The 213,959-nt window shown below is 42.0% G+C and carries 214 protein-coding genes, 1 riboswitch and 1 other annotated feature; of the genes, 201 read left to right on the top strand and 13 right to left on the bottom strand.

Translation table 11 applies throughout. The features are described 5' to 3' along the window. Positions 1-157: 157 nt before the first annotated feature. Entirely contained in the window at positions 158-793 is a 636-nt protein-coding gene (locus tag BA1_RS01065; protein WP_008354772.1) for a DUF1054 domain-containing protein, read from the bottom strand. Positions 794-1,081: 288 nt separating this feature from the next. Here BA1_RS01065 and BA1_RS01060 point away from each other — a divergent pair, with 288 nt between their 5' ends. After that, entirely contained in the window at positions 1,082-1,270 is a 189-nt protein-coding gene (locus tag BA1_RS01060) for a hypothetical protein (protein ID WP_008354770.1), read from the top strand. A 133-nt stretch (positions 1,271-1,403) separates the two neighbouring features. Further along, a complete protein-coding gene (locus tag BA1_RS01055) occupies positions 1,404-2,210 on the top strand; it encodes an inositol monophosphatase family protein (RefSeq protein WP_008354768.1) in 807 nt (268 codons plus the stop codon). A gap of 576 nt (positions 2,211-2,786) precedes the next feature. On the opposite strand, the gene BA1_RS01050 is transcribed toward BA1_RS01055, so the two are convergent. Together BA1_RS01050 and BA1_RS01045 are read right to left on the bottom strand one after the other, a co-directional pair. Then, complete coding sequence (locus tag BA1_RS01050; RefSeq protein WP_008354767.1) at positions 2,787-3,422, bottom strand: hypothetical protein; 636 nt, start codon at positions 3,420-3,422, stop codon at positions 2,787-2,789. Between the two features lie 274 nt (positions 3,423-3,696). Beyond that, positions 3,697-3,876 (bottom strand): DUF5325 family protein, encoded by a 180-nt coding sequence (locus BA1_RS01045; protein ID WP_008354764.1) that lies wholly within the window; start codon positions 3,874-3,876, stop codon positions 3,697-3,699. A 113-nt stretch (positions 3,877-3,989) separates the two neighbouring features. Here BA1_RS01045 and typA point away from each other — a divergent pair, with 113 nt between their 5' ends. Together typA and BA1_RS01035 are read left to right on the top strand one after the other, a co-directional pair. Further along, positions 3,990-5,828: a translational GTPase TypA gene (gene typA, locus BA1_RS01040; protein ID WP_008354762.1), complete on the top strand. Its 1,839-nt coding sequence runs from the start codon at positions 3,990-3,992 to the stop codon at positions 5,826-5,828. Positions 5,829-5,925: 97 nt separating this feature from the next. Beyond that, positions 5,926-6,207, top strand: a complete 282-nt coding sequence (locus BA1_RS01035) for a YlaH-like family protein (RefSeq protein WP_051009092.1) — start codon at positions 5,926-5,928, stop codon at positions 6,205-6,207. Positions 6,208-6,237: 30 nt separating this feature from the next. Here the strand turns inward: BA1_RS01035 and BA1_RS01030 are convergent, their stop codons facing one another. Both BA1_RS01030 and BA1_RS01025 read right to left on the bottom strand, forming a co-directional pair. Continuing rightward, positions 6,238-6,468 (bottom strand): YlaI family protein, encoded by a 231-nt coding sequence (locus BA1_RS01030; RefSeq protein ID WP_008354758.1) that lies wholly within the window; start codon positions 6,466-6,468, stop codon positions 6,238-6,240. 103 nt (positions 6,469-6,571) lie between these two features. After that, positions 6,572-7,189, bottom strand: coding sequence for a YhcN/YlaJ family sporulation lipoprotein (locus tag BA1_RS01025; RefSeq protein ID WP_008354755.1), 618 nt, complete (start codon positions 7,187-7,189; stop codon positions 6,572-6,574). Between the two features lie 140 nt (positions 7,190-7,329). Between BA1_RS01025 and BA1_RS01020 the strand changes: the two genes are divergently transcribed. Next, on the top strand, positions 7,330-8,652 hold the full coding sequence (locus tag BA1_RS01020) for a PhoH family protein (protein ID WP_034738124.1): 1,323 nt from the start codon (positions 7,330-7,332) through the stop codon (positions 8,650-8,652). Positions 8,653-8,667: 15 nt separating this feature from the next. Here BA1_RS01020 and BA1_RS01015 read toward each other — a convergent pair whose 3' ends face one another. Then, entirely contained in the window at positions 8,668-9,150 is a 483-nt protein-coding gene (locus BA1_RS01015; protein ID WP_008354751.1) for a hypothetical protein, read from the bottom strand. Between the two features lie 120 nt (positions 9,151-9,270). On the opposite strand from BA1_RS01015, the gene glsA reads away from it, so the two are divergent. From glsA to BA1_RS00990, 5 genes are all read left to right on the top strand, one after another. After that, a complete protein-coding gene (glsA, locus tag BA1_RS01010) occupies positions 9,271-10,200 on the top strand; it encodes a glutaminase A (protein WP_008354749.1) in 930 nt (309 codons plus the stop codon). A gap of 122 nt (positions 10,201-10,322) precedes the next feature. After that, the gene (locus tag BA1_RS01005; RefSeq protein WP_008354747.1) at positions 10,323-10,604 is read left to right on the top strand and encodes an Fpa/YlaN family protein; all 282 of its coding nucleotides are present in this window, start codon (positions 10,323-10,325) and stop codon (positions 10,602-10,604) included. A gap of 206 nt (positions 10,605-10,810) precedes the next feature. Further along, the gene (ftsW, locus tag BA1_RS01000; protein ID WP_008354745.1) at positions 10,811-12,022 is read left to right on the top strand and encodes a putative lipid II flippase FtsW; all 1,212 of its coding nucleotides are present in this window, start codon (positions 10,811-10,813) and stop codon (positions 12,020-12,022) included. Between the two features lie 78 nt (positions 12,023-12,100). Continuing rightward, entirely contained in the window at positions 12,101-15,547 is a 3,447-nt protein-coding gene (pyc, locus tag BA1_RS00995) for a pyruvate carboxylase (RefSeq protein ID WP_008354743.1), read from the top strand. Positions 15,548-15,646: 99 nt separating this feature from the next. Beyond that, positions 15,647-17,080, top strand: coding sequence for a cryptochrome/photolyase family protein (locus BA1_RS00990; protein ID WP_008354741.1), 1,434 nt, complete (start codon positions 15,647-15,649; stop codon positions 17,078-17,080). A gap of 37 nt (positions 17,081-17,117) precedes the next feature. Here the strand turns inward: BA1_RS00990 and BA1_RS00985 are convergent, their stop codons facing one another. Beyond that, positions 17,118-18,041 (bottom strand): COX15/CtaA family protein, encoded by a 924-nt coding sequence (locus tag BA1_RS00985; protein ID WP_008354740.1) that lies wholly within the window; start codon positions 18,039-18,041, stop codon positions 17,118-17,120. 550 nt (positions 18,042-18,591) lie between these two features. Between BA1_RS00985 and cyoE the strand changes: the two genes are divergently transcribed. The 6 genes from cyoE to ctaG all read left to right on the top strand — a co-directional run bounded on the left by cyoE (position 18,592) and on the right by ctaG (position 24,779). Further along, entirely contained in the window at positions 18,592-19,509 is a 918-nt protein-coding gene (gene cyoE / locus BA1_RS00980) for a heme o synthase (protein WP_008354737.1), read from the top strand. 279 nt (positions 19,510-19,788) lie between these two features. After that, positions 19,789-20,856 carry a cytochrome c oxidase subunit II gene (coxB, locus tag BA1_RS00975; protein WP_008354735.1) on the top strand — a complete coding sequence of 356 codons (1,068 nt, stop codon included), beginning with the start codon at positions 19,789-19,791 and terminating at the stop codon, positions 20,854-20,856. Positions 20,857-21,046: 190 nt separating this feature from the next. Beyond that, positions 21,047-22,918 carry a cytochrome c oxidase subunit I gene (ctaD, locus tag BA1_RS00970; protein WP_034738121.1) on the top strand — a complete coding sequence of 624 codons (1,872 nt, stop codon included), beginning with the start codon at positions 21,047-21,049 and terminating at the stop codon, positions 22,916-22,918. Beyond that, entirely contained in the window at positions 22,918-23,538 is a 621-nt protein-coding gene (gene ctaE / locus BA1_RS00965; protein ID WP_008354731.1) for a cytochrome c oxidase subunit III, read from the top strand. Before ctaD ends, ctaE begins: the two co-directional genes overlap by 1 nt. A gap of 2 nt (positions 23,539-23,540) precedes the next feature. Next, positions 23,541-23,870, top strand: coding sequence for a cytochrome c oxidase subunit IVB (gene ctaF / locus BA1_RS00960; RefSeq protein ID WP_003211520.1), 330 nt, complete (start codon positions 23,541-23,543; stop codon positions 23,868-23,870). Between the two features lie 30 nt (positions 23,871-23,900). Then, positions 23,901-24,779, top strand: coding sequence for a cytochrome c oxidase assembly factor CtaG (ctaG, locus tag BA1_RS00955; RefSeq protein ID WP_008354729.1), 879 nt, complete (start codon positions 23,901-23,903; stop codon positions 24,777-24,779). An 84-nt stretch (positions 24,780-24,863) separates the two neighbouring features. Here the strand turns inward: ctaG and BA1_RS00950 are convergent, their stop codons facing one another. Next, positions 24,864-25,229, bottom strand: a complete 366-nt coding sequence (locus BA1_RS00950) for a YugN family protein (RefSeq protein WP_008354728.1) — start codon at positions 25,227-25,229, stop codon at positions 24,864-24,866. 161 nt (positions 25,230-25,390) lie between these two features. On the opposite strand from BA1_RS00950, the gene BA1_RS00945 reads away from it, so the two are divergent. The 9 genes from BA1_RS00945 to coaD all read left to right on the top strand — a co-directional run bounded on the left by BA1_RS00945 (position 25,391) and on the right by coaD (position 30,457). Then, positions 25,391-25,813 carry a CBS domain-containing protein gene (locus BA1_RS00945; RefSeq protein WP_034738137.1) on the top strand — a complete coding sequence of 141 codons (423 nt, stop codon included), beginning with the start codon at positions 25,391-25,393 and terminating at the stop codon, positions 25,811-25,813. A gap of 121 nt (positions 25,814-25,934) precedes the next feature. After that, positions 25,935-26,978 (top strand): CAP domain-containing protein, encoded by a 1,044-nt coding sequence (locus BA1_RS00940; protein WP_008354724.1) that lies wholly within the window; start codon positions 25,935-25,937, stop codon positions 26,976-26,978. A 110-nt stretch (positions 26,979-27,088) separates the two neighbouring features. Then, positions 27,089-27,508: a YlbD family protein gene (locus BA1_RS00935; protein ID WP_008354722.1), complete on the top strand. Its 420-nt coding sequence runs from the start codon at positions 27,089-27,091 to the stop codon at positions 27,506-27,508. Positions 27,509-27,527: 19 nt separating this feature from the next. Beyond that, the gene (locus BA1_RS00930) at positions 27,528-27,776 is read left to right on the top strand and encodes a YlbE-like family protein (RefSeq protein ID WP_008354720.1); all 249 of its coding nucleotides are present in this window, start codon (positions 27,528-27,530) and stop codon (positions 27,774-27,776) included. Positions 27,777-27,848: 72 nt separating this feature from the next. Then, a complete protein-coding gene (locus tag BA1_RS00925; RefSeq protein WP_008354719.1) occupies positions 27,849-28,256 on the top strand; it encodes a hypothetical protein in 408 nt (135 codons plus the stop codon). A 57-nt stretch (positions 28,257-28,313) separates the two neighbouring features. Continuing rightward, positions 28,314-28,763: a regulatory iron-sulfur-containing complex subunit RicF gene (ricF, locus tag BA1_RS00920; RefSeq protein ID WP_008354717.1), complete on the top strand. Its 450-nt coding sequence runs from the start codon at positions 28,314-28,316 to the stop codon at positions 28,761-28,763. 65 nt (positions 28,764-28,828) lie between these two features. Continuing rightward, positions 28,829-29,101 carry a YlbG family protein gene (locus tag BA1_RS00915; protein ID WP_003212137.1) on the top strand — a complete coding sequence of 91 codons (273 nt, stop codon included), beginning with the start codon at positions 28,829-28,831 and terminating at the stop codon, positions 29,099-29,101. Positions 29,102-29,382: 281 nt separating this feature from the next. Continuing rightward, the gene (rsmD, locus tag BA1_RS00910; protein WP_412096186.1) at positions 29,383-29,970 is read left to right on the top strand and encodes a 16S rRNA (guanine(966)-N(2))-methyltransferase RsmD; all 588 of its coding nucleotides are present in this window, start codon (positions 29,383-29,385) and stop codon (positions 29,968-29,970) included. Positions 29,971-29,974: 4 nt separating this feature from the next. Next, on the top strand, positions 29,975-30,457 hold the full coding sequence (coaD, locus tag BA1_RS00905; RefSeq protein ID WP_008354711.1) for a pantetheine-phosphate adenylyltransferase: 483 nt from the start codon (positions 29,975-29,977) through the stop codon (positions 30,455-30,457). A 13-nt stretch (positions 30,458-30,470) separates the two neighbouring features. Here the strand turns inward: coaD and ylbJ are convergent, their stop codons facing one another. After that, a complete protein-coding gene (gene ylbJ, locus BA1_RS00900; RefSeq protein ID WP_008354710.1) occupies positions 30,471-31,679 on the bottom strand; it encodes a sporulation integral membrane protein YlbJ in 1,209 nt (402 codons plus the stop codon). A gap of 158 nt (positions 31,680-31,837) precedes the next feature. On the opposite strand from ylbJ, the gene BA1_RS00895 reads away from it, so the two are divergent. Continuing rightward, on the top strand, positions 31,838-32,617 hold the full coding sequence (locus tag BA1_RS00895; protein WP_008354707.1) for a patatin-like phospholipase family protein: 780 nt from the start codon (positions 31,838-31,840) through the stop codon (positions 32,615-32,617). 4 nt (positions 32,618-32,621) lie between these two features. Beyond that, positions 32,622-33,650: a SepM family pheromone-processing serine protease gene (locus BA1_RS00890; protein WP_008354706.1), complete on the top strand. Its 1,029-nt coding sequence runs from the start codon at positions 32,622-32,624 to the stop codon at positions 33,648-33,650. Positions 33,651-33,732: 82 nt separating this feature from the next. Here BA1_RS00890 and BA1_RS00885 read toward each other — a convergent pair whose 3' ends face one another. After that, a complete protein-coding gene (locus BA1_RS00885) occupies positions 33,733-34,980 on the bottom strand; it encodes a nucleotidyltransferase (RefSeq protein ID WP_008354704.1) in 1,248 nt (415 codons plus the stop codon). A gap of 205 nt (positions 34,981-35,185) precedes the next feature. Here BA1_RS00885 and BA1_RS00880 point away from each other — a divergent pair, with 205 nt between their 5' ends. The 3 genes from BA1_RS00880 (at position 35,186) to gerR (ending at position 36,578) form a co-directional block, all read left to right on the top strand. Then, a complete protein-coding gene (locus tag BA1_RS00880; RefSeq protein ID WP_008354703.1) occupies positions 35,186-35,704 on the top strand; it encodes a YceD family protein in 519 nt (172 codons plus the stop codon). 21 nt (positions 35,705-35,725) lie between these two features. After that, positions 35,726-35,899, top strand: a complete 174-nt coding sequence (rpmF, locus tag BA1_RS00875; protein ID WP_008354700.1) for a 50S ribosomal protein L32 — start codon at positions 35,726-35,728, stop codon at positions 35,897-35,899. Between the two features lie 139 nt (positions 35,900-36,038). Then, positions 36,039-36,578 carry a sporulation-specific transcriptional regulator GerR gene (gerR, locus tag BA1_RS00870; protein ID WP_008354698.1) on the top strand — a complete coding sequence of 180 codons (540 nt, stop codon included), beginning with the start codon at positions 36,039-36,041 and terminating at the stop codon, positions 36,576-36,578. A gap of 47 nt (positions 36,579-36,625) precedes the next feature. On the opposite strand, the gene BA1_RS00865 is transcribed toward gerR, so the two are convergent. Continuing rightward, on the bottom strand, positions 36,626-37,105 hold the full coding sequence (locus BA1_RS00865) for an N-acetyltransferase (protein WP_008354696.1): 480 nt from the start codon (positions 37,103-37,105) through the stop codon (positions 36,626-36,628). A 208-nt stretch (positions 37,106-37,313) separates the two neighbouring features. Between BA1_RS00865 and BA1_RS00860 the strand changes: the two genes are divergently transcribed. From BA1_RS00860 to BA1_RS00575, 59 genes are all read left to right on the top strand, one after another. Then, positions 37,314-38,213: a 2-dehydropantoate 2-reductase gene (locus BA1_RS00860; RefSeq protein WP_008354694.1), complete on the top strand. Its 900-nt coding sequence runs from the start codon at positions 37,314-37,316 to the stop codon at positions 38,211-38,213. Positions 38,214-38,278: 65 nt separating this feature from the next. After that, complete coding sequence (gene bshC, locus BA1_RS00855) at positions 38,279-39,898, top strand: bacillithiol biosynthesis cysteine-adding enzyme BshC (protein ID WP_008354693.1); 1,620 nt, start codon at positions 38,279-38,281, stop codon at positions 39,896-39,898. Between the two features lie 127 nt (positions 39,899-40,025). Next, positions 40,026-40,457 carry a division/cell wall cluster transcriptional repressor MraZ gene (gene mraZ, locus BA1_RS00850; RefSeq protein WP_008354691.1) on the top strand — a complete coding sequence of 144 codons (432 nt, stop codon included), beginning with the start codon at positions 40,026-40,028 and terminating at the stop codon, positions 40,455-40,457. Positions 40,458-40,523: 66 nt separating this feature from the next. Next, entirely contained in the window at positions 40,524-41,456 is a 933-nt protein-coding gene (gene rsmH / locus BA1_RS00845) for a 16S rRNA (cytosine(1402)-N(4))-methyltransferase RsmH (protein WP_008354689.1), read from the top strand. A gap of 36 nt (positions 41,457-41,492) precedes the next feature. Next, positions 41,493-41,840, top strand: coding sequence for a cell division protein FtsL (gene ftsL / locus BA1_RS00840; RefSeq protein WP_008354688.1), 348 nt, complete (start codon positions 41,493-41,495; stop codon positions 41,838-41,840). 7 nt (positions 41,841-41,847) lie between these two features. Then, on the top strand, positions 41,848-43,998 hold the full coding sequence (locus BA1_RS00835; protein WP_008354686.1) for a penicillin-binding protein: 2,151 nt from the start codon (positions 41,848-41,850) through the stop codon (positions 43,996-43,998). Positions 43,999-44,122: 124 nt separating this feature from the next. After that, the gene (locus BA1_RS00830; RefSeq protein ID WP_008354685.1) at positions 44,123-46,042 is read left to right on the top strand and encodes a stage V sporulation protein D; all 1,920 of its coding nucleotides are present in this window, start codon (positions 44,123-44,125) and stop codon (positions 46,040-46,042) included. 211 nt (positions 46,043-46,253) lie between these two features. Beyond that, on the top strand, positions 46,254-47,729 hold the full coding sequence (locus tag BA1_RS00825) for a UDP-N-acetylmuramoyl-L-alanyl-D-glutamate--2,6-diaminopimelate ligase (RefSeq protein WP_008354683.1): 1,476 nt from the start codon (positions 46,254-46,256) through the stop codon (positions 47,727-47,729). Between the two features lie 135 nt (positions 47,730-47,864). Further along, positions 47,865-48,839: a phospho-N-acetylmuramoyl-pentapeptide-transferase gene (gene mraY, locus BA1_RS00820; RefSeq protein ID WP_008354681.1), complete on the top strand. Its 975-nt coding sequence runs from the start codon at positions 47,865-47,867 to the stop codon at positions 48,837-48,839. A 9-nt stretch (positions 48,840-48,848) separates the two neighbouring features. After that, entirely contained in the window at positions 48,849-50,195 is a 1,347-nt protein-coding gene (murD, locus tag BA1_RS00815) for a UDP-N-acetylmuramoyl-L-alanine--D-glutamate ligase (RefSeq protein WP_051009091.1), read from the top strand. Positions 50,196-50,255: 60 nt separating this feature from the next. Beyond that, a complete protein-coding gene (spoVE, locus tag BA1_RS00810; RefSeq protein WP_008354677.1) occupies positions 50,256-51,356 on the top strand; it encodes a stage V sporulation protein E in 1,101 nt (366 codons plus the stop codon). A gap of 198 nt (positions 51,357-51,554) precedes the next feature. Then, entirely contained in the window at positions 51,555-52,649 is a 1,095-nt protein-coding gene (murG, locus tag BA1_RS00805) for an undecaprenyldiphospho-muramoylpentapeptide beta-N-acetylglucosaminyltransferase (protein WP_008354675.1), read from the top strand. A gap of 31 nt (positions 52,650-52,680) precedes the next feature. After that, a complete protein-coding gene (gene murB / locus BA1_RS00800) occupies positions 52,681-53,592 on the top strand; it encodes a UDP-N-acetylmuramate dehydrogenase (protein WP_008354672.1) in 912 nt (303 codons plus the stop codon). 131 nt (positions 53,593-53,723) lie between these two features. Beyond that, the gene (locus tag BA1_RS00795) at positions 53,724-54,503 is read left to right on the top strand and encodes a cell division protein FtsQ/DivIB (RefSeq protein WP_008354671.1); all 780 of its coding nucleotides are present in this window, start codon (positions 53,724-53,726) and stop codon (positions 54,501-54,503) included. Beyond that, positions 54,500-55,189: a DUF881 domain-containing protein gene (locus tag BA1_RS00790; protein ID WP_008354670.1), complete on the top strand. Its 690-nt coding sequence runs from the start codon at positions 54,500-54,502 to the stop codon at positions 55,187-55,189. The genes BA1_RS00795 and BA1_RS00790 overlap by 4 nt, the downstream gene beginning before the upstream one ends. A gap of 20 nt (positions 55,190-55,209) precedes the next feature. After that, a complete protein-coding gene (locus tag BA1_RS00785; protein WP_008354667.1) occupies positions 55,210-55,935 on the top strand; it encodes a DUF881 domain-containing protein in 726 nt (241 codons plus the stop codon). Beyond that, on the top strand, positions 55,935-56,303 hold the full coding sequence (locus BA1_RS00780; protein ID WP_003210988.1) for a small basic family protein: 369 nt from the start codon (positions 55,935-55,937) through the stop codon (positions 56,301-56,303). Before BA1_RS00785 ends, BA1_RS00780 begins: the two co-directional genes overlap by 1 nt. A gap of 159 nt (positions 56,304-56,462) precedes the next feature. Beyond that, positions 56,463-57,785, top strand: coding sequence for a cell division protein FtsA (ftsA, locus tag BA1_RS00775; RefSeq protein WP_008354665.1), 1,323 nt, complete (start codon positions 56,463-56,465; stop codon positions 57,783-57,785). 33 nt (positions 57,786-57,818) lie between these two features. Continuing rightward, positions 57,819-58,964, top strand: coding sequence for a cell division protein FtsZ (gene ftsZ / locus BA1_RS00770; protein WP_008354664.1), 1,146 nt, complete (start codon positions 57,819-57,821; stop codon positions 58,962-58,964). 300 nt (positions 58,965-59,264) lie between these two features. Further along, complete coding sequence (locus BA1_RS00765; RefSeq protein ID WP_008354662.1) at positions 59,265-63,581, top strand: S8 family peptidase; 4,317 nt, start codon at positions 59,265-59,267, stop codon at positions 63,579-63,581. Between the two features lie 250 nt (positions 63,582-63,831). Then, entirely contained in the window at positions 63,832-64,761 is a 930-nt protein-coding gene (spoIIGA, locus tag BA1_RS00760; protein WP_008354660.1) for a sigma-E processing peptidase SpoIIGA, read from the top strand. Between the two features lie 58 nt (positions 64,762-64,819). Further along, positions 64,820-65,539 carry an RNA polymerase sporulation sigma factor SigE gene (gene sigE, locus BA1_RS00755; protein WP_008354658.1) on the top strand — a complete coding sequence of 240 codons (720 nt, stop codon included), beginning with the start codon at positions 64,820-64,822 and terminating at the stop codon, positions 65,537-65,539. A gap of 143 nt (positions 65,540-65,682) precedes the next feature. Then, complete coding sequence (sigG, locus tag BA1_RS00750; RefSeq protein WP_008354657.1) at positions 65,683-66,462, top strand: RNA polymerase sporulation sigma factor SigG; 780 nt, start codon at positions 65,683-65,685, stop codon at positions 66,460-66,462. A gap of 151 nt (positions 66,463-66,613) precedes the next feature. Continuing rightward, positions 66,614-67,552 (top strand): sugar-binding transcriptional regulator, encoded by a 939-nt coding sequence (locus tag BA1_RS00745; RefSeq protein ID WP_008354654.1) that lies wholly within the window; start codon positions 66,614-66,616, stop codon positions 67,550-67,552. A gap of 243 nt (positions 67,553-67,795) precedes the next feature. After that, complete coding sequence (locus BA1_RS00740; protein ID WP_008354651.1) at positions 67,796-69,040, top strand: NAD(P)H-dependent oxidoreductase; 1,245 nt, start codon at positions 67,796-67,798, stop codon at positions 69,038-69,040. Between the two features lie 12 nt (positions 69,041-69,052). After that, the gene (locus BA1_RS00735) at positions 69,053-69,484 is read left to right on the top strand and encodes a transcriptional regulator GutM (RefSeq protein ID WP_008354650.1); all 432 of its coding nucleotides are present in this window, start codon (positions 69,053-69,055) and stop codon (positions 69,482-69,484) included. Between the two features lie 18 nt (positions 69,485-69,502). Further along, a complete protein-coding gene (srlA, locus tag BA1_RS00730) occupies positions 69,503-70,033 on the top strand; it encodes a PTS glucitol/sorbitol transporter subunit IIC (protein WP_003210918.1) in 531 nt (176 codons plus the stop codon). Positions 70,034-70,046: 13 nt separating this feature from the next. After that, entirely contained in the window at positions 70,047-71,057 is a 1,011-nt protein-coding gene (gene srlE / locus BA1_RS00725) for a PTS glucitol/sorbitol transporter subunit IIB (protein WP_008354647.1), read from the top strand. 26 nt (positions 71,058-71,083) lie between these two features. Next, entirely contained in the window at positions 71,084-71,440 is a 357-nt protein-coding gene (locus BA1_RS00720) for a PTS glucitol/sorbitol transporter subunit IIA (protein WP_008354645.1), read from the top strand. Positions 71,441-71,571: 131 nt separating this feature from the next. Then, complete coding sequence (locus BA1_RS00715; protein ID WP_008354643.1) at positions 71,572-72,348, top strand: ABC transporter ATP-binding protein; 777 nt, start codon at positions 71,572-71,574, stop codon at positions 72,346-72,348. Positions 72,349-72,427: 79 nt separating this feature from the next. Beyond that, the gene (locus BA1_RS00710) at positions 72,428-72,664 is read left to right on the top strand and encodes a YlmC/YmxH family sporulation protein (RefSeq protein WP_008354642.1); all 237 of its coding nucleotides are present in this window, start codon (positions 72,428-72,430) and stop codon (positions 72,662-72,664) included. A gap of 212 nt (positions 72,665-72,876) precedes the next feature. After that, positions 72,877-73,740, top strand: a complete 864-nt coding sequence (gene pgeF, locus BA1_RS00705) for a peptidoglycan editing factor PgeF (RefSeq protein ID WP_034738110.1) — start codon at positions 72,877-72,879, stop codon at positions 73,738-73,740. 6 nt (positions 73,741-73,746) lie between these two features. Next, a complete protein-coding gene (locus tag BA1_RS00700; RefSeq protein WP_008354640.1) occupies positions 73,747-74,436 on the top strand; it encodes a YggS family pyridoxal phosphate-dependent enzyme in 690 nt (229 codons plus the stop codon). A gap of 1 nt (position 74,437) precedes the next feature. Next, entirely contained in the window at positions 74,438-74,896 is a 459-nt protein-coding gene (gene sepF / locus BA1_RS00695) for a cell division protein SepF (protein ID WP_008354638.1), read from the top strand. A 6-nt stretch (positions 74,897-74,902) separates the two neighbouring features. Further along, positions 74,903-75,184 (top strand): YggT family protein, encoded by a 282-nt coding sequence (locus BA1_RS00690; protein WP_008354636.1) that lies wholly within the window; start codon positions 74,903-74,905, stop codon positions 75,182-75,184. Positions 75,185-75,237: 53 nt separating this feature from the next. Further along, positions 75,238-76,014 carry a YlmH family RNA-binding protein gene (locus BA1_RS00685; RefSeq protein WP_008354634.1) on the top strand — a complete coding sequence of 259 codons (777 nt, stop codon included), beginning with the start codon at positions 75,238-75,240 and terminating at the stop codon, positions 76,012-76,014. Positions 76,015-76,040: 26 nt separating this feature from the next. Then, the gene (locus BA1_RS00680; RefSeq protein ID WP_008354632.1) at positions 76,041-76,535 is read left to right on the top strand and encodes a DivIVA domain-containing protein; all 495 of its coding nucleotides are present in this window, start codon (positions 76,041-76,043) and stop codon (positions 76,533-76,535) included. A gap of 59 nt (positions 76,536-76,594) precedes the next feature. After that, positions 76,595-76,832, top strand: a binding site (T-box leader). Between the two features lie 59 nt (positions 76,833-76,891). After that, positions 76,892-79,657: an isoleucine--tRNA ligase gene (gene ileS, locus BA1_RS00675; RefSeq protein ID WP_008354630.1), complete on the top strand. Its 2,766-nt coding sequence runs from the start codon at positions 76,892-76,894 to the stop codon at positions 79,655-79,657. A gap of 160 nt (positions 79,658-79,817) precedes the next feature. Further along, entirely contained in the window at positions 79,818-80,192 is a 375-nt protein-coding gene (locus tag BA1_RS00670; RefSeq protein ID WP_008354628.1) for a TraR/DksA family transcriptional regulator, read from the top strand. 94 nt (positions 80,193-80,286) lie between these two features. Then, complete coding sequence (lspA, locus tag BA1_RS00665) at positions 80,287-80,754, top strand: signal peptidase II (RefSeq protein ID WP_008354626.1); 468 nt, start codon at positions 80,287-80,289, stop codon at positions 80,752-80,754. Continuing rightward, positions 80,751-81,665: an RluA family pseudouridine synthase gene (locus BA1_RS00660; RefSeq protein ID WP_008354624.1), complete on the top strand. Its 915-nt coding sequence runs from the start codon at positions 80,751-80,753 to the stop codon at positions 81,663-81,665. The genes lspA and BA1_RS00660 overlap by 4 nt, the downstream gene beginning before the upstream one ends. A 170-nt stretch (positions 81,666-81,835) precedes the next feature. Continuing rightward, complete coding sequence (gene pyrR, locus BA1_RS00655) at positions 81,836-82,378, top strand: bifunctional pyr operon transcriptional regulator/uracil phosphoribosyltransferase PyrR (RefSeq protein WP_008354622.1); 543 nt, start codon at positions 81,836-81,838, stop codon at positions 82,376-82,378. Between the two features lie 155 nt (positions 82,379-82,533). Then, a complete protein-coding gene (locus tag BA1_RS00650) occupies positions 82,534-83,862 on the top strand; it encodes a uracil-xanthine permease family protein (RefSeq protein WP_008354620.1) in 1,329 nt (442 codons plus the stop codon). A 130-nt stretch (positions 83,863-83,992) separates the two neighbouring features. After that, a complete protein-coding gene (locus BA1_RS00645; protein ID WP_008354618.1) occupies positions 83,993-84,916 on the top strand; it encodes an aspartate carbamoyltransferase catalytic subunit in 924 nt (307 codons plus the stop codon). Beyond that, on the top strand, positions 84,900-86,186 hold the full coding sequence (locus tag BA1_RS00640) for a dihydroorotase (protein WP_008354616.1): 1,287 nt from the start codon (positions 84,900-84,902) through the stop codon (positions 86,184-86,186). The genes BA1_RS00645 and BA1_RS00640 overlap by 17 nt, the downstream gene beginning before the upstream one ends. Next, a complete protein-coding gene (locus BA1_RS00635) occupies positions 86,183-87,277 on the top strand; it encodes a carbamoyl phosphate synthase small subunit (protein ID WP_008354614.1) in 1,095 nt (364 codons plus the stop codon). The genes BA1_RS00640 and BA1_RS00635 overlap by 4 nt, the downstream gene beginning before the upstream one ends. Then, positions 87,262-90,477, top strand: coding sequence for a carbamoyl-phosphate synthase (glutamine-hydrolyzing) large subunit (gene carB, locus BA1_RS00630; RefSeq protein ID WP_008354612.1), 3,216 nt, complete (start codon positions 87,262-87,264; stop codon positions 90,475-90,477). Before BA1_RS00635 ends, carB begins: the two co-directional genes overlap by 16 nt. After that, complete coding sequence (locus tag BA1_RS00625) at positions 90,474-91,250, top strand: dihydroorotate dehydrogenase electron transfer subunit (protein WP_008354609.1); 777 nt, start codon at positions 90,474-90,476, stop codon at positions 91,248-91,250. The genes carB and BA1_RS00625 overlap by 4 nt, the downstream gene beginning before the upstream one ends. Continuing rightward, positions 91,244-92,176 carry a dihydroorotate dehydrogenase gene (locus BA1_RS00620; protein ID WP_008354606.1) on the top strand — a complete coding sequence of 311 codons (933 nt, stop codon included), beginning with the start codon at positions 91,244-91,246 and terminating at the stop codon, positions 92,174-92,176. Before BA1_RS00625 ends, BA1_RS00620 begins: the two co-directional genes overlap by 7 nt. Then, positions 92,148-92,852, top strand: a complete 705-nt coding sequence (gene pyrF / locus BA1_RS00615) for an orotidine-5'-phosphate decarboxylase (RefSeq protein ID WP_008354605.1) — start codon at positions 92,148-92,150, stop codon at positions 92,850-92,852. Before BA1_RS00620 ends, pyrF begins: the two co-directional genes overlap by 29 nt. A 7-nt stretch (positions 92,853-92,859) precedes the next feature. Beyond that, positions 92,860-93,498 (top strand): orotate phosphoribosyltransferase, encoded by a 639-nt coding sequence (gene pyrE / locus BA1_RS00610; RefSeq protein WP_008354603.1) that lies wholly within the window; start codon positions 92,860-92,862, stop codon positions 93,496-93,498. A gap of 137 nt (positions 93,499-93,635) precedes the next feature. Further along, positions 93,636-93,738: riboswitch (SAM riboswitch) on the top strand. A gap of 74 nt (positions 93,739-93,812) precedes the next feature. Continuing rightward, positions 93,813-93,959, top strand: a complete 147-nt coding sequence (locus tag BA1_RS18420; RefSeq protein WP_008354601.1) for a YezD family protein — start codon at positions 93,813-93,815, stop codon at positions 93,957-93,959. Positions 93,960-94,004: 45 nt separating this feature from the next. Next, the gene (locus tag BA1_RS00605; protein ID WP_008354599.1) at positions 94,005-94,706 is read left to right on the top strand and encodes a phosphoadenylyl-sulfate reductase; all 702 of its coding nucleotides are present in this window, start codon (positions 94,005-94,007) and stop codon (positions 94,704-94,706) included. 13 nt (positions 94,707-94,719) lie between these two features. After that, positions 94,720-95,784 carry an inorganic phosphate transporter gene (locus BA1_RS00600; RefSeq protein ID WP_008354597.1) on the top strand — a complete coding sequence of 355 codons (1,065 nt, stop codon included), beginning with the start codon at positions 94,720-94,722 and terminating at the stop codon, positions 95,782-95,784. Positions 95,785-95,841: 57 nt separating this feature from the next. Further along, positions 95,842-96,978: a sulfate adenylyltransferase gene (gene sat / locus BA1_RS00595; protein ID WP_008354594.1), complete on the top strand. Its 1,137-nt coding sequence runs from the start codon at positions 95,842-95,844 to the stop codon at positions 96,976-96,978. A gap of 13 nt (positions 96,979-96,991) precedes the next feature. Beyond that, positions 96,992-97,585: an adenylyl-sulfate kinase gene (cysC, locus tag BA1_RS00590; RefSeq protein ID WP_008354592.1), complete on the top strand. Its 594-nt coding sequence runs from the start codon at positions 96,992-96,994 to the stop codon at positions 97,583-97,585. Positions 97,586-97,614: 29 nt separating this feature from the next. Further along, positions 97,615-98,370 carry a uroporphyrinogen-III C-methyltransferase gene (gene cobA, locus BA1_RS00585; protein WP_008354590.1) on the top strand — a complete coding sequence of 252 codons (756 nt, stop codon included), beginning with the start codon at positions 97,615-97,617 and terminating at the stop codon, positions 98,368-98,370. Between the two features lie 75 nt (positions 98,371-98,445). Beyond that, on the top strand, positions 98,446-99,231 hold the full coding sequence (locus BA1_RS00580) for a sirohydrochlorin chelatase (RefSeq protein ID WP_008354588.1): 786 nt from the start codon (positions 98,446-98,448) through the stop codon (positions 99,229-99,231). Then, positions 99,212-99,715: a precorrin-2 dehydrogenase/sirohydrochlorin ferrochelatase family protein gene (locus tag BA1_RS00575; RefSeq protein ID WP_008354586.1), complete on the top strand. Its 504-nt coding sequence runs from the start codon at positions 99,212-99,214 to the stop codon at positions 99,713-99,715. Before BA1_RS00580 ends, BA1_RS00575 begins: the two co-directional genes overlap by 20 nt. Positions 99,716-99,745: 30 nt before the next feature. Here BA1_RS00575 and BA1_RS00570 read toward each other — a convergent pair whose 3' ends face one another. Beyond that, entirely contained in the window at positions 99,746-101,455 is a 1,710-nt protein-coding gene (locus BA1_RS00570) for an Rqc2 family fibronectin-binding protein (RefSeq protein WP_008354584.1), read from the bottom strand. Between the two features lie 165 nt (positions 101,456-101,620). Between BA1_RS00570 and BA1_RS00565 the strand changes: the two genes are divergently transcribed. From BA1_RS00565 to spoVM, 17 genes are all read left to right on the top strand, one after another. Continuing rightward, positions 101,621-104,296, top strand: coding sequence for a calcium-translocating P-type ATPase, SERCA-type (locus BA1_RS00565; RefSeq protein WP_008354582.1), 2,676 nt, complete (start codon positions 101,621-101,623; stop codon positions 104,294-104,296). Positions 104,297-104,379: 83 nt separating this feature from the next. Further along, the gene (locus BA1_RS00560) at positions 104,380-105,255 is read left to right on the top strand and encodes a YicC/YloC family endoribonuclease (protein ID WP_008354579.1); all 876 of its coding nucleotides are present in this window, start codon (positions 104,380-104,382) and stop codon (positions 105,253-105,255) included. A gap of 76 nt (positions 105,256-105,331) precedes the next feature. Continuing rightward, the gene (gene remA, locus BA1_RS00555; protein ID WP_008344898.1) at positions 105,332-105,601 is read left to right on the top strand and encodes an extracellular matrix/biofilm regulator RemA; all 270 of its coding nucleotides are present in this window, start codon (positions 105,332-105,334) and stop codon (positions 105,599-105,601) included. A 9-nt stretch (positions 105,602-105,610) separates the two neighbouring features. Continuing rightward, entirely contained in the window at positions 105,611-106,225 is a 615-nt protein-coding gene (gene gmk, locus BA1_RS00550) for a guanylate kinase (RefSeq protein ID WP_008354577.1), read from the top strand. A 3-nt stretch (positions 106,226-106,228) separates the two neighbouring features. Then, complete coding sequence (gene rpoZ / locus BA1_RS00545) at positions 106,229-106,432, top strand: DNA-directed RNA polymerase subunit omega (RefSeq protein ID WP_008354574.1); 204 nt, start codon at positions 106,229-106,231, stop codon at positions 106,430-106,432. A gap of 117 nt (positions 106,433-106,549) precedes the next feature. After that, positions 106,550-107,767, top strand: a complete 1,218-nt coding sequence (gene coaBC, locus BA1_RS00540; protein WP_008354571.1) for a bifunctional phosphopantothenoylcysteine decarboxylase/phosphopantothenate--cysteine ligase CoaBC — start codon at positions 106,550-106,552, stop codon at positions 107,765-107,767. Continuing rightward, positions 107,764-110,172 carry a primosomal protein N' gene (priA, locus tag BA1_RS00535; protein ID WP_008354568.1) on the top strand — a complete coding sequence of 803 codons (2,409 nt, stop codon included), beginning with the start codon at positions 107,764-107,766 and terminating at the stop codon, positions 110,170-110,172. The genes coaBC and priA overlap by 4 nt, the downstream gene beginning before the upstream one ends. 15 nt (positions 110,173-110,187) lie before the next feature. Next, positions 110,188-110,670, top strand: a complete 483-nt coding sequence (def, locus tag BA1_RS00530; protein ID WP_008354566.1) for a peptide deformylase — start codon at positions 110,188-110,190, stop codon at positions 110,668-110,670. Positions 110,671-110,675: 5 nt separating this feature from the next. Then, the gene (gene fmt, locus BA1_RS00525; protein WP_008354564.1) at positions 110,676-111,629 is read left to right on the top strand and encodes a methionyl-tRNA formyltransferase; all 954 of its coding nucleotides are present in this window, start codon (positions 110,676-110,678) and stop codon (positions 111,627-111,629) included. Continuing rightward, positions 111,616-112,959: a 16S rRNA (cytosine(967)-C(5))-methyltransferase RsmB gene (gene rsmB, locus BA1_RS00520; protein WP_008354562.1), complete on the top strand. Its 1,344-nt coding sequence runs from the start codon at positions 111,616-111,618 to the stop codon at positions 112,957-112,959. Before fmt ends, rsmB begins: the two co-directional genes overlap by 14 nt. A gap of 3 nt (positions 112,960-112,962) precedes the next feature. Continuing rightward, a complete protein-coding gene (gene rlmN, locus BA1_RS00515) occupies positions 112,963-114,051 on the top strand; it encodes a dual-specificity RNA methyltransferase RlmN (protein WP_008354560.1) in 1,089 nt (362 codons plus the stop codon). 3 nt (positions 114,052-114,054) lie between these two features. Continuing rightward, the gene (locus tag BA1_RS00510) at positions 114,055-114,825 is read left to right on the top strand and encodes a Stp1/IreP family PP2C-type Ser/Thr phosphatase (protein ID WP_008354559.1); all 771 of its coding nucleotides are present in this window, start codon (positions 114,055-114,057) and stop codon (positions 114,823-114,825) included. Then, positions 114,819-116,774: a Stk1 family PASTA domain-containing Ser/Thr kinase gene (gene pknB / locus BA1_RS00505; protein WP_008354557.1), complete on the top strand. Its 1,956-nt coding sequence runs from the start codon at positions 114,819-114,821 to the stop codon at positions 116,772-116,774. Before BA1_RS00510 ends, pknB begins: the two co-directional genes overlap by 7 nt. A 12-nt stretch (positions 116,775-116,786) precedes the next feature. Next, positions 116,787-117,683: a ribosome small subunit-dependent GTPase A gene (gene rsgA, locus BA1_RS00500; protein ID WP_008354556.1), complete on the top strand. Its 897-nt coding sequence runs from the start codon at positions 116,787-116,789 to the stop codon at positions 117,681-117,683. Between the two features lie 3 nt (positions 117,684-117,686). Next, complete coding sequence (gene rpe / locus BA1_RS00495) at positions 117,687-118,337, top strand: ribulose-phosphate 3-epimerase (RefSeq protein ID WP_008354554.1); 651 nt, start codon at positions 117,687-117,689, stop codon at positions 118,335-118,337. Between the two features lie 60 nt (positions 118,338-118,397). Beyond that, entirely contained in the window at positions 118,398-119,042 is a 645-nt protein-coding gene (locus tag BA1_RS00490) for a thiamine diphosphokinase (RefSeq protein ID WP_008354552.1), read from the top strand. Positions 119,043-119,113: 71 nt separating this feature from the next. Continuing rightward, positions 119,114-119,194, top strand: coding sequence for a stage V sporulation protein SpoVM (gene spoVM / locus BA1_RS00485; protein WP_008354550.1), 81 nt, complete (start codon positions 119,114-119,116; stop codon positions 119,192-119,194). A gap of 69 nt (positions 119,195-119,263) precedes the next feature. On the opposite strand, the gene rpmB is transcribed toward spoVM, so the two are convergent. Then, a complete protein-coding gene (gene rpmB, locus BA1_RS00480) occupies positions 119,264-119,452 on the bottom strand; it encodes a 50S ribosomal protein L28 (protein ID WP_003212514.1) in 189 nt (62 codons plus the stop codon). Between the two features lie 271 nt (positions 119,453-119,723). Here rpmB and BA1_RS00475 point away from each other — a divergent pair, with 271 nt between their 5' ends. The 95 genes from BA1_RS00475 (at position 119,724) to BA1_RS00005 (ending at position 213,872) form a co-directional block, all read left to right on the top strand. Continuing rightward, complete coding sequence (locus BA1_RS00475; protein ID WP_008344871.1) at positions 119,724-120,086, top strand: Asp23/Gls24 family envelope stress response protein; 363 nt, start codon at positions 119,724-119,726, stop codon at positions 120,084-120,086. A 15-nt stretch (positions 120,087-120,101) separates the two neighbouring features. Then, positions 120,102-121,775 (top strand): DAK2 domain-containing protein, encoded by a 1,674-nt coding sequence (locus BA1_RS00470; RefSeq protein WP_008354548.1) that lies wholly within the window; start codon positions 120,102-120,104, stop codon positions 121,773-121,775. 149 nt (positions 121,776-121,924) lie between these two features. Then, the gene (sdaAB, locus tag BA1_RS00465) at positions 121,925-122,587 is read left to right on the top strand and encodes an L-serine ammonia-lyase, iron-sulfur-dependent subunit beta (protein ID WP_008354546.1); all 663 of its coding nucleotides are present in this window, start codon (positions 121,925-121,927) and stop codon (positions 122,585-122,587) included. A 20-nt stretch (positions 122,588-122,607) separates the two neighbouring features. Then, entirely contained in the window at positions 122,608-123,510 is a 903-nt protein-coding gene (gene sdaAA, locus BA1_RS00460; RefSeq protein WP_008354543.1) for an L-serine ammonia-lyase, iron-sulfur-dependent, subunit alpha, read from the top strand. Beyond that, entirely contained in the window at positions 123,488-125,536 is a 2,049-nt protein-coding gene (gene recG, locus BA1_RS00455) for an ATP-dependent DNA helicase RecG (protein ID WP_008354541.1), read from the top strand. Before sdaAA ends, recG begins: the two co-directional genes overlap by 23 nt. A gap of 112 nt (positions 125,537-125,648) precedes the next feature. Next, complete coding sequence (gene fapR, locus BA1_RS00450) at positions 125,649-126,215, top strand: transcription factor FapR (protein ID WP_008354539.1); 567 nt, start codon at positions 125,649-125,651, stop codon at positions 126,213-126,215. A 15-nt stretch (positions 126,216-126,230) separates the two neighbouring features. Further along, positions 126,231-127,229 carry a phosphate acyltransferase PlsX gene (gene plsX / locus BA1_RS00445; protein WP_008354536.1) on the top strand — a complete coding sequence of 333 codons (999 nt, stop codon included), beginning with the start codon at positions 126,231-126,233 and terminating at the stop codon, positions 127,227-127,229. Between the two features lie 14 nt (positions 127,230-127,243). Next, complete coding sequence (fabD, locus tag BA1_RS00440; RefSeq protein ID WP_008354534.1) at positions 127,244-128,188, top strand: ACP S-malonyltransferase; 945 nt, start codon at positions 127,244-127,246, stop codon at positions 128,186-128,188. Next, a complete protein-coding gene (gene fabG, locus BA1_RS00435; RefSeq protein WP_008354531.1) occupies positions 128,188-128,931 on the top strand; it encodes a 3-oxoacyl-[acyl-carrier-protein] reductase in 744 nt (247 codons plus the stop codon). Before fabD ends, fabG begins: the two co-directional genes overlap by 1 nt. Before the next feature lie 81 nt (positions 128,932-129,012). After that, positions 129,013-129,246, top strand: coding sequence for an acyl carrier protein (gene acpP / locus BA1_RS00430; RefSeq protein WP_003212028.1), 234 nt, complete (start codon positions 129,013-129,015; stop codon positions 129,244-129,246). 186 nt (positions 129,247-129,432) lie between these two features. Further along, positions 129,433-130,176, top strand: coding sequence for a ribonuclease III (gene rnc, locus BA1_RS00425; RefSeq protein ID WP_008354529.1), 744 nt, complete (start codon positions 129,433-129,435; stop codon positions 130,174-130,176). A 105-nt stretch (positions 130,177-130,281) separates the two neighbouring features. Next, positions 130,282-133,842 (top strand): chromosome segregation protein SMC, encoded by a 3,561-nt coding sequence (gene smc, locus BA1_RS00420; RefSeq protein WP_008354527.1) that lies wholly within the window; start codon positions 130,282-130,284, stop codon positions 133,840-133,842. 21 nt (positions 133,843-133,863) lie between these two features. Then, on the top strand, positions 133,864-134,850 hold the full coding sequence (gene ftsY / locus BA1_RS00415) for a signal recognition particle-docking protein FtsY (protein WP_008354525.1): 987 nt from the start codon (positions 133,864-133,866) through the stop codon (positions 134,848-134,850). Positions 134,851-134,992: 142 nt separating this feature from the next. Further along, positions 134,993-135,325 carry a putative DNA-binding protein gene (locus BA1_RS00410; protein WP_008354523.1) on the top strand — a complete coding sequence of 111 codons (333 nt, stop codon included), beginning with the start codon at positions 134,993-134,995 and terminating at the stop codon, positions 135,323-135,325. 13 nt (positions 135,326-135,338) lie between these two features. Then, the gene (gene ffh / locus BA1_RS00405; protein ID WP_008354521.1) at positions 135,339-136,679 is read left to right on the top strand and encodes a signal recognition particle protein; all 1,341 of its coding nucleotides are present in this window, start codon (positions 135,339-135,341) and stop codon (positions 136,677-136,679) included. A 105-nt stretch (positions 136,680-136,784) separates the two neighbouring features. Further along, on the top strand, positions 136,785-137,057 hold the full coding sequence (gene rpsP, locus BA1_RS00400) for a 30S ribosomal protein S16 (protein ID WP_008354520.1): 273 nt from the start codon (positions 136,785-136,787) through the stop codon (positions 137,055-137,057). Beyond that, positions 137,057-137,302: a KH domain-containing protein gene (locus BA1_RS00395; protein WP_034738089.1), complete on the top strand. Its 246-nt coding sequence runs from the start codon at positions 137,057-137,059 to the stop codon at positions 137,300-137,302. The genes rpsP and BA1_RS00395 overlap by 1 nt, the downstream gene beginning before the upstream one ends. A gap of 103 nt (positions 137,303-137,405) precedes the next feature. Next, positions 137,406-137,792 carry a YlqD family protein gene (locus tag BA1_RS00390; RefSeq protein ID WP_008354515.1) on the top strand — a complete coding sequence of 129 codons (387 nt, stop codon included), beginning with the start codon at positions 137,406-137,408 and terminating at the stop codon, positions 137,790-137,792. Between the two features lie 8 nt (positions 137,793-137,800). Beyond that, positions 137,801-138,325: a ribosome maturation factor RimM gene (gene rimM, locus BA1_RS00385; RefSeq protein ID WP_008354513.1), complete on the top strand. Its 525-nt coding sequence runs from the start codon at positions 137,801-137,803 to the stop codon at positions 138,323-138,325. Continuing rightward, the gene (trmD, locus tag BA1_RS00380; protein ID WP_008354511.1) at positions 138,322-139,056 is read left to right on the top strand and encodes a tRNA (guanosine(37)-N1)-methyltransferase TrmD; all 735 of its coding nucleotides are present in this window, start codon (positions 138,322-138,324) and stop codon (positions 139,054-139,056) included. Before rimM ends, trmD begins: the two co-directional genes overlap by 4 nt. 137 nt (positions 139,057-139,193) lie before the next feature. Next, positions 139,194-139,541, top strand: a complete 348-nt coding sequence (gene rplS / locus BA1_RS00375) for a 50S ribosomal protein L19 (RefSeq protein WP_008354510.1) — start codon at positions 139,194-139,196, stop codon at positions 139,539-139,541. A gap of 90 nt (positions 139,542-139,631) precedes the next feature. After that, complete coding sequence (gene ylqF, locus BA1_RS00370) at positions 139,632-140,480, top strand: ribosome biogenesis GTPase YlqF (RefSeq protein ID WP_008354509.1); 849 nt, start codon at positions 139,632-139,634, stop codon at positions 140,478-140,480. A 76-nt stretch (positions 140,481-140,556) separates the two neighbouring features. Next, positions 140,557-141,321: a ribonuclease HII gene (locus BA1_RS00365; RefSeq protein WP_008354508.1), complete on the top strand. Its 765-nt coding sequence runs from the start codon at positions 140,557-140,559 to the stop codon at positions 141,319-141,321. Between the two features lie 27 nt (positions 141,322-141,348). Continuing rightward, positions 141,349-143,079, top strand: a complete 1,731-nt coding sequence (locus BA1_RS00360) for a hypothetical protein (protein ID WP_008354507.1) — start codon at positions 141,349-141,351, stop codon at positions 143,077-143,079. Further along, complete coding sequence (locus BA1_RS00355) at positions 143,076-143,351, top strand: FlhB-like flagellar biosynthesis protein (protein ID WP_008354506.1); 276 nt, start codon at positions 143,076-143,078, stop codon at positions 143,349-143,351. Before BA1_RS00360 ends, BA1_RS00355 begins: the two co-directional genes overlap by 4 nt. Positions 143,352-143,527: 176 nt before the next feature. Continuing rightward, positions 143,528-144,688 carry an ADP-forming succinate--CoA ligase subunit beta gene (gene sucC / locus BA1_RS00350; protein WP_008354505.1) on the top strand — a complete coding sequence of 387 codons (1,161 nt, stop codon included), beginning with the start codon at positions 143,528-143,530 and terminating at the stop codon, positions 144,686-144,688. Between the two features lie 22 nt (positions 144,689-144,710). After that, positions 144,711-145,613, top strand: a complete 903-nt coding sequence (gene sucD, locus BA1_RS00345; RefSeq protein ID WP_008354504.1) for a succinate--CoA ligase subunit alpha — start codon at positions 144,711-144,713, stop codon at positions 145,611-145,613. Positions 145,614-145,680: 67 nt separating this feature from the next. Then, positions 145,681-146,583, top strand: a complete 903-nt coding sequence (gene dprA / locus BA1_RS00340; protein WP_008354503.1) for a DNA-processing protein DprA — start codon at positions 145,681-145,683, stop codon at positions 146,581-146,583. 194 nt (positions 146,584-146,777) lie between these two features. Continuing rightward, on the top strand, positions 146,778-148,853 hold the full coding sequence (topA, locus tag BA1_RS00335; protein WP_008354502.1) for a type I DNA topoisomerase: 2,076 nt from the start codon (positions 146,778-146,780) through the stop codon (positions 148,851-148,853). A gap of 70 nt (positions 148,854-148,923) precedes the next feature. Beyond that, positions 148,924-150,228 carry an FADH(2)-oxidizing methylenetetrahydrofolate--tRNA-(uracil(54)-C(5))-methyltransferase TrmFO gene (gene trmFO, locus BA1_RS00330; RefSeq protein ID WP_008354501.1) on the top strand — a complete coding sequence of 435 codons (1,305 nt, stop codon included), beginning with the start codon at positions 148,924-148,926 and terminating at the stop codon, positions 150,226-150,228. A gap of 62 nt (positions 150,229-150,290) precedes the next feature. After that, entirely contained in the window at positions 150,291-151,208 is a 918-nt protein-coding gene (gene xerC, locus BA1_RS00325) for a tyrosine recombinase XerC (RefSeq protein ID WP_008354500.1), read from the top strand. A 14-nt stretch (positions 151,209-151,222) separates the two neighbouring features. Further along, positions 151,223-151,768, top strand: a complete 546-nt coding sequence (hslV, locus tag BA1_RS00320; protein ID WP_008354499.1) for an ATP-dependent protease subunit HslV — start codon at positions 151,223-151,225, stop codon at positions 151,766-151,768. 16 nt (positions 151,769-151,784) lie between these two features. After that, complete coding sequence (gene hslU, locus BA1_RS00315; RefSeq protein ID WP_008354498.1) at positions 151,785-153,185, top strand: HslU--HslV peptidase ATPase subunit; 1,401 nt, start codon at positions 151,785-151,787, stop codon at positions 153,183-153,185. Positions 153,186-153,219: 34 nt separating this feature from the next. After that, positions 153,220-153,999 carry a GTP-sensing pleiotropic transcriptional regulator CodY gene (gene codY, locus BA1_RS00310; RefSeq protein WP_008354497.1) on the top strand — a complete coding sequence of 260 codons (780 nt, stop codon included), beginning with the start codon at positions 153,220-153,222 and terminating at the stop codon, positions 153,997-153,999. 287 nt (positions 154,000-154,286) lie between these two features. Beyond that, positions 154,287-154,676, top strand: coding sequence for a flagellar basal body rod protein FlgB (gene flgB / locus BA1_RS00305; protein ID WP_008354496.1), 390 nt, complete (start codon positions 154,287-154,289; stop codon positions 154,674-154,676). Continuing rightward, the gene (gene flgC / locus BA1_RS00300) at positions 154,676-155,128 is read left to right on the top strand and encodes a flagellar basal body rod protein FlgC (protein ID WP_008354495.1); all 453 of its coding nucleotides are present in this window, start codon (positions 154,676-154,678) and stop codon (positions 155,126-155,128) included. The genes flgB and flgC overlap by 1 nt, the downstream gene beginning before the upstream one ends. A gap of 11 nt (positions 155,129-155,139) precedes the next feature. Then, positions 155,140-155,457, top strand: a complete 318-nt coding sequence (fliE, locus tag BA1_RS00295; protein WP_008354494.1) for a flagellar hook-basal body complex protein FliE — start codon at positions 155,140-155,142, stop codon at positions 155,455-155,457. Positions 155,458-155,507: 50 nt separating this feature from the next. After that, positions 155,508-157,100: a flagellar basal-body MS-ring/collar protein FliF gene (gene fliF / locus BA1_RS00290; RefSeq protein ID WP_008354493.1), complete on the top strand. Its 1,593-nt coding sequence runs from the start codon at positions 155,508-155,510 to the stop codon at positions 157,098-157,100. 11 nt (positions 157,101-157,111) lie between these two features. Further along, entirely contained in the window at positions 157,112-158,128 is a 1,017-nt protein-coding gene (fliG, locus tag BA1_RS00285; protein WP_008354492.1) for a flagellar motor switch protein FliG, read from the top strand. Next, positions 158,121-158,885: a flagellar assembly protein FliH gene (gene fliH / locus BA1_RS00280; RefSeq protein WP_008354491.1), complete on the top strand. Its 765-nt coding sequence runs from the start codon at positions 158,121-158,123 to the stop codon at positions 158,883-158,885. The genes fliG and fliH overlap by 8 nt, the downstream gene beginning before the upstream one ends. Then, on the top strand, positions 158,882-160,198 hold the full coding sequence (fliI, locus tag BA1_RS00275; protein ID WP_008354490.1) for a flagellar protein export ATPase FliI: 1,317 nt from the start codon (positions 158,882-158,884) through the stop codon (positions 160,196-160,198). The genes fliH and fliI overlap by 4 nt, the downstream gene beginning before the upstream one ends. Before the next feature lie 8 nt (positions 160,199-160,206). Then, positions 160,207-160,650, top strand: coding sequence for a flagellar export protein FliJ (fliJ, locus tag BA1_RS00270; RefSeq protein WP_034738132.1), 444 nt, complete (start codon positions 160,207-160,209; stop codon positions 160,648-160,650). Positions 160,651-160,662: 12 nt separating this feature from the next. Beyond that, positions 160,663-161,352, top strand: a complete 690-nt coding sequence (locus BA1_RS00265) for a MotE family protein (protein WP_008354488.1) — start codon at positions 160,663-160,665, stop codon at positions 161,350-161,352. Continuing rightward, complete coding sequence (locus BA1_RS00260; RefSeq protein ID WP_008354487.1) at positions 161,353-162,675, top strand: flagellar hook-length control protein FliK; 1,323 nt, start codon at positions 161,353-161,355, stop codon at positions 162,673-162,675. After that, a complete protein-coding gene (flgD, locus tag BA1_RS00255) occupies positions 162,675-163,118 on the top strand; it encodes a flagellar hook assembly protein FlgD (RefSeq protein ID WP_008354486.1) in 444 nt (147 codons plus the stop codon). The genes BA1_RS00260 and flgD overlap by 1 nt, the downstream gene beginning before the upstream one ends. Before the next feature lie 21 nt (positions 163,119-163,139). Continuing rightward, entirely contained in the window at positions 163,140-163,931 is a 792-nt protein-coding gene (flgG, locus tag BA1_RS00250) for a flagellar basal body rod protein FlgG (RefSeq protein WP_008354485.1), read from the top strand. Between the two features lie 37 nt (positions 163,932-163,968). Then, positions 163,969-164,184, top strand: a complete 216-nt coding sequence (gene swrD / locus BA1_RS00245) for a swarming motility protein SwrD (protein ID WP_008344794.1) — start codon at positions 163,969-163,971, stop codon at positions 164,182-164,184. Continuing rightward, the gene (gene fliL, locus BA1_RS00240) at positions 164,181-164,609 is read left to right on the top strand and encodes a flagellar basal body-associated protein FliL (RefSeq protein ID WP_008354484.1); all 429 of its coding nucleotides are present in this window, start codon (positions 164,181-164,183) and stop codon (positions 164,607-164,609) included. The genes swrD and fliL overlap by 4 nt, the downstream gene beginning before the upstream one ends. Positions 164,610-164,641: 32 nt before the next feature. After that, positions 164,642-165,640, top strand: a complete 999-nt coding sequence (gene fliM, locus BA1_RS00235) for a flagellar motor switch protein FliM (protein ID WP_008354483.1) — start codon at positions 164,642-164,644, stop codon at positions 165,638-165,640. Further along, positions 165,630-166,751, top strand: coding sequence for a flagellar motor switch phosphatase FliY (gene fliY, locus BA1_RS00230; protein WP_008354482.1), 1,122 nt, complete (start codon positions 165,630-165,632; stop codon positions 166,749-166,751). The genes fliM and fliY overlap by 11 nt, the downstream gene beginning before the upstream one ends. Positions 166,752-166,778: 27 nt before the next feature. Continuing rightward, positions 166,779-167,141 carry a response regulator gene (locus BA1_RS00225; RefSeq protein ID WP_008354481.1) on the top strand — a complete coding sequence of 121 codons (363 nt, stop codon included), beginning with the start codon at positions 166,779-166,781 and terminating at the stop codon, positions 167,139-167,141. 18 nt (positions 167,142-167,159) lie between these two features. Continuing rightward, positions 167,160-167,819 (top strand): flagella biosynthesis regulatory protein FliZ, encoded by a 660-nt coding sequence (gene fliZ, locus BA1_RS00220; RefSeq protein WP_008354480.1) that lies wholly within the window; start codon positions 167,160-167,162, stop codon positions 167,817-167,819. Beyond that, the gene (fliP, locus tag BA1_RS00215; RefSeq protein WP_008354479.1) at positions 167,812-168,477 is read left to right on the top strand and encodes a flagellar type III secretion system pore protein FliP; all 666 of its coding nucleotides are present in this window, start codon (positions 167,812-167,814) and stop codon (positions 168,475-168,477) included. Before fliZ ends, fliP begins: the two co-directional genes overlap by 8 nt. 16 nt (positions 168,478-168,493) lie before the next feature. Then, positions 168,494-168,763 carry a flagellar biosynthesis protein FliQ gene (gene fliQ / locus BA1_RS00210; RefSeq protein WP_003211206.1) on the top strand — a complete coding sequence of 90 codons (270 nt, stop codon included), beginning with the start codon at positions 168,494-168,496 and terminating at the stop codon, positions 168,761-168,763. A 6-nt stretch (positions 168,764-168,769) separates the two neighbouring features. Beyond that, positions 168,770-169,549 (top strand): flagellar biosynthetic protein FliR, encoded by a 780-nt coding sequence (fliR, locus tag BA1_RS00205; protein ID WP_008354478.1) that lies wholly within the window; start codon positions 168,770-168,772, stop codon positions 169,547-169,549. Positions 169,550-169,551: 2 nt separating this feature from the next. Continuing rightward, entirely contained in the window at positions 169,552-170,634 is a 1,083-nt protein-coding gene (gene flhB / locus BA1_RS00200) for a flagellar biosynthesis protein FlhB (protein ID WP_034738129.1), read from the top strand. 29 nt (positions 170,635-170,663) lie between these two features. Further along, positions 170,664-172,697 (top strand): flagellar biosynthesis protein FlhA, encoded by a 2,034-nt coding sequence (gene flhA, locus BA1_RS00195; RefSeq protein ID WP_008354476.1) that lies wholly within the window; start codon positions 170,664-170,666, stop codon positions 172,695-172,697. Beyond that, entirely contained in the window at positions 172,697-173,803 is a 1,107-nt protein-coding gene (gene flhF / locus BA1_RS00190) for a flagellar biosynthesis GTPase FlhF (protein WP_008354475.1), read from the top strand. The genes flhA and flhF overlap by 1 nt, the downstream gene beginning before the upstream one ends. Beyond that, positions 173,800-174,705: a MinD/ParA family protein gene (locus BA1_RS00185; protein ID WP_008354474.1), complete on the top strand. Its 906-nt coding sequence runs from the start codon at positions 173,800-173,802 to the stop codon at positions 174,703-174,705. Before flhF ends, BA1_RS00185 begins: the two co-directional genes overlap by 4 nt. Further along, positions 174,702-175,775 carry a protein-glutamate methylesterase/protein-glutamine glutaminase gene (locus BA1_RS00180; RefSeq protein WP_008354473.1) on the top strand — a complete coding sequence of 358 codons (1,074 nt, stop codon included), beginning with the start codon at positions 174,702-174,704 and terminating at the stop codon, positions 175,773-175,775. The genes BA1_RS00185 and BA1_RS00180 overlap by 4 nt, the downstream gene beginning before the upstream one ends. Positions 175,776-175,780: 5 nt before the next feature. Further along, positions 175,781-177,808, top strand: coding sequence for a chemotaxis protein CheA (locus BA1_RS00175; protein WP_008354472.1), 2,028 nt, complete (start codon positions 175,781-175,783; stop codon positions 177,806-177,808). 24 nt (positions 177,809-177,832) lie between these two features. Further along, entirely contained in the window at positions 177,833-178,294 is a 462-nt protein-coding gene (locus BA1_RS00170; RefSeq protein WP_008354471.1) for a chemotaxis protein CheW, read from the top strand. Positions 178,295-178,306: 12 nt separating this feature from the next. Then, positions 178,307-178,933: a chemotaxis protein CheC gene (locus BA1_RS00165; RefSeq protein WP_008354470.1), complete on the top strand. Its 627-nt coding sequence runs from the start codon at positions 178,307-178,309 to the stop codon at positions 178,931-178,933. Beyond that, positions 178,933-179,433 carry a chemotaxis protein CheD gene (locus tag BA1_RS00160; protein ID WP_008354469.1) on the top strand — a complete coding sequence of 167 codons (501 nt, stop codon included), beginning with the start codon at positions 178,933-178,935 and terminating at the stop codon, positions 179,431-179,433. Before BA1_RS00165 ends, BA1_RS00160 begins: the two co-directional genes overlap by 1 nt. Positions 179,434-179,457: 24 nt before the next feature. Then, the gene (locus tag BA1_RS00155) at positions 179,458-180,225 is read left to right on the top strand and encodes a FliA/WhiG family RNA polymerase sigma factor (RefSeq protein ID WP_008354468.1); all 768 of its coding nucleotides are present in this window, start codon (positions 179,458-179,460) and stop codon (positions 180,223-180,225) included. A gap of 21 nt (positions 180,226-180,246) precedes the next feature. Further along, a complete protein-coding gene (locus BA1_RS00150) occupies positions 180,247-180,786 on the top strand; it encodes a hypothetical protein (protein ID WP_008354467.1) in 540 nt (179 codons plus the stop codon). A 155-nt stretch (positions 180,787-180,941) separates the two neighbouring features. After that, on the top strand, positions 180,942-181,676 hold the full coding sequence (gene rpsB, locus BA1_RS00145; protein ID WP_008354466.1) for a 30S ribosomal protein S2: 735 nt from the start codon (positions 180,942-180,944) through the stop codon (positions 181,674-181,676). Positions 181,677-181,767: 91 nt separating this feature from the next. After that, positions 181,768-182,649: a translation elongation factor Ts gene (tsf, locus tag BA1_RS00140; RefSeq protein WP_008354465.1), complete on the top strand. Its 882-nt coding sequence runs from the start codon at positions 181,768-181,770 to the stop codon at positions 182,647-182,649. Between the two features lie 134 nt (positions 182,650-182,783). Further along, positions 182,784-183,506, top strand: a complete 723-nt coding sequence (gene pyrH, locus BA1_RS00135) for a UMP kinase (RefSeq protein ID WP_008354464.1) — start codon at positions 182,784-182,786, stop codon at positions 183,504-183,506. Between the two features lies 1 nt (position 183,507). Next, complete coding sequence (gene frr / locus BA1_RS00130) at positions 183,508-184,065, top strand: ribosome recycling factor (protein ID WP_008354463.1); 558 nt, start codon at positions 183,508-183,510, stop codon at positions 184,063-184,065. Between the two features lie 129 nt (positions 184,066-184,194). Continuing rightward, entirely contained in the window at positions 184,195-184,977 is a 783-nt protein-coding gene (locus BA1_RS00125; protein ID WP_008354462.1) for an isoprenyl transferase, read from the top strand. Positions 184,978-184,989: 12 nt separating this feature from the next. Then, on the top strand, positions 184,990-185,784 hold the full coding sequence (locus BA1_RS00120; RefSeq protein ID WP_008354461.1) for a phosphatidate cytidylyltransferase: 795 nt from the start codon (positions 184,990-184,992) through the stop codon (positions 185,782-185,784). 39 nt (positions 185,785-185,823) lie between these two features. Continuing rightward, a complete protein-coding gene (gene dxr / locus BA1_RS00115; protein WP_008354460.1) occupies positions 185,824-186,975 on the top strand; it encodes a 1-deoxy-D-xylulose-5-phosphate reductoisomerase in 1,152 nt (383 codons plus the stop codon). A gap of 6 nt (positions 186,976-186,981) precedes the next feature. Further along, entirely contained in the window at positions 186,982-188,247 is a 1,266-nt protein-coding gene (gene rseP / locus BA1_RS00110; protein WP_145939381.1) for an RIP metalloprotease RseP, read from the top strand. 80 nt (positions 188,248-188,327) lie between these two features. Next, positions 188,328-190,025: a proline--tRNA ligase gene (locus tag BA1_RS00105; RefSeq protein WP_008354458.1), complete on the top strand. Its 1,698-nt coding sequence runs from the start codon at positions 188,328-188,330 to the stop codon at positions 190,023-190,025. A 74-nt stretch (positions 190,026-190,099) separates the two neighbouring features. Then, on the top strand, positions 190,100-194,413 hold the full coding sequence (locus tag BA1_RS00100; protein ID WP_008354457.1) for a PolC-type DNA polymerase III: 4,314 nt from the start codon (positions 190,100-190,102) through the stop codon (positions 194,411-194,413). Positions 194,414-194,838: 425 nt separating this feature from the next. Next, positions 194,839-196,689, top strand: coding sequence for a glycoside hydrolase family 9 protein (locus BA1_RS00095; protein ID WP_008354456.1), 1,851 nt, complete (start codon positions 194,839-194,841; stop codon positions 196,687-196,689). Between the two features lie 35 nt (positions 196,690-196,724). Further along, positions 196,725-198,830 (top strand): glycoside hydrolase family 48 protein, encoded by a 2,106-nt coding sequence (locus BA1_RS00090; RefSeq protein WP_008354455.1) that lies wholly within the window; start codon positions 196,725-196,727, stop codon positions 198,828-198,830. 29 nt (positions 198,831-198,859) lie between these two features. After that, the gene (locus tag BA1_RS00085) at positions 198,860-199,054 is read left to right on the top strand and encodes a hypothetical protein (RefSeq protein ID WP_008354454.1); all 195 of its coding nucleotides are present in this window, start codon (positions 198,860-198,862) and stop codon (positions 199,052-199,054) included. 77 nt (positions 199,055-199,131) lie between these two features. Continuing rightward, positions 199,132-200,262, top strand: coding sequence for a glycoside hydrolase 5 family protein (locus BA1_RS00080; RefSeq protein ID WP_008354453.1), 1,131 nt, complete (start codon positions 199,132-199,134; stop codon positions 200,260-200,262). Positions 200,263-200,502: 240 nt separating this feature from the next. Then, positions 200,503-200,976: a ribosome maturation factor RimP gene (gene rimP, locus BA1_RS00075; protein WP_008354452.1), complete on the top strand. Its 474-nt coding sequence runs from the start codon at positions 200,503-200,505 to the stop codon at positions 200,974-200,976. A 32-nt stretch (positions 200,977-201,008) separates the two neighbouring features. Beyond that, complete coding sequence (gene nusA, locus BA1_RS00070) at positions 201,009-202,124, top strand: transcription termination factor NusA (RefSeq protein WP_008354451.1); 1,116 nt, start codon at positions 201,009-201,011, stop codon at positions 202,122-202,124. 15 nt (positions 202,125-202,139) lie between these two features. After that, the gene (gene rnpM, locus BA1_RS00065; RefSeq protein WP_008354450.1) at positions 202,140-202,424 is read left to right on the top strand and encodes an RNase P modulator RnpM; all 285 of its coding nucleotides are present in this window, start codon (positions 202,140-202,142) and stop codon (positions 202,422-202,424) included. Next, positions 202,417-202,719 (top strand): YlxQ family RNA-binding protein, encoded by a 303-nt coding sequence (locus BA1_RS00060; protein WP_007499528.1) that lies wholly within the window; start codon positions 202,417-202,419, stop codon positions 202,717-202,719. Before rnpM ends, BA1_RS00060 begins: the two co-directional genes overlap by 8 nt. 19 nt (positions 202,720-202,738) lie before the next feature. Continuing rightward, a complete protein-coding gene (infB, locus tag BA1_RS00055) occupies positions 202,739-204,859 on the top strand; it encodes a translation initiation factor IF-2 (protein WP_008354447.1) in 2,121 nt (706 codons plus the stop codon). Next, positions 204,856-205,134 (top strand): DUF503 domain-containing protein, encoded by a 279-nt coding sequence (locus tag BA1_RS00050; protein WP_008354445.1) that lies wholly within the window; start codon positions 204,856-204,858, stop codon positions 205,132-205,134. The genes infB and BA1_RS00050 overlap by 4 nt, the downstream gene beginning before the upstream one ends. Positions 205,135-205,151: 17 nt before the next feature. Beyond that, complete coding sequence (rbfA, locus tag BA1_RS00045; RefSeq protein WP_007499525.1) at positions 205,152-205,502, top strand: 30S ribosome-binding factor RbfA; 351 nt, start codon at positions 205,152-205,154, stop codon at positions 205,500-205,502. A 68-nt stretch (positions 205,503-205,570) separates the two neighbouring features. Next, positions 205,571-206,500, top strand: a complete 930-nt coding sequence (truB, locus tag BA1_RS00040) for a tRNA pseudouridine(55) synthase TruB (RefSeq protein WP_008354442.1) — start codon at positions 205,571-205,573, stop codon at positions 206,498-206,500. Between the two features lie 18 nt (positions 206,501-206,518). Continuing rightward, positions 206,519-207,484: a bifunctional riboflavin kinase/FAD synthetase gene (ribF, locus tag BA1_RS00035; RefSeq protein ID WP_008354440.1), complete on the top strand. Its 966-nt coding sequence runs from the start codon at positions 206,519-206,521 to the stop codon at positions 207,482-207,484. Between the two features lie 140 nt (positions 207,485-207,624). Further along, positions 207,625-207,894, top strand: coding sequence for a 30S ribosomal protein S15 (gene rpsO / locus BA1_RS00030; RefSeq protein WP_008354438.1), 270 nt, complete (start codon positions 207,625-207,627; stop codon positions 207,892-207,894). Between the two features lie 183 nt (positions 207,895-208,077). Continuing rightward, positions 208,078-210,195 (top strand): polyribonucleotide nucleotidyltransferase, encoded by a 2,118-nt coding sequence (gene pnp / locus BA1_RS00025; RefSeq protein ID WP_008354436.1) that lies wholly within the window; start codon positions 208,078-208,080, stop codon positions 210,193-210,195. Between the two features lie 123 nt (positions 210,196-210,318). Then, positions 210,319-211,272 (top strand): polysaccharide deacetylase family protein, encoded by a 954-nt coding sequence (locus BA1_RS00020; protein ID WP_008354434.1) that lies wholly within the window; start codon positions 210,319-210,321, stop codon positions 211,270-211,272. 34 nt (positions 211,273-211,306) lie between these two features. After that, positions 211,307-212,536 (top strand): M16 family metallopeptidase, encoded by a 1,230-nt coding sequence (locus tag BA1_RS00015; RefSeq protein ID WP_008354432.1) that lies wholly within the window; start codon positions 211,307-211,309, stop codon positions 212,534-212,536. 73 nt (positions 212,537-212,609) lie between these two features. Then, entirely contained in the window at positions 212,610-213,530 is a 921-nt protein-coding gene (locus BA1_RS00010; protein WP_008354430.1) for an aminoglycoside phosphotransferase family protein, read from the top strand. Between the two features lie 69 nt (positions 213,531-213,599). Continuing rightward, entirely contained in the window at positions 213,600-213,872 is a 273-nt protein-coding gene (locus BA1_RS00005) for a YlmC/YmxH family sporulation protein (protein ID WP_008354428.1), read from the top strand. Positions 213,873-213,959: the final 87 nt, after the last annotated feature.

Genomic DNA, 213,959 nt, shown 5'->3' with positions numbered 1-213,959 from the left:
GTTACACAATAAAGTCACATTCTCTCCTCTCCTTTAGTCATCCTTCCTAGACTGCAAAGGTTTTCATGTCACACTAAAAAGAGGACAAAGGGCTAAAATCAAGATCATTTTAGCCCTTTGTCAATAATCTGAAACGAGCCGACATAGGCTCATTTTTTTATACGGATTCTTTTTGTGTAAAGCGGTATAGATAAGTTAACGTTCGGAAGGCATGTTCGATCTTTGATAGGAATTCTTCATTATTCATTTGAACGACCTCTTCCCGGGGCAGTTGGATGCCGCAAAGGAGCTCCGCTTTCTTGACGGTTTGAACACGTTCAAACAGTGTTTTCAGCTGTTCAGCATCAAGTTCGCTGTGACGGAGTACATCTGGTTTCATATGATCTTTAGACCAAACAAAGTCTTGCGGAATCTTCTTTTGAATCGTGTCCAGCTCTTTTTCGAATAATTGCCCATACTCACCTTTCACTGGAGATTCATAAATGAGCGCAAACCATACAAATACATGAGTTTTCCAAAGCCCAATTTGAAAATGAGGGAGCTTTTTATACCCTCGTTTGCTGTTTGCAAAAGCAACCCACGTATCATTTGGCGGGTTGACTGATCTTCTCGCATGCTTTGCGACGTGAACAAACATTTCGTCTCCTGTAATAGAAGAAAGAAGCGGTGCAAAATGTTCACCAAGTGCCTCAAGCTTTGGTCGGACTCTTTCTTTTAATACGGTCATCCGTTCATCTAACCCGTCAACTGTAAATGTTTCAAAATCTTCATCTCTAAAACGCATCTCAGCCATGTTATGCCTCCTGTATCTTTTCGCTGATCATATTTTATCATAGCTTGAGTCAAGCTCAAAAAAAGATGCACTGCCAGGTCAAAGTTGACGGAGGACAGGGTGCCGGAGTTTAAACATATCGAATTTGTGGTACATAACAAATAGGTAAAGACACAATTTTCAGAATGTCGTTGCGGTTATGCGATCGCTTCATACGATATAAGCAAGAACCATTTCTCTTATCGATTGAATTTTTTATCAATGAAAACTGACAAGGAATGAATCATTCTCTGGAAGGGGCGTTGACCAATGAAGCAAATCGTGAAGCCTGGGTATAGACAAGAGAAGAAGAATCGCATCGCTGTGTGGAGATTAGAGGTTGACTATGAGCTTTCTACGCTTCATGAAGCCATCGAGCAAAAAGATGATATCCAAATTGAACGCAGCAAACGAAAGCTTGAGCGCCTAAGAAAAGAATGGGAGCAGCTCCAAGGGTAAAACAAGGGGAGGTAAAAACGAACCAAGTCATCGGTTCGTTTTTGTATGAAGCTGCTTTTTTCTTGCTTTTACGTACATAATATCAGTATGCTAATACAAATAGGTACTACATAGAAAAGAGGTTTACAGTCTGATGACAAACTGGGTGGAAATTGACCGTCTTGCAAAGCTTTGGGTGAAAGAAGCGGGAGGCCGCATTAAGGCATCCATGCAGGAAGGTCTATCAATTGAAACAAAATCAAATCCAAATGATCTTGTCACAAACATCGATAAAGAAACAGAACGTTTCTTCATTGAAAAGATTCAGTCGACATTTTCAGATCATCACATTTTAGGAGAAGAGGGCCAAGGGGAAGAGGTGACCTCTCTTGACGGGATTGTCTGGATCATAGATCCAATTGATGGCACAATGAACTTTGTCCATCAAAAACGAAATTTTGCCATTTCAATTGGGATATTTGAAAATGGTGTGGGGAAGATTGGTCTTATTTATGACGTCATTCATGACGAACTCTATCATGCGGTCAAAGGAGAAGGGGCCTACATGAATGATATTTTACTTCCGCCTTTAAAAGATGTTGCCATTGAAAAGGCCATTGTTGGTATTAACCCGACATGGGCGATTGAAAGCCCGCATTTTGACGCCAAGCCATTTGCCCGTCTCGTACGCGACGTCAGAGGGACACGAACGATCGGATCAGCTGCGCTTGAGCTTGCTTATATTGCAAGCGGCAGAAGTGACGCATATGTCACGTTAAGGCTTGCGCCGTGGGATTATGCGGCCGGCTGTGTGCTCTTGGACGAGGTAGGGGCTGTTTATTCAAACATTCACGGTGAACCACTCACCTTCCTAGATAAAAATAGCATTGTTGCCGGAAATCGATCCATTTGTGAAAAAATCTTGCATGATTACATAAAAGGAAGCGGAAATAAAAGATAAAACAAACCATCACTTCATTCTAATGGAGTGATGGTTTTGTTTGATATAAAACTTTTTGATAAGAGAAATGTCCATACGATTGAAACTTTAAATTGATGTTAAGGCTTGTGAACAGATGTTTGATTTGCTTAGTGAGGTATCCTCTGATTTTATTTCAAGTGAATACAACAAAACATTCCAAAAAGATTAAATAGAATGTCCTCAAATTAAGAGGCATTCAAGGGCTATCTTAGAAATTGCAAGTGAAAGCACTTTTCTTCAAGTTAGATGAGAGTTGAAATGAACGATACATTGGGTGGAGTTTAAAGTGAGTGATGAATGAATCCTCTATATAGAAGGAGCTAGTGAATAAACAAGTATATTGACATGTGAAAATGTTATCATCTTTATCGAGAAACGAAAGGGACGATTCCTCTCATGAAGATGCTGGATGACCATGGATCAAAAAAGAAAGTTCGAAATGCGCTACTATAGAAAGCTGTTATTACGGGCGGGTATCGTATACGTTATCATGCTCATTATATATTGGATAAAATAAAGAACCCCCATCTGGATGAACCAGATAGGGGGCTAAGATTAGCTTAATTTTTCTTTAGCCATTTGAACGGCATCAAAGAAAGTTTTAAGTTGGTCTTGAGGGAATTTTTTGATTAATTGGTTTAAAACCATTAATTCAGTAGAGCTGAACCCAAGACTTTTTGCGATTTTTTGATCAATGACAACATTTCCTTTTTTGTCAAGAACGATAGCGTCTCCAGCAAGATCAGCAAGTCTGATCGCTGAGTTGAAAAACTTTTCAAATTTAGTCGCTTCTTCTTGAGTAAGACCAAGTTCAACAGCTTTCTTAGCATCAAATACTAACTTTCCTTTTTCGTTTTTAGAGATACTTTCACTGAAAACGATTGTAAGAACAGCTGCACGATCTAAGAATTTCTCAGCAGCAGCAGCTTCTTCTTCAGTAAGACCAAGCTCAACAGCTTTCTTAGCATCGAATGTGTAAGTATTGTCTTCCTCGATAAATGAATTAACGAGGATACTAATAACACGCTCGTTCTTCTCCAATAAATCTTTAATAATTTGTTGCTGCTCAAAAGGAATCCCTTTGAAAGTTGCAGCACTTGCTTGCCCAGGAGCTACTGTTGTGAAAGTAAAAATGATAGCTAAAGCGAAAAATACAACAGAGCTGAGCGATTTGCTCAAAAACTTCTTCATGCTTCTTTTCTCTCCCTTTTCTGTTAAATTTTGTTGCAAGAACAGCATACCATGAGAAACTTTGTGGAAGAATAGGAAAAATGTAACTTTATGTTTGAATTTGGAGAACTATAAAAGTTCTTGTCGAAAAATGGAAGAGTTCAGATTGCTTACATTTGCCAACTATATATGAAGTTTTTAGTTGAATCATCAGGATTACATAGGTGGTTTGTCTTGATTTCATCCAAAATAAAAAGCCTTCTACATGTAGAATGTAAAAGGCTTTTGATAAATTTTATGATGGTACGTTTAATTTTCTTTTTAATGTAAATCCTGTACCCATGAAAATCATGGCAAACACAATACTTAGACATGTGCCCAGTACGTTTTTTTCTGCAACAGATACCCCAATAAACGCCATACTGACGACTGCAAGTAATGCACATAATAATAGAAGCCATTTGATTTGTTTCATTTGTCTCCATCCCTTTTTTTATAGTTAATATAAGTTTACAGAAAAACGATCGGCATTTAAAGGGGATTGTGATATAATATGAAAGTTATCTAATTATTTTAGGAGATGAAAATGTGAAACTTCGAAAAGACCTTCGCAACATCGCAATTATTGCCCACGTTGACCATGGTAAAACGACGCTTGTTGACCAATTGCTCCATCAAGCTGGTACTTTCCGTGCGAATGAAAATATCGCTGAGAGAGCCATGGATTCAAATGATTTAGAGCGAGAACGCGGTATTACAATTTTAGCTAAAAATACTGCGATCCATTATAAAGATACACGCATTAATATTTTAGATACACCAGGACACGCCGATTTCGGTGGTGAAGTTGAGCGTATCATGAAAATGGTAGATGGTGTACTTCTCGTTGTGGATGCATATGAAGGCTGTATGCCTCAAACACGCTTTGTGCTGAAAAAAGCACTTGAGCAAAACTTAACACCAATTGTTGTTGTCAATAAAATTGACCGTGACTTTGCACGTCCTGCTGAAGTAGTCGATGAAGTCATTGACTTGTTCATTGAACTGGATGCAACAGAAGAACAGCTTGAATTCCCAGTTGTGTATGCATCAGCAATCAATGGTACAGCAAGTAACGATGCAAGCAAGCAAGATGAAAACATGGAATCGCTGTTTGAAGCGATTGTCAACCACATTCCAAGCCCAATCGACAACCATGAAGAGCCGCTTCAATTCCAAGTGGCACTACTTGATTACAATGATTATGTTGGAAGAATTGGAATCGGCCGTGTATTCAGAGGAACCATGCAGGTTGGCCAGCAAGTTGCTCTAATGAAAGTAGATGGAAGTGTAAAACAATTCCGCGTGACAAAGATTTTTGGTTTCCAAGGGTTAAAACGAGTGGAAATTAACGAAGCGAAAGCTGGAGATCTTGTCGCTGTATCTGGTATGGAAGACATCAACGTCGGTGAAACAGTTTGCCCGGTAGAACACCAAGAGGCACTGCCGATCCTTCGTATTGATGAGCCGACACTTCAAATGACATTTGTTGTCAATAACAGCCCGTTTGCAGGCCGTGAAGGAAAATACGTGACATCACGTAAAATCGAAGAGCGTCTAGAGCAGCAGCTTCAAACAGACGTAAGTCTTCGAGTAGATCCAACGAGTTCACCTGATGCTTGGGTTGTATCTGGACGCGGGGAGCTCCACTTATCGATTCTGATTGAGAATATGAGACGTGAAGGATTTGAACTGCAAGTATCGAAGCCAGAAGTTATTGTAAAAGAAGTGGATGGTGTTCGATGTGAGCCTGTAGAACGTGTTCAAATTGATGTGCCAGAAGAGCATACTGGCTCTGTCATGGAATCAATGGGCGCAAGAAAAGGTGAAATGATTGACATGATCAATAATGGTAATGGTCAAGTTCGCCTGATCTTTACAGTTCCATCACGTGGTCTAATTGGATATACAACTGAATTTCTTTCATTAACTCGTGGTTTTGGTATCTTGAACCATACATTTGACAGCTACCAGCCAATGCAGTCTGGTCAAGTCGGCGGACGCCGTCAAGGTGTACTTGTTTCAATGGAAACAGGTAAAGCGACTGCTTACGGAATCCAAGGCGTTGAAGAGCGCGGTGTGATCTTCGTTGAGCCAGGTACTGAAGTATATCAAGGAATGATTGTTGGTGAGCACAACCGAGAAAACGATCTTGTGGTCAACGTGAGCCGTATGAAACAACAAACAAACGTACGTTCAGCGACAAAAGATCAAACGGTTAGTATGAAAAAACCACGTATTATGTCACTTGAGGAATCTCTTGAGTACTTAAATGAAGACGAATACTGTGAGGTTACACCTGAATCTATCCGTCTAAGAAAGAAAATCTTAGATAAAAACGAGCGTGAGAAAGCAGCGAAGAAGAAAAAGCTAGCAGGATTATCTTAAACCCATGAAGAATTAAAAAAGATAGAACCCTGAAAGATAAGGGGAGGGAATCTTTTTGAATGATCAGGAAGTAAGTGAGAATCTATCCTTTTTCGCGATGCTCTTTCGTGTCGATGAAAACCCGCAAACAGGGATGTGGCTTCTGTATGGCACCATCCTTGTTTTAGCGATTATTGTTTTTAAGCTCGGCTTTGCTAGACGCTTACCGATTTTAAAAGCGCTCGTCATTTATTTGTTTTTGATTTTTGGCTGCACGTTCCTCACCTTTCTAGGAATCTTCTTGCCAGTAGCAGAAGGCCTAGTTGTGGCAGCTGCCATTTTAATTATTTATAAAATAAGGCTGCATCGTGCGAAAAAAGAAGGAACAGTGAGTACGTAAAAAAGACCTGAACATGTGTCAGGTCTTTTTTTATGTCTTTTGTTCTTTTTTTTCTTTTTTCTTCTTTTTATCTTTCGTCGCAGGATCTTGATAAAGAGAGAATCTGCCGGTTTTGATGCGTGCTTCTGTCTTTACTTTAATTCTTTCTTGGCAGTCATCGCACATATATGTATGAATCGGTCGATTTCTTAACCGCTTAGCAACGAGTGTATCATCATCAATGGTTTCAAGCTTTTCACATAATGAGCACTTCACTCTCATCATTTTCACCTCACTTTAATGCATTTATTATAGCATGTTTTCTAATCCACTTGAAATCAGTAGAGAAAACGGCTTATATCCCAGGAGATATAAGCCGTTTTCATTATTTTTTCTGATTCATATGATGGTTTGATTGATCATTTTGATTTTTTTCTAACTGCTTTTGATCTTGTTGTTTGAGCTGATCATTCGGCTCATTTGTTGGATCTGTTTCGTTACGGTCGATTTCATTTCGAGGCATCTCTGGCATAACGCGCCCAACAATGGCTGCCAGTTCATCCATAATCCCGCTTACGGGACGGCCTGCTTGAATTTCCTTGCCCATTTCCTTTAAACGGCTCACTGTATCTGGATCAGCGACCACAACAGCATTCGCACCATCTGGATCATTCTTCAGTGCTTTAGCAACTGAATATTTAATGGTTTCTACTTTGCTTCTATCTAAATCATCCTTTACATCAATGCCGACGACAGCATAGCGGCCGATTACGATGGCTGTAGCATCATTTACATCTGCTACGTGCTCAGTCACATTCACTAGATGCTGCGCCACATCTGTTGATGGGCGGGCTTGATCGGGGTTTTTCTTGGATGAGTCTGATACGCGTACTAAGTGCTGGTTTCCGTTTTGCTGGTCTTGAGCCAAAGGCTTCTCCTGGTGCTGGCAAGCGCCTAAAAAAAGAATGGTTTGAATCATGAATAATGTAAAAAATAGTCGCATGTGTATTCCCTCCTTCACAAACTGCATGATTTATTTTATTGTTGAATTAACCTTCTAACTTTATTCATGAAAACATATATTTTAACAATCGTTTTTGGAAAGACAAAGATGAATGAAACCCCGATCAGGAGGCGAAGGACCTGAGTAAAATTTATGTATTAGACACAAATGTGTTATTACAGGATCCGAATTCAATCTTTTCATTTGAAGACAACGAGGTTGTGATTCCGGCCGTTGTGTTAGAAGAAGTAGACTCTAAAAAAAGATATATGGACGAGGTTGGGCAAAATGCACGGCGCGTCTCACGTTTAATTGACGGATTGAGATCTAAAGGAAAACTACATGAAAAAATCACGCTGGAGTCAAAAGGAACGCTGCGTATTGAACTGAACCACCGCTCTTTCCATGAACTTCAAGAAATTTTCATCGAAAAAACAAACGATAATCGGATTTTGGCTGTTGCAAAGAATTTGAGCTTAGAGGAAGAAACAAAGCCGCATGGCCGGCCGGTGATTTTGGTCAGCAAGGATGTCTTAGTTCGAGTAAAAGCGGATGCGATTGGTCTGCAAGCAGAGGATTTCTTAAGTGATCGTGTGCTACAAAACGAAGACATTGATAACGGCTATCATGAGCTCTATCTTCCAACTGAGCAGTTGAATACATTCTATAAGCAAAATCAATTACCTATAAAAGACGTCACCAATGCCCGGTTAAATCCGCATCAATTTGTCATTATGAAGGGAAATGAAGGCGGTTCTGCTGTGGGCATGCTTGATCAAAAAGCAGAATATGTAAAGCGGCTCATTTATGATCAAGAACATATTTGGGGAATTCGCTCAAAAAATGTCCAGCAAACGATGGCGCTAGAGCTGCTTTTACGCCGCGATATTCCGCTTGTGACACTTATCGGAAAAGCGGGAACAGGCAAAACGCTACTTGCACTCGCTGCTGGATTAATGCAAACAGAGGACCTCGGGATGTTTAAAAAGCTCATCGTGGCCCGCTCTATTGTTCCTGTCGGGAAGGACCTCGGCTACTTGCCAGGCGAAAAAGAAGAGAAGCTCAGACCATGGATGCAGCCGATCTATGACAACCTGGAATTTTTATTTAATACAAAAAAACCTGGGGAACTCGATGCGATCTTAGCGGGGATCGGTTCAATCCAAGTGGAAGCTTTAACGTATATTCGCGGGAGAAGTATTCCGGATCAATTTATCATCATAGACGAGGCGCAAAATTTAACAAAGCACGAGGTGAAAACGTTATTAACACGAGTCGGAGAGGGTAGTAAAATTGTGCTGATGGGAGATCCAGAGCAGATTGATCACCCTTATTTAGACAGCTTCAATAATGGGCTCACATATGTCATTGAGCGCTTTAAAGGCCAGCAAATATCTGGACATGTCAAGCTTGTCAAAGGAGAAAGGTCTGGACTTGCACAGCTTGCAGCTGATTTGTTATAGTCCAGACCCGCCATCTTATGTAATGATTAACTCTTTGACTCCTTTAATTGGTTGAGTGATGTTGGACTGATCCGCGAAATAGACGTGGATTGGTCCTTTTTCTGTGATAGGCTTTCCGTTTTGACTGAAATGGGCAATGCTTTCCATCGCCTTAGCGAGAGGCGCAGCAATCGTTTCTGTTTCTGTGACAAATTCACACGTCTTCGCTTCTTCAAACGGTTCTGCATTTTTCAGCATGTCGCCAAGCTTCATACCAAAGCTGCCTGTGACGAGTCTTTCTTTTTCATACTTCTTCTCTGTTTTTAATGTAGGCGGAAGTGTTTGACCTTCTCTTATGACCCGCTCTTGATCAAGCTCGTGATCCAGCTGAGTATCTTCACTTGCTGCACCTTTCTCAAAAAATGAATCCATTAAAAACTTGCGGTCATCAAAAATCCATACACTTGGATCAATGGTGATCTTGTACCGTACGTTCCCCTTGATTTGAATAATGCTCATGTTCAAGACAACCCCTTTCCACCTTACATTATAGAAGTTTTCACATGCTTTGTCACTTTCATAAACATGCATCTCCTTGTACACACTAATCTTACATGAAAGTGAGGGAGGATATTGAGCATGGCATGTCGTGACAATGAAGAACTTCAGCGATTTGTAGAAGAAGCAAAAAAAGTAGCCAAAGATGGCAAAGTAGCATCCTATATTCCTGCTCTCGGTAAAGCGGATCAGACGGATTTATCTGTGGCTGTTTATCATGTAAGTAATACTTGCCACTCAGCAGGGGATGTTGATAAACGGTTCACCTTGCAAAGTATTTCGAAAGTATTAGCTCTGGCACTCGTGCTCTCAGAAGAAGGGCCCAAAAAAGTGTTTCAATATGTTGGCCAAGAACCGACAGGCGATCCATTTAATTCGATGATTAAGCTTGAGACAGCAAGCCCCAATAAGCCGCTCAATCCAATGATTAATGCAGGAGCGCTGGCCGTCACAAGTTTAATAAGAGGTGCAACGCCGCAAGATCAGCTCAACCGCTTGCTCGCTTTTATTAGAGAGCTTGCCAATGACAAAAGCATTACATACTGCAAAGAAACAGCCGCATCCGAATTTGATACATCAATGATTAACCGAGCCATGTGCTATTATATGAAGCAATATCATATCATTAAGGGAAATGTAGAAGATGTCATGGACGTTTACACGAAACAGTGTGCCATCGTGATGAACAGCTTGGATTTGGCGAAAGTGGCTTGTGTTTTTTCATTAGACGGCAGGCACCCAGAGACTGGGAAGCAAATCCTTTCAAAAGATGTCGCTAGAATTTGTAAAACCTTTATGGTCACTTGCGGAATGTACAATGCAAGCGGAGAATTTGCCATTAACATTGGAATTCCCGCCAAAAGCGGTGTTTCAGGTGGTATTATGGGGGCAGCGCCATATGATTTTGGTATAGGTATTTTCGGACCTGCTCTGGATGAAAAAGGGAATAGCATTGCGGGTATTAAGCTGCTTGAGCTCATGAGTGAAAAATATGAGATGAGTATCTTTTAATGACGAATGGCTTCTTTTTATTTTTACAAAGCGAACTGTACAAATCTGCTTGCAATTTTGGGCGTTTCGCTTTATGATAAATAGAAGAATTAGGTACTCGCCTGGGGAACGGAGGGATACTTTTGGCGTCAGAAATTTTAGTCGATCATCGGCAAAAAGCACTGGCTTTATTAAAATTGGATGCAGATAAAATTTTAAAATTGATCCAAGTGCAAATGGACAACTTAACGATGCCGCAATGTCCTCTTTATGAAGAGGTTTTAGATACTCAAATGTTCGGATTATCGAGAGAAATTGATTTCGCTGTCCGGCTTGGATTAGTTGATCAACATGAAGGCAAGAAACTACTCGATAAGCTTGAGAGAGAGCTTTCCGCACTTCATGATGCGTTCACAAGAAAATAATGATTGAAAACTCAAACTTCCACCACATAAGTTTGAGTTTTTTTGTCCGCCATTTTATTTTGATTGATGGCAAACGGACTTGATTCTCTCATGAAAGACGAACAATATAAAAGAGGTAAAACGAGATCAAACGGAGAAAATGTAGTAGAATAAGAACAGCTAAGAGGATATACAACAGTAGAAATAGACGTTAGGAAGAGGATTATATGTTAAAGAGAATGCTAAGATCGTATGACTACTCATTATTGTTCGCCATTATATTAATTAGCGCATTCGGTTTGGTGATGGTGTATAGCTCAAGTATGATTACTTCTGTTATCAGATATGATGCCGCTCCAGATAATTTTTTCAAGAAACAGCTTTTATTTATGATTGTCGGGGCGGTCATCTTAATCTTTACAGCCCTCATTCCGTATCAGCTGCTCTTAAATAAAAAGTTCCAAATTGTGATGCTTTTGCTAGCTGTGTTTTCTCTGATTTATGTGTACTTTGGCGGTCACATTGCAGGGAATGCCAGAAGCTGGATCAAATTAGGCCCTTTTAGTCTGCAGCCAGCGGAATTCGTAAAAATCGTCGTCATTATTTATCTTGCTGCTGTCTATGCCAAAAAGCAGCATTATATTGATCATATTTTAAGAGGAGTTACACCTCCAATTGTGGTTGTCTCCATCCTATGCGGATTTATTATTTTACAGCCAGACTACGGGACAGCTTTTATCATCGGCATGATTGCCCTGGCGATGATTTTATGCTCAGGCTTTAGCGGTAAAACGCTTGCGAAACTGTTAGCTCTATTTAGTGCAGTGATGGTCGTTGTGACGCCGTTTATTATTCTTTTTTGGGATAAAATTTTCACGCAGAATCGTCTTGGACGTTTTGAGAGTTTCCAAGATCCATTTAAAGATGCAGGCGCTTCTGGGCACCAATTGATTAATTCATATTATGCGATTGGATCAGGCGGCTTTTTTGGTCTTGGTCTTGGAGAGAGTGTTCAAAAGTATGGGTACCTTCCAGAGCCTCATACAGACTTTATCATGGCGATCATATCGGAAGAGCTTGGCTTTTTCGGTGTATTTTTTGTTATTGCTCTGCTTGGCTTCATTGTCGTGAAAGGTTTTTATATTGCAAGAAAGTGTGAAGATCCGTTTGGAAGTTTGCTTGCAATAGGAATATCTTCAATGATTGCGATTCAAACGTGTATTAATTTGGGCGGTGTTTCAGGACTTATTCCAATTACTGGGGTCACACTTCCGTTTATCAGCTACGGTGGGTCCTCTATTATTTTACTGAGTGGATGTATGGGAATATTGCTGAATATCAGCATGTTCACTGAATATAAAGAGCGTTATAAAAAGAAAAAATCAATCAGCAAACCATCGATTCAAAAAAGTGGAATGCAGAAAACTTCGAATCTTTAGAAAACAAAAGTGTACAGTTTTCATTTCTTCCTTTATTATAAGTACATATAAAATTTTAAGGGATATGGAGGAGTGAGAATGTCACAGAGAACAATTCAAAAGGTTCTAGTTGCAAACAGAGGGGAAATCGCTATCAGAGTCTTTAGAGCCTGTACGGAGCTCAATTTACGTACAGTAGCCATTTACTCCAAAGAAGACTCAGGTTCTTATCATCGCTATAAAGCGGATGAAGCATATCTAGTTGGAGAAGGGAAAAAGCCGATTGATGCCTACCTTGACATCGAGGGGATCATCGAAATTGCAAAACGAAATGACGTGGATGCGATTCATCCAGGATACGGATTTTTATCCGAAAACATTCATTTTGCAAGACGATGCGAAGAGGAAGGCATCCAGTTTATCGGTCCAACTTCTCAGCACTTAGATATGTTTGGAGATAAAGTAAAGGCAAGAGATGAAGCGAAAAAAGCTGGAATTCCAGTCATTCCAGGAAGTGACGGGCCAGTTGGTTCGATCAAAGAAGTCGAAACATTCGGTGAAGAATACGGTTACCCGTTTATCATTAAAGCTTCACTTGGAGGCGGCGGCCGAGGTATGCGGATTGTCAGATCGAAAGAGGAGCTAAGTGAAGCCTATGACCGTGCAAAGTCAGAAGCGAAAGCTGCTTTTGGAAATGACGAAGTATACGTTGAAAAGCTGATTGAAAATCCGAAACATATTGAAGTGCAGGTGATTGGGGATAATCACGGCAATATCATTCATTTATATGAGCGTGACTGCTCTGTTCAAAGGCGTCATCAAAAAGTCATTGAGGTTGCACCAAGTGTGTCACTTTCAAAGCAATTACGTGAAGACATCTGCGAAGCGGCTGTTCAGCTGGCGCGAAATGTGTCGTATGTCAATGCCGGGACTGTAGAATTCCTAGTCGCCAATGGCGAGTTTTATTTTATTGAAGTCAATCCAAGGGTACAGGTCGAGCATACAATCACAGAAATGATCACAGGTGTCGATATCGTTCAAACCCAAATTCTTGTTGCTAAGGGATATGACCTACATAGCAAGGAAGTCGGTATACCAAAACAAGAAGATATCTTTACACATGGATATGCCATTCAATCAAGGGTGACAACGGAAGATCCTTTGAATGACTTTATGCCGGACACAGGAAAAATTATGGCTTACCGTTCAGGCGGCGGATTTGGTGTACGTCTTGATACAGGGAATAGCTTCCAAGGTGCGGTCATTACACCTTATTACGATTCACTTTTGGTCAAGCTGTCCACGTGGGCTCTTACATTTGAGCAAGCTGCTGCTAAAATGGTTCGAAATTTACAAGAATTCAGGATTCGCGGCATTAAAACCAACATCCCATTTCTTGAAAACGTCGCAAAGCATGAGAAGTTTCTAAAAGGGGAATATGATACATCATTTATCGATTCAACACCAGAGCTATTTAACTTCCCTAAGCAAAAAGACCGCGGAACAAAAATGTTAACTTATATTGGCAACGTTACCATTAACGGGTTCCCGGGTATTTCCGAAAAAAAGAAACCTCATTTTGACAAACCAAATGTACCGAAGCTGCCTGTCCATCAAGAGATTCCGTCTGGAACAAAACAATTGTTAGACACGCATGGACCTGAGGGGCTCGCCAATTGGGTAAAAGATCAAAGCGGCGTCCTTTTAACAGATACAACCTTTAGAGATGCACATCAATCTTTGCTTGCGACACGCTTTAGAACACATGACTTAAAGAAAATTGCCCAGCCAACAGCCGGATTATGGCCAGAGCTGTTTAGTATGGAAATGTGGGGCGGTGCTACATTTGATGTGGCGTATCGTTTCTTGAAAGAAGATCCTTGGGAAAGGTTGAAAGAACTTCGTCAAGAAGTGCCAAATACCTTGTTCCAAATGCTTTTAAGATCATCGAATGCTGTCGGATATACAAACTATGCGGACAATGTGATTCAAGCATTTGTCAAGGAATCAGCAGAGGCGGGCATTGACGTGTTCCGTATTTTCGATAGCTTAAACTGGGTCAAGGGCATGACGCTTGCCATTGATTCTGTTCGTGAATCAGGCAAAGTCGCCGAGGCAGCCATTTGTTATACGGGAGATATTCTTGATCCATCACGTCCGAAGTATGATCTGACCTACTATGTCTCTCTTGCAAAGGAACTTGAATCCGCAGGTGCTCATATTTTAGGCATTAAAGATATGGCGGGATTACTGAAACCGCAGGCAGCTTACGAGCTTGTATCTGCTTTAAAAGACGAGCTCACCATTCCAATCCACCTTCATACACACGATACGAGTGGAAATGGACTATTCACCTATGCAAGAGCGATCGACGCAGGTGTTGATATTGTTGATGTTGCGGTCAGTTCGATGGCGGGGCTTACATCACAGCCAAGTGCAAGCTCATTATATTATGCATTAGATGGACATGAAAGAAAGCCAGAAATGAATGTCAAAGCGGTAGAACGTCTTTCTCAATACTGGGATTCTGTCAGAAAATATTATCATGAGTTTGAGAGCGGTATGAATTCACCGCATACAGAAATTTATGAGCATGAAATGCCTGGCGGCCAGTATAGTAACCTGCAGCAGCAGGCGAAAGGTGTCGGCCTTGGCGACCGCTGGAATGAAGTGAAAGAAATGTACAGACGTGTGAATGACATGTTTGGTGATATTGTCAAGGTCACACCTTCCTCTAAAGTGGTCGGAGACATGGCGCTTTATATGGTGCAAAATGATTTGACAGAAGAGGATGTCTACGAAAAAGGAGCAACACTGGACTTCCCAGATTCTGTTGTTGAATTATTTAAAGGCTATTTAGGACAGCCGCATGGCGGATTCCCAGAAAAACTGCAAAAACTGATTTTAAAAGGGGAAGAGCCGATTACTGTAAGACCTGGTGAGAAGCTCGAGCCAGTGGACTTTGAAGAAATTAAAAAGCAGTTCAAAGAATCACATGATCTAACGTTGACAGAACGAGATGCCATTGCCTATGCCTTATATCCGAAAGTCTTTTCTGAGTTTGTTCAAACAGCAGAAAGCTATGGGGATATCTCCGTTCTTGATACACCAACGTTCTTCTACGGGATGAGACTTGGTGAAGAGATTGAGGTAGAAATTGAAAAAGGAAAAACCCTCATTGTCAAACTGGTGTCTATTGGAGAACCGAATCCAGATGCTACAAGAGTCCTTTACTTTGAGCTGAATGGACAGCCGCGTGAAGTGGTGATTAAGGATGAAAGCATTAAATCCTCTGTTCAAGAAAAAATGAAGGCGGATCGCTCAAATCCAAATCACATTGCTGCTTCAATGCCTGGCACTGTCATCAAAGTGCTTGTTGAAAAAGGACAAAAAATTTCACAAGGTGAGCATCTGATGATCAATGAAGCCATGAAAATGGAAACAACGGTACAAGCACCATTCTCTGCAGTCGTGGATGAAATTCATGTCACGAATGGAGAGCCGATTCAAACCGGTGATCTGCTGATTGTTTTAAAACCTGAATAATGAGAGAGACACATCCATCGCGATGTGTCTTTTTTTGAGCGCATTAAAATGTGCAGTGATCTGCAGGAGTGATTAAACTATAGGATGAGGTGAAGAACGTTGGAAATTGTCGTGATATGGTTTCGCCGAGATATGCGATTGGATGATCATACGGCCTTATCAAAAGCGATCACATACGCAAAAAAACATCAGTACCCATTATTTGCTTTTTATCATCTAGATCCATTTTTTACGGAGATGGAGCTGGATTTAAACAACGAACATTTCTTTCAAAACTTGGCTCATTTCGTCAAGGAAGCGAGAGAATCTCAAGTTTATGTTCACCTTTTCCACGATGATGTCTTGTCTGCCTTTCAGCAGGTCATGGATGTTTATGACATCAAAGCCGTCTTTTTTAATGAAGATCAAGTAGGAAACGGTCACAGGCGAGATAATCAAGTGACCAATTTTTTAGAAGAAAAGGGCATTCATGTGTCAAAGTGGCAAGATACCCACCTTCATGGGGCAAGAGATATTATGAAAGCGGATGGATTTCATTATCAAGTGTTTACTCCATACTATCAATCATGGCGGAAGCAAGAGAAGCAGCCTGTGATAAAAGTTGACAAAACATTCTTCTCTAGCGGGCATATGATTTGTAACGAGTCACTTTCGCAAAAAGGAGATGACAAATTAAGAGGCATCATCAAGAGGTGCGCAAGGAAATTTGATCAAATTGGCTCAGACAAAGCGATGAACACGCTCCATACCTTTATTCAAAAGAGACTGACGCATTATCATAAGAAACGGGATATTCCGTCTGTTTTCGGAACGAGCAAACTGTCTCGGTTCTTAAAAACAGGGACAATCTCTATCCGAACGGTCTTTCATGCTATTAATGAGGAAGCCCTTTATGAAGATGAGGGCAGGGAAACATTTATTAAAGAGCTGGCGTGGCGTGATTTTTATCATATGATTTTTGCGCATTATCCAAAGATGAAACAAAAAGAAATCAATCCTTCTTTTGAAGGGATCAAATGGAATGAAGATGAGGCACTTTTTGAAGCTTGGTGCAAAGGAGAAACAGGCTTTCCGCTCGTTGATGCGGGGATGAGGCAGTTAAATGAAGAAGGCTGGATGCATAACCGCTTGAGAATGGTGACGGCTTCATTTTTAACAAAGGATTATTTGATCGATTGGAGAAAGGGCGAGGCGTACTTTGCGAAAAAACTCGTAGATTATGATGAGGCTTCGAATATCGGAGGATTTCAGTGGGCAGCCTCTGTCGGAACAGACGCCGTGCCGTACTTCCGTATTTTTAACCCCACAACTCAGTCAAAGCGATTTGATTCAAGCGGCGAATATATTAGAAGATATGTACCAGAGCTGAAGCATGTGGATGAAAAATGGATTCACGAACCGAGTAAAATGCCTATAGATGAACAAATGAAGTCGGGATGCGTAATAGGGGATACCTATCCTCTGCCTACAGTTGATCATCAAGAAAGACGCAAGAAAGCCATTTCTCTATTCGAAGAAGCAAAAGGTCAATAAAAAAATTCCCCTTTCGTATGAAAGGGGGATTTATCTTTTACCTGAATGGCTCTTTGTTTTCATATTTAAACCGCGCAATGAGTAAGCAGAAGTAGCATAAGACACCAAACAAACAAGAAATAAAGAAGGAATGAGCAAGCGCATAACCTAGTGCAAGCTGAGAATAAACAGACATGATACCTGAAATCGCTTGAAGTGTAATCAGAATGGCTGAAATGATCCATCCGTAATACAGCTGCTTCTGTTCTTTATAATGTTTAATGGCATGGAACATAGCGACAAATATCCAGACGAATAAAAGAAGGGCTGCTGCTCGGTGAGACATTTGAACCCACTGATTGAAATACGCTGGAAGTGCGCCGTCTTTTGAACAAAACGGGAAGACAGAGCAGGCAAGACTTGATTTTGTATGTCTCACATAGGCACCTGTATACACGACAATATACGTATATGTGATCAACCCATAAATATGGAACTGCATTCTTTTGCCGATATAAAGCGGCTTCACAAGTTTTGTTTCAGATCTGGTTGCTTCAAACACAAGAAGCGCAAGCAATAAGACGGAAGCAAAAGAAATGAGTGAAATACCGAAGTGCAGTGCCATGACAAGTGCGTTAGAACCAAACACGACTGCGAGTGCCCCTAACAGCGCTTGAAGCAGTAAGAATATAATGGACATGATGACCAAAAATTTGGTTTCACGGAATACTGGACTAATTTTTTTCCAGCATAAGACCGCCAGTGCCAGTACAAGAATGGTGGACACTCCTGTTGACATGCGGTGGCTCCATTCAATGATGGAAGCAGGGTTCATTTCAGGGAAGAAACGACCGTGGCAAAGGGGCCACTGTCGACCGCAGCCAAGACCCGAGCCGGTTTTTGTGACAAGCGCACCGCCAATCAGAACGATCAGCATCACAAACGTTGTGACAACGCTCAATAGCCTTAAAGCAAATTTCATCAAATGATTTCACCTTCTCTAAAAAACTTCTGAATATAACAGATGGTTGACAAAGGGCTAACAAGACCTTTGCCTTCTTTTCAGCGTCATAGACAACCTTTGCAGTCTAGAAAGGGCGAGTACCGGAGCGTAATGACATGGATGAGCACCGGCACGCAGGACTGCGGGCGCATGCGAGGGTTTGTCTACACGCTGATACATGAAAACCTCACATGCTTTCAAGTTTAAGCCAAATGCGTGTTCTGTTGCAATTCATAATGACCAAAGTTCACAAAAAAATGATATGTTAGTTCACAAAGTTTACAGATTTAGAGTGCTTGATCTTTCTTTGACAGTCTGATAGAAATAGAGGAGAGAATATTTCATTTTGCACTGCCTTCTAAAACGCACATCCTCATAAATTCACGAAAAGTTCACAAATAACTTCAAGTTTGTCGTTTATTATTTAATAGGATGTTTTTTTACAGCTCTTTATCTTGTATGATAGAGTTGTAACGATTTTACGTTTTATTCGTTCGTTTGAAGGTTTGGGCAAGGGAGGTTATACACATTGGCAAATTCCAAAACAGCTGTAGATGCAGCTATTCATGGACAAATAGAAGAAACAACAGCTTTGAAAGATTTTCTTGCACTAATTAAAATGGGCATCGTCAATTCCAATTTCATTACAACATTTACTGGAATGTGGCTTGCTTTTTATTTTACAGATATGAGTTTCCTTGGGAATCTTGATATTGTTCTGTTCACAATGATTGGTTCTTCTCTTATTATTGCCGGTTCATGCGCCATTAATAACGCGTTTGACCGTGATATTGATATACTAATGGAAAGAACAAAAACAAGACCGACGGTGACAGGTAAAATTCAGCCGGGGCAAGCGTATGCATTTGGCATTTTGCTTGTCGTACTTGGACTCATTATGCTTCTGATGACAACCGTTACATCAGCAGTGATTGGATTTATTGGTGTCTTTACTTATGCAGTTCTATACACGATGTGGTCTAAACGCCATTACACCATCAATACAGTCATTGGGAGTGTATCAGGTGCAGTTCCACCATTAATTGGCTGGACAGCTGTTACAGGCACAATCGACACAACGGCTTGGGTCCTGTTTATGATTATGTTCATCTGGCAAATCCCGCACTTCTTGTCACTTGCGATTAAGAAAACGGAGGATTACCGCAAAGCAGGTATTCCAATGCTTCCAGTCGTCTATGGCTTTGAAGTCACAAAACGCCAAATTATCATTTGGACAGCATGTCTTCTCCCGCTTCCATTTTTCTTAAGTGGATTAGGGTGGCCGATTGTCGCACTTGGCACATTGCTGAACATTGGATGGCTGGTGATTGGTCTTATGGGCTTTAAAATGAAAGACATCATGAAGTGGTCAACACTCATGTTCGTTTATTCATTAAACTACTTAACCATCTTTTTCGTTGCGATGATTATTATTACACTATTCTAGAGTGAAATACACTTTGATCACATCAAAACAATGGCTATATCTTATAACACAACATTTTCTTACAACTATGAAAGCCGCCTGATATTCTGTTCTATTTAGGCGGCTTTCTGTTTATACATAGATGGTATTTTGAGTAAAAACATCATTTTTTTATGAAAAGAGGAAATGTAAGTGCTTTTATAAGGGGCGGGGGTTATTGATGGGTGAAAGGTGATTTTATAAATAAGAGGTAAAAAGCGAAAGGCAAAGGAGATCAAGCAAAAGGGGTTGGGACAAATTATGATAAGAAAATGGCGTGTTTATTCACTGTTTCTCTTACTGACGATCGTTTTGGCCGGCTGCGGTGAACCATACTTATCAACACTCAAACCAGTTGGGGAAGTAGCAGATAAACAGTTTTTCCTAACGGTACTGAGTACACTTATTATGGTTCTTGTCGTCATTGTTGTATCGATCATTTTCTTTTACGTCATCATTAAATTCAAACGTTCTAAAGTGGGAGAAGATACGATTCCAAAACAGGTGGAAGGGAACCGCAACCTAGAAATTACGTGGACAGCGATTCCAATTCTTCTACTCATTATTCTCGTTGTACCTGTTGTGGCATACACGCTTGAGCTAGGGGATACAAGCGCTATGGATAAGAAGAAACGAGATCCTGAAAAGACACTTGTTGTGAATGTAAGAGCCAGCTTATATTGGTGGGAATTTGAATACCCTGATTATGGGATTGTCACAAGTCAGGAATTGATTGTACCGACTGACCAAAAGGTATACTTTAAGCTGAAAGCATCTGATGTGAAACACTCTTTTTGGGTTCCATCGGCTGGGGGTAAAATTGATACAAATACAGACAACGAAAACAAGTTTTATTTAACCTTTGACTCAAAACGAACGAAAAATGCTGGAGAGTATTTCTACGGGAAATGTGCGGAGCTTTGCGGCCCTTCACATGCTTTAATGGACTTTAAAGTTAAAACGCTTTCTCAGGATGAGTTTTTAGGGTGGACGAAAAAGATGGCGGATTATCAAAAGCCTTCATCTACATCAGATTTGGCCCTTGAGGGTGAAAAGCTCTTTAAAGAGAAAAACTGCTTAAGCTGTCATGCTGTAGAGCCTAGTGATGAACGGCCGGAGGCGGCAAGGACGGCTCCAAACCTTGCAACCTTCGGAGAGCGGACAAAAGTAGCTGGGATCAAAGACATGAACAAAGAAAATGTCAAGGCTTGGCTGAAAAATCCAGAGAGCTTTAAACCAGGCAATAAGATGACAGGGACGTACCCTAAATTAAATGACTCAGAAGCGGATGCACTCTACGAGTATTTAAAAGGTCTGAAAATCGAGTGATGTCTTGAACATCCTTTGAAGCTGTGCACGTTCAAAAGGGTATGTGATCTATGTGAAGTTTTTGTTAAGAGCTCCCGAATAAGTCTCTACATCCAAGAAATAGTCATCTGTCAGACACAGTCTGTTTGAGAGATCGTGAAGATAGACATTGATATGAAAAGGGGCAAATGGGAGATAAGAGGGGGATTTCATGGTGAATACAATAGCTAAAAAGCGGGGGTTTGGCGCTGTCTTATGGGATTACTTGACGACGGTTGACCACAAAAAAATTGCCGTACTGTATTTAGTGGCAGGGGGATTTTTCTTTTTGGTTGGCGGTCTGGAAGCAATGTTTATCCGTATTCAGCTAGCCATCCCAGAAAATGATTTTGTAAGTGCAGGGGTTTACAATGAAATCATGACCATGCATGGAACGACGATGATTTTCCTTGCAGCAATGCCGCTTTTATTTGCATTAATGAATGCGGTTGTACCAATTCAAATTGGTGCACGTGACGTAGCATTTCCGTTTGTGAATTCACTAGGTTTTTGGCTCTTCTTTTTCGGAGGGATTTTCTTAAACCTTGGCTGGTTTATGGGCGGGTCACCTGATGCGGGCTGGACTGCCTATGCGTCGCTCACGCTGAATTCAGAAGGGCATGGCATGGATTTCTATATTTTAGGCTTGCAGATAGCGGGTATTGGAACGCTGATTGCCGGTATTAACTTTCTTGTGACGATTATTAATATGAGAGCACCTGGCATGACGTATATGAGAATGCCGCTCTTTACCTGGACGACATTTGTTGCATCTGCACTGATTTTATTCGCATTCCCGCCGCTCACAGCAGGGCTTGCGATGCTGATGCTTGATCGAATGTTTGATACGAGCTTTTTCAATCCAGAGCTCGGAGGGAATACGATCATCTGGGAGCATTTGTTCTGGATTTTCGGACACCCGGAAGTATATATCTTGATTCTGCCGGCATTTGGAATCTTCTCTGAGATCATTCCTGTGTTTGCAAGAAAAAGATTGTTTGGTTATTCATCCATGGTATTTGCCACTGTATTGATTGGTTTCCTTGGGTTCATGGTATGGGCGCATCACATGTTTACAACGGGACTTGGACCAATTGCAAATGCGATCTTTGCCGTAGCCACGATGGCAATTGCAGTGCCAACAGGAATCAAAGTATTCAACTGGCTGCTCACTATCTGGGGCGGTAATGTGAAGTTTACAACGCCAATGCTGTATTCTGTTGCGTTCATTCCGTCGTTCTTACTTGGCGGGGTAACCGGGATCATGCTTGCAGCAGCAGCAGCAGATTATCAGTTCCATGATACGTACTTTGTTGTGGCGCATTTCCACTACGTCATTATCGGTGGGGTGGTATTCGGAATTTTAGCAGGTGTGCATTATTGGTGGCCGAAAATGTTTGGGAAATTACTGAATGAGAAACTTGGAAAAATTGGCTTTGTGTTCTTTTTCATCGGTTTCCATTTAACGTTCTTTATCCAGCATTTCCTCGGCTTATGGGGCATGCCGCGCCGGGTATTTACGTTCCTGCCGGGACAGGGTCTCGAGCTTGGGAATTTGATCAGTTCAATTGGGGCACTGTTTATGTTTGTGGCAGTCGTGATTATGCTCATTAACGTCATCTGGACAACGGCAAAAGGAGAGCGGGTGTCGAGCGATCCTTGGGGAGATGGAAGAACCCTTGAATGGGCAGTCACTTCACCTCCGCCAGAATATAACTTTAAGCAGCTACCGCTTGTACGAGGCCTTGATCCATTATGGATTGAGAAAATGGATGGTAGAAAAGGAATGACAGCATCTGAACCGCTCGATGATATTCACATGCCGAATAATTCCATCTTGCCTATCATTATCTCATTCGGTCTATTTGTGTCAGCGTTTGGTTTCATGTATCGTCAAGAGCACGACTGGGGTCTTCCAGTGATTTTCATTGGTCTTGGCATCACATTTACGACCATGCTGGTCAGGTCTCTTAAAGATGATCATGGATACCATATTCACAAAGAAGATTTGACGGATGACGATGATAAAGGGGTGAAAGCATAATGGAACCACAAAAAATGACAGCGGAAACCTTTCCGGCTTCTCCAGAGAAAGCCACGTTAGAAGGAAAGAATAAGTTCGTCGGGTTCTGGTTGTTTCTTGGGGGAGAAACCGTCCTGTTCGCATCTTTGTTCGCCACTTACTTGGCGCTGAAAAATTCGAATGCAGGCGGAGCAAAAACAACCGAAATGTTTGACCTCACACTTGTCTTTATTGCCACAATGCTCCTGTTAACGAGCAGTTTAACGAGTGTGTATGCCATGTATCATATGAAAAACTTTGCCTTTAAAAAAATGCAGCTTTGGCTCGGTGTCACTGTTCTTTTAGGTGCTGGATTTTTAGGGGTTGAAATTTATGAGTTTTATCACTATGTGCATGCGTATGAATTTACCATTACCAGCTCTGCACTTGGCTCTTCCTTCTATACACTTGTAGGAACACACGGAGCTCACGTTGCATTTGGGCTTTGCTGGATCACCGCTCTTATGATTCGGAATATGAGACGCGGACTCGATTTATACAATGCACCAAAATATTATGTGGCAAGCCTTTATTGGCATTTCATTGATGTTGTGTGGGTCTTCATCTTTACCGTTGTATATTTAATGGGAATGGTGGGATAAGAATGGGAAATAAAAACACAAATCAGTCCAAAGTCGATCTTGTCTATCGTAAAAAGAAAAATGCCGAAGAAATGAAGCATCAGCTCATTTCTTTCGGCTTGATGATTGGTTTAACGTTTGTTGCCTTTTTAACGATCGCCTCTGAAGACGTCGGAAATTGGTTCGCAGTCCCTTTTATTTTACTGCTTGCAGTCATTCAGGTGGCCTTCCAGCTTTATTATTTTATGCACATGAACCAAAAAGGGCATGAAACACCCGCGTTGTTTCTTTACTCAGGTGTGTTTGTCGCGTTTATTACCGTTTTAGCCTTTTTGACCATTATTTGGTGGTAAGCCCGCTTTGCCCTTGAAGGAGGCGCAGCAATGGAAAACTTAGAGATATTCGGATTCCGGGCTTTATGGAGTCCTTACTATTTGATATGTATTGTGGTTGCAGCTGCTTTTTATTTGCTTCTTGTGACAAAGGGAAAGCACCGTGCGACGGTGAAAGAGAAAACGCTGTTTCTGACTGGGCTTGTTTTGTTATATGCAGTGAAGGGCAGTCCGATTGATTTAATGGGGCATATTATGTTCAGTGCACATATGGCGCAAATGGCTGTGCTCTATTTAGTCATCCCGCCGCTTCTGATCACAGGTTTACCTGCTGCGATTTGGGAGCGGATCATTCAGACGCGAGGCATTCAGGCTGTTTTTCGTTTGTTTTCCAAGCCTTTGATTGCCCTCCTTGGATTTAACGGATTGTTTTCGCTGTATCATATTCCGCTTGTGTTTGATTTTGTTAAAACCGATCCGTTTTATCATGCATTGATGACAGTTGTTATCTTTATCGCTGCCTTTTTCATGTGGTGGCCGCTTGTCCATAAAGTCCAAAGTCAGCCGCAGATCACGGGTATTTTAAAGCTGGGGTATATTATGGCAGATGGTATTTTAATGACACCTGCCTGTGCACTCATTATGTTTAGTGAGGCACCTATCTATGCGACCTATTCAGATGCCGGCGCATGGATTCAAGCACTTCATCTATGTGTGCCAAGTGATATGCTCACAGGACTTGCGCTCACTGGCCCTGACATGTTTCATACGTTGCCGCTGCTAGAAGATCAGCAGCTAGGCGCTATTTTAATGAAAATTATTCAGGAGATTGTATACGGCTCGATTCTTGCTGTTGTTTTCTTTGACTGGGCAAGAAAGGAAAGAGCGAAAGATGCCGTACCAGATGCGCTCATTCCGAAATATGAATAAATAAAAAGCACAGCCAGAGGGGCTGTGCTTCCAAATTGTTGACAAAGGGCTAAAATGATCTTGATTTTAGCCCTTTGTCTTCTTTTATGCTTCAGCAGTCATAGATTCTAGTTTTTCTTTCAATTGGTTCAGCGTTTTTTGGCTTGATTGAATAAGAGATTTAGGGAAGTCTTCGCCTTCTCCATATTCAACACCGTGCGGATAGTAGTGTTTTCCAAGTAAAGGTGTCAGTAGTTGGATGTGTGCTTTTTTGGAGCCGACATCTCCTTCTGTGGCGTATCCGGAGATTCGTAAATAAAATGTTCCCTCTACCATCTTGTACTTCTTGTCGTACGTCACGCGTTCATAATCCCATTGATCGGCTCGTACAAATCCTTCACTTTCCATAATAAAATCCAATTTATTTAAGTCAGCTGATACCTCTTCAATTCCCGTTCCTTCAAACTTCACCCAAAACCCCTCCTTATAAAAATTCCCTTTACTGACAATCATAGTATGAAAGCGTTAAACTTTCAACTGTGAAAGGTATGTTCTTTTATAAGCTGGTTACAGTAATAAAGAAAATAACGGATGGAGGAATCAACGTGAAAACGAAAAAAATCAAAGATATCATGACGAAAAAAGTAGTGACTTGCCAAAAGGACGATAATGCCTACGAAGCGGCAGTCAAAATGAGAGATGCTGACATCGGTGCCATTCCAGTAGTTGATGGAGATCAGCTCGTTGGCATTGTAACAGACCGTGACCTTGTACTGCGAGGCATTGCTGAGAAAAAGCCAAATTCACAGGAAATTGACGCACTGATGACAAAGGAAGTATTGACAGCTGAAGAAGATGCCACGCTAGAAGAAATCGTACGGTTGATGTCCGAACATCAGCTTCGCCGTATCCCCGTTGTCAAAAACGGAGCACTAACGGGAATCGTTGCCCTTGGAGATTTATCAGTCGAAGATTTATCGAATGATCGTGCGGGAGATGCGCTGACGGAAATCTCTCAACAGGATCAAGATCATGGACAAGGATTTCTTCACTAGAGGGGCATATTTTAAATTCGTGTTAAATAGGCTGTATTGTCGTTGATAAATGGCGCAAGTTTTGTTTAAATGACAGTAGAAGGTACTTTTTGTACCTTGCCAATTTAACGGAGGTGTTTATTTGAAAACTGTGCTTAAAACACTCTTCATCCTCCTGATTATATCTGGAACGTATGTTCTGTTTATTCAATATGGATCTTCACCAGAAAAAGATAACAGCAATGAGCCGAAGGTGTCTAATGAAGAAACATCTAGCGATAAGCCGATCAATATCCCTAAAAAGGGCCTCATGTCCTTTATGGGGAAGTCTTCAAACGAAGTGCTTAAACAGCTGGGAGAACCAGATCGCATTGATCCTTCCGCATATGATTATGACTGGTGGATATACAACCAATCGAAGAAACACTATATTCAAGTAGGGGTAAAGGACAGTAAAGTGGTGACCTTGTTTGCAACTGGGGATGGCCTGAATGTTGAACCATTTAAAATCGGTCAAGCCACGAGTGAAGTATTTAAAAAGACACAAATCGCTCCTTACATTCATGTAGAGGATGAGCAAAATTCATATCGCTTTGAATTCTCAGAAGATGATATGAACACAAGGCCGACGGTGAAAGTGGGAGATGATGTGTATGTCCAGCTCTATATGGATAAGTTTGAAGGCACTCTTTCGAGCATCAGAGCCTTTAACGCAGATACATTTGTGAAACAAAAGCCATATGAAGTCGTTTACCGAGGTCAATTGATTGAGCCTGACGCCATCTCGGGTGAAAAGTGGAAAGATATTGAAGCTTCCAGTCAAAAACAAATTTTTGATATGACCAATATTATCCGGCATAAGTACAAACTGCCGACCTTAAAGTGGGATGATGAAACGTCTGAAGTGGCATTTATGCATAGTGAGGACATGAAAGAGAATCACTATTTTTCCCATGACTCTAAAAAGTACGGGACGCTAAAAGACCGGTTAGAAAGAGGCGAAGTCACATTTCAGCTTGCTGGGGAAAACATTGCCTATAATTATGTAGACGGCCCTGCAGCCGTAGAAGGCTGGCTGAATAGTGAAGGTCACCGGAAGGCGCTATTAAATCAGGATTATACGCACCTTGGCGTCGGTGTGAAAGAAAAGTACTATACACAAAACTTCATTAAGAAAACGTCTTAACACTCAAACAGCTGCGCAATCATCGCGGCTGTTTTTTTATAAAAAAGAGGCTCACCAAAACAGATGCTGGTGTATATAGTATAGTAGGCATTTGTATGGGGGGTGAGGATATGACAAATAAACAAAAGCAAACATCCATTGATGAATTTAAACAGTTCGTCAGACGCCATCCGAAATTAATTCAAGAAGTGCAGACGCAAGAAAAAAGCTGGCAAAGCTTATACGAGAATTGGGTCATGTTTGGTGAGGAAGATGAGATGTGGTCTCCTTACCGTCAAGAACCATCTGAAGAAGGAAAAGAAAAAAAAGATAAAGCCACTAAGAAAAGTGAACCAGGAAAAGCAGATTTTATGTCTAAAATGGTTTCTGCTGTGAAAAAAATGGACGCTGATCAAATGAATGAACAAATTAATAAAATGAGCCAGTCTATTTCCTCTTTACAAAGCTTACTCGGTCAATTTTCATCAAATGGCTCAAAGAAGGGTTCATCTGGAGGCAGCCAGCACCCATTCTCCTTCAGGAAAGATTAATGGAAAGGGGATGCTTTTGGTGCGGAGAGAAGTACAAGAGTTTGTCATGGCCGAAGAGGATCGAATCAAATTCATCAGGCAACGTCCGCTCTGGTACAGACAGCTGACGCGGCATCCTGAAAATCTAAATTCCTTTGAATTAGATAAAATGAACTTTTACGAAAAAACCATTCCTCATCGTGTGAGTCAGTTGAGCAATAGTGTCCAAATGGCTGAAATGATGATTCAGATGTTTCAAGCAATGCGCAATCAAAATGGAGCCGGGTGAGGCTTTTTTGAGTTGATTAAGATGTCTATTTCATGAGCATCCTATGAAAGTAGACGAAAGGAGAATCAGATCATGAAATGGATGCTGTCAATATGCGCATTGCTTTTTCTTGTCACCGGGTGTCAAAGTCAACATGAAAAAGAGCAAGTAACGAAGCAGGAACAAGCAGTACCAGTCTTACAGCAGACGCAAAGTGAAATGAAGCAGCAAGGCTTTTTAAAATACAAAGTGCAGGGATCGGTGGTCTATATAGAAAGTACACTTCAAGATGTTCATCTTGAGCCTTCTCCCTTAAGAAAGGATCAGAAGACAGGGTATTTTACTGTATATGTAGACGGGAAACGTGCGGGCAATGAGTATACTGCTGCGTTTGTGGTCAAGCATCTTTCAAAGGGAAAGCATAAAATGACCGTTGTGCTGAATTCTCGTCACCCCGAATATAAGCAGAAAAGAGAAACATGGGATGTATTTGTCATGTAAAAGCATTTTCTGATCCATAGGTTTCATGGTAAACTATGTATTGGAGGTGCAACATTTATGTATGCGACAATCGAATCTGTGGAGCTCCAAGAGCAAGCAAATCAATTGGCTGCCATGATTCTTCAGTCGGAGGAGGCTGAACATTACCGCAACTGCTTTAAGCGTCTCCAGCAAGACGAAGAAGCCCAACAAATTATTGCCCATTTTACAAAAGTAAAAGAGCAATATGAGGATGTGCAGCGGTTCGGCAAATACCATCCGGACTATAGAACGATCTCAAAAGAAATGCGTGAGGTCAAAAGAAAGCTAGATCTTCACGATACAGTGGTTGATTTCAAAAAAGCAGAAACAGCGATTCAATCCATCCTAGATGAGATTAGTATTGAAATCGGTCAAGCTGTATCAGCATATATTAAAGTTCCAACAGGGAACCCATATTTTGATGGTCTATCATCATGCGGCGGTGGCTGTGGATCAGGAGGCAGCTGTGGCTGTAAAGTATCTTGACGAGACTTGAACGTCTCGTCTTTTACATAATGAACGGGAAGAATTGAAAAGCGGCAGGTGAAAAGATGGAAACCAAACGTCAAGGGATGGTTGTTTGGCTGCATTCATTGAAGCAGTCAAAAGCGCTAAGAAAATTTGGGAATGTTCACTATATTTCAAGGAAAATGAAATATGCAGTGATTTATTGTGATATGAATGATCTCGAGCGCCACATGGCAAAGCTCAGTTCATTGCCATTTGTGAAACGTGTTGAGCCTTCATATAAACCTTTTATTAAATTAGAGTACGAATCCAAATTGGACAAAGCAAAAGAGTATGATTATAAGGTGGGCTTTTAAAGACACAAAAAAATCCCCGCGGCATCACCCGCGGGGTCCTTCTATTCTTAATGATTCATTAAGGAGAAGGCAAAGGGAGAGGAGAAACCGGAGGAAGAACTTATGGGGAAACGTAAGTCTTCTCCGCGGTTGGCAACAGCACCACATCAGATGCTGTTACAAGTAGTATGACCCTGCGTCCTCTCATATATACATAGAAAATGAATGGAATTCCGTGCATTGTCCCATGTGGAGTGGATGTGGTAAGATAATGTTGAATTTTTGTCATGAGACAATAACCAATAGATGTAAGTAGAAAAAGTGGTGGGAAAATGAGAGTCATCTCTGGAACGAGAAAAGGCCGCTCGCTTAAAGCGGTACCAGGTCAATCAACAAGACCGACAACAGATAAAGTCAAAGAATCCATTTTTAATATGATTGGTCCTTATTTTGATGGCGGATGGGCCCTTGATTTATTTGCTGGAAGCGGTGGTTTAGGAATTGAAGCGCTTTCCAGAGGATTCGATCATTGTATATTTGTTGATCGAGATATGAAGGCGATTCAGACGATTAAAGGTAATCTGAATCAATTGTCGCTGATGGATCAAAGTGAAGTATTTCGAAATGATGCAAACCGTGCACTCGCAGCTGTAGTGAAACGAGAAGAATCCTTTCAAGCCATCTTTCTTGATCCGCCGTATAAAGATCAAAAGCTCAAAGCACTTCTTGATATGATTGATGAACATTCCCTATTAGCGGATGATGGCGTCATTGTGTGTGAGCACGATAAAGACGTTACGCTGCCAGAGGAAGCTGGACAACTTCACATCACAAGACAGGAACTGTACGGATTGACTGGCATTACGATCTATAGAAAGCGGGGAAATTAAAGCAATGGGGAATATAGCTGTTTGTCCGGGTAGCTTCGATCCAGTCACATTGGGCCATTTGGATATTATCAAAAGAGGGGCAAAGATCTTTGATGAAGTGTATGTATGCGTCCTGAACAACTCATCAAAAAAACCGTTATTTACGGTTGAAGAACGGTGTGAGCTTATTCGCCAAGCGACAAAGGATCTGCCAAATATCAAAGTAGAATCCTTTCATGGGCTACTTGTCGATTATGCGGAACAGAAAGAAGCCAAAGTCATCTTACGCGGACTCAGAGCGGTGACGGACTTTGAATATGAGATGCAAGGTACATCAATGAATAAAGTGTTAAATGATGACATTGAAACGTTTTTCATGATGACGAATAATCAATACTCCTTCTTAAGCTCAAGCATTGTCAAAGAAGTAGCGAAATATCATGGATCAGTCAAAGAGCTTGTACCAAAAGAGGTAGAAGCCGCGCTGAAAGAAAAATTTAATGGATGAGTGCACACTGCACTCATCCATTTTTTAGTTTTTGATAATATAAAGCAATATACACGATCAAGCTGACCAACGTGATAAGAGGGCCGGCTGCCACAAGCTGATTCCACAGCGTACTGCTGAATATGACGACTTGCTGGCCTGCTTCAGAGGCTGCTGCTGGAAGAGCCATGTCTGATCGAGATACATAAAGTGGTTTGAATAATAAGAAGGCGAAGACAGCCGCATACATTCCATGGAGCAATCGGGCGAAGAAAAAAGGTTTGAAACGTATATCAGTTGCCGCCAAAATGCCTGCTACCTGAGCTTGAACAGAGAACCCGCTGAATCCTAAAATAAAGCTGACCACAATGGTTTTAGCGAGAAGAGTGACTTCCTGTGAACCCGTCAGCTGACTTCCTAAAGTGATCTCAAATAAACCTGCAATCATAGCAAGATTTAATTCTGGCGGAAGGTGCATCGTTTGCAGCATATAACCGATGCCCACGGAGAGAAGGTCGGTCACATGAACAACTGCCAGCATTTTGCTAAAGACGGAAAATAAAATAATAAAGCCGCCAATCATAAAGAGTGTTTGAACGGACGACATGACAGCATCGCTTAAAATTTGGCCAAGCGGTCTTTTCTCTGCGAGTCTTGCTGTATGAAGCGCACTGAATGCCTCTTTTATTGGTGGGAATAAACATCCTTTCCGGCTTCTAAGGTGTGCATCGTGCCGCGCTTTATATCCCCGCATCGTCACACCGACCGCTAGATTCCCTAAATAATGTGCACAGGCTAAGACAATGCCTAAAGCAGGGTGATGAAAAAAACCAACCGCCACCGCTCCAAAAATAAACAATGGATTCGAAGAATTTGTAAATGAAACAAGGCGCTCTGCTTCAATTCTCGTCAATTGTCCTTCCTGCCTGAGCCGCGTCGTCAATTTAGCGCCAGAAGGAAAGCCTGAGGCCATCCCCATCGCTAGGACAAACCCGCCTACACCTGGCACTCGAAAGATGGGGCGCATAAATGGTTCTAATAATACCCCGACAAATCTAACAATCCCGAAGCTAATTAATAACTCGGACAAAATAAAAAAAGGAAGCAACGATGGAAATACAACCTCCCACCACATTGCAAGTCCATTTTTCGACGCTTGCAAAGAGGCTTGTGGGTGTGTAATCACAGTGGCTGTTAAAAAGATAAAAAAAGCAGCGATGAACAGTGTGTTCCATTTTTTCATGGAGGTTTCGCCCCTTGCCGTTATAATCTATTGGCGAGCTCGTGATCAAAGAAAAAGAGAAACTAGCCGAGCCTGTCTTCTATTACTATACGAGTAGAAGGGGCATGTTTAGACCTATAGATTCGTATATATGCATAGAAAGAGGAGGGTGGATTTACATGAAGCGACCGACCATCGGGCTTGCGCTGGGCTCCGGGGGTGCCAGGGGGCTGGCGCATATCGGAGTTTTATCTAGTCTTGAGAAACAAGGAATTCAGGTGGATATGATCGCCGGAAGCAGTATTGGCGCACTTGTTGGAAGCTTTTATGCGGCAGGACAAGACGTAGAAAAAATGAAAAAACTTGCACTTGTCTTCAGAAGAAAGTATTATGCTGACTATACACTGCCAAAAATCGGTCTTTTAAAAGGAAATCGAATTTTGCAGTTGATCCACACGTTTACATATGGGAAAAAAATCGAGGAATTGCGAATGCCTCTTGCGATTGTCGCCTGTGACCTCGGGACAGGGGAGAAGGTTGTGTTCAAAGAAGGGTCTGTCTCACAAGCAGTCAGAGCAAGCATTAGCATTCCAGGTGTGTTTGTTCCGCATGAAATAGGCGGCAGACAATTGGTAGATGGAGCGGTAGTTGACCGCATTCCTGTTTCTGTTTTAAAAGAGATGGGGGCAGACCTCGTTATCGCCTCTGATGTATCAAGGGTGAAAAAAACAGAAAAGGCGACGAGATTATCGGATGTCATTATGCAAAGCTTGGACATCCTTCAAAATGAATTGGTTCGTCACCAAACCATTCACGCAGATCTCATGATCCGGCCGAAGCTTGAAACATTTAGCTCTAGTGCGTTTACACAGGTGCAAGAGATGATTGAAGCAGGTGAGCTCGCCGCAGATCAACTAAAAGGTAAACTGAAAGATGTCATTGATAAATGGGAGTGTTAATCGAATGAAAAAATTGAATATTCGCTGGCTCAGCTTTTTTGTGGTTGTTCTTGTATTATTTGGTTTAACCTTTGTCAAACTGCCGTACTATATCACAAAGCCAGGTGATGCAACAGAGATTGCTCCGCATATTCAAGTGGACGGAGGATATAGCGAGAAGGGCAGCTTCTCTCTTATGACCATTAAAGTAGGTCCAGCAAATCCATATACGTATTTGCTTGCAAAAATGAACAAGTATGACGAGATCGTCCCAGAAGAAAACATTAAAGCGGACGGAGAGTCAGATGAGGATTATATGAAACGACAGCTTCAGCTGATGAAAAGCTCTCAAGAAAACGCGATGATTGCAGCTTATACAAAAGCAGGGAAAAAAGTGGACTATACGTTTAACGGGGTGTATGCGAGCTATGTGATGAAAGGGATGCCTGCATATGGCAAGATTCAAGTTGGCGACAAGATCAAAAGCGTCGATGATCAAACGTATGATTCTGCAGATAAAATGGTTTCATATATCAGCAGTAAAAAAGCAGGCACAACGGTCCGTTTTGTACTCGAACGAAATGGCAAAGAAATCACACAGAAAATAACGTTGAAACGATTTAAAGAAGACCCAAAACGAGTTGGAATTGGTGTATCACTATTTACAGACCGTCATGTGAAAGTGTCACCCTCTGTGAAGGTGGACATCGAAAACATTGGCGGTCCATCGGCAGGTTTAATGATGTCACTTGAAATATATAACCAGCTGACAAAAGAAGACGAAACACATGGCTATGCGATAGCGGGAACTGGAACGATTGACGCCGATGGTACAGTCGGACCGATTGGCGGGATTGATCAAAAAGTCGTAGCAGCCGATAAAGCAGGGAAAGACATCTTCTTTGCACCAAACGAGAAAGGTGATCCAAACTCTGACTATAAAAATGCCGTCAAAACAGCAAAAGAGATTAAAAGTGATATGAAAATCGTTCCGGTCGATACTATGCAGGATGCACTGGACTATTTAAACACATTAAAAGAAAAAGCATCATAAAAAAAGAGCGTCCCCAAGGGCTGCTCTAAAATTGTTGACAAAGGGCTAAAATGATCTTTATTTTAGCCCTTTGTCTTCTTTTCTATCGAGATTGAAACAGACCGCTTTCTTCGTCATATCGAATGGGTGATGTTTTAAACTCTGCTGACGCTAATTCCGTTTGCATTGGTTCACTGATGGGAAGGCTGAAGACGCGGGAAGCACGAATATCAAGATGAAGTGCGGGATGTGAAAAAGAAGACAATTTACTCACAAGCGGTACGTCCAACTCTTTTTTCACAAGAGACAAATATTGCTGCCCTTTCTTTGACATACCGAGTAAACGAATATAAGGCGCTTTTTTCTCCTCCAGCAGCTGATGCATCGTCTTTTTCTTCACGTTCATTAACAGATGTGTATTCATCCGCTGTAACCTAGTCCACGTATATCGTTTTGTTTTCACAAGTGATAGATATTCCTCATAGGAGGACGCATGTGTGATCGCCTTTTGCATGCGGTGCTCAATGCCTTCTTCAATTTCATAGATGTCCTCTAGTTCACTCGTATCCATTGTATAAAAGACATGTTTTAAGAAACGAAAATAGGCTTCTTGCGTATGTAAAAGACCGTATGAAGCATGATAGTCGTGTAATTGCTTTAAAGTAGGGTTCGGGAGATAAGGCATGACCGCTTCAAATGAACCTTGTTCTTTTAAGGCTTTTCGAATACTTGTTGCGCTTGCGATTTTCTGGTTTTCAGGCAGCTCTTCATCATGGTAATCAGATGCAATTCTTTGAGAGGTGTAAGGCTGCATGTGAGGGGATCTCTCTAAGATGGCTTTTACATAATGAAAGCCTAGAATATTATTTGGTTTAGACAAATCCAGTAAGAGACATGAATCAATGGCTTCTTGAAACGCACCGGCTGCTGCTGCCGGATAACTAAGACCTTCTTTCACCTTTTCTTTTGTTAAAAGGTCGATTTCTTCCTTTTTCTCATGCCAAGCGTGTGCTGTGCGCTCAAATGCTTTGATATCTCCATCCTCACTCCCAAAAAAAAGAGATCGGCATTTTAAAGCATCTAGGATGGATACAGCGCCATTTGCAAAGGTTTCTGCCTTTTGTACGGCATAGATATATGGAAGCTCACACACAATGTCCACACCGTTTTCTAGGGCCATTTTTGTGCGTGCCCATTTTGAGACGATGGCAGGCTCCCCGCGCTGGAGGAACGAACCGCTCATAACGGCAATGGCAACATCTGAGGAGGTTTGTTTTTTCGCCTGGCGAACATGATAGGCATGTCCATAATGAAATGGATTGTACTCGACAATGACTCCTACTGCTTTCAATAGATGTTCCGCCTTTCTTGCTTGGTTAAATGGTCTATGCTACAGTAGCATAAGGGAAAAATGAAGCCCATTTTTTTCAGTGTAGGCATTCTAGGAACTGATGTCAAACAACCCTCTGACATCATAAAGGACTGTAAAGAAAAAATATTGACAAATAGCATGATGAAAGCTATAATCATGTTTGTTGCTCTTAGAGGTGATACAATTGAAATGGACAGTTTATCAGTTACATCAAAAAGCTAAAAACAGCTTCGATTTTCATGAGACGGTTGACTTAAATGAACTTACTAGCCTTCATTCAGATATACGTCGTATTTCACCAATAGAGGTGAAAGGGACTGGAGTGATCGAATCAAAGCAAGTCGCATTTGATTTAACCATCACAGGTGAAATGACATTGCCTTGTTCAAGAACGCTTGTTGATGTAAATTATCCATTTGCGATTTCAACAAAAGAACTATTTGTACTTCATAAGACAGACGATATAGAAGATGAAGATGTGTCCGTTGTTGAGGACGATATCATTGACTTAACGCCTATAGTCAAGGAAGAAATCCTTCTGGAAGTGCCGATGCAAATCTTTTGCGACCAAACAGACGCAAAAGGTGCTGCGCCACAGGAAGGGAATGACTGGGCGGTCATTTCGGAAGATGCACATCAAAACCGAATTGATCCTCGTCTGGAAGGCTTGAAGAAGCTCTTAGAAGAAAATAATGAATCTTAACTCTTTAAGGAGGTGGGAATAATGGCTGTACCTTTTAGAAGAACTTCTAAAATGAAAAAAAGATTGCGTCGTACGCATTTCAAACTACAAGTACCTGGTATGGTAGCTTGCCCAGAATGCGGTGAAATGAAAATTTCTCATCGTGTCTGCAAATCTTGCGGAACATACAAAGGCAAAGACGTAAAAAGCAACTAATTCATAAAAAAAGCGTGAGGGAATCTTCCCTTGCGTTTTTTTTATTTTGTCTATTTTTTAGCTTTTCTCTCCTGCAAATAGTCTACCTACTCTAGTAAGCGCATATGATATGGTATTCAGATTCAGGGGGGATGATCAATTGACGATTACAAGACAGGACGCATGGACACAAGATGAAGATTTGCTTTTAGCAGAAGTTGTCTTAAGGCATATCCGAGATGGCGGGACCCAGCTTTCCGCATTTGAAGAGGTTGGGAAAGCATTGTCAAGAACAGCGGCAGCGTGTGGATTCAGGTGGAACTCTTACGTCAGAAAGCAGTATCAGGCAGGCATTGAGCTTGCGAAAAAGCAGCGCAAAGAACTGCGTAAAAAGATTGGAATTCATTCCTCAGGCATACCGCAGCATGCGATCACGATAGAGGAGAAAGCTTCTTCTGATCAGACTGAATTGACGCTTCGAGAGGTGATTCAGTTTTTAGAGCAGCTTGAGAAAGAACCGGCGGGTCCCGCTTATTTACGCGAAGAACTTAAGGAGGCACAACATCAATTAAAGTCGCTCACCGAAGAAAATGAACAATTGAAGCGGCAATTGAAAATGACAGAGGAAGATTACAGGGCACTCATAGGAATTGTTGAAAGAGTCAAACAGAATATCAGCTTAAAAGACTACGCCAAATAGAAAAACGCCCCTCATAGATAAAAGGAGGGGCGTTTTGTCATCAATCATTAAGCGGATTCACCTGTATTCTTTCGGATATGTGCGGGTTCCCAAATGAGTGGATTTTCCCCTTTATCGCGTTCCATATCATATTTCACTGCTTCAAAGCCCATTTTTTCCCAAAAACCAGCAGATTTGACACGTGGATTCGTTCGAATCGGAAGTCCGAAAGATTTTGCGAACTCAACAAGTGCTTCTCCGTACCCTTTGCGCTGATACCCTGGCAGCACTTCTAGCTTCCACAGCTCTAAATAATCATGATTATGGTCAAAATACGTATTCGTCGAGCCATCCACTTGATAGAGGCTCATACGTGCCACAAGCTTATCTCCAAAGTAAATTCCGTAAAATGGAGAATTGCTGTCATTTTCAATCATATTACTTTCAAGGTCTTCAAGCATTGAAAGTTCTTGTATGCCATATTCCTTAAATTGTTTAAATTCCTCTAACGTTTTGTAGTTAATTAGAAGGCGTTTCACTTGTGTCATACGATCTTCCCCCTTACACACATAATGTCGACAGTGATGTCATTGAAGGCGTTTTCATCCCATCCGCCTAAAAAGTTTTTACACTTATTATTATAGTTTTTAAATTAAAAAAATTCAATCATGGCGCGTCACCGGTTTTTTGCATCGAGACACGAAACTGGTAAAATAGCTGATATGATGAAGTAAATAGAAAAGGGAAGTGCGGCAGTTGAAAATTGGAATCATTGGCGGCGGTGCGATTGGTCTGCTTTGTGCCAGTTATTTATCACAGCATCATGAGATCACTCTCTTTACAAGAAGAAAAGAACAGGCAGAAGAAATTCGAGCATTAGGCATTGAACGAATGACGGGACGAGAAACATGTAAGACAGTTGTTGATGCACAGACAGGGGTAAAAGGACTGTTTGATTTACTCATTGTGACGGTGAAATATCATCAGTTGCAAGGTGTGCTGGATGAACTATCGGCACTGCCTCGCCAAAAGATCTTATTTTTGCAGAACGGAATGGCCCACCTAATGGATTTAAAGAAATGGAACACGCCACATCCGTTATATATTGGTGTGGTAGAGCACGGTGCGATGAAGGTGTCAGATCACGCAGTGAACCATACAGGCATTGGTGTCATAAAGTGGGGGGCATTTCTTCATGAGGATATAGCAGAGATGAGTGATGAGCTGAAGAAGACAGCTGCTCATTTTCAGATGATCTATACAGATGAATGGAAAAAGGTGCTGGAGGAAAAACTGCTTGTCAATGTTTGCATTAATCCGCTGACGGCTTTATTACATGTGAAAAACGGGGAGCTTATGTCCAACCCTTCATATGAACACATGATGAAATGCGCATTTGAAGAAGCGGTTTCCATTCTAGGCTTGTCTGAAAAAGAGCGGCTCTGGGCTCATGTGATGTCTATTTGTCATCAAACGGCCGGCAATCAATCGTCGATGCTTCAAGATATCGTCAAAGGCCGCCAAACCGAACGAGAAGCGATCGTTGGCTATCTTTTAAAAAATGCTCAAGCTCAAGAGATGGCGGCGCCATATCTCACTTTCTTCAATAGAAGCTTGGAAGTATTGGAAAAAAAGCAAACAAAATCTTTTGAGTGAGCTCATTTACATGCTATACTTTTTTCGGTAAACTAACTATTTATTGTAGAAAGGAAGTTCTAAACATGCAATTGACTGAACTTTCCATCCGAAGTCAGAATTTATTCATACGTGATTATATAGAAGAAAAAAAAGAGATGACTGCTTTTTTTGATTATGATATACATTCTGAGCACACATGGAAAAAAAGATACGACGATCTCATGGAAAGGAGCTTCCCGCGCGAGGCTTTAGCTGATTATATGAGCGCATATCACGCGAAGTTTGAATCGGCAGCGATGCGTCAGAACATTGAGAAGATCCGTGATGAACGGAGTGTCATGGTGGTTGGAGGGCAGCAGGCAGGCCTATTAACAGGTCCGCTTTATACCATACATAAGATGATATCCATTATTCAGTTTGCAAAAGAAAAAGAATCAGAGCTTGGTGTTCCTGTGATTCCGGTCTTTTGGGTCGCTGGTGAAGATCATGATGTCGATGAAATTAATTTTGTGTACACGTCTGGCGAAAAAGGTCCAGTCAAACACAAGCTGCCTTTACATAACGTCAAAAAATCGGCTGCGAAAAGAACATCTCTCCATCAAGAGAAAACAGAGAAGTGGCTTCGAGATGTATTTTCAACCTATGAGGAATCTGCTTACACAAACGATTTGTTTGATCAACTTCTTCGATGTTTACGCAAATCAGACACATTTACGGATTTCTTTGAATGGATTATTTGCGACCTGTTTGAAGAAGACGGGCTGCTGTTATTGAATTCAGGAGACTTCGGCGTCAAACCGCTTGAGCGTTCGTTATTCAAACAAATAATTGAGTCAAGTGATGCGATCACAACGCGTTTAAATGAAACGCAGGCTGCTATGAAGCAAGCTGGGTATCAGCCGATTATTGAAGCGGGTGACCACCAGGCCAACCTGTTTTACGAATACGATGAGGAGCGTTTCCTAATTGAAAAAGAGCAGCACCAGTTTTCTGTACCTGAAGTGGGCCTTACTTGGACAAAAGATGAGCTTTTGCAGGAAGTGGAGGAGCACCCAGAACGGTTCAGCAATAATGTGGTGACACGTCCATTGATGCAGGAAACCCTTCTTCCAACCCTTGCTTTTATGGCTGGACATGGTGAAGTGAACTATTGGGGTGAGCTGAAAGGAATCTTTGAGCACTTTGACATCAAAATGGCACCTGTTCTTCCGAGGCTGCACGTCACCATTCTCGAAAGGCACATTGACAAGAAGCTGCCGGTAAGAGAATTGTCGGTAGAAGAAGTGCTGACAAATGGTGTGAAAGAAAAGAAGGATGCACACTTTCAGCAAAGTCTTCCAGACAGCTTTGTTCAATCGGTTGATCACGCCAAACGTGAATTAGCGAATGTTCATGAGGCAATCAGACAAGAAGCACTAAAGATTGAACCGAGCTTTGAACAGTTGCTAGATAAAAATGCCAAATTTATTGAAGACCAGCTTCAGTTTGTTTATCAAAAGGTGGCGAAGCGTGTGGAAGAGAAGGAAGGATACATCCTTCGCGACTTTGAACGGATTGAAAATAGTTTAAAACCACTTAATGCACCACAAGAAAGAATTTGGAATATCATGTACTTTTTAAACAAATATGGTCCGGAATTCTTCAAAAAGTTCAAAAATATGCCATTTTCATTTCAAAACAAGCAGCAAATTGTCAAACTTTGAAATAAAGTTTTAATGAACCCTGACTAGTTCAGGGTTTTTTTTTATGTAGAAACAGTGTAAAATAGGTTTTGTGGAGAGAAGTGGTGGATAGTGGAGAGTAAGGGTGAGAAAGTGGGGCCTGATTGTCATGTTCATGGGTGAATACCAACATACGATTGATACAAAAGGGCGCATGATCATCCCTGCTAAATTTAGAGACGGTCTCGGAGAACAGTTTGTGCTCACGAGAGGGCTTGATCAATGTTTATTTGGCTACCCTATGAGTGAGTGGAAACAAATTGAAGAGAAACTCAAAGCACTACCGCTGACGAAAAAAGATGCACGTGCGTTTACCCGGTTTTTCTTTTCTGGCGCAGTCGAATGTGAGCTGGACAAGCAGGGGCGCATTAACATCGCTTCTAACCTACTCCAATATGCAAAACTCGAAAAAGAATGTGTGGTCATCGGCGTTTCAAATCGAATTGAGTTGTGGAGTAAGTCGATCTGGGAACAATATACAGAAGAGCAAGAAGATTCTTTTGCTGAAATTGCTGAAAACATGATTGGATTTGATATATAATAATCCCTTGTGCAGCAAGCTTTCTACACATTCATTTCTATTTGAAAAAGGTGGGACCATAACATCATGTTTCAACATGAGACAGTATTATTAAAAGAAACAGTAGACGGTTTAAACGTCAAAGAAGACGGTACATATGTGGACTGCACGCTAGGCGGCGCAGGTCATAGCTCATATTTACTATCTCAATTATCAGAAAAAGGTACATTAATTGGATTTGACCAAGACGATGCTGCACTGGATCATGCACGAAAGAAGCTCGCGGATGCAAAAGCGAACATTCTTTTTATAAAAAGCAACTTCCGATATTTAAAAGAACGTCTGAATGAACAAGGCATTACAAGCGTAGACGGTGTGATTTTTGATCTTGGGGTTTCATCTCCTCAGCTCGACACACCAGAAAGAGGCTTTAGTTATCACCATGATGCACCTCTTGACATGCGAATGGATCAAACCGCTGCTTTGTCGGCAAAACAAGTGGTGAATGAATGGCCATTTGAAGATCTAGTTCGGATTTTCTACAAATATGGGGAAGAAAAATTCAGCAAGCAAATCGCACGCAAAATTGAAGAAGCCAGAAAAAAAGCGCCAATTGAAACAACGGGTGAGCTTGTCGACATTATCAAAGAAGGAATTCCCGCACCTGCAAGGCGAACTGGCGGACATCCAGCGAAAAGGGTGTTTCAAGCGATCCGAATTGCCGTAAATGACGAATTGAAAGTATTTGAAGAAGCACTAGAACAAGCAATAGAGTTACTCAATCCGAAGGGGAGAATTTCTGTTATTACATTCCATTCACTTGAAGACCGGATTTGTAAAAGTACATTTAAAGAAATGTCTTCTCTTCCAGAACTACCGCACGGACTACCAGTGATTCCAGAAGGACTTGAACCAAAACTGAAGCTGATCACGAGAAAACCAATCGTTGCATCAGAACAAGAGCTGGAAAATAACAACCGTGCCCGTTCAGCGAAGCTCCGAATTGCAGAAAAAAAGTAATTGACACCATAGATGATGATAAAAAGGAGGTTTCTTATGAGTAATTTGGCTTATCAAAGAGAGATAAAGCAACATCAAACAGAGCGGCAAGGCCAATCGGTTGTCATTAGAAGAAGAGGTTCTATTACACTTGGTGAAAAAATCTTACTTGTCATGTTTGTCATGGCTCTTATGTGCAGCTCCATCCTTATCATTTCTAAAGCCTTTGCTGTCTATCAAGCAAATATCGAAGTACAGAAATTAGAACAGCAAGTGTCTTTAGAATCGAAAAAAATCACTGAGCTACAAAAGCAAAAAGATTTACTAAGTGAACCAGAAAGAATCATTGAAGCCGCTAAAAAAGCAGGCTTAAGTATATCGAAAGATGTGAAGAAGGTCGATTAACATGGCGATGCCTAAAAAGAATAAAATGATGAACAGAGGCGCGGCAATTGCGAGTATTTGCTTCGCCCTGTTTTTCTTTATCATCCTTGCACGTTTTATTTATATTCAGGTTACTGGAACAGTAGATGGACAAGTGTTAGCCGCAAAAGCAAATGAACAATATCAATCGAAGAAAACACTTGAAGCCAAAAGAGGGTCCATTTTAGATCGAAATGGAAATGTGATTGCAGAGGACACATCTGTTTATAAGCTCATTGCAATCCTGAGCAAGAAAATGACAGTCGATCTCAAGCATCCGATGCATGTCGTTGACAAAGAAAAGACAGCAAAAGAGCTGTCAAAAGTCATTGATATGAGCGAAAGTGAAATTTTAAAGCGCTTGAATACAAAGGGCGCGTTCCAAGTCGAGTTTGGTAAAGCCGGAAAGGATATTAGCTTTTCAACAAAGGAAAAAATTGAAAAGCTAAAGCTTCCTGGAATCGCATTTGAAAAGGACACGAAGCGCTATTATCCAAACGGCATGTTTGCTTCGAACTTAATTGGTTATGCCAGATTAGATGAAGCAACCAAGGATATGTCAGGTGCGATGGGTCTTGAAAAGGCTCTGAATAAATATTTGAAAGAAAAAGACGGCTATGTGACGTATAACAGTGACAGAAGCGGATGGGCGCTTCCGAATAGCAAAGAAGACATTGTCGCCCCGAAAGACGGGAAAAACGTCACGCTGACCATCGATCAAAAAATTCAGGCATTTCTTGAAGAAAGTATGACGCAGGTCGCTAAAAAATATAAGCCGAAGAAAATCATTGCGACAGTCGTTGATCCGAAAACAGGAAAAGTTCTCGCGATGGGACAGCGCCCAAGCTTTAATTTAAATGAACTGGACATTACGAATTATAACAATGATGTCATTTCATATGCATTTGAACCAGGTTCAACGATGAAAATCTTTACACTTGCTGCTGCGATTGAGGAAGGAGTATATCAAGGCAGTGAAAAGTATCAATCGGGAACTTATAAAGTAGGCGGCGGTCTTGTAAGAGACCATAACAACGGAAATGGCTGGGGGAAAATTGATTTTCATGAAGGTGTTCTTCGTTCTTCAAACGTTGCCTTTGCGAAACTGGCAAAGGAGAAGCTTGGCTTCACGAGGTACGAACAATACTTGCAAAAATTCCATTTCTATGACAAAACGGGAATAGACTTGCCGAACGAAGCGTCTAGTAAAATCAATTTTAGATACGAATATGACAAAGCATCGACGGCTTATGGTCAAGCGTCTGCGATTACACCAATTCAGCAAATTGAAGCGGCGACAGCGATTGCAAACGGCGGAACGATGATGAAGCCATATGTCATTGATCATATTACAGACCCGAACACAAACAAAACGATTTTACAGCACGAACCAACAGTAGCAGGAAAACCGATTTCCTCTCAGACAGCCAAACAAGTTCGTGACATTTTAGGTGAGGTTGTTTCTTCGAAAATTGGGACAGGTCAGCCATATCAAATCAAAGGCTTTGACGTCGCCGGAAAAACAGGAACAGGACAAATTGGCGGTGCCGGCGGTTACCTCAAAGGCCGAAATGATTACGTCTATTCGTTTATGGGAATGGCACCAAAAGATGATCCGAAGCTGCTTGTTTATGTGGCAGTACAGCAGCCTCAGCTATCTGAAACGCAAACAGGCTCTGCCCCTGTTTCGGAAATCTTCAACCCTGTAATGAAAAATAGTTTGCTCTATTTAAATATCGCACCAACAAAAACAGACGATAAAAAATCAAGCAAACAAAAAGTAAAACAAGAAACAATGCCTTCATTCCTAGATTTAGAAGTGAAGCAGGCAGAAACCGAAGCCAAAAACAAAAACTTAACGCCTGTTGTCATCGGTGATGGTCTATCCATTAAACGCCAGTGGCCGAATGCAGGCTCTGAATTCTCTGAAAGCCAGAAAGTCTTTTTGAAAACAGCAGGAAAAACCATTAAAATGCCTGATATGACGGGCTGGTCAAGAAGGGAAGTACTGCAATATGCGTCCATTTCTGGTGTGCATATTGAAACAAGCGGACAAGGATATGCTGTCAAACAAAGCGTCAAGAGTGGAGCGGAGATTTCAGATCAAGTCGTCACCGTGACATTTAAAAGTCCAAATTAACGGAACAACCTAGCAAATCATTTGCTAGGTTTTCTTTTATTCCAGCAAATGGGACGAGATCGTTCTACAAAAAGGCGGGCTTGCATATGATGAAAACAAGCCATATGTAAGGAGTGAACCGGGCGTGCGAGTGTCAAGTGTAACAGTGAGAAAACGATTGCTTTTCGTGCTGCTGTTTGGGGTGATCATTTTTTTCATCATAGATACTAGATTAGGATATGTACAATTTATTATGGGTGAGAAGCTGACAAGCTTAGCGAAAGATTCATGGAGCCGTAATCTCCCTTTTGAGCCGGAACGAGGAGATATTTTGGATCGAAATGGTGTAGAGCTGGCGACGAACAAAAGTGCTCCCTCTATTTTAGTTGTACCGCGGCAGATCAAAGACCCAGCAGAAACAAGCAAAAAGCTGGCAGCAGTGCTGAATATGTCGGAGGAGAAAGCGTACAAGCACGTCACCAAGAAAACATCAATAGAGCGAATTTCTCCAGAGGGCAGAAAAGTATCTCATGAAAAGGCAAAAGAGGTAAGAGAGCTTGATTTAGATGGGGTCTATGTGGCAGAAGACAGCATCAGACATTACCCTTTTGGAAGTTTCTTGTCCCATGTTTTGGGCTTTGCTGGAATTGATAATCAAGGATTGCTTGGACTTGAAGCTTACTATGATGATGACTTAAAAGGTGAAAAAGGATCTGTGAAATTCTATTCCGATGCAAAGGGACAGAAAATGCCAGATGAAGCAGATGATTATACACCGCCTAAAGATGGACTTGATATGAAATTAACGGTCGATTCGAAAGTGCAAACCATTATTGAACGAGAATTAGATAATGCGCAGGCAAAATATAACCCAGATGGCATGATCGCCATTGCCATGAACCCAAAAAATGGTGAGGTACTGGGGATGTCAAGCAGGCCTGATTTTGATCCAGCTGACTACCAATCTGTTGATCCAAAAGTGTTTAACCGAAATTTACCGGTGTGGAGCACATATGAACCAGGATCAACGTTTAAAATCATTACGCTGGCAGCAGCATTAGAAGAAAACAAAGTGAATTTAAAACGTGACCACTTTTTTGACAGTGGCTCTGTGACAGTTGATGGCGCAAGGCTCAGATGCTGGAAAAAAGGAGGACATGGGTCACAGTCGTTTTTAGAAGTGGTACAAAACTCCTGTAACCCAGGCTTCGTCGAGCTAGGCGATCGTCTTGGAAAAGATCAATTATTTTCTTATATTAAAGATTTCGGATTTGGTCAAAAAACAGGAATCGATCTTCAAGGGGAGGGAAGAGGAATTTTGTTCCCGCTTGATCGTGTAGGTCCTGTAGAGCAGGCAACAACTGCCTTTGGTCAAGGTGTATCCGTTACGCCGATCCAACAAGTGGCCGCAGTAGCTGCTGCGGTAAATGGCGGGACGCTTTACACACCTTATATTGCAAAAGAATGGATAGATCCGATTACAAAAGAGGTCGTCAAAAAGCAATCACCGATTGCCAAGAAGAAAGTCATTTCAGCTGAGACGTCAAAAGAAATCAGATATGCTCTTGAAAGTGTAGTGGCTCAAGGAACTGGCCGGAATGCTTTCGTTGAAGGATACCGGGTCGGCGGGAAAACAGGAACGGCACAGAAAGTAAAAGACGGGAAGTACATGGAAAATAACCACATCGTGTCGTTTATCGGGTTTGCACCTGCTGATGACCCAAGCATCGTTGTGTACGTTGCAGTGGATAACCCAAAAGGCACCATCCAATTTGGTGGTACAGTGGCAGCACCAATTGTCGGCCATATTATGCGAGACAGCCTGCCTGAAATGGGTGTGAAAAAAAGAAAGGGACAAATCGAAAAGAAGTATCAGTGGCTGGACACAAAAACCATTGAAGTACCGAATCTTGTAGGAGGATCTGTTTCTGATCTTGAATCACTCCTGATTAATTTAAAGATCGACGCTTCTGGATCTGGCAGCAAAGTGGTGAAGCAATCGCCTGCGGCCGGAACAAAGGTCAAAGAAGGCTCAACGATCCGATTATACTTAAACGATGAATAATAAAGAATGAACAGAGGGTAGCCGCACTCATTCGGCTGCCTCTTTTTGTTGAAAGAGAAGGGTCGCTATCAAAAAAGAGCACAAAGTGTGTTTTTTCCAAGAGAAACTTAAGGAATACGCTGGATGTATCCTTTTTTTTACGATAAAATATAGACTGTGTGTTTTTTTCACAAGACATGCACTTGAACGAATTTGAGAGGTTTGATATGAAATGAAATTACAACAACTCCTTACATACTTTAAAAGTGAAAACAACGAATTAATAAATGAAAACCCTGAAATCACTTCTATTGAAATGGATTCAAGAGAAGTGAAAAGTGGGAGTCTCTTTGTCTGTATAAAAGGCTATACAGTAGATGGACATGATTACGCTGAAAAAGCGGTGAAAAGCGGGGCTGCAGCGATTGTAGCAGAACGCCCACTTAACATAACAGAGGTACCAGTCATTATTGTAAAACACTCTCAAAGAGCACTTGCAAGAATGGCTGATGCCTTTTATGGACAGCCAACTCATAAGCTGCATCTAATCGGTATCACAGGAACAAACGGGAAAACGTCAACAACACACATGGTCGAACAAATGATGAGAAAAGCCGAAAAGAAAACAGGCTTAATTGGGACGATGTATATGAAGGTGAATGATGACATTCTCGACGTCAAAAATACAACACCTGAGAGCGTCACTCTTCAAAAGACTTTTAAACAGATGCTTGATCATGATGTAGATACGGCTATTATGGAAGTATCTTCGCATGCTTTGCAGATGGGCCGTGTTCATGGGTGTGATTATGATATTGCTGTTTTTACAAATCTTAGTCAAGATCATCTGGATTACCACAACACAATGGAAGAATATAAACATGCAAAAAGCTTACTATTCTCCCAGCTTGGGAGTGCCTTTCAGCACGATAAGCCGAAGCATGCCATTTTAAATGCAGATGATGAAGTTTCAAGTTATTTTGAAAAAGTCACAGCTGCTGAAATCACGACGTATGGCATAGAGCAAGATGCAGATGTAATGGCAAAGAACATTCAAATCAACCCAAAGGGAACACAATTTGATTTGATCACTCCAATCGGCACAAAAAATGTGACAGTTGCCCTTATTGGGAAGTTCAATGTGTATAACATTCTGGCTGCTGTATCAGTAGGGATCGTATCCGGCTTAACGTTTGAAACGATTGTCAGTGCAATTGAAGATCTTGAGGGAGTCAAAGGACGCTTTGAACTTGTGAACTGTGACCAAGACTTCCCTGTCATCATTGATTACGCGCATACACCTGACAGTTTAGAGAATGTACTCACAACGTGTAGAGAATTAACGGAAGGTAGAATTTTCTGTGTGATCGGCTGCGGCGGGGACCGTGATAAAACCAAGCGCCCACAGATGGCTCAAATCGCTGTGAAATATGCAGATGAGCCTGTATTTACATCAGATAACCCAAGAAGTGAAGACCCATCAGCTATTTTAAAAGACATGGAAAATGGAGTACCAGAAGCGTATTACCATAGCTTTGTGAATCGGAAACAAGCCATCTTTTTTGCCATTGCCAATGCGAAAAAAGGCGATACAGTCTTAATAGCGGGAAAAGGTCATGAGACGTACCAAATTATTGGCGATCAAGTCTATGACTTTGATGATGCAAAGGTTGCAATGGACGCTATTTTAGATCTAAACAAATCTTAAAATGATGAAAAGAGTGTAATGAAATGAAGCATTTTGTACAAAAACAACATATGAAAGTCACGAATGAATATCATAATAATGAATGCTATTTTCTGACGGGAAACGGCTTTGGAAATTCGGAAGGAGTAAAGAACAATGCTTGAACAGGTGATATTGTTTACAATCATAATGGGATTTTTAATCAGTGTTCTTTTATCCCCGATTTTTATTCCGTTTTTAAGAAGACTTAAATTTGGTCAAAGTATTAGAGAAGAAGGCCCGCAGTCTCACCAAAAGAAATCAGGTACTCCGACAATGGGCGGAATTATGATCATCTTTTCTATTACAATTACAACGATTGTGATGATCAACAAATTCTCTGAAATTAGTCCGGAAATGTTTTTACTGTTATTTGTTACCCTTGGCTACGGTTTATTAGGATTTTTAGATGATTATATTAAAGTAGCGATGAAACGAAATCTTGGATTAACGTCGAAACAGAAATTGATTGGTCAAATTGTGATTGCTGTGATTTTTTATGCAGTCTTCCATTATTACCAGTTTGCAACGACGATACGTATTCCAGGAACAGATGTCAGCTTTGACTTAGGGTGGGCATATTTTATCCTCGTCATTTTCATGCTTGTCGGTGGTTCTAATGCAGTCAACTTAACAGATGGACTAGATGGTCTATTATCTGGAACAGCTGCTATTGCATTTGGAGCTTTTGCTATACTGGCTTGGAATCAATCACAGTATGATGTGGCAATCTTTTCAGTAGCAGTAGCTGGAGCAGTCCTTGGTTTCCTTGTCTTTAACGCACATCCTGCAAAAGTATTTATGGGAGATACAGGATCACTTGCTTTAGGCGGGGCCATTGTAGCTATTGCGATTTTAACGAAACTTGAAATGTTACTTGTCATTATTGGAGGAGTGTTTGTTGTTGAAACGTTATCTGTTATCCTTCAAGTCATCTCCTTTAAAACAACGGGAAAAAGAATCTTTAAGATGAGCCCGCTTCACCACCATTATGAGTTAGTTGGCTGGTCTGAGTGGAGAGTGGTTGTCACCTTCTGGACAGCTGGTTTGTTACTTGCTGTTTTAGGAATTTACATTGAGGTGTGGTTATAATTGAATAAGATGCAAATGTTAAAAAACGAACATGTACTAGTACTAGGCCTTGCAAAAAGCGGATATGCGGCAGCCTCAATTCTTCACGAACACGGAATAAACGTGACGGTAAATGATCAAAAGCCTTTTGAAGAGAATGATCCTGCTCAGTTACTTTCTGAAAAAGGGATTGATGTCATTTGTGGCAGTCATCCTCTTCGTATGTTCGATGATAAAGAAATTACAATTTTAATTAAAAATCCTGGAATTCCTTATGAGAATGTAATGGTTCAAGAGGCAATTCGCCGAAAGATTCCAGTTTGGACTGAGATAGAGTTAGCTTATCATTTGACCTCATCTCCATTTATCGGGATTACCGGATCGAATGGGAAAACGACGACCACTACATTGATTTATGAAATGCTGAAAAAAGACAGCCAGAAAACATTGGTAGCAGGTAATATAGGCACGGTTGCTAGTGAAGTTGCTGCTAATGCAGCAGGCGATGAATGGATCGTGACTGAGCTTTCTTCATTTCAGTTAATGGGAACTGTGGAATTTAGACCCAAAATCAGCTTAATATTAAATATTTTTGACGCACATTTAGACTATCACCACACTCGTGAAGAATACGAAAAAGCAAAACAGAAAGTGTATGCACATCAACAAGAAGATGACATCGCTGTGATCAACCTAGATGATCCATCTGTTGTCAAACTAGCAGAATGTTCAAAGGCGAAAAAAGTGTTTTTCTCAGTAAAAGAGCCAGTAGAACATGGTGCTTTTATTAAAAACGGTGCTATCTATTATATGAATGAACATATCATTGACCTCAAGGAAGTTGTCCTTCCTGGTGAGCATAATCAAGAAAATATTTTAGCAGCTATTTGTGTTGTGAAAAGTGCAGGCTGCTCAAACGAAGCGATTGCCAATGTTCTCACCACATTTAGCGGGGTGAAGCATCGTTTGCAGTTTGTGGATACAATTCAAAGTAGGAAATTTTATAATGATAGTAAAGCGACCAATATACTGGCAACAAGTAAAGCTTTGTCAGCCTTTAAGCAGCCGACCATTTTACTGGCAGGCGGACTCGACCGAGGCAATGAATTTGATGAATTGAAACCTTTTATGAAGAATGTGAAAGGAATTATCACATTTGGTGAGACTGCACCTAAGTTTGTGAAGCTTGGTGAAGAGCTGGGAATACATCACGTAAAACATGTCGATAATGTTGAACAAGCAGTACCTGCGGCGTTTAGCATATCTGAAGAAGAAGACGTGATTTTATTGTCTCCGGCTTGTGCAAGCTGGGATCAGCATAAAACATTTGAAGAACGTGGAGACATGTTTGTAAACGCCGTGCATATGCTTAAATAAGGGCTTGTCTCTCAATATGACTGACAGCCCAAATGAAATTATGCTTGGGGTGTCGGTCTCTTGACGAATAAGAAAACTTCTCCGGATTTTTTGCTTGTTGTCATTACGTTACTTTTATTGACGATTGGTTTAATTATGGTGTACAGCGCAAGTGCTGTGTGGGCATCGTATAAATTTGATGATTCGTTTTATTTTGCAAAAAGACAGCTTTTGTTTGCCGGAATCGGAGTTATCGCGATGTTTTTCATTATGCGAGTTGATTATTGGACGTGGCGGACTTGGTCAAAGATATTGATTGCTGTTTGTTTTCTACTCCTCATGCTCGTACTGATCCCAGGTGTCGGTATGGAGAGAAATGGATCAAGAAGCTGGATCGGTGTCGGTGCGTTTAGTATTCAGCCCTCTGAATTTATGAAGCTTGCGATGATTGCGTTTCTTGCAAAATTCTTATCTGAAAAGCAAAAGAATATCACGTCCTTCCGTAAAGGGTTTGCCCCAGCATTAGGCATTGTGTTTTCTGCATTTGCCATCATTATGCTGCAGCCGGACCTGGGAACAGGAACGGTTATGGTTGGAACTTGTATTATTATGATATTTGTTTCAGGTGCGAGAATCGCTCACTTTATCTTTCTCGGTCTTTTAGGGCTCAGCGGATTTGCTGCACTTGTCTTATCAGCACCCTATCGAATAAAACGAATTACTTCATATTTAAATCCCTGGGAAGATCCACTAGGCAGCGGTTTTCAAATTATTCAATCCTTATACGCTGTTGGCCCAGGCGGTCTGTTCGGAATGGGGCTAGGTCAAAGCAGACAAAAATTCTTCTATTTGCCGGAGCCTCAAACAGACTTTATCTTTGCAATATTGTCTGAAGAACTTGGCTTTATAGGTGGATCGCTCATTTTGCTTCTCTTTAGTGTTCTATTATGGAGAGGTATACGAATAGCACTTGGTGCACCAGACTTATATGGAAGTTTCTTAGCAGTCGGCATCATTTCAATGGTTGCCATTCAAGTAATGATTAATATCGCAGTTGTCACCGGTCTAATTCCTGTGACGGGTATCACACTCCCATTCTTAAGTTATGGCGGCTCATCACTGACCTTAATGCTGATGGCAATTGGCGTACTTTTGAATGTAAGTAGGTACGCTAGATATTAATTTGCTGCTTATTCATGAAACCATATAGACTTTTAATTTGCAAAAGTATAAAAAAATGATTTGAAGAGTGAAAATGGCAGTTTCTGTTTCAAAAACATGATGTTTGACTCTTCTTTACAGGTTTTAACGGAGCCCTGTTGTTTAAAACAGGGTTTATACTTTGTTCAGAGCAGAAAAAAATTGAGGGGAAATGGTATAATGCGTATAGTAATCAGTGGAGGCGGAACAGGCGGACATATATATCCGGCTCTAGCTTTTATGAAAGAAGTGAAAAAACTGCATCCTGATGTAGAATTTTTATATATTGGTACTGAGAATGGACTTGAAAAGAAAATTGTAGAAAGAGAAAATATCCCTTTCAAGTCAATAGAAATCACAGGTTTTAAAAGAAAGCTTTCTTTTGATAATGTAAAAACGGTGATGAGATTTCTAAAGGGAGTTCAGAAAAGCAAATCTTATTTAAAAGAGTTTAAGCCAGATGCTGTTATTGGAACAGGTGGTTATGTGTGTGGTCCTGTTGTTTATGCGGCTTCTAAGCTGAAAATCCCGACCATTATTCACGAACAAAATAGCCTGCCAGGCATCACAAATAAGTTTTTGGCGAGATATGTTCAAAAAGTAGCCATCTGTTTTGAAGAAGCAAAGGCACATTTTCCTTCTGAAAAGGTTGTTTTTACGGGAAACCCAAGGGCCTCTGAAGTCGTCTCTATTAAAGAGGGGAAATCTCTTAAAGAGTTTGGGCTAGATGAGAAGAAAAAAACGGTTCTTATTTTTGGCGGGAGCAGAGGTGCAGCGCCAATCAATAAAGCAGTCATTGAGATGCAAGATGAATTAAAGAAAAAGAACTACCAGCTTTTATATATTACTGGCGAGGTTCATTATGAAAAAGTCATGAATGAATTAAAGGAAAAAGGTGCAGCACCGAATATGGTTACAAAGCCTTTCTTGCATCAAATGCCGGAGTACCTGAAATCGATTGATGTCATTGTTGCAAGAGCGGGAGCCACAACGATTGCTGAAGTGACAGCTCTTGGAATTCCAACAATCTTCATTCCAAGTCCATACGTGACAGCAAATCATCAGGAAATTAATGCGAGATCACTCGAAAAACATGATGCTGCTATCGTTTTAAGAGAATCAGAGCTTTCTGCAGATCGTTTGCTGCATGCAATTGATGAAATTGCAGGTAATGAAGAAAGACTAAATCAAATGAGCCGTCTAACGAAAGAACTCGGAGTGCCAGATGCGGCGGCACGTTTATATAATGTGTTAAAAGAAATTACGACTTCATGATTCAATGATATGAGGTAAGGCGGAGGGTAATATGGAGAACTTGAAGAATGAATTATTAGAAGCGCAAGTTGGTAAAGTACTTGAAAATGAACCGCTTGCAAATCATACGACAATGAAAATAGGCGGGCCGGCAGATCTATTCATCATTCCAAAAGATGTCGACGCAGTCAAAACAATTATGGATCTGGTGAGAAAACATCACGTAGATTGGACGGTTATAGGGAGAGGGTCCAATTTACTTGTACTTGATAAAGGAATTCGCGGTGTAGTTCTGAAGCTGGGCGCTGGGCTTGATCATTTAACTGTAAATGGCGAAGAAATTACAGTTGGCGGAGGCTATTCCGTTGTACGACTCGCAACGTCTCTTAGTAAGCAAGGTCTTTCAGGATTGGAATTTGCAGCGGGTATACCAGGTTCTATCGGTGGTGCTGTTTATATGAATGCAGGGGCACATGGATCTGACATCAGCAAAATTCTTGTGAAAGCTAGAGTCTTATTTGAAGATGGAACCATCGAGTGGTTAACAAATGAGCAAATGAACTTTAGCTATCGCACTTCTGTACTTCAAAAGAAACGTCCTGGTATTGTTCTTGAAGCAGTGTTCAAGCTCAAGCAGGACGAACGCGAAAAAATCACAAAGCAAATGCAGCAAAATAAAGACTATCGCAAGGAAACGCAACCTTATAATAAACCATGCGCCGGTAGTATTTTTCGAAATCCATTACCAGAATATGCAGGACAGCTTGTAGAAAAGGCGAATCTAAAAGGGTATCAGATTGGCGGAGCAAGAATTTCCGATATGCATGGAAACTTTATTGTCAACGCTGGTGGCGCCAAAGCTCAAGATGTGCTGGACTTAATTCAGTACATTCAAAAGAAAATCAAAGATGACTACAATGTAGATATGCATACAGAAGTAGAAATTATTGGTGAAGCAAATTAAAGGCTACCTTTTATGAATGCTGGCTTCACAGAAAAACAAACGGCATGAAAGAATGCCGTTTGTTTTCTAATCAAAATAAAGAATGATCCAAAGGTGCGGACAAGCAGCTTTGAATGAGGTGAAGAGTATATATGCGGCCTGATCATGAAAATGAAAAGATCGTCAATATAGAAGAGCGAATCCCTAAAATTAAAGAACAAAGAAAGCAGAAAGCGAATCGGAGATTAATTTCTTTTATCCTGCTGTTTTTTATCATGATTTTAATTATTGTTTATTTGCAAACACCAATCAGTAAAATTTCTTCTCTAACGATTACAGGTAATGAACATGTACCAACAAAACAGCTCGTGAAACTTTCAAAAATTAAAGAAGGCGAGACAGAGTTTTGGAATTTAAATAAAGATTTGACAGCAGACCATATTAAGCAAAATAAACTGATTAAAAGTGTCAGTATTAAAAAACATTTCCCAAATAAGGTCAGTATTGCTGTAAAAGAATATGCAAATATTGCATATCTTCAAAAGGGGAATTTTTATTATGAGCTTCTTGAAAATGGGACAGCCTTACCAGATGAAGTCACGCCAAGTGATGCAGGACCTATTTTTGTTGATTGGGACAACAAAGAGAAGTTGAAGCAAACAGTTAGATCTTTGAATCAACTGCCAGCTTCTATTCAGGAACTCATCTCAGAAGTATATTATGTGCCGACAAGTTCAAATCAGTGGCTCGTTAAATTTTATATGAATGACGGAAACACCGTCCTTGCATCTATTAAAACATTCGCAGATAAAATGACAACCTATCCGGCTATTGTCAAAGAACTTTCGTCATCTGAGAAAGGCACTATTCATATGGAAGTCGCTACGTATTTTGAAGCGTTTAAATCTAAGAAAAAGGAAGATGAACGTTGAGAGGCAAAACAGTCATTTTCTCAATTGTAATGCTTGTTCTTGGGTTTCTGATTTCTTTTTCATACCAATATACAAAGCAGCATAAAGCAGATGTCAGTCGAACAGAACAATGGAAAAAAGAATATTCTTTGAAAAGTCAGCTGACAAAGCAAGAAAAGGCGAATCATAAACTTGAAAAAGAACTTTATCGTCTTCAATCAAAGGTTCAAGTAACAGAGTCCAGTTTAAAAAATGAAAAAGAGCAGTTCTTTAATGTTTTGGAAGATGTTGAGAAATACAGAATGTTTACAGGAGAAATAGGAGTAAAAGGGAAAGGGGTAAAAGTATCCCTTGAAGATGCATCTTATATCCCAAGTGGACAAAATGTCAATAATTACATTGTGCATGAGAGTCACATTTTCCATGTGATAAACGAACTATTTATATCAGGGGCATCTGCTGTAGCCATTAACGGACAAAGAATCACCCACCAATCATACATACATTGTAACGGCCCAGTCGTCACAGTTGACGGCATTCAGCATCCAGCACCATTTGTCATTTCTGCTATTGGTGATCCAGCTGTGTTAATACCTGCATTAAATATTGCAGGCGGAGTGGTTGATCAGCTGACAAGTGATCATATTTCCCTGACGATTGAAAAAAAGGATATTCGTATGAATCCTCTTTTACGAAATAAAGATTAAAAGTGAAAAGGTGAGTGGTGTTGAGGAAAAAGAAGCCATTACTTAGTTTGACAGTCCTGATGGTGATATTTGGCATCATGGTCTCCATCCAATTTAACTCTTTACAAAAGCCTAAAATTCGTGATACTCGCGACGTTTGGGAATTAAGAGAGGATTTATCTGCATCTAAAAGTAAAGAATTGGATTTACTGAAAGAAATTGATAAATATGATGAAATGCTAAAGAAGTATAGTAATCATGAAGATCAATCAAAAGAAACACAATTAACAAAAACGTTGAAGGATTTAAAAGAAAAAGCTGGTTTTACAGAGGTAACGGGAAAAGGAATTGAAGTTGAAATTACTCAGCTTTTTTCAAAAGATCTTACCGGAGAAGAAGTTAAAAATATACCGCCGGATCTTCTGAAAAAATTAATTAACGAAGTCAATATGTTTGGGGCAAAACATATGTCCATTAATGACCACCGGGTGATTAATACAAGTGTCATTCGAGATATTAATGGTACGACGAAAATGGATGGCTACAGTATAGATGGTGATACAGTCAGTATTAAGATCATCAGCCAGCAGGCAGACAAACTATACAGCCGTTTAAATGTATCAGATATTGGCGATTTGTTCGCTCAGGAAAATTTCAGCTTGAGTATTAGCCAGCCAAAAGACAAAATTCATTTAAAAGCATATGACGGTACAATTCAATTAAACGAATTGAAGCCTCTTGACGATGTAAAGGAGGGAAAATCTTAATGTGGCTTCCTGTACTTGGTTTAATCATAGGAGTTGCGATCGGTTTCTTAACAAATTTTACGATACCGAATGAGTATTCTAACTATCTTTCCCTCGCTGTACTTGCTGCGCTTGATACATTAATTGGTGGAATCAGGGCACATCTGCAAGGGGCATACGATGAACTAGTGTTTGTATCAGGCTTTTTCTTTAATATTATACTCGCAATAAGTTTAGCTTTTCTGGGCGTCCATCTTGGTGTAGACTTGTATTTAGTCGGAATGTTTGCATTCGGCGTTAGATTATTTCAAAATATAGCCGTTATTCGAAGAATTCTACTAACAAAATGGACAATTTCTAGAGAAAAAAAGAAAAAAAGTGAGTCATAAAAAAGGATATACATATGATGTAACGAATATTTTCAGTAATCCTAATAATAAATGTTGATTTTTTAAGTTTTGTTACACACTTGTAAAAACACATTCATTGTATTGTTGTTCAGCAAATAATAGAATAGAAAGTATTGATATGTGAGGAGGTGCCATAGAATGAACAACAATGAAATTTACGTCAGCCTTGACATCGGTACATCCAATATAAAAGTTATCGTCGGAGAAATGGCGGATGATTCGCTTAACATTATAGGTGTTGGAAATGTCCCTTCAGAGGGGTTAAAAAAAGGATCGATTGTTGATATAGATGAGACAGTTCATTCTATTAGACAAGCATTTGAACAGGCTGAGAGAATGGTAGGTTTTCCTTTACAAAAGGCGATTGTCGGAATTAACGGAAACCACATTCATATTCAGAATACGAGCGGCGTGGTCGCAGTGTCTAGTGAAAACAAAGAAATACATGCTGAAGATGTGAGACGTGTCTTGGATGCTGCACAGGTAGTATCTATTCCTCAAGAACATCTCGTAATAGACGTCATTCCGAGACAATTTATTGTTGACGGAAGAGATGAGATCACAGATCCGAAAAAAATGCTTGGTGTTCGGCTAGAGGTGGATGGATCGTTAATTACAGGCTCTAAAACGATTCTACATAACTGGCTCCGATGTGTAGAGCGAGCTGGAATTGAAATTATGGATATATGTCTGCAGCCACTTGCATCGGGATCAGCAGCGTTATCGAAAGATGAAAAAAATCTAGGGGTAGCTCTTGTCGATATTGGCGGAGGGTCTACTACGATTTCCGTATTTGAAAACGGGCATCTCTATTCTACTCACAGTATCCCTTTGGGCGGAGAGAACATTACAAAAGACTTGTCTATAGGACTTAGAACTTCCACTGAAGAAGCTGAACGAATCAAAAAACAATTTGGACATGCGTTCTATGATGAGGCATCGTCTGAGGAAACTTTTGAAGTTTCCGTCATCGGTACTGACCAAAAACAGACGTATACACAACTTGAAGCGGCCAATATCATTGAAGCACGGCTGGAAGAGATTCTGCTCTTTGTGGCAGAGGAGTTAAGAAATATGGGTGTCCATGATTTGCCTGGCGGATTTGTTCTAACAGGTGGACAGGCAGCTATACCAGGCATCCTTTCTCTAGCACAAACCGTCTTGCAAAACAATGTGAGAATCGCAAGTCCTAATTATATTGGGGTGAGAGAGCCTCAATATATGACAGGAGTAGGGTTAATCCACTTTGCTTATCGCAATGCAAAGATTCAGGGCAGACAGGTTGGATTCCAAATGCCGGATGAAGCGTTTCATGAAGTAGGCGCGTCCATGGAGCCGGTTTCTTCTACATCACAAGTAAAAGAAGCTCAGCCAAGACCGAAAGTAAAACAAAAAGTACAACAAGAGACAAATAAAAAACCGGGCAAAATGAAAAAACTATTTAATATGTTCTGGGAATAGAATTAGATTTTCGACGGATTAGGAGGATTCAGCATGTTGGAGTTTGAAACAAATATAGACGGCCTAGCATCAATTAAAGTAATCGGAGTAGGTGGAGGCGGAAATAACGCAGTCAACCGAATGATCGAAAATGACGTACAGGGTGTCGATTTTATTGCAGTGAATACAGATGCACAGGCGTTAAATCTATCAAAAGCAGAAACAAAAATGCAAATCGGTGCTAAGCTGACAAGAGGGCTTGGAGCAGGTGCGAATCCTGAGGTCGGTAAAAAAGCTGCTGAAGAAAGCAAAGAACAAATTGAAGAAGTATTAAAAGGCGCTGACATGGTCTTTGTGACAGCTGGTATGGGCGGTGGAACTGGTACGGGAGCTGCACCTGTCATTGCGAAAATCGCAAAAGATTCTGGGGCATTGACAGTAGGAGTCGTTACTCGTCCTTTCACATTTGAAGGAAGAAAGCGTCAGCTTCAAGCAGTTGAAGGTATCGCTTCTATGAAAGAAGCGGTTGATACATTAATCGTGATTCCAAACGATCGCTTGCTTGAAATTGTTGATAAAAACACGCCAATGCTTGAAGCATTCCGTGCAGCAGACAATGTGTTAAGACAAGGTGTGCAAGGGATCTCAGATTTAATTGCCACACCTGGTTTAATTAACCTTGACTTTGCTGATGTGAAAACAATCATGTCGAATAAAGGTTCAGCTCTTATGGGAATTGGCGTTGCAACAGGTGAAAACCGTGCAGCTGAGGCAGCGAAAAAAGCCATTTCTTCACCACTTCTTGAAACGGCGATTGATGGGGCACAAGGTGTCATCATGAATATTACGGGTGGAACGAACCTAAGCCTTTATGAAGTACAAGAAGCAGCTGATATTGTGGCATCCGCTTCTGATGAAGATGTCAACATGATCTTTGGATCAGTGATTAATGATAACTTGAAGGATGAAATTGTGGTCACAGTGATCGCTACCGGTTTTATTGAGCAAGAGCCGGAAGTGACAAAACCTCAAAGAAATCCATTAGGACAAGGATTAAAGCAAAATCAATCCATTCCACAAAAGCGTGAAGTCAAACGTGAGGAACATCAGCAAACATCAGCACAGCCAAGACAACATACACAATCAAGTGATGATACACTGGATATCCCAACGTTCTTACGTAACCGCAACAAACGTTAATCAAGCACGACGACTCATCCCCTTCCATTGGAAGGGGATTTTTTATGTCTAAATATAGAAAGAACCAGTGTTCATCTGATAGAAAAGTCTTGGGAGTGTATGAATCATTGTATCTATCTTATGTGCTTTGACTTACATAGATTAAGTCGAAAGAATCATTTTTGTTTTCCTTTACAAAAAACGACAAAATGTTGACCTTTATTTGACTACATTAAATAGAACACCATGAATCTTGTCATGATGAAAAAAAGGGGGGATCCGGATACACACGGTTTGACCATTTGAGGAGGAGTGATTTTATTGAAAGTGAAATTTCGCAAAACCGCCGTCTATCGTTTGATGAGTCTTTTGGTGATTGGTACCTTAACGATGACAAGCTTTGGGATGGTTCAAGCAAAATCGACTTCTACCTCATATCAGGAGGAAGCTGTTTCCTCTAAGACAACACAAGCAAAGATTTCTTCTAGATTAAAGAAGCAGTTTCAACAGGAAGACATGTTGACCTTTTTAGTCAAAATGAAGGCACAAACAAATGCGCAAAAAGTAGCGAAAGAAGCTGTGTCAAAAGCCAAAAAGCAGAAATTAACAGCTGCTAAAACGCAGTATACAAAAAGGTCAGCCGTTGTATCTGAGCTGAGAGCAACATCTCATGAAACGCAGCAAGCACTGCTAGCGTATTTACAAAAGGAACAAAAGAACAAGCAAGTGAAAGATATTCATTCCTACTATATTGTGAATGGTCTAGCTGTTACGGGAACGAAAGAGGTCATGGAAAAGGTCGCTTCTTTTCCAGAAGTAGATCAAGTGCTGCCGAATGAGACACGTCAAATTCATCGTCCTGTTGATTTGAAGAGTTCGAAGCAAAACAAACCAATCAAAGCAGTCGATGGAATTGAGTGGAATATTTCTCAAGTTCATGCACCAGAAGCGTGGGCTTTAGGCTATGACGGTACTGGTACAGTTGTTGCAAGTATTGATACAGGTGTGGAATGGGATCACCCTGCTTTAAAAGAAAAATACCGCGGGTTTGATCCGTCTCGTCCAAATGAACCATCTCATGAATTAAATTGGTACGATGCAACGACAGGATCTGAGGCCCCATACGATGACTTAGAGCATGGGACACATGTGACAGGAACGATGGTTGGCTCTGAGCCAGATGGAAAGAATCAAATCGGGGTCGCACCGGGAGCAAAATGGATCGCAGTGAAAGCTTTCTCAGAAAATGGCGGGACAGATGCTGATCTGTTAGATGCAGGTGAGTGGATTTTAGCACCGAAGGATAAGGATGGAAATCCGCATCCAGAAAAGGCACCCGATGTCGTGAATAATTCTTGGGGCGGTGGGCCAGGTCTTGATGATTGGTATAAAGATGTGGTCAACGCCTGGAGAGCAGCGGACATCTTTCCAGAGTTTTCAGCTGGCAATACCGATGTATTTAATACGGGGGGCGAGGGATCAATCGCAAATCCCGCTAACTACCCAGAAGCCTTTGCAACAGGTGCAACAGATCAGGACAACAAGCTAGGGTCTTTCTCACTGCAAGGTCCTTCTCCATATGGCGTAATGAAACCAGATATTGCTGCGCCAGGTGTAAACATTCGTTCTTCGATCCCAGGAAAAGGGTATGAAGGCGGGTGGAATGGCACCTCAATGGCAGGTCCGCATGTCTCAGCTGTTGTGGCACTTCTTCGCCAAGTGCAATCAGATCTTTCTGTTGATGAGATTGAGCAAGTTCTCATGGATACAGCGAAGCCCCTGACAGATCAGCAGTTTCCAGAATCCCCTAACAATGGCTATGGGGCAGGACTAGTTGATGCAAGAGAAGCGATTACCGCATTAACCGATGGAATTGGTACGATTGAAGGTCAGGTAACAAAAGAGGGGGAAGATACAGAGCCGCCTGTTTTTTCACATAAAGGACCGAATGAAATCTTTGCTGCAACGCCAACACCACTGACGATCACAGCGGAAGATGAAGTAGCTGTGACAAATGTATCCTTGATCTACCAAGTGGATCAAGGTGAATGGGAGACGCTCCAAGCCAACCGAACGGATGGAAATCATTTAAAAGGAACCTATGTGGTCCAGCTTCCTGAACTTGAGGGTGAGAACGTCACTTATCGCTGGATTGTGAAGGATTTTGGAGAAAATGAAGCGGCATCAGACCCTTATACGCTCCCGATTCGAACATCCATTACTACGGGGTACACGCAAGATTTTGAAGCGTGGCCAAGCGGATGGTTCAGTGGTGGAACAAAAGATCCGTGGCAGTGGGGAACACCGACCACAGGTCCGAAACAAGCATTTACGGGGCAACATGTTTATGCCACAAACTTAGACAGTCCTTATGAAAATCAAACCGACGCCGCTTTATCGATGCCGCTAATTGCTGTACCAGAGTCTGGTTCTTCCTATTTACAATATCAATATTGGCATGATCTTGAAGCCAATTATGACTATGTGCATGTCCATGTCCAGCCTGAGGGGGAAGAGGCTGTTCAAGTAGCAGCCTATACAGGAAAAACAAATGCATGGACAGCAGGTGAGGTAGATCTATCTGCTTATCAAGGTCAAAAGGTGAGAGTCATTTTTCAGCTAAGAACGGATGGCAGTGTCACAAAAGATGGTTTTTATTTAGATGATGTGAACATCACAGATCAAGCATTGCCTCAAAAAGCAAAGAAACAACTTGGCGTGATCAAAAAAGAAAAGTCTGCAAGCCAAAATAAGAAATCAGTCAATCCGAAAAGTGCAAAGCCTGCTAAAGTAAAAGAAAAACATACACATATGAAAAAAGATAAAAGTCTAGATGGACCCTCCGTTAAGGCGCTTCCTATGAAGGCACAAATCAGTGTTCTGGAAAGCGGGAAATCAACTTACACTGATGAAGCGACAGGGAGATATCAGCTTTCTCAAGGAGCGGGTGAATGGACAGTGAAGGCTGAAGCGTACGGCTTTGAATCACGTACCCAAAAAGTCAGCGTTTCATCAAATGAAAAAGCCGAAGCGAATTTCTCCTTACAGCCACTTGCGAAACGAACGATATCTGGTACGGTTGTCAATGAAGCAACAGGTGACAAAGTAAAGAATGCTACTGTTTATCTTGTAGAGGACGCCAAAATTGCGCCGGTGACAACAGATGAATCCGGTCAATTTTCTCTACAAGCGTTAAGCGGCGTCTATACAGTCAAAGTGTTTGCGAAAGGTTTTAAAGGATATTCGTTTACAGCGGATGTCACAGAAAAGCCGTTTGAAAAGTCAGTGAAACTTGAGCCTTTTATTGGCGTTCCTGGAGAGATTGGCTACGATGATGGAACGGCCGAAAATGCGCGGGCTTTCTACGATCCTGGCAATGGCTGGGCTGTGAAGTTTTCACTGGAAAAGGGAAAGAAACAAGCACAAGTCACAGGTGGTCTTTTCCGTTTCTGGACATCAGAATGGCCAGCACCTGGAGGCGATGAATTTGCCGTTGAAGTGTATGATGCTTCAGGGAAAGGTGGAGCACCGGGTGAGAAAATCGCAGGACCACTAAAAGCAAATGCACTGCGTAATGGTGAATGGACAAAAGTAGATTTAGAAGATCAAGCCATTACAGTGGATGGAGATTTCTATCTTGTCTACATTCAAACGAAAAAGAATACGGAATCTCCTGGGCTTGCAACAGATGAAGATGGGCCAAATGCTGAAAGAAGCTGGCAGCTGACGAGCGGAGCCTTTTCTCCTTCTCCAAAAGAAGAGGGGAATTATATGATTCGTGCGCTCGTGAACTATGAAGCTGATGTGCCAGAGATTACATCTCCAAAGACGGGAACAATCACAAATAAAGGTGAATTGGAGATTGAAGGCACAGCTTCTCCTGGACTTGATGTGGCCATTTATCAAGACGATGAAGAGGTCGCCAAAGTCAAAGCTGGTTCGTCGGGTATTTTTAAAGAAAATGTATCTGTTTCAAGCGGGGAGCATGTGTTTACGGCAGCGACTGTAACAGATAAAGGCTCAACGAAACAGTCCAAACCGGTCAAGGTGATCATTGATCAAACTGCGCCGAGTTTGACCATTGATACACCGAAAAAAGGTGAAAAAACCAATAGAGAATCGCTCACCGTAGAAGGAAAAGTGGCGGACGATCATCTTGATCAAGTCACGGTCAACGGAAAGAAAGCGACAGTCAAAGATGGGAAATATGCTGCAAGAGTGTTGCTTGAGAACGGGGAAAATACAATAAAAGTGATAGCGAAAGATGCGGCTGGAAACAAAACAACTAAAAAAGTCGACATTGATGTCCAGTACGACGCGCCTGTCATTTCTAAGCTGACCCCAAAAGAGGATAGCACACTATCATCAGGTGAATCTGTTAAAATTTCATTTGAAAGCAGGGAAAAGCTAGAAGCAACTTTTGTCATTCATATGCCGCTGACCAATGCTAGATCAAGTCTTCAAAACACAACCGAGCTGCCGATTCGTGAAGTGGCACCGGGAACATATGAAGGCTACTGGACGGCAACATCTGCTGCAAAAGCAAAAGGTGCAGTGATTGAAGTCATTGTAAAAGATGAGTATGGAAATGTTACAAGGGAAAAGGCAGCAGGAAAATTAACCATCAATGAAAAATAATCATCAGCAAAAGACACGACTCTTCAGAGCGTGTCTTTTTTGTCGTGAACCATCGGCTCAACACTTGTCCGAGAAATCGTTCTTTGTTCCCTCACATTCATTCCTCGACAAAAACAATAACAATCCACCAAAAGTTCTCTATCATCCCCAACAAGAATTGACAGACTTCCATCTTATGACTGTTTTATACTGGTACAAACAAGTGCAAGTACTGCTTTTGATTCTTTGTTTCAGATGAAAGGAGCAGAAGGTGGTCATTTATTTAGATGTGATTTGGCTGTTAAACTTTTGTTTTGATCTATTGCTGCTCTTACTCACGGCATTTATTCTCAAACGACAAGTGAAAAAAAGGCGATATATGTTAGGAGCTCTCATTGGATCGAGCATTGTTCTCTTGCTCTTTACACCGTTTGCAATGATTGTGTCGCACCCTTTAGGCAAACTACTCTTTTCAATCTTGATCGTGCTTGGAACCTTTGGTTTTCAAAGATTTCGTTCCTTTTTTCAAAATCTGTTTGCTTTTTACTTTGTCACATTTTTGATGGGAGGAGGCATGATCGGAGTTCATTCGTTCTTGCAGACAAACACAGTCATTCAAGATGGACTGCTTATTTCACGAAATGATGGATTTGGTGATCCTATTAGCTGGCTTTTTGTTCTTACCGGTTTCCCAGCCATTTGGCTGTTTTCAAAGAAAAGATTAGGAGAGGTTGGTGCGAAAAAAAGACAGCATGATGAACAAGTGCTTGTCGAGATCTACATTCAGGGAGAGACAATCCGTTTAAATGGACTCGTTGATTCTGGCAATCAGCTGTATGATCCTATAACGAAAACGCCTGTCATGATCGTCCAGCTCGATCAGTTAACGTCTATTTGCGGAGAGCCATTTATCGAACAAATGAAACAGTCTCATCCTGTGGAAGTGATGCAAAAGCTTGATGATCGTTTCCCGCTGCTTGATCGTTTAAGACTTGTTCCATATCGTGCAGTTGGGCATGATCATGGGTTTCTACTATGCATAAAACCAGATACGGTCGTCCTTTATACAAAAACACATATGATTCAGCCAGCTAAGTGCTTTGTTGGGATCAGTCTAAGCCGATTATCAGCAGATCAGGAATTTCAATCGATCATTCATCCTGATCTGTTAGACGGGAAAATCATACAAGGGGTGTCGTAGTTTTTGATGATGTCTTTTATCTTACGAGGTCAACTTGATATTTAGAAGGGAGAAGAAGATGAAAAAATTAAAATTTAAACTCACTTACTACTGGTATAAACTCCTCATGAAGCTAGGGCTAAAGAGTGATGAAATTTATTATATTGGCGGGAGTGAGGCACTGCCGCCGCCATTATCAAAGGATGAAGAACAAGAATTGCTTGTCAAATTACCAAGAGGTGATCAAACGGCAAGAGCCATCCTAATTGAAAGAAACTTGCGGCTAGTGGTCTATATCGCAAGAAAATTTGAAAACACAGGCATTAATATTGAGGATTTAATTAGTATTGGAACCATAGGACTCATTAAGGCAGTGAATACATTTAATCCGGAAAAAAAGATCAAGCTTGCAACATATGCCTCCAGATGTATTGAAAATGAGATTTTGATGTATTTGCGCCGGAATAATAAAACCCGTTCAGAAGTATCGTTTGATGAGCCGCTTAATATTGACTGGGACGGAAATGAATTGCTTTTATCAGATGTACTTGGGACAGATGATGATATTATCACCCGAGATATTGAAGCAAATGTCGATAAAAAATTACTGAAAAAAGCGTTAGAACAATTAAACGATCGTGAAAAACAGATCATGGAACTGAGATTCGGTTTAGTTGGCGGTGAAGAAAAAACCCAAAAAGATGTTGCCGACATGCTCGGGATTTCTCAGTCCTATATTTCAAGGCTCGAAAAAAGAATTATTAAACGATTGCAAAAAGAATTTAATAAGATGGTCTAAAAAAATTTTTTTGAAAGCTCTATCCCTGCGCTGTCAAAGGGATCTCCATTTTCCCGCATGTTTCTTGTGATCGCTCGTGCATATTTTTCCATCCCACGGAGATACTGAACTTTGTACAACAGCTCCTGTAGGGAGGGAAAAAAGTGTCCAGAAATAAAGTGGAAATCTGCGGAGTCGACACGTCCAAACTGCCTGTTCTGAAAAACGACGAGATGAGAAAATTATTCAGACAGCTGCAAGATGAAGGTGACGATACAGCAAGAGAAAAGCTAGTCAATGGCAATTTGCGGTTGGTTTTAAGTGTGATTCAGCGTTTTAACAACAGAGGCGAGTATGTTGATGATCTCTTCCAAGTAGGCTGTATCGGATTAATGAAATCAATTGATAATTTTGATCTAAGCCACAATGTCAGATTTTCAACTTATGCGGTCCCTATGATCATAGGAGAAATCCGTCGATACTTGCGTGATAACAACCCAATTCGGGTGTCTCGTTCACTAAGAGATATTGCCTATAAGGCGCTTCAAGTCCGTGAGAGACTGATTAGTGAGACAAGCAAGGAGCCAACGGCAGAAGACATTGCGAAAGTGTTAGAAGTCCCTCATGAGGAAATTGTCTTTGCCCTAGATGCGATTCAAGATCCTGTCTCTTTGTTTGAACCGATCTATAATGACGGAGGAGATCCGATTTATGTGATGGATCAAATTAGTGATGAGCGGAACAAAGATACACAATGGGTGGAAGAATTGGCCTTAAAAGAGGGAATGCGCAGATTGAATGATCGAGAAAAAATGATTCTTCGCAAACGCTTCTTCCAAGGTAAAACACAAATGGAAGTGGCTGAAGAAATCGGAATTTCTCAAGCGCAAGTATCAAGGCTTGAAAAAGCAGCCATCAAACAAATGAATAAAAACATTTATTAAAGCCGCCGCTTGATGTGCGGCTTTTTTCATTCTCCTTAGAGAACATCTCTCTAGTATTGACTCGGTTATTTTTTTCATTTAATCTGTCTTTAACAAATGTTATTTCAAATATCATTTGTTAGGGAACAGATCAGCGGAAAGAAGGGTTATTATGACATTCCATGATGAAAGAAGGCTGCTCATAAAGGTTGCGCATATGTATTATGAAGAAGGCGCCACTCAATCTAAAATTGCAGAAGCTGTGGGAGTTAGCCGTTCGCTCATATCGAAATATTTGGCAAAAGCACGTGAAGCAGGAATCGTGGAAATCATTATTCATGATGAAGTCAATCAACAATATGGGTCGTTAGAAAGAAAAATAGAGCGAAAATACGGACTACGAGAAGTCGTATGCGTTGAATCTCTCAGCCAAGAAACAACAAAAAGCAGGATCGGAGCTGCGGCTGCGGGCTTTTTATTAAAGGTCATGAAGGATGGACAGGTCATCGGCTTTTCCTCAGGGACAACGCTGCATGAAATGGCGAAAGCGATTACATCTGTTCAACATTTTCCATCTGTCACATTTGTTCCGCTTGTCGGAGGTGTCGGGAATGAAGATGTAGATATCCACGCCAATTACATAATTGGCAGATGTTCTGAAGCACTCAAATCAAAATGTGAGTTTTTACATGTTCCTGTCATGCTTGATACGAAAGAAGCGAAAGAAGTGTTGATTAGGCAGCCGTCGATCAAAAAAGTCATTAAACTTGGAGAATCTTCAAATATTGCCGTTGTAGGAATTGGCGGGGTTCCGCAGCATTCAACAATGGTGAAATCCTACATGACAAGCGGTGAGGAGGATATCCTCGAAGCGAAGGATGTAGCTGGTGACATTTGTTATAACTTTATTGATCATAAAGGCGAGGTGTATCCGCATCCGTGGAACGACCGAGTGATGGGAATCAGCCCGAAAAAGCTGAAAGAGATCCCGCTTGTTATTGGTGTCGCTGGAGGAGAAGAAAAAATTGAAGCGATAAGGGCGGTATTAGAAGGTGGATTAATTCATGTATTAATTACGGATGAACAAACTGGAGATGCCTTATTAAAGTAACTACCTAAGCCGATTAGGTAGTTTTTTTGAGTCTTTAGACTCAAAAAGATTGAAAAATTTATCGATTTTAGCTTGACACAAAGTTGACACATCATATAAACTAAGTTCATAACAAATGATAAATAAAATAACAAATGTTACAAGAAACAGATTTTTGTTAATTTTTATAACATTTGTTAAAAGTTTCAGATTATTTTTCAAGTAATCTATTGTGAAGCAAGCAAACCTGAAAGGATGATTTAGATGTCAATTTACCAGCAGTTGTTAGCACGAGAACGCAGCGGAGATCCGATCAAAGTAGGGATTATTGGGGCAGGCCAAATGGGGTTTGGACTCATTTCACAAATTTCTAACATTCCAGGCATGATTGTTGCAGGCGTTTGTGACATTCACCTTGATGCAGCTGAGAAGGCAGCAAACTTTTACAAGCAGCATGCGAAGCCTCATCAAATGGTCGTCACAAATGATTACAGAGAAGTGATTCAATCAGATTTCGTGGAAGTCGTTGTAGATGCAACAGGTGTTCCAGAGGTCGGAGCAAACATTTCTTTGGAAGCGCTTAATTCAAAAAAACATCTCGTTCTTTTAAATGTGGAAGTCGATATTACCATCGGTTTGGTGATGCATAAATTATTTACGAATGCAGGACTTGTTTACTCTGGATCAGCTGGAGACGAACCAGCAGCAACGCTAGAACTATATGAATTTGCAAAAACAATGGGGCTTGAAGTATTGGTTGCGGGGAAAGGTAAGAACAATCCATTCTTCCCAGAAGCAAACCCAGATACGTGTAAAGCAGAAGCAGATAGTAAACATATGAGTGCTCATATGCTGGCTGCGTTCCAGGACGGAACAAAAACAATGGCAGAAATGAATCTGTTAAGCAATGCGACAGGACTTTTGCCTGATAAAGTGGGCATGCACGGAGTAGAAGCGAATTTAGAAAATGTAGCAAATAAATTAAATCAAAAACAGCAAGGCGGCGTACTGGATAACTTCGGAGTCGTTGAATATGTAAACGGTCTAGCACCAGGCGTATTTGTTATCGTCAAGAGTGAGCTTGAGCCAGTAGATGAAGAGCTTCGCTACTTAAAAGTTGGAAAAGGTCCTCACTACACGCTCTATCGTCCTTTCCACTTAGCGAGTCTTGAAACACCAGTCACGATCGCAAAAGCAGTCTTACAACATGATTCTTCTATTCACCCAATTGGCGTACCAGTATCAGAAACGGTTGCTGTTGCGAAAAGAGACATTAAAGCTGGAGAAACACTTGACGGCATTGGCGGATACTCCGTAAGAGGTGTACTTGAAACACATCAAGACATGAAAACGAATGGTCACATTCCAATTGGCTTAATCAGCGGAAAAGTGGTAGCGAAAAAAGATATCAAACTAGGACAATTCCTATCTCATGATGATGTAGAACTGGATTCAAATACAACGGTCTGGAAGCTGCGTTCATTACAAGATCACTTATTTCAATCATAAGGACGTGAGGCTATGGAAAAATTAGCAATCGTACTTTGTATCATTCTCATTGTGCAATATGGTTTATCGTTTATTCAAATCAAGTACTACCGCAAGAGCATGGATTCCCTTATTGATGACTATAAAGGGAAGCAGGGCTATCACTTGTTTTCAGGAATGGAGCGGCGCAAATTTGGTCCTGGGGCCATTGCGCTCATCATTGTCGATGAATCGTACATCATTCAAAAGTGTCATGTGCTTGGCGGCGTCTCGATCTTATCTAAATTTAAGGAACTGCCTTCATATGAAGGAAAACATGTAGGGGCTGTGCTAGATGAGCACCACATGATGAAGCAAACATTGAAAAAGCGCAAAAGGGGACCAGCTGTCATGCAAGCACTTTCCATGGCAGCGGAACAAGCGCTTGTCTCGATTTCTAAAAAAAATATAACAAATGTGAACTAAAGAAAGGGGAGATGAAACATGGAATGGATTCAATGGTTTGGAGAGCACTTTATCGGAATGTTTGAAGCCGGCGGAAAGCAATTCATGGGTCTTGTTACAGGTATCGTTCCAACGCTTGTTGTGTTACTTACTTTCACTTATGCTGTCATGAAGTTTATTGGAGAAGAGCGAGTGAATAGAGCCATTCAGTTTGCAGCGAAATATACCATTTTGCGCTATACGTTAATGCCGATCTTATCCGTTCTTATTTTGACAAACCCAATGGCTTATACGTTTGGCCGCTTCTTACCTGAAAAACAAAAACCAGCATTCTATGATTCAGCTGTTTCATTTGTTCATCCGGTGACATCACTGTTCCCGTATGCCAATGCAGGAGAACTATTTGTCTACTTAGGAATTGCGAACGGGATTAAAGAAGCAGGATATTCTATGTCAGAGCTTGCTGTTCGTTACTTCTTAGTCGGGATCGTTGTCATTTTACTTCGCGGAATCATTACTGAATGGATCACAAAGTATTTAGCAGGAAAAATGAAAGCGAATTCACAATAGGGGAGGGTTAGACATGACAAACCACAAAGTATTTGTTGCAAAAGGTGCTGGCGGATGGGGAAAAGGCTTAGTGCTTGAACCAACAGGTAAAAGAAGAAAGGTCGTTTCCATTACAGGGGGAGGCATTCACCCAGTTGCACGTAAAATTGCAGAAATGACAGGGACAGAAGCATGTGATGGCTTTAAAAACTCTATTCCAGAAGATGAAATGATGTGTGTTGTCATTGACTGCGGAGGAACTGCTCGAATCGGACTTTATCCAATGAAGCGCATTCCAACTGTAGATGTGCTGGCATCCTCTCCTTCTGGACCGCTTGCCAAACATATTACAGAAGATATTTTCGTATCAGGCGTAACGGAAAAAGATATTTCCTTTGCGGAAGCATCTGATGGTGAACCGGTAGCAGAAGGTCAAGAAAGCAGTGAATCGATTGATAAAGAGAACTTCAAAGAAACGTATTCAAAGCTAAAACAGGAAAATATCGAACGTCAAGAATCAGGTAATTTCTTGATGAGATTCTCAAGAGGAATCGGGAAAGTAACCGGCACATTCTATCAGGCTGGCCGTGACTCTGTTGATATGCTTTTGAAAAATATTATCCCATTCATGGCTTTTGTCAGTATGTTAATTGGAATTATCAATTATACAAAAATCGGTGATCTGATTGCTCATTTCCTATCACCTTTGGCAGGATCTCTATGGGGGCTCTTACTGCTCGTTGTGGTCTGTACATTGCCGTTCCTATCACCTGTCTTAGGACCTGGGGCAGTCATTGCACAAGTCATCGGTGTTCTCATTGGTAGTCAAATCGCACTAGGGAACATTCCACCTCAATTTGCCCTTCCAGCACTATTTGCGATCAACGGTCAAGTAGGGTGTGACTTTATCCCAGTTGGACTATCACTTGGTGAAGCGAAGCCTGAAACGGTACAATATGGGGTACCAGCTGTTTTGTATAGCCGTCTGATTACAGGGGTTCTATCTGTTGTGATCGCATACGTTGCCAGCTTCGGTATGTATTAAACGTATTAAAGGAGGAATCGAGATACATGGTAACACAATCTGTTGTAAAAGAAATTGGGATATTAGTCCCGCAGTTTAAAGAAGATAAGCTGATTGTTTTATTTGGACCAGCAGCGCCGCAGGAATTAAAGGATATGTCGGTCATTCATGAGTTCGAACATGTAGAAGAAGAGCCACTGAAATTAGGCGGAACCATTCAAGTGGGCGACCAAACGTACACCATTACTGCACTTGGCAATAAAGCAAATGACAACTTTAAGGAGCTCGGCCATATTTCGATCTACTTCCAAGAGCCGTTTGATGAAGTCTTACCGGGAGCTGTTTTTGCATCACCACACACGTTTCCTGATATAAAAGAAGGCGTACGAATTGAAATTTCGTAACCACGCAAAAAAAGCTGTTCCTCTATAGGAGCAGCTTTTTTTGCGTGAGGTTTACCGAATGGGACATTTGCGATATGCTGTAGACATTCATTATTTTTATATTCAGAATTTTCATTCAGGGGGAAAAGATTGTGTCACTGGATTTAAAGGATGTTTCTTTAAAGCGAAATGGAAAATGGCTGCTGCGTTCTATTGACTGGCAGGTAAAAAAACAGGAACACTGGGTGCTTTATGGATTAAATGGTGCGGGAAAAACCGCTTTATTAAATATGCTCTGCTCGTATTATTTTCCAACGTCAGGTGAGATGACGGTGCTGGGACATGTGTTTGGCAAGGAGGCTCTTGGTGAAACATTACGGAAGAAAATTGGCCTTATCTCTGCAGGACTTGAAAAGAAACTGCACGGAGACGACAATGCATTTGAAATTGTTCTGAGCGGAGCATTTGCTTCTATTGGGCTTTATGAAACACCGACAGATGATATGAGAGAGAAAGCAATTGATCTCTTAAAAGCGTTTGGGTCATTCAAATATGCCAATCGGACTTATGAAACCCTCTCACAAGGAGAGAAACAAAAAGTACTGATTGCGAGGGCTTTAATGAATGATCCGGAGCTCCTGATCTTAGATGAACCTGTGACGGGTCTTGATTTTTTAGCAAGGGAACAAGTGCTGGAGACGATCTCACTCATTGCATCAAAGCCTGATGCACCCACATTGCTTTATACGACCCATCACGCAGAAGAGATTCTCCCGATTTTTCAGCATACCTTCTTATTAAAAGAAGGAACCGTCTTTCATAAAGGTGAGACAAAGCAGATGATGACAAGTGACTTGCTTACTTCCTTTTTTGAATGTCCAGTCGAAGTCATGTGGCAAAACGGCCGTCCTCACTTAAGTAAATTGTAGATAAGAGAAACTATTGGTCTGCTTCCCTGCTTTTCCATCATACATATTATAGTAGAAAACGAAAGGCGGGGAAGGACAGATGATCAGTATTTCTGAATTCCAAATCAAAGATGTCGTCGATGTGTCCAGCGGAAAAAAATTAGGTACCACTTGTGACATTGATATCAATGTCACAAGCGGTAAAATACAGGCGATTATCATTGGAGGGACAGGTAAAATGATGGGATTTTTCGGAAAAGAGGAGGAAATGATCGTCCCATGGCGAAATATAGTAAAAATTGGCGAAGATGTGATACTTGTCCGGTTGTCTTCTTAATTCGTATAAACTCCGCAACAAATGATTCCATTTTTCCTTAAAACGAGCTCTCCATTCTCAGCAATCAATGTCTTTTTCGGGTAAAAAAATTACGTTTTCATATCAATTTGGAAAAAAACCTGTAGAAAGGGCACATTTGAGTGTAATATTTAATGAATCCCACTAACTGTCTATGCATGTCTTGTGGTAAAATAGGAGCGATATAAAGAGAGATGAATGAAAGGTGGGAGGCCGCTTTGATAGACAAATATGACCCCTTTCAGCAGACATCATCTTATGCAATGACCATTTATGATTGGACGAACATGGTATGTTCTGGTAAAAAGGTATTGGCCGGATTTACGACAAAAAATGGCGGATTCAGCCTTTCTCCATATCAATCAATGAACACTGGACTCCATGTAGGAGATGATGCTTCTAGTGTCCAAATGAATCGTCAGGCCATAGCAGATGCGATTGCTGTGCCGCTCTCTCATTGGGTGTTTGCTGACCAAACACACGAGGATCGCATCATGAAAGTTACGAAGGAGCAAAGGGGAAGAGGAAGTCTTCAGTATGATGAGGCACTCTCTAGAACAGACGGCTTATACACCTCTGAACCAAACATCATGCTCGCTCTTTGTTTCGCTGACTGTGTTCCGCTTTATTTTCTAGCACCGCAAAATGGCCTGATAGGAACAGCTCATGCCGGCTGGAAAGGAACCGTCAAGCAAATTGGCGCCAACATGGTTGATGCATGGGTTCACCAAGAAGGTGCCGAAGCCAATCACATACAAGTCGTCATTGGACCATCCATTGGCAGCTGCTGCTACATAGTAGATGATGTTGTCATAGATCAGGTGAAAAAGCTTCCTTTTTCAACAGAGGATGTGTATTCCGAAATGTCACAAGGACAATACAAAATAGACTTAAAAACATTAAACAAAAACGTATTGCTTCATGCAGGAATAAAAGAAGAAAACATACATGTCAGTTCGATGTGCACAAGCTGCAATGATCAGCTTTTCTTCTCACACCGGCGTGATCAAGGGAAAACAGGACGTATGATGTCTTTTGTCGGGTTTAAGGAGGCATAAGTGCAATTGAATGTACGAGAGAATCTCAGACAAATAAATGAACAAATCAACGAAGCATGTAAAAGAGCAGGTAGAAATCCAGCCGATGTATCGGTCGTTGCTGTGACAAAGTATGTCTCGATTGAACGAGCATTAGAAGCCAAGGAAGCCGGAATTTTGCACTTGGGTGAAAATCGTGACCAAGGGTTACTTGAAAAGCAGGCGGCGATAACCGATGAAAACATTAACTGGCACTTCATCGGCAGTTTACAGACACGAAAAGTGAAATCTGTCATTCAGACAATTGACTACTTACATTCGCTCGACAGAATGTCTCTGGCGAATGAAATCGAAAAAAGAGCGGATCGCACGGTTCGCTGCTTTGTACAGGTGAACGCATCACTTGAGGAGTCAAAGCACGGCTTAAAAAGCGAAGACGTGATTCCATTTGTCAAACAGCTCGCTGATTTCAAACATATTGAAATTGCTGGACTGATGACGATGGCTCCTTTCACAGATGATCACACTGTGATACGAAACTGTTTTAAAACATTAAAAAACCTTCAGCAAGAGGTAAAACAACTGAACCAAGTAAATGCACCTTGTCAGCATTTATCGATGGGCATGTCAAACGATTTTGAAATCGCAATTGAAGAAGGTGCGACATTTGTTCGGATTGGCTCTTCACTTGTTGGAAATGAAACAGGAGGTGCGTGACATGAGCATAAAAAATAAGTTTAAAAGCTTTTTCACACTCGACGATGAAGAGTATGAGTATGAATACATTGATGAAGAAAGAGAACCAGCACAAGAAGAAAAAAATATGAAAGATAAAGCGGCATTTCAAGAGCGTCCTCAGGCAGGAAAACAAAATGTCGTCAGCTTGCAAAGCGTGCAGAAATCCTCTAAAGTGGTGTTAAGTGAGCCGCGTGTTTATGCAGAGGCGCAGGAGATTGCCGACCATATTAAAAACAGACGTGCAGTCGTCGTCAATTTGCAGCGCATTCAGCACGATCAAGCAAAGCGAATCATCGACTTCTTAAGCGGAACCGTTTATGCAATCGGTGGAGATATCCAGCGTATTGGCTCGAATATATTCCTCTGCACTCCTGATAATGTGGATGTATCTGGCACAATATCAGAACTTTTGACAGAGGAAGAACCTCAGAGGTGGTAAATCATAGTGATTCTAAATTTCATTTTTAATATTTTGGGTACGGTATTAACGATTTACTCATTCGCGATCATTATTTACATTTTTATGTCATGGGTGCCTTCTGCAAGAGAAACAGCAATTGGCCGCTTCTTGGCAAACATTTGCGAACCGTATTTAGAACCATTTCGTAAAATCATTCCGCCAATTGGCATGATTGACATCTCGCCAATTGTGGCATTGCTTGTGATTCGTTTTGCATCATCTTATGGACTAACTGGTCTTTATAATATGATTGTACGATTCATGTAAACAGGCTGCCGGGCTTGGCGCTGCCAGGCTCTTTTACATAAAAGGGGAACAAAATGAGCGATATTTATCAACATTTTAGAAAAGACGAACAGCCATTTGTCGATCAAGTGTTAGGCTGGAAAAAAATCGCACTCGACCAATATCGATTGAAATTAACGGACTTTCTGGACCCGCGTGAGCAATTTATTACCCAGTCCGTGATCCAGCATTCTGATGAACTCGGCATCATGTTTTTTGGCGGGTATGAGAAAGCGGAGCGCAAAAGAGCCCTCATCTATCCAGATTATTTAGAACCGTCTATTCAGGACTTTGAGCTGTCTTATTTTCAGGTGAACTATGCGAAAAAGTTTATTTCCATTGAACATCCGAAGCTTCTTGGCTCACTGATTGGGACAGGCCTGAAGCGTCAAAAATTCGGTGATTTGTTATTTTTAGACGATGATGTAAAGTTTATTTGTACAAGCGATGTCGCCGATTTTGTTCGGGCGCAGCTAACGCATGTCGGCAGAGCATCCGTTTCATTAGAAGAAATTAGCCAGACAGATATAAAACCGGTCATCAGCAAGACCGACATCAAAGAAGATACCATTTCTTCATTGCGGCTTGACGCTGTATGTGCTGCTGTCAGCCGTCAGTCTCGGCAAAAAGCACAGCTTTTGGTCAAAAATGGCCTTGTGAAAGTCAACTGGAAAGTCACTGAGGACCCATCCTTTACAATTGGTGAAGGCGATCAGCTCTCTGTGAGGGGATTTGGCCGCTTTAGCTTAAAAACAATTGATGGGAAGACAAAAAAAGATAAATTCAAAGTAACATTTGAGCTTCTGACATAACGAACTTGAATCTGGAGGTGGCGAGGTTGCCATTAACACCTAATGATATTCATAATAAAACGTTCACAAAAAGTTTTCGCGGCTATGACGAAGATGAAGTAAATGAGTTTTTAAGCCAAGTACGTAAAGATTACGAAATCGTGCTTCGCAAAAAGAACGAGCTTGAAGACAAAGTCAATGAGCTTGATGAAAGACTAAGTCATTTTGCAACAATCGAAGAAACATTAAACAAATCAATTCTTGTTGCACAGGAAGCAGCAGAAGACGTGAAACGTCATTCTGACAAAGAAGCAAAACTGATTATTCGTGAAGCAGAGAAAAATGCTGACCGCATTATCAACGAAGCGTTATCAAAATCAAGAAAGATTGCGATGGAAATCGAAGAGCTGAAGAAACAATCAAAAGTCTTTAGAACTCGTTTCCAAATGCTGATTGAAGCTCAGCTTGATCTGCTGAAAAATGATGATTGGGATCATTTGCTTGAATATGAAGTAGATGCTGTCTTTGACGAAAAAGAATAAGCGCATCATCTTGACATGACGTGCTCATGTTGCATATAATACCATCATAAATTAACAAGAGATAAACGTTTGAAAGGGACACTCGCAGCGGTTACATGCGTAATAAAGCGAATCAGGGATGGTGGAAGCCTGACATTACGAGACGCTGCAATGAGATCACCCCTTTAGTTCCTTTTCTGAAATGGACCAGTAAGAAAAGGCGTCTAATCACGTTACGATTTTAGAGTGGATAAGCGGCTGTTTTATAGCGCTTATCTAAAAGGGTGGTACCGCGAGACAAGCCTTCTCGTCCCTTATGGGATGAGAGGGCTTTTTTTATTGTTTTTTAATCAGAATTTGCATGTGGAGGAATGGGTATGAACTACAAAGACACCTTATTAATGCCGAAAACAGATTTCCCAATGAGAGGGAACTTGCCAAACAAAGAGCCTGAAATCCAAGAGAAGTGGGCAGAAAAAGACATCTATCAAATGGTCTTAGAGCGGACAAAGGGACGCCCGACCTTTATTTTGCATGATGGACCTCCATATGCGAATGGTGACATCCATATGGGACACGCACTTAATAAAATCCTAAAAGATTTTATTGTTCGTTTTAAATCAATGAATGGATTCCATGCACCGTACGTGCCGGGCTGGGATACACATGGCTTACCGATTGAAACAGCCCTTACGAAAAATAAAAAAGTCAAACGAAAAGAAATGTCTACAGCAGAATTCCGTAAACTATGTGAGGAGTATGCTTGGAAACAAATCGAAGGTCAGCGCAATCAGTTTAAACGTTTGGGCGTAAGAGCAGATTGGGACAATCCATATGTGACATTAAAGCCTGAATACGAAGCGCAGCAAATTCTTGTCTTTGGTGAAATGGCGAAAAGAGGCTATATTTACAAAGGTCTTAAACCTGTTAACTGGTCTCCTTCAAGTGAGTCAGCCCTTGCTGAAGCGGAAATTGAATATAAGGACAAACGCTCACCATCTATTTACGTATCATTTAAAGTGAAAGATGGCAAAGGTGTACTTGAAAACGGCGAACAGTTCATCATCTGGACGACAACCCCTTGGACGCTTCCTGCAAACCTTGGCATTTGCGTTCATCCAAACCTAGAATACAGTGTGCTCCAAGTTGGTACGGAGCGATATGTTGTCGCATCTGAGCTCGCTGAACAAGTGGCAAAAACACTTGGCTTTGACGATTACGAAGTTGTTAAAACACTAAAAGGAAAAGAATTAGACACCATTGTTGCAGAGCACCCGATTTACGGCAGAGATTCTCTTGTGATGCTTGGCGATCACGTCACAACAGATGCAGGAACAGGCTGTGTTCACACAGCGCCAGGTCACGGGGAAGATGACTTTATTGTCGGTATGAAATACGGTCTTGAGGTGCTATGTCCAGTAGATGAAAAAGGTGTCATGACAGAAGAAGCACCTGGTTTTGAAGGACTATTCTACGAGGATGCCAATAAAGCCGTCACAGAGCAGCTTGAAGCAAAAGGCGCCCTGAAAAAGCTCGACTTTATCACGCACTCTTATCCACATGACTGGAGAACGAAAAAGCCAACGATTTATCGTGCGACAGCTCAGTGGTTTGCTTCGATTAAAGATTTCAGAGAAGCGCTATTAGACAATATTAAAGAAACGAAATGGGTTCCAGCTTGGGGCGAAACACGCCTATTCAACATGGTGCGTGACAGAGGTGACTGGTGCATTTCAAGACAGCGTGTATGGGGCGTTCCAATTCCGGTCTTCTATGCGGAAAATGGTGAGCCGATCATCACGGACGAAACAATTCAGCATGTATCTCAATTATTTAGAGAGCATGGCTCAAATATTTGGTTTGAAAAAGAAGCGAAAGAATTATTGCCTGAAGGCTTTACACATCCAGGCAGCCCGAACGGTGAATTTACAAAAGAGCAGGACATCATGGATGTATGGTTTGATTCCGGTTCTTCTCACCAAGCGGTTTTAGAAGAACGAGATGATCTTGTTCGTCCGGCAGACCTTTACCTTGAAGGCTCTGACCAATATCGCGGCTGGTTTAACTCATCTTTATCTACAGCAGTTGCAGTCACTGGAAAAGCACCATATAAAGGTGTTCTCAGCCATGGCTTCACGCTTGATAAAGAAGGCCGCAAAATGAGTAAATCATTAGGCAATACAATTGATCCGACGAAGGTTGCAAAGCAGCTCGGTGCGGAGATCCTTAGACTTTGGGTGTCTTCTGTTAACTATCAGGCCGATCATCCAGTGTCTGATGATATTTTAAAACAAGTAGCAGAAGTATATCGTAAAATCCGTAACACTTTCCGTTTCCTGCATGGTAACCTTTTTGACTTTGATCCAGCAGTCAATGCGGTGCCAGTTGAAGAGCTTCGTGAAGTGGATCAATATATCCTGATCAAATTAAATAAATTGATCAATAAAGTGAAAAAAGCATATGACGACTACGAATTTTCTGTTGTGTATCATGCCATTCACAATTTCTGTACGATTGAGTTAAGCTCATTCTATCTCGATTTTGCAAAAGATGTGGTGTACATTGAGCATGCGAATCATCCGGACCGCCGCAGCATGCAAACGGTCTTCTACGAAACATTAATGGCGTTAGTGAAGCTGACTGCACCAATTCTTCCGCACACAGCAGATGAATTATGGAGCCACTTAAGCTTTGTTGAAGAGCCAAGTGTTCAGTTAACGGATATGCCAGAAGGTGTAACTGTTCCTCAAGCGGAAGCGACGGAAACGAAGTTTGACCGCTTTATGGAAGTACGTGATGATGTGCTGAAAGCACTGGAAATTGCGCGTAATGAGAAAGTCATCGGACGTTCACTTGAAGCCAGTGTGACACTTTATGCGACAGATGAAGTGAAGCAGCTTCTTGCATCCATTAAAGAAGATGTGAAGCAGCTCTTCATCATCTCAGAATTAACGGTAGAAGATGAGCAGCTTGCAGATGCATCAGCGCCTCAATACACATCAGGACGTATTGTGGTTCAAAAAGCAGAAGGAGAACTGTGCGAACGTTCTCGCATTATTTCAAAGGATGTTGGTGCAAATCCGAAATACCCAACATTGTCGCTGAAAAATGCTGAAATCGTGGAGAAATATTACCAGAATTAACAGTGTGACATCACCAACTAGCGCCCCGTATATAGCGGGGCGCTTTCTATTTTGCGAAAATGACAGCGTTTAGAACGAAAGGAAAAATCTTATGGCTTTAAAGTAAGCAGGCGGGGCAACAATATGATTATCACGAGAGGGCAGGAGTTGAAACAGCGACATGAATGGCGATCTAGACACGATTTACATGGAACTCCTTCAAATGAAAGAAGAATTGCAATCTAAGCTGTTTGAATATGCATCATTTCGTTCACCCGCTGAACATGTCACGTTTAATCAAGCGAAAACCACAACGCTTCTTTATCATATAAAAGAAGAACTGCAAGATGTGTCGCTCGCTATTGCAAAAATTGAACAAGGAACCTATGGCATATGTGAGGCGACAGGTCAACCCATCCCGCTTGAACAAATGAGTATTCTTCCGACAGCCCGTACGACTGACGATTTTTTATATCATAAGCAATACGAGAAAAAAGCATTCACCCCTTATCCTCACGAATCAAACGATTCTCATTTTGAAGCCTTCCACATGTAGGGAGGTTTTTGTCTGTCAACTAAAGTTTCTTTACTCCTTCCTGTTTTCTTGATAAAATGCTTAAAGATCAAAGTATGAAGTTGGAGGAACGTGTGTGTTCTATTACATAATCGCATTCTTTATCATTTGTTTAGATCAATTAACAAAATGGCTCATTGTCAAGAATATGATGCTCGGAGATTCTATTCCAGTCATTGATGGGTTCTTTTATATCACGTCCCACCGAAATTCAGGAGCCGCATGGGGAATTCTCCAAGGGCAAATGTGGTTTTTCTATGTCATCACACTCGTTGTTATTGCAGGAATTATCTACTACTTGCAAAAGCATGGACAAAAGGACAAACTGCTTGGCGTTGCACTGGCTTTAATGCTTGGCGGAGCGATTGGAAACTTTATCGACCGTATTTTCCGTCAGGAAGTGGTGGATTTTGCTCATTTCGTATTTGGGGATTATCATTATCCAATCTTTAATATTGCAGATTCTTCTCTATGTGTAGGGGTAATTCTGCTCTTCATTCAAATGCTGTTAGATGGAAAGAAAAATAAGGAGTCAACTACATGAATCAAGTAAACATTGCCGTTTCAGAAGAACAAACGAGTGAACGGCTCGATAAATTTTTAAGCACAACAGAACCGGAATGGTCAAGAAGCCAAGTCCAGCAGTGGGTAAAGGACGGGCTGATCGAAGTAAACGGGAAACATGTCAAAGCGAATTACAAAGTGCAAGCTGGAGACCAAATCAAGGTGGAGATTCCAGATCCAGAAGCACTTAATGTAGAAGCAGAATCAATGGATCTTGATATTTATTATGAGGATGCAGATGTGCTAGTGGTGAATAAACCAAGAGGAATGGTCGTTCATCCAGCACCAGGTCATGTGTCAGGGACGCTTGTGAATGGACTTATGGCACATTGTAATGACCTATCAGGCATTAATGGCGTGATGAGACCTGGCATTGTCCACCGAATTGATAAAGATACGTCTGGGCTTTTAATGGTCGCTAAAAATGATTTGGCGCACGAGTCACTTGTGAATCAGTTAGTGGCTAAAACCGTCACTAGAAAATATACAGCTGTTGTCCACGGTATCATCCAGCACGACACAGGGACCATTGATGCACCAATTGGCAGAGACAAAAAAGACCGCCAAAGCATGACGGTCACAAAAGAAAACGCAAAACAGGCAGTCACTCACTTTGATGTCATTGAACGCTTTAAAGATTTCACGGTTGTTGAATGCCGTCTTGAAACAGGACGAACACACCAAATTCGTGTTCATATGAAATATATTGGCTATCCTCTTGCAGGAGACCCGAAGTATGGCCCAAGAAAAACCGTTGATTTCAATGGCCAGCTGCTGCATGCAGGTGTGTTAGGATTTGATCATCCTAGAACAGGAGAATACATGGAATTCACAGCACCAATTCCAGCTGATATGCGGGGCTTTATCGATTCATTAAGAAATAACGATTGACAGGCCGTTCTTTTTTTGAAATAATAAACGAAGAAATTGAGATTCTTTAAAACAGTCCAGAGAGGCTGAGAAGGATAACGGATCAATTTGTGCACGTGTATGCACAAATGAACGCCCCTCTCTGCCCTTTGCAGAAGGGGCTTTTTATTTGTCAAAAAGAGGTGTAAAAGATGGAACAAAAAGCAGTCATTCTTGATGAACAAGCGATAAGACGAGCGCTTACCCGTATCGCACATGAAATGATTGAGCGCAACAAAGGGATGAAGGATGTCATCCTTGCCGGGATCAAGACAAGAGGCATTCATCTTGCAAAGCGCCTTGCAGAGCGCATCGAGCAGATTGAAGGAAACCCAGTGATTGTGGGTGAACTTGATATTACGCTATACCGTGATGACCTGACAAAGAAGACAGACAATCAAGAACCGCTTGTCAAAGGTGCGGACATTCCAGCTGATATTAATGACAAAACATTGATTGTCGTGGATGATGTGCTGTTCACAGGGAGAACCGTCAGAGCGGCTATGGATGCGCTTGTAGATGTAGGCAGACCGTCTTCCATTCAGCTTGCTGTTCTCGTCGACCGGGGACACCGGGAGCTGCCGATTCGAGCGGATTATATCGGGAAAAACATCCCAACATCAAAAGCAGAGACCGTCATGGTTCAGCTCAATGAAGTAGATCAAAATGACCTTGTCGCTATATATGAAAAATAACCTTTTTAAATGCATTCCAGAGAGTTTGCAAAGAGGGCAATAACAGAGACACCGAGCACACGGCTAAAATGACGTGTACGGTTTTTCTAGGCCTCTTTGCGCATATTCGCAAAGAGGCTTTTTTAATGAAAAAGGACACATCTAGGAGGAAAATCATGAGTCAGCAAAAAGCCAATTTAGGCATTCGAGATATCCCAAAACCGTTCACATGGCTGTCACTAAGCTTGCAACATTTGTTTGCTATGTTTGGTGCAACCATTCTTGTACCAAAGATCATTGATATGAGTCCAGCCGTTGCGCTCATCTCAAGCGGAGTTGGAACCATTGTTTACTTAATTATCACAAGAGGACAAATACCAGCGTATCTTGGATCGTCCTTTGCTTTTATTGCCCCCATAGTGAATGTGAAAGCAACAGGCGGACCAGGAGCCGCAATGGTAGGTGCTTTCATGGCGGGTGTGGCTTATGCGCTCATTGCACTATTCATTAAATGGCTGGGCACAGGCTGGCTGATGAAGCTTCTGCCGCCGGTCGTCGTAGGACCAGTCATTATGGTCATCGGACTTGGATTAGCTGGAACAGCTGTCAACATGGCAATGTATGTAGACCCAAACGCAACCGAACATGTTTACAGTCTTAAGCATTTAATGGTCGCTGGTTTTACACTAGCTGTCACGATTATCAGCATGATCTTCCTCAGAGGATTCCTTAGCTTGATCCCAGTACTCATCGGCATTATCAGCGGCTACCTCTTTGCCTTAACACAAGGCATTGTGAACTTCCAGCCGGTCATTGACGCAAAATGGTTTGCTGTACCAGACTTCGTTGTCCCATTTGTCGACTATACACCTGCTGTGACCTTAAGCATACTCACAGTGATGGTGCCGGTTGCCTTTGTGACGATGTCTGAGCATATCGGCCACCAAGTGGTGCTAAGCAAAGTCGTGGGACAAGATTTTATTAAAAAACCGGGTCTTCACCGCTCCATTTTAGGAGACAGTGCAGCGACCATCTTCGCTTCACTTATTGGCGGACCTCCAACAACGACTTATGGGGAGAACATTGGCGTCCTTGCCATCACAAGAGTGTTCAGTATCTTCGTCATCGGCGGAGCAGCAGTGTTTGCGATCTGCTTCGGGTTTGTCGGGAAAATTTCAGCATTAATCAGTACAGTGCCGTCCGCGGTCATGGGAGGCGTTTCGTTCCTGCTCTTTGGAATCATTGCCTCAAGCGGCCTCAGAATTCTGATTGATCATAAAGTGAATTTTGAAGAAAAACGCAATCTCATTATCGCATCTGTCATCTTAGTCATCGGCATCGGCGGGGCATTCATTGAGGTGAAACAAATCAATCTTACGCTGTCTGGAATGGCACTCGCTGCCATTACCGGCGTTCTGTTAAACATGATTCTGCCGCATCAGAAGGCAGAAGAAGATGAGTCAAATGAATCGAATACAGAAAACCTTTTAAAAGAAGTCCAGTGAGGCTGACAAGGGTTCTAAATGGAGCAGAACGTGCGAAAGCGCCGCTGCTTCTTTTGGAGAACCCTAAGCTGCCGAGGCTTAGGGTTTTTTTGAACCTGAAAGTGATGAAAAACTAGAGGGGGAAGAAAAAATGAATGATCTATCGACAATGAGCAGCTTATCGAAGGAAGACATTTTAGAGCTGATTGAAGAAGCATCCGCACTGAAGAAGGGGAAACAGGAACATGGCTTAGCAGGTGAGTTTGTGGCGAACCTCTTCTTTGAACCAAGCACAAGAACACGCTTTAGCTTTGAAGTAGCGGAAAAGAAACTTGGCATGAATGTGCTAAATCTAGATGCGGCAAGTACTTCTGTTCAAAAGGGAGAGACGCTTTACGATACGGTGAAGACGCTGGAATCTATCGGTGTTAAGGCGTGTGTCATCCGGGACAGCACCGACGAATATTACAACGAGCTCATTGGGAAGGTAGGGATTCCGATCATCAATGCAGGAGATGGCTGCGGGCAGCATCCTACACAATCACTGCTGGATTTGATGACCATCTTCGAAGAGTTTGGCGGCTTCGAAGGTTTAACGGTTTCGATTCATGGCGATATCAAGCATAGCAGGGTGGCAAGATCGAATGCTGAAGTCCTCTCAAGGCTGGGAGCGACAGTACTCTTTTCAGGACCAGCCTCCTTCCGAGATGAACAAAACCCTCACGGCACGCATGTCGACGTGGAAGAAGCCATCAAACGCTCTGATGTGGTGATGCTGCTAAGAATCCAGCATGAAAGACACACAGAAAAAATGGGTAATGACAATTACTTGTCTACTTATGGATTAACAGTAGACAGAGCACGCAACATGAAAGAACGAGCCATTATTATGCATCCAGCACCAGTAAATAGAGGTGTTGAAATAGATGATTCATTAGTAGAGTCAAAACAGTCAAGGATTTTCAAACAAATGGAAAATGGTGTGTATATCCGAATGGCTGTGTTAAAAAGAGCTTTTCAAAAGAGCAGACTACATCAAAAAGGGAGAGATTCTGTCTATGTCATATCTCATTAAAAACGGTTTTATCTTATCGAGCACAGGGGAAAAAGTGCAGCAGGATATAAGGGTAGATGGAGAAGTGATTCAAGCAATTGGTCACTTAGAAAGAGAAGACGGAGAAGAGGTCATTGATGCAGCAGGTCTCTTTGTATCACCAGGTTTGATTGATCTTCATGTGCATTTAAGAGAGCCAGGCGGCGAGAAAAAGGAAACCATTGAAACAGGCTCTAAGGCAGCAGCAAGAGGCGGGTATACGACCATTGCAGCGATGCCGAATACACGGCCGGTTCCAGATACAAAAGAGCAAATGGAATGGCTCATGAACCGAATTGAAGAGACCTCATCTGTAAGAGTACTTCCATACGCCTCCATCACGACAAGACAAATTGGAGAAGAGCTGACGGATTTTGCAGCGTTAAAAGAAGCAGGTGCCTTTGCCTTTACAGATGACGGTGTTGGAATCCAAACAGCTGGCATGATGTACGAAGCGATGAAAAAGGCGGCGAGTCTTGATCGAGCGATTGTGGCGCACTGTGAAGATAATTCCCTCATTTATGGAGGATGCGTTCATGAAGGCGAATATTCAAAAGCAAATGGGTTAAACGGAATACCGTCAATTTGTGAATCGGTGCATATTGCAAGAGATGTTCTCTTAGCGGAAGCAGCGAATTGCCATTATCATGTCTGTCATATCAGTACGAAAGAATCAGTGCGAGTTGTGCGAGATGCAAAAAAAGCAGGCATTCGAGTGACGGCTGAGGTTTCACCGCATCACCTGCTTTTATGTGATGCAGACATCCCGGGTCTTGATACAAACTATAAAATGAATCCTCCGCTCAGAGGAGCAGAAGATCGCGAGGCACTCATCGAAGGGCTTTTAGATGGCACGATTGATTTCATCGCAACGGACCATGCGCCTCATACAGAAGAAGAAAAAAATGAAACCATGCAGCGAGCACCTTTTGGGATTGTAGGACTTGAAACAGCGTTCCCGCTTCTGTACACACGCTTTGTGAAAACAGGCGAATGGACATTAAAAGAACTCGTTGATTATATGACCATCAAACCAGCAGAAGCCTTTTCTCTTCCATACGGTAAGCTGGAAGAAGGTCAAACAGCTGATATCACACTCATTGATTTAAACAAAGAAATGGCAATTGATAAAAAAAGCTTCTTATCTAAAGGGCAAAATACACCGTTTGACAAATTGACTGTATCAGGATGGCCGGTCATGACACTTGCATCTGGGAAAGTCGTTTATCAAGAGGGGAGACTAGTAAAATGAAGAGACGCTTAGTGCTAGAAAACGGAACAGTATTCGAAGGAACAGGCTTTGGCAGCTTAGAATCGTCAGTGGGAGAAGTCGTCTTTAATACAGGGATGACAGGCTATCAAGAAATTTTGTCTGATCCATCGTACTGCGGACAAATTGTCACACTCACTTACCCTCTTATCGGCAACTATGGCATTAACCGTGATGATTTTGAATCGATCACACCGTTTGTGAAAGGGCTCATTGTAAAAGAACTTTGTGAAAAGCCCTCCAACTGGCGCTCTTCATATTCACTCGATGAGTATTTAAAAATGAAGCATATTCCGGGTCTTAGCGGAATTGATACACGCAAGCTGACAAGAATGATTCGAAGTGCAGGAACATTAAGAGGGGCTTTTGCAGGACCTGATGAACAAGTAGAAGACGTTGTGCGCCGCCTTCAAACCATGCAGCTGCCAACAGATCAAGTGAGTCAAGTATCTGTGAAAAATGCGTATCCAAGCCCAGGAAGAGGAAAAAGAATTGTGCTTGTCGATTTCGGTATGAAGCACGGTATTTTGCGAGAGCTCAATAAGCGTGACTGTGATGTCATTGTGGTGCCATACAATATTACGGCAGATGAAGTTTTACAGCTAAAACCAGACGGTATCATGCTTTCAAACGGACCTGGGGACCCAGTCGATGTACCAGAAGCGGTTGAAATGATTCAGCAGCTGATTGGGAAAGTACCACTCTTTGGTATCTGCCTCGGACACCAGTTATTCGCTCTTGCTTGCGGTGCAAGTACAGAAAAAATGAAATTTGGGCATAGAGGGTCCAATCACCCAGTCAAGGAACTAGCAACTGGCAAGGTGACCTTGACGTCTCAAAACCATGGCTATACGGTAAGTGCCATTAATGAAGACGTGCTAGAAGTCACACATATTGCGCTAAATGACAACACCATTGAAGGATTAAAACATAAAGAAGCACCGGCATTCACTGTCCAGTATCACCCAGAGGCATCACCGGGACCAGAAGATGCGAACTACTTATTTGACGAGTTCATAGAAATGATTCATACGACTGAGAAAGAAGGGGAAGAAGTATGCCAAAACGCGTAGACATCAAAAAGATTTTAGTCATTGGATCAGGTCCAATCATCATCGGTCAGGCAGCAGAGTTTGACTATGCAGGTACACAGGCTTGCTTAGCACTGAAAGAAGAAGGCTATGAAGTCGTTCTTGTGAACTCCAACCCTGCGACGATCATGACAGATACAGAAATGGCGGACAAGGTATACATCGAACCACTGACACCAGAATTTTTAACACGAATTATTCGAAAAGAACGGCCTGATGCGATTCTGCCGACACTTGGCGGTCAAACTGGACTGAACCTTGCTGTTGAATTATCAGATCTTGGCGTACTGGCTGAATGCGGCGTTGAAGTACTTGGAACAAAGCTGTCAGCTATTCAAAAAGCAGAGGACAGAGATTTATTCCGCAATCTGATGAATGAACTAAATGAACCTGTTCCAGAAAGTGAAATCATTCATAACCTTGATGAAGCGTTGGCATTTACAAATCAAATCGGTTTCCCTGTCATTGTCAGACCGGCTTATACATTAGGCGGAACAGGCGGCGGAATTTGTACAAACGAGCAAGAACTAAAAGAAATCGTCGAGAATGGATTGAAGCTAAGCCCAGTCACACAATGCTTACTTGAAAAGAGTATTGCAGGCTTTAAAGAAATCGAATATGAGGTCATGCGTGATAGCGGTGACCATGCAATCGTTGTTTGTAACATGGAAAACTTTGATCCTGTCGGCATTCATACAGGTGACAGTATCGTTGTGGCGCCAAGCCAAACGTTAAGTGACCGTGAATATCAGCTGCTTCGCAATGTGTCACTCAAGCTGATCCGCGCACTTGGCATTGAAGGCGGCTGTAACGTTCAGCTGGCCATTGACCCAGACAGCTTTCAATACTATATCATCGAAGTAAACCCGCGTGTGAGCCGTTCTTCTGCGCTTGCATCTAAAGCGACAGGATATCCAATTGCCAAACTTGCAGCGAAAATTGCTGTCGGCCTAACGCTTGATGAAATGATGAACCCTGTCACAGGTAAAACATATGCAGCCTTTGAACCAGCACTAGACTATATCGTTTCAAAGATCCCGCGCTGGCCGTTCGATAAATTTGAATCTGCCAACAGACGTCTTGGGACGCAAATGAAAGCAACGGGTGAAGTGATGGCAATCGGCCGTACATTAGAAGAGTCTCTTTTAAAGGCTGTTCGTTCACTTGAAGCAGATGTGCATCACATTGAATTAAAAGATGAAGCGGACATAACAAATGAAGTGCTTGAAAAACGGATTATCAAAGCGGGAGATGAGCGTCTGTTTTATATCGCTGAGGCGCTTAGAAGAGGCTATACTGTTGAGCAAATTCATGCATTCTCAAAAATTGATTACTTCTTCCTTCATAAGCTGGAGGGCATCATCGCATTTGAAAAGACGCTAAAAGAAAACAAAGGTAATGTAGACGTGTTAAAAGAAGCAAAACACAAAGGTTTCTCAGATATCTATATTAGCCGAGAGTGGGACATGAACGAAGCGGATGTCTACAACCTAAGACAAGAAGCAGGCATCGTTCCTGTTTATAAAATGGTGGACACATGTGCGGCGGAGTTTGAATCAGAAACACCGTATTTCTACAGCACGTATGAAGATGAAAATGAATCAGAACGAACAGACAAAAAAAGCGTAATCGTCCTAGGCTCAGGTCCCATTCGAATTGGACAAGGGGTTGAATTTGATTATGCGACCGTTCATTCAGTGTGGGCGATCAAACAAGCAGGATATGAAGCCATTATTATTAACAACAACCCTGAAACGGTCTCAACGGACTTTAGTATTTCAGATAAGCTTTACTTTGAACCACTTACTGTAGAAGATGTGATGCATATCATCGACCTTGAACAACCAGAAGGTGTCGTCGTTCAGTTCGGCGGACAAACAGCGATTAACTTAGCAGATGAACTATCAAATAGAGGGGTTAAAATTCTTGGCACTTCTCTTGAAGACCTTGACCGCGCGGAAAACCGTGACAAATTTGAACAAACATTAGAAACACTCGGCGTGCCTCAGCCAAAAGGAAAAACGGCTACGTCTGTGCCGGAAGCAGTAGCCATTGCGAATCTAATCGGATACCCAGTCCTTGTCCGTCCTTCCTATGTATTAGGCGGTCGTGCGATGGAAATTGTGTATCAAGAAGCCGAGCTTCTTCACTATATGGAGAATGCGGTGAAAGTCAATCCGCAGCATCCAGTGCTCATTGACAAGTATTTGACAGGAAAAGAAATTGAAGTAGATGCAGTATCTGACGGAGAAACGGTTGTGATACCGGGCATCATGGAACACATTGAAAGAGCCGGTGTTCACTCTGGTGACTCAATTGCGGTCTATCCGCCGCAAACATTGTCTGAGGACATCAAAGCGAAAATCGCAGAATACACGATTAAACTCGCAAAAGGACTCAACATTATTGGGCTGCTTAACATTCAGTTTGTCCTATCAAAAGGAGAAGTGTATGTACTTGAAGTGAACCCGCGTTCAAGCCGGACTGTCCCATTCTTAAGTAAAATTACGGGCATTCCAATGGCCAACTTAGCAACAAAGGTCATTTTAGGGGAGAAGCTCAAAAACTATGGCTACCAAGAAGGTCTTCATGTGGAGCAAGAAGGCGTATACGTCAAAGTTCCCGTCTTCTCTTTTGCAAAACTAAGAAGAGTAGACATTACACTTGGACCTGAAATGAAATCAACAGGTGAAGTCATGGGGAAAGATGTCACAATCGAAAAAGCCCTCTACAAAGGATTGATTGCATCGGGCATTCAAATCCCAAAAGACGGAACAGTTCTCCTTACAGTGGCTGATAAAGATAAAGAAGAAGGGCTTGAGATTGCAAGAAGATTCCATTCCATCGGCTATCATATTTTGGCTACAGAAGGAACGGCGAATTACTTAAAACAAGCCTCCATTCCATCAAGTGTTGTCGGCAAAATAGGAGAAGAAGGAAAGAACCTGCTCGATGTCATTCGAAATGGTGAAGCCCAATTTGTCATCAACACCTTAACAAAAGGAAAACAGCCGGCAAGAGACGGCTTTAGAATCAGACGTGAATCTGTTGAAAATGGTGTCGCTTGCTTAACGTCATTAGATACAGCGGAAGCGATTTTAAGAGTGCTAGAGAGCATGACATTTAGAGCAGACGAAATGCCAGAAGTGAAAACGAATGCTGAGGTGACAGTAACGATATGAAAAAAGCATACTTGACGGTCGTCTCGAATCGAGAGATCGCTGATCATATTTACGAAATGACATTAAAGGGTGACCTTGTCGAATCCTTTCAAACAGCTGGACAATTTCTTCATATAAAGGTCAGCGAATCCATGACACCGCTTTTGAGAAGACCGATCAGTATTGCCAACATTCATGCCGGCAAGCAAGAAGCAACCATCATCTACCGCGCAGAGGGCGAGGGCACAAAGCTCCTTTCCCAAAAGCGGACGGGAGAATCAGTCGATGTGTTAGGACCGCTTGGGAACGGGTATGACCCCTCAGTCGTAAAGCCTGGGCAGACGGCATTACTAGTGGGCGGAGGAATAGGTGTGCCGCCGCTGTATGAGCTGTCCAAGCGTTTAACGAAAAAAGGCGTCATCGTGAAGCATGTCCTCGGCTTTCAATCACAAAAGGATGTATTTTATGAGGAGAAATTTCAAGCACTTGGAGATACATTTATCGCAACCGTTGATGGAACATATGGCTCGAAAGGGTTTGTGACAAATGTCATTGAAGAGAATGAGTTGAACTTTGATGTCTTGCTTTCCTGCGGCCCGACACCTATGTTAAAAGCATTAAAAGACTCTTATCCCGATAAGCCTGTCTATATTTCAATGGAAGAACGAATGGGCTGCGGAATCGGTGCATGCTTTGCTTGTGTCTGTCATACCGATCAGCACGAGAAACCGTACGTTAAAGTTTGTCTGGATGGACCTGTTTTTAAAGCGGAGGAGGTGGCGCTATCATGCTAAACATCGAATTACCCGGCTTATCTTTAAAAAATCCAATCATTCCTGCATCAGGCTGTTTTGGATTTGGAAAAGAATTCGCATCATTATATGACCTTTCCTTGCTGGGCGGCATCATGATTAAAGCCACGACCCTTGAACCGAGATTTGGCAACCCAACACCGAGGGTGGCCGAAACTGGAGCCGGTATGCTGAATGCGATTGGCTTACAAAATCCAGGTCTAAAAGGCGTGCTTGAAAATGAATTACCTTGGCTTGAGCAGTTTGATACACCCATTATTGCGAATGTTGCAGGTTCACAGGTTGATGATTATGTCGAAGTGGCCAAACACATCAGTCAAGCAAGGAATGTCCATGCCCTCGAACTGAATATCTCCTGTCCAAATGTCAAAACAGGAGGGATCGCTTTTGGTACGGACCCAAAGATGGCCGCGTCATTGACAAAGGCAGTCAAGGAAGTCTCTTCTGTTCCTGTCTATGTGAAACTGTCACCTAATGTGGCCAATATCACTGAGATTGCTAAAGCGATTGAATCGGCTGGAGCAGATGGGCTCACCATGATTAATACCTTGATTGGTATGCGTCTAGATTTAAAAACAGGCAAACCCATTCTTGCCAATCAAACAGGTGGATTGTCAGGCCCTGCAATAAAGCCTGTCGCCGTTCGAATGGTGCATGAGGTCAGTCAGGCAGTCTCTATTCCCATTATTGGGATGGGCGGGGTGCAAAGCGCTGAAGATGTACTTGAGTTTCTATTAGCAGGAGCAAGTGCAGTCGCTGTTGGGACAGCCAATTTTGTGAACCCATTTATTTGCCCGGAAATCATTGAGGAGCTGCCGAATGTGCTGGCGGCATATGGGTATTCATCTGTAGAGGAATGTATCGGAAGGAGCTGGAAACATGAAGCACTTGCCCATCATCGCACTTGATTTTCCATCAGGGCAGGAGGCGCACGCCTTTTTAGATCTGTTTGAAGGGACACCTTTATTCGTCAAGGTCGGTATGGAGCTATTTTACCAAGAAGGTCCTGCCATCCTTGACGCACTGAAAGAAAAAAATTGCCGTATTTTCCTTGATCTGAAGCTTCATGACATTCCAACAACCGTACAAAAAGCAATGAACCGGCTTGCTGCACTTGGTGTAGATTTGGTCAATGTGCATGCAGCTGGCGGGAAAAGAATGATGCAGGCTGCGATAGAGGGGCTTGAAAGCGGAACCCCTGCCGGGCAAAATCGTCCAAGCATTATTGCTGTGACTCAGCTTACAAGTACGTCAGAAGAAATGATGAAAAAAGAATTACTGATTGATCGTCCATTACAAGAAGCTGTGCTTCATTACGGACAATTGGCATATGAAAGTGGACTTGACGGTGTTGTATGTTCTGTTCATGAATCAAAAGTAATTCATGAGCAAATCTCACCTTCCTTTCTCACTGTGACACCAGGAATTCGTTTACCAAATGATCAAACCGATGACCAAAAGCGTGTGGCGACACCTGCCTTTGCAAAAGAGCAAGGTGTTTCACAAATCGTTGTTGGGAGATCCATCACGAAAGCCGTAAACCCAGTGGACGCCTATCAACAAATTTTGAAAGAGTGGGAGTGACTGCCGTATGAAAATGAAAATCGCTAAACATCTATTACAAATCAAAGCTGTCTCTTTAAAACCAGACGAACCATTTACATGGGCGAGCGGCATCAAATCGCCAATTTACTGCGACAACCGTCTGACCTTGTCGTATCCAGAAGTCAGAAATGACATTGCGGAAGGTTTAAAAGATTTGATTCTCTCTCATTTCGAGGGTGCTGAAGTCATCGCAGGTACTGCAACAGCAGGTATTCCGCATGCGGCATTAGCGGCAGACCGTTTGAATGTGCCGATGTGTTATGTGAGAAGTAAGCCAAAAGCGCACGGAAAAGGAAATCAAATTGAAGGAGCCGTATCGCCTGGTCAAAAGGTGGTCGTTGTAGAAGACCTCATCTCAACCGGGGGCAGCGTTCTTGACGTGGTTGCCGCTCTAGAAGAAGAAGGCTGTGACGTACTTGGGGTTGTGGCTATCTTCACATACGGCCTGCCAAAAGCAGCAGCAGCTTTTCAAGAGAAAAACATTCCATATGTCACACTCACAGACTATGACACACTGACTGAAGCGGCACTTGAGCTAAAAGCGATTGATCCTTCTTCTATGAATAAACTAAAACGATGGAGAGAAGATCCTTCGTCTGAATCTTGGATGGAAGAAACGGTCTAAAAGCTGTGCAGCAAAGCACAGCTTTTCTTTTGGTTAAAAATAGTAAAATAGACTCAAATTTAAATAAAAACTAATCCTATCAATAAAGTCGGGTTGACTTTTGTTTGAATTGTGTTAATATTTAATACAAATTAAAATTCTTATCCAGAGAGGTGGAGGGACTGGCCCGATGAAGCCCAGCAACCTGCGATTCGCAAGGTGCTACTTCCTGCAAAATGATTCTATTTTGAAAGATAAGGAAATCGCGAACTTCCTCATCTTTCTTTCGGACTGAAAGAAAGTTTTTTTATTTTAACGGTGAGGAGGAAGAGGAGATGGAATTGAAACAAAATCAGGATGAGGACTTAGTGAAGCACATGAAAGAACTGATTGGGGATATGAAATTCGGTTCGATTACGTTGATTGTTCAGGACGGTCAAGTGATTCAAGTAGAAAAAAATGAAAAAATCAGATTGAAGTAATGCGGAGAACAGTAATAGGAGCAGTACTCCGAAAGGGGAGAAATAATGTTAACTTATGAAAATTGGCAAGAGCCGTCCATTACATTTCAAGAGGACGATTTGTATAAAGGAGCCCTATCTGTGCTGAAATGGGCGTACGGCCACTATGGTGATCAGCTCGTTTATGCATGCAGTTTTGGCATTGAGGGTATTGTCCTAATTGATCTGATTGCAAAAGTAAAAAAGGATGCGAGAATTGTCTTTTTAGATACAGGTCTGCATTTTAAGGAAACATACGACACCATTGATGCAGTCAAGGAAAGATATCCTGGTTTAGACATCGTGCTGAAAACCCCTGAGCTGACAGTGGAACAGCAAAACGAGCAGCATGGTGATAAATTATGGGAAACGAATCCTCAAAGCTGCTGCCATATGCGGAAGGTCATTCCTTTGCAAGAGGCACTATCTGGCTATCCGGCATGGCTTTCTGGCTTAAGAAGAGAGCAATCACCAAAACGAGCAGGGACGAACTTCTTAAATAAAGATGAGAAATTTAAATCAGTAAAAGTATGTCCGCTCATCCACTGGACGTGGAAGGACATTTGGAGATATACGTCTAGAGAAGAACTTACTTATAATCCGCTGCACGACCAGGGATATCCGAGCATCGGATGTGCTCCGTGTACACAGCCAGCATTTACAGCAGATGACTTGCGTTCTGGTAGATGGTCAGGGACAGCAAAGACCGAGTGCGGATTACATGAGTAAGGGAGCATAATGTATGGAAATCGCCGCAATTTTATTTAGTTTATTCTTTGCTTTAAACATTGGCGCAAGCGGAGCAGCCGCTTCGATGGGTATCGCATATGGATCAGGTGCCATTAAAAAGCCAATTTATGCACTCAGCGTTTGTGCAGTAGGGATATTAGCAGGCTCAGTGATTGGCGGCGGAGAGGTCGTCAAAACGATCAGCTCTGGGATTATGCCGGAATCTGTCATCACACTTGAAATTGTGTGTATCATTATTGGCTCTGCCGCATTATCACTTTTCATCGCGAATCTCATGGCCATTCCATTATCAACAAGTGAAGTCACAGTAGGTGCTGTGGTCGGTGTGGCCGTCGCGTATAAAGTGCTGTATGTGAAATCTATTTTAGTGATTGTCGCCTTTTGGATTATCATCCCGCTTGTCGCCTTTGTTTTTACCTTTGTCGTTGTCAAAATCATCAGATTGTTCCCTAAACGGACATTATCAAAAAAGGGAACATTGATTTTATCTGTGCTTCTCATTATCAGCGGATTTCTAGAGGCGTTTTCAGCAGGGATGAACAATGTCGCTAATGCCGTCGGTCCCCTTGTCGCCTCAGGTGTTTTGACAGTTGGGCAAGGAACCCTTTACGGAGGAATCTTTGTTGCATTTGGTGCGCTTTTGCTAGGCAGAAGGGTCCTTGAAACAAACGGCAAGAAAATTACCCGCTATCAAACGGGAGAAGGAATTCTATTATCGAGTACCGGCGCAGGACTTGTGATCGTCAGCTCTATTTTTGGGCTACCCGTTCCACTTACCCAAATCACCTCCTCGTCTATTATCGGGCTTGGTATGGCAAAGGGCGGACCGAACATTTTTCATAAACATGTCGTGAAAAAAATGCTGAAAGTCTGGGTTGTGTCACCTTTCTTATCACTCAGTCTCTCGTATTTGCTCGTGAGCCTTTTCTTAAAAGGAGACTATTACTCTATCTTTATCATGATGAGTGTACTGCTTGCCTCACTTGGTGCACTGAGTCTAATGAAAGCAGTCAAAAATGAGAGCAGCTCGATTCATGAACAGGGCGGCGGGATTTAAACACAAATCCGACTATTATGATCTACTAAATATGAACATTGAGAGGAAGATGAACAAATGAGTTTAACACCACATGGTGGCGTATTAATTAATCGAGTAAATGAAGAATTTGATCTGAGCACAGCTGCGAAGGAAATTGAACTGGATGCTATCTCTTTTGCAGACCTTGAACTTATTGCAATTGGCGGGTATAGTCCAATTGAAGGGTTTTTAACAAGAACTGATTATGAAGCGGTTGTCAGCAGTATGCGGCTAGCAAGTGGTGTCGTTTGGTCTCTTCCGATTACGCTGCCAGTCACTAAGGAAAAGGCAGCGGAGATTCGTCAAGGTGATATTGTACGTCTATCGTACAATGGAACGGTATACGGGGTCATTGAAGTGGAAGACAAATACACACCGGATAAGGAAAAAGAAGCAGTGAATGTGTATAAAACAGATGACCGCAATCACCCAGGTGTGAAAAAATTATTTGAACGCGGTGACACGTATATTGGTGGTAAAATTACACTGACGAAACGCAGTGAAAAACCATTCCCGCAATTTACGTATGAGCCAGAAGAAACAAGAAGACATTTTAAAGAAAACGGCTGGAAAACCATTGTTGGCTTCCAAACGAGAAACCCGGTCCATCGCGCCCATGAATATATTCAAAAGACAGCACTGGAAACAGTGGATGGTTTATTTTTAAATCCGCTTGTTGGTGAAACAAAATCGGATGATATCCCAGCAGATGTAAGAATGAAAAGCTATCAAGTGTTACTCAACGGTTATTATCCAAAAGACCGCGTCTTTTTAGGTGTTTTCCCTGCTGCAATGCGTTATGCTGGACCAAAGGAAGCGATTTTTCATGCGCTTGTGCGTAAAAATTATGGCTGTACACATTTTATTGTCGGCAGAGATCATGCGGGTGTTGGTGATTATTACGGCACATATGAGGCGCAGGAACTATTTGAGCAATTCACAAGCGAAGAGATTGGTATTACACCATTAAAATTTGAACACAGCTTCTACTGCAATACATGTGAAGCAATGGCCACACCAAAAACGTGCCCGCACGATAAAAGCGAGCATGTCATCCTTTCAGGTACAAAGGTTCGAACAATGCTGAGAAACGGTGAATTACCACCGAGCACGTTCAGCCGAAAAGAAGTCATTGAAACATTAATCGAAGGATTAAAAACGACGGTATCTTAAAGGAGGGTATGACATGAGTAACGAACATATCGTATGGCATGATTCATCTATTACAAAAAAAGAATATCAACAGAAAAACAATCATAAAAGCGGCATTATCTGGCTCACCGGCCTAAGTGGTTCAGGCAAATCGACGATCGCTAATGCAGCGGCTAGAGAGTTGTTTGAACAAGGCTACCAAGTCACCGTTCTTGATGGTGATAATGTACGACATGGACTCAATAAAGATTTAGGCTTTTCCGATGATGACAGAAAAGAGAACATTCGGCGCATCGGTGAAGTGGCGAAATTATTTGTTGAGCAAGGGACGATTGTGATCACTGCTTTTATTTCACCTTTTCAAGAAGATCGCCAAATTGTTAGACAGTTAGTCGAAGGTGGAGAATTCCACGAAGTGTTTGTGAAATGTGATCTAAACGTGTGTGAAGAGCGTGATCCAAAGGGGTTATATAAAAAAGCAAGAAACGGTGAAATTCCATTTTTCACTGGAATTGATTCACCGTACGAAGAGCCGGCTGCGCCTGAGCTTGTCCTAGATACAGGTGAATTGTCACGCGAGGAGTCCAAACAGCGACTGGTTGATTATGTAAAGAGAACGACGAAATAATCGCCTGATGGCAGGGGGAGAAAAGCACGATGGGGAAAGTATACATTGTAGGTGCCGGACCGGGTGACCCAGATTTAATTACATTAAAGGCCCATAAGGCAATACAGCAGGCAGATGTCATTTTATATGATCGTCTTGTCAATCAAGAGATTCTTGCCCATGCCAAACCGGAGGCGGAATTGATCTATTGCGGCAAGCTGCCAAATCATCATACGATGAGGCAGGAAGCCATCAATGAAGCGCTTGTTGCTCATGCAAAGGAAGGGAACGTTGTCGTTCGTCTGAAAGGCGGCGATCCCTTTGTATTTGGCCGCGGCGGTGAAGAAATCGAGTGTTTAGCTGAGCATGGTATTCTGTATGAAGTCGTCCCAGGGATTACCTCTGGTATTGCAGCAGCAGCTTATGCAGGCATTCCTGTGACGCACCGAGAATTCAGCTCAAATGTAGCCTTTGTGACAGGTCATTATCAAAAGGATGAACACTTTGAAGAAAAGTGGGAAGCACTGGCAACGGGGATTGATACCCTTGTGATATACATGGGCGTCAAAAACGTGGCAAAAGTGCAGCGACTTCTACTAAAAAATGGACGAGATCCTGAAACACCAGCTGCGTTCATTCACTGGGGAACAACGACAAGGCAAAAGACGACTTGCTGCACAGTGGCGACCCTGTCTGAAACGGTTGAAAAAGAAGGAATCGAGCATCCAAGTTTAATCGTGGTAGGAGATGTCGTTCATTTTCATCAAAAGCTAAACTGGTTTGAACCCGCACTGATCGAGAAATAAATGAAACAGGGAAAAGACACGCTGATGCATCGTGTCTTTTCGTCTGATGAAAGCAGGATGAGAAGGAGGAGCTAAATGAAACAAGCTGTACTTTATGTGGGACATGGAAGCAGAGTCAAAGAAGCACAAGATAAAGCCATCTCTTTTATGAAAAGCTGCATGCCATTAGTGAAAGCAGATATTCAAGAAATATGTTTTTTAGAGTTAACAGACCCGTCTATAGAAGAAGGATTTGAGACCTGTGTGCAAAAAGGAGCAACTCACATTGCGATTGTCCCGCTTCTCCTTTTAACCGCCATGCATGCCAAATCAGATATCCCAGAAGAGATTGAGAAAGTGCAAAAACGTTTCCCGCAAGTGAAGGTGACATACGGAAGACCTATTGGGGTAAACAAAGAAGTAACAAAAGCCGTTGTTGCAAGGATTGAAGAAGCAGGGTATGAAGGCGAGAAAGCTCGAATCGTTTTGATTGGCCGCGGAAGCTCGGACCCAGATGTAAAACGAGATGTATTTGGCATTGCGGACGATGTCCGGACGCTGCTGCCCCGTGCAGAGGTTCTCCCATGTTTTATTACGGCATGTGGACCAAATTATCGTGACGTCTTAGCGCAGTTATCAGAAGATGACAATACGCCAGTTTATATCGTTCCTTATCTATTATTCACTGGAATTTTAATGAAAGAGATTGAAAGTGAAGCAGATCAGGCGAGAGAGCGGCTTCGTGATGTTCGTGTCTGCCGGTATATTGGATTTCATCCGCATGTGAAATCAGCTTATATTGAACGTGTGCAAGAAACCATCTTAAACAAAGAGGGTGCGTTTCGTTTTCAAGGAGAAAGCCATGCTTCCCATTCATCTTGATCTAACCAATAAACAAGTGGTTATCGCCGGCGGCGGGCTGGTAGCGGCAAGAAGGGCGAGTGCGTTATGCATGGAGCCTTGCCGCATAACCATTGTGAGTCCTGACATTTGTGATGAAATGGCCAAACTCATTGAAACAAATGGGCTGAATTGGGAGAAAAAGAAAGTGGGCGCGGAAGATCTAAAGGATGCATTTCTCATTGTCGCTGCCACAAACGATCCTTTAGTGAACGAATGGATAACGCAAACAGCAACGCCTCATCAGCTTGTCAACTGCGTGAGCCAGTCAGAGTTTGGCAATGTGATCGTGCCGAAGGTTGTGAGGGCGGGAAAAGTGACGATTTCAGTATCTACGAGCGGTGCAAGCCCGTCTCGAACAAAGGAGCTGGCTGCGGCGATTGAGAGTTTGCTCGAACAAGAAGACATAGACGCACTTGATGCCCTCTATATAGAAAGAAAAAAACAACAAAGAAATAGCCGATAAAATCTCATCCAAAGATTTTATCGGCTATTTTTATTTTCGCAGCTTTAAGACAACATCTTCATCAGGTGTGACAAATAAGGTTTGCTGATGATCATACGTGACAAAGCCTGGTTTTGCTCCGTTTGGTTTTTTCACATGCCGAATTTTCGTATAGTCGACAGGGACGGAGCTTGATTCTTTTGCTTTAGAGAAGTAGGCAGCAATTTGTGCCGCTTCTAGCAAGGTTTGTTCATCAGGCGCTTGGTGGCGGATGACGACATGTGATCCAGGGATATCCTTTGTGTGTAGCCAAATGTCATCACGAGCTGCCGCCTTTGTGGTCAAGTACTCGTTTTGTTTGTTATTTTTTCCAACTAAAATTGAAATGCCTTGAGAAGATTCATACGTTTCCAGCTGAATGGCTGACGGTTTTTTCTTTTTGGCATGACGCTTTTGTTTGGCACGCAAATATTTTCCTTCAACAAGCTCTTCTCTTATTTCCTCTAAATCTTTTGGTGAGGCAGAGGTCAGCTGCTGTATCAGCTCTTCAAAATAAGCAATTTCTTCATATGTCCGCTCAATTTGTTCTTTTACAGCCTCTACGGCATTTTTTGCCTTTTGATATTTTGTAAAATACGCCTGTGCATTTTCAGAAGGGGTCTTATTTGTTTTGAGCGGAATCGTCATCTCTGCGCCTTCTTCATCGTAATAATTGATGACTGTCGCTTCTTTATCCCCTTTTTTTATCGCATATAAATTGGCCGTAAGCAATTCGCCATAGAGCTGGTACTTATGCGCGTTTTGAGATTCTTCTAGGGTTCTTTTTAGTTTTTTCAGCTTGTTTTCATTTTTCTTCTTTTCATTCACAACAAACCGTTCAAGGTCAGATGCCTGCTGTTTGACTCTGTCTCTTTCAGCTTTTCCGAAATAAAAACGGTCAAGCAGCTGGCTGAGAGAATCAAACGTCTTCATGTCACCATTGACATGCTGAAGTTCTAATAAATAAAAATACTCTTTCCCGTCTTTTCTCGTGAGCTGAGGGGTAAAAGAATGCGCCTGAATGAGCTGAAACATCTCGAGCAATGTACTTGGAATCGTTTCCTGATTGGCAAGACCGGCTCGGTAGACAGCTTCCTTAGCAAACAGGGGAGAAACCCCAGAGAACGTATCGACAATTTGATTGGCGATTTTCCCTTCTTGAAAACGTAAATGCTTTAAAATATCTTCCTTTGTCACGTCAAAAGGATTCAGCTTTTGCTGAGCAGGGGGCAGAAGATATTCATGTCCTGGCAGTACCGTTCGATAGCTGTTCACAGATGGAGAAAGGTGTTTCAGTCCGTCAATGATCTGCTCCGTTCCGTCTTCCACGAGAATCAAGTTGCTGTGCCGGCCCATAATTTCAATATAAAGCTTACGGGTCTGTTCATCGCCAATTTCATTTCGGCTTCGCACGTGCAGCACGATGACGCGATCTAATCCAATTTGTTCAAACCGTTCAATGAATCCTCCTTCAAGATGCTTCCTGAGGAGCATACAAAACATTGGAGGTTCGCTTGGATTATCATCATGATGCTCTGTGAGCTGCACTCTTGCATAGCTCGGATGAGCGGATAAAAGAAGCTTATGATTCTTCCCGTTTGCCCGGATATGAAAAATCAGCTCGTGTTTATATGGCTGATGTATTTTCGAAATTCTTCCGCCAGTTAATGTTTCTTGCAATTCATTTGTCATACCGTATGTAAAAATGCCGTCAAATGACATGTTGGATACACCCTCTTCTTTCACACAAATCTACTGAAAGAACCTTACGTATTCTCGTTCTTTAGGCAGTCTTATTATTATAGCATGATTTAGGACGAGTCTGAATAAACTGGCTTATAGAACACGGCATATGAGAGAGAACAAAAGAGGAGTGGACGAGGTCAAATGAATTGGCATGAACTGAACCAAACCGATTTATTAAAAACAATGAATACATCGATAGGTGACGGACTGTCAGAAAAAGATGTGCAAAAGCGGCTTGAAAAGCACGGGCCAAATGAATTGCAGGAAGGGAAAAAGGCGTCGGCTTTCGTCCTCTTTTTAGCGCAATTTAAAGATTTTATGGTGTTAATCTTACTTGCGGCAACGATCATTTCTGCCTTTTTAGGTGAATACGTTGATGCATGCGCGATTGTGGCGATTGTCTTTATTAACGGTGTGCTCGGCTTTTATCAGGAACGGCGGGCGGAAAAATCCCTTCAAGCGCTAAAGGAATTATCAACTCCGCATGTGTATGCAAGGAGAAACAATGAGTGGGTCAAGATTCCGTCAAAACATCTCGTACCAGGAGATATTGTGAAGTTTTCAAGCGGGGACCGAATTGGGGCAGATATCAGATTGCTCGAAACAAAGAGTTTAGAGATCGAAGAATCTGCCCTCACAGGAGAGTCCATCCCAGCGGTCAAACATGCGAGTCCACTTTCACGAGATCATGTCTCGCTTGGAGATTTGACGAACATGGCCTTTATGGGGACGCTTGTCACGAGAGGAAGCGGTGTAGGTGTTGTCATCGGTACAGGAATGAATACGGCTATGGGACAAATTGCTGGTATGCTGGATTCAGCAGGCAATATGGAAACACCGCTGCAAAGACGTCTTGAACAGCTTGGGAAAATTCTGATTGTTGCTGCTTTATTTTTAACTGTGCTTGTTGTTGTGCTTGGTGTGGTGCAAGGTCATGATTTGTATCATATGTTCCTAGCGGGTGTATCTCTCGCTGTTGCTGCGATTCCAGAAGGACTGCCGGCGATTGTAACCGTCGCACTTTCCCTCGGCGTGCAGCGGATGATGAAACAGAAATCAATTGTCAGAAAGCTCCCGGCGGTGGAAACACTCGGCTGCGCCTCCATTATTTGCTCTGACAAGACAGGAACAATGACACAAAATAAAATGACCGTGACACATGTGTGGGCAGAGGGGAAAACATGGCATATTTCTGGCACAGGGTACGAGCCGTCAGGTGATTTCACCTTAAACGGAGAGCTTGTCCATGTGGATAAACATCCGGCCCTGCAAAAGGTGTTATTATACGGAGCACTTTGTAATACATCGACTATCGTTGAAAAAGATGGAGAGATGAGGCTTGACGGCGATCCAACAGAAGGAGCTCTTCTCACCGCAGCGCGTAAAGCGGGTTTTACGGAGCAATTCATAGAAGCGGGATTTCATGTAGTGGAGGAGTTTCCTTTTGACTCTGAAAGAAAAATGATGTCAGTCGTTGTAGAAACGAATCAGAAAGAGCGGTATGTGATTGCCAAGGGTGCACCAGATGTGCTGATGAACCGTTCAAGTCATATGATGCACGGCGGACGCACCGCCTCATTTTCAAAGGCCCATCGACAAGAAACGGAAGCTGCGATTAAAGGGTTAGCAAGACAAGCGCTTAGAACCATTGCGATTGCATATAAAAAAGTAAGTCTCACAGAAAAAATCACATCTGTTCAGCAGGCAGAAACCGGTCTGACATTTATCGGCCTAGAGGGCATGATTGATCCACCTCGTCCTGAAGTCAGACGAGCAATTAAAGAGTGCCGAGATGCTGGCATTAAAACGGTGATGATTACAGGCGATCACGTAGAAACAGCTAAAGCGATCGCTAAGGATTTAAGCCTTTTACCAAAGCAAGGAAAGGTACTTGATGGGAAAGCATTGGACCAGCTTAGTGACAAAGAGCTTGAGCAAACGGCTGAAAATGTGTACGTGTTTGCACGGGTATCTCCAGAGCATAAGCTAAGAATTGTAAAGGCTTATCAAAAAAATGGTCATATTGTGGCGATGACAGGTGATGGGGTCAATGACGCGCCAGCAATTAAACAAGCAGATATCGGCATATCAATGGGGATTACCGGGACAGATGTAGCTAAAGAAGCTTCTTCTCTTATTTTACTTGATGACAACTTTGCGACCATCAAATCCGCCATTAAAGAGGGCCGGAATATTTATGAAAACATTCGCAAATTCGTCCGCTATTTGCTGGCATCAAATGTTGGAGAGATTTTGGTCATGCTGTTTGCAATGCTCTTAGCGCTTCCACTGCCTCTTGTTCCCATTCAAATATTATGGGTAAACCTTGTGACAGACGGTCTCCCGGCTATGGCTCTTGGAATGGATAAGCCTGAAGGCGATGTGATGAAGAGAAAGCCGCGGAACATGAAAGAGGGCATTTTTGCAAGAGGGCTTGGCTGGAAGGTCATATCAAGAGGGTTTCTTATCGGGCTTGCCACCTTGTTAGCCTTTATGTTTGTGTATCACCGCGATCCGAACAATCTTCAATATGCGCAAACGGTTGCTTTCAGCACACTCGTTTTGGCGCAACTTATTCATGTGTTTGACTGCCGCAGTGAACGATCAATTTTCGAACGTAACCCATTTGGGAATGTATACTTGATCGGTGCTGTTTTGTCCTCACTGCTGCTGATGCTTGTCGTCATTTATTACCCGCCGCTTCAGCCAATTTTCAAAACGGTGGCGATTGCACCAATTGATTGGCTGCTGATCATCGGCATGTCCGCACTGCCAACTTTTTTACTGGCAGGATCACTTTTGACAAGAAAAAAATAATTCGTTATGGTATAATTTTGAGGTAATAGTGTCTGCTATTACCTTTTTCATTTTATTAATATGAAAGAATTGGGTGTTTTAACATGATACGCAGTATGACGGGATTCGGCCAAGCGAGTAAAACGGATGGAGAACTGACAGTGTCAGTCGAGCTAAAATCGGTCAATCACCGTTTTAAAGAGGTTCATGCCCGTTTGCCGAGGCCGCTATTATATTTCGAAGATACATTGAAAAAAATCATTCTTCGTCACGTGCAGCGCGGTAGAATTGAGCTGTTTGTCACGATTGAAGGCGGTAAACTAGCAAGCCGGTCTTTGCAGATCGACTGGCCGCTCGTGGATGAATATATGAAAGCCGCAAAAGACCTTGAGGACCGCTATCACATTTCAGGCATTGAGCATGCACATGACTTACTTAAGCTGGAGCATGCTGTTCAAGTAGAAGAGTCGGTCAGCCGAAATGAGCAGCTCGAGCAATTGCTGATAGACACTTGTGAAGAAGCTGTGAAGGAACTTTGCTTCATGAGAGAGCAAGAGGGGACATCACTTCAAAAAGACTGTGAACTCAGGCTGTCTGAGCTAGAGGCTTTTACAGAAGAAATAAACGTCTTCGCGCCAGAGGTTGTGAGTCAGTACAAAGAACGATTGAATCAAAGATTGAAGGAATGGATCGGCGAGGCTCTTGAAGAAAGCAGACTGACCACAGAGGCGGCCATCTTTGCAGATCGCTGTGACATTACAGAAGAGATCACACGGTTAAAAAGTCATTTTCAGCAATTCCAGCAAATTTTGACGCAAGGCGGAGCTGCCGGCCGAAAGCTTGACTTTCTAGTACAGGAGCTCAACCGTGAAGTGAACACGATTGGATCTAAAGCAAACCATCATCATTTAACAAAGCTGGTGGTTGAAATGAAAAGTACTATTGAAAAAATAAAAGAACAAGTGCAAAATATAGAATAGTCATTGTGTATGCTGTTTACAGTGCGTCTCTTTCGGCGAGACTAGAGACGTTTATATTACAGGGGGACGAAAGAAGATGACCATAAAGTTGATCAATATCGGATTTGGAAACATCATTTCAGCGAATCGGATGATTTCAATTGTCAGTCCGGAATCAGCACCGATTAAACGAATGATACAAGACGCAAGAGATCGAGGCATGCTCATAGATGCTACATACGGAAGAAGAACCCGTGCTGTTGTCATTATGGACAGTGACCATGTCATCTTATCTGCCGTTCAGCCTGAGACTGTCGCGCAAAGACTTTCTGTAAAAGAAGAAATCATAGATGAAGGGCAGGGGTAATACGCCATTATGAAAGAAAGAGGACTTTTAATCGTTCTCTCTGGACCTTCGGGAGTTGGAAAAGGAACGGTCAGACAAGCTATTTTCTCCCAGGAAGATACGAAATTTGAATACTCTATTTCTGTGACAACGCGCAAACCACGTGAAGGTGAAAGAAATGGTGTTGATTATTTCTTTAAAACCAGGGAAGAATTTGAAGATATGATTGAAAACAAAAAGCTGCTAGAATGGGCAGAATATGTCGGGAATTACTACGGCACGCCTGTTGACTATGTTGAACAAACATTGAGCGAAGGAAAAGATGTTTTCCTTGAAATCGAAGTGCAAGGTGCACTTCAAGTAAGAGAAGCATTCCCGGAAGGTCTCTTTATTTTCCTTGCACCGCCTAGTCTTTCAGAGCTTCAAAACCGCATTATGACGCGCGGTACAGAATCTGAGGATCTTATTCGAAACCGAATGGCTGCTGCAAAAGAAGAGATTGAAATGATGGATGCTTACGACTATGTTGTTGAAAACGATGATGTCGAACTTGCTTGTGAAAGAATTAAAGCGATCGTCCTTGCAGAGCATCTGCGCAGAGACAGAGTCGCACCAAGATATAAAAAAATGCTGGGGGTAGAATAAACCATGTTAGATCCTTCAATTGACTCATTGATGAACAAACTTGACTCAAAATATACGCTTGTCACAGTGGCTGCACGCCGTGCACGTGAGATGCAGATCCATCAAGATCAACAAATCGAAAATACAAAGTCCTACAAATTTGTAGGGAAAGCACTTGAAGAAATCGATGCTGGTCTTTTGACATTCGAAAAAGAAGAGCAAGAATAACACATCGCTTCTGCAATGCAGATACGATACGTTCAAAAAAGTCAAAACTATGATTGGTTTTGACTTTTTTGAATTGTAGACGAATTTGTGAAAAAGGCCGTTAAGGGGGACAAACAAATGTTACAGTCAAAAAATATTTTACTCGGCGTCAGCGGAGGAATCGCCGTATACAAAGCAGCTGCACTCACTAGTAAACTCGTACAGGCAGGCGCAAACGTAAGAGTGATTATGACGGAATCTGCCCGTGAGTTTGTGTCTCCGCTCACCTTTCAAGCCCTATCTCGACATGAGGTGTATGTGGATACATTTAAAGAAAACAATCCAAAAGTCATTGCGCATATTGATGTAGCTGACTGGGCCGATCTCATTCTTGTTGCCCCTGCAACAGCGCATACAATTGGTAAAATGGCCGCAGGACTTGCTGATGATATGCTCACAACGACCTTGCTTGCTTCAACAGCTCCTGTATGGATCGCACCGGCCATGAACGTGCACATGTATGACCACCCAGCTGTCAAGCGGAACATTCGCACATTATATGAAGACGGCTACCGGTTTATTGAGCCAAGTGAAGGCTATTTAGCGTGCGGGTACATTGGGAAAGGGCGTCTAGAAGAGCCAGAGAAAATTGTTGAACACATTCGTGCGTTTTTTGAAGAGCCAAAAAGGCTGCCGCTTTCAGGTAAAAAAGTCGTGGTGACAGCAGGTCCTACACGAGAAGTAATCGATCCTGTTCGTTTCTTTACAAATCGATCGACCGGGAAAATGGGCTATGCCATTGCAGAAGCTGCCCAGCAAATGGGGGCTGATGTCACGCTCATTTCAGGGCCTGTTTCTTTATCTGCGCCTGATGGTGTGAACGTGGTGCACGTTGAATCAGCTGCGGATATGTATCAGGCAGCTTTAGATGTGTACGAGGATGCAGACCTTGTGATTAAATCAGCAGCAGTTGCCGATTATACGCCTGTTACGACCTATTCTCATAAAATGAAAAAACAGGATGGCGCAATGGAGATTGAATTCACGCGGACAAAAGATATTTTAAAAGAGCTGGGGAAAAGAAAAGAGCACCAATTGCTTGTCGGGTTTGCAGCTGAAACGCAAGATGTAGAATATTATGCGAAAAAGAAAATCGAATCCAAGCATTTAGATATGATTGTCGCTAACAATGTCACAGCAGAGGGCGCAGGCTTTGGCACAGATACAAATGTCGCAGCGATTATCAAAGCAGACGGAACAAAAAAAGAGCTGCCAATGATGAGTAAAAAAGACCTTGCTTTTGAAATTTTAAAAGAGGCAAAACAACTGTTGCCAAAAGAGCGTGATCAAGCATGATTGCTGAAGTCATTGTTGATGTCACAACAAAAGCCATCGATCGGCCATTTGACTATCGTGTGCCAGACCGTTTCAAAGACCTTGTCAAGGCTGGTATGCGGGTGGTTGTTCCCTTTGGCCCGAGGAAGATTCAAGGGTTTGTGACAAAAATCAAAGACGAAACAGACGTAAAAACAGGCAGCATAAAGGACATTGTGGATTTATTTGATGTATCTCCTGTTCTGACAGATGAGCTATTGGAGCTTTCCCACTGGCTGACGGAAAAAACATTATCCTATCATATCACGGCTCTTCAATCCATGCTGCCGGCAGCGATGAAGGCCAAGTATGAAAAAGAAATTCAGGTGCTGTCAGATGAGGAACTTCCGCAGTCATTGAAAGAGCTTTTCGGTCAGCAAGAGAGCATCCTTTACGCTGACATCCCGCCTGAACAGCTGAAGCACATTCAAAAGCATGTCCAAAAAGGTCATCTAGAGGTCAGATACCATGTCTCTCAAAAATCTGGAAAGAAAAAGGTGCGTATGCTTCAGGTTGCCGTTTCGAAAGAAAAACTCGAAGAAAAGCAGGAGCGGCTAAAGAAAAATGCGGTGAAACAGAAGGCATTGCTATCCTTTTTGGTTCGAGCAAATAAGGCGACGTTTTTAGCAAAAGACCTGCAGCAGCAAACAGGCGCTAGTTCTCAAACGTTAAAAGCTTTGATTCAGGAAGGTTTGTTAACAGAAAGCTACGAAGAAATCTATCGAGATCCTTATCGTGACCGGGAATTTACACCCTCTACTCCTCTTGATCTCACGACAGAACAAGCTGAAGCGGCCAAACCCATTCACCAAGCAGTGAGTGATGATCAACATGAAACGTTTTTGCTGCACGGGGTGACAGGAAGCGGGAAAACGGAGATTTATTTGCAGACAATTGATCATGTCCTCCAAAAAGGAAAAGAAGCGATCGTACTAGTTCCTGAAATCTCCTTAACCCCTCAAATGGTCCAGCGGTTTAAAGAACGCTTTGGCTCCAATGTGGCTGTTCTTCATAGCGGATTGTCGACTGGGGAAAAATATGATGAGTGGCGGAAAATCCACCGCAAGGAAGTCAAGCTTGTCGTCGGTGCAAGATCTGCTGTTTTTGCTCCATTTGAGAATTTAGGAATGATTATTATAGATGAAGAGCATGAATCGTCCTATAAACAAGAAGAAATGCCTCGGTATCATGCAAAGGATGTTGCCATTGAACGGGCTAGACGGCACCAATGTCCTGTTGTATTAGGCAGTGCAACGCCTTCGCTTGAGTCGTATGCACGTGCGAAAAAAGGTGTCTATACATTGCTGACGCTAAAACGACGAGTGAACCAGCAGCAGCTCCCGCACGTCTCGTTAATTGATATGAGAGAAGAATTAAGGAACGGCAACCGGTCCATGTTCTCAGAAGAATTAATGCTCAGGTTAAAAGAAGTGCTGGAAAGGAAAGAACAAGCCGTTTTATTTCTCAATAAAAGAGGCTATTCATCCTTTGTGATGTGCCGTGATTGCGGATATGTGGAGCAATGTCCTCATTGCGAGATTTCTCTTACGTATCATCGCGATCAAAAACGGCTGAAGTGTCATTATTGCGGTCATGAAGCTCCGGTACCTGCTGAATGTCCGGAATGTAGCAGTGAGCATATTCGCTATTTTGGTACAGGTACGCAGCGTGTCGAAGAAGAGCTTACGAAGGTATTGCCTGAAGCGAGGGTGATCCGAATGGATGTGGATACAACCTCTCGAAAAGGGGCACATGAAAAGCTTCTCACGTCATTTGGCAACAAAGAAGCCGATATTCTGCTTGGTACGCAGATGATTGCAAAAGGCTTAGATTTTCCAGATGTTACACTTGTCGGTGTACTGAGTGCTGATACGTCCCTTCATATCCCTGATTTTCGTTCAAGTGAAAAAACATTTCAGCTTCTCACCCAAGTAAGCGGCCGGGCGGGCCGTCATGAAAAAGCGGGCTCAGTCATTATTCAATCGTATACACCTTCGCACTATAGTATTGAATTAACCAAGCAGCATGATTATGAAGCCTTCTATGAGCAGGAGATGCTGCATCGCCGTCATCAGTCCTATCCGCCGTTTTACTTTTTGGCCATGGTGACTGTGTCACATGAAGAAGTGACAAAGGCAGCACATGTAACGGACAAAATTGTTCAGTTCCTGAAAATGAACTGTGCACCGAATACAAGAATTCTCGGTCCGGCTGCTTCTCCAATCGCTAAGATCAAAGATAGATATCGCTATCAATGCGTGATAAAATACAAAAGGGAAAATGAACTGGCAAGTTTATTACGGAAAATACAAGATCATTATCAAAAAGAAATGGAACAAAAACAGTTGATGATTTCAATCGATATGAATCCATATATGATGATGTAAAACGGAGGGCTTTTAGTGGCAATCAAACCGATCGTCTTACATCCGGCAGACGTTCTTGAACAACAAACAGAGCTTGTTGATACATTCGATAAAAAACTCAAAAAAATGCTGGATGATATGTATGATACAATGCTTGAGCTAGATGGAGTCGGCCTAGCCGCACCGCAAATCGGCATCTCAAAAAGAATCGCTGTGGTTGACATAGGAGAAGATTCTGGAAGGATTGACTTAGTCAATCCAGAGATTCTTGAAGTGGAAGGGAGTCAGACAGACATTGAAGGCTGCCTGAGCTTTCCATCTTTGTACGGAACGGTCGAAAGACCAAATTATGTGAAGGTGAAAGCCTTTGATAAGAAAGGCAAACCATTTACAATAGAAGCAGAAGGATTTTTAGCAAGAGCTTTATTGCATGAAATTGATCATTTAGACGGCGTATTATTCACGTCGAAGATCATTCAAACCTATACAGAAAAAGAACTTGCGGAAATGGAAGGGTGAAGAAAATGGCACGTATTGTATTTATGGGAACCCCTGATTTCTCAGTACCTGTGCTGCAAACGCTCATAACAGAAGGATATGAAGTCGTAGGGGTCGTCACACAGCCAGATCGCCCGAAAGGCAGAAAACGAGTGCTCACGCCGCCTCCTGTGAAAGTAGAAGCCCTAAAACATGGCATTCCAGTTTTACAGCCTGAAAAGGTGCGTCTTGATGAAGAAATCGATAAAGTGCTTGCGCTAAAGCCTGATTTAATCGTAACGGCAGCATTCGGACAAATTCTGCCAAAAAGATTACTGGATGAGCCTGAATTTGGCTGTATCAACGTTCATGCCTCTCTTTTGCCAGAGCTAAGAGGCGGTGCACCGATCCATTATGCGATCCTGCAAGGCAAAAAGAAAACAGGCGTCACGATCATGTATATGGTTGAAAAGCTTGATGCAGGTGACATGATTAGCAAAGTAGAAGTAGAAATTGATGAATTAGACAATGTGGGAACACTGCATGATAAATTAAGTGTCGCTGGTGCGGCCTTATTAAAAGACACGATTCCAAATATATTAAGCCGGTCCATCTCGCCAATCCCGCAAAATGAAGAGGCAGCAACCTATGCACCAAATATTAAGCGGGAGCAGGAAAGACTAGACTGGACAAAACCAGGAGAAGTGCTTTACAACCAAGTTCGCGGCTTAAATCCATGGCCAGTTGCCTATACTGAATGGAACGGCGCCAATTTAAAGGTGTGGGAAGCGAAAAAAGTTTCGCTCCAAACTAAGGAAGAACCTGGAAAGGTGATTGAGCTGCAAAAAGAAGGGCCAGTCATTGGAACGGGGAATGAGCAAGGCCTTTTATTAACGAGTGTACAGCCCGCTGGAAAGAAAAAAATGAGCGGTGAAGACTTCTTAAGAGGCGCAAATATCGAAATTGGACAGAAATTAGGGTTATTAAATGAAGAAAAGTAATGTGAGAGAAGTAGCGCTGGACGCTTTAATTAAACTTGAACAAAATCAAGCCTACAGTAACTTGCTTTTGCAGTCAGTGATGAAAGAGCAAGAACTTTCGGATCAGGACAAACCGCTGTTAACAGAGCTTGTATACGGTACACTGCAAAATAAGCTGGCACTTGATTACATGCTCACGCCTTTTGTGAAAAAACCGCAAAAAGTGGCTCCGTGGGTGATGCAGCTTTTGCGTATGTCTCTGTATCAAATGGTTTACCTTGAAAAAATTCCAGATCGTGCGGCCATCCATGAAGCAGTCGAGCTCACGAAAAAGCGCGGACATAAAGGCATTTCGTCACTTGTCAACGGTGTTCTTCGTTCTGTACAAAGAGAGGGAGTCCCATCATTTGATGCCATCAAAGATCCGGTCAAGCGGCTATCGGTGGAGACAAGCCACCCATTATGGCTCATTCAGGAATGGGTTGAGGCGTACGGATTTGAAGCAGCAGAAAGCATGTGCCGCATTCATTTAGTACCGCCAAAGCAAACCCTTCGTGTCAATCGAATGAAGACGGACCGCGCGGCATTACAGCAAGAACTAATGGATGCAGGAATTGAAACAGAGCTTGGCGACTTATCTGAGGATGCACTTAAGCTCATGAAAGGCTCTATCGTAGCCACTCCTTTCTTTCAAGAGGGCTTTGTGACGATTCAAGATGAAAGCTCCATGCTTGTTGCAAGAGCGCTTGACCCGCAGCCGGGAGAAATGGTGTTCGATGCCTGTGCGGCTCCTGGCGGAAAATCAACACATATCGCAGAGCGAATGAACGATGAGGGGAAAATTGTGTCGCTTGATTTACATGAACACAAAGTAAAACTAATCAAACAAGCAGCAAAGCGCCTGAACTTAACTAAAATTGAGGCAAAAGCGCTCGATGCAAGAAAAGCATCAGATGCTTATAGTGAAGCTTCGTTTGACCGCATTCTCATTGATGCACCGTGTTCAGGATTTGGCGTCATCAGACGAAAACCAGATATGAAATATACAAAGTCTCCAGAAGACGCAGCAAGACTTGCAGCGATTCAGCAAGCCATCCTGCATGAAACAGCTCCGCTTTTAAAGCCGGGCGGAACCCTTGTATACAGTACATGTACAATGGATCCAATAGAAAATCAACAAGTGATTCATGCGTTTTTACAAGAACACCAAGACTTCGAACCCGATCTATCTCTTAATGAACGGCTGCCTGAGCAGGTTGCTCCGTTTGTTCAAAATGGAAGTGTGCAAATCCTTCCTCATTATTTCGGAACAGATGGTTTCTTTATTTGCAGCATGAGAAAGAAGGGATAAAAAATGACAGAACAAAAACGAAAAGTAAGAAAAGAACTGAAAACAGACATGCCGTCGATCTATTCATTTGAGCTTCACGAAATCAAAGAATGGTTAAAAGAACAAGGCGAAAAGCCTTTCCGTGCAACGCAAATTTTTGAGTGGCTTTATGAAAAACGTGTCACATCCTTTGACGAAATGTCTAACCTCTCAAAGGAGTTAAGAGAAAAACTAAAGGAACAATTTGCGATCACAACATTAAAAACAGTGATTAAACAAACATCTCAAGATGGAACGATCAAGTTTTTATTTGAATTACATGATGGCTATACAATCGAAACAGTGCTGATGCGTCACGAGTACGGCAACTCTGTCTGCGTGACAACACAGGTTGGCTGTAGAATTGGCTGTACATTCTGTGCATCTACACTTGGCGGTTTGAAACGAAACCTTGAGGCAGGAGAAATCGTTGCCCAAGTACTGAAAGTGCAGCAGGCGCTTGATGAAACAGATGAACGCGTCAGCTCTGTTGTGATCATGGGAATTGGTGAACCATTTGATAACTTTGAAGAAATGCTTGCCTTCCTTAAAATCATTAACCATGACAATGGCTTAAATATTGGCGCACGTCATATTACGGTTTCAACGAGCGGGATCATTCCAAAGATTTATCAATTTGCTGATGAGCAAATGCAGATTAACTTTGCTGTCTCTCTGCACGCACCAAATACAGAGATTAGAAGTCGCCTCATGCCAATCAATAAGGCATATAAGCTACCAAAATTAATGGAAGCCATTGAATACTACATTCAAAAAACAGGCAGACGTGTGAGTTTTGAATACGGCCTGTTTGGCGGAGTCAATGATCAAGTTCATCACGCAGAAGAACTGGCTGATTTATTAAAAGGAATCAAATGCCACGTAAACCTCATCCCGGTGAACTATGTACCGGAGAGAGATTATGTAAGAACACCGAGAGAACAAATCTTCCTATTTGAAAAAACGCTGAAAGAACGAGGCGTAAACGTAACGATTAGACGAGAGCAAGGCCATGACATTGATGCTGCTTGCGGTCAGCTAAGAGCGAAGGAGCGTCAGGAAGAGACGAGGTGACGAATGTTGATAAGGTCAGCCTTTCAAACCGATACAGGAAAAGTCCGTCAGCATAATGAAGATGATGCAGGTATTTTTGAAGCAAAAGAAGACGCAATTCTAGCTGTTGTAGCAGATGGAATGGGAGGTCATCTTGCTGGTGATGTAGCCAGCAAGATGGCAGTTTCTTCTTTAAAAGAATACTGGGAGGAAACATCTTCAATTCCAAGTAATCCAGCCGATCAAGAAAGCTGGTTAATCTCAAAAGTGAGCGACATTAATGACCAAATATATGAACATGCAAGAAACAATAAGGAATGCCAAGGAATGGGGACGACCATTGTTTGTGCGCTCGTTCATTTGCAAACGGTCACAATCGTCCATATTGGTGACAGCCGCTGTTACTTACTAAGAGATGGAGCACTGACCCAATTAACGGATGATCACTCACTTGTCAATGAGCTTGTGAAAACAGGCGAGATCTCAAAAGCGGATGCAGAATATCACCCAAGAAAAAATGTGCTCACCAAAGCTTTAGGAACGGATAAACACGTTCAAATCGATGCACGAACTTTTGAAATTGATCCAGGAGATCAAATTTTGCTTTGCTCAGATGGGTTATCCAATAAAGTAGAAGAAGAGAACCTAATTCAGATTTTAACGCAAACAACCGCACCAGACGAAAAAGTAACAGAGTTAGTTCAAACAGCGAATGACAACGGCGGTGAAGATAACATTACAGCAGTACTGTTAGAAATCTCCTCCCAAACAGAGGAGGGTGACAGCACGTGTTGATCGGAAAAAGGATCAGCGGCCGTTATCAGATTCTTCGCGTCATAGGCGGAGGCGGAATGGCAAACGTTTATTTGGCGGAGGATATGATTTTAGATCGCGAAGTGGCGATTAAAATTTTGCGGTTTGACTTTGCAAGCGATGATGATTTTATTAGACGTTTCAGGAGAGAAGCGCAATCAGCCGCAAGCTTAGACCACCCAAATATTGTCAGCATCTACGATGTCGGAGAAGAAGATGACATTTATTATATTGTCATGGAGTATGTCGAGGGGATGACGCTGAAAGAATACATACACGCCAATGGCCCGCTTCATCCAAAAGAAGCCGTTCGCATCATGGAGCAAGTCGTGGCTGCGATGGAAGAAGCCCATGCGAAACAGCTCGTCCACCGGGACATTAAGCCTCACAATATATTAATAGACAACATGGGGAATATCAAAGTCACTGATTTTGGCATTGCCATGGCACTCAGCTCAGCGACCATTACCCATACCAATTCTGTTCTTGGCTCTGTTCATTATTTATCTCCAGAGCAAGCACGCGGAGGTCTTGCGACGAAAAAATCAGACATCTATTCACTTGGTATTGTGCTCTATGAGCTCATCTCAGGACGCATGCCATTTGAAGGAGAATCTGCTGTCAGTGTCGCACTGAAGCATTTGCAGTCAGAACCGCCTTCTGTGAGAAGATGGAACCCTTCTGTTCCACAAAGCGTGGAGAACATCATTTTAAAGGCGATGGCAAAAGATCCATTTTATCGATATGAAGATGCATCTGAAATGCAAAAGGATTTAAAAACGGCTTTTGACCCTGCAAGACTAAAAGAAAAACGCTTTGTGATTGAAGAAGATCATGAAGCAACAAAAGCCATTCCCATTATGAAAGATCATCAAGTTGATCAAGATCATGAAAAAACAGCCGTTCATCCAGTTCAAAAGCCGAAGAAAAAAGAAAAACAAAAACCGAAGAAAAAACGAAAAAAATGGCCGTGGATCATGGCGTCGATCTTCTTTATTTTGACGACCGCGACGATTTTAGCGATCACTGTATTTCCGGGATTCCTTTTTCCAAAAGATATAGAGGTCACCGATGTGTCTGGCATGACAGTTGAAAAAGCAGAAGATACCTTAAAAAAAGCCGGATTTACTGTCGCAGCTGATCCTATTGAGATCGCTGACAATGAAATTGAAAAAGGACTTGTCGTCAAAACGGATCCGAACATCGGAACAAAAGTAAAAGAAGGAACAGAAATTCAGCTTTACGAAAGTACAGGTAAAGAAAAAACCGAATTACCTGATGTCACAGGTGAAAAGGTCGAGAAAGCAAAAGAAATATTAGAGAAAAAAGGGTTTAAACAGGTCGTCGTGGAGGAAGTGAATGATAATGACACCGAATCAGGGATCGTCATGGAACAGCAGCCTTCCGCCAGCACAGAGCTTGTCGCCGCAGATGAGGAAGTCACTTTAACCGTGAGTTTAGGTCCTGCCGATATTACCTTACGTGATTTAACAACGTATAGTAAGCAGGCAGCATCGAATTATTTAGAGGACAATGGACTCAAGCTTGATGAAAAAGAAGCGTATTCTGATGATGTGCCAAAAGGCGAGGTCGTGAAGCAGGAACCAGAAGCGGGGACAGCTGTCAAACCAGGCGATACGGTCAAAATTACGTTCTCTCTTGGACCAAAAGCAAAACCGGCTAAAACGGTGACTGAAAAGATTTCGATCCCGTATGAACCAGAAACGGAAGGACAGGAGATGAATGTCCAAATTTCCATTGATGATGCAGAACATAGCATTTCTGATTTATATGAAACCTTTAAAATCACTGCGCCAACTGAGCGAACGATTAAATTTAAGATTGAACCAGGTCAAAAAGGATATTATCAGGTGACGGTGGACGATAAAGTGGTGAGCTCCAAAACGATCGAATACCCTGATGATGAATAAAGGAGGGACTTTATGCCTGAGGGCAAAATTATTAAAGCATTAAGCGGATTTTATTATGTGCTGGATGAGTCTGAAGAAAGTGGAAAAGTGATTCAGTGCAGAGCAAGAGGCATTTTTCGTAAAAACAAAATAACACCTCTTGTTGGAGATTATGTCGTCTATCAAGCAGACAACGATAAGGAAGGCTACTTATTAGAAGTAAAAGAGCGGACAAATGAACTTGTTCGGCCGCCCATCAGTAACGTTGATCAAGCGGTGCTTGTTTTCTCAGCGGCAGAGCCTACCTTTAGCACATCGCTTTTAGACAGATTCCTCGTGCTTGTTGAAGCCAATCATATCAAGCCGTTGATCTGTATCACAAAAATCGATCTGCTGAAAACAGAGCAAGAGCGTGAGGCCATTCAAGCATATGCAGAAGACTATCGACAAATTGGATATGATGTTCATTTAACATCCACGATTGAGAAGGATGGAATTGAACAGCTGACCCCGCACTTTTACAATAAAATCACCGTATTTGCAGGTCAGTCCGGTGTAGGTAAATCCTCTCTTTTAAATGCGATGAGCCCTGATTTGGCGCTGAAAACAAATGATATTTCCTCCCATCTTGGCAGGGGAAAACATACAACAAGACATGTGGAACTCATACGAACGGCTGAAGGGCTCATTGCAGATACACCTGGCTTCAGCTCACTTGAATTTACAGGCATCGAAGCGGAGGATTTAGGGCTCTATTTCTTAGAAATCAGAGAGAGAAGCGCAGATTGTAAGTTTAGAGGCTGTTTGCACGTGAAAGAGCCTGGCTGTGCGGTAAAAGATGCTGTAGAGCATGAGCAGATCAGAGAGTATCGCTATCAGCATTATTTAGAATTTTTAGCTGAAATCAAAGACAGAAAGCCGAGGTACTAAATCATGGTTTATATTGCCCCTTCCATTTTATCAGCAGATTTTGCTCATTTGGAGAAAGATATCCGTGATGTGGAACAAGGCGGAGCGGATTATATTCATATTGATGTGATGGATGGTCATTTCGTACCGAATATCACATTTGGACCAAATGTAGTGGAAGCGATCAGACCGCATACAAAGCTGCCACTCGATGTCCATTTAATGATTGAACAGCCAGATGAGTATATCCCTGCATTTGCAAAAGCAGGCGCTGACATCATCTCTGTTCATGTCGAGGCGTGTCCGCACTTGCACCGCACGATACAGCACATCAAAGAGCAAGGTGTAAAAGCAGGGGTCGTCTTAAACCCGCATACACCTGTTTCTCAAATTGAGCATGTATTAGAGGATGTGGATCTAGTATTATTCATGACGGTGAACCCTGGTTTTGGCGGACAGGCGTTTATTCCATCCGTCCTCGAGAAGGTAAAAGAAGTAAAGGCACTTAGTGAACAAAAGGGCTTAACCGATTTACTCATTGAAATAGACGGCGGTGTCAACGTGGAAACAGCAAGAAGCTGCAAGGATGCAGGTGCTAATTTACTCGTCGCCGGCTCAGCGGTATACGGAAAAGACAACCGCGCAGCAGCCATTCAGGCGATTCGAGAAGCGTAAGGAAAGGAACCAAAGTTATTGTGAGCTTTGGTTCTTTTTTCAATGGAGAGGAGCGTAATCATGCACATACATATCGTCGCCGGCGGTCCTTTTGAATACATCCCGCCGCTTACTCATGAAGCATCTCGTGAAGACATTCTCTGGGTCGGTGTAGACCGTGGGACTCTTTTCTTACTAGCAGAGGGCATTGTTCCTGAAAGAGCATTTGGTGATTTTGATAGTGTGACAGAAGAAGAGCTTCATGAGCTAAAAAAGACATTGCCTGCGCTGAATGTTTTTCAGGCAGAGAAAGATGAAACTGATTTAGAGCTTGCGCTTAACTGGGCACTTCGTCAGAACCCATCGCATATTCAAATCTACGGAATCACAGGCGGCAGAGCGGATCATTTTCTGGGAAATATCCATCTCCTTTACAAAGGCATTCAGCACAAACAGAGCATCACACTCGTAGACAAACAAAATATCATTCAAATGTTTGGCCCTGGTACATACGCAATCAAACAAGACTTAGGTAAAAAATATGTGTCGTTTCTGCCCTTCGGTACATCGGTTGAAAAGCTGACATTAAAAGGTTTCAAATATCCTCTGAAAAATTGTCATATTGAGCCAGGTTCCACACTATGTATTAGTAACGAACTCATCCACTCAAATGGTACTTTTTCTTTTCATGAAGGCATATTAATAATGGTAAGAAGCAAAGATTGACCAACCTATCAATGTGGATGGCTGATTAAGCTCAATTGTGCTGCAAGCGGTACTTTTAGGAGGGGGACAAAATGAAATTTTATACAATCAAACTGCCTAGATTTCTTGGCGGCATTGTCCGTGCGATGCTTGGTTCATTTAAGAAAGATTAATGAGTAATCTCCTTTATTTCCACATAAAAACGCCTGCTACATTTAACTGTAGCAGGCGTTTACTCTTGCTTATACACGCTCAACTTTACCAGATTTCAAAGCTCGAGCTGATACATATACTCTTTTAGGCTTACCGTCCACTAGAATACGAACTTTTTGAAGGTTCGCGCCCCATGTACGTTTTGTAGAGTTCATTGCGTGAGAACGGTTGTTCCCAGCTTTTGTTTTTCTGCCTGTAATAACGCATTTACGTGCCATTTGTTTCCCTCCTAACTGCGAAAACATCATCATATTCTTCATATACGTACTTAGAGATGCCTCAAGATACTTTAATAATTTACCACAGCTTCAAGGGGTTTGCAAGGATTGTTTCCACCTCTTTCAAGAAAAATACCTTGACATCTTGATAAAAAATCAAGGCTATAGTATAAGTAGGATTGGGTCGGATTGAATGATTTCTTTTAAAAAGAAGGGTCTTATAGTAAAATAGTGATAACTCAGGGCAATTTCTCAAAAAGGGGGAACCAATGTGTCCATTGAACTTAGAACGAAATACGGACAAATTGATATATCAAATGAAGTCATTGCAATGGTGGCAGGAGGCGCTGCGATCGATTGCTATGGTATTGTTGGCATGGCGTCCAAAAATCAAATAAAGGACGGCTTGACGGATATTCTCCGCAAAGAGAACTTCAGCCGGGGTGTTCTTGTGCGTCAAAAAGAAGACCGCATTCATATTGATATGTACATCATCGTCAGCTACGGTACAAAAATATCAGAAGTCGCACATAATGTTCAAACGAAAGTCAAATATACGATTCATCACACAATTGGACTTTCAGTTGACTCAGTCAACATTTACGTACAAGGAGTAAAAGTTACGAATCCGTAGTAAGGAGGAAATATATTGTCTATTAGAAATCTTGATGGCCGCTCATTTGCAAAAATGATTCTTGCAGGTGCACACCATCTTTCTCAAAACGCACAAATTGTTGATGCGTTAAATGTTTTTCCAGTGCCAGACGGAGACACGGGGACAAATATGAATTTGTCGATGACTTCAGGGGCAAAAGCAGTTGAAGAAACAAATACCGATCACATTGGTAAGGTCGGGGTGGCTCTCTCAAAAGGGCTATTGATGGGCGCAAGAGGAAACTCAGGTGTCATCCTGTCTCAGCTCTTCAGAGGGTTCAGTAAAAATATAGAGCACAAAGAAACGATTGACGCCAAAGAATTTGCCCTTGCCTTGCAGGCGGGTGTTGATACAGCATATAAAGCCGTCATGAAACCGATTGAAGGCACCATCTTAACGGTTGCAAAAGACGCAGCAAAGAAAGCGGTTGCTGTTTCAGCGGCAGAAGATCAAATTGATCGTGTTCTTGAATTAACGATTGAGGAAGCAAGAGCATCACTTGACCGCACACCAGATCTCCTTCCAGTATTAAAAGAAGTCGGTGTTGTAGATAGCGGCGGTAAAGGGCTTCTTTGTGTATATGAAGGTTTTCTTGCTTCTTTAAGAGGAGAGGATCTTCCTCCTAAAACAGCCTCTTTGCCAACATTAAAAGAACTTGTGAGTGCAGAGCATCATAAAAGTGCACAAAGCCATATGAACACAGAAGATATAGAATTTGGCTATTGTACAGAATTTATGGTGAAATTTGAAGAAGATAAACAGTCCTTTGAAGAAAATGCCTTTAGAGAAGAATTAAGCGAATTCGGAGATTCACTTCTTGTGGTATCTGATGATACGCTAGCGAAGGTTCATATTCATGCAGAGCACCCAGGAGAAGTCTTATCATATGCACAGCGCTACGGCAGCTTGATCAATATGAAAATAGAAAACATGAGAGAGCAGCATAGCTCGATCGTCAATGAAGAAAAAGATCACTCGACTGCTGCACCAAAAGCACCTGCTGCTAAAAAACAGCGTTTTGGGGTAGTGAGTGTTGCAATGGGAGAAGGAATTGCGGACTTGTTTAAAAGTATCGGGGCTTCCGTCGTGATTGAAGGCGGGCAGACGATGAATCCGAGCACAGAAGACATTGTCAAAGCAATTGATAGCATTCATGCCGAAACCGTCTTTATCTTACCTAATAATTCTAATATTGTCATGGCAGCTAAACAGGCGGCAACTGTCTCAAGTCGTGAGGTCGTTGTTATTCCGACGAAGACTGTTCCTCAAGGGATGTCGGCACTTCTTTCTCTAAATGAAACAGCTTCAAATGAAGACAATGAAGCAGCGATGCTAGAAGCGATTGATCATGTGAAAAGCGGCCAAATTACCTTTGCAGTGAGAGATACCCAAATTGATGGAATCGACATTGCTAAAGGCGATTATATGGGTCTATACAATGGAAAAATCACCTTAACAGCTAAAAATCAATTAGATGCTGCAAAAGAGCTTTTGAACCAAATGGTGACAGAAGATGATGAGATTGTCACCATCATTAAAGGCGAAGATGCAACATCTGATGAGATGGAAGCGTTAGAAGCATATATTGAAAAAACATTTGAAGATGTAGAAGTTGAAGTCCACGATGGGAAACAGCCGCTTTATTCATATATTTTGGCTGTTGAATAAAGAAAGAAGGGCACATAAAGCCCTTCTTCTTCTTTTGCAATTTTTTACTAGGCGTTCATTGCTGAAATGAGTTGCGGGAATCGAATGAATCCATTAGTCTAAAGGAAGAAACAAACCACTACGCAAGCGGTTATGAGAGGGGAAGACCTATGAAATTTAGAAGTGTGTTTGATATTATTGGACCCGTCATGATTGGTCCATCAAGTTCGCACACAGCGGGTGCGGCTCGTATAGGAAGAGTGGCACGCAGTTTATTCGGAAGAGAACCGAAACGAATTGTCGTTTCATTTTATGGCTCTTTTAAAGATACGTATAAAGGACACGGTACAGATGTAGCCATTATTGGCGGTGTTCTTGACTTTGATACATTTGATGAACGAATCAAAACAGCGATCGATATTGCCAAAAGCAAAGGCATCGAGATTGAATTTATAGAAGAAGACGCCGTACCAGCGCATCCGAATACAGCAAAAGTAGACATCTCAGATGCGAATGGAAAGCTTGAATTAATTGGGATTTCCATTGGCGGAGGTAAAATCGAAATCACAGAATTAAATGGCTTCGAGCTTAGACTTTCAGGTAATCACCCAGCCATTCTTGTCGTTCATAACGATCGCTACGGGACGATTGCGGCAGTTGCCAATGTGTTAGCGAAATTTGCGATCAACATCGGTCATATGGAAGTGGCGCGCAAAGAGGTTGGGCAAGAGGCACTGATGACCATTGAAGTGGATCAAAATATTGATCCGGCGGTTCTATCAGAGCTGGAGACGCTACCTAACATTATTCAAGTGACACAAATTGCAGAGTAACAACAAGGAGGTTATGTAGGATGTTTAAAAACGTCAAAGAACTCGTGCAGCTTACAGAAGAACGGAATACCTCCATTTCAGAAATCATGATTACACAAGAAATGGAAGTGACAGGGAAGTCACGCGAAGACATTTTCTCGCAAATGTACCGCAACCTAGAAGTGATGGAGCAGGCTGTTGAAAACGGACTAAAAGGTGTGAAATCATTATCAGGTTTAACTGGCGGAGATGCGGTGAAACTTCAAGCATATATCGCATCAGGCAAAACATTGTCTGGTCATACGATTTTAGATGCTGTCAGTAAGGCAGTTGCAACAAACGAAGTCAATGCAGCAATGGGAACCATCTGTGCAACGCCTACAGCAGGCTCAGCAGGTGTTGTGCCAGGTACGCTCTTTGCGGTGAAAGAAACATTAAAGCCAACGAAAGAACAAATGGTCAGATTCCTGTTTACATCCGGCGCATTTGGTTTTGTTGTGGCCAATAACGCAAGTATCTCTGGTGCAGCAGGCGGCTGTCAGGCAGAGGTAGGCTCAGCATCAGGTATGGCAGCAGCCGCCATTGTAGAAATGGCAGGCGGCACGCCGCAGCAATCGGCTGAAGCAATGGCCATTACACTGAAGAACATGCTTGGACTTGTTTGTGATCCAGTAGCAGGACTTGTCGAAGTGCCATGTGTGAAACGAAACGCAATGGGTGCTTCAAATGCAATGATTGCAGCAGATATGGCACTTGCCGGCATTACAAGCCGTATCCCATGTGATGAGGTCATTGATGCCATGTATAAAATTGGTCAGACGATGCCAACAGCTCTTCGTGAGACAGCGCAAGGCGGACTCGCTGCAACACCGACAGCAAGAGAGCTTGAAAAGAAGATTTTCGGAGGTGTGACCTCATCTCGTGATACAGAAACTGCAAGATAGTGTCTCAGTCCTAAAGGGAATTGGAGCCGAAACAGAAAAAACACTAAATGAACTTGGAATCCATACAGTAGCCGATTTGCTCGGCTACTTTCCTTATCGATATGATGATTATGAGCTTCGCAACTTAGAAGAAGTAAGGCATGACGAACGTGTCACAGTGGAAGGAAAAGTGCACAGTGAGCCCGTTCTCACCTATTATGGAAAAAAAAGAAGCAGGCTGACGTTCAGGCTGCTTGTCGGGCGTTTTCTCATTACAGCTATTTGCTTCAATCGCCCGTATTTAAAACGAAGTCTTGTTTTAGGTGATACGGTATCTGTCACAGGGAAATGGGATAAAAACCGTCAATCTATCATGGTGCAGGAATTTAAAAAAGGAACGCACGAACAAGATGGCAGTATTGAGCCTGTCTATTCGGTCAAAGAAAATGTGACAGTGAAGATGATGAGACGTTTTGTGAAGCAAGCCTTATCGCTTTATGCAGATCAAGCGGAAGATCCATTGCCAAAGCAGCTCGTCGCTGCTTATAAACTCATGTCGTATCAAGAAGCGCTAAAGGCCATTCATCTCCCAGAAACAAGAGATTCGCTCAAGCAAGCAAGGCGCCGTTTCGTGTACGAGGAGTTTCTGATGTTTCAGCTGAAGATGCAGGCGATCAGAAAAAAAGAACGAGAAAAAACATCAGGCATCCAGCATCCATTTTCAAAAGAAGCTGTCTTTGAGTTTGTTCACAGTCTGCCGTTCCCGCTGACAAAAGCGCAATCAAGAGTGCTTGATGAAATCATGTCTGATATGGCGTCCCCGTACCGGATGAACCGGCTGCTTCAAGGAGATGTTGGATCAGGGAAAACAGCCGTTGCGGCCATTGCGCTTTATGCCGCTCATTTATCCGGCTTTCAAGGTGCACTGATGGTGCCAACCGAGATTTTGGCAGAACAGCACGCAGATTCACTTTACCAGCTGTTTGAAAAATGGGGATTGAATATTGCGCTGCTCACTAGCTCTGTGAAAGGTAAGCGCCGCAGAGAACTGCTGGAACGTTTGAAAGAGGGCGAAATTGATCTATTGGTCGGTACGCATGCCCTCATCCAAGACGAAGTGGAATTTAAGCAGCTTGGTCTTGTCATTACAGATGAACAGCACAGATTCGGCGTGGAACAACGGAAAAAATTGAGAAGTAAAGGACAGGACCCAGACGTTTTATTTATGACCGCAACACCTATCCCAAGAACCCTTGCGATTACGGTCTTTGGAGAAATGGATGTATCCGTCATTGATGAATTGCCAGCCGGCCGAAAGCAAATTGAAACGTATTGGGTGAAGCATGACATGCTTGAAAGGATTCTTGCTTTTGTGGATAAAGAGCTGAGAAAAGGCAGACAAGCATACATTATTTGTCCGCTCATAGAAGAATCAGACAAACTGGATGTGCAAAATGCAATTGATGTTCATAGCATGCTGACGGAGGCGTATCGCGGTAAGTGGTCGATTGGTTTAATGCACGGGAAACTGGCGAGCGATGAAAAAGATCAGGTGATGAGAGCGTTCACCGCAAATGAAGTCCAAATCCTCGTTTCAACCACGGTTGTTGAAGTCGGGGTCAACGTGCCGAACGCCACCATCATGGTCATATATGATGCGGACCGCTTTGGACTGTCACAGCTTCATCAGCTAAGAGGACGGGTCGGACGCGGAGAGCATCAATCATTTTGTATCTTAATGGCAGATCCGAAATCAGAGACGGGTAAAGAGCGGATGCGGATCATGTCTGAAACGACCGATGGCTTTGAACTGTCAGAAAAAGACTTGGAACTAAGGGGACCAGGCGACTTCTTTGGCAAGAAACAAAGCGGGATGCCTGAATTTAAAGTGGCAGATATGGTTCATGACTATAGAGCGCTTGAAACCGCTAGAAAAGATGCGGCAGAGCTCGTGCAGTCTGACGCCTTTTGGACAGAGCCTGAATACAAAGAACTTCGTCAAACACTCGTAGACAGCGGTGTGCTTGGCGGAGATAAATTGAGCTGATCAAGTGCTGGAGGAATTTTCTTGTCTTTTTGAAACAAGGATTGATTTATCATCTATGAGATTATATACTACTATTAGTACCTAGTCATAAATGTACGGATGGTGTCTGCATATGAAACTAAATAAAAAAGAACGTCAAAGGCTTCTCCAGCAAACGATCAGCTCGACTCCGTTCATTACTGATGAAGAATTGGCAGGTAAATTCGGTGTAAGCATTCAAACGGTTCGACTTGATCGTTTGGAGCTCTCAATCCCTGAATTGCGCGAAAGAATTAAGCACGTTGCCGAAAAGACATTAGAGGATGAAGTGAAGTCGCTTCCGCTGGATGAAGTGATTGGAGAAATGATTGATGTAAAGCTTGATGATCAAGCGATTTCCATTTTCGAAGTGAGAAAAGAGCATGTATTCAGCCGTAACCAAATTGCCAGGGGACATCATCTCTTTGCCCAGGCAAATTCGCTGGCAGTTGCCGTCATCGACGATGAACTGGCTTTGACAGCAAAAGCAAATATCAAGTTTACAAGGCAGGTCAAACAAGGCGAAAGAGTTGTCTCAAAAGCCAAAGTTGCCTCACATGATAAAGAAAAAGGCAGAACCGTAGTTGAAGTAAATAGCTATGTGGGTGAGGAAGTTGTCTTCTCAGGCGATTTCGTCATGTATCGCTCAAAACAAAAGTAAAAGGTGGCACATAACATGAGAATTGCAGTCGATGCAATGGGGGGAGATCATGCCCCTAAAGCCATTATAGACGGTGTGCAAAAAAGCTTAGTAGCATTTTCAGATATTGAGATTACACTTGTCGGCGATGAAAGCAAAATCAAACCTTACATAACAAATGAAGAACGCATCACCATTTTAGATGCAAAAGAAGTCATTGAACCAACAGATGAACCAGTGCGTGCAGTTAGACGTAAAAAGGATTCTTCTATGGTGAAAATGGCGCAGGAAGTATCAGAAGGAAGAGCAGATGCGTGTATTTCAGCTGGAAATACTGGCGCACTCATGACCGCAGGACTGTTTATCGTAGGAAGGATCGATGGCATTGACAGACCGGCACTTGCACCAACTTTGCCAACACTGGATGGCAGCGGGTTCTTATTATTAGATGTCGGCGCAAACGTTGATGCAAAGCCAGAGCATCTTTTGCAATATGCCATGATGGGGTCCATTTACGCAGAGCGTGTCTTCCCAAAGAGCAATCCGCGTGTTGGACTTTTAAATGTCGGTACAGAAGATAAAAAGGGCAACGATTTAACGAAAAAAACCTTTGAATTACTAAAAGCATCAGACTTGAATTTTGTAGGAAATGTCGAGTCTCGTGATTTATTAGAAGGTGTAGCTGATGTCGTTGTCACTGATGGCTTTACAGGAAATATCGCTCTGAAAACGATTGAAGGGACAGCCCTTTCTGTCTTTAAAATGCTGAAAGAAACATTAACATCTAGCCTGACAGCCAAAATCGCAGCAGGCATGATGAAGCCAAAACTAATGCAGATGAAATCTAAAATGGATTACTCCGAATATGGCGGTGCCGCTTTATTTGGTTTAAAAGCACCTGTTATTAAAGCGCACGGCTCATCTGATGAAAATGCGATTTTCCATGCCATTCGTCAGGCGCGCGATATCGTTGAAAAAGACGTTTCAGCCATCATTCATCAAGAAGTTCAAAAAGAAAACACGAATGAGTCTTAATGGAGGTAAGCAGCATGAGTAAAATTGCTTTTTTATTCCCAGGCCAAGGCTCTCAAAAAATTGGCATGGGAAAAGATTTATTTGATCAAGAAGCAGCATCTAAAGCTGTGTTTGAAGAAGCAGATAAGACCCTAGGGTTTGATTTATCTTCAATGATTTTTGAAGGAGATGCAGGAGAACTGACGCTGACCTATAATGCACAGCCAGCTCTTTTAACAACAAGCATCGCCATCTTAAAGAAATTTGAAGAGAGCGGAATGAAAGTCGATTATGCGGCAGGTCACAGTCTTGGTGAATATACAGCTCTTGTTGCAGCGGGTGCTCTTTCGTTTAAAGATGCCGTTTATGCAGTAAGAAAACGCGGCGAATTAATGAATGAAGCCGTTCCTGCAGGAGAAGGCGCTATGGCAGCGATTCTTGGCTTAGACCAAGCGGCCCTTTTAGAAGTGACAAAAGAAGTGACAGAAAGCGGCCATCTTGTAGAGCTCGCTAACTTAAACTGTCCTGGTCAAATCGTCATCTCTGGTACTGCAAAAGGAGTCGAACTGGCATCAGAGAAAGCGAAAGAAAAGGGCGCAAAACGTGCGATCCCACTGGAAGTAAGTGGACCTTTCCATTCCGCTTTAATGAAGCCGGCAGCTGAAAAATTCACAGATGTTCTGTCAAAGCTAGACATTTCGGATGCCAAAACACCGGTTATCTCCAATGTAACAGCAGATATCGTAACGTCTCGTGAGGAGATTGAGACAAAACTCATTGAACAATTGTATTCTCCTGTTCGTTTTGAAGAAAGTGTGGAACGCCTGATTGATTTAGGTGTGACAACATTTATTGAAATTGGTCCTGGTAAAGTGCTTTCAGGTCTTGTGAAAAAGGTCAATCGCCGCCTGACGACTATTTCCGTTTCAGATCAAGCAAGCATTGAAGCAGCAATTCAAACATTAAAGGGGGACTCTTGATGCTTACAAATCAAACAGCCGTTGTAACAGGTGCATCACGCGGTATTGGCCGTTCGATCGCAATTGATTTAGCGAAGAATGGTGCAAATGTTGTGGTCAACTATTCAGGAAACGAAGCAAAAGCAAATGAAGTAGTCGATGAAATCAAAGCACTTGGCCAGCAGGCGTTTGCTGTCAAAGCGGATGTCTCGAATGCGGAAGAAGTACAGTCATTAATGAAACAAGCCATTGATACATTTGGTTCCATCGATATTCTTGTGAACAATGCAGGGATTACAAAGGACAACCTGCTCATGAGAATGAAAGAAAATGAATGGGATGATGTCATTAACATAAACTTAAAAGGCGTCTTCAACTGTACAAAAGCTGTGACACGTCAAATGATGAAACAGCGAAGCGGAAGAATCATCAATGTGGCATCAGTCGTTGGCGTTTGCGGAAACCCTGGACAAGCGAACTATGTGGCAGCAAAAGCTGGTGTGATCGGTTTAACGAAAACAACAGCGAAAGAGCTGGCAAGCCGTCATATTACAGTCAATGCAGTAGCACCAGGCTTTATTTCTACTGATATGACAGACAAGCTTGATGACAATGTGCAAGCAGACATGCTGAAACAAATCCCGCTCGCACGCTTTGGTGCGCCTGAAGATATAAGCAACGTTGTTGTTTTTTTAGCTTCAGAAGGAGCAGGTTATATTACAGGCCAAACCATCCAAGTAGATGGCGGAATGGTCATGTCCTAAGAAATATCAAAATTTCATTAGGTTTTCTCTAGTTTTTTAAAAACGAATCAACTATAATACTTTGAGGGGAGGTGAAAGGCAATGGCAGACGTATTAGAGCGTGTATCAAAAATTATTGTAGACCGCCTTGGCGTTGATGAGGCTGACGTGAAAATGGAAGCTTCATTTAAAGAAGATTTAGGCGCTGATTCCCTTGATGTAGTTGAGCTAGTTATGGAACTTGAAGATGAGTTCGATATGGAAATTTCTGACGAAGATGCTGAAAAAATTGCAACAGTCGGTGACGCTGTGAACTACATAAATAGCCAGCAATAAGCGTAACAAAGTCCCGTCTATTTTCAAGACGGGACTTTGAAAATTTATGTTAGTTTCAACACATTCAGCTGATCAATTGTCAGCCTTTTTCAGATGCTAAGGAGCAGCGTTTCCTTGCATGTAGAAAGAGAGACTCCATATAATCAGTATCCTTAAAGGCGATGACACGCCTACCTGGAGGTTGCTATGCCAAAACACTATAAAGACAAACAGAAACAGAGTAAAAAACTAGAGCAATTTAGAGAATTCCAGCAGCGCATTTCCGTACACTTTAAAAATGAAAAGCTTCTCTATCAAGCCTTTACACATTCTTCTTATGTAAATGAACACAGGAAAAAACCTTATGAGGATAATGAGAGACTTGAATTTTTAGGAGACGCTGTTTTAGAATTGACAATCTCACAGTTCTTATTTGCGAAATATCCAGCAATGAGCGAGGGAGATTTAACAAAACTAAGAGCGGCGATCGTATGTGAACCATCTCTTGTGTCACTGGCACATGAGCTGTCCTTTGGAGACCTTGTTCTTTTAGGAAAAGGGGAAGAAATGACAGGCGGCAGAAAGCGCCCAGCACTCTTAGCAGACGTATTCGAAGCGTTTATCGGAGCACTTTACTTAGACCAAGGGCTTGAGCCTGTTGAACAATTCCTGGAAGCCTATGTGTATCCGAAAATTAACGACGGTGCTTTCTCGCATGTCATGGACTTTAAAAGCCAGCTTCAAGAGTTTGTTCAGCGTGATGGGAAAGGTGTTCTTGAATACCGAATCCTTCATGAAAAAGGTCCAGCACATAACAGAGAATTTGAAGCGAATGTATCGCTCAGAGGAGAAGTGCTTGGGATTGGAAACGGCCGCTCGAAAAAAGAAGCAGAACAGCACGCTGCACAGGAAGCACTTGCTAAATTACAGAAGCATCATATGAACCAATAAAATCCCCCTCGTCATTCAGGGGGATTTCACTCTGTTTTCCATCATCTTTTTTCACTTCATATGGTAAGATGATAGTACTTTAAATACATAAGGAGGATCACTCTCATGTTCCTCAAACGTTTAGACGTGATAGGATTCAAATCTTTCGCACAGCGAGTGACCGTGGACTTTGTCAAAGGGGTCACAGCTGTTGTTGGACCAAACGGAAGCGGCAAAAGTAATATTACAGATGCCATCCGCTGGGTACTTGGCGAACAATCAGCGAAAAGCCTCCGCGGAGGAAAAATGGAAGACATCATTTTTGCAGGAAGTGACTCAAGGAAAAGAGTCAACCTAGCAGAGGTGACATTAACGCTGGATAACGAAGATCACTTTTTGCCGATCGATTTTCACGAAGTCAGTGTGACAAGAAGGGTGTATCGTTCTGGAGAAAGTGAATTTCTCATAAACAATCAGTCAGTCCGCTTAAAGGATATTATTGATCTTTTCATGGACTCAGGTCTTGGGAAGGAAGCGTTTTCGATCATCAGTCAAGGGAAGGTAGAAGAGATTCTATCGAGTAAGGCTGAAGAGAGACGAAGCATCTTCGAAGAAGCGGCTGGTGTCTTGAAATATAAAACCAGAAAGAAAAAAGCCGAGAACAAACTGTTTGAAACGCAGGACAACTTAAACCGGGTTGAAGATATTCTGCATGAACTAGAAGATCAAGTAGAACCATTAAGAATGCAAGCATCCATTGCAAAGGACTATTTGCAAAAGAAAGAAGAGCTTGAAAATGTAGAAATTGCTCTCACCGTCCATGATATCGAAGCACTTCACGAAAAATGGACAGCACTTGGTGAAGCGGTCGAGCGTTTCAAACAAGATGAAATGAAGCAATCCACAGACATTCAGGCAAAAGAAGCCAAAATTGAAGAGTCGAGGGACCGAATTCAGGCGCTTGACGAATCGATTCATGACCTCCAAGAAGTTCTCCTTTTCACAAGTGAGGAATTAGAAAAGCTTGAAGGAAAAAAAGAGGTTCTAAAAGAACGCAAAAAAAATGCAGCCGCTAACCAAGGGCAGCTGGAAGAAGCGCTCATCCGTTTAACCGAAAAACAGGCGCTGTTAACCGAGAAGATTCAGCAGCAGGAAATCACGCGTGACAGTCTGCAAAAAGAAGTGCAGCAGCTAAAAGATGAAGTGAAAACAAAACAGCACCAGCTGTCGCTCCATAGTGAAGATGTCGAAGGTCAAATTGAACAGCTGAAAAGCGATTATTTTGATCTATTAAACGAACAGGCTTCTATTCGAAATGAGCGCAAATTACTTGAAGAGCAGCAGCGCCAGACGGCCTTGCAGCTAGAGCGTCTCACGCAAAATAACCAGAAACATATTGAAGAACGGGTGTCTGTTAAAGAAAAGAAAACGGAAGCGGAGCAGCAGCTTTCAGAACGAGAAGAAGACATCTTGGCTCAGGTGAAACGCTTTAGAGAGGCAGAACAAAAGCTTGAGCAAATGAAACGTCAATACGAGAAAAAAGAAACGGCTCTTTACCAGGCCTATCAATATGTACAACAGGCAAAATCAAAAAAAGAGATGCTTGAATCGATGCAGGAAGACTTCTCCGGCTTTTTCCAAGGAGTAAAAGAGGTCTTAAAGGCAAAGGACCGATTAGGCGGTATTCATGGTGCGATTGCAGAGCTAATTCAAACAGAGCAGCAGCATGAAACAGCGATTGAAATCGCGCTTGGCGCAGCCACACAGCATGTGGTCACGGAAAATGAAGCGGCTGCGAGACAGGCCATTGGCTACTTAAAGCAGCATTCCTTTGGACGAGCGACTTTCTTGCCAATGAACGTCATCAAAGAACGAACCATTCAGTTCAGAGATATCCAAACAGCTGAACAGCATGCCGCATTTATCGGTGTAGCGAGTCAGCTCGTTTCCTTTGACGAAAAGTATCAGAAGGTCATACAGAATTTGCTTGGAACAGTCCTTATCGTTAGAGACTTAAAAGGCGCCAATGAACTGGCGAAAATGCTCGGACATCGTTACCGCATCGTGACCCTTGAAGGGGACGTCGTGAACCCGGGCGGTTCAATGACTGGGGGCGGCATGAAGAAACAGAGCAACTCCCTCCTCTCAAGGAACCGAGAGATCGAAACATTAACAAAGCAGCTCGTTGAAATGGAAGAAAAAACAACGATCCTTGAAAAAGAAACAAAAGAAACGAAGCAGGCCATTTCAGCAAGCGAATCCCAATTAAATGAACTGCGTCAGCGCGGCGAAACACTTCGAGAAAAGCAGCAAGAGCTGAAAGGAAAACTATACGAACTGCAAGTAGCAGAAAAAAATATTAACGCTCATCTTGAGCTCTACGATCAAGAAAAAGAAGAATTACAGCAGCGCGCTAGTGAACTTGCGAGCAAGGACAAAGAACAGGCAGCTCTTGAAGTCTCTATTGGTGAGAAATTGACGTCTCTTGATGAAGAGATCAACACGTTAACCAAACGAAAGCAGACCCAAAGCTCAACGAAAGAAACCATTTCTGCCGAGTTAACAGAGCTGAAAATCTCACTTGCCAAAAAAGAGCAGTCTTTGGCTAATGAACAAGAAAAACTTTCAAGCTTAACGGCTGAATTAGAAGAAGCTGAAAAAGCGCTGATGGAAACAAAAGAAGATTTATCCCTCTTAACAAGTGAAATGTCATCCAGCTCAAGCGGAGCAGAACAGCTGGAAGAAGCGGCAAAAGAGAAGCTGGAAAATAAAAACAAAACGACAGCACTCATTTCAGAGCGCCGTAAACAGCGTATGGCTCTTTCTGAAACATTAGAATTTGCTGAACGTGAACTCAAAGAGCAAAAACGTCTTTACAAGCAGCTCACGACAAGTTTAAAGGATGAAGAGATCAAGCTTGGCCGCATGGAAGTAGAGCTTGATAACCTCATCGCTTATTTAAACGAAGAATATGCTCTTTCATTTGAAGGAGCAAAAGAAATGTACCAACTGTCGCTATCGCCGGATGAAGCAAGAAAACGAGTGAAACTGATCAAACTAGCCATTGAAGAGCTCGGAACAGTGAACTTAGGCAGTATTGATGAATATGAACGAGTAAATGAACGCTATCTTTTCTTAACAGAACAGCGAAATGATCTGACAGAAGCGAAAAATACGTTATTCCAAGTCATCGAAGAAATGGACCAAGAAATGACAAAGCGCTTCTCTGAGACATTTTCTCAAATCCGCGGGCATTTTGAGTCTGTTTTCCAAGCATTATTTGGTGGTGGACGGGCAGATCTCAAGCTGACAGATCCAAACGATTTACTAAACGCTGGCGTCGATATTGTCGCCCAGCCGCCAGGGAAAAAGCTGCAAAACCTAAGCCTGCTATCAGGCGGAGAAAGAGCATTAACAGCGATCGCTTTATTATTCTCCATCTTAAAAGTGCGGCCAGTGCCATTCTGCGTGCTAGATGAGGTAGAAGCGGCGCTTGATGAAGCAAATGTGTTCCGCTTTGCCCAGTATTTAAAGAAATACAGCAAAGAAACACAGTTCATTGTCATCACACACCGAAAAGGAACGATGGAAGAAGCAGATGTTCTGTACGGTGTCACCATGCAGGAGTCTGGCGTTTCAAAACTAGTATCCGTCAAACTAGAAGAAACGAAAGAGCTTGTCCAGTAATTAAAGGAGGTTTTTGAACCAATGAGCTTTTTTAAGAAACTAAAAGAAAAATTTGCGCAGCAAAGCGATTCAGTATCAGAAAAGTTTAAAGATGGCCTTGAAAAAACGAGAAATTCGTTTCAAGGAAAAGTAAATGAACTGATTTCTCGCTATCGCAAGGTTGATGAAGACTTTTTCGAAGAACTCGAAGAAGTTTTAATCGGTGCTGATGTTGGTTTTACGACTGTGATGGAACTGATTGATGAGCTGAAAAAAGAAGTGAAATTAAGAAACATTCAAGACCCAAGTGAAGTGCAGGCCGTCATCTCTGAAAAACTCGTTGACATTTACAATAGCGGAGAGGAACAAATCTCTGAGCTGAACATTGAAGACGGGCGTTTAAATATTATTTTATTTGTGGGCGTTAACGGTGTTGGAAAAACAACGACAATCGGTAAGCTTGCAAACAAGCTGAAAAATGAAGGGAAATCCGTCATTTTAGCAGCAGGTGATACATTCCGTGCCGGTGCGATTGAGCAGCTTGAAGTATGGGGAGAGCGTTCAGGTGTCCCGGTTGTCAAACAAACAGCAGGCTCTGATCCAGCAGCCGTCATCTATGATGCCGTTCAATCTGCAAAAGCCAAAAAAGCAGATGTCCTGATCTGTGATACAGCAGGCAGACTGCAAAACAAAGTCAACTTAATGAAAGAGCTGGAGAAGGTCAAGAGAGTGATTGAGCGCGAAGTGCCAGATGCACCGCACGAAGTACTGCTTGCTCTTGATGCGACAACCGGTCAAAATGCTATGGCGCAAGCGAAGGAATTTTCGAAAGCGACAAATGTGACAGGAATTGCGTTAACCAAGCTTGATGGTACTGCAAAAGGCGGGATTGTTCTTGCGATTCGTAATGAACTGAACATCCCCGTGAAGCTTGTCGGTCTAGGTGAAAAAGTGGACGATCTGCAAGAATTCGATGCTGAATCGTATGTGTATGGATTATTCTCAGACGTCATTGATCAAGAAGACTAATGAAAATGCCGGTAAAGCTGCCGGCATTTTTTATTTATATAGCACCGCAGGAAGTGACAAGATAAAAACTTGACACACAGATGAGAACCGTGTAAACTTAGTTGATGTAAAGGGAATGAACTTAACAAAGGGGAGAGAGCCCATGACGCTTGAAAAAACAACGAGAATGAACTACTTGTTTGATTTCTATCAATCGTTGTTAACCGCAAAGCAAAAGAGCTACATGTCGCTTTACTACCTAGACGATTTTTCCCTCGGTGAAATTGCGGATGAATATGAAGTATCAAGACAGGCTGTTTATGATAATATTAAACGGACTGAAGCGATGCTTGAACAATATGAAGAAAAGCTGCTCTTGTTTAAGAAATTTAAAGAGCGTAAAGAACTTCTCAAAAAAATGAGAGAGCTTGTAGCAGACTCCGCGCAAAAGGAAGAAGCAGAAGCTTTAATTGAATCGCTTGAGAAATTAGATTAGGAGGCGGCACAGTATGGCATTTGAAGGATTAGCCGACCGACTGCAGCAGACGATTTCAAAAATCCGCGGCAAAGGAAAAGTGTCAGAGCAAGATGTAAAAGAAATGATGCGCGAGGTACGCCTTGCCCTTCTTGAAGCTGACGTCAATTTTAAAGTAGTGAAAGACTTTGTGAAAAAAGTAAGCGAGCGGGCAGTTGGGCAAGAGGTCATGAAAAGCCTTACCCCTGGACAACAGGTCATTAAAGTTGTAAAAGAAGAACTCACTGAATTAATGGGCGGGGAAGAGAGTAAAATCGCCGTGGCGAAAAAACCTCCAACAGTCATTATGATGGTTGGTCTTCAAGGGGCAGGTAAAACGACTACAACTGGGAAGCTTGCCAACTTACTTCGCAAAAAACATAATCGCAAGCCGATGATGGTGGCTGCTGACATTTACAGACCAGCCGCGATCCAGCAGCTTCAAACGCTAGGGAAACAGCTTGATATGCCAGTATTCTCATTAGGTGATCAAGTCAGTCCTGTTGAAATTGCCAAACAGGCAATTGAAAAAGCGAAAGAAGAACACCACGATTATGTCATTTTAGATACAGCAGGGCGTCTTCATATCGATGAAGAATTAATGGGTGAACTTCAGAAAGTAAAAGAAGTAGCAAATCCAGAAGAAATCTTCCTTGTTGTAGACTCTATGACAGGTCAAGATGCTGTCAATGTCGCAAAAAGCTTTAATGAACAGCTTGGTTTAACAGGTGTCGTTCTAACGAAACTAGACGGTGATACAAGAGGCGGAGCAGCACTTTCGATTCGCGCTGTCACAAATACGCCGATTAAATTCGCTGCACTAGGAGAAAAGCTAGATGCGCTAGAACCATTCCACCCAGAACGAATGGCATCTAGAATTCTTGGTATGGGCGATGTGCTCACACTGATTGAAAAAGCACAGGCAAACGTTGACCAAGATAAGGCAAAAGAGCTTGAACAAAAAATGCGGACAATGAGCTTCACGCTCGATGATTTTCTCGAGCAGCTTGGCCAAGTTCGTAATATGGGGCCGCTTGATGAATTGATCCAAATGATGCCGGGAGCCGGTAAAATGAAAGGGCTCAAAAACGTCCAAGTAGACGAAAAGCAGCTCAATCACATCGAAGCGATCATTAAATCCATGACGACCGAGGAAAAAGAACAGCCAGAGGTCATCAATGCAAGCCGAAGAAAACGGATTGCAAAGGGAAGCGGAACATCTGTACAGGAAGTCAATCGCCTTTTAAAGCAATTTGACGAAATGAAAAAGATGATGAAGCAGATGACCAACATGTCCAAAGGAAAGAAAAAGGGCTTTAAATTACCATTTATGTAATTGGTTATACATGATAAAACCGTTGTTAAGAAAAAACACTTTACAAACCCTTTTATCATTGTTAATATACTATTTTGTTGAAATATTTTCGGAGGTGCTAGTAAAATGGCAGTAAAAATTCGTTTAAAACGTATGGGAGCAAAAAAATCTCCTTTCTATCGTATTGTTGTAGCAGATTCTCGTTCACCACGTGATGGTCGTTTCATTGAAACAGTTGGAACTTACAACCCAGTGGTATCACCAGCTGAGGTGAAAATCAACGAAGAATTAGCGCTTAAATGGCTTCAAAATGGTGCGAAACCATCTGATACAGTTCGTAACCTTTTCTCAAGCCAAGGAATTCTTGAAAAATTTCATCATGCGAAAAACAGCAAATAATGAAAGAGCTGTCCTTGGAAGAATTGATTGTGTCCATCGTCAAGCCACTTGTTGATTTTCCTGAAGATATTCACGTATCTTCATTAGAAAAAGATGAGCAGGTGATTTACACACTGTCTGTCAATGCCGAAGATACCGGAAAAGTGATCGGAAAGCAGGGACGTACAGCAAAAGCGATACGAACAGTCATGTTTGCAGCAGGTGCAGAGTCTTCTAAGAAAGTTCAACTTGAGATTGCTGACTAAAAAGGGAGAGGGCTTAGGACCTCCCCTTTTTTTACACGTTTAAATCTATTTTTCGTTATACTGTAGAGGACAAATGCCTTCGGATAGGGGGACAAAAAGGAAGATGCAGATCATTCAACATGTCACCGTGATGCAAGTATTAACTGAAAGCAGTAAGGACAAACTGTTAACGACTTTTTTGGAGAAAAAAGAAAGACTAGAACGTGAATGCAATCAATTATATTTTCAACTAAAGAAGCATGAAAAAGAACCACATCAACAAGAAGCCATCCCTCAATTTCAAAAAGCCATTGAAAAAAGGCAAGAGAAGATCAGACAAATTGATTTTCAGGTCGAGCAGCTGCATATTTTGCCGCTAGGAAGTGAAATGAAAGAAACAGAAGTGGATGCGCTTGTTGAAGTGAAAATAGGTGATAAGTGGGATGACAAAATGCAAGATAATGTCATCGTCGTAAAAGACGGCACCATTGTGGAAATACGTCAGGGGTGATTGAGAACATGGAGCTAGATTGGTTGAATGTTGGGAAGATCGTCAATACACACGGAGTGCGCGGAGAAGTGCGCGTCGTGTCAAAGACAGATTTCCCAGAAGAGCGCTACAAAAAAGGAAGTGTCCTTTATATTTTTAAGCAAGGTCAAAAAGAGCCGCTGAAAGTCACTGTCGCATCACACCGGCAGCACAAACAGTTTGATTTGCTTACATTTGAAGAAGTCGGCTCATTAAATGAAGCAGAGCAATTAAAGGAATCAATTTTAAAAGTAGAAAAAGAACATCTCGGGTCATTAGATGAAGGGGAATTTTATTTCCACGAAATCATCGGCTGCGAAGTTTACGATGAAGAGGACAAACTCATCGGTCAAATCAAAGAGATTTTAACGCCAGGGGCAAATGATGTATGGGTTGTTGGAAGAAAAGGCAAAAAAGATGCCCTTATCCCTTATATTCCATCAGTCGTCAAAAAAATTGATATCTCATCCAAGAAAGTACACATTGAAGTGATGGAAGGACTCATTGACGAATGAAAATTGATTTTTTAACGCTTTTTCCTGAAATGTTCGAAGGCGTGCTTCACTCATCGATCTTAAAAAAAGCTCAGGAGAAAGACGCCGTCTCATTTCAAGTCGTCAATTTTAGAGAGTATTCGGATCATAAGCATAAAACAGTGGATGACTACCCGTATGGCGGCGGTGCTGGCATGGTACTGAAAGCACAGCCTGTATTTGATGCGGTAGAAGATTTGACGAAAAAAGCAAACAAGAAGCCCCGCATTATTCTTGTCTGTCCTCAAGGAGAAAGATATACACAAAAGAAAGCAGAAGAGCTTGCAAAAGAAGAGCATCTTATGTTCATTTGCGGCCACTATGAAGGCTACGATGAGCGCATCAGGGAGCATCTTGTCACAGATGAAATCTCAATCGGAGATTTTGTTCTCACAGGCGGAGAGCTGCCGGCGATGATGATTGCAGACAGTGTGGTCAGGCTTTTGCCTCATGTGCTTGGAAAAGAAGCGTCCCATATCGAAGATTCATTTAGTACAGGTCTGCTTGAGCATCCGCACTATACAAGACCAGCTGATTATAAAGGGTTGAAAGTACCGGATGTCCTGCTCTCTGGTAATCATGCCAAGATTGAAGAGTGGCGGCGTAAAGAATCCTTGAAGCGAACCTATACAAGACGGCCGGATTTGATCGATTCTTGCAAAACATTAACCGATGAAGAAAAAAGGTGGCTTTGGCAGCTTCATAATGACTAGATTGTATTGCACACGTCATAGAGGTGTGGTATGATACTACTTGTGACTTGGACGGCTTGCCGATTCAAGTTTGAAAACGATGTTCCGCTGCAATGAAGAAAGAGGACATGAGCATCTGTTGGAAGGAGTTGAAAACGATGCAACATTTGATTGAAGAAATCACAAAAGAACAATTACGCACTGATCTTCCTGCGTTCCGTCCTGGTGACACTTTACGTGTACACGTTAAAGTTGTTGAGGGTACTCGTGAGCGTATCCAGATCTTTGAAGGTGTAGTAATTAAGCGTCGTGGTGGTGGAATCAGCGAAACTTTCACAGTTCGTAAGATCTCTTACGGTGTAGGCGTTGAGCGTACATTCCCTGTACACACACCAAAAATCGCTAAGATCGAAGTTGTACGTCACGGTAAGGTACGTCGTGCGAAACTTTACTACCTACGTGAACTTCGCGGTAAAGCGGCTCGTATCAAAGAAATCAGACGATAATGATATCAAAGGAAAGAGCTTGTTACCTGTAACAGGCTCTTTTTTTGTACAATGTATAGAGACAACCGTTAGAAGAGAGAAGGTGCACATATGACGATTCAATGGTTTCCAGGCCATATGGCAAAAGCAAGACGGGAAGTCACAGAAAAATTAAAGCTCATCGACATCGTATTTGAATTAACAGATGCAAGAATTCCGATGTCCTCTAGAAACCCAATGATCGAAGAAATCCTTCAAAATAAACCGAAAATCATGCTCTTAAATAAAGCCGATAAAGCAGATCCTCGTATGACAAAAGAGTGGCAAGCGCATTTTGAAAAGCAAGGTGTTCGGTCACTTGCTATTAACTCTGTCGATGGCCAAGGGCTAAATCAGATCATCACGATATCAAAAGAAATCTTAAAAGAAAAATTCGACCGCATGAAAGCAAAAGGTGTCAAGCCGCGTGCGATTCGAGCACTGATTATCGGGATTCCTAATGTTGGGAAATCAACCTTGATCAATCGTTTAGCAAAGAGAAACATCGCCAAAACAGGAGATCGACCTGGTATTACGACATCACAGCAATGGGTGAAGGTCGGGAAAGAACTTGAACTGCTCGATACCCCTGGAATACTATGGCCGAAATTTGAAGATGAACAAGTAGGACTTAGGCTGGCTGTTACTGGAGCGATCAAAGACTCCATCATCAACTTACAGGATGTCGCCGTGTATGCACTCCGCTTTCTAGAAGAGCACTATCCAGAGCGATTAAAAAAACGCTATGATTTGGCAGACATACCTGAAGATACAGTTGAGCTGTTTGATGCCATTGGCACAAAGCGCGGCTGTCTGATGAGTGGTGGATTCATTAATTACGACAAAACGACCGAAATCATTATTCGGGATATTCGAACGGAAAAATTTGGTCCCCTCACTTTTGAGAAGCCTGAAAGTTAAAAGACACGCAGCTCATGCGGGTCTTTATTTTTTATGAAAAACTGCCGATATAAAGAAGGAGGCTGCGGAAAAGCCGATGTATACTGTGAAACAAATAAAAGAATTGATAGAAAAGCATGCGGATGATGAGTCATACATTCATGAACTTGTGAAAGATGATACGAGAAAAAGTGTCCAAAAGCTGCTAGAAAAATGGCACAAAGAGAGAGAAAAGCAGCAAGAGCTTCGGTCAGCATGGAACCGAATGCTGCAATTTGAAACGAGCGCAAAGGCGCAAGGCTACACTTGTATTGCAGGTATAGATGAAGCAGGAAGAGGACCGCTGGCAGGCCCAGTCGTCGCAGCAGCTGTGATATTAAAAGAAGATACCGTTCTGCTTGGATTAAACGACTCAAAGCAACTATCTGAGAAAAAAAGAATGATCTATTATCATCTGATTCAAGAGGAAGCACTTGATATCGGAATCGGCATTGTTGATGCGGCTACGATTGATGAAATCAATATATACGAAGCATCAAGACTGGCGATGGTGAGGGCTGTGGAGCAGCTAACTCATACACCTGATTATCTACTCATAGATGCGATGACGCTCCCGCTTCCTATCCATCAGGAGAACATCATCAAAGGAGATGCAAAAAGTGCATCCATTGCAGCTGGTGCATGTATTGCGAAAGTGACAAGGGACATGATGATGGAAGAGTACGGGCGACAATATCCTGAGTATCAATTTGAAAAACATAAAGGGTACGGAACGAAAGAGCACCTGGCTGCCATTCAAACACATGGTGCTACCCCCATCCACCGGATATCGTTTGCGCCAGTGAAATCCGTTATTTCATAAATTTTTGACATAAGGAGGCTGCCTTAGATGACAAGAGTTGAAGATATACATACAGCACTGAATAGCCGGCTGAATACGGGTGAGGCTGTTCCGCTAAACACCGAAGGAAAGGAAAATGTTCACCGGCTGATTCTTGGCAAAGTACTGAAAATGCTTGGAGATGATACCGCACTTGTTCAAATAGGATCCACTAAAATAAAAGCACAGCTAGCGGCTCAGCTAAAGGCAGACTCGTTCTATTGGTTCCAATTTGAACAAGAGAATGGAGACAGCCTCAATAAACTAAGACCTGTTCAGCAATTTGACCAGGATCCAAAGACATTAAAGGATGCAGCGGCTAAACTATTAGAAGGCCTATCACTTAAAAATGGACTAGAAAACATGTTAACGGCTACAGCCTTTTTAAAAGAAAAACCGGTCATCAACGAGGCAGAGCTAAAAACGGCGGTGAAATGGATTGAACAGCTTCAAGGAGCGGATATCAAAAAAGGACTGCAAGCACTTCTTTTTGCTTTAAAGAAAGATTTACCGATTCAAGAAGGCGTGCTCCAATCAATATTAGCTGTGAAGTCATCCTCTGCACTTCATCAGGATGTGACAGCACTGCTGGATCGATTAACACAGCTTCCGAAGCAATCAGAAACCACACAGGCTCTTACACAGGCTGTACGTTCCGTCGTAGATGCTGAGACGACCGTCCATGCAGAAAAGCTCTTATCGGTGCTTCTAGGTGCAAAAGAAGGCCAAACGAAGCAAGGGGGCAGTTTGCAGGGGCAGCCTCATGTCAATCCTTCTCAGCAAGCAAAGCAGAGCCAGCCTTCCGTTATTCAAGGACGGCAGGCGGATACCGTCAATCAGAACAATATACCGCAGTTATTAAGTCCAAAACAGCTTCCGCTTCAGCAAATAGAACGCATACTGACAAGCATCACAAGGCAAGGGATAGACGGACAGCAGCAGCCGGATTTAAAACAGCTCACATCGCTCCTTCAAGGGATCCAGCAGGCAGGACCACAAGTGGACGCAAAGGCGGCTGTGCTTCAAAAGGCATTTCCGTTTCTTTCAAAAGCAGAGGCGAACACATTGGCACAGGTCATTCAGCAGACTGAACCAGCATTAAGCAATAAAACCGATGTGCTCGATTTACTGATGACGATGAAAAAGGCGATAGGTGTACGAGATGAAATTGGTATGCTGAAATTATTGGAAAAAGGCAGCCAAGATGTAAAAAGCCAGGAGCTCCATCAATTAAAGCTTGCCCTAAATGATGCGAGGCAGGCTGATTTACCAGAGCCCGTAAAAAAAGAAGTGGATCAATTGTTTCATCGATTAAATGGTCAGTTATTTGTGCAGCAGGAAAACCAAACGGTGAATCAAATGCTGGTTTCTTATCCTCTTTTCTCAAAACATAGTGTTCAAGATTTAACCTTTATTCTAAAAGGACATAAGCAAAAAGATGGCTCTATTGATATTTCTCAGTGCCGTTTAATGTTTTACTTAAACATGGAAAACTTAGAAGAAACTTTAATAGACTGTACGATTCAGCAAAAGGTCATGTCAATTACAGTCGAGACGGCACACGAACTTCAAGGGACCATTAATCCAATGATTCCAGCTGTTCGAGAGAATTTAAATGCCCTAGGATATAGTTTAACTGGGATTACAGCGAAAAAGAGGCAAGAGCCAATTGATCCGTCTCACTTTCTAGATGAACACTTTCATAAAATCAGCGAGAAAGGGCTGGACTTACGAGTATGAAGGATTCAAAACCGCTTAGAAGAGCGGTCGCTCTGCACTACGATGAAGAAAAACAAAAGGCGCCAAAAGTCGTCGCAACAGGCAGCGGCTATGTGGCAGATCATATAATTGAAGAAGCAAAAAAAGCAGGAGTTCCCGTCCAAGAAGACCCTAATTTAGTAGAACTGATGCGCCATTTAACGCTGGATGAGGAAATACCAGAAGCGTTATACGATACTGTAGCAGAAATATTTTCATTTATCTATAGGTTAGATCAAAAAATGAAAAAATAAGGTAAAATAAGTGTTTTGACTGAAAAATTTATATTTTTAATAAAATAAAAGTTTGAATGTTTAGAAGGATTTTACGATTTTACATAGAACCCTAGACATTCTCTTTTTTATTCTTTAAAATGAAAGCGCAGTCTATTTTATAATTTTTGTTTCTACATATGTTGGGAGGATGGGAAATGAATATCCATGAGTACCAAGGAAAAGAAATCCTAAGAAAATATGGGGTTTCAGTTCCAAATGGTAAAGTAGCATTTACACCTGATGAAGCAGTGAAAGCATCAGAAGAGCTAGGAAGCTCTGTATATGTCGTAAAAGCACAGATTCATGCAGGTGGCCGCGGTAAAGCAGGTGGGGTAAAAATTGCAAAAACAAAAGATGAAGTGAAAGGGTTTGCAGAGGAATTGCTCGGCAAAACACTTGTTACACATCAAACAGGGCCTGAAGGGCGTGAAATAAAACGCTTACTTATTGAAGAAGGCTGCGATATTCAAAAGGAGTACTATGTTGGACTTGTATTGGATAGAGCGACATCAAGAATCGTATTGATGGCTTCTGAAGAAGGCGGTACTGAAATTGAAGAAGTAGCAGAAAAAACGCCAGAAAAAATCGTGAAAGTGGTCATCGACCCAGCGATTGGTCTTCAAGCCTATCAGGCGAGAGAAGTCGCGTTTAAAATTAATATTCCAACAAAGTTAGTTGGCCAAGCTGTTAAGTTTATGACAAGCCTTTACAACGCATTTATTGAAAAGGACTGTTCAATTGCTGAGATTAATCCACTTGTTGTAACAGGCGATGGAAAAGTGATGGCACTTGATGCAAAATTAAACTTTGATAGCAATGCCTTATATAGACAAAAAGATATACTAGAATACCGTGATCTTGATGAAGAGGATCCAAAAGAAATTGAAGCATCTAAATATGATCTTAGCTATATTTCTCTTGATGGGAACATTGGCTGTATGGTCAATGGTGCAGGTCTTGCGATGTCTACAATGGATATCATCAAGCATTACGGCGGGGACCCTGCAAACTTCCTAGATGTTGGCGGCGGTGCAACTGCTGAAAAGGTAACGGAAGCATTTAAAATCATCTTATCTGATCAAAATGTCAAAGGGATTTTCGTGAACATTTTTGGCGGCATCATGAAATGTGATGTGATTGCAGAAGGTGTAGTTGAAGCGACGAAACAAGTCGGCTTAACATTACCGCTCGTTGTACGTCTTGAAGGAACAAACGTTGAATTAGGGAAGAAAATCCTGAGTGAATCAGGCTTAAATATCACTTCTGCTGAGTCTATGGCTGACGGGGCAGAAAAGATTGTATCTTTAGTCAAGTAGAGCAGAAAGGCAGGGAACCTAAATGAGTGTATTTATTAATAAAAATACGAGAGTAATTGTTCAGGGGATTACCGGTTCAACCGCATTATTCCATACAAAACAAATGATTGAGTATGGAACAAATATCGTTGGCGGTGTCACACCTGGAAAAGGTGGAACTGAAGTAGAAGGAGTTCCTGTATTTAATACTGTATCTGAAGCAGTGCAGACAACTGGAGCAGATGCTTCTGTCATCTATGTACCAGCACCATTTGCAGCAGATGCCATTTTAGAGGCAGTCGATGCAGAAGTTGATCTTGTCATCTGTATTACTGAGCATATTCCAGTTCTGGACATGGTCAAAGTGAAACGCTATATGGAAGGTAAGAAGACAAGACTTGTTGGACCAAACTGCCCTGGTGTGATTACACCTGAAGAATGTAAGATCGGCATTATGCCAGGCTATATTCATAAAAAAGGTCATGTTGGTGTTGTTTCTCGTTCTGGAACGCTTACATATGAAGCGGTACATCAGCTTTCAGAAGCTGGTGTTGGTCAATCGACAGCTGTAGGGATCGGCGGCGACCCTGTAAACGGGACGAACTTTATTGATGTATTAAAAGCTTTCAATGAAGATCCTGACACGCATGCTGTCATTATGATCGGTGAAATTGGCGGTACGGCTGAAGAAGAAGCAGCTGAATGGGTAAAAGCAAATATGACCAAACCAGTTGTTGGCTTTATTGGCGGTAAAACAGCACCTCCAGGAAAACGTATGGGACATGCTGGTGCCATTATTTCTGGTGGTAAGGGAACGGCTGATGAAAAAGTAAAAACAATGCGTGAATGTGGAATTGAAGTGGCAGAAACGCCATCTGTCATGGGAGAAACCTTAATTAAAGTGTTAAAAGAGAAAAATCTCTTTGAAGCTTGTAAAACGCATTAATAAAAGAAGAAGACTTGTTCTTTGACAAGTCTTCTTCTTTCTATCTATCTTAAACTGGAGGAATGGTATGTACAACGTGTCCGAAAGAATGATTTTTCACCGCTTAAAAGGCCTCATCTCACCCTCTTTGTTAACAAAATGGTGGAAAGTCGATCCTGAGTTATATATAAATGAAGAAACACATCATTTCAAACAGGATCGATCATTACAAAAGATTGACTTTACCCGCTTAAAACAAGCAGAAGAAAATGAATTCCCCATTTTTGAACATATGATTCAAGCCTATTTAAAGCAAAACATTCACATGATTCCCATCACATCATCCTTATATCCCAGCACACTAAAACACATTTATGATCCTCCCCCTGTGTTATTCCTAAAAGGAAACATAACCTATTTAAATGAAGAAAAAAGTTTAGGTGTAGTAGGTACTCGTGTACCGTCCTCTTATGGAGAAGCATGTGTGAAAAAAATCGTTGGTGAACTTGTAGAGGAAAATTGGACGATTGTCAGTGGTTTAGCAAAAGGAATTGATGGACTTGCACATAAGGAGTGTATCAGGAAAAAGGGGAAAACCATTGGAGTTGTAGCTGGTGGATTTCAACATCTATATCCAAAAGAACATGTGCAAATGGCTCAATACATGGGAGAACATCATTTGCTTTTGTCAGAGCATCCGCCTTATATTAAACCAGAAAAGTGGCATTTTCCGATGAGAAATCGATTAATTAGTGCTTTGACAAAAGGAACCATCGTGATCCAGTGCAAAGAAAAGAGCGGTTCGCTTATTACAGCCTATCAGGCACTGGAGCAAGGAAAAGAAGTGTTTGCTGTTGCAGGATCGATCTTTGATTCTAATTCCACAGGTCCAGCTAGACTTATTCAACAAGGAGCCAAGCTTGTTCATTCTACGAAAGATATTTTAGAGGAATTCTTCTTCCAGGGCGTTCAATATACTGAACCCTCATAAAAATATCGTTTGACAAAAGACATAGGAATATTTAATAATAGTGAAGATTTAAGTTTACACTTTGTTTTTCGTGTTTATAATGATGTTCATCATAAAGAATTTTTAACAATTGCCTGTTAGATAGGTGCAATTAACATAAATATCAATTTGTGAAATGGATAAAGAGAGAACACCTCTTAAGGGGGATTTTGAGTATGGCTGATTATTTAGTCATCGTTGAGTCGCCAGCAAAGGCGAAAACGATTGAGCGTTATTTAGGAAAAAAGTATAAAGTAAAGGCTTCAATGGGGCACGTAAGGGATTTACCGAAAAGTCAGCTCGGTGTTGACACTGAGCATGACTTCGAACCGAGATATATTACGATTCGCGGGAAAGGCCCGGTTTTAAAGGAATTAAAAACAGCGGCGAAAAAAGCAAAGAAAGTCTATCTCGCAGCTGACCCCGATAGAGAGGGAGAAGCGATTGCTTGGCATTTAGCACACAGCCTTGACCTTGACCTCTCTTCTGACTGCCGCGTTGTCTTTAACGAAATTACAAAAGATGCAATTAAAGATTCCTTTAAGCATCCACGTATGATCAATATGGACTTAGTTGACGCGCAGCAGGCAAGACGGATTTTAGACCGTCTTGTTGGATATAAAATTAGCCCGATTTTATGGAAAAAAGTCAAAAAGGGCTTAAGTGCCGGTCGTGTTCAATCGGTTGCACTCCGCCTGATTATTGACCGAGAAAATGAAATTAATGAATTTAAACCAGAAGAATACTGGACAATTGATGGTACATTCCTAAAAGGAAAAGAAAGCTTTGAGGCTAGTTTCTTTGGCGTGGGCGGCAAAAAACATCCTCTGAAAACAAAAGAAGATGTAAAAGAAATCCTTTCGAAATTAAAAGGAAGCAAATTTTCTGTTGAAAAAGTGACAAAAAAAGAACGTAAACGCAACCCAGCTCTTCCGTTTACGACATCTACCTTGCAGCAAGAGGCAGCAAGAAAACTCAACTTCCGTGCGAAGAAGACGATGATGATTGCACAGCAATTATATGAAGGGATTGATCTTGGGAAAGAAGGTACAGTAGGTCTCATTACATATATGAGAACGGACTCAACACGTATTTCCAATACGGCAATTGAAGAAGTATCTGCTTTCATTGATCAAACGTACGGCAAGAATTTCTTAAATACAACAAAACGTACTGCCAAAAAGAACGACAATGCACAGGATGCTCACGAAGCCATCCGGCCGACTTCTACGCTAAGAAAACCAGCAGATGTCAAACATGTGCTAAGCAGAGATCAGCTTCGACTTTATAAATTGATTTGGGAACGATTTGTGGCAAGCCAAATGGCGTCGGCTGTTCTTGATACAATGAGTGTGGATCTTGAAAATAACGGCCTTACTTTCCGTGCTAATGGAAGCAAGGTGAAATTCCCTGGGTTTATGAAGGTATATGTTGAAGGGAAGGACGACCAGTTAGAAGAAAAGGACAAAATGCTCCCTGATCTGAAAGAGGGAGATACGGTTCTTTCAAAAGATATCGAACCAGAACAGCACTTCACGCAGCCGCCTCCCCGCTATACAGAGGCAAGACTTGTCAAAACGCTTGAAGAGCTTGGTATCGGTCGCCCATCTACGTATGCCCCAACATTAGATACGATTCAAAAGCGCGGCTATGTCGCACTTGATAACAAACGGTTTATTCCAACAGAGCTTGGAGAAATTGTACTCAACTTAATTATTGAATTCTTCCCTGAAATCATTAACGTAGAATTCACTGCAAAAATGGAAAAAGAACTTGATAGCGTTGAAGAAGGTACGATCGAATGGGTTCGCATTATCGACAGCTTCTATCAAGACTTTGCAAAACGGGTAGAAAAAGCAGAAGCAGAAATGCAAGAAGTTGAGATTGAGCCTGAATACGCCGGAGTGGACTGTGAAGAGTGCGGGCATCCGATGGTATACAAAATGGGGAGATACGGTAAGTTCATGGCATGCTCTAATTTCCCTGACTGCCGTAACACAAAACCAATTGTGAAAGATATCGGTGTCAAATGCCCGACCTGTCACGAAGGAAACATCGTTGAACGGAAATCTAAGAAGCGCCGCATTTTTTATGGCTGTGATCGTTTTCCAGCGTGTGAATTCGTCTCTTGGGACAAACCAATTGAAAGAAAGTGTCCAAAGTGCGAAAATATGCTTGTAGAGAAAAAGCTGAAAAAAGGCGTTCAAGTTCAATGTGTGAATTGTGATTATAAAGAGGAACAACAAAAATAGCGGTGAGCAGCCTTGTTCACCTGCTTTTTTATGTCATCAAACAGAACTTACGAAATAGGAGAGTTGTACAATGAGTCAATTTGTAAATGTGATCGGAGCAGGTTTAGCAGGAAGTGAAGCGGCATGGCAAATTGCTAAACGCGGAATTAAAGTCAATCTGTATGAAATGAGACCTGTTAAACAAACACCAGCTCACCACACTGATAAATTTGCAGAGCTAGTCTGCAGCAACTCATTGCGTGCGAACGCTTTGACGAATGCGGTAGGTGTATTAAAGGAAGAAATGCGTCATTTAGATTCTGCCATTATTGCAGCAGCAGATGAAAGTTCGGTTCCTGCTGGCGGAGCGCTTGCAGTAGATCGCCATGAATTTGCAGCCAATGTCACAGACCGCGTGAAAAATCACCCGAATGTGACAGTCTTTCAAGAAGAAGTGCAAAGCATTCCAGAAGGTCCGACAATTATTGCGACTGGTCCGCTTACATCAGAAGCACTTTCAAAAGAATTGAAATTATTAACAGGTGAGGAGTATCTGTATTTCTACGATGCAGCAGCACCGATCTTAGAGAAAGACAGCATCAATATGGATAAAGTATACTTGAAATCACGCTATGATAAAGGAGAAGCTGCTTATTTAAACTGTCCAATGACTGAAGAGGAATTCGATCGTTTTTATGAGGCATTAATTTCTGCTGAAACTGTGCCATTAAAAGAGTTTGAAAAAGAAATCTTCTTTGAAGGCTGTATGCCCATTGAAGTCATGGCGAAAAGAGGAAAGAAAACAATGCTGTTTGGCCCGATGAAACCAGTAGGGCTTGAAGATCCGAAAACAGGAAAAAGACCTTACGCTGTTGTTCAATTAAGACAGGATGATGCAGCAGGTACTTTGTATAATATCGTTGGTTTCCAAACGCATCTGAAGTGGGGCGATCAAAAGGAAGTGTTCCGTTTGATCCCAGGTCTTGAAGAGGCAGAGATTGTTCGGTATGGTGTGATGCACCGTAATACATTTATTAACTCTCCAAGCCTTCTAAGACCGACGTATCAGTTTAAAAACAGAGACGATCTATTCTTTGCCGGACAAATGACTGGTGTTGAAGGCTATGTCGAGTCTGCGGCTTCAGGATTGGTCGCTGGAATTAATGCGGCTCGTTTTGTCAAAGGTGAAGAGCTTGTTACACTCCCTGAGGAAACGGCGATTGGCAGCATGGCTCACTACATTACGTCGACAAACAAGAAAAGCTTCCAGCCGATGAATGCAAACTTCGGCTTGCTGAAAGATCTTGGCGTTCGAATTAAAAACAAACAGGAGCGCTATGCAGAGTACGCTAAGCGCGCAATCGAAACTATTCAAACTATTTCGAAATCTCTGTAGTAAAACATTGCACCGGAAGCAAGATATGTGATACCATTTAAAAGCCTTAAAGAGGTGTAAAAATGACGAATAAACAGCGTCTTGTCCACTTATTCATTGAATATTTGCAGATTGAAAAAAACTATTCGGCTTTAACGATCTCAGGATATACGGAGGCCATTGAAGAGTTTGTCAGATTTATGAACATTCAAGGAATAAACGGTTTTGAAGAGGTATCCTATCAAGATACGAGAATTTATTTAACAGAAGCTTATGAAAAAGGCCTTACAAGAAGAACGATTAGTAAGAAAGTCTCTGCACTTCGCAGCTTTTATAAATTTTTATTAAGAGAACAGCTTGTGAAAGAAAATCCTTTTTTACTCGTTAGCTTACCAAAGCAGGATAAGCGCATTCCTTCATTTTTGTACGAAGAGGAACTAAAAGAGCTGTTTACAGTATCTGATCTGAGCACACCGCTTGGTCAAAGAAATCAAGCCATTTTAGAACTTCTTTATGCAACAGGTATGAGGGTCAGTGAGTTATGTTCATTAAAAGAATCTGATCTTGATTTATCGATGGATACAGTGCTTGTTCATGGGAAAGGCAGCAAACAGCGGTATGTTCCTTTCGGCTCTTACGCACATGAAGCGCTCTCCACTTATTTAGAGAGTGGAAGGCAGAAGCTGATCGGTAAGGGAAAAGATCGTGCTGGTTCACATGTGTTTTTGAATCAGCGCGGAGCTCCTCTTACAGACCGTGGCGTTCGATTCATTCTAAGTGAATTAATGAAAAAAGCGTCAGGCACATTACATATCCATCCTCACATGTTAAGGCACACCTTTGCTACACACCTTTTAAACGAGGGAGCTGATTTGAGAAGTGTTCAAGAACTTCTCGGTCACTCAAATTTATCATCAACTCAGGTGTACACACATGTATCAAAAGATTCTTTAAGAAAAACGTACATGTCTCATCACCCAAGGGCTTTTAAACGATTCTAAAAGGAGGTTTTTTCATGTCATCATTTCATGCAACCACCATTTTTGCCGTTCAACATAAAGGAAAAAGTGCGATGGCTGGAGACGGTCAAGTCACTTTTGGGCAGGCTGTCGTCATGAAACATACAGCAAAGAAAGTGCGCCGTCTTTTCGGAGGCAAGGTGCTCGCAGGTTTTGCTGGTTCAGTAGCAGATGCATTTACACTCTTTGAGAAGTTTGAAACAAAGCTGGAAGAATACGGTGGTAACTTAAAACGAGCAGCAGTAGAGCTGGCGAAAGAATGGCGCAGTGACAAGATGCTCAGACAGCTTGAAGCAATGCTTATCGTGATGAACAAAGAAAGCATTCTGCTCGTATCTGGAACAGGAGAGGTCATCGAGCCAGACGATGGCATCTTGGCTATCGGCTCAGGCGGCAACTATGCGCTTAGCGCCGGGAGAGCACTCAAAAAACATGCAGGTGATCACCTCTCAGCTCGAGAGATTGCAAGGGCTGCTCTTGAAACGGCCGGAGAAATCTGTGTCTACACGAACGATCAAATCACTTTAGAAGAGCTTGAATAGAAAGGACATGAGACGTATGGAGAAAAAGCCGTTCACCCCAAGAGAAATAGTTGAAAAGCTGGATCAGTACATTATTGGTCAGCTTGATGCGAAAAAAGCAGTGGCGGTGGCTTTAAGAAACCGTTACAGAAGAAGTCTTTTACATGATAAGCTAAAGGATGAAGTCGTTCCTAAAAACATTTTAATGATCGGTCCGACAGGTGTAGGGAAAACAGAGATTGCCCGCAGAATTGCCCGGATTTCTGGTGCACCTTTCATTAAAGTGGAAGCGACGAAGTTTACTGAAGTTGGATATGTCGGCCGTGACGTAGAATCAATGGTCAGAGATTTAGTGGAGACAGCGATCAGACTTGTCAAAGAAGAAAAGATGAAAGATGTCCAAGAAGAAGCGGAAAAACAAGCAAACAAACGTCTTGTTCACCTGCTTGTTCCTGGGAAGAAAAAAAGCCAGTCTGTGAAAAATCCTTTTGAAATGCTGTTTGGCGGCTCTGATACAGATGACAGCGATCGAGATCACTCAAATGAAGAGGTAGAACTTGAATCGACAAGAAAACGTATGGCTCACCAGCTGGCTATGGGTGAACTTGAAGATCATTACGTTACGATTGAAGTCGAAGAGCAGCAGCCCTCCATGTTTGACATGCTTCAAGGCTCAGGTATGGAGCAAATGGGTATGAACATGCAGGATGCGCTCAGCAATCTCATGCCTAAAAAGAAAAAACGCAGAAAGCTGACTGTTAGAGAAGCGAGAAAGGCGTTAACTGCTGAGGAAGCGTCAAAACTGATTGATATGGATGAAGTCGGTCAGGAAGCTGTCCAAAAAGCAGAACAGCAAGGGATCATTTTTATTGATGAGATCGACAAAATTGCCAAAAGCGGCGGTGCATCATCTGCAGATGTTTCTCGTGAAGGGGTTCAACGTGATATTTTACCGATTGTAGAAGGTTCCACTGTGATGACAAAATATGGGGCTGTAAAAACAGATCATGTGCTATTTGTAGCAGCAGGCGCGTTCCATATGGCAAAACCATCAGATTTGATTCCAGAGCTGCAAGGGCGCTTCCCAATCCGTGTAGAATTAGATAAATTAAGTATAGAAGACTTTGTGAAAATCTTAACGGAACCAGATAATGCGTTATTAAAGCAATATAAAGCTTTACTTGAAACAGAAGGTATATCTCTTGAATTTTCTGACGATGCTATTCTTAAGATTGCTGAAGTGGCTTATCACGTCAATCAGGAGACGGATAACATCGGTGCAAGAAGGCTTCATACCATACTTGAGAAGCTGCTTGAAGAGCTTTCGTTTGAGGCGCCTGATATTACAATGGAAACGGTGACCATCACCCCTCAGTATGTAGAAGAGAAGCTAGGAAAGATTGCAAATAACAAAGACTTAAGTCAATTTATACTTTAACAAATGAATAAAGTAATCTAGGAGGATCATTATTATGGCGTTATTACAAAAAACAAGGATTATTAACTCGATGCTGCAAGATGCAGCGGGGAAACCAGTTAATTTTAAAGAAATGGCAGAAACACTTAGAGATGTCATTGATTCAAACATTTTCGTATTAAGCAGAAGAGGGAAGCTTCTTGGCTATTCCATCAACCAACAGATCGAAAATGCACGTATGAAAAAAATGCTTGAAGACCGTCAGTTCCCTGAAGAATATACAAAAAGTCTATTCAATGTCCCTGAAACGTCTTCAAACCTTGACATCAACAGTGAGTATACAGCTTTCCCGATTGAGAACCGTGATTTATTCCAATCAGGTTTGACAACAATTGTTCCAATCATCGGAGGCGGAGATCGCTTAGGGACGTTAATCTTGTCTCGTTTGCAAGATAGATTTACAGATGATGATTTAATTCTTGCTGAATACGGCGCAACAGTTGTTGGAATGGAGATTCTTCGCGAGAAAGCAGAAGAAATTGAAGAAGAAGCAAGAAGTAAAGCGGTTGTCCAAATGGCGATCAGTTCTCTTTCCTATAGTGAGCTTGAAGCAATTGAGCACATCTTCGAAGAACTTGATGGAAACGAAGGACTGCTTGTGGCAAGTAAAATTGCTGACCGTGTAGGCATCACTCGTTCAGTCATCGTAAACGCCTTGCGTAAGTTAGAAAGTGCAGGCGTAATTGAATCTCGTTCTCTTGGAATGAAGGGCACGTACATCAAAGTGTTAAACAATAAATTTTTAATCGAACTTGAAAATTTAAAATCTCATTAATCAAAAACCCTTTTCAGCCGAAATAAATGCTGAAAAGGGTTTTTTTGAATGAAAAAAGAGGATTTTTTCAAAAAAAGACACTCTATTTACCAAGAAAACCCTTACAATTATGTAGTGCTTTGAATCTAGGTCTTTTTACCTATCCATAAAATAGATATATATTACGAGTTTTTTTTACATCTACATCATAGACTTTAATCCTATTATTTCTTACAATGAACATATGGTTTTACAAATCTCGACATGATTAAATGGAATGAAATACATATGATTGGAGGTATATGGTTTTGGATATATTTTCTGGAACGATAAGCAACCTTGAGAATGCCTTGGGCAGAGCGAATGTTAAGCAAAAAGTCATAAGTAATAATATCGCGAATATAGACACACCGAACTACAAGTCGAAAAAAGTCGCATTCCATGACATGCTAAATGATGCGTCAAGCAGATTAGATGCTAATAAAACATACCAAGGTCACATTGATTTTTCTGAAACAGGGTCTAATTATTCAGTTGTCTCGAGTAACCGTACTTCTTATCAAGAAAACGGAAATAATGTCGATATTGATCAAGAGATGAGTGAACTCGCTAAAAACCAAATTCAGTATAATGCGCTAGTTGAAAGAATGAGCGGAAAATTCAATTCTCTTAAAACAGTTTTGACAGGAGGTAAATAATGTCGATTTTTTCAGGCGTTAACGCTTCGGCCTCAGCATTAACTGCACAGAGGCTCAGAATGGACGTTGTATCCTCAAACCTTGCAAATATGGATACAACAAGAGCGAAACAGGTTGATGGCAACTGGGAGCCTTATAGACGTAAGCTCGTCACATTACAGCCGTCAGGTGAATCATTTTCATCTATATTGAACTCAAGCATGAATTCGAGCGGCAAATTAGGAAACGGCGTCAAAGTAACAAAGGTTACAGAAGACGAAACTCCATTCAACCTTCAATATGATCCTACAAATCCCGATGCCAATGAAAATGGATATGTTCAAACACCAAATGTCGATCCATTAAAGGAAATGGTTGACCTCATCAGCAGCTCAAGGTCATACGAAGCAAACGTGACTGCGCTGAATGCGAATAAAAGCATGCTGATGAAAGCTTTAGAAATAGGAAAGTAAGGTGAAAAGAATTGGTTAACGCAATATCTCCTTTCCAGCTTCAAACCGCTCAGCAAGCAAGTGAATTGACGAATGCATCGCCATTGCAGGCGGCTGCACCAAAAAGTCAAACGAATTTCTCTGATGTGCTGAAGAATTCCATTGAGGCATTGAATCAATCACAGCTGAAATCAGACCAGTATACAAATGCTCTTGCACAAGGCAAAGATGTCAACCTCGATGAAGTCATGATTGCTGCACAGAAAGCAAATGTGACACTCACAGCTGCAACGGAGTTTCGAAATAAAGCAGTCGAAGCGTACCAAGAGATTATGAGAATGCAGATGTAGGAGGTGCTGGCGGACAAAAAATAGACTGAATGGAATGACCGGGGGTTAAGATGAATCGTACTTTAATGCAATTAAGAACAAAAACAGTTGAGTTTTGGCGAAATCGATCAAAATTACAAAAAATACTCATGATTGGCGGCGTAGCTGCCCTAGCAATCATTATTACGGTTGTTAGCATCTTTGCTTCTTCTGAAAAAATGGTTCCGCTCTTTAGAGATTTGTCTGAGGCAGAAGCAGGACAAATCAAACAGGAACTGGATGGCAAAAACGTTAAATCGGAACTTGCAAATAACGGAACGACGATTCTAGTTCCGGAAAAGCAAGCAGACTCTTTAAAAGTAACACTCGCATCAGAGGGACTTCCTAAGACAGGGAATATTGATTACTCCTTCTTTGCGAACAATTCCGGTTTCGGTTTAACAGATAATGAATTTGATGTTCTGAAAGTAGACGCAACTCAGACAGAACTATCCAATCTAATCAACACGATTGATGGGATTAAAGATTCAAAGGTTATGATTAACCTGCCGAAAGATTCCGTTTTTGTTGGAGAAGAGCAAAGTAATGCATCAGCATCAATTGTGTTGCAAATTCAGCCTGGCTACACGCTTACGCAGCAACAAGTAAAAGGCCTTTATCATCTTATTTCAAAAAGTGTGCCAAATTTAAAAACAGAAAACATTGTCATTATGGACCAAGATTCCAACTACTACGACTTAAACAGTAGCTCGGATTCCTATGCAAGTGGAATGGATGCACAGCAGCAGAAAAAAGAGGAAATTGAAAAGAACCTTCAAAGAAAAATTCAACAGCTGCTAGGAACCATGATGGGTCAAGATAAAGTTGCCGTATCGGTCACAACAGACATTGATTTCACTGAAGAAAAAAGAAAAGAAGACCTTGTCGAACCAGTTGATCAAGAAAACATGCAAGGGATCGCTGTCAGCGCTGAAAAGATTGCTGAAACCTATTCAGGAAGCGGCGCAGCAGCTGGAGGCACAGCTGGAACAGGTGACGATGATGTCACGAATTATCAAGGTACCGATGGAGAGAATGGCAGCGGAGATTACGAAAAGAGCGAAGATCGTATCAATTATGAAGTCAACCGCATCCATAAAGATATCAAAGAAAGTCCTTACAAAATTAGAGACGTTGGCATACAAGCATTGGTTGAACCACCAACTGCAAACGATCCGAACTCTTTAACTACTGAAAGGCAAGATGATATCAAAAAGATTCTTTCAACAATCATCAGCACATCAATTGATAAAGAATACACAAATGGTCAAGCGCTCACTCAAGCTGACTTAGATAACAAAATCGTGTTATCGGTATCAAAATTAGACGGTAAACAGCAAACGACGACAGAAGACCCTTCAAACAATATGCCGATTTGGGTTTATATTGTAGGCGGTGTGCTACTACTTGCAATTATCGCTCTCATTATTCTTCTCGTGCGTAAGCGCAGAAAAGAAGAGGAAGAAGAGTTTGAGCTTGATGAACGTACACCAATCCATGTTCCTGATATCGATACTGAGCCAGAAACAGAAGAAATGGTGAGAAAAAATCAGCTTGAAAAAATGGCAAAAGATAAACCAGAAGACTTTGCTAAATTGCTACGCAGCTGGCTGTCCGAGGATTAGGAGGAATACACATGTCGAGAAAAGATTCAAATCGACTAACAGGCAGACAAAAAGCAGCAATCCTAATGATTTCCTTAGGGCTAGACGTGTCAGCATCTGTATACAAACATCTGTCTGAAGACGAAATAGAAAAATTAACATTAGAAATTTCCAATGTACGCAGTGTAGATTCTGCTAAGAAAGATGAAATCATCGAAGAATTTCACAGCATTGCCATCGCCCAGGACTACATATCACAAGGTGGTCTTATGTATGCAAGACAAGTGCTTGAAAAAGCGCTTGGTGAGGACAAAGCGGACAGCATCTTAAATCGCTTAACATCCTCTCTTCAAGTGAAACCATTTGATTTTGCTAGAAAGGCTGACCCAGAGCAAATTTTAAACTTTATCCAACACGAGCATCCACAAACCATTGCGCTCATTCTTTCCTACTTAGACCCAGTGCAGGCTGGACAAATATTATCTGAGTTAGGCGAGGAAGTACAAACAGAGGTTGCACGTAGAATTGCTTTAATGGACCGCACATCTCCAGAGATCATCAATGAGGTGGAACGTATTCTTGAACAAAAGCTTTCTTCAACCTTTACGCAAGATTATACCCAAACGGGCGGAGTGGAAGCGGTTGTCGAAGTACTTAATGGTGTAGACCGCGCGACGGAGAAGACCATTTTAGACACACTTGAAATTCAAGATCCAGAGCTTGCCGATGAAATTAAGAAACGTATGTTTGTCTTTGAAGACATTGTCACCCTTGATAGCAGAGCCATCCAGCGTGTCATCAGAGATGTTGAAAATGATGACTTACTACTCGCGCTCAAAGTGGCAAGCGAAGAGGTCAAAGAAATTGTCTTCCGCAACATGTCTCAGCGGATGGTCGAAACGTTCAAAGAAGAAATGGAGTTTATGGGACCTGTCCGGCTTAGAGATGTCGAAGAAGCACAAACCCGTATTGTCAGCATCGTAAGACGTCTTGAAGAAGCTGGAGAAATTGTCATAGCTCGAGGCGGAGGAGACGATATCATTGTCTAGGATTATCAAACATGAAACATCTGTTATTCCTGAGCAAGGCCGTCAAACAATTCCTTTGCAGCAAGTGGAGTTTAAAAAAGAGCGCCACGAAGAAGAGCTTGTCAACGAAACAGAAGCATCCAAGCTTGTGCTAAGTGATGCACAAGATGAAGCAAGCCGTATTTTAGAACAAGCAAATAGTGAGCTAGAACAAACAATCGCCGAAATCAATCAGCGCCGAGCTGATTTTGAAGCAGAAAGAATGCAGCTCATTGAAGAAGCCAAACAAACAGGTTATCAAGATGGCTTCCAAAAGGGCGAAGCAGATGCGCATATGCAGTATCAATCAATTCTTCTTCAAGCAAATGACATTGTCAGCCTTGCAAAACAGGACTATGAAGCAAAAATTGAAAGCTCTGCTGAAAAGATTGTCGAACTGGCCTTTGAACTCGCTAAACGAGTCTGGAATGCAGCTGAGGACTCACGAGAACAATTTTTGACTCTTGTAAAACAGGTCATTTCAGAAGTAAAGGAATATGACGATATTTCCATCTATGTCGATCCTGAACATTACGAGCATGTGATGGAATATAAAGACGAATTGAATAGAATCCTTCAAAAGGATACACACCTTGCCATTTACTCGGATGAGAAAGCGCCAAAAGGTACTTGTTACGTAGAAACAAGTTTTGGAAAAGTGGAAGCGAGTGTTGATACACAAATGAATCAGTTGAAAGCAAAACTATTAGAAGTCATTGATTCAGGTGATCACAAATGAACATGGATGTGTTAAAAGAAACGATTGAAACCACCGATCCTTATAAACGTTTTGGTAAAGTCAATCGAGTTGTTGGACTGATGATCGAGTCCAAGGGACCAGAAAGCTCTATCGGAGATGTCTGTCTCATTCACAAAAAAGGGAGTAATCACCATCCGATAAAAGCAGAGGTCGTTGGTTTTAGAGATGAAAACATTCTGCTCATGCCTTATGTTGAGGCATCTAATATCTCACCAGGCAGTCTTGTTGAAGCAACGGGTAAGTCGTTAAAGGTTAAAGTAGGCACTGGGTTAATTGGTGAAGTCGTTGACGCCTTCGGTGATCCACTGGACGGCAGCATGCTTCCAAAAGGACTTGCACCTGTTTCAACAGATCAGTCTCCCCCAAACCCAATGGACAGGCCGCCTATTCGAGAAAAAATGGGTGTTGGTGTCAGAGTGATCGACAGTCTTCTCACAGTTGGCACTGGTCAAAGAATCGGGATATTTGCGGGAAGCGGTGTTGGAAAAAGTACCTTAATGGGTATGATCGCAAAGCAAACAGAAGCGGACCTCAATGTCATTGCACTTGTTGGTGAGCGTGGTCGTGAAGTTCGTGAGTTTATCGAAAAAGATTTAGGTGCTGAAGGACTGAAGCGCTCGATTGTTGTCGTTGCAACTTCTGATCAGCCCGCCCTTACGAGATTAAAGGCAGCCTATACTGCGACAGCCATTGCCGAATATTTCAGAGACAGAGGCAAAAATGTCATGTTTATGATGGATTCTGTCACGAGGGTCGCCATGGCACAACGCGAAATAGGACTTGCAACTGGCGAACCGCCAACGACAAAAGGATATACGCCTTCAGTGTTCGCTATACTGCCGAAATTGCTTGAACGAACTGGAACAAATCAACTTGGTTCCATCACAGCGTTTTACACAGTGCTTGTTGATGGTGATGACATGAATGAGCCGATCGCTGATACAGTCAGGGGGATTTTAGACGGTCACATTGTACTTGATCGTGCACTGGCCAACAAAGGACAATTTCCCGCTGTCAATATTCTGAAAAGTATCAGCCGTGTCATGAGTAATATCGCAAGTCATGATCACAAGGAAGCGGCCAATCGGTTCCGTCAGCTTTTATCCACTTATCAAAACGCTGAAGACCTCATTAACATTGGAGCATATAAAAAAGGCTCCTCTAAAGATATTGATGAGGCCATGCAGGCTTATCCGCAGCTCATTTCATTTTTGAAGCAGGATGTCGATGAGGCTGTATCTATCGAAGACAGTGTGAGAATATTGCTCAGTTTGATGAATAGAGAGGATTGACAAAAACAGTGAGATATCAATACAAATTTCAAAAACTTTTAGAATTGAAAGAAAGCGAAAAAGACAAATCCCTCGCAGCGTATCAACAATCTGTTTCGGCATTTGAGCAAGTCGCTGAAAAACTCTATGAAAATATGAGTAAAAAAGAGCTAATGGAAAAAAGCAAAGAAGAAAAGCTGAGAAGCGGGATGAGTGTCCAAGAAATGCGTCATTACCAGCAATTTGTGACAAACTTAGATAACACCATTCATCATTATCAGCAGCTTGTGATCATGAAACGTCATCAAATGAATGAAAAACAATCAGATTTAACTGAAAAGAATATTGAGTTTAAAAAGTTTGAAATAATGAAAGAAAAGCAATTTGAAAAGTTCTCCCTTGAACATAAGGCAATTGAAATGAAAGAAATGGATGATATCTCTATCAGCCAATTCATGTTTCAAGGACATTAGGAGTCGAGATGAATGCCTAAGAAGGAAAAAGCGAAGGAATCAAGCGGCGGTAAATTTCAATGGATCTTGTTTATTGTCATTATCCCATTGATTGTGCTTGTGATTGTAACAGGCACAATCCTTTATATGGCGGGTTATGATCTAAAGAAGCCGTTCCAAAACATTCCGGTGATTAGCAGCTTAGTTGGTTCAGATGACAGCTCAAAAACGTCATCTTCAAATAATGATCAACATGATGCAGAGTTGAAAGAGCTGAAAAAGACGATTAAAGAGCAAAAGAATGAACTCGAAATTGCACAAAAAGACTTGAAAACAAGTGATGAAGAGATTAAAAGATTGAATCAAAAAATCAACTCACTTGAAAAAACATCTGAGAATGATACAGATAGTACGTCAGCAACTGATAGTTCATCAAATAGTACATCATCAAGCGATAATGCATCAGGGACATCCTCTGATACGTCGGGATCTTCTAATCAGCAGTCAAAAGGGAAGGTTGCCAGCATTTATGAAAGCATGGATGCAGGGAAATCCGCGAAAATTTTATCAGAGTTAAGTGATAAAGAGGCTTTGAACATTCTTGAAGAGCTTAGTAAAAATAAGCTGACGGACATATTAGCAAAACTGACACCTCAGAAGGCAGCAACGTTCACGAAAGAGCTTGCCAAAAAAGAAGAAAGTGAAAATGGGGGTGGACAATAAGTGAAGCTACTGGATATTGGAGCCTTGCAGCAATCTTCTCAAGGTCTCTCGGGATTAAAGGGAGAGGGTGCAGCATCTGCCCGCGGTTTGTTTAAACAATTGCTAAGTGGTGCAGGCGCCCAAAGCAGCCCGGTCAATTCTCAGTCAGCGGGAGCCTCTTTATCTATCAATGATGCGATGCAGATCATTGAAAAATGGATGCAATCACCTCAAGATGGGGTGGATGAAGATCTTCTCGAGGCACTTCAAGCGCTTCAAGGTCAAAAGCTAGATGAATCTGACCAAAAATCACTTGAAGAATTATTTCAAAAAATGGAATCAGCCATTTACGGTGATCAAGGAGATAAGTCAGCGGCAGAACATAGTGAACAGCTCATACAAGTCCACTTTTTCTTATATCAATTGCTAAACCAGCAACCGCCTAGTTTTGATACAAAACTTGTGCAGGATATTCAAGGGAAAGGTGAAGACTTTATCGATTTTCTATCGAAAAACGGGGCAGATGAGAAGCTCGTTCAGCAAGTGAAAGAGCAGTTCTTCTCGCAGGCATCAGCACCAAAGCTGAATTCTATGTCACAAAGTGAGCTAAAACACTTTAATCAGTTAATCGACCATATGATGGCGAATGCAAAAGGGTCAGATAAAGAGTGGAAAATTTCCTTAGGAGAGTTAAAAGAAATGGTTTCTCCAAGGCAAGAGTCTTCTCTCGCATCTCCAGCAAAAGGTGCTACATCACTTGAATGGCTTATAAAAAAAGAAGTCGTCAAGGGCCAAAGTACAGCTGCACCTAGTTCTGAAAAAATAATGACCCATACGCTTCTCTCAGGTCATAAGCAGTTTTTCCAACTGCAATCGTCTGCTCCTGTGCAGCAGGTGCAAACGTCTGATGAAAAGCCAGGAACGGTTGATCAGCAAATTTTAAACACTTGGAAGCAAATGAAGTTTACGCCATTTGGCAATTCAAGCGGACGGTTTACTGTTCGGTTAAATCCAGAAAATCTTGGGTTTATCACCATTCAACTAACGAAACAAAACGGTGTGTATGCGAGTAAAATTACAGCCTCGACGCAAGCAGCAAAAGAGCTGTTAGAGCATCATTTGCCGCAGCTCAAGCAGGCACTTCCGAATATGTCGGTTCAAGTGGACCGTTTCCATATACCGCTTCAATCAAGTGAGCAGCCGTTATTTGGACAGTTTAGTGAAGAAAACAAGCAGCAACAGTCAAAGGGACAAAATTTCCAGCAGCCTGATGAACAGGAAACGGAGTTCCAAGATGTACTGGACGCTCTTGTTGGATCAGAAGAAGAAGAGGAGGAGATCTAATGGCAACTGTTGATTCTACTAACAGAACAACCACACTAGCGGACACTTCTTCAACTACAACAAAGAAAACAGACACGCTCGGCCGAGATCAGTTCTTGAAAATATTGCTAACGCAGCTTCAAAACCAAGATCCGACAAACCCAATTGATGATCGTGAGTTTGTCACACAGCTTGCAACATTTTCTTCTTTAGAACAGCAAATGAATATGAACGAATCAATCACTCAGCTGAATCAGGTCATGTCTACATTTGTTGCACACCAAGATCCATTTACTACGTATGTAGGCTGGATTGGTAAAGAAGTAGCGGGCAAACAAGATGATCAAGATATTACGGGTATTGTAAAATCTGTCAAAAATATCGACAATGAATATTTCCTATATCTAGAAGATGGAACGAAAATCAGCCCATGGGACGTTACAACTGTTGGAGAAAAATCGTAAGCAAATCGAGGAGGAAAATAAATGTTACGCTCACTTTACTCAGGAATTAGCGGAATGAAAAACTTCCAAACAAAATTAGATATTGTAGCCAATAACGTGGCAAACGTGAATACACACGGTTATAAAAAGAGCCGTATTACGTTTAAAGATATGGTCAGTCAGACAATTGCAAGCTCTGGTGGACCGACAAATAACTCGGGTTCAACTAACTCAAAACAAGTTGGTTTAGGATCTTCTTTATCATCTATTGACAAGGTTATGTCAGTGGGTGCTTCTCAAAATACGGATCAACCGTATGATTTCTATATCAACGGTGATGGCTTCTTCCGTATCGAAAAACAAGGTGAAATTCTTTATACAAGAACAGGGAACTTCGGTCGGGATTCAGAAGGAAGCTTAGTAACCCCTGATGGAAACTACCTGCTTGGTATGGATGGACAAAAAATAACGATTCCAGATGGCATTTCAAGTGTGAGCGTTGGTTCAGATGGAACAATCTCAGTTGTTGAAAACAACGTATCTAGAAATGTTGGACAAGTATCACTCGCATCTTTCAGTAACGCAAGCGGACTAGACAAAGTTGGAGACAACCTTTACCGCCAAACGCTAAGCTCAGGTGCACCAAGTAATGCCATTGTACCTGGTGAACAAGGAACAGGTGTCATCCAAACAGGTAGACTTGAAATGTCAAACGTTGATTTAACAGACGAGTTTACAGAAATGATTATCGCACAGCGTGGATTCCAATCGAATGCAAAGACGATCACAACATCTGATGAAATTCTGCAAGAGCTTGTGAATCTGAAACGATAGGAGGTAGGGGGAGCGGGTGATCGCTTCTCTGCTTAATATGATTGAAGTGACAAGATTAAATGGCAAAGGATTTATGCTTAACGCTCTCCATATTGAACAAATCGAAAGCTTTCCAGACACGACCATTACACTCGCCAATGGAAAGAAATTCGTTGTGAAAGAAGATGAAGAGCAGCTTCAGGAGAAAATCATTTCTTTCTATAGAAAAATCCAAGTCATTTCATTGAATCAAGGAATAGAGGAGTTTGAATGAAGAAGAAATTAGTCGTAGTAATGCTAATCATGATTATTGCTATCGTCGGAATTGGAGCAGGTATTGTCTTTCTGGTGAATGGGTCAGACGAAGCAAAAGCAGAAAAAGAGCCAACAGCAGATGAAGTCGTAAAAGCTTCTGTTGAAATTCCTGAGATTGTGACCAATTTAAAATCTGAAGGAAATGCGGTCAAACTTGTGCTGAATATTGAAACAGATTCTGAAAAAGCCAAAGAAGAGCTTGAAAAAAGAAGCTTCCAAGTGAAAGATGCCGTGATCGACATTTTATCAGAGACGAATGCAGATGAACTTGATGGCCAAAAAGGCAGAGAACATTTTAAAACACAAGTCAAAAACAAAGTGAATAACTATTTGCAAGATGGCAAGGTGAAAGAAGTTTATATAACCTCCTTTAATCTGCAATAGAGGCGATTAATTGACACGATGGAGGTGAAGAAATGTCAGGAGAAGTGCTTTCCCAGAATGAGATCGACGCATTATTATCCGCCATATCAACAGGCGAAATGGATGCAGAAGAGCTGAAAAAAGAAGAAACGACGAAAAAAGTGAAAGTGTATGACTTTAAACGTGCACTGCGCTTTTCAAAAGACCAGATTCGAAGTTTAACAAGAATTCATGATAACTTCGCTAGACTGCTCACCACACACTTTTCAGCGCAGCTAAGATCATATATTCAAATTTCTGTCAGCTCAGTTGACCAAGTACCGTACGAAGAATTTATTCGTTCGATTCCTAATATGACATTATTAAACTTATTTTACGTCAGCCCGCTTGAAGGAAGAATCATGCTTGAAGTCAATCCAACGATTGGCTATGCCATGATGGATAGGCTGATGGGCGGGATTGGCATTAGTCATAATAAGACAGAATCACTTACAGAAATTGAAACAAAGATTATCTCAAACATGTTTGAGGGAGCTTTGGAAAACTACAGAGAAGCGTGGCAGTCCATAACCGACATCGAGCCAGAAATGGCAGATTTCGAGGTAAATCCCCAGTTTGTTCAAATGGTGTCACCAAACGAAACAGTTGTCGTCATTTCTCTTAATACACAAATTGGTGAGGTGAGCGGGGTTATTAACCTGTGTATCCCTCACGTAGTATTAGAGCCTATTATTCCGAAGCTGTCTGTACACTACTGGATGCAGTCTGAACGAAATGAACCGAAACAAGAAGAAACAAAGGCCATTGAAAAACGGATTATGACGGCAAAAATACCGGTAGTCGCAGAGCTTGGACAATCGGAAATGACGGTGGAAGAGTTTTTGAATTTGGAAATTGGTGATTGTATTGCCTTGGACAAACCAGTAAATGCGCCTCTTACTGTTATGGTCGGAAATAAACCGAAATTCTTGGGACAGGCCGGCCGCGTGAATCGGAAACAGGCGATTCAAATTCTAGATCACGACATAAGAGGTGAAGAAGATGGAGAATAACGGAAGTAAATTATCACAAGATGAAATCGATGCGCTCCTAAAAGGAGGCAGTAATGACGATATAGAGCCTGATACAGTCCTTTCTGCAATGGAACAAGATGCCATTGGAGAAATCGGAAATATTTCATTTGGTAGCTCTGCAACAGCACTTTCAACCCTATTAAATCAAAAAGTGGAGATTACAACTCCAACTGTCACAGTGATTCAAAAAAGCAAGCTGAATGAAGAGTTCCCTCATCCGTATGTCGCTATTGAAGTGAATTATACGGAAGGCTTTAGCGCAAGTAACCTGCTTGTCATCCAACAAACAGATGCGGCGGTCATTGCGGACTTAATGATGGGCGGAGATGGAACAAACGCTGATCCGTCGTTAAGTGAAATTCACTTAAGTGCAGTGCAAGAAGCGATGAACCAAATGATGGGTTCTGCAGCGACATCTATGTCAACAGTCTTTAATAAGAAAATTGATATTTCTCCGCCGCGTGTTGAGCTACTCGATGTGAAAGAAGGAGAAGGGACAGACCGAATTCCAGCTGAAGAATTGCTTGTCAAAGTGTCCTTTAGATTAACGATAGGTGAACTCATAGATTCAAATATTATGCAGCTTTACCCTATTACGTTTGCGAAGGATTTGATCGCAGAATTAACAGACCCAGCAGGGGAAGAGGCTGTTCAAGAAACGCCGCAAAGTACACCTGAACCTCAGCAGGCAGCTCCGCAAATACAATCTGCTCCAATGCAGCAATCGGCACCTCCGAAAAGACAGGCGAAGCCAAAGTCAGCAGAGCCTGTAAATGTGGCGCCAGTTGAATTTGAAGCATTCAGTGAGCCTCAGCATACAACAAGCCAGCTCGGTAATCTTGATATGCTGATGGATATTCCACTTTCCATTACGGTGGAGCTTGGAAGAACGCAGCGCAGTGTGAAAGAAGTGCTTGAGCTTTCTGCTGGAAGTATCATTGAGCTTGACAAACTTGCAGGTGAGCCAGTAGACATTCTGGTCAACAAACGAATCGTCGCCAAAGGAGAAGTTGTTGTCATTGATGAGAACTTTGGTGTACGTGTGACCGACATTTTAAGTCAGTCTGAAAGACTTTCTAATTTAAAATAAACAAACATATAGGGAGAGAATAAGTAAATGGCTACTAAGGTATTAATCGTAGATGATGCAGCATTCATGAGAATGATGATTAAGGATATTCTTGTAAAAAACGGATTTGATGTAGTAGGAGAAGCGGAAAATGGCTTACAAGCTGTTGAAAAATATAAAGAAACATCTCCTGATCTAGTCACAATGGATATCACCATGCCAGAAATGGACGGGATCACAGCATTAAAAGAAATTAAACAAATCGATGCTTCTGCAAAAATCATTATGTGCTCAGCGATGGGACAACAATCAATGGTTATTGATGCCATTCAAGCAGGTGCAAAAGACTTTATCGTGAAGCCATTCCAGGCAGACCGTGTACTTGAAGCAATTAATAAAACGTTAGGCTAAAAAAGGGTGTAAGACTTGTTGAAAAAACGTTTGATATGTATAGCAATGATCAGTTTTATGCTTTTCTTGACAGTGCAGCCTGCCTCACTGTTCGCTGAAACGAAAGATCCAGAAAACGGCACAGTGAGTGAATGGATCAAAGATAAGAAAGAAAGCACCAAGGATACAGAAGAGAAAACCACTGATAATCAAACGAATCCGGCAGAAGAAGTTCCCTCTTCTTCTGTCTCCATTATGGATTTTGTCAAGATGATTGGTGCCTTACTTTTTGTCATCCTGCTCATTTATGGGTTGGTGAGATTTGTTGGTAAACAAAACCGCTTACTCAAACCATTTCGATATGTTGAAAATATTGGCGGAACCACGGTTGGTCAAAACCGTTCGGTCCAGCTGATCAAAGTGGGCAAACGAGTATTAGTTGTCGGCGTAGCGGACTCAATCCAGCTGCTAAAAGAAATTGATGACGAACAAGAATGTGAAGCGATTGTGAAACAATACGAAGAAGCGATGGAAAGCAAGACAGATTTACCAAAGATGGTACAAAAATTGACATCGCAGGTGAAGAAACATGATCAGTCAGCCACTTCTTCTTTTTCAGCCAATTTAAAGGCGCAGTTAGCCGAATTGAAAAAGACCCAATCAGAAGTCAGAAAGAAAGGCCCGAAACAAAATGAATGAGTTTATCGATTTATTTAATTCCAGCGGTGCAGGGAATATCAGCACGTCTGTCCGTCTTCTTTTACTTTTAACCGTATTTTCGGTTGCACCAGGCATTCTCATTTTAATGACCTGTTTTACACGGATCGTGATTGTTCTTTCGTTCGTGAGAACATCACTTGCAACCAACTCAATGCCGCCAAACCAAGTGCTTGTTGGACTTGCTCTGTTTCTTACATTTTTTATCATGGCACCCACGTTCTCACAAATTAATAAAGAGGCACTCACGCCGCTTTTAAATGATGACATCACGTTAAACCAAGCGTATGAAAAGGCTGAAGTGCCAATTAAAGAGTTTATGAGTAAACATACGAGACAGAAAGATTTGGCTTTATTTCTTAGTTACGCAAAAATGGATACCCCTGAATCGATTAAAGATATTCCATTAACAGCGATGGTACCAGCTTTTGCTATTTCAGAATTAAAGACGGCATTTCAAATTGGTTTCATGATCTTTATTCCATTTTTAATTATTGACATGGTGGTCGCAAGTGTCCTGATGTCGATGGGGATGATGATGCTACCACCGGTTATGATATCGCTCCCTTTCAAAATATTGTTATTTGTTTTAGTCGATGGATGGTATTTGATTGTCAAATCTTTGCTGCAAAGCTTTTAGAGTAGGTGCTTAAAACATGAGTTCAGAATTTGTCATTACGATGGCTGAAAGATCAGTGTATGTTGTATTGCTTGTCAGCGGGCCGCTTCTAGCGCTCGCACTAATCGTGGGACTAATTGTCAGTGTGTTTCAGGCGACAACCCAAATCCAAGAACAGACGCTTGCGTTCATTCCTAAAATTGTTGCAGTGCTCATTGGCCTTGTTGTGTTTGGTCCGTGGATGCTTTCGACCATTGTGTCCTTTACGACAGAGCTATTCTCGAATTTAGATCGATTTGCAGGTTAAACAGCGATGTCAATCATAGAATTATTTCCTGCTTTTCTTCTCGTTTTCATTCGGATCACCGCTTTTTTTGTGACAGTACCGCTTTTAGCACATCGAACGATACCAGCAGTCCACAGAGTTGGTTTCTCTCTGTTTTTGGCTGTCATTAGTTTTAGCACGATTAAAGAGCCGCCAACACTCGACATCGACGGTCTTTATATGATGCTAGCGGTGAAAGAAGCCATGGTCGGACTTCTCCTTGGGCTGATTGCATATATCATGGTGTCCGCTGTTCAAATTGCCGGCTCATTCATTGATTTTCAAATGGGTTTTGCGATCGCCAATATTATTGATCCGCAAACAGGAGCGCAAACACCGCTGATGGGGCAGTTTTTTTATACAGTGACACTGCTGTTGATGCTGGCAACAAATGCACACCATTTGCTGCTTGATGGAATCTATTACAGCTTTCAATATATTCAAGTTGATCAGTATGCGCTGAACTTCGGCAGTGAATCCTTTGCTTACTTTATCGCAAAGAGCTTCAACCAAATGTTCATCATTGCCTTTCAAATCTCGGCACCTGTTGTCGCTAGTTTGTTTTTAGTCGATTTGGCATTAGGCATTGTGGCACGTACAGTTCCACAAATGAACGTATTTGTTGTTGGACTTCCTATTAAAATGGGTGTGAGTTTTATTATGATCATCATCTGTATGGGCGTCATCTTCGGGGTCGTCCAACATACATTTGAAACGATTGTGCTCACCATGAGGAATTTCTTAGCATTGGTCGGTGGTTCGTCATGATGATAAGACTTAGGCTAGACTTGCAGTTTTTCGCAGGTGAAAAAACAGAAAAAGCAACGCCGAAAAAAAGACGGGATTCACGTAAAAAAGGACAGGTTGCCAAAAGTACCGATGTCAATACAGCCATCTCATTTCTACTAATCTTTTTATCATTCTTTTTTATTGGGCCTTTTATGAAAGAGCGTATGATTGCGCTCATTGAACGTTTTTATTCAACAACAATGCTAATGAAAGTTAGCACATCTAATATTCACCAGCTATTCATGGAATTGCTTCAAGAGACAGCGCTCCTCCTCATGCCAATTCTTGGTGTCGGTATGCTGGCAGGGGTCATCAGTAACTATTTACAAGTCGGCTTTCTCTTTTCACCAGAAGTGATCAAACCGAAATTAGAAAAGCTTGATCCAATCAAAGGGTTTAAACGGATATACAGTATTCGAGCACTCGTAGAGCTATTAAAATCCATCTTGAAAATTGGATTTGTTGGCTTTGCGACATTCATCGCACTATGGATGCACTTTGACGAAATCCTTCGGCTCCCTCTATTAACGGCAGAGGAAACCCTCCATTTCGTTGCAAATATGACGCTGATTATGGGGTTATATGCTGCAGGTGCACTTCTCATCTTAGCAGGGCTCGATTACATGTATCAGAAATTTGATTATGAAAAAAACTTACGGATGTCCAAACAAGACATCAAAGATGAGTATAAAAAATCTGAGGGTGACCCGCTTATAAAATCAAAAATTAAACAGAGGCAGCGGGAGATGGCCATGAGACGGATGATGCAGGAAGTCCCAAAAGCGGACGTCATCATTACGAACCCGACCCACTACGCAATTGCCTTGAAATATGACGAAGAAAAGATGGACGCTCCTTTTGTTATCGCAAAGGGAACAGATATTTTGGCTTTGAAAATTAAAACCATTGCGAAAGAGCACGATGTCATGACAGTAGAAAACCGGCCCCTCGCCCGTGCACTCTATGATCAGGTGGAAATCGATCAAGCGGTGCCAGAAGAATACTTTAAGGCAATCGCAGAAATTTTGGCTTACGTATATAAAACGAAACAAAAGATTTTATGAATTTTTGGTTTTAAAAGGAGAGAACAGGCATGTCAGCAAGAGATTTATCTGTTTTATTCAGTGTTATTTTAATTGTGGCGATGCTGGTCATACCATTTCCGCCCATTCTATTAAGTATTTTAATCATTATTAATATTTCTCTTGCGCTTATCGTGCTTCTCACCACAATGAACATGCAAGAACCACTGCAATTTTCCATTTTTCCATCCTTGCTTTTGCTCTTAACGCTGTTTCGTTTAGGGCTTAACATCTCGACAACACGTTCAATCTTAGCAACTGGAGATGCTGGAAAGGTTGTAGAAACATTTGGTTCATTTGTTGTTGGAGGAAATATACTCGTTGGTCTCGTTGTTTTCCTTATCCTGATCATCATTCAGTTTATTGTTATCACAAAAGGGGCTGAGCGTGTATCAGAGGTTGCTGCAAGGTTCACACTTGATGCGATGCCAGGTAAACAAATGAGTATTGACGCAGATTTAAATGCAGGAATGCTGACAGAAAGTGAAGCAAGAAACCGCCGTGAAAAAGTAGCGAGAGAAGCAGACTTTTATGGTGCGATGGACGGGGCGAGTAAGTTCGTTAAAGGGGATGCCATCGCAGGTATCATCATCGTTATTATCAATATTATCTTTGGAATCATCATTGGGATGCTTCAGCAAGGCATGTCGATTCAAGAAGCAGCTTCCCACTTTACGTTGTTAACAGTAGGGGATGGAATTGTCTCTCAAATTCCTGCACTTCTCATTTCAACAGCGACAGGGATTGTCGTTACGAGAGCGGCTTCTAATGGAAACCTTGGTTCAGATATTACGAGTCAGCTCTTTGCCTTCCCGCCTATGCTTTACGTTACAGCAGGAACGATTTTCCTTCTTGGTTTGTTTACTCCGATCGGTGTACTTTTAACAGGACCAATCGCAGCTTTACTTGCACTCGGGGCTTACATGATGTCGAAAAATAAACAAGATCAAGAAGAAATTGAAGAAGTACTGGAGGAGCAGGCAGAGGTAGAAGAGATGAAAAGCCCAGAAAGCGTTATTCATCTCCTGCAAATGGATGCCATTGAGTTTGAATTTGGCTACGGTTTGATTCCGCTGGCTGATGCCAATCAGGGCGGCGATCTGTTAGATCGAATTGTCATGATCAGAAGGCAGCTTGCCCTTGAATTAGGGCTCGTCATTCCAGTTGTCCGAATTCGCGACAATATTGCGCTGAATCCAAATGAATACCGGCTGAAAATAAAAGGGAACGAAGTGGCAAAAGGTGAGCTGCTGCTTGATCATTACTTAGCAATGTCCCCAACGCCTGATGATGATCCGATTGAAGGAATTGAAACAATCGAACCATCCTTTGGCCTGCCGGCTAAATGGATATCAGAAGCAGAAAAAGATCAGGCTGAAATGCTTGGTTACACAGTTGTCGACCCAGCATCTGTTGTGTCTACTCATATCACAGAGAAGATTAGACAAAATACACATGAACTGCTTGGTCGCCAAGAAACGAAGCAATTAATCGATCATCTGAAAGAAAATTACCCTGTCTTAGTGGATGAGGTGACACCTAATCCGCTGGCAGTCGGCGATATCCAAAAGGTACTTGCAAAGCTTTTGAAAGAAAAGGTCTCTATTCGAAACCTTGTCACCATTTTTGAAACCCTTGCAGACTACGGAAAATTAACGACTGATACAGACTTGCTGACAGAGTATGTCAGACAGGCGCTGGCAAGACAGATTACCGCACAGTATGCAAGAGAAAATGAATCATTGAAAGTCGTGACATGCTCAGGCCGAGTTGAAAAGGTGATTGCTGACAGCGTTCAGCAAACGGAGCATGGGAACTACTTATCGTTAGATCCAGAATCCTCTGAAAGTGTGATTCAATCAGTGGCGAGAGAAATTGAACAGCTTTCGCTTCGTCAGGAAACGCCGGTTCTATTATGCTCACCTTCTATAAGAATGTACGTGAAGCAGTTGTTAGAAAGATATTTCCCAGATTTGCCGGTACTATCTTATAACGAACTAGAAGCAAATGTGGAAGTACAGAGCATCGGAGTGGTGGATATCTAATGAAAATGAAAAAAATCACAGCGAATTCTATGCAGGAGGCAACCCTTCAAATTAGGCAACAGCTTGGGAAAGATGCCGTCATTTTAAATTCGAAAACCGTTGTCAAACGAAAGCTGTTCGGTTTAAAGAAACAGCAAATGGTCGAAGTGATTGCGGTACTGGATCAAGATTTTGAAGAAAGAGCTGGTAAAGGATTACATCCAGCCGCTACTCCTATCCCGGTGTTACCGAAAAAGGAGCAGACTCAGCAGCTGGCACGAGAGTTGCCTGCTGCCGCTCAACCAATCAAAGCAGCTCAGCCTTTAGAATATGCAAGAAACGAGCGGCATGTTGGAATCTTACCTGATTCTCTGAAGAAGATGGATCAAAAGCTAAAGGATCAAGGTCTTGATGATGAGATCCGAGATGAATGTTTAAAGGGCCTTTTAACAAAAGGTGCTGTTCAGGAAGATCAGGTTGAAAAAGAGCTTGAAAAACTGCTCACAGAGATGCTGCCGGCTCACCCCTCAGATGAGCCGATGATTCGTTCGAAATACATTGTGCTGTTTGGCTCAACCGGCGCCGGTAAAACGACAACCATTGCAAAACTGGCGGCTAAAACGGCCATTCAGCAGCAAAAGAAAGTCGCTTTTATCACAACAGATACGTACCGGATTGCCGCAATCGAACAGCTGAAAACATATGCTGAACTGCTGAATGCCCCGCTTGAAGTTTGTTATTCAAGAGAGGATTTTGTAAAAGCGCAGCAGACTTTTAAAGACTATGATCATATTTTCATAGATACAGCAGGCCGTAACTTTAAAGAAGAGGCGTATATCAAAGAGCTGACAGATATCATACCGTTTGACGAAAGCATACAAAGTTTTCTTGTCATGAGTGCGACATCAAAGTATCAGGACATGAAAGCCATGGTCAAACGTTTTGAGCACGTTCCGATCCAGCAATTTATTTTTACCAAAGTAGATGAAACAGACACGATGGGAACCATCTTTCAAATCATTGCAGAATCTCAAATTGGGCTCGGCTTTTTAACAAATGGACAAAATGTGCCTGAGGATATTCTTGAGAGCTCTCCCCTTGATTTAACAAGGATGGTCTTACAATGATGAAGCCTGACCAAGCGGAAGGTTTAAGAAAACTTGTTCAGCAGAGTCAAATGATCATGCCGGCTCCTCTTGGTGCAAACGGACAAGCGAAAACCATTGCAGTCATGAGCGGTAAAGGCGGGGTAGGTAAATCGAATTTGACGCTGAATATGGCACTGTCTATTGCAGGTACAGGGAAGCGAGTGCTCGTCATTGATCTTGATTTCGGCATGGGGAATATTGATATTTTACTAGGCAAAACGTCAACTAGCTCTATATTAGACGTTCTCGTCGGGAAAAAATCCTTACAAGCGGCTATGACAAAAGGAGCTGACAACCTTTATTACATTTCTGGCGGTAGTGGACTTGAACAGCTGTTTTCTTTAGATAAAGATCAATGGTCGTTCTTTTTAGAAGAGATGGAGAACATGATGCATAACTTTGATTGTATATTTTTTGATATGGGTGCAGGCTTGTCAAAAGATCAACTGCCTTTCGTTTTATCGGCAGGAGAAGTGGTGGTCGTGACGACGCCAGAACCAACATCCATCATGGATGCTTACAGTGCAATTAAGCACTTGGTCATTCATCAGTTTGAACAGTCTGTGCAAATCATTGTCAACCGGTGTAAAACCTCTTCAGAAGGACCTGAAACCTACCGGAAATTGGCTGGAGTGGTCACATCATTTCTACACAGAAAGCTTGTGTTCGCTGGTGCAGTGCCTGATGATCCTGCGGTTCCTAAAGCAGTAGCTGAACAAATTCCATTTTATATAAAGCAGCCTCATTCAAGGCTGAGTAAAACCATTAAAATGCTGGCAGAAACACTTTATCATCAGCAGATAAGAGAGGCACGGAGAGAGCAGCATACGTTTATAGATAAGTTGTCCTCTTTTTTTAAAAGGAGGAAGGTGGACTCATGATTAGAGTGCTTGTAGTAGATGACTCGGCCTTTATGCGAAAGCTCATTAGTGATTTCCTAAGTGCCGAGCAAGAAATTGAAGTCGTCGGAACGGCGCGTAATGGGGAAGATGCCTTAAAACGGATCAAGGAATTGAATCCAGATGTTGTCACACTCGATGTGGAAATGCCTGTTCTAAATGGAACAGAAGCATTAAAACAAATTCTGGCTGAACACGACCTTGCCGTCATTATGGTGTCAAGCCAGACGAAGCAAGGGAAGGATTTAACCATCCACTGCTTAGAGCTCGGTGCCTTTGACTTTGTGACAAAGCCTTCAGGAAGTATTTCGCTCGATTTACACAAGGTAAGAAGCCAAATTGTTGAGCGGGTACTTGCGGCTGGCCTGGCCAGGAAACGTCCTGAGAAACCAGTCACTCCGAAGCCGGTCATGAAGCCGCCAAGCCCGGTGGCGGCCCCCCGTCCGCAAGAAGGAAGAAGCGGCTCATTCCGAAAGATTATTTCAATCGGAACATCTACGGGAGGGCCAAGGGCGCTTCAACGAGTTGTCACGAAGCTACCAAAGGACATAGAGGCGCCAATTTTAATTGTGCAGCATATGCCGGCAGGATTTACGGCATCTCTTGCTGCTAGGTTAGATCATTTATCCCAAATTACGATTAAAGAAGCACAAGATGGAGACATCGCTAAAAACGGAGTGGCATACATAGCTCCTGGTGGAATGAATATGTCACTTCATGAACAAGGGGCGGCTTTAGTGATCAGGCTGTCCCAAGAAGACACTGACAGCCGTCACAAACCGTCTGTTAACTATTTATTTGAATCCATCAGCAACATAAAAGGTTACGAGAAAATTGCTGTCATTATGACAGGAATGGGTAGTGACGGTACAGAGGGTGTCAAAAAAATGGTCGCAAGCGGTCATACAAAAGTCATTGCAGAGAAAGAAGAATCATGTGTTGTTTTCGGAATGCCTAAATCAGTCATTAAAGCAGGTCTTGCACATGAAACAAGGCATGTGGATGACATCGCACATGCAATTATAAGCTCCATGAAAAAAGAGAGGGCGTGAACACGTTGGATGTAAACCAATACTTAGATATCTTTTTAGATGAAAGCAGAGAACACTTACAAACTTGTAATGAAAAACTTCTTGAACTAGAAAAGAACCCAACTGACTTGCAGCTAGTGAATGATATATTCAGAGCCGCTCATACACTGAAAGGCATGAGTGCAACGATGGGCTTTGATGATATGGCTCAATTAACGCATCACTTAGAAAACATGTTTGATGCCATCAGAAATGAACAAATGATTGTCACACCTGAATCAATGGATACCATGTTTGAAGCACTCGATCACCTTGAAGCCATGGTTCAATCGATTGCAGAAGGCGGGGATGGAAAACGTGATGTCACAGAGATTAGTAAAAAACTAGATGTGACAGGAAGCCATGCCGAGGCTGCATCTGCCGTTGAGACAGCTGATGAACCAGCTGCTGCTAAAGATTTAGACTATAACGAATTTGAACGAACAGTTCTTGATGAAGCGAGAGAACAAGGCTTTAAATGCTATGAGCTAACCGTGACATTAAGCGACGCATGCTTATTAAAAGCAGTTCGTGTCTATATGATTTTTGAAAGATTAAACGAAGTAGGCGAAGTCGTCAAAACGATTCCGAATGCAGAACTTTTAGAATCAGAAGATTTTGAATCTGAATTCAGCATATCTTACCTATCTAAACAGCCGATGGACGAAGTGAAAAAAATCGTGACATCGATTTCAGAGGTTGAACATGTTGATATTTCTGAAGTCTCCGCATTTGAAGAAACGGCCCCGGCTGAAAAACAGGAAGCAAAACCTGAGCAGAAGAAAGAAAAAGCATCCGTTCCTGCTCCTAAAGCGCCAGCAAACGATGCGCCAAAAGCAAATGGCAATAACGGTGCAGCAGCCGGCGGGACGAAAACCATTCGTGTGAACATCGACCGTCTAGATTCTCTCATGAACTTATTTGAAGAACTTGTCATTGATAGAGGGCGTTTAGAACAGATTGCCAAAGAGCTTGAAAACAACGAACTGACCGATACAGTCGAAAGAATGACACGTATTTCCGGAGATCTTCAGTCGATCATTTTGAACATGAGAATGGTACCTGTAGAAACTGTGTTTAACAGGTTCCCTCGAATGATTCGTCAATTGACGAAAGAGCTCAATAAGAAAATTGAACTCATCATTGAAGGCGCTGAGACGGAGCTTGATCGAACAGTGATCGACGAGATTGGAGATCCACTCTTGCACTTACTCAGAAACAGTCTCGATCACGGGATTGAATCACCAGAAGAACGTGTGAAAAAAGGCAAGCCAGAAAAAGGAACCGTCCTATTAAAAGCCTACCATAGCGGAAACCACGTCTTCATTGAAGTAGAAGATGATGGAGGCGGGATTAACCGTAAAAAGGTGCTTGAAAAAGCATTAGAGCGCGGGGTGATTACAGAAAGGGAAGCGGAAACACTTGAAGATCACCAAATTGATTCACTGATCTTTGCAGCAGGGTTCTCTACAGCTGATACGATTTCTGACATCTCAGGACGTGGTGTAGGTCTTGACGTCGTGAAAAACAAGCTGGAATCATTAGGCGGTTCTGTGAGTATCAACTCAACAGAAGGACAAGGCTCACTGTTCTCAATTCAGCTTCCACTCACATTATCAATTATTTCCGTCCTTCTTGTGAAGCTGGAAGAGGAAACCTTTGCGATTCCGATTTCTTCTATTATTGAAACGGCTGTGATTAAGAAAAGTGATATCCTTCAAACGCATGATCGTGAAGTGATTGATTTCCGCGGATTTATCGTACCGGTTGTGTACCTAAAGAAACAGTTCAACGTACCAAATGCGAATGAATTAGAGGAAGAACTGCATATCATCGTTGTCCGTAAAGGAGACAAGCTGACAGCATTTGTGGTCGATTCGTTTATTGGTCAGCAAGAGGTTGTGCTGAAATCACTAGGAGATTATTTACCAAATGTATTTGCGATATCAGGCGCAACAATCTTAGGTGACGGTCAGGTTGCACTCATCGTTGACTGTAATGCACTGATCAAGTAAAAAACAATAGAGGAGCGGTCTGAAATGAGTACAGATATCAAAACTGGCGAAAAGATGATTGTGTTTATCGTAAACAAAAAAGAATACGCCATTTCAGTATCAGAAGTAAAGTCCATTGAAAAATGGCAGCAGCCGACGAGAGTTCCTGGCGTTGCCCCTTATATATGCGGTGTCATTAATCTTCGCGGTGTCGTGACACCTGTGATTGACCTTAGAGTGAGGCTTGGATCAACTGACAACGCCATCACAGATGAAACAAGAATGATTATCGTACAAGTTGGTGACATTGAAGTCGGCTGGATTGTTGATGAAGCAAATGATGTCATTACTGTCCATCAGGATGATGTAGAAACTTCTCCTGATTCAGCTGAAAAAGAAGGATTGTCATGGGTGACAGGTATTATTAAGCATGATCAGCGTCTATTTAATATCATTCATGCTGGTGCTGTCCTCGACAAGAGCGTGCAAGATGCACCTGTTCATTAAGGGGGATGTGAAATGAGCATTTTCAGTGAAATTCAAGATGAACAGCTAGATATATTAAGAGAGGTTGGGAATATTGGAGCAGGCCATGCCGCGTCTGCTCTTGCCAACCTATTAAATCGCAAAATCGATATGGCTGTTCCTTTTGTCAAAGTTCTCTCGTTTGAAGATTTAATGGATTTCTTTGGTGGTGCAGACCTTCCAGTTGCCAGCATCTTTCTGAGAATGGAAGGTGATTTATCCGGCTCGATCTTTTTCATTATGCCGTTTGAGCAAGCAGAGCAATTTGTCAGAGAGCTTGTTCAGGACCCGTCATTTGATATTGATACGATCCATGAACACGTGCTAGGGACGTCAGCGCTTCATGAGCTGGGGAATATTTTAGCAGGCTCTTATTTATCAGCTCTTGCAGATTTAACCAAATTGCAGCTTTACCCAAGTGTTCCGGATGTCACCCTCGATATGTTCGGGGCTGTCATAAGTGAAGGGTTAATGCAGTTTAGTCCTCTCGGCGATCAGGCGATTGTGATTGATACATCTATTTTCGATGATCAAAATAAGCAAGAGCTGAAAGGAAATATGTTTCTACTGCCAGACTTTGAATCGTTTGAAAAACTCTTCAAAGCATTAGGTAACCTATAATGAACGTGCAGACTCCGGCAGTTGTAAAAGTTGGTATTGCAGATGTTCAGCTTGTGAAATCACCGGACCGTATCCGGACATCCGGTCTTGGTTCTTGTGTAGGACTTGTCCTCTTTGATCAAGAGAAAAAATTGGCAGGTCTTGTCCATGTCATGCTTCCAGACTCATCCCTTGCAAAAGGGGCTGTAGAGAACTTGGCTAAATATGCAGATACAGGTGTCAAGCATACAATTGATCTGCTCTTAAAAGAAGGAGCGCGCAAACATGCGCTAAAGGCGAAGCTTGCTGGCGGCGCAGAAATGTTTAAGTTTAAGTCAACCAATGATCTCATGAGAATTGGACCTAGAAACGTATCAGCTGTTAAAGAACATCTGTCTCTTCATCATATCCCGATCATTAGTGAGGACACAGGCGGCAGTAATGGACGTACGATTGAATTCGATCCGCTGACGACAGAGCTTGAGATCCGCACTGTGAAGCAAGGCATTATGAAGATATAACTAAGGAAGTATAGGGGGAGAAAGATGCAATCCTTAAATTACGAAGATCAGGCGCTATGGGCTAGATGGAAAGAGTGGAAGGACCCAGCTGCTGGAGATGATCTTATGCGCCGCTATATGCCGCTCGTCACATATCATGTTGGAAGAATTTCCATCGGTCTCCCGAAGTCAGTGCATAAAGAAGACTTGATCAGTCTAGGGATGCTCGGTTTATATGATGCCCTTGAAAAATTTGACCCAGGAAGAGATCTGAAGTTTGATACTTATGCATCCTTCAGAATCCGCGGGGCCATCATTGACGGTCTTCGTAAAGAGGACTGGCTGCCTCGTACATCAAGAGAAAAAACAAAAAAAGTAGAAGCGGCTATTGAAAAGCTTGAACAGCGTTATTTGCGAAATGTGACGCCAACAGAAGTTGCTGAGGAGCTCGGCATGAGTGAACAAGATGTTGTCACAACGATGAATGAAGGGTTCTTTGCGAATTTGCTCTCAATTGACGAGAAGCTACATGATCAAGAAGACGGAGAAAACGTCCAAGTCATGATTCGCGACGAAAAGTCAGTGACACCTGAAGAGAAAATGCTGAAAGATGAATTAATTGAACAGCTTGCTGAAAAAATGACAGAGCTTTCGGAAAAAGAAAAGCTTGTGATTAGTCTTTTCTATAAAGAGGAATTGACGTTAACGGAAATCGGTCAAGTGCTCAACTTATCTACCTCCCGCATTTCGCAAATCCATTCAAAGGCATTGTTCAAGCTTAAGCACCTGCTTGATAAAGCCATTCAATCTTAAAGAGTTAGTGAGTGAAAAAATATGCTATGGCTGATTAGCTTTATGCTACATGCTGCACTTATTTATTTTGTGATCATTTTATACACGAGAATGAATTCGCTGAAGGCAACAGAACAAAAACAGCGAGAGCTTTTAGAAGAAACGGAAAATACCCTGGCTGCATTTTTGATGGAAGTTAAAGAAGAGAATGAAAAACTATCAAAAGCGGCAGCCACTTCCCCTGATTTTTCTGCTGAAGAGCTGAAATCGGATCTTCAGACACCAAAGCAGCCACAACCACCAATTGAATCCCAGCAATCGGTAGAAAGTGAAGATCCAGTACCAGCGCACCTGTCAGCTCTCCTAAGCGAAGTTGAGGTGCAGGAAGAAAAGGTAAACGAGCCCGTTCCGCCTCTTGAAACAGAAGCTTCTGCGCCTTCTGAAAGTAAAATAGAAGAAACCTTCGGGGATCAAGTAAAGACCTTATATGATCAAGGGCTATCATTAGAAGAAATAGCGAAAAAATTGAAAACTGGCAAGACAGAAATCGAGCTTTTATTAAAATTTAGCGGAAAGCTGTAAAGGTTTCTTGATTGTCAGTCCATCATGTGTTATATTATTTCTTGGTGTTAAATACACACGCTTAATGATTCATATGAAGGTGCTGCCGTGGCGCAGTTTTATGTGAACATGACTTAAGCGGAGGAAAAAAAACCATTATATTAGGAGGCAACAACATGTCAGTTATTTCTATGAAACAATTGCTAGAAGCTGGTGTTCACTTCGGCCACCAAACACGCCGTTGGAACCCAAAAATGAAACGTTACATCTTTACAGAGCGTAACGGTATCTACATCATCGATCTTCAAAAAACGGTGAAAAAAGTAGAGGAAGCTTACAACTTCACGAAAAACCTTGCTGCTGACGGAGGAAAAATCCTTTTCGTTGGTACGAAAAAACAAGCACAAGATTCAGTGAAAGAAGAAGCAATCCGTTCTGGTATGTACTATGTAAACCAACGCTGGCTTGGTGGAACATTAACAAACTTTGAAACAATCCAAAAACGCATCAAGCGTTTGAAAGATATTGAAAAAATGCAAGAAAACGGTACATTCGAAGTTCTTCCTAAGAAAGAAGTCGTTCAACTGAAAAAAGAACTAGAGCGTCTTGAGAAATTCTTAGGCGGAATCAAAGACATGAAGACTCTTCCAGATGCACTTTTCATTATCGACCCTCGTAAAGAGCGTATTGCAGTTGCAGAAGCTCGTAAACTAAATATCCCAATCATCGGTATCGTTGACACTAACTGTGATCCAGACGAAATTGATGTTGTGATCCCTGCAAACGATGATGCAATCCGTGCTGTAAAACTTCTAACTGCTAAAATGGCAGATGCGATTCTTGAGTCTAAACAAGGCGAAGAAGAAGCTGTTGTAGAAGAAACGACAGAAACTGAAACAACAACTGCGTAACCTATTCAAAAGGTGATAAGAGGGAAATGCCTTTTATCACCTTTTTTTCACCTAGTAATCCGTGTTTTAACATAGAAGGAGGAAATGTAAAATGGCAATTACTGCTCAATTAGTAAAAGAACTGCGTCAAAAAACTGGTGCAGGTATGATGGATTGTAAAAAAGCGTTAACAGAAACTGATGGTGACATCGACAAAGCAATCGATCTTCTAAGAGAAAAAGGGATCGCAAAAGCTGCGAAAAAAGCAGACCGTATTGCGGCAGAAGGATTAACTCTTATTAAAACTGACGGCAACACAGGCGTGATCCTAGAAGTGAACTCTGAAACTGATTTCGTTGCGAAAAACGAAGGATTCCAAACACTTCTAAACGAGCTTGCTGATCATTTACTTGCTGCTAAACCTGCAACAATTGAAGAAGCTCATGCGTCTAAAATGGAAAACGGTTCAACAGTTGAAGAGCATATCACATCTGCTATTGCGAAAATCGGTGAGAAAATCACTCTACGCCGTTTCTCAGTGATCACAAAAGAAGATAACGCTGCATTCGGTTCTTACTTGCACATGGGCGGACGCATCGGTGTATTAGCAGTTCTTAACGGAACAACTGACGAAGAGCTTGCTAGAGACATTGCAATGCACGTTGCTGCTGTAAACCCTAAATACATTTCTCGTGACCAAGTGTCTGAAGAAGAAGCAAACCGTGAGCGTGAAGTATTAACACAGCAAGCGCTTCAAGAAGGTAAGCCTGAAAATATCGTTGCTAAAATGGTAGAAGGCCGTCTAAACAAATTCTTCGAAGAAATTTGCTTACTTGACCAAGCATTCGTTAAAAACCCAGATGAAAAAGTGAAACAAGTTGTCGGTGCGAAAAATGCAACTGTTCAAACTTATGTTCGCTATGAAGTGGGCGAAGGGATCGAAAAGCGTCAAGACAACTTTGCTGAAGAAGTCATGAGCCAAGTGAAAAAATAATGTTTGAAAAGCTCTCTGGGGCTTTTTTAGGGAGCACAAGCACTGTGTTCCCTATTTTTTAGAGGATATTGATTTACAAAAGGCGGTTTCTTACGCATAATAAGAGACGGTATAGTTTACACTTGGAGGTTATCATGAGCAAACCGAAATATAATCGCATTGTACTGAAGCTAAGTGGTGAAGCACTTGCAGGTGATGCTGGTAATGGAATTAACCCAACTGTCATTCAATCAATCGCAAAGCAAGTAAAAGAAATTGCAGAACTTGATGTTGAAGTTGCAGTCGTTGTAGGCGGTGGAAACCTTTGGCGCGGTAAGACAGGCAGTGACTTAGGAATGGACCGTGCAACAGCAGACTATATGGGCATGCTTGCAACAGTGATGAATTCGCTGGCATTACAGGACAGCCTAGAGACGCTTGGCATTCAGTCTAGAGTACAAACCTCTATCGAAATGAGACAGGTTGCAGAGCCATACATAAGAAGAAAAGCGATCCGTCACCTTGAGAAGAAACGTGTCGTCATTTTTGCTGCAGGTACTGGTAACCCTTATTTCTCTACAGATACAACAGCAGCACTTCGTGCAGCTGAAATTGAAGCAGATGTCATTTTAATGGCGAAAAATAATGTAGACGGTGTCTACAGTGCTGATCCTCGTACAGATGCGGATGCAGTAAAATATGATAAGCTTTCATATCTTGATGTTCTAAAAGAAGGGCTTGCTGTAATGGATTCTACTGCGTCCTCATTATGTATGGACAATGACATTCCATTAATCGTCTTCTCCATTATGGAAGAAGGAAATATTAAACGTGCCGTAAGCGGCGAATCAATTGGAACGATCGTGAGGGGGAAATAACGTGTCAAAAGAAGTGTTGAACCAAACAAAAGAAAAAATGGAAAAAGCCGTTCAAGCATACGGACGCGAACTAGCAACGGTTCGTGCTGGTAGAGCCAATGCTTCATTGCTAGATAAAGTGACAGTGGATTATTATGGTGCACAAACACCGTTAAACCAAATTGCGTCAATCACAGTGCCAGAAGCACGTATGCTGATTATCACACCTTACGATAAAACAGCAATCGGTGATATCGAAAAAGCGATTCAAAAATCTGACCTTGGTATCACACCAACAAGTGACGGAAACGTGATCCGTATTGCGATCCCAGCACTCACAGAAGAAAGACGTAAAGAGCTTGTAAAAGTTGTGAGAAAATACTCAGAAGAAGCAAAAGTAGCTGTTCGTAATGTTCGTCGTGATGCAAACGATGATTTGAAAAAGCTTGAGAAAAATGGGGAGATCACTGAAGATGAATTAAGATCATCTACAGAGGATGTCCAAAAATTGACAGATGAATATGTCGCTAAAATTGATGAAGTGACAAAAGATAAAGAAAAAGAAATCATGGAAGTTTAAGAAAAAACTATGTACAATAGATAATAGTGAAAAGACCCTCTTCATGTTTACAGGGGGTTTTTTTGTTAATACTGTTGATGACTATATTATTAGCGGGAACGCAACCTTTTTGGGTGATGGAGGAATCTCATGCTCAATATACTCAAAAATTGGAAGAATCAGCAAACAGCAGCTTCCAACTTAGAAAGCTTGACAAAAGAAGACATATTAAATGGAGAAATTCCTGAACATATCGCCATTATCATGGATGGGAACGGAAGATGGGCGAAAAAACGTGCTCTTCCACGGGTAGCCGGACATCATGAAGGAATGAAAGTCGTCAAGCGCATGACGAAGCTTGCAAATGAGCTGAATGTCAAAGTGCTGACTTTGTATGCTTTTTCTACAGAAAATTGGAAACGTCCAAAACTAGAAGTAGACTTTTTAATGAAGCTTCCTGAAGAATTTTTGAACATCTACCTGCCTGAACTCATTGAAGAAAATGTCCGTGTGCGCTTAACAGGTGATCCAGACGGCCTCCCGCCGCATACAAAAAAAGCGGTAGAGAACGCAGAAAAGAGTACGGCCAATAACGACGGACTCATTTTAAATTTTGCGCTCAACTATGGAGGGCGTACAGAAATTGTCTCCGCTTGCAGACAAATTTCTGAAAAAGTCAAAGAAGGTAAGCTTAGAGCAGAAGACATCACAGAAGAGATGTTTTCAGCTTATTTAATGACAGAATCTCTTCAAGATCCAGATTTGCTTATTCGCACGAGTGGAGAAATTAGATTAAGCAACTTTATGCTTTGGCAAATTGCGTACAGCGAGTTTGTCTTTACGGATGTGCTTTGGCCTGACTTTTCTGATAAGCATCTCATAGGCGCTATCGGAGAGTACCAGCGCCGCGGCCGGAGGTTCGGTGGAATTTAGAGGGTGGTGCAGATGAAACAAAGAATTTTGACGGGTGTTTTGGCAGCTGCAGTGTTTTTGCTTGCAGTCATTTATGGACAAATGCCATTTACCTTGCTGATTTATTTAATGGGAAGTGTTGCTCTTTTTGAGCTTCTTAGAATGAAAAAGATCTCGATTTTCAGCATTCCTGGAATTGTCAGCTTAATATTGCTTTGGCTTTTAATGGGAGGAGAAAACAGCTTCTTTCCGAACGTAGACGCATCCAAAATGCAGATTGCTTTATTTGCAGTCTTAATCCTTTTAACCTATACAGTTTTGAGCAAAAACTCTTTCACATTCGATGAGGTTGCTTTTGTTATATTAGCCACATTATATATTGGCGTGAGTTTCTATTATTTTATCCAAATTAGAGGCTTATATGGCATGAGTGCGATCTTCTTCGCAGCGGTGATTATTTGGTCCACTGACTCAGGTGCCTATTTTATAGGGAAGTCTATGGGGAAACGAAAGCTTTGGCCAGAAATCAGCCCAAACAAAACAGTAGAAGGATTTATCGGTGGAATCGTCACAGCGGTCGTGCTGTCACTTGTGTTTCAGGCGGTTACAGGATTTTTGCCATCATACCTGCTCGTTATGTTTATTACCCTTTTGCTAAGTATTTTTGGACAGCTTGGTGACCTTGTGGAATCTGCTTTAAAGCGTCATTATCATGTGAAGGATTCGGGGACAATACTTCCTGGTCATGGCGGGATTTTGGACAGGTTTGACAGCTTTTTATTCGTTCTGCCGTTTTTATATTTACTGCTGGCCACGTTTGCCGGCTAACCTCATAGAAACTAATTGAACGAGAGAAGGAGTGGCAATTTGAAACATATTTCGCTATTAGGCGCAACAGGATCAATTGGAGAGCAAACATTAGATGTGATCAGGCAGCACCCAGACAAATTCAAGCTGAAAGCGATGACGTTTGGCCGAAATGTAGATAAGGCTATTCCCATTATTGAACAATTTCAGCCTGAATTCGTTGGGTGTATAAACGAAGAGACTTATCGCATCTTAAAAGGTCATTCTTTTGAATACGATGTCAAGATGGCTGCCGGTGATGAAGCGAACATTGAGGCAGCGACCTATGATGCAGTGGACGTTGTGGTCAATGCACTTGTAGGAAGTGTTGGGCTTGTTCCAACATTAAAGGCTATTGAACAAAAAAAGACAATCGCACTTGCAAATAAGGAAACACTTGTGACAGCTGGTCATATAGTAAAAGAGTACGCCAAAAAATATGACGTGCCTTTACTTCCTGTCGATAGTGAACACTCCGCTATTTTTCAATCTTTGCAAGGTGAACAAGCTAAAAACATTGAACGATTAATTGTGACAGCTTCAGGTGGCAGCTTCCGAGATAAAAAACGAACGGAACTTGAAGGTGTAACTGTTGAAGAAGCACTAAATCATCCGAACTGGTCCATGGGAGCGAAAATCACCATTGATTCAGCGACTATGATGAATAAAGGGCTCGAGGTGATTGAGGCGCATTGGCTGTTTGATATCCCATATGATCAAATTGATGTGCTGTTACATAAAGAGAGCATCATCCATTCCATGGTCGAATTCCATGATAAAAGCGTCATGGCTCAGTTAGGTACACCTGACATGAGGGTTCCGATTCAATATGCGCTCACTTACCCTGACAGAGCGCCATTAAAAGAAGCGAAATCATTGAACCTTTGGGAGATTGGACAATTGAATTTCCAAAAAGCGGATTTTGACAGGTATCGCTGCTTACATTTTGCTTATGAATCAGGTAAAATAGGAGGGACAATGCCTACTGTACTTAATGCAGCAAATGAAATAGCCGTTGATGCATTTCTAAAAGGCAAAGTAACGTTCCTGCAAATTGAAGAATTGATTGAAAAGGCACTGATCAGACATCATGTGATTTCAAAGCCTAGTTTGCAAGATATCCATGAAGTGGACAAAGATACACGAGACTTTGTTCAATCAATCCTCGCATAAGGTGGTATGTTCGTGAATACAGTGATTGCGTTTATTATTATTTTTGGGACGCTCGTTTTTTTCCACGAGCTTGGCCATTTAATTATGGCGCAGCGCGCAGGCATTTTATGCCGCGAGTTCGCCATTGGTTTTGGGCCGAAGATTTTCTCCTTTAAACGAAAAGAAACCGTTTATACCATCAGACTTCTGCCAATCGGCGGATTTGTCAAAATGGCGGGAGAGGACCCTGAAGTCATTGAAATTAAACCAGGTCATACAGTAGGGCTCTTATTCAATGAGCAAAATGAAGTAGAAAAAATCATTTTAAATGATAAAGAGAAATACCCGGATGCACTTGTGATCGAAGTCGAACAGATTGATTTAGATCATTCGATGAGAATCTCAGGATATGAAGCTGGAAATGAAGATATCCTAACCGGTTACAATGTCAGTCAAACAAGCTTCTATATTGCAGATGGTGAAGAAATTCAAATTGCGCCATACAATCGTCAATTTGGTTCAAAAACGGTATGGCAGCGTATTAAAGCCATTGCAGCTGGACCGATTATGAACTTTATTTTGGCCTATGTGATTTTAGTGGCTTTAGGTTTTATTCAAGGTGTAACTGTGGATGATCCTGTACTCGGTAAGCTCACAAAGGATGGCCGAGCGGCGCAAGCTGGACTCATGCAGGGAGATCACATCATTTCAATTAACGGGGATAAAATGAATTCTTGGACAGACGTTGTCCAAACGGTTCAAAAAAACCCTGATAAAAAAATGAATGTCGTCATTGACCGAGACGGCAAAAAAAGCACAGTTCAAGTTGTACCAGAAGCTGTGAAGGCAGATGGAAAAACCATTGGCCGCTTCGGCTCTTATCCGCCAACGGAAAATGGATTTCTAAAAGTCATTTCATCTTCAGGAACGACTGTCATATCAACAGCAGGGCTGATTTTAACGAACTTGCAAAAGATTGTCACAGGACAATTTTCACTAGATATGCTGGCAGGTCCTGTCGGAATATATGACATGACAGGAGAAGTAGCAAAACAAGGTGTATTAACATTAATGCAGTTTGCTGCGTTCCTTAGTATCAACTTAGGAATCGTGAATTTGTTGCCGATTCCTGCATTAGATGGAGGACGTTTACTCTTCTTATTTGTCGAAGCCATTCGCGGCAAACCAATTAATCGAGAGAAAGAGGCACTTGTTGTCTTCATTGGTGTTGCGTTCCTCATGCTATTAATGCTAGTAGTTACGTGGAATGACATCCAGCGATTATTTTTATAAAAATCAATGTCTCTTGTTTCTCATCATGGGAAACAAGAGTTTTTGTGAGAAGATCTATTTCATAAATGAGGTGTAACGACATGAGACAATCCCTGACTTTCATTCCAACTCTTCGAGAGGTGCCAGCAGATGCAGAGGCAAAAAGTCATCAGCTATTAGTAAGAGCTGGATTCATTAGACAAAATACAAGCGGTATCTATCATTATCTGCCACTAGCTCATAAAGTCATCCAGCACATTCAATCCATTGTTCGCAAGGAAATGGAAAAGGCGGGAGCAGCTGAGCTGTTAATGCCAGTCATGCAGCAAGCAGAAATGTGGCAAGAGTCAGGAAGGTGGTATACATACGGTCCAGAACTCATGCGTATGAAAGATCGTCATGGCCGCGAGTTCGCACTTGGCCCAACACACGAAGAAGTGATTACATCACTCGTACGCAGTGAAGTGAAATCGTATAAAAAGCTTCCTTTGACACTTTATCAAATTCAATCAAAATTCCGCGATGAACAAAGACCACGCTTTGGGTTATTGCGCGGACGTGAATTTATTATGAAGGACGCTTATTCATTCCATTCTTCGCCAGAGAGCCTAGATGACACATACAACAAAATGTTTACGGCTTACTCCAATATATTCTCAAAAGTAGGTCTTAATTTTAGACCGGTTATTGCTGATTCTGGCGCAATGGGAGGAAAAGATACACATGAGTTTATGGCACTGTCAGAAGTAGGAGAAGATACAATCGCTTATTCTGATACGTCTTCTTATGCTGCTAACATTGAAATGGCTGAGGCTGTGTATCAAGGAGAAGAAGCAAACCCTGCGGACTTCAAAGAACTTGAAAAAGTGCACACGCCGCAAGTGAAAACGATACAAGATGTTGCTGCATTTTTAGAAGTAGCTCCTTCTGAATGTCTCAAATCTGTTTTGTTTAAAGCAGACGATGCATATGTTTTGATCCTTACAAGAGGCGATCATGAAGTAAATGATGTCAAAGTGAAGAACTTACTAGGAGCACAGCTTGTAGAGCTTGCTTCACGAGAAGAAGTACTTGAAATCATTGGAACAGAGCCTGGATTTGTTGGGCCTGTTAAGCTAGAAGCAGAAGTAGCTATTTATGCAGACCTCGCTGTAAAAGGAATGACAAACGCAGTTGCAGGTGCAAACGAATCCGATTATCACTATATCAATGTAAACCCTGCACGTGATGTGTCAGTGAAAGAATTTACAGACCTTCGCTTGATTCAAGAAGGGGATGTTTCTCCAGATGGAGAAGGCACGATCCAGTTTGCAAAAGGAATTGAAGTAGGACAAGTCTTTAAACTGGGAACGCGTTATTCAGAAGCAATGGATGCAACGTATCTTGATGAAAATGGGCGCGCACAGCCAATGATTATGGGCTGCTATGGCATCGGTATCTCTAGAACCCTTTCTGCGATTGTTGAACAGCATCATGATGATAAAGGGATTATCTGGCCAGAAACAGTGGCGCCATATGATCTTCATCTACTTGCCTTAAATATGAAAAATGATGCACAAAAGGAACTGGCTGAAACATTATACGAGCGTCTACAAAAAGAGGGCTATGATGTCCTTTTCGATGACCGCCAAGAGCGTGCAGGAGTGAAATTTGCAGACAGTGATTTAATTGGACTGCCAATTCGTATTAGCTGCGGGAAACGTTCAGAAGAGGGCATTGTCGAAGTGAAGTTTAGAAAATCAGGTGAATCACACGAAGTATCTGTAGATGAACTGGTTTCATTTATCAGACAAGCATAAAAACGAACAAAAAAATGAAGGTACCTCCTGCAGAAAAGAGGTACCTTTCTGATTTGCAAAAGGAGGGTCCTGTCTTGGATGAACAATTACCGATTACCCGGCGGCAATTTCATATATTACTCAATCAGATTCAAATGACAGATGATGACCTCAGTCGTTATTTTGAAGAAGGCGAGATCGTCAAACTGACGGTGCATAAGGCAGCAAAAACGTGGCATTTCCTTTTTAAATTTAAGGCGCTTCTGCCTTACAAGGTATATGCCATGTTTCTCAGCAGGCTGACAAGCGCATTTTCTCATATTGCACAAGTTACTTGTACGATTGAAGTCAATGATCCGCACATATCTGAAGAGCTCGTTCAATCGTATTGGTCACATTGTGTGGAAGAGCTTCAAGGAATTTCTCCCCCAATCATCAGCTTGCTTCAGCAGCAAAAACCGGCGCTGTCTGGGCATAAAATCATCATTAAAACAAAAAGCGAAACAGAAGCTTTAGCCATCAAGAAGAAGTACAGCCCAATGCTACAGGCTGCATTTAAACAAGTTGGTTTTCCAGAGCTGCAATTTGATACAGAGATATTTGTATCAGATCAAGAGATTCAGAAATTCAGAGAACAAAAGCTCGCTGAAGACCAGGAAAGAGCCTTGCAAGCCCTCACTGAGATGGAGAAGAAAGAAAGTGAGGAACAAGAGGAAGCTCCGTCTGGCCCACTGATGATTGGATATCAAATCAAAGACAATGAAGAAATTCGTACGCTTGACAGTATTATGGACGAGGAAAGACGAATCACCGTCCAAGGCTACGTGTTCGATGCAGAAACGCGCGAGCTGAAAAGCGGCAGAACCCTTTGTATCTTTAAAATCACGGATTATACAAATAGTATTTTGATCAAAATGTTTGCAAGAGAAAAAGAAGATGCCCAGCTCATGAAATCATTGAAAAAAGGCATGTGGGTCAAAGCTAGAGGAAGCATTCAAAACGATACGTTTGTGAGAGATCTTGTGATGATCGCAAATGACGTCAATGAAATGAAGCCGCAGCTGAAAGAAGACACAGCACCTGAGGGCGAAAAGCGAGTTGAACTGCATTTGCACTCTCCAATGAGTCAGATGGATGCTGTCACTGGCATCGGAAGACTTGTTGAACAAGCAAAAAAATGGGGGCATGAAGCCATTGCCCTGACAGATCATGCCGTTGTACAATCCTTTCCAGATGCGTATGCAGCAAGTAAAAAGCATGGCATCAAAATGATGTACGGTGTGGAAATCAATTTAGTCAACGATGGGGTACCGATTGCGTACAATCCAGAGCACCTTTTATTAGAGGATGCGACGTTTGTCGTGTTTGACGTAGAGACAACAGGACTTTCTGCTGTTTATGATACGATTATTGAGCTTGCAGCAGTGAAAATCAAAGGCGGGGAAATCATTGACCGATTCGAGGCGTTTGCAAACCCTCATCACCCGCTGTCAGCGACAACGATTGAGCTAACCGGTATTACCGATGATATGGTGAGAGATGCACCAGATGTCGTCGATGTCGTTCGAGATTTCAAAGAGTGGATTGGACAAGATATCCTTGTCGCACACAATGCGAGCTTTGATATGGGCTTTTTAAATGCAGCGTATAAACGACTGCTTAAAACAGATAAAGCATCAAATCCAGTCATTGATACGCTCGAACTCGGGCGATTCCTTTACCCAGAATTTAAAAATCACCGGCTGAACACGCTGTGTAAAAAGTTTGATATTGAACTTACGCAGCATCACCGTGCGATTTATGATGCAGAAGCGACAGGGTACCTGATGCTGAAGATGCTAAAAGATGCGGCTGAAAGAGGCATTGTCTACCATGATCAATTGAATGAAAACATGGGTCAGTCCAATGCGTACCAGCGCTCGCGTCCTTATCATGCGACACTGATTGCTCAAAATGAGACCGGTCTAAAGAATTTATTCAAGCTTGTTTCACTTTCTCATATTGATTATTTCTACCGGGTACCGCGCATTCCGCGCTCACAGCTTGAGAAATATCGAGAAGGTTTAATAGTCGGGTCTGCTTGTGATAAGGGTGAGGTCTTTGAAGGAATGATGCAAAAGTCACCTGATGAGGTGGAAGACATTGCAGCATTTTATGATTATTTAGAGGTTCATCCGCCAGAAGTGTATCAGCATTTACTTCAGCTGGAGCTCATTCGAGATGAACGGGCATTGAAAGAAATCATCACAAACATTGTGAGGCTTGGTGAAAAGCTGAATAAACCAGTCGTGGCGACTGGAAATGTGCACTACCTGCATCCAGAAGATAAAATTTATCGTAAAATCTTAATTTCATCACAGGGTGGTGCGAATCCACTTAACCGTCATGAACTGCCAAAAGTTCATTTTAGAACAACTGATGAAATGCTAGAAGCATTCTCCTTCTTAGGAGCCGAAAAGGCGAAAGAGATCGTCGTGACGAATACGCAAAAAGTATCTGAGATGGTCGAAAGTATCAAACCAATCAAAGACGATCTTTACACACCAAAAATTGAAGGTGCAGATGAAGAAATACGGGAAATGAGCTATCAAATGGCTCGGAGCATCTACGGAGATGAATTACCGAAAATCGTAGAAGACCGTATTGAAAAAGAATTAAAAAGTATTATCGGTCATGGTTTCGCTGTTATTTATTTAATTTCTCATAAACTCGTAAAGAAATCACTTGATGATGGATACCTGGTTGGTTCAAGGGGATCAGTCGGTTCATCCCTCGTTGCGACTTTAACAGAGATTACGGAAGTGAACCCACTTGCGCCGCACTATGTATGTCCAAGCTGCAAGCACTCTGAATTCTTTAATGACGGATCGGTCGGTTCAGGATTTGACCTTCCTGATAAAAACTGTCCTGAATGCGGGACGCCGTATAAAAAAGACGGACACGACATTCCGTTTGAAACCTTCTTAGGTTTTAAAGGAGATAAAGTGCCTGATATCGACTTGAACTTCTCCGGTGAATATCAGCCGATTGCCCATAACTATACGAAAGAGCTGTTTGGTGAAGAGTATGTATACCGAGCAGGTACGATTGGTACTGTTGCAGAAAAAACAGCATATGGTTACGTGAAAGGCTACGCAGGAGACCATAACCTTCATATGAGAGGCGCAGAAATCGACCGGCTCGTACAAGGCTGTACAGGGGTCAAACGGACAACTGGTCAGCATCCAGGCGGTATTATCGTAGTGCCGGATTATATGGACATTTACGATTTTTCACCGATTCAATATCCAGCAGATGCGACAGGTTCTGATTGGAAAACGACGCATTTTGATTTCCATTCAATCCATGATAACTTGCTGAAACTAGATATTCTTGGGCACGATGATCCAACGGTCATTCGGATGCTTCAGGACTTAAGCGGAATCGATCCAAAAACAATTCCGACAGACGATCCTGAGGTCATGAAAATCTTCCAAGGGACGGAGCCTCTCGGCGTTACAGAAGAGCAAATCGGATGTAAGACGGGAACTCTCGGTATCCCTGAGTTTGGCACAAGATTTGTTCGGCAGATGCTTGAGGATACAAAACCGACCACCTTCTCAGAGCTCGTTCAGATCTCTGGTCTATCACACGGTACAGATGTATGGCTCGGAAACGCACAGGAGCTGATTCATAATAAAACGTGTGAATTAAGTGAAGTGATTGGCTGCCGTGACGATATTATGGTGTATCTGATCTATCAAGGATTAGAGCCGTCACTTGCCTTTAAAATCATGGAATCTGTTCGTAAAGGGAAGGGACTTCCTCCTGAATGGGAAGAAGAAATGAAGAAAAATAACGTTCCGAACTGGTACATTGATTCTTGTAAAAAGATCAAATACATGTTCCCTAAAGCCCACGCTGCTGCTTATGTATTAATGGCTGTTCGGATTGCTTATTTCAAGGTGCATCATGCACTTTTGTACTACGCGGCCTATTTTACCGTTCGTGCGGATGACTTTGATATCGAAACGATGACAAAAGGATCAAATGCGATTCGAGCGGTCATGGACGATATTAACTCAAAAGGTCTTGATGCATCACCGAAAGAGAAGAACCTATTAACCGTACTAGAGCTTGCACTTGAAATGTGCGAAAGAGGCTATCACTTTAAAAAAGTAGACCTATACCGCTCAAGTGCAACTGAGTTCATTATTGATGGAGACGGATTAATCCCGCCATTTAACTCCATCCCTGGGCTTGGAACAAACGTTGCGTTAAATATTGTGCGCGCACGTCAAGATGGTGAATTCCTCTCAAAAGAAGATTTGCAAAAACGAGGGAAAGTCTCTAAGACCATCCTTGAATATTTAGATCGTCAAGGCTGCTTAGAAGCACTTCCTGATCAAAACCAGCTTTCTTTATTCTAATGTGATCCAAAAAGAGCGCCCGCAAGAGGGCGTTCTTTTTTTTATAAACAATAATTTTATTATGTTAACTAATAACATTTTAACTGGAATTTTTTCTTGTTTGGTCATATATCTTGATGTACCGTCGTGTTTTTACGAGCAGAGGTTGTATGTCATTCTTTCTACCCAAATAGAGCAAAAAAGAGAATTTGGCCGTCTGAAATGTTCTCATGCGACATATGATCATTCTGGGTACAGTCACATGAAGAATCAAGAGAAAACCCCCGGTGAGCGTCTAGCTGATTGCTGTTCACTATGCGCATTTTTGAAACCTTGTTTGATTCTTTTCATAGCTGTACAAAACACAAACGAACTGAAAGAGAGGCGTTTTTCTATTGTTCAATGTTTCACGCTTTAGAAAAAAAGAAGGGGTGAGAAATAGGTAAATGGCATCTTACAACTATGTAGAGGTTCTTCAAAAATCAATTTTGTTTTACGAAGCCCAGCGTTCTGGAAAGCTCCCTGAAAGCAATCGTCTTAACTGGCGAGGGGATTCTGGATTAGAGGATGGGAAGGATGTTGGTCATGATTTAACAGGCGGGTGGTATGATGCTGGTGATCATGTGAAGTTTGGGCTGCCGATGGCTTACTCTGCGGCTGTGCTTGCATGGACAGTTTATGAGTACCGAGAAGCTTATGAAGAGGCGGAGCTGCTTGATGATATGTTAGATCAAATCAAGTGGGCAACCGATTACTTTTTGAAAGCCCATACAGGGCCGAACGAATTTTGGGCGCAAGTAGGTGATGGGCACGCTGATCATGCCTGGTGGGGTCCAGCAGAAGTGATGCCAATGAACCGGCCGGCATTTAAAATTGATGAACATTGTCCAGGAACAGAAGTAGCCGCACAAACTGCAGCTGCTTTAGCAGCAGGTTCTATTATTTTTAAAGAAACAGATGCGTCGTATGCAGCAAAGCTTCTCACACACGCCAAACAGCTTTATGCATTTGCTGATCAATATCGCGGCAAATATACAGATTGTGTAACAAATGCTCAGTCATTTTACAACTCATGGAGCGGTTATATTGACGAGCTCATTTGGGGAGGAATATGGCTCTACTTGGCGACAAATGAGCAGACCTATTTAAATCAAGCACTAAAAGCAGTAGATGAATGGCCGAAGGAATGGGATTATACATTTACCATGTCGTGGGACAATACGTTTTTTGCTTCTCAAATTTTACTCGCCAGAATCACAAAGGAGAAAAGATTTATAGAATCGGCAGAGCGTAATCTAGATTACTGGTCCACGGGTCTTGTTCAAAATGGGAAAGTAGAAAGAATCACATATACGCCTGGCGGTTTGGCGTGGTTAGATCAATGGGGGGCACTTCGCTATTCAGCAAATGCAGCATTTTTAGCCTTTGTATACGCTGATTGGGTCTCTGACCAAGAAAAAAAGAATCAATACCAAACGTTTGCGATCAAGCAAACACACTACATGCTAGGTGATAATCCGCAAAATAGAAGCTATGTTGTTGGGTTTGGCCAAAATCCGCCGATGCATCCACATCATCGAACTGCGCATGGCTCATGGTCTAATCAGCTGACAAATCCTCCTCACCATCGGCACACTCTTTATGGAGCGCTTGTTGGTGGGCCTAATGCACAGGATCAATATGTCGATGACATCTCTGACTATGTAACAAACGAGGTGGCGACAGACTATAATGCTGCCTTTACTGGAAATCTAGCCAAAATGGTGCAACTGTTTGGTCAGGGGCAGTCAAAGCTGCCGAATTTCCCCCCTAAAGAAAAGGTGGAGGATGAGTTTTTTGTAGAGGCAGCTGTGATGAGTAACGATACAACATCTACTCAGGTCAAAGCCGTTCTATATAATCGATCAGGCTGGCCGGCAAGAAGCAGTCAAACACTTTCGTTTAGATATTACGTCAATCTTAGCGAGATATTTGCGCGTGGATTCACTGAAAAAGATATTCAAGTGACCGCAGCCTACAATGAAGGCGCCTCCTTATCCCCGTTAACGGTATATGACGCATCATCCCATGTCTATTTTACAGAAATCGATTTTACTGGTGTAGCTATTTTTCCTGGAGGCGAAGCTTTGCATAAAAAGGAAATACAGTTTCGATTATCTGCTCCAAATCGGTTGAATATATGGGATGCCTCAAATGATTATTCCTTTCAAGGGTTAACATCTAATATGCAAAAAACAGCGAGGATTCCTGTTTTTGATCAGGGTGCTTTAGTATTTGGCACACTTCCAGACAAATAAAAATCAATTCTAAATTCATTTAAAGGGTGAGGGACATGACAAACAAAGAACGGTTTTTAACGCTTTATCATCAAATTAAAAACGATGCACATGGATATTTTTCAAAAGAAGGCATTCCGTATCATTCAATTGAAACGCTTATTTGCGAGGCGCCGGATTATGGGCATATGACGACTTCAGAAGCTTATAGCTACTGGCTGTGGCTTGAAGTGTTGTATGGACATTATACAGGTGATTGGAGCAAGCTAGAAGCAGCTTGGGATAATATGGAGAAGTTTATCATTCCAGTAAATGAAGATGGACATGATGAGCAGCCGCATATGAATTCTTACAATCCATCTAGTCCAGCCACGTATGCTTCAGAAAAACCATACCCGGATCAATACCCTAGCCAGCTGACCGGAGCTTATCCTGCTGGTCAAGATCCGATTGATGCTGAACTGAAGTCAACCTATGGAACGAATGAAACGTATTTAATGCACTGGCTACTTGATGTAGACAATTGGTATGAATATGGGAATTTGCTAAACCCATCACATACGGCAGCATATGTAAACACATTTCAGCGGGGGCCGCAAGAATCTGTATGGGAGGCCATCCCTCATCCATCACAAGATGATCAAACATTTGGGAAGCCCAATGAAGGTTTCATGAGCTTGTTCACAAAAGAAAATCAAGCGCCAGCCGCCCAGTGGCGCTATACCAATGCGACAGACGCTGATGCGCGTGCGATACAGGCAATGTATTGGGCAAAAGAGCTTGGCTATCAGCGATCAACCTACCTTGAGAAAGCGAAAAAAATGGGTGATTTCCTTCGCTACGGTATGTACGATAAATATTTTCAAACGATTGGAAGTGGAAAGCAGGGCCGTCCGTCTCCTGGGAATGGAAAGAGTGCGTGTCATCACTTAATGGCATGGTATACCTCTTGGGGCGGTGGACTTGGAGAGTATGCAAATTGGGCATGGCGTATCGGGGCAAGTCATTGTCACCAAGGGTATCAAAACCCTGTCGCTGCTTATGCTTTATCCTCAGATAAAGGGGGGTTAAAGCCATCGTCTGCTACTGGTGCAAGTGATTGGGAGAAAACGTTAAAGAGACAGCTTGAATTTTACGTATGGCTTCAATCAAAAGAAGGAGCGATTGCAGGAGGTGCAACCAATAGCTGGAATGGAGACTATCGTGCATATCCCGCCGGAAGAAGCACATTTTATGACATGGCATATGAAGATGCGCCTGTTTACCTTGACCCTCCTTCTAATAATTGGTTTGGGATGCAGGCATGGCCAATGGAGCGTGTAGCTGAGCTATACTACATTTTTGTAAAAGATGGAGACAAAACGTCTGAAAATGTCCAAATGACCAAATCTGTTATCACAAAATGGATCAACTACTCATTAGATTACATTTTTGTTGACACCCGTCCTGTGACGGATCAAGAGGGATACTTTTTAGATGGTCAGGGACAAAGAATTCTCGGAGGGACAAATGCTGCTGTTGCCACAACGAGTGCACCTGGCGAGTTTTGGATTCCTGGAAATATAGAATGGAGCGGCCAGCCTGACACTTGGAGCGGTTTCCAATCTGCAACAGGCAATCCCAATTTAACGGCTGTAACGAAAGATCCTTCTCAAGATACGGGCGTACTTGGCAGTCTGATCAAAGCCTTGACATTCTTTGCTGCTGCAACAAAGGAAGAGACAGGAAACTATACACCTCTTGGTATAAGAGCAAAAGAGACAGCCGCACAGCTCCTTGAGGTTGCGTGGAATTATAATGATGGTGTGGGGATTGTCACAGAGGAGGAAAGAGAAGACTACCACCGCTTCTTTAAAAAAGAAGTGTATTTCCCAAATGGCTGGAATGGAACATTTGGTCAAGGGAATCAGATCCCTGGTACCAGCACCATTCCTTCTGATCCGCAGCGCGGAGGTAACGGAGTTTATACGAGTTTTGCAGATCTTCGTCCGAAAATTAAGCAAGATCCAGCATGGTCAGCGCTTGAGAGTAAATATCAAGCATCATTTAATGAATCATCAGGTAAATGGGAGAGTGGTGCGCCAAGTTTCACTTATCATCGCTTCTGGTCACAAGTTGATATGGCCACAGCCTATGCGGAATATCATCGTCTCATCGACTAGCAGATTCACATCAAGCGGCCGGCTGCTTGATGGCCGGCAGGCTGAATAGAAAATATACATCCAATGAAGCAGGACGACGTGATGAAAATCTGCTAAATGAGTGGACGGCACAAAGAGTTGAAAAAACATATGCTGATGGCAAAGTGACATGTCCAGCCTATCACGGGACATATGAGGTTCGAATCGGTAAAGACAGTAAACTGTTAAAACAGCAGACAATTTAACTTGATTCAAATACACAAACACCGCTTCATCTAAATGTGATCGCACCTGTAAAATGATAGATGTGAGGAGAATCTGAATGAAGAAATGGGCTCAAAGGGTGTCTTGTATCACCCTACTCATCGTTGTATGGGCAGGCTGGTTCTCTCTAACCGTCAAAGCCGCCTCCTATGTGCAAACATCTGGTACACATTTTTTGTTGAACAATCAACCATTTTACTTCGCTGGCACAAATAACTACTATTTTCATTACAAATCAAAAAAGATGGTAGATGCTGTGTTCGATGATATGAAAGCAATGAATTTAAAGGTCATACGTATTTGGGGATTTCACGATGGGGCTCCTCAAGAAAACTCAGTTTTACAATCTAGTCCAGGGGTTTATGAAGAATCGGGTTTTCGAAAACTAGATTATGCGATTTATAAAGCGGGGCAGGAAGGAATAAAGCTTGTCATCCCGCTAGTGAACAACTGGGATGATTTTGGCGGGATGAATCAATACGTAAAGTGGTTTCAGGCAGGATCACATGATGATTTTTATACCGATTCTCGTATAAAAAATGCTTACAAAAATTATGTGCGTTATGTATTAGAGAGAACCAATACGTACACAGGTGTTCAATATAAAGATGATCCTGCGATTATGACGTGGGAGCTTGCCAATGAACCGCGTGCTCAATCAGATCCTACAGGGAATTTACTAGTAAACTGGGCAAATGAAATGAGTACTTGGATCAAATCAATTGACCGGAATCATCTTGTCGCAGTAGGAGATGAAGGGTTCTTTCACATAGCAGGTCATGACGATTGGCTATATGGGGGCGGAGAGGGCGTTGATTGGGATCGTTTGACCGCTCTTCCTCATATCGATTATGGAACCTATCATTTATATCCAGATCACTGGAACAAGTCAGCAGCTTGGGGAGTGAAATGGATTGAAGACCATATCAATCATGGAAATGTGATTGGAAAACCTGTTGTGCTAGAAGAGTTTGGCTATCAAAATCAAGCAGCACGTCCTGATGTATATCAAAGCTGGCTGACAACAATTGAACGACTCGGAGGAGCAGGCAGCCAATTTTGGATTTTAACAAGCATTCAAGACGATAATTCGCTCTATCCAGATTATGACGGCTTTCGAGTCATAAAGGAGAGCAGGGAGGCAGAAGTCATCAGTGAACACGCAAAAAGAATGAATGAAAAGAAGTGATAAAAAGCGTCTGTTAATAAGGAACTTCATTTGCATAAAAAAATTGGATATGGTATAGTTTTTATGGAAATGCTAACGATTACCGAGACAAGAGTGGGGAAACCCGCTCTTTTGTATTGAACAGGCAATTTTTGTCTCGACATTATTCATCCGTTTTCTGCTCCCCCTGCTCACATAAAGCAGGGTTTTTATGCAGAATGATTGATAAGAGCGTTTATCGAAAGCACAAGGAGGAAGAGAATGAGCAAAAAAGTAGTGGATATCGTAAGCGAAATGGTGCAGCCAATATTAGATGGCTTACAGCTTGAACTCGTTGATGTTGAATTTGTCAAAGAGGGTCAAAACTGGTTCCTTCGCGTGTTTATTGACTCTGAAAAAGGCGTCGATATCGAGGAGTGTGCCAAAGTGAGCGAAGCCTTGAGCGAAAAGCTTGATGAGGCAGATCCGATTAGCCAAAACTACTTTCTTGAAGTGTCCTCTCCTGGAGCGGAGCGTCCATTAAAGAAAAAAGCTGATTTTGAAAAAGCACTTGGAAAAAATGTTTTCATGAAAACATACGAACCAATTGATGGTGAAAAGGCGTTTGAAGGTGAGCTTACAAGCTTTGATGGTGAGATTGCAACAGTGACAGTGAAGATTAAGACAAGAAAGAAAGAGATCAATATTCCATACGAAAAAATAGCGAACGCAAGATTAGCAGTTTCGTTCAATTAACCTTTTCATTGATATAAGGGGGAACCATAAAAATGAGTAGTGAGTTGTTAGATGCCCTGACTGTTCTTGAGAAAGAGAAGGGTATTAGTAAAGAAATTATTATTGAAGCGATTGAAGCTGCACTCATTTCTGCATACAAGCGTAATTTTAATCAAGCACAAAATGTTCGTGTTGATTTGAACCGTGAAACGGGAACGATTCGCGTATTTGCAAGAAAAGATGTTGTAGATGAAGTGTATGATTCTCGCCTTGAAATCTCTGTAGAAGATGCAGTTAACATCAACCCAAATTACATGGTAGGTGACGTCGTTGAGATTGAAGTCACACCAAAAGATTTCGGACGCATTGCGGCTCAGACAGCAAAACAAGTCGTAACGCAGCGAGTGAGAGAAGCAGAGCGAGGTGTGATCTACACTGAGTTTATCGACCGTGAGGAAGACATCATGACGGGAATCGTTCAGCGAATTGACAGCAAATTCATTTACGTGTCACTTGGCAAAATCGAAGCCCTTCTTCCGGTCAACGAACAAATGCCAAATGAGGACTACAAACCACATGATCGCATTAAAGTGTTCATTACAAAAGTAGAAAAAACAACAAAAGGACCACAAATTTATGTGTCAAGAACACACCCAGGTCTTTTAAAGCGTTTATTTGAAATTGAAGTGCCAGAAATTTATGATGGTACTGTAGAGCTTAAATCTGTTGCTAGAGAAGCTGGAGACCGCTCTAAAATATCTGTTCGCACAGATGATCCTGATGTTGATCCAGTTGGTTCTTGTGTTGGACCAAAAGGTCAGCGTGTACAAGCAATTGTCAATGAGCTGAAAGGCGAAAAAATTGACATTGTTCATTGGTCGAATGATCCTGTTGAATTTGTTGCCAATGCCCTTAGTCCATCCAAAGTACTTGATGTCATTGTAAATGAAGAAGAAAAGGCGACAACAGTGATTGTCCCTGATTATCAGCTATCTTTAGCCATTGGTAAAAGAGGTCAAAATGCGCGTCTCGCAGCGAAGCTGACTAGCTGGAAGATTGACATTAAAAGCGAAACAGATGCAAGGGAACTCGGTATTTTCCCAAGAACTGAAGACTCTGAATCTCTTTTCTTAGAGGCTGAACCAGTAGCTGAGGAATCTGACGAATAAGAGGTGATATAAAAGGTGAAAAGCCGAAAGAAAATCCCGCTTAGAAAATGCGTCGTAACGGGAGAAATGAAACCAAAGAAAGAACTGATCCGCATTGTTCGTTCTAAAGAAGGTGAAGTGTCAGTTGACACTACTGGAAAAATGAACGGGCGCGGGGCTTACCTTTCTCTCGATAAAGAAACCATTCTTGCGGCAAAGAACAAACGTAGTTTACAGCAGCAATTTCAGACACAGATTGACGAACACATATTTGAGGAATTACTAGAACTAGCTGAAAAGGTGAAAAAACCAAATGACTGAATCTGAGTGGTATCCTTTGCTGGGTCTAGCAAATCGAGCTCGTAAAGTCGTGTCAGGAGAAGATCTGGTGATCAAAGAAATTCGACATGCGCGTGCTAAGCTGGTTCTTCTTGCAGCAGATGCCTCATCGAACACAGAGAAAAAGGTATCTGACAAATGCAAATTTTATAATGTTCCGGTTAGAAAAGTTGAAGACCGTTCCGTTCTCGGACGTTCTATAGGGAAAGAAGCTCGCGTAGTTGTCGCTGTCACTGACCAAGGCTTCGCTAAGAAGCTCATAAGCTTGCTCGATTAATTTATTTGGGGGTGAACGAATGGCTAAAGTGAGAGTATATGAATACGCAAAAGCCATAGATGTTTCAAGTAAAGATATTATAGCAGCGCTTAAGGATATGAACGTGGAAGTGAACAACCACATGGCGACGCTTGAAGACGACACTGTGAAAAAGCTAGACGCTATCTATAAAAAAGCCAAAGCAAAAGAGACAGCTAACGAGAAACCCGCAGAACAAAAAAAACAATCATCTAACAAAAACAATGATAGAAAGAAGAATGACGTGCAGAATAATCAATTTAATAAAAACAAAAAAAACAACAACCAAAACAAAAACAAAAATAAACGCGGCGGTCAAAACAAGTCGCAGCATCAGCAAGCAAGACCTGTGAAGCCTAAAAAAGAGCTTCCTGAAAAAATTGAATTTACAAATTCGATGACAGTCGGCCAGCTTGCTGAAGAGCTTGGAAAAGAAACAGCTGAAATCATTAAAAAGCTCATGATGCTTGGTGTTATGGCAACGATCAACCAAGAGCTTGATAAAGATACAGTTGAATTAATCGCTTCTGAATATGGTGTTCCAGTAGAGGAAGTCATCATTTTAGAAGAAACTGAACTTGAAAAGTATGAAGTTGAAGATAAAGAAGAAGATATGCAAGTACGCCCCCCAGTTGTGACGATCATGGGACACGTTGACCACGGGAAAACAACGCTTCTTGACAGCATTCGTAAAACAAAAGTCGTAGAAGGCGAAGCTGGTGGAATTACGCAGCATATCGGTGCATACCAAATTGAAGAAAACGGCAAGAAAATCACGTTCCTTGATACACCTGGACACGCAGCATTCACAACCATGCGTGCACGTGGTGCTGAGGTAACCGATACGACGATCCTAGTCGTTGCAGCAGATGATGGTGTGATGCCGCAAACAATTGAAGCCATTAACCACGCGAAAGCAGCAGAGGTACCAATCATTGTGGCTGTCAATAAAATTGACAAACCAACTGCTAACCCTGAACGTGTCATGCAGGAATTAACTGAGCATGGTCTTGTACCAGAAGCTTGGGGCGGCGAAACGATCTTCGTTCCGTTATCTGCAAAAACAGGTGAAGGCATTGACGAATTGATTGAAATGATCCTTCTTGTCAGCGAAGTAGCAGAACTGAAAGCCAACCCAAATCGTGCGGCTAAAGGAACAGTGATCGAGGCTGAGCTTGACAAAGGAAGAGGTTCTGTTGCAACCCTTCTTGTTCAAACTGGTACACTTCATGTAGGTGACCCAATCGTTGTCGGAAATACATTTGGCCGTGTTCGTGCAATGGTCAATGACATCGGACGCCGCGTGAAAACAGCAGGACCGTCTACACCTGTTGAAATCACTGGCTTAAACGATGTACCGAATGCAGGGGATCAGTTCCTCGTATTCAAAGATGAAAAAACAGCTCGTCAAGTAGGAGAGGCGCGTGCTTCAAAACAGCTTGATGAACAGCGTTCAGACAAAGCGAAATTATCTCTCGATGATCTATTTGAGCAAATCAAACAAGGTGATGTGAAAGATATCAACTTAATCGTGAAAGCAGACGTACAAGGTTCTGCTGAAGCCCTGACGGCAGCTCTTCAAAAAATTGAAGTAGAAGGCGTAAAAGTGAAAATCATCCATACGGGTGTTGGAGCGATTACAGAATCTGATATCATTTTAGCAAGTGCTTCTAATGCGATTGTGATCGGATTTAACGTACGTCCTGATGGGAATGCGAAGAGTACAGCTGAATCTGAAAACGTAGATATCCGCTTGCACCGCATTATCTATAAAGTAATCGATGAGATTGAAGCTGCGATGAAAGGGATGCTTGACCCAGAATACGAAGAAAAAATTATTGGTCAAGTTGAAGTGCGTCAAACGTTCAAAGTTTCTAAAATCGGTACAATTGCGGGCGGTTATGTCACTGAAGGAACAATTACTAGAGACAGTGGTATCCGACTAATCCGTGATGGCGTCGTCATTTTTGAAGGCGAAGTCGATGTATTGAAACGATTCAAAGACGATGTGAAAGAAGTTTCACAAGGCTATGAATGTGGTATTACCATTAAGAAATACAATGATATCCGTGAAGGTGATATCTTGGAATCATTCGTTATGCAAGAAATTGAAAGAAAATGATCGGTTATACCGAATGTGAGTGCATGATCTATGATGCATCCTCACTGAAGGAAAAACGTGCGGTTCTTCAGCGTATATTGACAAGAACGCGCCATAAATTCAATGTAACCATTGCTGAAATGGATTATCAGGATACGTGGCAGCGTACTTCAATTGGAATCGCCGTGATTTCCTCCTCTCGGGTTCAAGTGGAAAAAGAACTTCAGCGTGTATTAAGCTTTATTGATTCTTTTCCTGAAATTGAACGAACGATCACGAAAATTGAGTGGTTTTAATTAGAGGTGATAAGATCATGAGTATGAGAGCAACCCGTGTGGGTGAGCAAATGAAAAAAGAATTGGGCGACATCCTTGGCAGAAAGCTAAAAGATCCAAGAATCGGCTTTTTGACTGTAACCGATGTTGAAGTGTCCGGTGATTTGCAAATTGCCAAAGTGTATATTTCTGTTCTCGGTGACGAGAAGAAAAGAGAGGAAACCTTAAAAGGCCTGGCAAAGGCTAAAGGGTATATCCGCTCTGAAATTGGCAATCGAATCAGACTTCGCAAAACACCAGAGCTGCACTTTGAATTCGATGAGTCCGTTGATTACGGTAACCGAATTGAAAGCCTGATTGCTGAACTAAACACAAAAGATCACGAATAAGACGTTGAAATAAGGATAGACGATGATCGTCTGTCCTTTTTCATCGTTTATGAAAGGAGAGAATGCAGATGATAAACGGTGTTCTTTTATTACATAAAGAAAGAGGCATGACCTCTCACGACTGTGTGTTTAAAGTGAGAAAGATATTACACACAAAAAAAGTCGGACATACAGGAACCCTCGATCCAGAGGTGTCCGGTGTTTTGCCTATTTGTATTGGACGAGCGACGAAAATTGTAGAGTACTTAACAGATAAATCAAAAACGTATGATGCGGAAATCACGATTGGTTTTTCTACGACGACAGAAGATCAAACAGGTGAAATAGTTGAAGAAAAAAAGGTGCCTGAACCAATGTCAGAAGATGATATTGATGCTGTGCTGAAGCAGTTTGAAGGAACCATTGAACAGATTCCGCCAATGTTTTCGGCTGTAAAAATTGGCGGGAAGAAGCTCTATGAATATGCAAGAGAAGGAATTGAAATTGAGCGTCCAAGCCGCAAAATCACCATTCATCGTATTGAGCGGACAACACCTGTCACATTTGAAGATGGCCAGGTATCATTCAGATTCACTGTTTTGTGTTCAAAAGGCACGTATGTCAGAACTTTAGCCGTTGATATCGGAAAGAAACTGGGATTCCCGGCCCACATGTCACATCTCATTCGTACAGGGTCAGGCGACTTTACGTTAGAGGAATGTATCACCCTTGACGAGCTGCGCGAGATCAGCGAGGAAGGAACGGTAGATGAGCACCTTGTGCCGATCGAGCGTGCGCTCAATCATTTGCCGAAATGGGAGATAAATGATACATTAGCAAGTAAAGTGGAAAACGGTGCAGTCCTGCCTATGCCTGATGAATTCGCTCATTTTGCAGAGGAAGATCGTGTCGCTGTCTTTGCTCCTTCAGGTCGTTGTATGGCGATTTATATGAAGCATCCGACCAAACAGAACCTGATGAAGCCGGCGAAGATTTTATCCCAGGACAAGCAATCTTAAAGAAAAGGTGACCATCTCGTGAAGACTATACATATTTCACACCCACATACATTAAATCAAAAGGATCAAGCCCCGTCTGTGATGGCTTTAGGGTATTTTGACGGTGTTCACCTCGGACATCAGAAAGTCATTGACGAAGCGAAAAGCATTGCGGAAAAAGAGGGATTGGTCTTAGCTGTCATGACCTTTCATCCGCACCCATCACATGTTCTGCAAAAAGCACGTGAACCAAAAGACTTAATTACACCGCTAGAGGATAAGATTGATTTTATTGAAAAGCTAGGCGCTGACTATTTATACATTGTACAATTCAGCGAAAGCTTTGCAGCACTGTCCCCTCAGGAGTTTGTGGATCAATATTTGGACGAACTGAATGTGAAGCATGCCGTTGCTGGTTTTGATTTTACGTTTGGGCGGTTTGGTGCAGGCACAATGGAAACGTTTGATGAATATGGGAAAGGGCGTATCGCTGCGACTATCGTACCTAAGCTTTCCAATCAAGACCGGAAAGTCAGCTCCACCCTCATACGTTCCGCATTGAAAAATGGGGACGTTGAATATGTGAGTGAGCTTCTAGGGAAACCTTATCAGCTGCGCGGTATTGTCATTCATGGAGACAAACGAGGACGGACGATTGGCTTTCCAACTGCCAATGTCGGTTTATCTGCTGAATACATTATTCCGCCAACAGGCGTATATGCAGTCAGAGCGGAAGTGAAGGGCAAAGTGTATGACGGCGTGTGTAACGTTGGCTACAAACCAACATTTTATGAAAAGCGTCCTGATCAGCCTGCTATTGAAGTGAATCTCTTTGATTTCAACGAAGAAATTTATGGTGAGCCGATTAAATTACAGTGGTACAAACGCATCCGCAGTGAACAAAAATTTAACGGTATTCAAGAATTAACGGCCCAAATTAGCCGAGATAAAGAAGAAGCGATTCAGTTTTTTCAACAACATCTCAATGAAACAAAAAAATCATAGAAAAACCGCTCTACCATTTGCAAAATCAGCATATTTTTAGTATGATAATTCCTGTAGCTTTAAAACCACTTACTTGGCAGGCCGACTTCACCGACGGTTGCGAGGTAGATGGGGCTAACATGATTTGGAGGTGAAACAGGATGGCTATTACTCAAGAGCGTAAAACTCAATTAATTAATGAGTTCAAAACACACGAATCTGATACTGGATCTCCAGAAGTTCAGATCGCTGTCCTAACAGAATCAATTAACAACTTGAACGAGCATTTACGTACTCATAAGAAAGATCACCACTCACGTCGCGGTCTTTTGAAAATGGTAGGTAGACGTCGTAATCTTCTTACGTATCTACGTAATAAAGACGTAACTCGTTACCGTGAGTTAATTAACAAACTAGGCTTACGTCGATAATCGTAAAAAGCGGGAGGATTCCCGCTTTTTTATCGTATAATCACCAATATTTTATGGTTAAAATGTTGAAAGAATGGCAAAAACCCTTCTACATACAGCTTTCACATTGATATGTGAAAATCATTTTGTTCATAATAAGAAATAACCTAAAAACTTTACGACAAGAGAGGAGTTTATCTCAGAATGGGACAAGAGAAACATGTCTTCACCATAGACTGGGCTGGACGTCAACTGACAGTTGAAACTGGCCAGCTTGCAAAGCAAGCAAACGGAGCGGTTCTCGTACGCTACGGAGATACGGCTGTACTTAGCTCAGCCACAGCTTCTAAAGAACCAAAACCACTTGATTTTTTCCCGCTCACTGTGAACTACGAAGAAAGATTATATGCAGTAGGTAAAATTCCTGGTGGTTTCATTAAAAGAGAGGGTCGCCCAAGTGAAAAAGCAATCCTTGCGAGCCGCTTAATTGACAGACCGATCCGCCCGCTATTTGCAGATGGATTTAGAAATGAAGTACAAGTCATTAGTATTGTCATGAGTGTGGACCAAGATTGTTCATCTGAAATGGCTGCAATGTTTGGCTCATCTTTAGCATTATGTGTGTCTGACATTCCATTTGAGGGGCCAATCGCTGGTGTTACAGTAGGACGAGTAGATGGACAGCTGATCATCAACCCAAATGTTGAGCAGCTTGAGCAAAGCGATATCAACCTTGTTGTAGCTGGAACAAAAGATGCGATCAACATGGTAGAGGCTGGTGCTGATGAAGTGCCAGAAGAAACGATGCTTGAAGCCATCATGTACGGCCATCAAGAGATCAAACGCTTAATCGAATTCCAAGAGGAAATTGTGAAAGCTGTTGGTAAAGAAAAAATCGATATTCCTTTATATGAAGTCGATCAAGCACTAGCAGAGGAAGTAAAAGCACTTGCTGAAGCTGATCTGCTGAAAGCGATTCAAGTACATGAGAAGCATGCTCGTGAAGATGCGATCAGTGCTGTGAAAAAAGCTGTGATTGAGAAATTTGAAGAAGAAGAGCGTGACGAAGCAACACTGAAACAAGCGAAGGATGTCTTAAACAAGCTTGTGAAAAACGAAGTCCGCCGCCTGATCACAGAAGAAAAAATACGTCCAGATGGACGCGGTGTTGATCAAATCCGCCCACTTTCTTCTGAAGTAGGAATTCTTCCAAGAACGCACGGTTCAGGGTTATTTACAAGAGGGCAAACACAGGCACTCAGTATCTGTACTTTAGGTGCACTTGGAGATGTTCAAATTCTAGATGGTCTTGGTGTTGAAGAGTCTAAACGATTCATGCACCATTATAACTTCCCGCAATTCAGTGTCGGTGAGACAGGTCCAATGCGTGGCCCAGGCCGCCGCGAAATTGGGCATGGTGCGCTAGGTGAACGTGCATTAGAGCCAGTGATCCCATCCGAAAAAGATTTCCCTTATACGATTCGCCTTGTATCAGAGGTATTAGAATCAAACGGATCTACTTCACAAGCAAGTATTTGCGCGAGCACACTTGCGATGATGGATGCAGGTGTTCCGATTAAAGCACCAGTTGCAGGGATTGCCATGGGACTTGTTAAATCTGGCGAATACTACACAGTGCTGACAGACATTCAAGGAATGGAAGATGCACTTGGAGATATGGACTTTAAAGTAGCAGGTACATCAAAAGGTGTAACAGCACTTCAAATGGACATTAAAATCGACGGTCTATCAAAAGACATTTTAGAAGAAGCGCTCCAACAAGCGAAAAAAGGAAGAATGGAAATTTTAGATAGCATGCTGTCGACGATTCCATCTTCTAGAGGAGAATTGTCACGTTATGCACCAAAAATCTTAACGATGACAATCAATCCGGATAAAATTCGCGATGTCATTGGACCAAGCGGTAAACAAATCAATAAAATCATTGAAGATACCGGTGTGAAAATCGATATTGAACAAGATGGTACAATTTTTATCTCTTCTACAGAAGAAGACATGAACCAAAAAGCGAAGAAAATCATTGAAGATCTTGTCAGAGAAGTTGAAGTAGGGCAACTTTACTTAGGTAAAGTAAAACGCATTGAAAAATTCGGTGCCTTCCTTGAAATCTTCAGCGGCAAAGATGGACTTGTTCATATTTCTGAGCTTGATCTTGAGCGTGTTGGCAAAGTGGAAGATGTCGTGAAGATTGGTGACGAATTACTCGTCAAAGTCACTGAAATCGATAAACAAGGCCGTGTAAACCTTTCTCGCAAAGCTGTTTTACGTGAAGAAAAGGAAAAAGAAGAAAAACAGTCTTAATGAGAACAAATAAAATGTTAGAAGCCAGGTATCCGTGCCAGGCTTCTTTCTTTTCTTGCAGGCAACAATAGTTCTACCTTGTTTCTCCCCATCATAATTTGTGGTAAAGGGGAGGGACAACCATTGAAAAAAACGTTACCAGTCATTGTGTTTGTGTTTTTACTGCTCGTGTCATATCAAACGATGAAGCAGCCGGCTGCTGTCACATATATTGAATCAATGAAAGAGCACGCCGAGGTAGCATCTGTTTCAACAGATCATTTGTATCAAGAGATTGAATCGAAGTCTTCTGACTATGAAGTGAAGGCGCAAAATGCTAAGATTGATAAAGTGTGGAAAAAGGTACCTGGTTTGAATGGACAGACGGTGGATATTGATGCCTCGTACGAAAACATGAAGGCACGAGGCGTATTCGATGAAAAGCGGCTTGTTTTGAAAGAAACAAAGCCATCTGTTCATTTACATGAACTTGGTGCTGAACCGATCTATAAGGGACACCCGGATAAGAAGATGAATGCATTCCTGATCAATGTCGCTTGGGGCGACGAGCATTTAACAAAGATGTTGAATACACTAAAAAAGCATCAAGTGAAGGCGACCTTTTTCTTAGAAGGCAAGTGGGTGAAAAACAGTACAGACCTTGCCAAAAAAATCGTGGCAGATGGTCATGAAATTGGAAATCATTCATACAATCACCCGGATATGCGCACACTGACAAGAGAACGAGCATTAGAGCAGATTACCAAAACAAATCGCCAAATTGAAGAATCCCTTGGAAAAAAACCGAAATGGTTTGCGCCTCCAAGCGGCAGCTTTAAAGAAGAAACAGTAAAGCTTGCCATGCAAGAAGGAATGGAAACCATTATGTGGACAGTAGACACCATTGACTGGCAAAAGCCATCACCAGCCATTTTGCAAAAACGGGTGCTGGGGAAAATTCATAATGGGGCGATGATATTAATGCATCCAACAGATGCAACGGCAAAAAGTCTTGACGCACTTATCACTCAAATCAAGGAAAGAGGATATGAATTAGGAACGGTTTCTGACCTCCTAAGTGAAAAAAGACACCCGTGATGCGATCTGTTTGTTGAATAGGAGGAGCAAAAACTTGGTCAAAACGTATACATGCCAAAATGGAGTAAGAATTGTACTCGAAAACAATCCCACTGTGAGATCTGTCGCAATTGGCGTCTGGATTGGAACAGGTTCTAGACATGAGACACCAGAAATTAATGGGATCTCACACTTTTTAGAGCATATGTTCTTTAAAGGAACAAAGACGAGATCTGCACGTGATATCGCAGAATCCTTTGACCGCATTGGTGGTCAAGTGAATGCCTTTACATCAAAAGAATATACTTGCTATTATGCAAAGGTGCTTGATTCACATGCTGGCTATGCCCTCGATGTATTAAGCGACATGTTTTTTCACTCTGCTTTTGACGAGGAAGAGCTGAAGAAAGAAAAAAATGTTGTCTATGAAGAAATTAAAATGTATGAGGATACACCTGATGACATCGTTCATGATTTGTTAAGCAAAGCCATTTACGGTGACCATTCATTAGGTTATCCGATTCTAGGAACAGAGGAAACCCTCTCTACCTTTAACGGTGACTTACTTAGAAAATATATGGATGAATTCTACACGCCAGACCGCGTCGTCATCTCGGTTGCAGGGAACGTAGATGACACCTTCATTCGAGAGGTTGAAAAATTGTTTGGCTCCTATGAAGGGAAAGGGAAAAAGCAACCTGTAGAAGCTCCGCAATTCCACTATGACAAGCTCACACGCAAAAAGGAAACAGAACAGGCGCACCTTTGCATGGGCTTTAACGGCCTTCCGGCTGGAGATGAGGGCATTTATGACTTGATCGTCTTAAACAATGTTCTGGGCGGAAGCATGAGCAGCCGCTTGTTCCAAGACGTAAGGGAAGATAAAGGACTTGCGTATTCCGTATTCAGCTATCATAGCTCATTTGCAGATAACGGAATGCTGACGATCTATGGTGGAACTGGAGCGAAGCAGCTTAACCTTCTATCTGAAACGATCCTTCAAACATTAGACGTCTTAAAACGTGATGGAATCACGCAGAAAGAACTTGAGAACTCGAAGGAGCAAATGAAAGGCAACCTGATGCTCAGTCTTGAAAGCACAAACAGCAAGATGAGCCGAAATGGTAAAAATGAATTGCTTCTTGGCAGACATCGTACACTCGATGAAATTATTGATGAAATCAATCACGTCACATTAGACGGCGTGAATAACTTATCTAAAAGAATCTTCACAGAAGATTATGCGCTCTCGCTTATTAGTCCGACAGGTGATCAGCCATCATAAAGTAAACAACACGGCAGGCTTCTCAAGAGGTCTGCCGTTTATTGTATATAAAGAAGAAAGGGGCTCTGCTTTCATGAAATATGAAAAACTGAAACAGCTCTCTCCGCTGCTTAGACAAGCCATCTCTTTCCAGCCGATCACATCTGGCTTTTCAGGAGACCGCACCTTTTTGGTCACAACATCTAGTGAAAAGCTGGTGCTCAAGCTATCAGACATCCGGAAATATGCCAGTCTAAAAAGAAAAGCGTCCGTTCTGCAAAAGTTAAAAGATCGAGGGGTTCTTTGTTCTGAAGTGATGGAGATCGGAATGAGTGCTGAACAAAGCTGTACCTTTCGTATTTTTCCCTTTATCGAAGGGGAGAATGCTAGAGCATCCATTCATCGGCTCACAAACGAAGAGCAGTATGAAATCGGAAGGCGGGCAGGTAGAGACCTGAGTCTTATCCATACATATCATGCACCTGCTCATGAAGCGCCGTGGGATGAGAAGGTCATGGCGAAACATGAACGATATATCCATGCCTATCAATCAAGTGGAGTGGCCTTTTCTCATGATCAGTTCGTATTAGATTTTATTCAGTCGCATGCTGATGCGGTAAAGGGGAGACCTCATCAGTTCCAGCATGATGATTTTCATTTAGGGAATATCCTGTTGCAAGGGAATCAGTATGCTGGCGTGATCGATTTCGATCAATCCGACTTTGGCGACCCCATTCATGACTTTTATAAACTGTCTTTATTTAGTCGAGAAATCAGCATTCCATTTTCAGCAGGGCAAGTGGATCACTATTTGAGTAAGCAGGGCACAAATGATTTTTGGCTTCTTTTTTCCATCTACACAGCAATGAGTTGCTTTTCTTCTATTGTCTGGACGTTATCCTATGATCCGGGACATGTCAAAGACATGGTGAACCGGGTGGATAGAATACTGAAAGATCATAAGCGCTTTACTCAACTTCAGCCAGTTTGGTATGCAGATTGGCATCACTTGTGATATGGAGAAAGGGACGGTCTATTCCTTCTTTTTGCTGCATATATGATATGGAAGGGAAGTGATGCGATTTTGAGGCTAAGTGAGCTGTCAGGAAAAGAGATCGTCGATATCAAAAGAGCGGAGCGGCTTGGCGTGCTTGGACAAACCGACCTTGAAATCAATGAACAGGACGGTCAAATTACAGCACTCATCATACCTTCCGTCAAGTGGTTTGGCCTTCGAAAACAAGGAAATGATATCCGCGTCCCGTGGAATCACATTCAAAAAATAGGATCAGATATGATCATTCTCGATGTGCCTGAAGAACTTCAGCCGCACGGGGACAAAGAGCACCCATCATAAAAGGGTGCTTTCAGCGTGTAGACAAACCCTCGCATTCTCCCGCAGTCCTGCGTGCCGGTGCTCACGAATGTTAAATTCGCTCCGCGC

Source organism: Bacillus xiamenensis, assembly GCF_000300535.1.
Lineage (GTDB): Bacteria > Bacillota > Bacilli > Bacillales > Bacillaceae > Bacillus > Bacillus xiamenensis.
The sequence above is the reverse complement of the archived record's forward strand: the minus strand, read 5'-3'. Positions and strand labels throughout refer to the sequence as shown.

What these genes read in the sequence shown, in the direction of transcription:
- BA1_RS01065 (WP_008354772.1), bottom strand. Translation starts at nt 793, where the DNA reads ATGGCTGAGATGCGTTTTAGAGATGAAGATTTTGAAACATTTACAGTT.
- BA1_RS01060 (WP_008354770.1), top strand. Translation starts at nt 1,082, where the DNA reads ATGAAGCAAATCGTGAAGCCTGGGTATAGACAAGAGAAGAAGAATCGC.
- BA1_RS01055 (WP_008354768.1), top strand. Translation starts at nt 1,404, where the DNA reads ATGACAAACTGGGTGGAAATTGACCGTCTTGCAAAGCTTTGGGTGAAA.
- BA1_RS01050 (WP_008354767.1), bottom strand. Translation starts at nt 3,422, where the DNA reads ATGAAGAAGTTTTTGAGCAAATCGCTCAGCTCTGTTGTATTTTTCGCT.
- BA1_RS01045 (WP_008354764.1), bottom strand. Translation starts at nt 3,876, where the DNA reads ATGAAACAAATCAAATGGCTTCTATTATTATGTGCATTACTTGCAGTC.
- BA1_RS01035 (WP_051009092.1), top strand. Translation starts at nt 5,926, where the DNA reads ATGCTCTTTCGTGTCGATGAAAACCCGCAAACAGGGATGTGGCTTCTG.
- BA1_RS01030 (WP_008354758.1), bottom strand. Translation starts at nt 6,468, where the DNA reads ATGAGAGTGAAGTGCTCATTATGTGAAAAGCTTGAAACCATTGATGAT.
- BA1_RS01025 (WP_008354755.1), bottom strand. Translation starts at nt 7,189, where the DNA reads ATGCGACTATTTTTTACATTATTCATGATTCAAACCATTCTTTTTTTA.
- BA1_RS01015 (WP_008354751.1), bottom strand. Translation starts at nt 9,150, where the DNA reads ATGAGCATTATTCAAATCAAGGGGAACGTACGGTACAAGATCACCATT.
- glsA (WP_008354749.1), top strand. Translation starts at nt 9,271, where the DNA reads ATGGCATGTCGTGACAATGAAGAACTTCAGCGATTTGTAGAAGAAGCA.
- ftsW (WP_008354745.1), top strand. Translation starts at nt 10,811, where the DNA reads ATGTTAAAGAGAATGCTAAGATCGTATGACTACTCATTATTGTTCGCC.
- pyc (WP_008354743.1), top strand. Translation starts at nt 12,101, where the DNA reads ATGTCACAGAGAACAATTCAAAAGGTTCTAGTTGCAAACAGAGGGGAA.
- BA1_RS00985 (WP_008354740.1), bottom strand. Translation starts at nt 18,041, where the DNA reads ATGAAATTTGCTTTAAGGCTATTGAGCGTTGTCACAACGTTTGTGATG.
- coxB (WP_008354735.1), top strand. Translation starts at nt 19,789, where the DNA reads ATGATAAGAAAATGGCGTGTTTATTCACTGTTTCTCTTACTGACGATC.
- ctaD (WP_034738121.1), top strand. Translation starts at nt 21,047, where the DNA reads ATGGTGAATACAATAGCTAAAAAGCGGGGGTTTGGCGCTGTCTTATGG.
- ctaE (WP_008354731.1), top strand. Translation starts at nt 22,918, where the DNA reads ATGGAACCACAAAAAATGACAGCGGAAACCTTTCCGGCTTCTCCAGAG.
- ctaF (WP_003211520.1), top strand. Translation starts at nt 23,541, where the DNA reads ATGGGAAATAAAAACACAAATCAGTCCAAAGTCGATCTTGTCTATCGT.
- ctaG (WP_008354729.1), top strand. Translation starts at nt 23,901, where the DNA reads ATGGAAAACTTAGAGATATTCGGATTCCGGGCTTTATGGAGTCCTTAC.
- BA1_RS00945 (WP_034738137.1), top strand. Translation starts at nt 25,391, where the DNA reads ATGACGAAAAAAGTAGTGACTTGCCAAAAGGACGATAATGCCTACGAA.
- BA1_RS00935 (WP_008354722.1), top strand. Translation starts at nt 27,089, where the DNA reads ATGACAAATAAACAAAAGCAAACATCCATTGATGAATTTAAACAGTTC.
- BA1_RS00925 (WP_008354719.1), top strand. Translation starts at nt 27,849, where the DNA reads ATGAAATGGATGCTGTCAATATGCGCATTGCTTTTTCTTGTCACCGGG.
- ricF (WP_008354717.1), top strand. Translation starts at nt 28,314, where the DNA reads ATGTATGCGACAATCGAATCTGTGGAGCTCCAAGAGCAAGCAAATCAA.
- BA1_RS00915 (WP_003212137.1), top strand. Translation starts at nt 28,829, where the DNA reads ATGGAAACCAAACGTCAAGGGATGGTTGTTTGGCTGCATTCATTGAAG.
- coaD (WP_008354711.1), top strand. Translation starts at nt 29,975, where the DNA reads ATGGGGAATATAGCTGTTTGTCCGGGTAGCTTCGATCCAGTCACATTG.
- ylbJ (WP_008354710.1), bottom strand. Translation starts at nt 31,679, where the DNA reads ATGAAAAAATGGAACACACTGTTCATCGCTGCTTTTTTTATCTTTTTA.
- BA1_RS00895 (WP_008354707.1), top strand. Translation starts at nt 31,838, where the DNA reads ATGAAGCGACCGACCATCGGGCTTGCGCTGGGCTCCGGGGGTGCCAGG.
- BA1_RS00890 (WP_008354706.1), top strand. Translation starts at nt 32,622, where the DNA reads ATGAAAAAATTGAATATTCGCTGGCTCAGCTTTTTTGTGGTTGTTCTT.
- rpmF (WP_008354700.1), top strand. Translation starts at nt 35,726, where the DNA reads ATGGCTGTACCTTTTAGAAGAACTTCTAAAATGAAAAAAAGATTGCGT.
- BA1_RS00865 (WP_008354696.1), bottom strand. Translation starts at nt 37,105, where the DNA reads ATGACACAAGTGAAACGCCTTCTAATTAACTACAAAACGTTAGAGGAA.
- bshC (WP_008354693.1), top strand. Translation starts at nt 38,279, where the DNA reads ATGCAATTGACTGAACTTTCCATCCGAAGTCAGAATTTATTCATACGT.
- mraZ (WP_008354691.1), top strand. Translation starts at nt 40,026, where the DNA reads ATGTTCATGGGTGAATACCAACATACGATTGATACAAAAGGGCGCATG.
- rsmH (WP_008354689.1), top strand. Translation starts at nt 40,524, where the DNA reads ATGTTTCAACATGAGACAGTATTATTAAAAGAAACAGTAGACGGTTTA.
- ftsL (WP_008354688.1), top strand. Translation starts at nt 41,493, where the DNA reads ATGAGTAATTTGGCTTATCAAAGAGAGATAAAGCAACATCAAACAGAG.
- BA1_RS00835 (WP_008354686.1), top strand. Translation starts at nt 41,848, where the DNA reads ATGCCTAAAAAGAATAAAATGATGAACAGAGGCGCGGCAATTGCGAGT.
- BA1_RS00825 (WP_008354683.1), top strand. Translation starts at nt 46,254, where the DNA reads ATGAAATTACAACAACTCCTTACATACTTTAAAAGTGAAAACAACGAA.
- mraY (WP_008354681.1), top strand. Translation starts at nt 47,865, where the DNA reads ATGCTTGAACAGGTGATATTGTTTACAATCATAATGGGATTTTTAATC.
- murD (WP_051009091.1), top strand. Translation starts at nt 48,849, where the DNA reads ATGCAAATGTTAAAAAACGAACATGTACTAGTACTAGGCCTTGCAAAA.
- murG (WP_008354675.1), top strand. Translation starts at nt 51,555, where the DNA reads ATGCGTATAGTAATCAGTGGAGGCGGAACAGGCGGACATATATATCCG.
- murB (WP_008354672.1), top strand. Translation starts at nt 52,681, where the DNA reads ATGGAGAACTTGAAGAATGAATTATTAGAAGCGCAAGTTGGTAAAGTA.
- BA1_RS00795 (WP_008354671.1), top strand. Translation starts at nt 53,724, where the DNA reads ATGCGGCCTGATCATGAAAATGAAAAGATCGTCAATATAGAAGAGCGA.
- BA1_RS00780 (WP_003210988.1), top strand. Translation starts at nt 55,935, where the DNA reads ATGTGGCTTCCTGTACTTGGTTTAATCATAGGAGTTGCGATCGGTTTC.
- ftsA (WP_008354665.1), top strand. Translation starts at nt 56,463, where the DNA reads ATGAACAACAATGAAATTTACGTCAGCCTTGACATCGGTACATCCAAT.
- ftsZ (WP_008354664.1), top strand. Translation starts at nt 57,819, where the DNA reads ATGTTGGAGTTTGAAACAAATATAGACGGCCTAGCATCAATTAAAGTA.
- sigE (WP_008354658.1), top strand. Translation starts at nt 64,820, where the DNA reads ATGAAAAAATTAAAATTTAAACTCACTTACTACTGGTATAAACTCCTC.
- BA1_RS00745 (WP_008354654.1), top strand. Translation starts at nt 66,614, where the DNA reads ATGACATTCCATGATGAAAGAAGGCTGCTCATAAAGGTTGCGCATATG.
- BA1_RS00740 (WP_008354651.1), top strand. Translation starts at nt 67,796, where the DNA reads ATGTCAATTTACCAGCAGTTGTTAGCACGAGAACGCAGCGGAGATCCG.
- BA1_RS00735 (WP_008354650.1), top strand. Translation starts at nt 69,053, where the DNA reads ATGGAAAAATTAGCAATCGTACTTTGTATCATTCTCATTGTGCAATAT.
- srlA (WP_003210918.1), top strand. Translation starts at nt 69,503, where the DNA reads ATGGAATGGATTCAATGGTTTGGAGAGCACTTTATCGGAATGTTTGAA.
- srlE (WP_008354647.1), top strand. Translation starts at nt 70,047, where the DNA reads ATGACAAACCACAAAGTATTTGTTGCAAAAGGTGCTGGCGGATGGGGA.
- BA1_RS00720 (WP_008354645.1), top strand. Translation starts at nt 71,084, where the DNA reads ATGGTAACACAATCTGTTGTAAAAGAAATTGGGATATTAGTCCCGCAG.
- BA1_RS00710 (WP_008354642.1), top strand. Translation starts at nt 72,428, where the DNA reads ATGATCAGTATTTCTGAATTCCAAATCAAAGATGTCGTCGATGTGTCC.
- pgeF (WP_034738110.1), top strand. Translation starts at nt 72,877, where the DNA reads ATGAATGAAAGGTGGGAGGCCGCTTTGATAGACAAATATGACCCCTTT.
- sepF (WP_008354638.1), top strand. Translation starts at nt 74,438, where the DNA reads ATGAGCATAAAAAATAAGTTTAAAAGCTTTTTCACACTCGACGATGAA.
- BA1_RS00685 (WP_008354634.1), top strand. Translation starts at nt 75,238, where the DNA reads ATGAGCGATATTTATCAACATTTTAGAAAAGACGAACAGCCATTTGTC.
- ileS (WP_008354630.1), top strand. Translation starts at nt 76,892, where the DNA reads ATGAACTACAAAGACACCTTATTAATGCCGAAAACAGATTTCCCAATG.
- BA1_RS00670 (WP_008354628.1), top strand. Translation starts at nt 79,818, where the DNA reads ATGAATGGCGATCTAGACACGATTTACATGGAACTCCTTCAAATGAAA.
- BA1_RS00660 (WP_008354624.1), top strand. Translation starts at nt 80,751, where the DNA reads ATGAATCAAGTAAACATTGCCGTTTCAGAAGAACAAACGAGTGAACGG.
- pyrR (WP_008354622.1), top strand. Translation starts at nt 81,836, where the DNA reads ATGGAACAAAAAGCAGTCATTCTTGATGAACAAGCGATAAGACGAGCG.
- BA1_RS00650 (WP_008354620.1), top strand. Translation starts at nt 82,534, where the DNA reads ATGAGTCAGCAAAAAGCCAATTTAGGCATTCGAGATATCCCAAAACCG.
- BA1_RS00645 (WP_008354618.1), top strand. Translation starts at nt 83,993, where the DNA reads ATGAATGATCTATCGACAATGAGCAGCTTATCGAAGGAAGACATTTTA.
- BA1_RS00640 (WP_008354616.1), top strand. Translation starts at nt 84,900, where the DNA reads ATGTCATATCTCATTAAAAACGGTTTTATCTTATCGAGCACAGGGGAA.
- BA1_RS00635 (WP_008354614.1), top strand. Translation starts at nt 86,183, where the DNA reads ATGAAGAGACGCTTAGTGCTAGAAAACGGAACAGTATTCGAAGGAACA.
- carB (WP_008354612.1), top strand. Translation starts at nt 87,262, where the DNA reads ATGCCAAAACGCGTAGACATCAAAAAGATTTTAGTCATTGGATCAGGT.
- BA1_RS00625 (WP_008354609.1), top strand. Translation starts at nt 90,474, where the DNA reads ATGAAAAAAGCATACTTGACGGTCGTCTCGAATCGAGAGATCGCTGAT.
- BA1_RS00620 (WP_008354606.1), top strand. Translation starts at nt 91,244, where the DNA reads ATGCTAAACATCGAATTACCCGGCTTATCTTTAAAAAATCCAATCATT.
- pyrF (WP_008354605.1), top strand. Translation starts at nt 92,148, where the DNA reads ATGAAGCACTTGCCCATCATCGCACTTGATTTTCCATCAGGGCAGGAG.
- pyrE (WP_008354603.1), top strand. Translation starts at nt 92,860, where the DNA reads ATGAAAATGAAAATCGCTAAACATCTATTACAAATCAAAGCTGTCTCT.
- BA1_RS18420 (WP_008354601.1), top strand. Translation starts at nt 93,813, where the DNA reads ATGGAATTGAAACAAAATCAGGATGAGGACTTAGTGAAGCACATGAAA.
- BA1_RS00605 (WP_008354599.1), top strand. Translation starts at nt 94,005, where the DNA reads ATGTTAACTTATGAAAATTGGCAAGAGCCGTCCATTACATTTCAAGAG.
- BA1_RS00600 (WP_008354597.1), top strand. Translation starts at nt 94,720, where the DNA reads ATGGAAATCGCCGCAATTTTATTTAGTTTATTCTTTGCTTTAAACATT.
- sat (WP_008354594.1), top strand. Translation starts at nt 95,842, where the DNA reads ATGAGTTTAACACCACATGGTGGCGTATTAATTAATCGAGTAAATGAA.
- cysC (WP_008354592.1), top strand. Translation starts at nt 96,992, where the DNA reads ATGAGTAACGAACATATCGTATGGCATGATTCATCTATTACAAAAAAA.
- cobA (WP_008354590.1), top strand. Translation starts at nt 97,615, where the DNA reads ATGGGGAAAGTATACATTGTAGGTGCCGGACCGGGTGACCCAGATTTA.
- BA1_RS00580 (WP_008354588.1), top strand. Translation starts at nt 98,446, where the DNA reads ATGAAACAAGCTGTACTTTATGTGGGACATGGAAGCAGAGTCAAAGAA.
- BA1_RS00575 (WP_008354586.1), top strand. Translation starts at nt 99,212, where the DNA reads ATGCTTCCCATTCATCTTGATCTAACCAATAAACAAGTGGTTATCGCC.
- BA1_RS00570 (WP_008354584.1), bottom strand. Translation starts at nt 101,455, where the DNA reads ATGTCATTTGACGGCATTTTTACATACGGTATGACAAATGAATTGCAA.
- BA1_RS00565 (WP_008354582.1), top strand. Translation starts at nt 101,621, where the DNA reads ATGAATTGGCATGAACTGAACCAAACCGATTTATTAAAAACAATGAAT.
- BA1_RS00560 (WP_008354579.1), top strand. Translation starts at nt 104,380, where the DNA reads ATGATACGCAGTATGACGGGATTCGGCCAAGCGAGTAAAACGGATGGA.
- remA (WP_008344898.1), top strand. Translation starts at nt 105,332, where the DNA reads ATGACCATAAAGTTGATCAATATCGGATTTGGAAACATCATTTCAGCG.
- gmk (WP_008354577.1), top strand. Translation starts at nt 105,611, where the DNA reads ATGAAAGAAAGAGGACTTTTAATCGTTCTCTCTGGACCTTCGGGAGTT.
- rpoZ (WP_008354574.1), top strand. Translation starts at nt 106,229, where the DNA reads ATGTTAGATCCTTCAATTGACTCATTGATGAACAAACTTGACTCAAAA.
- coaBC (WP_008354571.1), top strand. Translation starts at nt 106,550, where the DNA reads ATGTTACAGTCAAAAAATATTTTACTCGGCGTCAGCGGAGGAATCGCC.
- priA (WP_008354568.1), top strand. Translation starts at nt 107,764, where the DNA reads ATGATTGCTGAAGTCATTGTTGATGTCACAACAAAAGCCATCGATCGG.
- fmt (WP_008354564.1), top strand. Translation starts at nt 110,676, where the DNA reads ATGGCACGTATTGTATTTATGGGAACCCCTGATTTCTCAGTACCTGTG.
- rsmB (WP_008354562.1), top strand. Translation starts at nt 111,616, where the DNA reads ATGAAGAAAAGTAATGTGAGAGAAGTAGCGCTGGACGCTTTAATTAAA.
- rlmN (WP_008354560.1), top strand. Translation starts at nt 112,963, where the DNA reads ATGACAGAACAAAAACGAAAAGTAAGAAAAGAACTGAAAACAGACATG.
- BA1_RS00510 (WP_008354559.1), top strand. Translation starts at nt 114,055, where the DNA reads ATGTTGATAAGGTCAGCCTTTCAAACCGATACAGGAAAAGTCCGTCAG.
- rsgA (WP_008354556.1), top strand. Translation starts at nt 116,787, where the DNA reads ATGCCTGAGGGCAAAATTATTAAAGCATTAAGCGGATTTTATTATGTG.
- rpe (WP_008354554.1), top strand. Translation starts at nt 117,687, where the DNA reads ATGGTTTATATTGCCCCTTCCATTTTATCAGCAGATTTTGCTCATTTG.
- BA1_RS00490 (WP_008354552.1), top strand. Translation starts at nt 118,398, where the DNA reads ATGCACATACATATCGTCGCCGGCGGTCCTTTTGAATACATCCCGCCG.
- spoVM (WP_008354550.1), top strand. Translation starts at nt 119,114, where the DNA reads ATGAAATTTTATACAATCAAACTGCCTAGATTTCTTGGCGGCATTGTC.
- rpmB (WP_003212514.1), bottom strand. Translation starts at nt 119,452, where the DNA reads ATGGCACGTAAATGCGTTATTACAGGCAGAAAAACAAAAGCTGGGAAC.
- sdaAB (WP_008354546.1), top strand. Translation starts at nt 121,925, where the DNA reads ATGAAATTTAGAAGTGTGTTTGATATTATTGGACCCGTCATGATTGGT.
- sdaAA (WP_008354543.1), top strand. Translation starts at nt 122,608, where the DNA reads ATGTTTAAAAACGTCAAAGAACTCGTGCAGCTTACAGAAGAACGGAAT.
- fapR (WP_008354539.1), top strand. Translation starts at nt 125,649, where the DNA reads ATGAAACTAAATAAAAAAGAACGTCAAAGGCTTCTCCAGCAAACGATC.
- plsX (WP_008354536.1), top strand. Translation starts at nt 126,231, where the DNA reads ATGAGAATTGCAGTCGATGCAATGGGGGGAGATCATGCCCCTAAAGCC.
- fabD (WP_008354534.1), top strand. Translation starts at nt 127,244, where the DNA reads ATGAGTAAAATTGCTTTTTTATTCCCAGGCCAAGGCTCTCAAAAAATT.
- fabG (WP_008354531.1), top strand. Translation starts at nt 128,188, where the DNA reads ATGCTTACAAATCAAACAGCCGTTGTAACAGGTGCATCACGCGGTATT.
- acpP (WP_003212028.1), top strand. Translation starts at nt 129,013, where the DNA reads ATGGCAGACGTATTAGAGCGTGTATCAAAAATTATTGTAGACCGCCTT.
- rnc (WP_008354529.1), top strand. Translation starts at nt 129,433, where the DNA reads ATGCCAAAACACTATAAAGACAAACAGAAACAGAGTAAAAAACTAGAG.
- smc (WP_008354527.1), top strand. Translation starts at nt 130,282, where the DNA reads ATGTTCCTCAAACGTTTAGACGTGATAGGATTCAAATCTTTCGCACAG.
- ftsY (WP_008354525.1), top strand. Translation starts at nt 133,864, where the DNA reads ATGAGCTTTTTTAAGAAACTAAAAGAAAAATTTGCGCAGCAAAGCGAT.
- BA1_RS00410 (WP_008354523.1), top strand. Translation starts at nt 134,993, where the DNA reads ATGACGCTTGAAAAAACAACGAGAATGAACTACTTGTTTGATTTCTAT.
- ffh (WP_008354521.1), top strand. Translation starts at nt 135,339, where the DNA reads ATGGCATTTGAAGGATTAGCCGACCGACTGCAGCAGACGATTTCAAAA.
- rpsP (WP_008354520.1), top strand. Translation starts at nt 136,785, where the DNA reads ATGGCAGTAAAAATTCGTTTAAAACGTATGGGAGCAAAAAAATCTCCT.
- BA1_RS00395 (WP_034738089.1), top strand. Translation starts at nt 137,057, where the DNA reads ATGAAAGAGCTGTCCTTGGAAGAATTGATTGTGTCCATCGTCAAGCCA.
- BA1_RS00390 (WP_008354515.1), top strand. Translation starts at nt 137,406, where the DNA reads ATGCAGATCATTCAACATGTCACCGTGATGCAAGTATTAACTGAAAGC.
- rimM (WP_008354513.1), top strand. Translation starts at nt 137,801, where the DNA reads ATGGAGCTAGATTGGTTGAATGTTGGGAAGATCGTCAATACACACGGA.
- trmD (WP_008354511.1), top strand. Translation starts at nt 138,322, where the DNA reads ATGAAAATTGATTTTTTAACGCTTTTTCCTGAAATGTTCGAAGGCGTG.
- rplS (WP_008354510.1), top strand. Translation starts at nt 139,194, where the DNA reads ATGCAACATTTGATTGAAGAAATCACAAAAGAACAATTACGCACTGAT.
- ylqF (WP_008354509.1), top strand. Translation starts at nt 139,632, where the DNA reads ATGACGATTCAATGGTTTCCAGGCCATATGGCAAAAGCAAGACGGGAA.
- BA1_RS00365 (WP_008354508.1), top strand. Translation starts at nt 140,557, where the DNA reads ATGTATACTGTGAAACAAATAAAAGAATTGATAGAAAAGCATGCGGAT.
- BA1_RS00360 (WP_008354507.1), top strand. Translation starts at nt 141,349, where the DNA reads ATGACAAGAGTTGAAGATATACATACAGCACTGAATAGCCGGCTGAAT.
- BA1_RS00355 (WP_008354506.1), top strand. Translation starts at nt 143,076, where the DNA reads ATGAAGGATTCAAAACCGCTTAGAAGAGCGGTCGCTCTGCACTACGAT.
- sucC (WP_008354505.1), top strand. Translation starts at nt 143,528, where the DNA reads ATGAATATCCATGAGTACCAAGGAAAAGAAATCCTAAGAAAATATGGG.
- sucD (WP_008354504.1), top strand. Translation starts at nt 144,711, where the DNA reads ATGAGTGTATTTATTAATAAAAATACGAGAGTAATTGTTCAGGGGATT.
- dprA (WP_008354503.1), top strand. Translation starts at nt 145,681, where the DNA reads ATGTACAACGTGTCCGAAAGAATGATTTTTCACCGCTTAAAAGGCCTC.
- topA (WP_008354502.1), top strand. Translation starts at nt 146,778, where the DNA reads ATGGCTGATTATTTAGTCATCGTTGAGTCGCCAGCAAAGGCGAAAACG.
- trmFO (WP_008354501.1), top strand. Translation starts at nt 148,924, where the DNA reads ATGAGTCAATTTGTAAATGTGATCGGAGCAGGTTTAGCAGGAAGTGAA.
- xerC (WP_008354500.1), top strand. Translation starts at nt 150,291, where the DNA reads ATGACGAATAAACAGCGTCTTGTCCACTTATTCATTGAATATTTGCAG.
- hslV (WP_008354499.1), top strand. Translation starts at nt 151,223, where the DNA reads ATGTCATCATTTCATGCAACCACCATTTTTGCCGTTCAACATAAAGGA.
- hslU (WP_008354498.1), top strand. Translation starts at nt 151,785, where the DNA reads ATGGAGAAAAAGCCGTTCACCCCAAGAGAAATAGTTGAAAAGCTGGAT.
- codY (WP_008354497.1), top strand. Translation starts at nt 153,220, where the DNA reads ATGGCGTTATTACAAAAAACAAGGATTATTAACTCGATGCTGCAAGAT.
- flgC (WP_008354495.1), top strand. Translation starts at nt 154,676, where the DNA reads ATGTCGATTTTTTCAGGCGTTAACGCTTCGGCCTCAGCATTAACTGCA.
- fliF (WP_008354493.1), top strand. Translation starts at nt 155,508, where the DNA reads ATGAATCGTACTTTAATGCAATTAAGAACAAAAACAGTTGAGTTTTGG.
- fliG (WP_008354492.1), top strand. Translation starts at nt 157,112, where the DNA reads ATGTCGAGAAAAGATTCAAATCGACTAACAGGCAGACAAAAAGCAGCA.
- fliI (WP_008354490.1), top strand. Translation starts at nt 158,882, where the DNA reads ATGAACATGGATGTGTTAAAAGAAACGATTGAAACCACCGATCCTTAT.
- BA1_RS00265 (WP_008354488.1), top strand. Translation starts at nt 160,663, where the DNA reads ATGCCTAAGAAGGAAAAAGCGAAGGAATCAAGCGGCGGTAAATTTCAA.
- flgD (WP_008354486.1), top strand. Translation starts at nt 162,675, where the DNA reads ATGGCAACTGTTGATTCTACTAACAGAACAACCACACTAGCGGACACT.
- flgG (WP_008354485.1), top strand. Translation starts at nt 163,140, where the DNA reads ATGTTACGCTCACTTTACTCAGGAATTAGCGGAATGAAAAACTTCCAA.
- swrD (WP_008344794.1), top strand. Translation starts at nt 163,969, where the DNA reads ATGATTGAAGTGACAAGATTAAATGGCAAAGGATTTATGCTTAACGCT.
- fliL (WP_008354484.1), top strand. Translation starts at nt 164,181, where the DNA reads ATGAAGAAGAAATTAGTCGTAGTAATGCTAATCATGATTATTGCTATC.
- fliM (WP_008354483.1), top strand. Translation starts at nt 164,642, where the DNA reads ATGTCAGGAGAAGTGCTTTCCCAGAATGAGATCGACGCATTATTATCC.
- fliY (WP_008354482.1), top strand. Translation starts at nt 165,630, where the DNA reads ATGGAGAATAACGGAAGTAAATTATCACAAGATGAAATCGATGCGCTC.
- BA1_RS00225 (WP_008354481.1), top strand. Translation starts at nt 166,779, where the DNA reads ATGGCTACTAAGGTATTAATCGTAGATGATGCAGCATTCATGAGAATG.
- fliP (WP_008354479.1), top strand. Translation starts at nt 167,812, where the DNA reads ATGAATGAGTTTATCGATTTATTTAATTCCAGCGGTGCAGGGAATATC.
- fliQ (WP_003211206.1), top strand. Translation starts at nt 168,494, where the DNA reads ATGAGTTCAGAATTTGTCATTACGATGGCTGAAAGATCAGTGTATGTT.
- fliR (WP_008354478.1), top strand. Translation starts at nt 168,770, where the DNA reads ATGTCAATCATAGAATTATTTCCTGCTTTTCTTCTCGTTTTCATTCGG.
- flhA (WP_008354476.1), top strand. Translation starts at nt 170,664, where the DNA reads ATGTCAGCAAGAGATTTATCTGTTTTATTCAGTGTTATTTTAATTGTG.
- flhF (WP_008354475.1), top strand. Translation starts at nt 172,697, where the DNA reads ATGAAAATGAAAAAAATCACAGCGAATTCTATGCAGGAGGCAACCCTT.
- BA1_RS00185 (WP_008354474.1), top strand. Translation starts at nt 173,800, where the DNA reads ATGATGAAGCCTGACCAAGCGGAAGGTTTAAGAAAACTTGTTCAGCAG.
- BA1_RS00180 (WP_008354473.1), top strand. Translation starts at nt 174,702, where the DNA reads ATGATTAGAGTGCTTGTAGTAGATGACTCGGCCTTTATGCGAAAGCTC.
- BA1_RS00170 (WP_008354471.1), top strand. Translation starts at nt 177,833, where the DNA reads ATGAGTACAGATATCAAAACTGGCGAAAAGATGATTGTGTTTATCGTA.
- BA1_RS00165 (WP_008354470.1), top strand. Translation starts at nt 178,307, where the DNA reads ATGAGCATTTTCAGTGAAATTCAAGATGAACAGCTAGATATATTAAGA.
- BA1_RS00160 (WP_008354469.1), top strand. Translation starts at nt 178,933, where the DNA reads ATGAACGTGCAGACTCCGGCAGTTGTAAAAGTTGGTATTGCAGATGTT.
- BA1_RS00155 (WP_008354468.1), top strand. Translation starts at nt 179,458, where the DNA reads ATGCAATCCTTAAATTACGAAGATCAGGCGCTATGGGCTAGATGGAAA.
- BA1_RS00150 (WP_008354467.1), top strand. Translation starts at nt 180,247, where the DNA reads ATGCTATGGCTGATTAGCTTTATGCTACATGCTGCACTTATTTATTTT.
- rpsB (WP_008354466.1), top strand. Translation starts at nt 180,942, where the DNA reads ATGTCAGTTATTTCTATGAAACAATTGCTAGAAGCTGGTGTTCACTTC.
- tsf (WP_008354465.1), top strand. Translation starts at nt 181,768, where the DNA reads ATGGCAATTACTGCTCAATTAGTAAAAGAACTGCGTCAAAAAACTGGT.
- pyrH (WP_008354464.1), top strand. Translation starts at nt 182,784, where the DNA reads ATGAGCAAACCGAAATATAATCGCATTGTACTGAAGCTAAGTGGTGAA.
- BA1_RS00125 (WP_008354462.1), top strand. Translation starts at nt 184,195, where the DNA reads ATGCTCAATATACTCAAAAATTGGAAGAATCAGCAAACAGCAGCTTCC.
- BA1_RS00120 (WP_008354461.1), top strand. Translation starts at nt 184,990, where the DNA reads ATGAAACAAAGAATTTTGACGGGTGTTTTGGCAGCTGCAGTGTTTTTG.
- rseP (WP_145939381.1), top strand. Translation starts at nt 186,982, where the DNA reads ATGTTCGTGAATACAGTGATTGCGTTTATTATTATTTTTGGGACGCTC.
- BA1_RS00105 (WP_008354458.1), top strand. Translation starts at nt 188,328, where the DNA reads ATGAGACAATCCCTGACTTTCATTCCAACTCTTCGAGAGGTGCCAGCA.
- BA1_RS00095 (WP_008354456.1), top strand. Translation starts at nt 194,839, where the DNA reads ATGGCATCTTACAACTATGTAGAGGTTCTTCAAAAATCAATTTTGTTT.
- BA1_RS00090 (WP_008354455.1), top strand. Translation starts at nt 196,725, where the DNA reads ATGACAAACAAAGAACGGTTTTTAACGCTTTATCATCAAATTAAAAAC.
- BA1_RS00085 (WP_008354454.1), top strand. Translation starts at nt 198,860, where the DNA reads ATGGCCGGCAGGCTGAATAGAAAATATACATCCAATGAAGCAGGACGA.
- BA1_RS00080 (WP_008354453.1), top strand. Translation starts at nt 199,132, where the DNA reads ATGAAGAAATGGGCTCAAAGGGTGTCTTGTATCACCCTACTCATCGTT.
- rimP (WP_008354452.1), top strand. Translation starts at nt 200,503, where the DNA reads ATGAGCAAAAAAGTAGTGGATATCGTAAGCGAAATGGTGCAGCCAATA.
- nusA (WP_008354451.1), top strand. Translation starts at nt 201,009, where the DNA reads ATGAGTAGTGAGTTGTTAGATGCCCTGACTGTTCTTGAGAAAGAGAAG.
- BA1_RS00060 (WP_007499528.1), top strand. Translation starts at nt 202,417, where the DNA reads ATGACTGAATCTGAGTGGTATCCTTTGCTGGGTCTAGCAAATCGAGCT.
- infB (WP_008354447.1), top strand. Translation starts at nt 202,739, where the DNA reads ATGGCTAAAGTGAGAGTATATGAATACGCAAAAGCCATAGATGTTTCA.
- BA1_RS00050 (WP_008354445.1), top strand. Translation starts at nt 204,856, where the DNA reads ATGATCGGTTATACCGAATGTGAGTGCATGATCTATGATGCATCCTCA.
- rbfA (WP_007499525.1), top strand. Translation starts at nt 205,152, where the DNA reads ATGAGTATGAGAGCAACCCGTGTGGGTGAGCAAATGAAAAAAGAATTG.
- truB (WP_008354442.1), top strand. Translation starts at nt 205,571, where the DNA reads ATGATAAACGGTGTTCTTTTATTACATAAAGAAAGAGGCATGACCTCT.
- rpsO (WP_008354438.1), top strand. Translation starts at nt 207,625, where the DNA reads ATGGCTATTACTCAAGAGCGTAAAACTCAATTAATTAATGAGTTCAAA.
- pnp (WP_008354436.1), top strand. Translation starts at nt 208,078, where the DNA reads ATGGGACAAGAGAAACATGTCTTCACCATAGACTGGGCTGGACGTCAA.
- BA1_RS00010 (WP_008354430.1), top strand. Translation starts at nt 212,610, where the DNA reads ATGAAATATGAAAAACTGAAACAGCTCTCTCCGCTGCTTAGACAAGCC.